Source organism: Agrobacterium sp. MA01 (genome assembly GCF_009650195.1).
Taxonomy (GTDB): Bacteria; Pseudomonadota; Alphaproteobacteria; order Rhizobiales; family Rhizobiaceae; genus Allorhizobium.
This window is the reverse complement of the sequence record NZ_CP045854.1, coordinates 1635638-1865211: the sequence shown is the minus strand read 5'-3', so window position 1 is coordinate 1865211 and position 229574 is coordinate 1635638. Positions and strand designations below refer to the sequence as shown.

Sequence of the window (229574 nt, the reverse complement as noted above, 5' to 3'; positions counted from 1 at the left end):
AGTTCCATGATCTCGCGGCTGGTCTTCGTGTCGAGATTGCCGGTCGGCTCGTCGGCCAGGAGCACGGATGGGCTGGTGACGATCGCCCGGGCAATGGCCACACGTTGCTGCTGGCCGCCGGATAGTTCCTGGGTCGTGTGGTTTTCGCGGCCGGCCAGACCGACCTGCGACAGCGCGGTCAAGGCGCGGGTTCGCCGTTCACGGGCATCCATGCCACGATAGACCAGAGGCAGTTCGACATTCTCGACGGCCGAGGTGCGGGCGAGCAGGTTGAAACCCTGGAAGACAAAGCCCAGCATGTGACGGCGCAGCAACGTGTATTGCGCTCGGTCGAAGCCCGTCGTGTCGATGCCCTGAAACAGGTACTGGCCGGAGGTCGGCACATCCAGGCAGCCGAGGATGTTCATGGCGGTCGATTTGCCCGAGCCGGACGGGCCCATGATCGCGACGAATTCATGCCGATCGATCGTCAGGTCGACCTTGTCCAGCGCGCGAATGGTTGCTTCACCGCGGCCATAGATGCGGGAAATCTGGCGAAACTCGATGAGCGGGGCCACTGCCATCCTGTGCCTCAACCGTTGCGAACCGTTTGATCGGTGATCACCCGGTCGCCTTCCTTCACGTCGCCCTTGACGATCACCGTATTCTGCCCGTCGGAGGAACCGATCTCGATGTTGACGGCGACCGGCTGACCGTCGCGCAAGAGCCAGATGGTGCGTTCGCTGCCCGTCGGCTCAGGCGCGCTGGCGGGTGCCATGCGTGGTGGGCGAAACAGGCTGAAGACGCCGCTGCCGCCTTCGGCGGTCTCGGTCTGCGTGGCGGGGGGCGAGTAACGCAAGGCGGCATTGGGAATGAGCAGGCCGTCTTCGACCGACTGGACGACGATGTCGGCGGTCGCCGTCATGCCCTGGCGCAGCAGAAGCTCGTCATTGGCGACGGACAGGATGCCCTTATAGGTCACGACATCGTTCACCGTTTCGGACGCATAGCGGATCGAGGTGATCTCGGCCGGGAAACGCTGATCGGGAAAGGCATCGACAGTGAAGGTGGCGGTCTGACCCACGGCGACCTGCCCGACATCGGCCTCGTCGATAGAGACCTGCAGCTCCATTTCCCGGAGATCGCCCGCGATGGTGAAGAGTGTCGGCGCCTCCAGCGAGGCTGCCACCGTGGCGCCGGGATCGACATTGCGCGAGAGAACTATGCCGTCGATCGGCGACGCGATGGTCGCCTTGGAGAGCGACAGATTCGCCTGTTCGAGAGCAGCTTGTGCCGAGATGACATCGGCGTCTGCGCTCTGGCGCGCGGCAGATGCGGCCTGGAAGGTGTATTCGGCGGTGTCGAGATCCTGCTGGGTGGAGACTCGGCTGGAGACCAGCGTGGTCAGCCGGTCGAGCTTGGCCTTGGCGGACTGCTCGTCGGCCTCAGCCTTGGAAACGGAGGCACGGGCAGAGGCAAGCGCAGCTTCCTTGGCCTTCAGATCGGCATTCAGCTTGTCGGTATCGAGGCGCGCCAAGACGTCGCCCTTTTTCACCTCGCTGTTGTAGTCGACCAGTACCTCCCGCACGGTGCCTGATTGTTCCGAGGAAACGTCGACCTGAACGGTGGGCTCGACCGACCCGGTGGCGGTGACGATTACCGTCAGATTGCCAGGTTTCAGCTCCGACGTCGTATAGCTCACCGTCGTGCCACCGGCCGACCAGAGATAGGCGCCGTAGCCGAGACCAGCGAGGGCGAGGATGACAAAAACGCGCAGACCCCAGCGCCGCTTTGGCCGCGCGGCATTGGCCAGGATCGCTTTCAGTTCCTCGGCTTCGGCCGAGTTCTCCGGTGTTACGTCTTCGCTCACGTCTGCTCCGTCACACTGCATTCTCACTTTGCCGGGACCATGGCCCAAGCTCGGGCCGTCGCCCTTGATCGGGGTCAAGTGGCGACGGGTTCCCTATTGATGCAGATAGACCTTCGCGGCGGAAAGGACAGTGAAACATTGGTAAGGTTGGTGGGAGGTGCGGCAACTGCTTTCAGATGAGTGCTGGAGGCTGAGCATATGGTCGGCCTGACCGGCTATTTCCGTGCATCATACATAGACCGGGCGGCGTCGATCTCGGCTCGATGCTCAATCGCCCAGGTGGCGAGAGGGGAAAATCGAGCGAACAGGCTCTGACCCAAAGGGCGCAGCAGATAATCCACCCGCGGCGGGGCCGTTGGAGTGACGATGCGTTCAATCAGCCCGTCTCGTTCCAGCTTTCGCAGCGTCTGCGTCAGCACCTTTTGCGATAGGTCGGGGATGTCGCGACGCAATTCCGAGAAACGGCGCGCCGAAAGATGCAGCGCCGCCATGACCAAGATGGACCACTTGTCGCTGACGCCGTCCAGCACATGGCGGACGGGACAGGTCGCCGGGTCAAGCGAAATGCCGGGGGTCTCTGACGATCCTTCCATAATCACGACGTCCTCACGGGTTCCTGATCAGATTTGGCACGGTTACCAAAAAGTGCCTCCTTTATCAATTGCAACATTATAAATAGGACGTTGGTATCGAATGGATACCTACTTGTTGTGACGCTCTGTCTTGCGCTTCCCAATCGGTTCGGTGCCGGCTTGATCTCGCTCGTGAAACCTCAAAAATAGGAATCTTCCATGTCCCTTCTCAGAACCGGCGCGCTTGCGCTCGCGCTCACCTTTTCATCCCTTGCTGGAACCGCAATGGCGCAAGAATCCAACAAGGATTTTGTCGTGAAGGCTGTCACGGAGCTATTTTCCAAGAAGGATCTGACCGCGATCGACCGCTATTGGGCCGACAGCTACATGCAGCGTAACCCGGGTCTTGCCTCGACCAGCGCGGTGCTGAAGGAGGCGCTGAAGGACATGCCGGCCAACATGACCTATGAAATCGGCATGGTGATCGCCGAAGGCGATCTGGTGGCCATCCATGGTCGCTATACCGGTTGGGGACCAACGCCGCTGATCGTCGTGGACATCTACCGCGTCGAGAATGGCAAAATCGCAGAACATTGGGATGTCGGCCAGGACGAGGTGCTGGAAACCGCCTCCGGCCTGCCTATGTTCGAACCGATGAAATGAGCCTGGTGGCGGGGGCTGCGGCCCTCGGCCCACTGCCTTTACGAGCCGGTGGTTGCCGGCTGCGTCAACGACAGGAGACAAACCATGACCGACCAGAACAAGGCCCCCGCCCGCCGCAGGTTTCTGAAATTTGCCGCCATGGTTCCGGCCAGCCTTGGCCTCTCGGTCTCCTGGGCCAAAGCACAGGAGGCCATGATCCCGACCTCTGACGACATGGAGGGCCCCTATTACATCAGCAACACCCCCGTAGTTCGCGATCTGAACCGCTTTGGCAAGCCGGGGGAGGTGATGCGGATCGCAGGCCAGGTGATGAACGCGGCGGCCCCCGATGTGCCGGTTGCTGGCGCAAGGCTCGAACTATGGCAGACGGACGGTCGAGGTCGCTATCACCCGCAAGAAAGCGGGGACTATAGCGATTTTCGCGATGACCAGATCGATCTGCGCGGTACCGTGATCGCTGATTCTCAGGGCCGATTTGATGTTCTTTCGGTCTTTCCGGCTGAATACTGGCCTCGACCGCCGCATATCCATTACTGGATCAAGGCCGAAGGTTTCCGCCCGCTGGTAACCCAGCACTATCTCGACACGGGGCCGGGCACACGGCCGCATCGCACCGCGCGCGTCCTGCGCGACCAGAGACCGGCACTCTATCCGGCACCGACATTTTACATCGAGCCAGTCTAGCCGCCGTGTCACAGACGACGGGATGCAAGGCTTGGTAGTATTCCGATGGCCTTGAGACGTGGGTAAGGTGGTCTAGCGGATAGTGGGCGTAATCGCGTCGCCATAGATTTTCGAGGAGTGGTGAGAGCGCAGGGATTCGAACCCTGGACCTACTGATTAAAAGTCAGTTGCTCTACCGGCTGAGCTACGCTCTCCCGTGCGGTTTTGCGCCGCCTCAAGAAGTGCGCGGAACATAGGCAGGTGACCCCGGCCGGTCAACCGCAAAAATGCAGTTTCGGCAGCAAAATTCAGTCCTGTTGTCGCAGTCTACGCAATGGTGATTGGCAAGCACCGGCTTGCGGGATTAGGAAGGGCCGGTTCGGGTTCCGGAGTTCACAGTGTCGATTGCCGATATTTCCTTTTTCAGCGCGCTTCTGGCCGGAGCCCTGTCGTTCCTTTCGCCCTGCGTGCTGCCGCTGGTGCCGCCGTATCTCTGTTATATGGCCGGTATTTCGGTGGATCAGTTCCGCGACGGAGCCCAGGCTGAAAATGCGGCTGCCCGCCGGACGGTGATGTTGACGGCGCTTGTCTTCACGCTCGGTTTTGCCACCGTCTTCGTCGCGCTCGGTGCCGGTGCCTCGACGATTGGCGGGCTTTTGCGTCAGCACATGGATCTCTTGTCGAAGATCGGCGGCGTTATCATCATCATCATGGGGCTGAACTTCCTCGGCGTCTTCCGCCTCGGGCTGCTTTCCTCGGAATATCGATTCGCAGGCGGGGGAAAGCCCGCAACGCTTTCGGGCGCCTATGTGATGGGTCTCGCTTTCGCCTTCGGTTGGACGCCCTGCATCGGCCCGGTCCTGGGCGCCATCCTCGGGGTTGCGGCCTCGAAGGAGACCGTCGGGGATGGTGCGCTGCTGCTGGCGATCTATTCTCTGGGGCTTGCCGTGCCCTTCTGGATCGCGGCCGGCTTCTCGGGCGCCTTCATGCGGTTTCTCACGCGCTTCCGCCGGCATCTCGGCGTGGTGGAAAAAGCCATGGGCGGGCTGCTGGTGCTGACCGGGCTTGCCTTCATCTTCGGTTATGTCTCCGACATGGCGATCTGGTTTCAGCAGACCTTTCCAATCCTGTCGCAAATCGGCTAAGTCCGGTCTGAACGCATCGTCGCGTTCGGGGGGAGTGAGCCATGGCGGATATCATCGCGCTGGTCTTGCCGTTTTTCGGCCTGATCCTGATCGGCTACGTGTCGGGGAAGCTCGGCGATCATTCCGCCCAGGCGCTCGGCTGGCTGAACTTCTTCGTCATCTACGTCACGCTGCCGGCGCTGTTCTTCAAGCTCGTTTCGCGCACGCCGATCGAACAGCTGACGCGGATCGACTTCATCGCGGCCTGCCTTGCGGCCACCTATTCGATCTTTGTCCTCGTCTTCGTGATCGGCCGCTATGTTCGCGGTAACAACATCGCCGAATCGACCGTCCAGGCGCTGGCGGGCGCCTATGGCAATATCGGTTACATGGGGCCGGGCCTGGCGCTGCTCGCCTTCGGCGAAAAGGCTGCCGTCCCGGTCGCACTCGTCTTCTGCTTCGAGAACGCGGCGCATTTCATTGCCGCCCCCGCCTTGATGGCCTTTGCCGGTGGCGACAAGCGTCCGCCGTTGCAACTGGCGCTCGATGTGGCGAGAAAGATCCTGACCCATCCCTTCATCATCGCGACCTTGGTGGGTTTCGTGGCCGCCGCCTTTGCCTTCGAGCCACCGCTCGCGCTGCAACGCCTGATCGACTACCTCGCTCAGGCGGCGGCCCCTTGCGCTCTGTTTGCCATGGGCGTGACGCTTGCGCTGCGGCCGCTCAAGCGCATTCCCGCCGAGATCGGCTACATCGTGCCGATCAAGCTCGTGCTGCATCCGATCCTGGTCTATGTCGTCCTGAGTTTTGTCGGAAACTTCGACCCGCTCTGGGTCTATACTGCAGTGCTGCTCGCCTCGCTGCCGACGGCCACAAATGTCTTCGTCATCGGCCAGCAATATGGCGTGTGGCAGGAGAGGGCGTCTGCGACGATCCTGATCACCACGGTCATTTCGGTATTCTCGGTGTCGGCGCTGCTGTTCGCCATCACCCAGGGTTACCTACCGGCGGACCTTTTCCCGTAGCAATGACGGCAGGTTCTTCAGTCCACGCCCGGGCGCCACGCCTTCCTGCATGACGAGATTGCGCAGTGGGCCGACGCTCGCCAGCACCTGGAGGCCGGCCGCCCGCAGCATCTGAACGGGTAGCAGGCCCGACAGCAGCGATCGGTTGAGAAGATCGACGCTTGCCGTTCGGCTTGCGATGTCAAGCCGGCGCTTGCGGTCGAAGCGGTCGCCCGCGTCCGCCGCAATCGGTGAAGAACTGGGGTCGAGCAGAATGTCTTCCAGGGCTGCGATGTCGCGCAGGCTGAGGTTCAAGCCCTGGGCACCGATCGGCGGGAAAGCGTGACCGGCTTCGCCGATGAAGGCGGAGCGGCCCTTGCCATACTGACGGGCCGTCATGCCCGAGAGGGGCCAGGCCTGGACGCCGTCCTCCACCTGAACCTTGCCCAACATGGACTGCATGCGCGCCTCGACTTCGGCCGAGAGTTGATCCGGTGACTGCGAGATCATCCTGTCGGCTTCCTGCGGCGGCAGGACCCAGACGAGGCTCGAGCGCAGGCCGGGCAGTGGGACCTGGGTGAACGGACCCGATTCGGTGTGGAACTCCGTCGAGACGTTCTGGTGCGGCAGGCTGTGGATGAAGTTCATCACCACGGCCGTTTGCGGGTAGGACCAGGTTTTCACGCCGACGCCTGCACTTTCGCGGGTCTTGGAGCGGCGGCCGTCCGCTCCGATCGCAAAGCCGGCGGTGATTGCGTCTTCACCCTGAATGCCGATGGTGACCGCTTCTGCGTCGATATGGATGGTCTCGGCCGCCAAGGCGCGGCGGGTAATCAGCGGCTCGGCCGCGACCGCCTTTGCCAGCGTTTGCAGCAGTGCGGAATTCGGAACGTTGTAGCCGAAGGCGTCGAGCCCGATTTCCGCGCTCCGGAATGCCACTGTCGGTGCGCGCAAGAGGCGCCGTGTGCCATCGACGATCTGCATGACGGTGAGGGCGGCGGCGGTCTCTTTCAACTCCTGCCAGAGACCAAGGCGTTCGATCATCGCCAGCGACTGGTCCATGAGGGCCGTAGTGCGCCGGTCCGAGCCGTTGGGTTCCGGTCCGACGAGTACGACGCGGCGACCGCCGCGGGCCATGGCAAGGGCGGCAATCTGTCCGGCGGGGCCGGCGCCGATCACGGCAATGTCGAATTCGTAGCTCATGGTGAAGGTCCCGATTGGCATCTTGTGACGTTATCTAGAGCCGCCGCACGGTAAAATCCATGGGCCGAAATGGCGCATGCTCCTGGCGGGTCACGGGCGAAATCCGGGCATAGACCGCCACTTGTGTTGCAATGCGCGCCATTTCGTCCGATACCGTTTCCTCCGAAGTGCCGCCGACTGGAGCAGGGATGAAGATCTTTAATTACAAGCGTGTGCCCTATGCCGAAATCCGTGCCTTTTCGGTTCATATGCTCACTGCTTCCGGATCCTTCCTGGCCTTTCTGGGTGTCGTTGCTGCAGCCGAGAACCGCTTCATCGACATGTTCTGGTGGCTGGGGCTTGCACTTGTCGTGGACGGCATCGACGGACCGATCGCCCGCAAGGTGCGCGTCAAGGAAGTCCTGCCGAACTGGTCCGGCGATACGCTCGACAATATAATCGACTATGTCACCTATGTGCTTTTGCCGGCCTTTGCGCTCTATCAGAGCGGCATGATCGGCGAACCCTGGTCCTTCGTTGCTGCCGGACTGATCGTGGTGTCGAGTGCCATCTATTACGCAGACATGGGCATGAAGACGGATGAATATTTCTTTTCCGGCTTCCCGGTCGTCTGGAATATGCTGATCTTCACGCTCTTCGTGATCGATGCGAGCGCCACCACGGCCCTGATCGCGGTGCTCGTTTCTGTTGTCCTGACCTTCCTTCCGATCTTCTTCCTGCACCCCGTGCGTGTGAAACGGCTACGCAATCTCAACATGGCGGTTTTCCTGCTGTGGTGCGCTTTCGGCGGTTATGCACTCCTCCTGCATTTCCAGTCGCCTCCCTGGGTCGTCTGGGGCATGATCCTGACCGGGATCTACCTGTATGTCATCGGCGGCGTGTTGCAGTTTTTCCCGGCCCTCGGACGTCGGGGCTGATCCGACAGGTGATGCCTGGGCAAAACCAAAAAAAACTTTTGCCTATATATTGTGCGCTGCCGCAAACAGGTTATGAATTGAGCGGTGGACCGGGCGCAAGACCCGGCCGACGCGCATGAGAGTGCAAGGGGGACCTGTGCCGCATCAACCGCCCGAGGGCGAAAAGCCGCTTTTGACCGTGCGGGGGCTGACGAAGCTGTTCGGCAGCTTCAAGGCCTGCGACGACATCGACCTCGACATCGGCCATGGTGAGATCCATGCGCTTCTCGGCGAGAATGGCGCCGGCAAGTCGACCCTGGTGAAGATGCTCTTCGGCATTCTCGCACCGTCTGCCGGCACCATTGGATGGGAAGGCCAGGAGAGGATCATCCCCAATCCCGCCGCCGCCCGCCGTCTCGGCATCGGCATGGTTTTTCAGCACTTTTCTTTGTTCGAGGCGCTGACCGTCGCGGAAAACATTGCGCTCTCGCTCGACGAGAAGATCTCCATCTCCGAACTTTCGAAGAAGGCCGCCGAACTTTCGGTCGCCTACGGACTGCCGCTTGATCCGGGCGCACATGTCGCCGATCTCTCGGTCGGCGAGCGCCAGCGCATCGAAATCGTCCGCGCACTGCTGCAGAACCCCAAACTCATTATCCTCGACGAGCCGACTTCGGTGCTGACGCCGCAAGAGGCAGACAAGCTGTTCGAGACGCTGTTCAAGCTGAAGGCCGAGGGGCGCTCTGTCCTCTATATCAGCCACCGTCTTGAGGAAGTGCAGCGCATTTGTGATCGTGCGACCGTGCTTCGTCACGGCAAGGTCACGGGCGCCTGCGATCCGCGCCAGGAGACCCCGGCCTCGCTCGCCCGCATGATGGTCGGTGCCGATGTCGCCGGTGTCGAGAAAGTCGAGCCGCCCGCAGACGGTGCCGTCCAGTTGCAGGTCACCGATCTCTCGGTAAACCCGCGCACGCCCTTTGCCATGCCGCTCAAGAATGTCTCGATGACGGTGAGGGCAGGCGAGATCCTGGCGATCGCCGGTGTTGCCGGCAATGGTCAGAGCGAACTGTTCGACGCACTCTCCGGCGAATACCCGGTCCAGAGCCCCGATGCGATCCGGTTGCGTGGCAAGTCGGTCGGCCGTTTGGGGATCAACGAGCGCCGCTTGCTCGGCGGCGGCTTCGTGCCCGAAGAGCGTCACGGCCATGCTGCCATTCCCGCCATGAGCCTGTCCGAGAACCTTTTCCTGTCGCGCAACGCGTCTGACCGGAGCGCCTATCTCTCGGGCGGCAAGATCGGCCTCATCCGCCATGGCCTCGTCCAGCAGGCCGCACGGCGGATCTCAGAAATGATGGACGTGCGCAAAAGCGGTGACGATCCGGCAGCCGGTTCGCTGTCCGGCGGCAACCTGCAGAAATTCATCGTCGGCCGCGAACTCGATCGCCAGCCTTCCGTGCTCGTCGTCAATCAGCCGACATGGGGCGTGGATGCAGGTGCTGCTAGCCGCATCCGCCAGGCGCTAGTCGATCTCGCGAAGTCGGGTTCGGCAGTCGTCGTCATCAGCCAGGACCTCGACGAGATCTTCGAAGTGGCGACTTCGATTGCCGCCATCTCGGAAGGCAGGCTGTCCGACGCTTATCCCGCCTCGACCATGACCCGCGAACGCATCGGTATCCTGATGGGCGGCGTCCACGGTGTCCAGACTGCCCCGGAGGCGGCCCATGCGCATTGAACTTGAACGCCGCTCCCGCCAGTCGAACCTCTTTGCCATCGTCTCGCCGCTTCTGGCATTGGCATTGACCGTCTTTTTCGGCGGCATCATGTTCGCGCTGCTCGGCAAGGACCCCGTTTCTGCATTGTTCAGCTTCTTCATCGAGCCGCTGCTCGAGGTCTGGTCGCTGCATGAGCTCGCGGTCAAAGCCGCACCGCTGATCCTGATCGGCGTCGGCCTGTCCGTCTGTTATCGCTCGAACAACTGGAATATCGGCGCCGAAGGCCAGTTCATCGCCGGTGCGATCGTCGGCTCCATCCTGCCGATCACCTTCTATGAGTGGACCTCGCCGCTGCTTCTGCCGCTGATGCTGGTGATGGGCGCGATCGGTGGTGCAGCCTATGCCGCCATCCCGGCACTGTTGAAGACCCGCTTCAACACCAATGAGATCCTGACCAGCCTGATGCTGGTCTATATCGCGCAGCTTCTCCTCGACTGGTTGACCCGCGGCATTTGGAAGGATCCGGCGGGCTACAACTTCCCACAGTCGCGGTCCTTTGTGTCCGAAGCCGTATTGCCGGAAATCCTGTCGTCCGGCCGCGCCCATCTCGGCATCATCTTTGCGCTGATTGCCGCCGTCGCCGTCTGGTTCATGATGCGCTACACGCTAAAGGGCTTTCAGGTCGTGGTGCTCGGCCAGTCCGAACGGGCAGGGCGCTTTGCCGGCTTCTCGTCCCGCAAGATGGTCTGGTTTTCGATGATGTTCTCCGGCGCGCTCGCAGGCCTCGCTGGCATCTCGGAAGTCTCCGGTTCGATCGGGCACCTGCAGCCGACCATTTCCCCGGGTTACGGTTTCACCGCGATTATCGTCGCCTTCCTCGGCCGCCTCAATCCGCTCGGCATCATCGCCTCCGGCTTCGTGCTGGCGCTCACCTATCTCGGCGGCGAGGGTGCGCAGCTGTCGATCGGTGTGTCCGACAAGGTGACCCGCGTATTCCAGGGGCTGCTGCTCTTCTTCGTACTCTCCTGCGACACCCTCATTCTCTATAAAGTGCGCCTCGTATTCGATCGCGCCCGCAACACTGCGTCGAAGGGTGCGTGACGATGTTTGAAGCCATCCTTCTGACCATCATCACGGCATCCACACCTCTGGTCATCGCCGCTATGGGTGAGCTGGTCGCGGAGCGCTCCGGTGTGCTGAACCTCGGCGTCGAAGGCATGATGATCATCGGCGCTGTCTGCGCCTTCATCGCGACGAACCTGACCGGCTCACCCTATGTCGGCGTTCTCGCAGGGATCGCGACCGGCGCGGCCTTCTCGCTGCTCTTTGGTTTCCTGACGCTCACCCTCGTCGCCAACCAGGTGGCGACCGGTCTGGCACTCACCATCCTCGGCCTTGGCGTCTCCGGCATGATCGGCGAAAGCGTGGTTGGTGTGCCCGGCGTGAAGATGCAGCCGATCGTCATTCCGCTTCTGTCGGACATTCCTGTAATCGGCCCCATCCTCTTCGCCCAGGACCTGTTTTTCTACCTTTCCATTCTGCTGGTTGCCGGCGTGAACTGGTATCTGTTCAAGAGCCGCTCGGGCCTCAAGCTGCGCGCGATCGGCGACAGCCACGGCTCGGCGCATACGCTCGGGCTACCCGTCATCCGGACGCGCTATCTGGCGGTGATGTTCGGCGGCGCTTGTGCCGGTCTTGCCGGTGCGCAGCTGTCGCTGGTGTATACGCCGCAATGGGTGGAGAACATGTCCGCCGGCCGCGGCTGGATCGCGCTCGCGCTCGTCGTCTTCGCCGCATGGCGGCCCTGGCGGGTTCTTGCCGGCGGCTACCTCTTCGGTGCCGTGACCATCGGGCAGCTGCATGCGCAAGCACTCGGCATCGGTCTGCCCTCGCAATTTCTGTCCGCGCTGCCCTATGCGGCGACCATTGTCGTGCTGATCATAATCTCCCATAATCGCCGCACGACGCTGATCAACACGCCGGCCTGCCTCGGCAAGCCGTTCGTGCCGGATAGATAATCAAAACAAAAGCTTTAACCTAACCAGACAGGGGTACATCATGAAAAACATCCTCCTCGCGCTTGCCGCATCGGCAGCCGCAATCGTCGGCGTCGCGGCACCCGCCGCCGCTCAGGACAAGACGAAGATCTGCTTCGTCCACGTCGGCTCGAAGACCGACGGTGGCTGGACCCAGGCGCACGATATCGGCCGCCAGGAGCTTCAGGCTCATTTCGGCGACAAGATCGAAACGCCTTACCTCGAAAACGTGCCGGAAGGTCCGGATGCCGAGCGCGCCATCGAGCGCATGGCCCGTTCCGGCTGCGCCCTGGTCTACACGACTTCCTTCGGCTTCATGGATGCCACGCTCAAGGTCGCCGAGAAGTTTCCGGACGTGAAGTTCGAACACGCCACCGGCTACAAGACTGCAGACAATGTCGCGACCTACAATTCACGCTTCTATGAAGGCCGCTTCATCAACGGTCAGATCGCCGGCAAGATGTCGAAGACCGGTGTCGCCGGTTACATCGCTTCCTTCCCGATCCCGGAAGTCGTCGCCGGCATCAACGCCTTCCTGCACGGCGCGCGCACCGTCAACCCGGAATTCAAGCTGAAGGTCATCTGGGTCAACACCTGGTTCGACCCCGGCAAGGAAGCCGATGCCGCAAAGGCGCTGTTTGACCAGGGCGTGGACATTCTGACCCAGCACACCGACACGACGGCTCCGATGCAGGTTGCCGAAGAACGTGGGATGAAGGCCTTCGGTCAGGCCTCCGACATGATCGCCGCCGGCCCGACTGCGCAGCTCAGCGCCATCGTCGACACCTGGGCGCCCTACTACATCAAGCGCACCCAGGCTGTTCTCGACGGCACATGGAGCTCGGCGCAGACTTTCGACGGTCTCGTCGACGGCATTCTGTCGATGGCGCCCTATACCAACATGCCCGATGACGTGAAGGCCATGGCCATGGACACTGAAGCCAAGATCAAGTCCGGCGAACTGAAGCCCTTCACCGGTCCGCTCAACAAGCAGGACGGCTCCGTCTGGTTGGCGGAAGGTGAGTCGGCTGACTACGGCACCATCCTCGGCATGAACTTCTACATTGAAGGTGTAGACGACAAGCTGCCGCAGTAATCTGCGACTTGCGGAAATGGAAAGAGCGCCTTTGGGCGCTCTTTCTTGTTTAGGATTCCTAAAATTGCAGGATTACTCAGATAGCGCCTTCACCCGCATTGGCCTTTCGTATAACTACCCCAGCAAATAAGTCGGGGTGTGAGTCAGGATGCGGAAGGAAGAGGTTCGGGAACTGAAGGTCGTTTCCAATCTTCGGACGAGCCATGCGAAGGTGGTCGAGCAACTCGGCCTTGCGATCGTCGGGGGTCGATTTGGCATCGGCGAACCCTTGCCTGGGGATGCTGAACTGGAGGCTCAGTTCGATGTGTCGCGGTCCGTGCTGCGCGAGGCGATGAAGACGCTGACCGCCAAAGGTCTGGTGGTTGCCAAATCGCGTGTCGGGACACGGGTGACTGACCGCTGTCACTGGAACCTTGTCGATGAAGACGTGCTGCGCTGGCATTTCCGGACGGGCGTCACACACGAGTTCATCGATCATCTCTATGACGTCCGCATGGTCCTGGAGCCGGCATCGGCTGCGTTCGCGGCGCTGCGCGCTTCGGCGGCGGACTGTGCGGAACTGCGTCATTACGCCATGCTCCTGGGTTCCAACGAACTCGACTGGCAGGGCCAGGTGGAGGCAGACTTACGCTTCCACGTTCTTTTGACCCTCGTCGGGGCCAACCCGTTTCTCGAAAGCATGGTCGGTTTCATAAAGGCCTCGCTCGACGGCGCCTTCACCATGGCCTTCGATCCTGAACTTGCCGGCCGCGGGGAGGCGATCAGCGAGCTTCATCTGGCCATCGTCGATGCGATCGAGCAAGGCGATGCCGAGACTGCGCGGGCCGCCACCGAACGGGCGATCGAGCAGGGGCGTGCGGCAGCGCTGAAGGCGGTCGAGAACTCCCAGAAGCGCAGCTAGTTCTCCGAACACTTGCGGGCGGCACCTGCTGGTATTAGTGAGGAGCGCCATTCTCAGCTTGGAGCCATCCATGAACCGTACCTGTCTCGCCGTCGTTCTCGCTGCTGGTGACAGCACCCGCATGAAGTCGTCGATGTCGAAGGTGCTGCATCCGGTGGGTGGGCGTCCGATGATCGCGCATGTCATGGCATCGATCGCCGCGTCTGGTGTGTCTGATGTGGCGCTGGTTCTCGGTCGCGATGCCGACAAGGTTGAAAAGGCAGCCTCGATCGAAGGGCTTGCGGTCGCAGGCGTGTTGCAGACCGAGCGCCTCGGTACGGGGCACGCCGTTCTGATGGCCAAGGAGGCGATCGCCCGCGGCTATGACGAGATCCTCGTTGCCTATGGCGATGTGCCGCTGATCACTGCTGCACCGCTGAAAGCTGCCCGCGAAGCGCTTGCCGGCGGTGCCGATGTCGCCGTCATCGGTTTTCATACGGCCAATCCGACAGGTTATGGCCGTTTGCTGGTCGAAAATGGCGAGTTGGTCGCCATCCGCGAGGAAAAGGATGCGACCGAGGCCGAGCGCGCCGTGACCTGGTGCAACAGTGGATTGATGGCGATCGACGGCAAGAAGGCTCTCGATCTCCTCTCCCGGATCGGCAACCAGAACGCCAAGGGTGAGTATTATCTGACCGACCTCGTCGAGATTGCCCGGTCCTTGGGTGGCAAGGCTGTCGCCGTGGACGCGCCGGAGAGTGAACTGACCGGCTGCAACAATCGCGCCGAGCTCGCCGTCATCGAGCGCCTCTGGCAGGAGCGCCGTCGCCACGAGCTGATGGTTTCGGGCGTGACGATGATCGCACCTGAGACGGTCTTCCTGAGCCACGACACGGTCATCGGACAAGATGCGCTGATCGAGCCGAACGTCGTCTTCGGTCCCGGGGTCACCGTCGAGGGCGGTGCCATCATCCATGCCTTCTCGCATCTCGAAGGCGCCCATGTGGCTGCTGGCGCGACCGTGGGCCCCTTTGCCCGCCTGCGTCCCGGCGCCAACCTTGCCCAAGGCTCGAAGGTTGGCAATTTCTGCGAAGTGAAGAAGGCCGAGATCGGCCGCGGCGCCAAGGTCAACCACCTGACCTATATCGGCGACGCCGTCGTTGGCGCCGAGACCAATATCGGCGCTGGCACCATCACCTGCAACTATGATGGCGTGAACAAGTTTGAGACGCATATCGGGGCCGGGGCCTTCATCGGTTCCAATTCGTCGCTGGTGGCCCCGGTGAAGATCGGCGATGGCGCGCTCATCGCGTCCGGCAGCGTAATCACCGAGGATGTACCCGCCGATGCACTCGCCTTTGGCCGTGCTCGCCAGGAGATGAAGCCGGGCCGCGCCGCAGTGATCCGCGAACGCAATCTGGCAATCAAGGCCGCCAAGAAGTCCGGCAAGTAAGAGCGCTAAAACAAACTTCACCGCTTGTTATGCTGCGTTGCATTACGAGACGAAATGCAATTTGACCTCACGCACAATTGCCTATTGCGGTGGAACCGCTAGGAAAAGCCGCGTGGTTGATACGAAACGGAGAATTTCATGTGCGGCATCGTTGGCATTGTCGGTAACAAGCCCGTAGCGGAGCGTCTGGTCGACGCCTTGAAGCGGCTCGAATATCGCGGCTATGATTCCGCCGGTGTGGCCACCATCAACGACGGCAAGCTCGACCGCCGCCGCGCTGAAGGCAAGCTCTTCAATCTTGAGACGAAGCTCGCAGGCGATCCGCTGCCCGGCAATATCGGCATTGCCCACACCCGCTGGGCAACCCATGGCGTGCCGAACGAAACGAACGCGCATCCGCATTTCGTCGAGGGCGTGGCGGTCGTTCACAACGGCATCATCGAGAATTTCTCCGAGATCAAGGAAGAACTCGCTGCCGAAGGTGCCGTCTTTGCCACCCAGACCGACACCGAAGTCGTCGCCCAGTTGCTCGCCAAGTATCGCCGCCAGGGTCTTGGCCGCCGCGAAGCCATGCACGAGATGCTGCGCCATGTGACCGGCGCCTATGCGCTTGCCGTCATCTTCCAAGACGATCCCTCGACCATCATGGCGGCCCGTTCCGGCCCGCCACTGGCGATCGGCTTTGGCGATGGCGAGATGTTCCTCGGCTCGGATGCCATTGCGCTCTCGCCCTTCACCAACCGCATCGCCTATCTCCACGACGGCGACTGGGCTGTCATCGGCAAGCAGGGCGCCCACATCTTCGACGTGGACGGCAATCCGATCGAACGCCCGGTGCAGATCTCCTCGGCGTCGGCCTACATGATCGACAAGGGCAATCATCGCCACTTCATGGAGAAGGAGATCTACGAGCAGCCGGAGGTGATCTCCCACGCCCTGTCGCATTATGTCGACTTCGGCAACCACACCGTCCGCGACGCCGCGAATGAGATCGACTTCGCCAATCTGCGTGGCCTCGCCATCTCCGCCTGCGGTACCGCCTATCTGGCTGGCCTCGTCGGCAAATACTGGTTTGAGCGTTATGCCCGCCTGCCGGTCGAGATCGATGTCGCCTCGGAATTCCGCTACCGCGAAATGCCGCTTTCGAAGGACCAGGCGGCCCTTTTCATTTCGCAGTCCGGTGAAACGGCCGATACGCTGGCGTCGCTGCGCTACTGCCGCGACAACGGGTTGAAGATCGGCGCCGTCGTCAACGTCAAGGAATCGACGATCGCCCGCGAATCGGATGCCGTCTTCCCGATCCTGGCTGGCCCGGAGATCGGAGTCGCGTCCACCAAGGCCTTCACCTGCCAGCTCGCCGTGCTCGCCTCGCTGGCGCTCGCCGCCGGTCGTGCCCGTGGCACGATTGATGAGACGGAAGAAAGGCAGCTGGTGAAGAGCCTGGCCGAAATGCCGCGCATCATGAGCCAGGTGCTGAACGCGGTTCAGCCGCAGATCGAGGCTCTCTCGCGCGATCTCTCCAAGTTCAAGGACGTGCTCTATCTCGGCCGTGGCACCAGCTATCCGCTGGCGCTCGAAGGCGCGCTGAAGCTCAAGGAAATCTCTTATATCCACGCCGAAGGTTATGCCGCCGGCGAGCTGAAGCATGGCCCGATCGCCCTGATCGACGAGAACATGCCTGTGATCGTCATTGCACCTTTCGACCGCTTCTTCGAGAAGACCGTGTCGAACATGCAGGAGGTGGCCGCCCGGGGCGGCAAGATCATCTTCATCACCGACGAGAAGGGCGCTGCCGCCTCGAAGCTTGAGACAATGGCAACCATCGTGCTGCCCGTCGTCGCCGAGATCATCTCCCCGATGGTCTATTCCATCCCGATCCAGCTGCTCGCCTATCACACGGCCGTCTTCATGGGCACCGACGTCGACCAGCCGCGCAACCTCGCCAAGTCCGTCACGGTCGAGTGATCCGCGATCGGGGCAGTCCGCTGCCCCAATTCTTGCTCTTGCGCCATAGGTGTCACTCCGGCATTGTCCGCAGCGTTACGGCACTGCACAATGACGGTGGGCATGAGCGAAGGTTCTGACAGGATTTCGATGGCGACCCGGCTCAGGAACAACTTCCTGACTGGTCTGATCATCTGCGCGCCGATGACGATCACCATCTATCTGACCTGGACCTTCATCCGCTGGGCAGACAGCTGGGTGAAGCCCTATTTGCCGGATCGATACAACCCGGAAGCCTATCTCACCTTTGCGATACCGGGGACCGGGCTTCTCATCGCCATCCTCTTCATCACGCTCGTCGGCTTTCTCGGCCGCAACCTGATCGGCCGCTCGATCGTCTCCTACAGCGAGAACATCCTGAACCGGATGCCGCTGGTGCGTACCGTCTACAAGAGCACCAAGCAGATCTTCGAGACCGTGCTGAAAGAGCAGGGCAATTCCTTCAAGAAGGTCGGCCTGATCGAGTTTCCGCGCGCCGGGACCTGGGCGCTGGTCTTCGTTTCGACGGATGCCAAGGGAGAGATTGCCGCGAAGCTCAACCAGGACGGCGAGGAAATGGTGGCGGTCTTCCTCGCGCCGACCCCTGTTCCCACAGCCGGCTTCCTGATGTTCGTGCCGCGCAGCAAACTGATGCTGCTCGATATGAGTCCGGAAGAGGGGGTTAAACTCTTGATCTCGGCCGGCCTGGTCACGCCGGACTACAAGCCGACCGTCGCGGACGCCATGGCGGCATTTCAGGACCTCGCGGCGGACGATCCGATCGAGCCGCCCAAGCGTGCCGGCCGTTCCTGAACACGTCTTTCCTCACCCCGCATGCAGGAAGCGGATCGCCTCGTCGCGGCGATGCAGATAAAGCAGCGTTCTGACGGCTTCTCCGCGCTCCGACGTGAGTTCGGGGTCCCGCTCCAGCAGATAGGCCGCATCCTTGCGGGCGATCTCCAGCAGGTCGCCATGATGTTCAAGGCTGGCTATCTTGAAGCCTGGCGTGCCCGACTGCCGTGTGCCGAGAAGCTCGCCTTCGCCCCGGAGCTTCAGATCCTCTTCGGCGATCAGGAAGCCATCTTCCGAATCGCGCAGGATCGACAGCCGCGCCTTACCCGTTTCGCCGAGTGGTCCCTTGTAGAGCAGGATGCAGCTTGAGGCCTCGTCACCACGGCCCACACGGCCGCGCAACTGGTGTAGCTGGGCAAGCCCGAATCGTTCGGCATGTTCGATCACCATGATCGTCGCATCGGGCACGTCGACGCCGACTTCGACAACCGTCGTTGCGACCAGCAGCCGCGTCTCGCCATTCTTGAAGGCGAGCATGGCGGCATCCTTCTCCGGTCCGGCCATGCGTCCATGCACCAGCCCGATCGGCGCCTTGATGAACTGCGCCAGCACTGCTTGCCGCTCTTCGGCCGACATCAGTTCGCTTTCTTCGGTCTCTTCCACCAGCGGGCAGATCCAATAGGCCTTCTTGCCCTCCGCAATGGCCGAGCGGAGCCGTTCGATGACGTCAGGCACGCGCTCGGTTGGGACCGTCACCGTCTGGATCGGCTTGCGGCCGGCCGGTTTCTCGGTGAGTTTGGAGACATCCATGTCGCCGAAGGCGGCGAGCACCAGCGTGCGCGGGATCGGCGTTGCCGTCATCACCAGCATATGTGGGGAGATGCCCTTGGAGGTCAGCCGCAGACGCTGATGCACACCGAAGCGATGCTGTTCGTCGACCACGGCGAGCGTCAGGTTCTTGTAGCTGACGGCATCCTGGAAGAGCGCGTGCGTGCCGATAACGATCTGCGCTTCGCCGGATGCGATGCGCTCCAGGATTGCTTCACGCTCCTTGCCCTTAGTGCGCCCGGTCAGGACCTCGATCTTCAGACCGGCCGGCGCGCCGAGCTTGGCAAGTGTTGCATGATGCTGCCGCGCCAGGATCTCCGTCGGCGCCATCAGCACGGCCTGTCCGCCGGCCTCAACGGCTGCTGCCATCGCAAACAACGCCACCAGCGTCTTGCCAGCACCGACGTCGCCCTGGACGAGCCGCAGCATGCGCTGGTCCGTCGCCATGTCCTTCAGGATGTCGTCGATCGCCGCCACCTGGCTGTTGGTCGGCGTGAAGGGGAGGGTGGCGCGGATCTTTCCGCTGATCTCACCCGTCGGCTTGACCGGCACGCCCGGCACCCGACGGAGCTTCTGCCGCACCAAGGCGAGCGACACCTGGCCGGCGAGGAATTCGTCATAGGCGAGCCTGCGTCTCGCCGGCGCCTGCGGGTCGATGTCCTTCTCGTCGCGCGGATTGTGAAGCGTCACCAGGCTTTCACGCACGCTGGCGAAGCCCTGTTTCGTGGCAAGCGGCGCATCCGCCCATTCCGGCAGATCCGGCATACGCTCGACAGCAGCTTCGACCGCCTTGCGCAGCACCTTGGGTCCAAGCCCCGCCGTCAGCGGATAGACCGGCTCGACCAGCGGAAGGTTTTCCGCCTCGCTCGCCTTCACCATCAGGTCGGGATGCACCATCGAGGGGCGACCGTTGAACCAGTCGACCTTGCCCGAAACCATGACGATTTCGTCGACGGGCAATGCCTTTTCGAGCCAGTTGCCCTTGACCCGGAAGAAGGTGAGCGCCAGTTCCCCCGTCTCGTCATGCAGCATCACGCGGTAGGGCAGGTTGCTCTTGCCCTTAGGCGGCGGCAGATGTCGGTCGACACGGCCGGTTATCGTTACCAGCGAGCCCTGTTGGGCGTAGGCGATGCCCGGCTGGTGGCGCCGGTCGATCAGCCGGTGTGGCGCGAGGAAGAGCAGGTCGACGACGCGTGCGTCCTCGGCATCCTCGCGCCCGAGCAGTGTGGCGAGAAGCTGGGCAAGTTTGGGGCCGACTCCGCTGAGCGAAGCCACGGAGGCAAAGAGGGGATCGAGAAGATGGGGACGCATGATGGGGGCAAAATGCCTCGCAAAATGCCTGTTTGGCAAGCTGACATTTGCCGGTCGCTGCTCTATAGAACGCCAAGAATTGGAAGGATGCCAAGATGACTGGACTGGTGAAAAGCAGTGCCGACCTCGATCCGCGCCGTCGGCGCATCCTGTTCCGCTGCTGGCATCGCGGTATCCGCGAGATGGACCTGATGCTTGGCCAGTTCTGCGAGGCCCATATCAGCGAGCTCTCTGATGAGGAGCTCGACGAGCTGGAGCGCATCATGGTCGAAGAGGACAACGATCTCGTCCGCTACATCACTGGTGCCGATCCCGTGCCGGCCCATCTCCAGACACCACTCTTCGAACGCATAGCCGCCCTGCGCCCGGATTTCTCACCGGTGACCGGCGAAGAAACCGCTGCAAAGTAACTGATATGTCCCTGATCGATGTGAAGCGGATTGTCGGCGCGCAATCCGCGCTGACGCTTTCCCATGTACCCGACGGCATGGATGCCTTCATCCTCGCCGAACTGGCGCGTGAGGGGAAACCTGTCGCCTATGTGGTATCTGACGGGCAGCGGCTGCAGAACCTCGAGCAGACACTGAGTTTCGGAGCACCGGACATTCCGGTGCTGAGCCTGCCGGCCTGGGATTGTCTGCCTTACGACCGTGTCTCGCCGTCCGCTGATGTTTCGGCCCGGCGATTGGCGGCACTGTCGGGCTTGATTGCACTCTATCTCAATCCGCATCCGGCAATCGTGCTGGTGACGGTCAATGCCATGCTGCAGAAGGTGGCACCGGCTGATGTCATCGACAGCCTCGGCTTTTCAGCGAAGCCCGGCAACCAGGTGCGCATGGACGACATTGCCGCACGTCTGGAGCGCAACGGTTTCGACCGCGTCGCAACGGTCCGCGAGGTCGGCGAATTCGCCGTGCGCGGTGGCATTCTCGATGTTTTCGTGCCTGGTGCGGAAGAGCCTGTTCGCCTCGATTTCTTCGGTGACACACTCGAAAGCATCCGCTCCTTCGATCCGGCAAGCCAGCGGACGATCGCGCAGGTCCGTTCGCTTGATCTCAACCCGATGAGCGAGGTGACGCTGACGCCGGAGAGCATCAGCCGTTTTCGCAAGAACTATCTCTCGCTCTTTGGAGCCGCGACCCGCGACGATGCACTCTATGCCGCCGTCTCGGAGGGGCGCCGGTATGCCGGCATGGAACATTGGCTCCCGATGTTCTACGACAAGCTGGAAACCACCTTCGATTATCTGCGCGGCTTCCGTATGGTCACCGACCATACGGTGCGTGAGGCAGCGGAAGAACGCACCAAGCTGATCCGCGACTATTACGAGGCGCGCCTCAACTCGGCGACCCCCGGCAAGGGCCATCTCGCCCAGGGAACGCCCTACAAGCCGGTTCCGCCGGAGCGGCTCTATCTCGGCGCTGGCGAATTCGGCAAGGCGCTCGACGCCTTCGATCCGATCCGCATCACGCCCTTTGCCGAAGCCAGTGGCGAGAGCCGCAAGGTGATCGAGGTCGAGGCACGACCAACACCGCGCTGGGCGAAGTCTGCCAATGAGGCGAGCAGCGAAGAAGGCAATCGTGCCAACGTCTTCGGCCAGGCCGTCACCTATATCGCTGACAAGCGCGCCGCCGGCTCCAAGGTAGTGGTGTCCGGTTGGTCGGAGGGCTCGCTCGATCGCCTTCTGCAGGTGCTGAACGAGCACGGCCTGGAGCGGCTGGTGCCGGTCTCAGCACTTAAAGATGTCGACAAGCTGAAGAAGGGGGAGGCAGGCACCGCCGTTCTCAGCCTCGAAGGTGGCTTCGAGACGAACAATCTCGTCATTATCGGCGAACAGGACATTCTCGGCGACCGCATGGTCCGCCGCTCCAAGCGCCGCAAGAGGGCCGCTGATTTCATCTCGGAAGTGGCTGGTATCGATGAAGGCTCGATCGTTGTGCATGCCGAACACGGCATCGGCCGCTTCGTCGGCCTGCGCACCATCGAGGCCGCGGGTGCCCCGCATGCCTGCCTCGAACTGCGTTACGCCGACGACGCCAAGCTCTTCCTGCCGGTCGAAAACATCGATCTGCTCTCCCGTTACGGCGGCGAGGCGACCGAGGTGCAGCTCGACAAGTTGGGCGGCGGCGCCTGGCAGATGCGCAAGGCCAAGCTCAAGAAGCGCCTGCTCGACATGGCGGGTGCCTTGATCCGCATCGCCGCCGAACGCATGACCCGCACGGCACCCGTGCTCACCACCCAGGAAGGCCTCTACGACGAATTCGCCGCCCGTTTCCCCTATGACGAGACGGAAGACCAGGAAACCGCTATCGAATCCGTCCGCTCGGACCTCGGCGCCGGCCGCCCCATGGACCGCCTCGTCTGCGGCGACGTTGGTTTCGGCAAGACGGAAGTGGCGCTTCGCGCTGCCTTCATCGCCGCGATGAACGGCATCCAGGTGGCCGTCGTCGTGCCGACCACGCTCTTGGCACGCCAGCATTTCAAGACCTTCTCCGAACGCTTCCGGGGGCTGCCGATCCGCGTCCAGCAGGCCTCGCGCCTCGTCGGCACGAAGGAGCTGAACCTCGTCAAGAAGGAAGTGGCAGACGGCAAAACCGACATCGTTGTCGGTACCCATGCGCTGCTCGGCACCGGGGTCAATTTCGCCAATCTGGGGCTGCTTATCATCGACGAGGAGCAGCATTTCGGCGTCAAGCACAAGGAGCGCCTGAAGGAGCTCAAGTCGGACGTGCACGTCCTGACGCTTTCGGCCACGCCCATCCCGCGGACGCTGCAGCTTGCCATGACCGGCGTGCGCGAACTCTCGCTGATCACCACGCCGCCGGTCGACCGCATGGCGGTCCGCACCTTCATCTCGCCCTTCGATCCGCTTGTGATCCGCGAGACCCTGATGCGCGAGCATTATCGCGGCGGACAAAGCTTTTATGTCTGCCCGCGTCTCGCCGATCTCGCGGATGTGAAAAGCTTCCTCGACGAGAACGTGCCGGAGCTGAAGGTGGCGATCGCCCATGGCCAGATGGCCGCCGGTGAGCTCGAAGACATCATGAACGCCTTCTACGAGGGCCGCTACGATGTGCTTCTTTCGACGACCATTGTCGAATCCGGCCTCGACGTTCCCACGGCCAACACGCTGATCGTCCACCGTGCCGACATGTTCGGTCTCGCCCAGCTCTACCAGATCCGTGGCCGCGTCGGTCGCTCCAAGGTCCGCGCCTTTGCGCTGCTGACGCTGCCGGTCAACAAGGTGCTGACGGCGGGTGCCGAACGGCGTCTGAAGGTCCTGCAGTCGCTCGATACGCTGGGCGCAGGCTTCCAGCTCGCCAGCCACGATCTGGATATCCGCGGCGCCGGCAATCTGCTCGGCGAGGAGCAGTCCGGCCACATCAAGGAAGTCGGCTTTGAACTCTACCAGCAGATGCTGGAAGAGGCGGTTGCCGAGGTGAAGGGTGTCGATGAAGTGGTCGATACCGGCTGGTCGCCGCAGATCCAGGTCGGCACCTCGGTCATGATCCCGGAAAACTACGTGCCGGACCTGCATCTGCGCATGGCACTCTATCGCCGCCTCGGCGAATTGGACGACCTCAGAGAGATCGATGGATTCGGCGCCGAATTGATCGACCGCTTCGGTCCGATGCCGATCGAGGTTCAGCACCTGCTCAAGGTCGTCTACATCAAGGCGCTGTGCCGCACGGCCAATGTCGAAAAGCTGGAAGCAGGCCCCAAGGGTGTCGTCGTTCAGTTCCGCGGCAAACAGTTCCCCAATCCGGCAGCGCTGGTCGGCTATATCGCCAAGCAGGGCAGCATGGCGAAAATCAGGGCGGACCACTCGGTGTTCCTCACCCGCGACCTCCCGACGCCGGAAAAGCGGTTGGCAGGGGCTGCAGTGGTGATGACGCAGCTGGCGGAGTTGGCGAAGGCTGGCTGAGCAAATGGAAGGGGGCCGTTAAGGCCCCGCCTCATTCAAGTGTCGGATTGGTCCGGCTTGATCGCCAGCGCCGCATCCGTCTTGCCGGCTACCGGTGGCGGGAGCGGCGTGTCGCGCTTGCGCTCGCGGATCAGCGTCAGGAGCCCTGACCCGACGATCAGCACGATGCCGATGCCCATCGGCCAGTCGACCTTGTCGCCGAAGACGAGGTAGCCCAGCAGGATGGCCCAGAGCATCTGGCTGTACTGGATCGGTCCGACGATCGGGGCGGGGGCATAAAACGACGCCAGCATCATGAAGATGTTGCCGACGGCGGCGAGCAGGCCAAAGGCGGCAAGCAGCATCAGGTCATAACGGTTGGGTGCCTGGAAATCCGGCAGAGAGAAGGCAGCACAGATGATCACGCTGCCGAGCAGGCCCGCGCCGTAGAGCGAGATGTTCTTCTCCTGCGGGCCCATGGCGCGGAAGATGATGATCGTGACGGCGCCGGCAAAGCCCGAAATCAGCGCTGCCAGATGTCCGATTTCCAACTCGCGAAAGCCCGGTCTCAAGACCACCAGTACGCCGAGAAAGCCGATCAACACGGCGGCCCAGCGCTTCATGCCCACCTCTTCCTTGAGGAAGATCACCGACATGATCGTCGCAAAGCTCGGCAGCAGGAAGATCAGGCAGAAAGCTTCCGCCATCGACAGCTGGGTAAAGGCAATGATGCTGCCGACCGTGCCCACGGCAGAACAGACGAAACGCAGGCCCCAGAGCGGCCAGTTCGTGCTGCGCACCAGATCCGTATAGCGGTCGCCGCGCTTCATCAGGAAGGGGATTGCCAGGAAGCCGAACAGGCTACCGATGAAACCTGCCTCGAAGGCGGGTACGCGCCCTTCCACCAGCTTCACGGCGGCATCGCTGAAGGAATAGGCGGCAAAGCAGATGAAGGCGAAGAAGACGCCTTTGAGGGTCGTGTCGGATGACAAGGTCATGATCCCGGGGAGGAGGTTACCTCTCCGGGATACGGCTGTTCGTTACAACCGTCAATTCAGATTGCGGAGAGCTTCGGCCTTCGCCTTGGCGATTTCGCGCAAGGCATTGGCGAGTTCCGCCGGCGGCTGGGCGCCGCTGACCGCGTATTGCTGGTCGAAGATGAAGAAGGGAACGCCGTTCACGCCCATTTGCTTGGCGGCTTCCACCTCGGACAGCACGTGGTTGACGTCAGCATCGCCTGACAGCAGCGATTCGATCACCGGACGCGACAGCCCGGCCTCGGTCGCGATGTCGAGCAGTACGGCGGTGTCGCCGATATTACGGCCCTGCTCGAAATTTGCCTTGAACAGGAGATCGACCACGCGGGTCTGCGTCTCCCGGCTTTCCTGGCCGGCCCAATGGATCAACCGGTGCGCATCCAGCGTGTTCGGGCCGACTTTGATGGCTTCGAAATCAAAGGCAATGCCGACCTCGGCGCCGAGCGACTTCAGATGCGCATGCGCCTGGTCCATCTTGTCCTTGCCGCCCAGCTTCTTCGCCAGTTCCACCTGCTGGTCGACACCTTCAGGCGGATAGTCGGGATTGAGCTGATAGGGGCGCCAGTTGATGTCGACGCTGACTTCGTCTTGCACTTCGGCGATCGCGAGTTCGAGCCGCGCCTTGCCGAGATAACACCAGGGGCAGACCACGTCGGATACGAGGTCGATGGTGATGCGGTCCATGAGGGTGTCCTTTCCTGGCAGAGGTATGCCTGTCACTTAAAGCAAAGCGGGCCGGAGACAAGCTCCGGCCCTGAAACACAGCGTCAATCGCTTGGGGTTACTGGACGCGTGCGTCGAACCAGGTCGAGCGCTGGTAGCCATAGAGCGGGGCTGCGTCCGGCCGTCCGATGTGCTTCCAGCGGGCGACCCATTGCTCGCCGATGTGATAAAGCGGCACGAGATAGTTTCCTGCAACCAGGAGTCGGTCATAGGCGCGTACGGCCGCCTGGAAATCGGCTGGATCGCGAGCCTGCAGGAGCGCCTCGATCATGCGGTCGATGTCGGGATCGGCAACGCCAGCGTAATTGAAGCTACCCTGGGCGTCCTTCGCTTCGGATGCCCAGCGATTGACCTGCTCGGCGCCGGGCGAGAGCGACGACGTGTAGGCCTTGATGATCATGTCGTAGTCGAAGCTGTTGGAGCGCGCCTGATACTGCGCGTCGTCAACGGTGCGGATGGCCATGTCGATGCCGATCAGCTTCAGCGTCCGTTGAAACGCGATGGCCATCTTCTCCTGGCCTTCGTTCTGGGTCATCACCTCAAAGGCGAGCGGCTTGCCGGCGGCATCGATCATCTTGCCGCCCTGGATCTTGTAACCCGCCTCCTGGAAGAGCTTCACCGCCTTGCCGAGCGCCTTGCGATCGCCTCCGGACCCGTCTGTGGCCGACTGCGTAAAGGTGCCGGCGAGAATTTCCGGCGACAGCTTCTCCCTGGCCGGCCCGAGCAGTGCCAGCTCTCTCTCGTCGGCGGCATTGCCATAGGCGCCGAGCGCTGAATTCTGCCAGTAGCTCTGGGTGCGGGTGAAGGCGTTGCCGAACAGGGTCTTGTTCATCGCTTCGAAGTCGAAGGCGGTGCTGATGGCCTCGCGTACCTTGACGTCCGAAAAGATCGGGCGGCGGGTGTTGAAGACAAAGCCGAGCATGCCGGAGGGAAGGCCAGGCTTGAAGGCTTCCTTCACGACATCGCCATTCTCTGCGGCCGGGAAATTGTAGGCCCGCTGCCAATGGTTGGAATCGCCATCCGGATAGATGTCGATCTCACCCTTCTTGAAGGCCTCGAACAGCGTTGCCTCCTGGAGGAAATAGGTGACGCTGATCTCGTCGTAATTGTCGAAGCCGACCTTCGAAGGAAGGTCCTTGCCCCAATAGTCGGGATCACGCGCCCAGGTGACCTTCTCGCCGGGTTTCAGCTCCTTGATCCTGTAGGGACCCGAACCGACGGGGATGGCAAGTCCGCCCTGATCGAAGGTCTGAGGATCGATCGCGTGTTTCGGCAGGATCGGGGTTGAATTGGCGAAGATCAGCGGTGTCTCGCGATTGGCCTTTTCGTTGAAGGTGAACTTGATGCCGTGGTCGCCGACCTTCTCCATGCTGGCGACGGCATTGAGCCGGCCGTTGAAGGGCGGTCGTCCCTTGTCGCGCAACAGTTCGAAGGTGAAGATCACATCTTCGGGAGTGACCGGCTTGCCGTCATGCCAGCGCGCTTTGGGGTTGAGATTGAACTGCACATAGGTGCGGTCGGCATCCCATTCGACGGTTTCTGCAAGCAGGCCGTAGAGCGTGAAGGGTTCATCGGCAGACCGGGACATCAGCGGCTCGTAGAGCAGATTGCCGAATTCCGGATCCCAGACGCCGCGCGCCGTCGTGCGCATGCCCTTGAGGACAAAGGGGTTCAGCGCATCGTAGGTGCCGACCACGCCGTAATTGACCTTGCCACCCTTCTTCACATCAGGATTTACATAAGGAAAATGCATGTAGTCGGCGGCAAGCGCAGGCTCGCCATGCATGGCGATCCCGTGCATGGGTTGTGCCTGAGCGGCAGCGGCAAAGGGTAGAATAAGCAGAGTGAACAAGAGACGGCGCAAGGCGGCGATCCTCCCCGAATTAGAATCTCGAATGTGCTGGGACGCTAGCACACTCACCATAAAACCAACACAAGCGGGTGAGAATGAGGAGATGTGAGTCGATCCGGCGTCAAAGAAACGCTGGATATTGTGGCCGTCGCGATGTAACAGGTGAGCCAGATCGCAGGGTCATGTATTTGCCTCATTTGAACCACAGGTGAGGGCAGACAAGACCGGTGAATGACGCGGCACACAAGTCCGCGCGACAGGGGTTTTCAGGAGACGGAATACGTATGATGTTCAAACTTAGCAACGCAACGCGGACGGCTGTGTCTGCAATCGCTCTGTCCTTCGCGGCAAGCGCCATGCCGGTCGTCGCACAGGCACAGGAAGCCGCCGCTCCCTCCGAGCCGCGGTGGTTCAAAACCTGCGCCAAGCAGGAAGAATCCGACGTCTGCGTGGTCCAGAACCAGCTCGTCGCCGCAAATGGCCAGCTGATCACCGCCGTCGGCCTGATCACGGTCGAAGGCAAGGTCAACCGCAAGCTGCTGCAGGTCACGGTTCCCTCCGCCCGTCTCATCCCGCCGGGCGTGATGATGCAGATCGATGGCGCCAAGGGCACCAAGCTCGACTATGCCGTCTGCCTGCCCGACCGCTGCACCGCCGAAATCCCGCTGACCGACGCGATCATCGACAGCCTGAAGAAGGGTGGCGAGGTCGTGTTCACCTCGATCAACTTCCGTCGCGCGCCGAACCCGATCAAGATCCCGCTGAGCGGCTTCACCGGCGCGTTTGACGGCGAAGCGATGTCGCAGTCGCAGGCCGAAGAGCGCCAGCGTCTGCTGCAGGAAGCGATGCAGAAGAAGCAGGAAGAGCGCAACAAGGCGATCACCGACGCCCAGAACGCTGCCAAGCAGGGCAACTGATCCGCTTCACGGCACTGAAATGAAAAAAGCCCGCGTCATCAGACGCGGGCTTTTTCGTATCAGGCATAGGGCTTGCGTTTAGTGCGCAAAGTTCATCTTCGGCTTGTAGCGACCCGTCTGCTGGGGTTCGAAGATCTGCTGGATCTGCGGATTGCGCAGAGGCTCCGGGCTCTGGTCGCGCTCAAGATTCTGCTCGGACACGTAAGCCACATATTCCGTCTCGGAGTTCTCCGCGAGCAGATGATAGAAGGGCTGGTCCTTGTGCGGCCTGACTTCGGCCGGGATGGCGTTCCACCATTCCTCGGAATTGGCAAACTCCGGATCAACATCGAAGATCACGCCGCGGAACGGAAAGAACTTGTGCCGTACGACGTCCCCGATACCAAATTTAGCGCTTCGTTGTTTCATGGTTTGACTTCCTTTCCCTGTTATATCTGGGAAGAAAGCCCGGCAAAATCAAGGGATGGTGTGTGACAGCGTGGCCGGATGCCACAGCTAGGCCGTTTTTCGCCCAGGTGCGGTTGCAAGGATAAGTCCGCCGGTCACCAGGACGATGCCTATCGCGTGATAGTGTTCGAAGCGTTCGCCGAGGAAGACGACGGCCATCAGGATGGACATCGGCGGCATGAGGTAAAGGGTCATTCCGGCGATCCCCGGTCCGAAGACCTGCACGGCATGCTGGAAGCAGTAAAAGGCCGCCAGCGAGGCAAAGAGTATGATCCCGGCGAGCTTGGCGAACTCCATCCAGGTGTCGGGCAGGGGGCCGCCCGAGGCCATTTCGATCAGTCCCGGCGGGATCAGGACAATCGCGCCGGACAAAGCCAAAAGAGCGAACAGAGGCAGCGGTGGCATTGCGCGGACGGAGGGGCGCCGCAGCAAGAGGGAATAGGCGGCAAAGGCGACTGCAGCTACAAGGATGGCGAGATCACCGATGTTGAAGGTGAGTTCTAGAAGCGCTTCGGGGTGGCCCTTCAGCACGATCGCAACGACCCCGCCGAAGGCGATGATCATGCCGAGAAGCTCACGACCGGTGATCGCGCGCTTCTGAAACAGCCATTGGAACAGGATGATGAAGAGGGACGAGGTCGTATAGATCAGCGTCGCGTTCGAGGCGGTGGTGAGGGTCAGCGCCCAGTAGACCACGCCGCCGCAAATACCCATGCCGAGAATGCCAAGCGTCAGCCAGAGCGCGGTGTGTTGCCGGACAAAGGCCATGCAGGCCTGCCGCTGCTGCCAGATGAAGGGCGACATCAGGATCGCGGCTCCGACCCATCGCAACAGCGCCGTGGTGAAAGGCCCGACCTCACCGGTGATCCCGCGACCGAAGATCAGGTTCGACGAGAAGAACAAGGGCGCCAGGAAGAACAGCAGCCAGTCGTAAAGGCGCGGATCGGTGGTCTGGTGGGGAGCGGGCATGGAGGATCGCTGTCGCGGAGGGAAGGGCTATCCAAGTGCTAGCGCGTCACTGTCCTTCGTGAAAGCGGCATTTCCTCGAAACCGTACCCATGTGAACGAAAAACGCCGGCGGATCTCTCCGCCGGCGCCTCGTCATTGTCATTCTCGGACAATCAAGCCGAGTAGTACATGTCGAATTCGACCGGATGCGGGGTCATTTCGAAGCGCATGACTTCCTGCATCTTCAGTTCGATGAACGAATCGATCTGGTCGTCGTCGAAGACGCCGCCGGCGGTCAGGTACTTGCGATCCTTGTCCAGGCTTTCGAGCGCTTCGCGCAGCGAACCGCAGACCGTCGGGATCTTCTTCAGTTCCTTCGGCGGCAGGTCGTACAGATCCTTGTCCATGGCCTTGCCCGGATGGATCTTGTTCTTGATGCCGTCGAGACCGGCCATCAGCATGGCAGCGAAAGCGAGGTAAGGGTTCGCGGTCGGATCCGGGAAGCGGACTTCGACGCGCTTTGCCTTCGGGTTGGAGCCGAACGGAATGCGGCACGAGGCCGAACGGTTGCGGGCCGAATAGGCGAGCAGAACCGGTGCTTCGTAGCCCGGGACCAGACGCTTGTAGGAGTTGGTCGACGGGTTGGAGAAGGCGTTGATCGACTTGGCGTGCTTGATGATGCCGCCGATGAAGAATAGGCAGCTTTCCGAAAGACCGGCATATTCGTCGCCGGCGAAGGTCGGCTTGCCGTCCTTCCAGATCGACATGTGCACGTGCATGCCAGAGCCGTTGTCACCGAAGATCGGCTTCGGCATGAAAGTCGCGGTCTTGCCATAGGCATTGGCGACCTGGTGGACGACGTACTTGTAGATCTGCATCTTGTCGGCGTTGCGCACCAGCGCGTCGAACTTGATGCCGAGCTCGTGCTGAGCCGCTGCCACTTCGTGGTGGTGCTTTTCGACGACGACGCCCATCTCGCCGAGAACCGTCAGCATTTCGGAACGCATGTCCTGCAGGCTGTCGATCGGCGGAACCGGGAAGTAGCCGCCCTTGACGCGCGGACGGTGACCGAGGTTGCCGGTTTCGTAGTCGGTGTCGTCGTTCGACGGCAGTTCCGTCGAATCGAGCTTGAAGCCGGTGTTGTAGGGGTCGGCCTTGTACTTCACGTCGTCGAAGACGAAGAATTCGGCTTCCGGACCAACGAAAATGGTGTCACCGATGCCCGATGCCTTGAGATAGGCTTCGGCCTTCTTGGCGGTGCCGCGCGGGTCGCGGTTATAGGCTTCGCCCGAGACAGGATCGAGGATGTCGCAAAGAATGACCATCGTCGACTGGGCGAAGAAGGGGTCCATGTGGACGGTGGCCGGATCCGGCATCAGCACCATGTCGGACTCGTTGATGGCCTTCCAGCCGGCAATCGAGGAACCGTCGAACATGACGCCATCGGCGAACATGTCTTCGTCGACGCAGGCGATGTCCATCGTCACGTGCTGCAGCTTGCCCTTCGGATCGGTGAAGCGCAGGTCGACGAACTTGATGTCGTTGTCCTTGATCTGTTTCAGAATATCGTTTGCGGTCGTCATATTCTTATATTCCTCGCGTGAGCTGACGATTGAAACCCGACCTCCCTTGGTGTCGGGTCCGATTATATGGCGTCGATACCGGTTTCGCCGGTTCGAATGCGGACGACTTCTTCGACGTTCGAAACGAAGATTTTGCCGTCGCCGATGCGGCCCGTCTGAGCTGCATTGCGGATGGCGTCGATGACGGCCTCCACGTTTTCGTCGGCCAGTACAACTTCGACCTTCACCTTGGGCAGGAAGTCCACGACATATTCGGCGCCGCGATAGAGCTCGGTATGGCCCTTCTGGCGACCGAAGCCCTTGGCTTCCGTCACGGTGATACCCTGCAAGCCGACTTCCTGAAGGGCTTCCTTCACTTCGTCGAGCTTGAAAGGCTTGATGATCGCTTCGATCTTTTTCATGAGAAAATTTCTCTCCGCTTCCTCAGTAAAGCAGGATGAGCCCCGCCCGCCGGGCTGGATGCAGGGAATGTGCCAGTTTTTCGCGAAAATCGCGCGAAAACCGTCGCCTCCTCCGTCCGACAGGGCAAATCTCCAGCAAAATGACCGGAAAAGCCAGCCCGTTTCCTGCAAAATATCGATTTTAGCCAATCTTTTTTCCAGGGCTGCTATACCACTAACATGCTGGCCTCCTTGCGCATTTTCTGATCTTAAAGCCTGCAAACTAGGCATTTGCACAGAAAGACATCAATTGTCTTTGCCTAAAATCGTGCAGCGTTGCGCAAGGCGTGGATTCTGCTCTAACCTTGATCCATGACCCGCCCAAGCAAGCACGCCCGCCCCGAGATCCTTCTGACACCGGATGCCATGGCCCGTGTGGATGCGGCCGCTGCTTCGTCTGGGATCGACAGCTTTGGGTTGATGCTGCGTGCGGGGGAGGCGGTCGCGGCGGCAGCCCTTCGTCACTTTCCCGGAGCCTTGAGGTTCGTGATCTTCTGCGGGCCGGGAAACAATGGCGGAGACGGATATGTCGCGGCTTCTGCCCTGGCGCGCTCGGGCGCCGATGTCCACGTCTACAGTCTGGTGGAGACGGCGGCGCTCAAGGGAGATGCCGCTCGCGCGCATGCCGCCTGCCCAATTCCGGTGATGGCCATCGAGCGGTTCCACCCTGATGCAGGCGAGGTGATCATCGATGCACTGTTCGGCGCGGGCCTGACGCGGGATCTTCCGGCCGCCGTGCAGGCGCTGATCCGTGCGGTCCGCGAGGCGAGACTGCCGGTGCTTGCCGTTGATCTTCCGTCCGGCATCGACGGTGCAACGGGGGAAATCAGGGGAGAATCCTTCGAAGCTAGCCACACTGTGACCTTCATGACGAGGAAGCCTGGGCATGTGCTCCTGCCAGGGCGTCTCCAATGCGGGACCCTTGAAGTTTTCGACATCGGCATTCCCCGGCGGATCGTCGATGCGGACGCCCGACCGCTCTGGATCAACGGCCCTGCGATCTGGGCCGGGCATGCCCGACACAGTTCGGCGCACGACCACAAGTACCGCCGTGGCCATGTGACTGTGTTTTCCGGTCCGCAGACGGCGACCGGGGCAGGGCGCCTTTCCGCGGAGGCTGCGTTGCGGGCTGGTGCCGGACTGGTGACGCTTGCGTCGCCATCGGAGGCGCTTGCGACCAATGCCGCCCACCTGACGGCCGTGATGCTGAGTTCGGTCGACGGTGTCGATGACTTGTCCGAATGGCTGTCCGACACGCGCCGCACCACATTCGTGCTTGGCCCGGGTTTCGGTGATCGGCAGCGCGCCTGCGCCTTTGCGGAGATGATCGGCCGGGCCGGACGCAGGCTCGTTCTGGATGCCGACGGTATCACTGCCTTTGCGGGTGCCGCTGAGCGATTGGACGCGATTTTCAGTACCAATGAGCCGAGACTGGTCGTCACGCCGCATGAGGGCGAGTTTTCACGCCTCTTTCCGGAGATTGCGGCGGACCGCAGCTTGGGCAAGTTGGAAAAGGCGCTGGCCGCTGCCAAGTGCCTGGGTGGCATCGTCGTCTACAAGGGAGCGGATACCGTGATTGCGGCGCCGGACGGGCGCGCAGCCATTGAGGAAAAGGCGCCTGCGACCCTCGCTACTGCCGGATCGGGTGATGTCCTTGCCGGCATCATTGGCGCAAGGCTAGCCAATGGGATGCCGGCGTTCGAGGCGGCCTGTGCGGCTGTCTACCAGCACGGCCAGGCGGCGCTCCGTGCCGGTCGCACGCTGACGGCCGAAGACCTGATCACCCAGATCCAGGCGAACTAGGGTCGCTTTAACCCTGCTTGGGCGCTCACAGCTCCGCCGGTTGCATGAGGCGGCTGCGCCGCAACATGCCTTCGCCCTCGAGCAAGGGGTAGGCGATCGAGACGAAGAGAGAATTGATCTCCTTCAGATCGCGCATGGTGTCGATATGCAGCGAGCTCGATTCGAAACTTGCGGCATTGCCCTGGCGCAGGCGCTGAAGATGGCTCTCCTCACTGGTCTTCACCAGGTTACGGATCGCTTCCTTGCGGGCGACGAGCTGGCGGGCATGCTCGAGATCGCGGGTCACGAGCAGGTTGAAGGCGAGATGGGCATTCTTCACCACCTCGTTGTGCATGGCGCAGAGCTCCGCCCAGCCCTCGGCCGAGAAGGCGACGTTGCGCTCCTTCTTCTTGCGGGCGCGTGTCAGCATGTTCTGCGAGATGATGTCTGCCGCCTGCTCGATCTTGATCGTCGCGCCCAGGAGGTTCTGGCATTGCGCTGCCGACGTCTGGTCGAGTGCGGTTGCGGAAATGCGGGCGAGGTAGAACTTGATGTCGCGATGGATCGTGTCGATCTGGTCGTCGAGCGTTTCAATCCGCTCCATCTTCTTTGGATCCCAGTGCTCGAAGAGATCGAAGATGCCGTCCAGCATCACCTCTGTCTTGTCGCAGACAGCCAGAACCTCGCGGGTAGCATTGGAGATCGCCTGCTGCGGATTGCCGAGATCCATCACGTTCAGGGCAGAAAGGCGATCGTCATTGGCCGGCCGCTCCTCGCTGCGGGCGAGCATGCGCTCCAGAAGGCCTGCAACGAGCCCGGCAAAGGGCAGACCGAGCACGAGCACGGCGCCGTTCATCGCCAGATGCACCATGACGACGGCATCTCCGGGAAGGGCGGCAAAGACCGTCGGGCTGATCGCAAACACAAACTGGGCCGCGAGCGCGATCAAAGTCATCATCCCGCGGATCACAACATTGCCGAGCGGCACGATCCTGGCGTTCGGCGCGGCATTCTTGGTGAGCAGTGCAGCGATAATGGCGGCGCCGAAATTGATGCCGAGCACCAACGGAATGATCAGCGCATCCGGCAAGAGATGCTGGTCGGCGAGCGAAGCGACCAGGAGGACGGCGGCGACACTGGAATGGAAGGCCCAGGCGAGCAGGGCTGCGAGCGCAAAGGCGCTGATCCAGTCGCTGGCGAGATAGTTGAAGAGCACGGGCAGGATCCGGCTCTCGCGCAGCGGTTCCGACGCCTCGCCAATCAGTCTGAGCGACAGGAGCAGCAGGCCGAGACCGAACAGGATGCGGCCAATCTGCCGCCAGCCGCGCGCCTCGGATGTCCGGAAGGCGACGGTGCCCGCGAGAAGCAGAACGGGAACAAGCAGCGAGAGATCGTAGCGCAGAATGCGCACGACAAAGGCAGAGCCGAAGTCGGCACCAAGCAGGGTCGCTACACCGATGGCCGGCAGCACATAACCGGCTGCGGAAAAGGACGAAACGATCAATGCGACGGCAGTTGCACTTTGCAGCGCTACCGCGAACAGAAAGCCTGCGAAGGCAGCCGAAAAGCGGTTGCCGACGGCATGCCGGAGCTTGTCCTTCAAAACGCCGCCATAGGCGCGCTCGATCCCGGTGCGTACCATGCGGGTCGCCCAGAGAAGCAGCGCAACGGCGCCGGCGAGATGAATGAAGACGGCAATGCCCGACATGAAAGTGCCCCGAAAATTCGCAATGGTGGACGCGCACGTCCAAAACGGAAACCATGCCGGCCGAGGCCGCGGTCTTGTCCGCGACTCTGCGACCGAGCCTAGTCCAAATTCGCCATTGTCACAAATTGATGACTGTCAGTCGGCTGGAGCGCTCAACCAACCTTCTTTTGCAGATCCATCGCGCCGCGCGGCGCATTCACCTTGCCGCCGGAGATGAAGAAGGCAAAAACGTCGCGAGGTTTTTTGGCCGCCGCACTGTCTTTGGCAATCAGCGGGAGATCGTCGGGCACACCGCCGCCAGCGTAGGTTTTCAGCCGTTCTGACCAGGCATCGAGTTCCGCCGTCGGGTAGCAGGTCGGCGTATCGTCCGTGCCCTTTTGCAGCCGTGCATAGACGAAATCGGCCGTCGGATCGGCGAACATCGGGTAGTCGTGATGATCGGCGCAGACAGCGGCCACGCCATGGCGCCTCAGCATCTCGATGAATTCTGGCACCTGGAAGGAAGCATGACGCGGCTCGACGACATGGGTGAGGGGACGACCTTCCAGGGTCTTCGGCAGAAGCGCCAGAAAGGCTTCGAAATCCTCGGGCTCAAACTTCTTCGTCGCCATGAACTGCCAGAGAATCGGTCCGAGATGATCCCCGAGTTCGGCAATTCCCTGGTTGACGAATTTTTCGATCGATGGACCGGCCTCGGCCAGCACCTTGCGGTTGGTGCAATAGCGGCTTGCTTTCAGCGAAAAGACAAACCCCTCCGGCACCTCCGATGCCCATTTGGCGAAGGTCGCCGGCTTCTGGCTGGAATAGTATGTGCCGTTGACCTCGATCGCGGTCAGCTGCCGGCTGGCATAGTCGAGCTGCCGCTTCTTGGGCAGATCGGACGGATAGAAACTGTCGTCCCAGGGATCGAAGGTCCAACCACCGATGCCGGTGCGGATCGTGCCGGATTTGGTCATGAAACCTCTCTTGCGAAATAAATTTAGGCAACTGGCTAAACAAAGAAATACCAGCTTAGTAGCCGAGACGCCCCAGCGTTCGAAAGCGCGGGCGGATCACTCCGCCGCCTGCACCTTCTTCACCGGCCGCCGCTGCAAAAGCTCCTTCAGAAACTGCCCGGTATAGGAGGCCTCGACCTTCACCACCTCTTCCGGTGTGCCCTGGGCGACGATCTGGCCGCCGCCATCGCCACCTTCCGGACCGAAATCGAGAATATAATCGGCGGTCTTGATGACCTCGAGATTGTGCTCGATCACGACGACGGAATTGCCCTGGTTCACCAGTTCCTGCAGCATTTCCAGAAGCTTGGCGACATCGTGGAAATGAAGGCCAGTCGTCGGCTCGTCCAGGATATAGAGCGTGCGGCCCGTCGAGCGCTTCGACAGTTCCTTGGCGAGCTTGACGCGCTGCGCCTCGCCACCCGACAGCGTGTTCGCCTGCTGGCCGACCTTGATATAGCCGAGGCCAACATCAAACAGCGCCTGCAGCTTGTCGCGCACCGCCGGCACCGCCTGGAAGAATTCGACACCTTCCTCGACCGTCATGTCGAGAACGTCGGCAATCGACTTGCCCTTGAAGGTGACGTCGAGGGTCTCGCGGTTGTAGCGCTTGCCGTGGCAGACGTCGCAGGTGACATAGACGTCGGGCAGGAAGTGCATCTCGATCTTGATCACGCCGTCGCCCTGGCACGCTTCGCAGCGGCCGCCCTTGACGTTGAACGAGAAGCGGCCGGCCTGGTAGCCGCGCGCCTTGGCTTCCGGCAGACCGGTGAACCAGTCGCGGATTGGCGTAAAGGCACCGGTATAGGTCGCCGGATTGGAGCGTGGGGTGCGCCCGATCGGTGACTGGTCGATGTCGATCACCTTGTCGATGAATTCGAACCCGTCGATCCGCTCGTGCTCTGCAGGATTTTCGCGCGCACCCATGACACGGCGGGCCGCCGCCTTGTAGAGCGTCTCGATCAGGAAGGTCGACTTGCCGCCACCCGAAACGCCGGTGACTGCCGTGAACACGCCGAGCGGGATCGAGGCGGTGACGTTCTTCAGATTGTTGCCTTTGGCGCCGACGACCTTGATCTGCTGGCCCTTTTTCGGCTTGCGCCGTTGGGCTGGGACACTCACACCCATCTCGCCGGTCAGGTACTTGCCCGTCAGTGATTTCGGATTGGCCATCACGTCCTGCGGCGAGCCCTGCGCGATCACCTGGCCGCCATGGATGCCGGCCGCCGGGCCGATATCGACGACGTAATCGGCGGTCAGGATCGCATCCTCGTCATGCTCGACGACGATCACGGTGTTGCCGATGTCGCGCAGGTGTTTCAGCGTGTCGAGGAGCCGCGCGTTGTCGCGCTGGTGCAGGCCGATCGACGGCTCGTCCAGCACATAGAGCACACCCGTCAAGCCGGAGCCGATCTGCGATGCCAGACGAATGCGCTGGCTTTCGCCGCCAGACAGTGTGCCGGAATTTCGCGACATGGAGAGATAGTCGAGGCCGACATCGTTGAGGAAGCGCAGTCGCTCGCGGATTTCCTTGAGCACGCGCACGGCGATCTCGTTCTGCTTATCGGTCAGCTTCGCCGGCAGCTCCTCGAACCAGGAGCCGGCATTGCGGATCGCCATGTTCGTCACCTGGCCGATATGCAAGCCATTGATCTTGACAGCGAGCGCCTCCGGCTTCAGGCGGAAGCCATTGCAGGCTGGGCAGGGGGCGGCCGACATGAAGCGCTCGATTTCCTCGCGGGCCCAGGCACTGTCGGTCTCCTTCCAGCGCCGTTCGAGGTTCGGTACGATGCCCTCGAAGGTCTTGGTGGTGGTGTAGGAACGAGCACCATCGGCATAGTGGAAGTCGATCTTCTCCTCGGTGCCGTGCAGAATGGCCTTCTGCGCCGCCTCCGAGAGGTCTGACCACTTTGATGTCAGCTTGAAGCCGAAGGCCTTGCCCAGCGCTTCCAGCGTCTGGTTGTAATAAGGGGAGCTCGACTTGGCCCAGGGCGCAATCGCCCCGTCATTCAGCTTGCGATGCACTTCAGGCACGATCAGCGCTTCATCGATCTTCTGCTGCGAACCAAGGCCATCGCAGGTCGGGCAGGCGCCGAAGGGATTGTTGAAGGAGAAGAGGCGCGGCTCGATTTCCGGAATGGTGAAGCCGGAGACGGGGCAGGCGAATTTCTCCGAGAACAATACGCGTTCATGCGTTTCGTTCAGCGACTTGTTGGCCGAACCGCCGGCAGATGTTTCCTCTGGCGGCAGCGGCTTGTCAGCAAATTCCGCGACCGCCAGGCCGTCGGCCAGCCGAAGGCAAGTTTCCAGACTGTCAGCCAGGCGGCTCGCGATGTCAGGCCGCACAACCACGCGGTCTACGACCACATCGATATCGTGCTTGTATTTCTTGTCGAGCGTCGGGGCCTCGGCGATTTCGTAGAACTGTCCGTCGATCTTGACGCGCTGGAAGCCCTTCTTCATCAGCTCGGCGAGTTCCTTCTTGTACTCGCCCTTGCGGCCGCGGATCATCGGCGCGAGGATGTAGAGACGGGTGCCTTCCTCGTAAGCGAGTATCCGGTCGACCATCTGGCTGACCGTCTGGCTCTCGATCGGAAGGCCAGTTGCGGGCGAATAAGGCACGCCGACACGCGCAAACAGCAGGCGCATGTAGTCGTAGATCTCGGTGACCGTGCCGACCGTCGAGCGCGGGTTGCGCGAGGTCGTCTTCTGCTCGATCGAGATCGCCGGCGACAGACCCTCGATCTGGTCGACGTCGGGCTTTTGCATCATCTCGAGGAACTGGCGGGCATAGGCCGAGAGGCTCTCGACGTAGCGGCGCTGCCCCTCGGCATAGATCGTGTCGAAGGCGAGCGACGACTTCCCGGAGCCGGACAGCCCGGTCATCACGATCAGGCTGTTGCGCGGCAGATCGAGGTCGATGCCCTTCAGATTGTGCTCGCGCGCACCACGGATGGAAATGGTCTTGAGTTCGCTCATGTCAGGCTCTGATCGGCAAAGGGAAGGGGACGGTCCTTGGGAGAACTGTCCTTATGTAGGCAACGGCGCCGTTGAGTCGAGGCACAAGGCGCAACGGCTGTGGAATTTCGATTCTGTTGACAGGATCATAGAGAAATACTAGAACAAATAAAGAACATTTTCGCTGTGGATTTAGCCGCCTGTTCTCCCACTCGCGGGAACGGATGGGATAAGGTGGCATTTGATTGGATTTTGAACGCCGCGGCGGCGCGGCAGTAAGGTGAGTGTCATGGCTGGTAGCGTCAACAAGGTCATTCTGATCGGCAATCTCGGTGCCGATCCCGAAATTCGCCGGACCCAGGACGGCCGGCCGATCGCCAACCTGCGCATCGCGACCTCGGAAACCTGGCGCGACAAGAACAGCGGCGAACGCAAGGAAAAGACCGAATGGCATTCGGTCGTGATCTTCAATGAAGGCCTCTGCAAGGTTGCCGAACAGTATCTGAAGAAGGGCTCGACCGTTTACATCGAGGGCCAGCTGCAGACCCGCAAGTGGCAGGACCAGAGCGGCGCGGACCGTTACTCGACGGAAGTCGTGCTGCAGGGCTTCAGCGGCAACCTGACCATGCTTGGCGGTCGCGGTGATGGCGGCGGCGCCTCGCGTGGCGGCAATGACTTTGGGGGTGCCGATTACGGCGGCGGCGGCGGTGGCTACGACGGCGGCTACGGTTCGCCTGCACCTTCGCGTGGCGGCGCCTCCGGTGGCGCAAGCCGAGGTGGCAGCGCCCCTTCCGGCGGCTTCTCCCGCGATCTCGACGACGACATCCCGTTCTGAGAACAGGCCGGATCAGATGAAAAATGGGGGCCTCGGCCCCCATAATCATTTGCGGTCAATGCTGGTCTGCAAGTCGCCCGCCCGAAGGGAATTCGGCAATTGGCGAATTGCCTTCCGGGCCTGTCAGCCAGCGAAGGCGGACTTCACGCCATCGACGACAAACTGGACCGAAAGCGCGGCCAGCAGCACGCCCAGCAGACGCGTGAGCAGCGCGCGGCCAGTCACTCCGAGGAACTTGTTCAGCCTTTCTGCGAGGTAGAGCGATACCAAGACGAGGCCGAGGACCACGGCGATGACGGCAATCAGCTGCAGCTTTCCGATCCATCCGTCCATCGTACCCGAGATCAGCACGGTGGCCGATATGGCGCCGGGGCCGGCGATCAGCGGGATGGCGAGCGGGAAGACGGCGAGGTTGTGGATGTGATCCTTGGTGATCGCATCGCCTGTCGTCTTTTCCTTCCGCTCGTTGCGCTTCTCGAAGATCATCTCGAAGGCAATGGCAAACAGCATCAAGCCGCCGGCGATGCGGAAGGCGCCCATGGAAATGCCGAGCGCGCCGAGAATGGTGGCGCCGAACAGCGCAAAGACGGTCAGGATGGCGAAACCCATCACGGAGCCGCGAATGGCAACCTGCTGGCGCTGCTCGCGCGTCATGCCTTGGGTGAGGCCGAGGAAGAGCGGGGCCAGCCCCGGCGGATCGACGGTGACCAGCAGGGTCGTCAGTGCGCTGATCATCGTTTCTGTCATCGCCATGGTGTATCTTTCTCCTGTCCAGGCACGCATAAAGCCGAAGCCTTGGTGGCCTTGCAAGGCTGGCCCCCAAGATATTGACGAAAATGCCTTTCCCAGGCCGTAAAAGCCTGTTTATAACCGGCCTCGAAATTGGCGCGCGCGCGCGTGTTCCGCTATAGATTTCCCAGTGATTCCGAACAGAGATCGTGACCTGATTTGACTGAGCAAAGCACTCCCGGCGGCGGCAAGTTCCCGCAAGGCATCGAGCCTATTTCCATCATGGAGGAAATGCAGCGGTCCTATCTCGATTACGCGATGAGCGTGATCGTGAGCCGCGCACTTCCCGATGTGCGTGACGGGCTCAAGCCCGTGCACCGCCGTATCCTTTACGGCATGAACGAGCTCGGCCTCGACTGGAACAAGAAATACGTCAAGAGCGCCCGCGTCACCGGTGACGTCATGGGTAAGTATCACCCGCATGGCGACTCCGCGATCTATGACGCGCTCGCCCGTATGGCGCAGCCATGGTCGCTGCGCATGCCGCTCATCGACGGCCAGGGCAATTTCGGCTCCGTTGACGGCGACCCGCCGGCAGCACAGCGTTACACGGAATGCCGCCTGCAGAAGGTCTCGCATGCGCTGCTCGACGACCTCGACAAGGAAACGGTCGACTTCCGCGACAACTATGACGGCACCATGTCGGAGCCGGTCGTCGTTCCTGCCAAGTTCCCGAACCTGCTGGTCAATGGTGCGGGCGGTATCGCGGTTGGCATGGCCACCAATATTCCGCCGCACAACCTGGTGGAGGTTCTCGACGGCTGCACGGCGCTGATCGACAATCCGGGGATCGAGCTGCCGGAACTGATGCAGATCATTCCGGGTCCCGACTTCCCGACCGGCTCCATGATCCTCGGCCGTTCGGGTATCCGGTCTGCCTATGAGACGGGTCGCGGTTCCGTGGTCCAGCGCGGCGTTGCCCGCGTTGAGCCCATGCGCGGCGACCGCGAGCAGATCATCATCACCGAGATCCCCTACCAGGTGAACAAGTCGACGATGATCGAGAAGATGGCCGAACTCGTGCGCGAAAAGCGCATCGAGGGCATCTCCGACCTGCGCGACGAATCCGACCGCGATGGCTACCGCGTCGTCATCGAGTTGAAGCGCGACGCCAATGCCGATGTCATCCTGAACCAGCTCTACCGTTACACGCCGCTGCAGACCTCCTTCGGCTGCAACATGGTGGCGCTGAACGGCGGCAAGCCGGAACAGCTGACCCTGCTCGACATGCTGCGCGCCTTCGTCAACTTCCGCGAGGAAGTCGTCAGCCGCCGCACCAAGTATCTGCTGCGCAAGGCACGTGACCGGGCCCATGTCTTGGTCGGTCTCGCGATTGCCGTTGCCAATATCGACGAAGTCATTGCGCTCATCCGCAAGGCGCCGGATCCGGCAACCGCCCGCGAACAGCTGATGACGCGCCGCTGGCCGGCCCATGATGTCGAATCGTTGATCCGCCTGATCGACGATCCGCGCCACCGGATCAACGAGGACCTCACCTACAACCTGTCGGAAGAGCAGGCACGCGCCATTCTCGAACTGCGTCTCGCTCGCCTGACGGCACTCGGACGCGACGAAATCGATGAAGAGCTGAACAAGATCGGCGCGGAGATTTCGGACTATCTCGACATCCTCTCGTCGCGCGTTCGCATCCAGCAGATCATCAAGGATGAATTCACCGCGATCCGCGACGAATTCGGCACGCCGCGCCGCACCCAGATCGTCGATGGCGGTCCCGATATGGACGACGAGGATCTGATCGCCCGGGAAGAGATGGTGGTCACCGTTTCGCATGCCGGCTACATCAAGCGCGTACCGCTGACGACCTACAGAGCCCAGCGCCGCGGCGGCAAGGGTCGCTCCGGCATGGCCATGAAGGACGAGGATTTCGCAACGCGTCTCTTCGTGGCGAATACCCATACGCCGGTTCTGTTCTTCTCGTCGCGCGGCATCGTCTACAAGGAAAAGGTCTGGCGCCTGCCGATCGGCACCCCGACGTCGCGTGGCAAGGCGATGATCAACATGTTCCCGCTGGAGCCCGGCGAGCGCATCACCTCGATCATGCCGCTGCCTGAGGACGAGGCAAGCTGGGGCAATCTCGACGTCATGTTCTCGACGACTCGTGGCACGGTTCGCCGCAACAAGCTGTCCGACTTCATCCAGGTCAACCGCAACGGCAAGATTGCGATGAAGCTCGAGGAAGAGGGCGACCAGATCCTCGGCGTCGAGACCTGCACCGAACATGACGACGTCCTGCTGACGACGGCACTCGGTCAGGCGATCCGTTTCCCGGTCGATGAAGTGCGCGTCTTTGCCGGCCGCAATTCGATCGGTGTGCGTGGTCTGACTTTGGCCGATGGCGACCGCCTGATCTCCATGACCATCCTCGCCCATGTCGATGCCGAACCCTGGCAGCGCGCGGCCTATCTCAAGCGTTCGGCAGCCGAGCGCCGGGCCATGGGCGTCGACGAAGACGATATCGCCTTGGTTGGCGAAGAAGTCGGCGCCGAAGGCGAATTGTCGGAAGAGCGCTATCAGGAGCTCAAGGCCCGCGAGCAGTTCGTGCTCACGGTCTCCGAGAAGGGCTATGGCAAGCGCTCTTCGTCCTACGATTTCCGTACCTCCGGACGCGGCGGCAAGGGCATCCGTGCTACCGACACGTCTAAGACGGCGGAAATCGGCGAGCTGGTTGCGGCCTTCCCGGTCGAGGAAACAGACCAGTTGATGCTCGTCTCGGATGGCGGCCAGCTGATCCGCGTACCGGTCAACGGTATCCGCATCGCCAGCCGTGCGACCAAGGGCGTGACGATCTTCTCGACCGCGAAGGATGAGAAGGTTGTTTCGGTCGAGCGCATCACTGAACCGGAAGCGGATGACGAAGTCATTGAGGCTTCGGAAGGCGTCGATGGCGAGGGCACTGCTGCTCCGGTCGAAGACGCAGGCGGCGAGGCCCCTACGGAATGACATCTGGCCGGCCCGCAAGGGCCGGTTTCTCCATTCATCAATCGACAAACGAAAAGCCCGCCGGATTGTGATCCGAGCGGGCTTTTTGCTGGAGGTCTGCATCAAGTTTGACGCGGTCTTGTTTTTGGGCCGGTGTGTGGATCCACCGACTGTGACCGCTTGGGATCGGTCTCAGAAGGCCTTGCGGCGCTCCATCATGGCCCGGAAATCGTCGTTTTCGCGCTTCAAGGCCGTGAGCGCCGAGGCGACCGAGGCGACGAACATGCCGCTGATCAGAGCAGCCAGAACAGACAGGGTGATAAACATGTCATTCCTTTCTTTCTCAGCGTGTCGTTGCGTTTCTAGCGGTGAAAACTCATATCCGATTAGTGGCCGAAGCTATGGTAACGGGCCGTCATCGGGGGGCCGTAGAATGCAGCGTCACTGCTATCCTTGATGTAAAAGGTTGCAGAGGTGGCAACCATGGCAGTCATCATCATCATCCATACGAGGTTGATCAGGGTAACTTTGTCATGCATTGCTTTAGTCCTTTGAATGCCGGCATTCGCTGCCGTAAAATGCTTGCGTGCGGAAATAGTTCCCGCACAGTGTAGGAAGACGTTTAGCGGGATGCGCCTGAAGTCCTCTTGAACGTGTCGTTCATCTCCCGTTCATCTTCGCAGTCCAATGGCGACAGCTCCATCCAGTCCCGCGCGACCATCAGCCCAAGCTCGATGAGCAGAGACGCGGCGATGGCGGAAGCGATCAGAAGAGCGAGCATTGGAACGTCCTTGAACTGTCTCGGTTTAGTTGACGATTCGAACTTAGTTCTCTCGTCCTGAAGCACGCTTGAATGGCGCGTTCATCTGCGGTTCAGCGGTCTGACCCGGAGCGCCATTTGGGAAATACGTGACAAAGACGCGCGCTCAGAGTGCTTGCGATCAGCCGCCTTCCGTGACAAAAGGCGAGCGAAACCAACCGACGGGTTCTCATGGCGAGTGCATTTTATCCTGGCTCTTTCGATCCGATGACCAACGGCCACCTGGACGTAATTGTTCAGGCGCTGAACATCAGCGATCGCCTGGTGGTCGCAATCGGAACGCATCCGGGAAAGACGCCGCTGTTTACCTACGAAGAGCGTGCCGATCTGATCCGTGCGTCGCTTGTTGCAGTTCTGCCGGACAGGGCAGGGGACCTTGAGGTCGTGTCCTTCGCCGACCTCGCCGTCGATGCCGCCCGCAGGCATGGTGCCCGGATCATGGTGCGCGGTCTGCGCGACGGAACCGATTTTGACTACGAGATGCAGCTTGCCGGCATGAATGCCACCCTGGCGCCGGATCTGCAGACCGTCTTTCTGCCGGCGGCAAACGCCTCGCGGCCCATAACCGCCACATTGGTTCGCCAGATCGCCGCCATGGGTGGCGATGTCGGCTCCTTCGTGCCGGCCCCGGTGCTGGCTGCCCTCAATTCCAGATACGGCCGCTGAGCCGCAATTTTCAGAACGGGAGTGATCATGAAGCTCGTCCAACTCGCAACCGCATTCCTTCTGGCTGTAGCCGGTTTCGGCTCCGCCCAGGCCCAGTCCAACGAAGACTTCCTGACCATCCAGCTGAAGGACGGTCCGGTCGTGATCCAGCTGATGCCGGACGTGGCACCGAAGCACGTTGCGCAGATCAAGGATCTCGCCGCCAAGGGCGAATATGACAATGTCGCCTTCCACCGCGTGATCGAAGGCTTCATGGCCCAGACCGGCGACGTGCAGTTCGGCGACATGGAAAACGGCTTCGAGCCGGGTCGTGCCGGTACCGGCGGCTCCAGCCTGCCCGACATCGAGGCTGAATTCTCGAGTGTGCCCTTCGAGCGCGGCACCGTCGGCATGGCGCGCAGCCAGGACCCGAACTCTGCCAATTCGCAGTTCTTCATCATGTTCGCCGAAGGCGGCTTCCTGAACGGCCAGTACACGGTCGTCGGCAAGGTCGTGTCCGGCATGGAATATGTCGACAAGATCAAGCGCGGCGAAGGCGGCAACGGCGAAGTCACCGACCCAGACCGCATGGTCAAGGTCACCGTCGGTCGCAACTGATATCAAAAGGGCGCTACGCCCCAATCCAAGGAGAAACACCATGGCCGAGATCAAGGATCCGGAAAACACCATCCTGATGGAAACCACCAAGGGCAAGGTCGTCATCGCGCTCTTCCCGGATCTGGCCCCCGGCCATGTCGCCCGCATCAAGGAACTGTCGCGCGAAGGCGCCTATGACGGCGTTGTCTTCCACCGCGTCATCCCCGACTTCATGGCCCAGACCGGCGACGTGAAGTTCGGCAAGAAGGGCGGATCCGACTTCAACCCCGGCCGTGCCGGCATGGGCGGCTCCGACAAGCCGGACCTGAAGGCTGAATTCTCGGCCACTCCGCATGTCCGCGGCACCTGCTCCATGGCGCGCTCGCAGAGCCCGAACTCGGCCAACTCGCAGTTCTTCGTCTGCTTCACCGACGCACCGTGGCTGAACAAGCAGTACTCCGTCTGGGGCCAGGTCATCGAAGGCATGGACATCATCGACCAGATCAAGAAGGGCGAGCCTGTCAGCGATCCCGATTCGATCGTCTCGATGAAGGTTGCCGCCGACGCCTGATCGGCTTAAAGCCACACGAAGCCCGCCTCGGTGCCTGGCACCCGGGCGGGTTTTCGCGTTTAGATCTTCCACCCACATTCTGACAGACAGCGATGCGTGTAGACCTCTTCGACTTCGATCTTCCGGACGACAATATTGCGCTCAGGCCCGCAAGCCCGCGCGACCATTCCCGCTTCCTGGTGGTACGGCCGAATGCCACGCAGGTGCTCGAAGACCACCATGTTTACGACCTGCCGTCGTTCCTGAGACCTGGCGATGCGCTTGTGTTCAACGACACAAAGGTTATCCCGGCCCAACTCGAAGGCATCCGCCATCGTGACGGCGCGGAAGAGATCGCGGTCTCCTGTACGCTGCATATGCGGGTTGGTGCATCCAGATGGAAGGCCTTTGCCAAGCCCGGCAAGCGCATCAAGCAGGGTGACCGTATCGATTTCGGTCTGGGGCAGGGCGAGGGCGCCGCCTGCCTCACGGGTTCCCTCGTCGCGACCGTCGCCGAAAAGGGCGAGGCGGGCGAAATCGACCTCGCCTTCGATCTCTCGGGCCCCGACCTCGATCAGGCGATCGCTACCGTCGGCCACATTCCGCTTCCGCCCTATATCGCAGCCAAGCGGCCGGAAGATGAAATGGATCGCGCCGACTACCAGACCATTTATGCCCGCGAGGAGGGTGCGGTTGCTGCCCCGACCGCCGGCCTGCATTTCACACCCGACCTCTTCGCCAAACTCGATGCCGCCGGCGTCGAGCGCCATTTCGTCACGCTGCATGTCGGCGCCGGCACTTTTCTGCCGGTCAAGGCGGATGATACCGCCGAGCACAAGATGCACGAGGAGATCGGCTATATCTCGCCGTCGACGGCCGCCGCGCTGAATGCCGTGCGTGCCCGTGGCAACCGCATCATCGCCGTCGGCACCACCTCGCTGCGGCTGCTTGAAAGTGCTGCGCTTGACGATGGCACCATCCCCGCCTGGTCGGGTGCGACCGGCATCTTCATCACGCCCGGCTATCGCTTCAAGGCAATCGATATGCTGATGACCAATTTCCACCTGCCCAAATCCACGCTCTTCATGCTGGTATCCGCCTTTGCCGGCCTCGACACGATGCGGGACGCTTATGCCCACGCCATCGAGACCGGCTACCGCTTCTATTCCTACGGGGATTCCAGCCTGCTCTTCCGGAAAGACGACTGACCGATGTCCGAGAATTTCACGTTCAATCTGAAGGCCACCAGCGGCAAAGCCCGTCTCGGCGAGATCACCATGCCACGCGGCACGGTCCGCACACCGGCCTTCATGCCCGTCGGCACCGTCGGCACGGTCAAGGCCATGTATCTCGACCAGGTGAAGGAAGGCGGCGCCGATATCATTCTCGGCAATACCTACCACCTGATGCTGCGCCCCGGCCCCGAACGCGTCGCGCGCCTTGGTGGCCTGCATGAGCTGATCCGCTGGCCCGGCCCGATCCTGACCGACTCAGGCGGCTTCCAGGTCATGTCGCTGTCAGGCCTGCGCAAGCTCGATGAGCAGGGCGTGACCTTCAAGAGCCATGTCGACGGTAGCTTGCACCATATGTCGCCGGAACGCTCGATCGAGATCCAGGGCCTGCTCGACAGTGACATCCAGATGCAGCTCGACGAATGCGTGGCGCTGCCCAACGAACCGCGCGAGATCGAGCGCGCCATGGAACTGTCGCTACGCTGGGCCGAACGTTGCCGCGTCGCCTTTGGCAATCAGCCCGGCAAGGCCATGTTCGGCATCGTTCAGGGTGGCGACCAGCCGGCGCTTCGCATCCGCTCGGCAGAGGGCCTGAAGCAACTCGACCTCAAGGGTTACTCGATCGGCGGTCTCGCCGTCGGCGAACCCCAGGCCGTCATGCTCGACATGCTGCGCATCACGCTGCCAGTGCTGCCCACCGAAAAGCCGCGCTACCTTATGGGCGTTGGCACGCCGGACGATATGCTGAAATCGGTCGCTGAAGGCATCGACATGTTTGACTGCGTCATGCCGACCCGCTCTGGTCGCCATGGCCTCGCCTTCACTCGTCGCGGCAAGGTCAACATCCGCAATGCCCGACATGCCGAAGACATGCGCCCGCTGGACGAGCAGTCGTCCTGCCCGGCGACCCGCGACTACTCGCGCGCCTATCTGCATCACCTCGTGCGTTCCAATGAAGCGCTCGGCGGCATGCTCTTGTCCTGGAACAACCTCAGCTACTATCAGGAACTGATGCAAGGCATCCGCCAGGCGATCGCGGAAGACCGGTTCGAGGATTTCAAGGCCGAAACGATCGAGATGTGGGCACGCGGCGACATCGACCCGGTCTGATAAAGGTCAGGGCAGGGCGGTCATGCCGCCCACCCATCTTTCAGATCAGATGCCCTGACTGTTCGTTTCGCGCTTGATGCGGACACCGTTGATGGCGAACTGCCCATCGCGCTGGCGCTTCAGCTCGTAATAGACGGCCCAGTCCTTGCCGTCAGGCGCCGAGATCAGCACTTCCTGATAGGCGACTGTACCGTCGGGTGAGACCTGGTTGCGGCCGAAGGCGTAGTTGCCCGGTCTGTAGACGGGGCCATAGCTTTTCTTCACCATATCGAAGAAGCGCTCGGCATTGGGGAACACCGACTTGATCTCCGGCGAGGCAAAGGAATAGGCGGTCGTCGCATCGTCATTGAGGAAGGCTGCGATCTGCTGCTCGATCACGTCCTTGGCGAGACCCGCGGCCTCGGTCTTAGCATCCTGCTGGGCAATGGCCGGGGCAGCGAGCAGGCCGGCCATGAGAAATAGGGCAACTCCAATCCGCATGCGCATCATCATCCCCTTGTTTCAGGAAGTCCGAAATAAAAGGATAGGCCGATTCGTGACAATGGGAAGTCCGTTCAAGCGGATGTGAGCGGGGCATGCTCACATCCGCCGCTCAGCGGTACCAAAGTGTGGGCAGCCAGAGTGTCAGATCGGAAAACACCGTAATCAGCATCAAGACGGCGAAGAGAGGGATGAGAAAGGGTGCGGTCGCTTTCACCGTTTTCTCGATCGACAGGTTGGACACCCTGGCCAACACGAACAGAACCATGCCGATTGGCGGCGTGATCAGGCCAATCATCAGGTTGAGCACCATCACCACACCGAACTGAACCGGGTCGATCCCGACATGCAGGACGGCCGGCATCAGGATCGGCACAAGGATCGAAATCGCTGCGATCGTCTCCATGAAGCAGCCGACGATCAGAATGATCACATTGATGATCAAAAGCAGCATGATCGGGTCATCGGTGATCGTCAAAAGCAGTGCCGTGAACTGCGCCGTGACCTGGGTTACCGTCAACACCCAGCCGAACAGCGAGGCAGCCGCGACGATGACCAGGACAGACGCCGTCGTTTCGATCGTCTGGATCGAAATCTGGTAGAAGCGTTTCACCGACAGTGTCCGATAGACGACAAAGCCGAGGATCAGCGCCCAGGCACAGGCCGCAATCGCAGCCTCCGTCGGCGTGAAGGCCCCTGTGGCGATCCCGCCGATGATGATTGCCGGTGTGAGCAGCGCGGGTACGGCGTTAATGAAACTCGTTGCCAGCACGCGCAAACGAAAGGCCTGATCTGCGCCGATCTTGTGCCGCCACGAATACCAGGTGATGTAAAGCATCAGGGAGCCGGCCATCAGCAGGCCCGGAATAAAGCCTGCGGCGAACAGCTGTCCGATCGAGACATTCGCCATCACCCCGAAGATCACCATCGGCAGGGACGGGGGGATGATCGGTCCAATCGTCGACGATGCGGCAGTCACACCGACGGCGAGGTGATCATTGTATCCGCGGTCCCGCATGGCCTTCACTTCGATCGTACCAAGCCCGCCCGCATCCGCGACGGCCGCCCCGGACATGCCGGCAAAGATCACCGATGCAATCACGTTGACATGGCCAAGTCCGCCCTTCAGCCAGCCGACGGCCGCCGTGGCAAAGTCGAAGATCCGGTTGGTGATCCCGGCGGAGTTCATCAAATTTCCCGCCAGGATGAAGAAGGGCACGGCAATCAGCGGAAAGCTGTCAACGCCCCCCACCATCCGGTGCAGTACGACGAAGTCCGGAAGATTGCCGATGAAATGCGTATAGGCCAAGGAGGCTCCGCCGAGTGCGACAAAGACCGGGACGCTGATCAGGAGCAGGACGAAGAAGACGACAAGAAGAAGGACCATAGCCAGACCTCAATCGAACATCTGCGAGGGATCCGACACAGGATCCCAGCGACGCTTGGCATTGGAGATGAAGGCCTGAACAGCCCTCCAGAGGATCAGCAGGCAGCCGACGAGCACGCCGCCATAGACCACGCTCATCGACACATCGATCACGGTCATCCGCTGGATCATCATGCGCTGGGTCAGGTTCCAGGCGAACCAGACGAGCAGAATCACGAAGCCGAGCGTGATGACATCCGCGATGCAACGCATGATCCTTGCCTGCGGACGGGGAAGCATGTCGACGATCACCTCGACGGCGATATTGGTTCGTCGCCTGAAGACGATGGCGGCGCCAAAGAAGGTCACCCAGATCAGCAGATAGCGCCCGATTTCTTCCGTCCAGGCAACGGAATCATTCAGGACGTAGCGGCTGAAGAATTGCAGAAAGGTGACGCCGCCGAGCAGCCAGAACAGGCAGAAAGCGAGGACATCATCAACGCGGAAAACGATGGGTGGATCGGCCTCGTCTTCCAGATGCAGCATGGTGGCTGCGCTCACAGGCTCGTCAATCGGCTCGTGTGTCATGCGCCTTGCTCCGCGCTGGCTGGCCACTGAAGCGGCTGCGGCGCCGGGCGCCACAGCCAGAGATCTTGAACGCGCGAAGTGTCAGAGCGCCTGCAAGGCGTCGTATTGCTCCTTAGACCAGCCGGCGCCGGACTCCGGATCGTTGTGCAGAGGCACAGCCGCATCGATGAATGGTTGGCGATCCACCTCGACAACCGTCTTTCCGAGGCCTCGGAACTCGTCGGCAAGGCGGCCTTCTGCGGCACGGATCTCATCCGTCGCGCGGGAGGCGGCCTCTTTCAGGACCTCATCCATGACAACCTTCTGCTCATCGGACAACTGCCCCATGACATGGCCACCGACGATGGTCAGGAGCGATTCCGTGATATGGCCGCTGAGCATGATATGGCTCTGTACCTCGTAGAACTTCTTGGCCATGATCGTCGGCAAAGGGTTCTCCTGGCCATCGACCGTGCCCTGCTGCAGGGCGAGATAGACTTCGGCAAAGGCGATCGGGGTGGCATTCGCACCGACAGACTTGGTGAACATCAGGAAGAGCGGAGCGGGCGGGACGCGAAGCTTCATGCCCTTCATGTCATCGGGCTTGGTCACTTCCCGGTTTGCTGTCAGATGCCGCTGGCCGTAATAGGTCAGCGCATGCACCTTGTGGCCGGTCGCAGAGTCGTAGCCGCCCGCAATGCCCTTGAAGAGGTCGCTGTCGCGATAGGCTTGCCAGTGGTCGAAATCCCTGAGAATGAAGGGGGCATTGGAGATCGCGATCGGCTTGTGGATGGCGCCGGCGAAGGCAACGCCGGTGTAGATGATGTCGACGGTCCCGAGGCCAAGTCCCTCGTTGATCTGGTTCTCATTGCCGAGTTGCGAGGCCGGAAAGACAGAGATCGAGATCTCGCCATTGGTCCGCTTCTTGATCTCCTCGGCCGCCCACATCGCTTGCGTGTGATAGGGCTCGCCGGTCTCGTATACATGCGCCCATTTGAACTCCATGGCCGCCTGTGCCGGTGCTGCGAAAATGCCTGCCAATGACAGTGTGGCGAGCGCCAGGGTGGCGCCTCTGCGGGTCAGTTTCATGATCAGTCCTCCCAATGCCGGGGATCCCGGCCGTTCCTCCGAATGATCGTCCAGCCGCGCAAGACAGTATGCCCGCCTTCCGCCGACGTGCCGCATGCCTCCACATGCGCCGTCGCTCTGTCCGAGGCTGAAACGCGACCTCCATCACGCCAACCTGTCATACAGGTAGTTTTTGATAAGTCGATGGTCAACAGACAACTTTGAGCGAGCTCAAATTTGCGCGGCCGGGCGCTCTAAACAGCCATGACGTGCATATTGCCCTTGTATTCTTGGCGCCTTTGTCGTTGGCTCCTGACAAAAGTATCCTCTTGGGGATTACCGCGTGCCCCGAGACATGAGATCAGGAGGAAGACGCGTGCTCGACGAATTGCTCGACCAGATGACCCTTGAGGAGCAGGTTGCGCTGCTGGCGGGGGCAGATTTCTGGACCACGGTTGCGGTTGAACGCCTCGGCATTCCCAAGATCAAGGTGACCGACGGGCCGAACGGCGCACGCGGTGGTGGATCGCTGGTCGGCGGCGTCAAATCGGCCTGCTTCCCCGCAGCCATCGGCATCGGCGCCAGCTGGAACCCCGCGCTGGTGCGCGATATGGGCGTGGCACTGGCTGAAGAGGCGAAGACAAAGAGCGCGCGGGTCCTTCTCGCGCCGACCGTCAACATCCACCGCTCTGGCCTCAACGGCCGCAACTTCGAATGCTATTCGGAGGACCCGATGCTGACCTCGGCGCTGGCGGTCGCCTATATCGAGGGGGTGCAGTCGCAGGGCATCGCTGCCACGATCAAGCATTTCGTCGCCAATGAAAGCGAGGTCGAGCGGCAGACCATGTCGTCGGATCTCGACGAGCGCACCCTGCGCGAGATCTACCTTCCGCCCTTCGAGGCGGCCGTGAAAAAGGCTGGCGTCTGGGCGATCATGTCCTCCTACAACCGGTTGAACGGTGTCTGGACCAGCGAAAATCACTGGCTGCTGACCGAACTGCTGCGCGCGGAATGGGGCTATGACGGAATCGTCATGTCCGACTGGTTCGGCTCGCATACGACAGAAGCCTCTGTGATTGGTGGGCTCGATCTCGAAATGCCCGGTCCGACGCGCGATCGTGGCGAGAAGCTGGTCGCAGCCGTCCGCGAGGGCAGGGTGCCGGCCGAAACCGTCAAGGCTGCCGCACGCCGCATGCTCTTGCTGCTCGAGCGAGTCGGAGCATTCGAAGACCCGAAGATGGAAGAAGAGAAGGCCGTCGATCGCCCCGAACACCGCGCGCTCATCCGCAAACTTGGCGCCGAGGGCATGGTTCTCTTGAAGAATGACGGCATTCTGCCACTCGACAAATCCGCCCTCGACCGTATCGCGGTGCTCGGCCCCAACGCCGCCGAACCGCGCGTCATGGGCGGCGGCAGCGCCCAGATCAACGCGCATTACAAGATGAGCCCGCTCGAGGGCATTCGCACAGCGTTGTCGGGTACCAATCGGGTCATGCATTTGAAGGCTTGCCGCAACAATCGCCTGACGCAGATGATCGGGGGCGAGGTATTCGTCGACTTCTTCCATGGCCGTGACTGGTCCGGCCCGGTCGTGCAGCGCTCCACGGCCGAGGAAACCCAGTTCTTCTGGCTCGACATGCCGGATGCTTCCCTCGACCCCCGGAATTTCTCGGCGCGCATCACCACGCGCTTCCGCCCCGAGGAGACAGGCAACCATATCTTCGGCCTGACCAATGCGGGCTTCGCCAAGCTCTATGTCGACGGCGAACTTGTCGTGGATGGCGAGACCGGCTGGGCGAAAGGCGACAATTTCTTCGGCCTCGGGAATACCGAAGTGAGGGTCGAAAAGCCGCTCGAAGCCGGACGCACCTATGAGATCCGCGTCGATTACCGCGCCATGCCCGAGGGTTATGAGGGTATCGAGATCCGTGCCGTGCGCTTCGGCGTGGAACTCCCGACCTCCGATGCAGCGATCGCCGAAGCCGTCGAGCAGGCCAAGGCCTGTGACGTCGCCATCCTCGTCGTCGGCCGGGAAGGGGAGTGGGATACCGAAGGCCTCGACCTGCCCAACATGCGCCTGCCCGGACGGCAGGAGGAGCTGATCGAGAAGGTCGCAGCCATCAATCCGCGCACCGTTGTCGTCCTCCAGACCGGCGGCCCAGTAGAAATGCCCTGGCTCGACAAGGTGTCGGCGGTCATCGAGGCCTGGTATCCGGGCCAGGAAGCGGGCAATGCGATTGCCGACGTGCTCTTTGGCGATGCCGAACCTGGCGGGCGCCTGCCGCAGACCTTCCCGCAGCGTCTTTCCGACAATTCCGCCATGACAGGTGATCCCCGAACGTATCCGGGCGAAAACGGCCATGTCGTCTACGTGGAAGGCCTCGCGGTCGGCTATCGCCACCATGATGCGGATGGCGCAAAGCCGCTCTTCCCATTCGGTTACGGCCTGTCCTATACCCGGTTCGAATGGTCCGTCCCGCGCGCCTCCAGCCTCGACATGGGGCCTGCGGGCGTTGCCATCGAAGTGGATGTGACGAACATCGGCGACCGCGCAGGGGCCGAACTGGTCCAGCTTTACGTCAAGCCGAAGGCGTCGCGCCTGCCGCGTCCGGTGAAGGAACTCAAGGCCTTCGCCAAGCTGCATATCGCCGCCGGCGAGACCGCAACAGCAAATCTCTCGATCGCCGTCCGCGACCTTGCCTACTTCGACCCCAATGCCCGCGCCTGGATCGCCGAAGCCGGCGAACACGAGCTCGTGATTGCCGCCAATGCCGAGGATATCCGCGCCACGCTGCCGCTGACATTGGCCAGCGAGTGGCGGGAAGGGGTGTCGGCCCCGCCTCTGCCTGCGGTCGTCGACTGATGCGATACGCGATGCGGCGGAGATATCGAGCCCTCCGCCGTATCTTGCCGTGCCGTGAAATTCGATTAGAAGGCTATCATGTCTTCGAAACCTCAGCGGATCCGTTGAGCATGCGCCTCTTTCTCGGATCCGACTTTCACGTCGATTACCGTCAGAACCTTGACTGGCTGCGAGCGCTGTCCCGCGCCGATTTCACCGATGACGTGCTCATCGTCGCCGGCGATCTCTCCGACGAACTCGATCTGGTGAAAGCCAGTTTCGACGAACTGGTGCCGCGCTACGCCAAGGTGCTCTTTCTGCCGGGCAATCACGATCTGTGGACGGCAAGAAGCGGGAAGGGGCCGTCCTTCGAGAAATTCGAAACTCTGAATGCCCTCTGTCTCGGCTACGGTATCAAGACCCGACCGGTCGCCATCGGCAAGACCCTGATCGTGCCGCTGCTCGCCTGGTATGATTATTCCTTTGGCGAGCCAGGCCCGACCATTCGCCGCGGCTGGATGGACTTCTACAAGTGCAACTGGGAAGGCTTGCAGCCGCCCGAGGTCGCGGCCCGTTTCGACGCGATGAATGTGATGCCGGACACATCGGGCTTTGATGCGGTCTACAGTGTCTCGCACTTCGTGCCGCGCATCGACCTGATGCCGGCGCGCTATCCCGAGAAGCACAAGGCGCTGTTTCCCGTGCTCGGCACAGACCGCCTGGAGCGCCGCATTCGTACGCTTGGATCCTCGAAGCATTTCTACGGCCACAGCCATCTGAACCGCAACAAGGAGATCGACGGCGTCACCTACATCAACAATGCCTTCGGCTATCCCAAAGAAACCGAGATCTCGGCCAAGACCATCCTGCAGGTCGCTGATCTCTAAGCATGGGGAAGCGCCAGACCGAGCGCCTCGACCATACAAACAATGTGGCGGAGGAGTTGGAATGTCCGCTGTGCTGCAAAGTTAAAATGTCCGCAGCAGTCGCCACACAGCACCACGATCAGCCCCGATCTGAGCGGCAGACCCGCTTGCAAGATCAGATCGGGGCGGGTGGGGAACTCCGCTTCGGCTTTAGCTTTGAGGCGATTGTCGGTACTTCACTCCGCAGCGTCCTGACGCGACAGCGCCTTCATCCGTCTCGCAATCACCGCCGGATCATTCGTGAAATCCGTCCGCCGGCCAGGCTTGCCCAGGCGCTTGACGTAGCCATTCTTGTCGCTGTTGCTCTTCACCTTCGGCTTGTCATCCTCTTCCTGGCGCTCCCTGATATAGGCCAATACGTCACCCAGCCGCTTGTTCTCGGTGATCGCCGCATGCGTCACGCGCTGCTCCTTGTCGAACACCGTGTAGGGCAGGGAATGGCCTTTCCAGCGAATGTCCAGGCGACCGTCGGCATAGGCATAGGTCTCGACATATTTGCCAACCAGACCACGCGTCAATTCGCTCTCTTCCAGCATGATCCGCTTACGCTCGAACGAGAACGTCAGTTGCGATCCGACATAGCGCTGCTCGCGCTTGCACAGGATCTCCGTCAACCGATCCGGCGCCAGATTCAGCGGCCGGTGCAGGTCGTCCGAACGGGCAGGGGTAACCGCAAAACGCGCATTGTAGTCCTCCATGAAAACAGGCAGAAACGCATTGCCCGCCTCCATTGTCGCGATCCCTGCGAGCCGCAGCTCCTTGACCAGACGATCCTGCAGCGTCCGGTTCATCCGCTCAACACGGCCTTTGGCCTGGCTCGAGTTTGCACAAAGAATCTCGATATCTAACTCGCAAAGCGCACGTCCGAACTGCGTCATGCCCTGGCCACCTTTGGCATCCTTCTTCGCCACCCGAAACACCGAATGCTTGTCCGAATAAAAGGCAATCGGTGCGCCGTGACGCTTGAGATAGAGCTCCAGCGCATCGAAGTAGGTGAAGGCACTTTCGGAACGCACAAAGCGCAACTGCATCAACTTGCCGGTCGCATCGTCGACAAACACCAGCAGCGAACACGATGGTCCACGATCCTCGAACCAGCGGTGCTCTGACCCGTCGATCTGCACCAGCTCGCCATAGGCTTCGCGCCGCAGTCGCGGTTGATGAAACGTCCGGCGCTGCTTGCGCGACAACCACAGCCCAGCATCGGACATCCAACCGCGCACCGTCTCGCGCGACACACGCAAGCCATCGCGTTCAGTCAGCTTCTCGGCTGCCAACGTCGGACCGAAATCTGCATAACGTTCGCGGACCAGCGTTATCGCATAATCGCGAACCCCGTCACTGATCCGATTGTTTGAGGGCCGGCCGATCGCCTTGTGCCGGATCGACGCCGCGCCGCCGGTCCGGATACGCTCCAGCAGCCGGCGTACCTGACGCTCGCTCAGGTCAAGCACATGCGCCGCTGAAACCGTGGTCATCCGCCCGGCAACTACCCTCGACAGAATCTCGATCCGCTGCAGATCACGCTCGCTCATCGCTATCAATCCCATCTGCAATCTCCCAGGCATCGTTCAGGACCGGGGAGTGTGACATTCCAACTTTGCAGAAACAGGACATTCTAACTTTGCGGCTACAAACAAAGATCGCATAAGATAGATTATGGAACTGAAGTCCATGTCGTAGCAGGGCCTAGACTGGCCACAATGCATTGAATATCACCGCCTCGCAGCAAACTGAGTTTCTGAGGAAACTCAGATATCCAATTCAAATTCCATGACAAACTGGTCATACCCTGGCTCCACATGCGGCGGCGTCTCGCCCATCACGGTTTCATAGTCGAGCGGCGTATGCATATGCGTGAGCACCGCATGTTTCGGCGCCAGACGCTCGATCCAGCCGAGTGCCTGTTCGAGCGATAGATGGCTCGGATGCGGCCGGTACTGGAGCGCGTCGATGTAAAGCAGTTCAAGGCCTGAGAGCTTGGCGACCGTCTCTTCGGGAAAGTCAGAGACATCGCAACAATACGCCACGTCACCGATGCGAAACCCGAGCGATATGATGTCACCATGCTGCTGAACCAGCGGCAGAAGCATTATGGAACCACCGGCGCCATCAATGACGATTGGCTGGTCCATATCTTCGACAATGACCGGCGCCACGATCGGCGGATAGCTGCTGCCCGGTGGTGTCTTCAGGCAATAGCCGAAACCTTCCTCGATACGGGCCATGGTGAAAGGCTCCGCATAGATCGGGATTCGGTTTCTCTGCGTGATGAAATAGCCTCTGACATCGTCGATGCCATGCAGATGATCCGCATGGGCATGGCTGTAGACGACGGCATCGAGATGTTCGACCTTGGCGCGGATCATCTGCTCGCGAAAATCCGGGCCGGTATCAACGACGACAGTCGTCTTGCCGCCATCGGGTCCTATCTGTTCGATCAGGAAGGACGCGCGGGTCCGCCGGTTGCGCGGATTTTCAGGGTCGCAATTGCCCCAGTCGCCGTTGATCCTGGGGACACCGGGAGACGAAGAACAACCGAGCAGCGTGAACCGGCGCGTGACCTGCATCAGGGTTCCCTCAGCCCAGCCTGGGCATCTTCGAGAAGCAGCGGAAGGCGTTCTCTGTCGTCACGTCTGCCATCTCCGCGTAGCTCAGGCCTTTCACCTCGGCCAGAACCTCGGCCGTGTTGACCACATAGGACGGTTCGTTGCGTTTTCCACGCCAGCGCTTCGGCGCCAGATACGGCGCGTCCGTCTCGACCAACAGCCGGTCCATCGGCACAGTTTTTGCGATCTCACGCAGCTCTTCCGACTTGGGGAAGGTCACGATGCCGGAGAAGGAAACATAGCCGCCGAGCGCCACACCGGTATCGGCAAGCGCCTGGCCGGACGAGAAGCAGTGCAGAATGAAGGGGAAGGCGCCCTTCCCTGTTTCCTCGGTCAGGATGGCAGCCATATCTTCATCAGCGCTGCGGCTGTGAATGACGAGCGGCAGGCCCGTGCGCCGCGCCGCCTCGATATGGCGGATCAGGCCCGTCTTCTGGTCCTCGGGCTTCTGCGTGTCGTAGAAATAGTCGAGACCAGCCTCGCCGATCGCCACGATCTTCTCGTGGCTTTCCGCAAGTTCCACCAGTTCATCTGCCGTCACATCCAGCTCGTCGCCGGCATTGTTCGGATGCGTACCGACCGAGCAGAAGACGCTGGGGTAACGCTCGGTGAGCGCCAGCAACGTCGGAAGCTTGCGAACCCGCGTCGAGATCGTCACCATCTGTTTCACGCCGGCCTGATGCGCGCGCGTGACAAGCTCGTCACGCTCAGCGTCGAAATCGGCGAAATCCAGATGGCAATGGGTATCGATCAACATCGTCTCACGCCTTGCCCGCGTCCGGGGCAACGTAGCGCGGATAGACCGGCGAGGGTGCCGGCAGTTCCGTGCCCGGCTGCAGACGTCCTGCAGCGCCGAGCTTGGCGAAGACGCGGTCTTCCTCAGCCACGGCGACCAGATCGAGGATCTTCGCCGAAGTTTCCGGCATGATTGGCTGGAAGAGGACCGCGATCTGGCGCACAACGTCCGCCGTCACATAAAGCACCGTGCCCATCCGCGCCTCGTCGGTCTTCTTCAGAACCCACGGTGCCTGGGCCGCGAAATAGCGGTCGGCCTCGTTGACGATGTTGATGATGGCAGCGACCGCCTTGTGGATCTGCTGCTTGCCCATTTCCTCGCGGCAGATATCGATCGCCTCGTCGGCAATCTTCAGGATCGCCTCGTCTTCCGGTGTCAGCGGGCCGGGTGTTGGCACCCTGCCCTCGCAGTTCTTGTTGATCATCGACAGCGAGCGTGAAGCGAGATTGCCGATGCCATTGGCGAGATCGGCATTGATGCGTGTCCCAATGCCTTCTTCCGAATAGCTGCCATCCTGGCCGAAAGAAACTTCGCGCAGGAAGAAATAGCGGACCTGGTCGAGGCCGAAATGGTTCACGAGGTTCACCGGATCGACGACATTGCCGAGCGACTTCGACATCTTCTCGCCCTTGTTGAGCAGGAAGCCATGGGCATAGACTCGGCGGGGCAAAGGCAGACCCGCCGACATCAGGAAGGCCGGCCAATAGACGGCGTGGAAGCGGATGATGTCCTTGCCGATGATATGCACGTCGGCCGGCCAGTATTTGGCGCGCGGGCCGTTTTCGTCTTCGACATAACCGGTGGCTGTGATGTAATTGGTGAGCGCATCGACCCAGACATACATGACATGCTTGTCATCACCGGGCACCTTAATGCCCCAGTCGAAGGTGGTGCGCGAGATCGACAGGTCCTTCAGACCCGACTTGACGAAGGAAATCACCTCGTTGCGGCGCTCGTTCGGACCGATGAAATCAGGCTGGTCCTCGTAGAGCTTGAGAAGCTTGTCTTCATAGGACGAGAGCTTGAAGAAGTAGCTTTCCTCTTCCACCCATTCGACCGGCGTGCCCTGGGGACCGTAGCGCACGCCATCGGGCCGCACTTCGGTTTCCTCTTCCTGGTAATAGGCCTCGTCGCGCACCGAATACCAGCCGGCATAGCCACCCTTGTAGATGTCGCCGTTCTTCTCCATCCGGCGCCAGACTTCCTGCACCGTCTCGTGATGGCGCTTTTCGGTCGTGCGGATGAAGTCATCATTCGAGGAATTGAGCAACTTGCCCATTTCGCGGAATTCGTTGGAATTGCGCTCGGCAAGCTCTTCCGGCGAAATGCCCTCGGCGCGTGCCGTCTGCTGCATCTTCTGCCCGTGTTCATCCGTGCCCGTCAGGAAGAACACATCCCGGCCGTCGAGCCGCTGAAACCGCGCCATGGCGTCGGTCGCGATCAGCTCATAGGCATGGCCGATATGCGGCTTGCCGTTCGGATAGGAGATGGCAGTCGTGATGTAGAAGGGATCGCTCATGGCTTCTTGTTGTCTTTTCGTCGGTTGCGATTGTCGTGTGCTGTTGTCTCGGCGCCTGACCATGGCGGCGCGCAGCGGCCTGCCATGAACAGCGAAAACAAATGGGGTCGAACGCTCTTAAAACATTCCTCAGGCTTTAGGAACATCCGTTTTGCTGCAGCGCCATGAAGACGGGTAATCGCGCCCGTCAGCGCACGATCGCCGCGAGCACGTCGAGCATGGTCTGCTTGCGATCGAGATTGTAGGCCGCGGCAATGCCGAGCTGCTGATTGATGACAGACGAAAGCCGCGCATAGTGCTCGGCGCCTGAGAGATCGCCCGTCAGCGCGAGGCTTCTCGCGGTTTCGGCCAGGTGGTCGCCCAGATGTTCAACGAAGAAGCCGAAGGCGACCTCGCTGTCCTTGCCCGAGAGCGCATCGGCGATCTTGAACATCATCTTGCGCTGCGCGGGGCCGGATGCAGCCAGCATCTGCTCAAAGGCGTCGAGAATGTCGGCGCCACCGTAATTGACGAGCTTCAACGCGCGGGCGACGCTGCCCTTGGCGAGCGTCAGCACGGCTTCGCGCTTTTCGGCCGGGATCGTGAGACCCAGTTGTCCGAGCGCCTGATCCATCGCCTGAGGTGGCAGTTCGTGCAGCCGGAGCGGCAGGCAACGCGAGCGAATGGTCGGCAAAAGCTTGCCTGGGGCATGGGAGAGCACCAGGAACATTGCCCGCTTCGGCGGCTCTTCGAGGATCTTCAGAATCGCATTCGCCGCGTTGCGGTTGAGGTCGTCGGCCGGGTCGATGATCACGATGCGCCAGTTTCCGGTGCCCGAGGTCTGGGCGAAGAAATGTCCGGCCTTGCGGACCTCGTCGACGGTGATCGCGGTTTTGACCCGTCCGGTCTTTTCATCGACCGGCCGCGAAAGGTGCAGAAGGTTGTGACTTGCCCCGGAAGCGAGCTGGCGGGTGACCGGATGCTCGGGATCCGGATCAGAAATCACCTCCGGTGCGCTTGCCGGATCAGGATGGCGCAGGATGTGGTTGGCGAAACGGAAGGCAAGCGTTGCCTTGCCGATGCCTTCCGGCCCCTCGATCAGCACGGCGTGGTGGCCCTTGCCCGAACGGTAGCTGCGCGCCAAGAACGCCTCTGCGGCTTCGTGACCGAAGAGATGCCGATTGCTGACGGGTGCAATCGCCCCGTCAAGAAGCCCCGCCCTCTCCTCGCTCATGAGCGTGCCGCCTGTCCGCTGTCGCCGGGTGTCGCCGCCTTGCGCGTTATGACCTGCAATACCTCCGACAGTATACCGCTGGCGATCCTGGCCTGGTCGTGCGACGCATCGATCACGCGGCAGCGTTCCGGTTCACGGCTGGCAATATCGAGGAAGCCCTGCCTGCGCTTCTCGTGGATCTCGAGCTTTTCCTTTTCGAAGCGATCGGGGGCAGCAGTTGCCGCCTCCTCCCCTGCCCGTTTGCGGGCGCGCTGGAGGCCGACATCGGCTGACAAGTCCAGCACCAGCGTTACATCGGGCATGGTGGTGCCGATCGAAACGCGCTCAAGGGCCGCCATAAGCGGCGGCTCGATATTGCCGGTGACACCCTGATAGACGCGGGAGGAATCGACAAAGCGGTCGCAGAGCACGATATCGCCGCGGGCGAGCGCCGGCCGGATCACGCAATCCAGATGATCGGCACGGGCGGCGGCAAACAAGAGCGCTTCCATGCGCACTCCGAAGGCCTCGGCGGCGCCGGACAGGAGCACATGGCGGAGGGCTTCAGCACCCGGCGATCCGCCCGGCTCGCGTGTGGTGACGACCGTGTGGCCCTTCGCGCGCAAGTTCTCGGCCAGCAGGCGGATCTGGGTCGATTTCCCGGCCCCCTCGCCTCCCTCGAAACTCACGAACAATCCGCGCGCCGTCGTCAATGCCTTGCTACTTCCCGCCTGAAGCGTTTCAGAACCAGCCCCTCGGGCTTTCCTACGGCTCTAAACCAAGATGGCAGCCTGCGAAACCGCTGATGACCTGGAGGCTCCAAATTTTCCGTCAGATCCAGAAAAACAGGAGCTCTATCAAGGCATCCCAGGCCCGCTGACTGAGCGTTCCGACTTCGACGGCTTCGGCACTCTTCAAGGGCACGCTGACCAGCGGTCGATCGCCTGAGAAGACATTGAGCGTAGCGATCGCGGCGTCGGCTGCAACCGGCGGATTGAGCGGCCAGCGATAGACGATGCGTGCCTGCAGACGTTCCGGATTGTTGACGGGGACATAAACTTCCACTGGCTGCGCGGCGACCAGCGGGACCTTGGACTGCGCCCCGCCATAGATGCTCGCCTCACCGATGATCTCGCCGGTCTGGAACAGGGTGCGCATCTCGAAGCTGTCAAAACCCCAGTTCAGCAAACGTCTTGCCTCTTCCGTCCGCTCCTTGTCGGTTGCAACGCCGCTCAGCCCCAGAAACAGCCGTCGCCCGTCGCGCTCGATCGAGGCGACGATGGCAAAGCCGCTGCCTTCGGCAAAGCCGGTCCCAAGCCCATCGGCGCCGAACGACAGAAGCGGATTGCGGTTGCGCTGGAGGATCTTGTTCCACTCGAATTCCGGCAGGCCGAAGGTCTGGTAGAGATCGGGATAGGTTGCGACCAGATGGCGCGAGAGCTTCACCAGGTCATAAAGGGTCGACCGGTTGTCTGGATGCGGCAAACCGGTGGCATTGCCGAAACGGCTTTCGACAAGTCCGAGTTCGGCCGCCCGCGCATTCATCCGCTCGACGAACTTCGCCTCCGAGCCAGCCATGCCCTCAGCGATGATCAGGCAGCCGTCATTGGCGGTCTGCACCGCGATGCCCCTGATCAGATCGGCGACCGGAACCTGGCTTTTCACGGCAGCGAACATCGTTGAGGTGCGGGACGGTGCGCCGCCTGTCCGCCAGGCGTATTCCGAGACTGGATAGATCGTATCCGGCCTGATTTCGCCCTTCTTGAGCGCATCGAAGACCACTTCCAGCGTCATCAGCTTGGCAAGCGATGCCGGCGCAAAACTCTGTCGCTCGTTCTTGGCGAGCAGAACCGTGCCGGTCGACGCCTCGACCAGATAGGCCTGGGCCGCCTTGGTTTCAATCAACTGCGGTGTCGGAACTGCTTGCGCCCGTGCGGTGCTCGTGATGGACCCGTTTGGTGACAGCAATGCCAGCAGCAGGAAGGCGGAGAGGATAAGACGCATGTTCACACTTCGGCTGGCCGGCTCAACAGTGATGCGCCTTTTCCAGCACGGTCGCTGCGGGTTCAGCGCCCGCTGGAGAGCGTGATCCCGCCCTTTGCGACCGAAGCGAGAATCGAACGCTCGGTGAGACCGTCATTGCGCACGAGAATAGCCTCGAAGGCAAGCGCGCCGGCTTCCGGACGTTCGGGTGCATAGGCTGCCGCGTAGCCGGATCCGTCGTAACCGTCGATATGGTGAGGACGCGCCATCGGCATCGGCCCAAAGTCCGGAAGGGCCGCGAAGCTTTCGCCTGAGACCACGGCACCCGGGGCGGCCGTGCCCGCCTGCATCAGCAGCTGCGCATCGAGCGTCTGAGGCGCCGTATTGCCGCTCGGTGTCGGCCCTGCGAGCGCCGTCTGGTAGGTCGTGGCCACTGGCGGCTGATAATCGGGCGTATTGGTCTCATTCGACGCCACCATCACGCCGGAGGCGATCTGGCCGCCCGGATCGATGACCGGTCCGCGCTCGCCCTTGCGGATGTAGGAGGCCATCAGATAGGGCATATCGTGGCCGTCCATGCGTGCCGGCCCGATATACTGCACCCGCACCTCGCCTGTACCGCTGTGCTTCATGTCGAGCATGTCAGCCGTCTTGCGCGACAGATCGATGATCCGCCCCTTGTGAAACGGTCCACGATCATTGATTCGCACGATGACAGAGCTGCCGGTGTTGAGATTGGTGACACGGGCATAACTCGGCAGAGGCAGTGTCGGATGGGCGGCCGACAGATGTTCCTTGTCGTAGAGCTCGCCATTGGCGGTCAGCCGGCCGTGGAAGGCATCGCCATACCAGGACGCGACACCCACCTTGTCGTAGCGCGGATTTTCCTTCGGCACGAAGGTCTTTCCCTTCACCACATAGGGCTTGCCGACCATATAGCGGCCACCGCCCTTCGGGATCGGACCGCTCGCCACAACCCTCGGGCTCGCCTTCACGCCATAAACGGACTCGGCGAAATATTCCTTCGAGCGCTTCGGTTTTTCAGCCGTGTCCTTGGTGGTCGAGCAGGACGCGGTAAAGGCACAGAGCAGGGTTAGCGCCAGCCACTTCCGGGAATTGGCCAAGAGGCCGCGCGTCGTCAGATGCATGTGTCCCACTTCAGATCGCGGACGCTGATCATCTGCGCCCTGTCCAAGAGGCCCCCATGCCTCCGCTCACTTGCGCGCAATGAAGGCTGTGCAAAAATGGCCAAAATGGGAAAAGTCACAATTTCAGCGATCATTCCGTTCCGGATTCGATGAGCATGGTTAACGCATCGTTGCCGCTCGGCACTGTCGAAAACAGGTTTTGAGCACCAGCCAAGGCGCCCGCGTATGCCTTACAATTTGCTAGAGCACACCCTTGCCAAATCCTGCAGGTTTGCGCATAACGCAGCCGTCCGGATGGGTGTCCGAGTGGTTTAAGGAACCGGTCTTGAAAACCGGCGTGCGGGAGACCGTACCGTGGGTTCGAATCCCACCCCATCCGCCATTATTATAACCAAGACACTGAATCCATTTTTTTCTTGTGGGTCGAAAATTCTGGCCCGCCACGCACAACTGACGTCAAACCGACGCGGAGACCTGTGGATCACGGGGCAGACTCAGCATTTCCAAATGCGATGACATTCGATCACACCGCACTGGTATAGGCATAGAACCTTTGCGCAAGACGTGCTCAGTCCTTCAGAAGGGACTTCCATGTCTGAATGCAGCTCTCCCTCGCTCCCCTCTTCCACGGATCTTCTCGAATCGAGTTCACCTTGCGAGGAAGTGCGGACGGAGGTGCGGGCACCTTCGGCTGCGCCACTAGCTGGAACGCCCGAAGCAACATCTTCCACAAAAGCTGCCCGCACGTTTAAACCCGGCTTCGAGGGCGGAGTTGAAGACGAGCGCTTCCTGTCGGCTCAGGACGTTGCGTTGCGATTGCGGTAAGTGTCGCCACCATTTGGCGCCAAACCAAGGAAAACACGGCATTCGCGAAGCCGCTGAAGGTCCTCAACGGATCAACGGGCGACGAATTGCCAGAGGCGGTGGAACGAGGGAACTGCCGAGTTGGTAGGTTGAGGCGATTCTGAGCCAGCTTGGTTCCTGGCAAGGCGGAGGCACGCCCGACAAATCAAGCGCGGCGCACTGGACCGGTGGCAGTATCCCTTGGGCATCTCCCAAGGACATGAAGCGCTTTCACATCTCAGAGGCTGAAGATCAGATCACGGAAGCAGCTTTGGCTGGATCGTCGTCGAATTTGGTCGCCGAGAATTCTGTGCTCTTGGTCACGCGAAGTGGCATCGAATCCGCGCCGGGCGCGAGGCGGCACTGAAGGGAAAACGCGGGCGGGGAGCGAAGGGATGACAACGCTCTGTAAGCTGCGGCTGGCGCGCCTTTCGCCTCTGCCCCTGGACGCTGGAATGCAGGTAGAAGTCTTCATCAAGACGGATAACCGAACGCCCCTGCAGTTCTTCCTGAAGCCTGTTCAGGATCAACCCACGCGGGCCTTCCGAGAAACGTCACGAAGCAGCACTTGGAGCGGCGGTGGCCAGGCCATGGGTTTGGTTTGGGCCTGGCGAATACCAGGACATGTTGACGCTTGCCTCGTGAACAGATCCGCCATCAGTGACTGATCATCCAGGGGCGTGCGGAAGGAAAGGTCTTTGCGCCATCGGCGCGAAAGATTGTTTTGGATTTTTTCGGTGCACCACTGCAGCAGACACATCCAGCGCCGTGACCAAGCGACTTCGATGTCTTCGGCTCATGGGCAGATCGCTCGTTGGTGCCGATCGCACTGCGGGTCGCATTGTCCATCAATGCGAAGAAGGGGGTCGAGAAGAAGGCCCTGGGCGAGGCCGCGCCGCAATGTGGGCAGTCGCAAGGATCACCGGACATCGCCATTGGGCGGTTCTGAGTAAATCCGCCACAGTCCGTGCAGTTGTAGTCGTAGTTCGGCATGCTCTGTCTCTCCATCAAGGGGCTGCAGAAAGGTGCGGAGGGCGCGGATGGTCTATCGACGCCCTCCGCACCACCTCACAGGTCGTGGGCCAATGGCACGTCGATCTTGCCGTCGAGGAACTTCTTCGGCCCATCGGCACCGGGCTTCATGTCGAATTCGAAGATGTCGAGCGGGAGCCAGAGCGTCGCGCAGGCATTTGGGATGTCGACGACGCCCGAGATGTGACCCTGGACCGGGGCTGTGCCGAGGATCGCATAGGCTTGCGCCCGGGTGTAACCGAACTTGGTCATGTATTCGATCGCGTTCAGGCACGCCTGGCGATAGGCGATGTGGACGTCGAGGTAGTGCTGCTTGCCGCCCTCATCGACGGAGATGCCCTCGAAGATCAGGTAGTCGTCGTATTTCGGCGTGATCGGTGACGGCCGGAAGATCGGGTTCTTGATCCCATATTTCGCCATGCCGTCCTTGATCAGCGAAACCTTGATATGCAGCCAGCCTGCCATTTCGATGGCACCGCAGAAGGTGATCTCGCCGTCGCCCTGGCTGAAATGCAGGTCGCCCATCGAAAGACCCGCACCGTCGATATAGACGGGGAAATAGATCTTCGAACCGCGCGACAGGTCCTTGATGTCGCAATTACCGCCATGCTCGCGCGGCGGCACGGTGCGCGCACCTTCGGCTGCGGCCTTGTCGCGCCCCTCCCCCTTGAGGCTGCCCATATGGGCGGTCGAACCACCATCCGGCAGGGCGGCGAGCGGGGGAACGCGGGCCGGATCCGTGTCGAACAGCGCCTTTTCCCGGCTGTTCCACATCTCAAGCATCTTGTGATCCGGCAGGCAGCCGATCAGGCCTGGATGGATGAGCCCGGCATATTTGACGCCTGGCACGTGGCGCGAGGAAGTGAACATGCCGTGGAAATCCCAGATAGACTTTTGCGCCTCGGGGAAGTGCTCGGTCAGGAAGCCACCACCGTTCTTCTTGGAAAAGAAGCCGTTGAAACCCCAGAGAGAGTTATCGAAAGCACCGATGTCGAGAATGTCGACCACCAGCAGGTCGCCGGGTTGAGCACCCTTGACGCCGATCGGTCCGGACAGGAAATGCACCTGGCTCAAGTCTACGTCGCGCACGTCAGCGGCGTCGTCGTCATTCTTGATCTGGCCGCCGGTCCAGTCATAGGTCTCGACCCGGAAGTCGTCGCCCGGCTCGACCCAGCAGGCCATCGGAATATCAGGGTGCCAGCGGTTGTGGATCTTCTCGTTGGTATAGGGCGACTCGTTGAGATCAACCTTGATCAGTGTATCGGGCATGGCTTGGCTCCTTCCTTGGGTGTGAAGCGACTTGGTTTGGTGGGTCAGACGGAGAGGAAGCTGGAGACGCGCGCCTCGTCGATACCGGCGCGCGGCGCCTCATGGACGATCTCGCCCTTTTCGATCACCAGCACCCGGTCGGCCATGTCGAGCGCAAAGCTCAACACCTGTTCAGAGACGACGATGGAAAGACCGATCTCGTCGCGGATCCGGCAGAGCGTTCGCGCCATCTCCTTGATGATCGACGGCTGAATGCCTTCGGTCGGCTCGTCGAGCAGCAGCACCTTCGGCTTCGACGCAAGCGCGCGGGCGATCGCCAGCTGTTGCTGCTGGCCGCCGGAGAGATTGCCGCCGCGCCGCCCCTTCATCTCGAGCAGGACGGGGAAAAGCTCGTAGATCTGCCCCGGCACGGACTTTTCGCCGGTAACAGTGAGCCCCGTCTCGATGTTTTCCTGGACGGTGAGTGTGGAGAAGATCATCCGCCCCTGCGGCACATAGGCGAGCCCTTTGGCCACACGTTCGTAGCTTTCGAGCCGCTCGACCGGGGTCTCGCCGATCCGGATCGATCCGGCGGCGGAGGGAACGACCCCCATCAGCGACTTCATCAGCGTCGTCTTGCCCATACCGTTGCGACCCATGATCGCAACGATCTCGGCGGGTTTGACGTCAAAGGACAGACCGTGAATGACCTCGCTCTGGCCGTAGCTGACCTTCAGTTTTTCGACAGACAGCATGACGATCTCCTAGTGACCGAGATAGACTTCGACGACCCGGGGGTCGTTCTTGACGCGCTCCATGCTGCCTTCCGACAGGACCTTGCCCTGGTGCAGCACGGTGACGCGGTGGGCGATGTCCTCGACGAACTTCATGTCGTGCTCGATGACGATGACCGACTGGTTCTTCGTGATCGTGTTGAGGAGCTCTGCCGTCTTGATGCGTTCGGCCACACTCATGCCGGCAACCGGCTCGTCTAGCATCAGAAGCCGTGGCTTCTGGATCAGCAGCATGCCGATCTCCAGCCACTGCTTTTGGCCATGGCTGAGGATCGCCGCGTCGGTATTCAGGTGATCCTTGAGGAAGATCAGTTCGGCCACTTCCTCGACCCGCTCGATCACCTCGCGGTCGCGTCGGAATGTGAGCGCGCCGAAGACGGAGCGTCCTCGGGGAAAGGAGAGTTCAAGGTTTTCGAAGACGGTGAGATCTTCGTAGATCGATGGATTCTGAAATTTTCGCCCGACGCCGGCATGCACGATCTCGTGCTCGCGCATTCGGGTGAGCTCGCGCCCATCGAAACGGATCGAACCGGACGTCGCCTTTGTGCGTCCGCAGATGAGGTCGAGGACCGTGGTCTTACCGGCCCCGTTCGGGCCGATGATCACCCGGATCTCGTTCTCATCGACATAGAGCGAGAGATCGTTCACCGCCTTGAAGCCGTCGAATGACACGGTGAGCGCATCAATGCTGAGGATGAAGTCTCGGGCGGGCTGGGCAGCAACTTGCATGATCGCCTCCATCATTCGGCTGCTTGCGGCTGCGTCAGCGGCGCGCGTTTCAGGAAGCCAGGCATCCGACGTGCGAAGAAGGGCTCGACATGGTCCTTGACGAGGCCCGCCAGGCCGTAGGGGAAGGCCATGACGACAGCGATGAACAGACCGCCCATGGCGAACAGCCACAGCTCGGGGAAGCTCTCGGAAAAGGTCGTCTTGGCGGCATTGACGAGAAGCGCGCCATAGATCGCCCCGAACAGCGACAGGCGTCCGCCAACGGCCGCAAAGATCACCATCTCGATGGATGGCACGATGCCGACGAAGGACGGCGACATGAAGCCGACCTGCAGCGTGAACATCGCACCACCGATGGCTGACATCGCGGCGGCCAGGCAAAAGATGAAGATCTTGAAATTGGCAACGTCATAGCCGGAGAAGCGAACCCGGTCCTCCCGGTCCCGCATGGCGATTAGCAGCCGTCCGAACTTCGAGATGCGGACCGCCTGCGCCAGGAGGAGGACCCCGATGAGCAAGATGGCGTTGACGAAGTAGAGGATCAGCTTTGCCTCGTCGGTACGAATATCCCAGCCGAGCAAAGTCCTGAGATCGGTGATCCCGTTGACACCGCCGGTATAGCCCTGCTGGCCGATGATCAGGATGGTGAGGATCGCGGCAACGGCCTGGGTGATGATGGCGAAATAGACCCCACCGACCCGTCGCTTGAACATGGCCGCCCCGATGATGAAGGCGAAAACCGATGGCACCAGGATGATGGCCACAAGCGTGAAGGAGAAGGAATAGAAGGGCGCCCACCACGACGGCAGCGCAGTGATCTGGTTCCAATCCATGAAGTCGGGAATACCCGGCGTCGATTGGATCTTCGTCGCTTCAGGCGTGGAGGCCTCAAGCTTCAGGAACATGGCCATGCAGTAGCCGCCGAGGCCGAAGAAGATCCCCTGACCGAGGCTGAGGATGCCGCCATTGCCCCACAGAAGCACGAGGCCGACGGCAACGAAGGCATAGGTCAGATACTTGCCGATCAGATTGAGCCGGAAGATGTCGAAGCCAAGGGGCAGAACAACGAGGAGCAGCGCGGCAAGGATAGCAAAGTAGAGCCATTCCTTGCGGGTAAAGAGAAAGCCGACAGCAGGCATGGGAGGTCTCCTTAGCGGCGGATGTTGAGGGAGAAGAGGCCTTGCGGGCGCAGCATCAGGATGCCCACGACGGTCAGCAGCGTCAGGACCTTGGCCATGGAGCCGCTAAGGAAGAATTCCATCGTTGACTGGGCCTGGGAGATGGTGAAGGCCGAGGCGATGGTGCCGATCAAGCTGCCTGCACCGCCAAAGACGACAACGAGGAAGGTATCGACGATGTACAGCTGTCCGGCGGTCGGACCGGTCGAGCCGATCATGGTAAAGGCAGAACCGGCAATGCCGGCGATGCCGCAACCGAGACCGAAGGTCATGCGATCGACTTTCTTGGTATTGATACCGACGGCACCGGCCATGACGCGGTTCTGCACCACGGCGCGCACCCGCTTGCCCCAGGAGGAGCGATACATAAGGAAATAGACGGCGCCCGCGATGATCAGGGTAAGGGCCATGACGAAGAGACCGTTGAGCGGCACCTCGATCGTGTCACTGACGGCAACGGAGCCCATCATCCAGTCGGGCAGGGTCACGCCGACCTCTCGGGCACCAAAGACCGAGCGATAGAGTTGCTGCAGGACGAGCGATAGGCCCCAGGTGGCGAGCAGCGTGTCCAGAGGGCGGCGGTAGAGATGGCGGATCAGCGCCCATTCCACGAACACGCCAAGCGAAAAAGAGGCGGCGAAAGCGAGCGCCATGGCAACGAAGAAGTAGAAGGGGAAAAGCGCGGGCAGATAGGCAGTCACCAAAGTGGAGACGAGATAGGTGACATAGGCGCCAAGGATCATGAACTCCCCATGCGCCATGTTTATTACCCCCATCTGTCCGAAGATGATGGCAAGACCGAGCGCCATCAGCACGAAGACGGAAAACAGGATCAACCCTGCAAAACCCTGCATGGCCAGGATCGAGAAGAATTCACTATAGGTATACTCGCCGATCATTGCGTCACCTCGCATGCCCTCGAAAACGTTCGGGAAAAAGGGGGCCGGCCTGTGCCGGCCCTCCAGGCGGGGAACAATGCTTATTGATAGCCTTCCGGGAACGGGTCCGGCTCCATCAGGTCCGTCGTCTCGTAGACGACGTCGTACTGGCCGTCGGCACGGGCGTGCCCGATGCGGGTCTTGGACCAAAGGTGGTGGTTCTCGTGGACCTTCACATAGCCTTCCGGTGCCGTCGTCAGTTCGATGCCAGGCGAAGCGGCGCGCACCTTGTCGATGTCGAAGGAACCAGCCTTCTCCACCGCCGCCTTCCACAGCCAAGGGCCGAGATAGGCGGCCTGGGTGACGTCGCCGATGACGATGTCGTCGCCCCACATCTTCTTGAACTCGGCGACAAAGGACGTGTTGTTGTCGTTCGGCAGGCTCTGGAAGTATTTCATGGCGGCATAGGCGCCCACCATGTTCTCGCCGCCAATGCCGAGGATCTCGTCCTCGGTGACCGAGATCGTGAGAAGCAGCGGCTTCTCCTTGGTCATATCAATGCCGGCAGCCTTCAGCTGCTTGTAGAACGCAACGTTCGAGCCACCGACGACGATGGCATAGATGACATCGGGCTTCTTCAGCTTGATCTTGTTGATCACCGAATTGAACTGGGTATGCCCGAGCGGGTAGTATTCCTCGCCGACAACTTCGAGGCCGAGTTTCTCGATGTGCTTGCGGGCGATCTTGTTGGACGTGCGCGGCCAGATATAGTCAGAGCCGAGCAGATAGAAGCTCTTTGCGCCCTTCTCCTTTACCACCCAGTCAATGCCAGCGAGAATCTGCTGGGTTGCTTCCTGACCGGTGTAAATGACGTTGGGCGACTGCTCGAGCCCTTCGTAGAATGTCGGATAGTAAAGCATGCCGTTATACTGCTCGAAGACGGGCAGAACAGCCTTGCGCGAAGCCGAGGTCCAGCAACCGAAGACGGCCGCGACCTTGTCCTCAACGAGCAGCTTCTTCGCCTTTTCGGCGAAGGTCGGCCAGTCGGAGGCACCGTCTTCCTGGATCACCTCGATCTTGCGACCAAGAATGCCGCCACTGGCATTGATCTGTTCGATGGCGAGCTTTTCAGCTTGAACCGAGCCGGTCTCGGAAATCGCCATGGTGCCGGTAACAGAATGCAGGATGCCCACTTTCACGGTGTCGTCGGTCACAGCCAGGCCAGTGGCATTGACGACTGCAGTGGATGTGTCCTGCGCGAAGATCGGCGTGCTCAGCGCCGTCAACAGCGGGATAGATGCCACGCCTGCAAGCAGGGCTCGGCGACTGATGCTCAGCGGTGGGATTTTGGGGTCGTCAGACATGGCGTGCCTCTTCATCGTTGTGGAGGGTTGCAGCAGGGCCAGCAGCGAGGGAACCGGCCAACTGGAGGTAACCTCGTCGCAATTGGTGCAACGCAACAATGGAGCGTTTGACGTATACCCACCCGGGTCTTTGTCCCTTAAGGTCGTATCCAGTTGAGGCAATCCGACCGAGAAACAAAGAGAAACCAAGGGCCTGCGTCACCCGTCCATTTGACCCGCATCCGTCTTTTGTAGGGATATGAAAACGCTCGTTCTTTGACTGGTACGAGAATTGCTTCGCGAGAGGGCGTACAGCGTGATCGGCCGTCGCCGGTCGCAGGGGGATGAATTGAACCAGGCCGAGCGGATTCCCAGAATTCGGCGGACCTACAACAAGTGGGTCGCCAACCAGACCTTGGAGGATTATGCCCTCCGCTTCACCGCACACGAGGTGCGTCGCTTCTCGCCGGGGCGGATCGCCAATACGGCACTAGGCGCCATTTCATTCCTGGCGCTGGAGGCGATCGGGGGGGCTATAACCCTGAGCTACGGCTTCACCAATGCAACGCTTGCGATTCTGGTCGCATGCTCGGTCATGCTGGTGATCGGCATCCCGATCGCCTACAGCGCCGCCCGTTACGGGGTGGATATCGATCTGCTCACCCGCGGTGCCGGTTTCGGCTATCTCGGCTCCACGGTCACCTCGCTGATCTATGCCTGCTTCACCTTCCTCTTCTTCGCCATTGAGGCCGCCATCATCGCCAAAGCGCTGGAGTTGATTACAGGACTGTCGCTCTCGATCGGCTATATCGTCAGTGCAGTCGCGATCATTCCGCTGGTCACCCACGGCGTGACGTTCATCAGCCGGTTTCAAGCCTGGTCGCAGCCCTTCTGGGTGGTGCTACAGCTTGCTCCCTTTGTCTTCATAGCATCTCAGGGGCTGCAGCCGGTGCGGGACTGGACCGGTTACACCGGGCTCCTCGGCCCGATGGACCACAGCTTCGATGTTGCGCTTTTTGGTCTCTGCTCGGCCGTGGTCTTCTCGCTGGCCGCACAGATCGGTGAGCAGGTGGACTATCTCCGCTTCCTGCCACGTAAAACCGAAAAGAACCGAATCCAGTGGTGGGTCGCTCTTCTCAGTGCAGGTCCCGGCTGGATCGTGATCGGCGGGCTGAAGATTCTGGCAGGCTCCTTCCTCGCCTTTTACGCCTTCCGCAATGGGGTTGCATTCGAGGATGCATCCGACCCGACGCAGATGTATCTGACCGTGTTCAGCCAAATGCTGGGCTCACCCGAATTTGCGCTCGGCGTCACCGGCATCTTTGTTGTGATCTGCCAGGTCAAGATCAATGTCACGAATACCTATGCAGGCTCCATCGCCTGGTCGAACTTCTTCTCGCGCCTGACCCACAGCCATCCGGGCCGTGTGGTCTGGCTCGTGTTCAACGTGATGATCGGCCTGTTGCTGATGGAATTCGGCATCTACAAGGCGCTGGAGACCGTGCTCGGCCTCTATTCTATTGTTGCGATCGCCTGGACCGCCTCGATCGCCGCCGACCTGATGATCGCAAAGCCTCTCGGCCTGTCGCCACCGATCATCGAATTCAAGCGGGCCCATCTCTACGATATCAATCCGGTTGGCTTCGGCTCGATGACGATCGCCGTGCTCGCGGCCTTCGCCGCCTATGGCGGGCTGATGGGTGAGCTCGCCACCAAGATTTATGTCTACGTCGCACTCGCTTTGCCGTTCCTGCTCGTACCCTTGATTGCGAAGGCGACGGGCGGGCGCTACTACATCGCCAGAACGAGCTGCGTTGAGGCCGACGCCCAGGGGCATACCGGATGTTCGATCTGCGAACTGAAGTTCGACCGGGAGGACATGGCGCATTGCCCAGCCTATTCGGGACCGATCTGCTCACTTTGCTGCTCACTGGACGCACGATGCCACGACATTTGCAAATCCGATGCGCGGTTCAGCCAGCAGGCGAAGTCACTTGCCCAGTCGTGGCTGCCGGCCGGAGTGGCCGAGGCGGTGAACGGCAGCGTGATGCGCTATCTGGCGCTTTTCTCAGTCGTGAACGCCTTTATGGGCAGCGTCTTCTGGCTCATCCACTTCCAGAGCACGATCGAATATCCGGATGCTGCGGAACTGATCGGCTTCGAGCTCTGGAAGCTCTACATCATTCTCTTCATCCTGGCCGGCATCGTCACCTGGCTTTTCGTTCTGGCACAGGAGAGCCGTGACTTCGCAGAGGAAGAGGCCAGTCGCCACACCAGGCTGCTCATGGACGAAATCCGGGCGCATGAAGAAACCGACCGGCTGCTGCAGAAGGCGAAGGAGGCGGCGGAATCGGCCAATCTTGCCAAGAGCAAATACGTTGTTGGCCTCAGCCACGAACTACGAACTACGCACGCCGCTGACCGCGATCCTGGGTTATGCCCAGGTGCTTGAGCGTCAGCAGGGCATGCCGAACATCGTCCACAATGCCGCCCGGACCATCAAGCGCAGCGGAGAGCATCTCGCCGACATGATCGAGGGGTTGCTTGATATCTCCAAGATCGAGGCCGGCAAATTTGAGATCTACCGCCACAAAATCGCGCTCGGTCCTTTCCTCGACCAGATTGTCGATATGTTCAGCCTGCAAGCCCAGGCCAAGGGTATTGGCTTCGAGTTCCGCGCCACCTCCCCCATCCCGGATTATGTGTTCGCCGACGAGAAGCGCCTGCGACAGGTGCTGATCAACATGCTCTCAAACGCCATCAAGTTCACCCATCGCGGGCAGGTCTGCTTCACGCTATCCTATCGCGGCCAAGTGGCCACCTTTGAAATCGAGGATACCGGCGTCGGCATCAAGCAGCAGGATCTGGAGCGGATCTTCCTGCCGTTCGAACGCGCGGAGCAACCACACGGCCAGGCCCAGCCCCCAGGAACGGGGCTTGGGCTCACGATCACGAGACTGTTGGTCGAGATCATGGGCGGAGACCTGAAGCTCGCAAGCCGCCCGGGTAAGGGCACACAGTTCACCATCCGGCTGATGCTCTCCGAGGCGCAAAGGCCTGAGGACATGGTGGCGCCGGCTCTGGCCGTCGCCGGCTATGAGGGACGCCGCCGGATGATCCTCATAGCCGATGACGATACAACCCAGCGGGCGCTGATGGAGGAGGTTCTGACCCCGCTCGGTTTCTCGGTGGTAACGGTGAATGATGGTCCGGCCTGCCTCTCCACGCTCGCTCTCCATCGCCCGGATATTGTCATTCTCGATCTTGCGATGCCCAGCATGTCCGGGTGGGACGTGGCCAAGCGCATCCGCCAACGTTACGGCCGGGATCTTCCCATCCTGATCCTGTCGGCCGATGCCGGAAACGAACGCACCAAGCCCGAATATGCCCCGCTCTTTGATTCCTACCTGATCAAGCCCTTCAATTTCGAAGGACTGTTCGAACGTCTGGCGACCCTGATTCCGCTGACATGGATTCTCGATGACGGCGTTCACGTCGAGGCTTCCCAAAGACCTTCTTTCACGCTGGAGGAACTGCCCGAGCCGCGCAAGCTACAGCAGCTCAAAACGCTGGGCGAGACAGGCTTCGTCCGTTCGATAGAAGCGATGCTCAACGATCTGGAAATCTCCACCCCTGGAACAGAGCGCTTCTGCAGGCATATGCGCCAACTGGCCACGAACTATCGCCTCCGCGAGTTCCTGGCGATTATTGAGGATACCAAGAGCCATGCCTGACGCATTCGATGGCAACCGTGTTCTGATTGTAGACGATTCCAGCGAGGCGCTCGCCATGCTCTCGGACGCTCTCAGCCTTGAGGGCCTTGAGGTGCACACCTCAAACAGCGGAAGATCAGCCATTTCCATGGCCAATTTCAAAGTGCCTGACATCGTCTTGATGGACGCAATGATGCCTGGACTGGACGGTTTCGAGACCTGCAGGATTCTGAAGGCGGCCCGCGGCTTCGAAGACCTGCCGGTAATCTTCATGACCGGGTATAACGAGAATGAGCATGTCGTGAAGGCGCTTGCATCAGGCGGCGTCGACTTTGTCGTCAAGCCGATCCGGCTCGATCAGCTCTTTGCCCGCATGCGTGTCCATCTGAGCAATTCTAAGCGCGCGCGGTCGGCCCGTCATGCTCTAGATTCTACGGGTCGCTGGATTGTCGCTTGCGACACGAACGGGCTGATCGCCTGGTCGACACCCCAGGCATCGGATCTCTTGGCCAAGGTCGGTATACGGGCAGACACCAACAGCTATCTGCCGCTCGAGATCCTCTCCTGGCTGGCGGACGGCGCTTGCAATGATGTTGGCGGCAATCCGAACGTCTTTCATTACGCGCGGCTTGGCCACGACATTGAGTTTCGGCGCCTCTCGGACAGCGGGGACGACGAGATTTTGCTGCGGCTTGTCGACCGTCGTCGCGGCGCCGACGAGGAACAGCTTGCAAGGGCCTTCGGCGTGACACTGCGTGAGGCGGAGGTTCTCCTATGGGTGGCCCACGGAAAGTCAAACAAGGAAATTGCAGATATCCTGGACATGTCACCGCGCACCGTAAACAAGCACATGGAGCAGATCTTCAACAAACTCGCTGTCGAGAAGCGGACCTCCGCCGCCACTCTGGCCGTGCGAGTGCTGTGGCGGGAATGATGAAAGAGCGACCACGAATGCCATCAAACTGGCCCGCTGCCGGTTTCAAGGATCTCGGGACAAAGCGTTCCTGCTGAACCCGGAGAGCATGAATGCAAAGATGAATACTCCCCCGTGAGTCCAAGCTTGAAGCCGTGACGTTGCCGCGAGAACCTGGAGTCAGTGTTGCGCAGACCTCATGATCCTGATGTTCAAAAGGTGACCCGCGTTTCAGTCAACCACTGCCATCTGGCTCGACAAGTTGTCCGGCGTGTGGATAGTGTGAGGCCAGGCGGCTGGGAGGCGAGCCGAACGCAGATCAGTGAAAGCCGCAGTATCGATCGCTCGTGCCATCGCATGAGCGATGCATAGGAATGTCCGAAGGTTGCAAAGACAGCTATGACGGAACTCACCACATCGTTCAGCTATAGCCCGGTCCTCGTCGCCCTTTCAGTGGTGGTGGCAATCCAGGCGGGATACGTCGGCATCAGTCTCGCGCTTCTCATACCAGCCGCCTTTGCCAACCGACGCCGCCTCCTGATCGCAGGCTCGGCGATGACGCTCTCAGTCGGCATCTGGAGCATGCATTTCATCGGCATGCTGGCGATCACCACCGCCGTCGCGATCGACTATGCCGTCGTACCCACGCTTCTCTCATTCCTCATTTGCTGTCTTGTCACGGGCGTCGCGATCTACCTTGCGAGCCTGCGATCGCAACGCCTGCTGGTGATCGCCGCAGTGCTCATGGGCATTGGCATCACCACAATGCACTATGTCGGCATGACGGCCGTGCATTCGGTATTTCATCTCACGCACGATCCCGCCTACGCTCTGGCCAGTATCGCGATTGCCATCGCTGCGTCCGGCCTTGCGCTCTGGCTCGCCTTTTCCGCCGACAGGCGACCGCCACTGTTTCTCTGTGCCGTGGTGCTCGGCTGCGCAGTATCGGGTATGCACTATATGGCGATGGCAGGAACGACACTGCATCTGGCCGCTGCAGAGGTGGCAAACACGACATCCTTGATGTCCGGCGACATACTGGCAGCCATTGTGAGCGTGGTCGCCTGTAGCATCTCGGCCGTGTTCATGCTGGCGCTGGTCCCAACAGAGCCGAAAGATACGCGCGGCGAGAACGCCTGGAACGCGGCACATGCTGTGCCAGACGCGCGCCCACCGGAAGGCCCCCAATCGGACATTACCCCAACGATCTCGCTAAATCCGGCCGAGCAGCACCTCATGCAGACCGCGACCGAACCCGGCCCGATGGTGGCCGCAGTCGCTGCGTCGCCTGCCCCAATTCTGTCCGCAGACGATCTCCTGCTGCCGATCGAAAGGAACGGCAAGCGTTTTCACATTGCAGCAGATGACATCGTTTCGGTTCATTCCAACGCGCATTACACCTATATCTTCAACGGTCGTGACGACCTTTTCTGCCCACTGTCGATCTCCGACATCGCAGCACGCCTGCCCGAGACGATTTTTTCCCGGGTCCATCGCAGCTATATCGTGAACCTCTTCTTCGTTGTCCGCATCAAGAAGACCGGTGACTCGGGCGCGGTCGAACTGGATACGCCGATCAGGCGTACGGTGCCTGTCAGTCGGTCGAGGCTGACAGGCTTTCGGTCTGAGCTCGCCGCCTTCAAAGCATCGAGAAGCGGCATCACCCCCGACTGTCGTTAGGTCAATTCCCCTGCCGCATTTCGTGCGCAACTCGCTGCATTTCGTGCAAATGGAGGCGTTTTGGTGTGCTTGCCATTGTTTGGCGGCAACATTCATCGCCTGCTGTGCTGACTCGACAAAGGCCAAGGAGGTTCGGCCTTTAACGATGCGAGACGAAGCTTTGGGAGGAGCGACGGATGATACCTGGCACGTTCGATTACCATCGGCCAACGACAGTCGAAAGCGCTGTCGCATTGTTGTTGCAACTCGGCGAGGATGCCCGGCCGCTGGCCGGCGGTCACAGCCTGATACCGCTGATGAAGACACGGCTGGCAGCGCCTGAGCATCTCGTTGATCTCACCGCTATCGAGGGGTTGCGTCGCCTGGAAGTGGTCGGCACTGATGTGATCATCGGGGCGATGACAACACAGCATTCCGTCATCACCAGTACCTTGCTCGCAGACCTCGTTCCAATCCTTCGCGAGACAGCCCTCGTCATCGCCGACCCACAGATCCGCTACAAGGGCACCATCGGCGGCAATTGCGCCAACGGTGATCCCGGCAATGACATGCCGGCTCTGATGCAGTGTCTTGGAGCCAGCTACCAGCTGACCGGCACCGGTGGCAGCCGCCAGGTTCCGGCGCGGGATTTCTATCTCGGTGCCTATGAGACCGCTCTGGAACCTGGCGAAATCCTGACCGAGATCCGCATTCCGGTGCCGCCTGCCGGTCATGGCTACGGCTATGAAAAGCTCGAACGCAAGGTTGGAGACTATGCGACGGCGGCGGCGGCAGTGGTGATCACCATGGCGGGAGGCACCTGCACCAGTGCCTCCATCGGCCTGACGAATGTGTCCGAAACGCCGCTCTGGGCGTCCGAGGCCGCTGGCATTCTGGTTGGCAGCACGCTCGATGCGGCAACCGTCAATGCGGCAGTCGCTGCGGCCGAGGCCATCACCAATCCGGCCTCCGATATGCGTGGGCCTGCCGAATACCGCACCAAGATGGCCGGTATCATGCTGCGCCGGGCACTCGAGCGGGCACAGACCCGCGCCAAGGGTTGAGGGGGAAACAATGACAAAATCGCATATCAAAGTCACGATCAATGGCAAGGCTGTCGAGGCTCTCGTCGAGCCGCGCACGCTGCTGATCCACTTCCTGCGCGAGCAGCAGAACCTGACGGGCGCCCATATCGGCTGCGACACCGGCCATTGTGGGGCCTGCACGGTCGATATGGACGACATGTCGGTGAAGAGCTGCATGACCTTCGCCGTCCAGGCCGATGGCGCCAGCATCACCACGATTGAAGGCGTCGCCAATCCGGACGGAACGCTCAGCGCTCTGCAGGAGGGCTTCCGCATGATGCACGGCCTGCAATGCGGATACTGCACGCCGGGCATGATCTTGCGCGCCCATCGTCTTCTTCAGGAAAACGCCAATCCGACCGAGGAGGAAATTCGCTACGGCATCGCCGGCAATCTCTGTCGTTGCACCGGCTATGTGAACATCGTCAAGGCCATCCAGTATGCGGCGGCCAAGATCAATGGAACACCGTTTCAGGAGGCCGCGGAATGAACGAGCAAGTCAAAATTGACACCGATCGCGCCGAGCGGACCGAAAAGCTGCAGGGCATGGGGTGCAAGCGTAAGCGCGTCGAGGACATCCGCTTTACGCAAGGCAAGGGCTCCTATGTCGACGACCTGAAACTGCCGGGCATGTTGTTCGGCGATTTCGTCCGGTCGCCCCACGCGCATGCGCGCATCGTCAGCATCGACACGTCGCGCGCCAAGGCGCTGCCGGGGGTGATTGCGGTGCTGACAGCTGCCGATCTGAAGCCGCTTGGCCTGCACTACATGCCGACGCTTGCCGGCGACGTCCAGGCGGTTCTGGCTGAAGAGAAAGTGCTGTTCCAGAACCAGGAAGTCGCCTTCGTCATCGCCGAGGATCGCTACATCGCCTCTGATGCGACCGAACTTGTTGATGTCGTCTATGAGGCGCTGCCCTGCATCGTCGACCCGTTCAAGGCCATGCTCCCGGATGCGCCGATCCTGCGCGAAGACATCAAGGACAAGATGGTTGGCGCCCACGGACCGCGCAAACATCCCAACCACATCTTTGAATGGCAGATCGGCGACAGACAAGCGACAGACGATGTTTTTGCCAAGGCGGATGTGACGATCAAGGAAATGCTGGTCGACCACCGCACGCATCCATCGCCGCTCGAAACCTGCCAGTCGGTCGCCTCGTTCGACAAGGTAAAGGGCGAACTGACGCTCTGGGGTACCTTCCAGGCACCGCATGTCATCCGCACGGTCGTCTCGCTGATCTCCGGCCTGCCGGAACACAAGATCCACGTGATCGCGCCGGATATCGGCGGTGGCTTCGGCAACAAGGTCGGCGCTTATGCCGGCTATGTCTGCTCTGTCGTCGGCTCGATCGTGCTGGGCGTGCCGGTCAAATGGGTGGAAGACCGGATGGAGAACCTCTCCACCACATCCTTTGCCCGCGACTATCACATGACCACGGAACTGGCCGCCACCAAGGACGGCAAGATCCTCGGCATGCGGGTGCATGTGCTGGCCGATCACGGCGCTTTCGATGCCTGTGCCGACCCGTCCAAATGGCCGGCCGGTTTCATGAACATCTGCACCGGCTCCTATGACATTCCGGTCGCACATCTGGCCGTCGATGGTGTCTATACCAACAAGGCGTCCGGCGGTGTCGCCTATCGCTGTTCGTTCCGGGTAACGGAGGCGGTGTTTGCCATCGAGCGCGCCATCGAAGTCTTGGCCCAGAAGCTCGGCATGGATGCCGCGGAGTTGCGGATCAAGAATTTCATCAAGGCCGAGCAGTTTCCCTATCACTCGGCGCTCGGCTGGGAATATGACAGCGGCGACTATCACACCGCCATGAAGAAGGCGATGGACGCCATCGACTATAAGGCCCTGCGTGCCGAGCAGGCGGAAAAACGCGAGGCATTCAAACGCGGCGAAACGCGCGAGTTGATGGGCATCGGCATTTCGTTTTTCACCGAAATTGTCGGCGCGGGACCGGCAAAGAACTGCGACATTCTCGGCATCGCGATGTTCGATTCCGCTGAGATCCGCATCCATCCGACCGGCTCCGTGATTGCCCGGATGGGCACCAAGAGCCAGGGGCAAGGGCACGAGACGACCTATGCCCAGATCATCGCCACCGAACTTGGCATTCCCGCCGACGACATCATGATCGAGGAGGGCAATACCGATACCGCACCTTATGGTCTCGGCACCTACGGCTCCCGCTCAACCCCGGTTGCCGGCGCTGCAACCGCAGTTGCTGCCCGCAAGATCAAGGCCAAGGCGCAGATGATCGCCGCCCATATGCTCGAAGTGCATGAGGGCGATCTGGAGTGGGATATCGACCGATTCCGCGTCAAGGGCCTGCCAGAGAAGTTCAAGACGATGAAGGAGATCGCCTGGTCGGCCTATAATGCCCCGCCGCCGAACCTCGAGCCCGGTCTGGAGGCGGTCAACTATTATGAGCCGCCGAACATGACCTACCCCTTCGGCGCCTATTTCTGCGTCATGGATATCGACGTCGATACGGGTGTGGCCAAGACGCGGCGCTTCTATGCGCTGGACGATTGCGGCACGCGCATCAATCCCATGATCATCGAGGGACAGGTGCATGGCGGGCTGACGGAAGCCTTCGCCTGTGCCATGGGCCAGGAGATCCGCTACGACGAGATGGGCAATGTCATGGGGGCGTCCTTCATGGACTTCTTCCTGCCGACCGCCGTCGAGACGCCGCATTGGGAGACGGACTTTACCGTCACGCCCTCGCCGCATCATCCGATCGGTGCCAAGGGCGTCGGTGAAAGCCCGCATGTCGGCGGCGTGCCGTGCTTCTCCAATGCGGTCAACGACGCCTATGCCTTCCTCGATGCCGGCCATATCCAGATGCCGCATGATGCCTGGCGGCTGTGGAAGGTCGGCGAACGTCTCGGGTTGCACGGGTAAGTACGGATCAGTCAATGGCAGTGACACTTCCTCAGGAGAAGATTGCCGCGCAGATGGCCGCGGTCGGGTATGTGCCCGATCGCGACCTGTCGACCGCGCTATGGCTGATGGACAGCCTGTCACGGCCGCTGCTTCTGGAAGGCGAGGCAGGTGTCGGCAAGACGGAGGTCGCACGCGCCCTGGCGCTGGCGCATGAAACAAAACTGATCCGGTTGCAATGCTATGAAGGGCTGGACCAGAGTTCGGCCCTCTATGAATGGAATTACCAGCGGCAGTTGCTGGCGATCAAGGCGCGCGAAGGCCTCAATGCCGACGAGGTCGAAGAGGCGATCTTCTCCGAAAAATACCTGCTTGAGCGGCCTCTGCTGGCCGCCATCCGGCAGGCCAAGGCACCCGTTCTGCTGATCGACGAGGTTGATCGGGCAGACGAGGAGTTCGAGGCCTTTCTTCTGGAGCTTCTATCGGATTTCCAGGTGTCGATACCGGAACTCGGGACGATTACGGCGACGACCATTCCGCGGGTTATCCTGACCAGCAACGGAACCCGCGAGTTGTCCGACGCGCTCAGGCGCCGGTGCCTCTACCATTACGTCGATTTTCCTGATGTCGACCGCGAGGCGCGGATCATCCTGTCGCGACTGCCGGGCGTTGATGCGGCACTGGCGCTTCAGATCGCTTCGATGGTGGGCCTCATCCGCAAGGAGGACCTGCGCAAGACACCGGGTGTCGCCGAAACGCTCGATTGGGCCGCAACGCTTGCCGGCCTCGACATCCGGCATCTGCATGACGAGCCGGAAGCGGTTCATGAAACCTTGATGTGTCTGATCAAGACGGCCGAGGACAAGGCCCGCATGTCGCGCCATGTTACCGAGCGACTGCTCGGAAAGGTGGCCTGAGATGGGCGCACTAGGGAAGGCCGAGCCAGATCTGGGCGACTTGATGCGGACGAAGCTCTCCGGCTTCGTGGCGACGCTGCGCGACAATGGTTTCATTGTCGGTCTTGCAGAATATCGTGATGCGCTCACTGTGATGAGCGGCGACAGTGCCAGCCGGCCTTCGCGGCTGCGCCCGGCGCTCAGATCACTGTTTTGCAGCCGACATTCCGACTGGACGATGTTCGATGAGATTTTTGATGCCTTCTGGCTGAAACGGGGCATGAAATCTGCCACGAGGATGTCGGGCGCACCGCAAAAGGCCCCTGACGGGGTGCAGGCGGCCGCGTCCGGAGCGCGCGGTCAGGGGGCCCAAGAACACGCGGATCATGTCCAGCGTGGTCAGGGTGAAGAGGCTTTCGAGACCGGCGAAACCCGGCGTGAGGGCGCGTCCCGCGCCGAGTTCATCGGCAAGACCGACTTCCGGCACCTGACGCATCCGGACGATCTCGCCGAGGCGCATCGCCTGGCTGAACGCCTCGCCGTTTCGATGCGTGCGCGCATCACGCGGCGCATGCGGGCACGGCGCCAAGGCCAGCGGCTTGATCTCAGGCGCACGATCCACAAGAGCATCGCGAATGGCGGCACGCCGATACAGTTGGTGTTTCGGAAGCGGCGGGAAAAACCGCTGCGGCTGGTCGTGCTTCTCGACGGCTCCGGCTCGATGAGCCTCTACTCGGCGGTGTTCCTGCGCTTCATGCATGGCGTGCTCGACGCATTTCGCGAGGCCGAGGCATTCCTTTTTCACACGCGCCTCGTTCATATCGCGCCGGCGCTGCGGGAGCGCGATCCGCAGCGTGCCGTCGAGCGGATGGCGCTGATGGGCCAGGGAAGCGGCGGCGGAACCCGCATCGGCGACAGTCTTGCAACCTTCAACAGATGGCATGCGAAACGCTGTATCCATTCGCGCACCTGCGTGATGATCGTGTCTGATGGTTACGACACGGGGCCGGCTGAGCGGCTGGGCGACGAGATGCGGGCGCTCCGGCGGCGGTGCCGGCGGATCGCATGGCTGAACCCGATGATCGGCTGGCAGGACTATGCCCCGGAGGCGGCCGGTATGAAGGCGGCGCTTCCTTACGTCGATCTCTTTGCGCCGGCTCACAACCTGGAGAGCCTCAAGGCGCTCGAACCCTATCTGGCGAGGATCTGAGCATGCAGGACACCTCCGATATTCTCGATCTGGTCAGTCAGACCAAGGCGCGTGGAGAGCCCTTTGCCATTGCAACGGTCGTCCGCACCGTCTCGGTTACGGCTGCCAAGGCGGGTGCCAAGGCTGTGGTCTTGGCAGACGGTAGCATCTCTGCCGGCTGGATCGGCGGCGGTTGCGCCCGTGGTGCCGTGCTGAAGGCTGCGGGTGAGGCCATCCGCGACGGTCAGCCTCGCCTGATCAGCATCCAGCCGAAAGACCTGCTTGAGGTGCAACAGGTCAAACCCGGCGACATGAAGGACGGCGTGTTCTACGCCCGCAACATGTGCCCGAGCCAGGGCACGATGGATGTGTTCGTCGAACCCGTCCTGCCGCGCCCGCACCTTGCTATTCTTGGCGCCTCTCCGGTGGCTGTGGCCCTTGCCGATATCGCCCGGCGCATGGGGTTCTTCGTCACGATCTGCGCGCCGCAGGCCGATCATGCCGCGTTTGGCATCACGGACCGGATGGTCGATGGTTTCGACCTCCCAACCGACGGCTCACAGCAAGGATATATTGTCATTGCGACCCAGGGACGCGGTGATAGCGCAGCGCTGAAGGCGGTTCTTGGCATCCAAAGCCGCTATACCGGCTTCGTCGGTTCGCGCAAGAAATTTGCGGCGCTGAGACGCGACCTGGAAGGCGACGGGATCGATGCCAGAGCGTTGGACGACATTCACTCGCCGGCAGGCCTCGACCTCGGCTCCATTACACCAGACGAAATTGCCTTCTCGATCGTCGCGGAAATGATCGAGATCAGGCGACGCGGCCAAAGAAACGCATAATGGGAGAACAATCATGGACATGAACGGATCACAACGCATAGAAGCGTCGCGCGAAGCCGTCTATGCGGCTCTGAACGACGTGGACATCTTGCGCCAGTGCATACCCGGCTGCGAATCCATCGAGAAGACGTCCGAAACCGAGATGGTCGCCAAGGTGACGCTGCGCATCGGCCCGGTCAAGGCGAGCTTTGCCGGCACTGTCACCCTGTCCGATCTGGATCCGCCGAATGGCTATACGATCTCTGGAGAGGGGTCAGGCGGCATGGCCGGTTTTGCCAAGGGGGGCGCCAATGTCACGCTCGAACCGGATGGCGATGCAACAATTCTGCACTATGTCGTGAAAGCCGAAATTGGCGGCAAGCTGGCACAGATGGGCAGCCGGCTCATCGACAGCACGGCGAAGAAACTGGCGGGCGACTTCTTTGAGAAATTCGGCGCGGTTGTCGGCGAACCGGCTGTAGTAGAGCCGCTTGCTGTCGAAGAACCTTCTGAAGAGAAGGCCAGCAAGGGGTGGATGAGCCGCATCCTCGGTACCAGCACCACAGCCTTCCTCATTCTCGCCCTCACGCCGGGCCTATGCTGCATCGCCGGCGATCATTCGGCTATGGGGGAAGACATGATGATGTCCTCGATCTGTTCAGAGCAGCCAGGGTTGCTCTGAACACCTGCCGGCCTTTCGTTGCGTGTAAGCGGTGCGCAGGAAAACTTGAGGCATTTCTCCCAAGAATCTGGTTTTCGTCCATATTGCTTTTGAGGCGTTCACATCCACCAAGCTGTTCCGATTCACGATGCCTTGCGGCTCTGGTCCCAGATCACAAGCGTTTCAGGAATACAGTGCAGGTGTGCGTGAACGGCACGCAAATGAGATTTCCAGTCCCGACTTTGCCTGCGGGAACCAGATTAGAGACCTGTGATCGTTCCATCCGATACTGGCTTGTCGTCCGGTTTCAACCGCCTGGCCTTGGCGTCGCCCAACATCAAAAAATCACTTCATTTCGCATCGCATGCATCCGGCCTAGCCCGCCATTTGGCCCGCTACAACCACTGAAATTCGGCGCGAAGACATGCGACGAAATGGAGTGTGGAAGATGGCAAAAGCTACCTTTTGTGTTGTACGTTCAATACGATACGAGCCAAAAGTAGATCGATCGAGACTCAACGGTAGGCAGACACCCGGTCCGCCACGAAACACAAATGTCCATACCGAATACTTGCGTGATCGCTCGCGCCGGAGCACGGTGCCCTCCCCCGAACCTGAAGTACGCCCTACGGCGGTTGCCCTCCGGAGCTGCCCGCAAGGATTTCGCGTGCCGCGCCCGGGTGGAGCTCTGTTTTTTCCGCAAGATCGATCAGATTGTAATCATTGATTTAGCCGATCACCAACGCCCGTGTCCTATTCTGGATCAAGGCAGGTTGGCAGGATTGGTTTCATGCGTGTGACGGTGGCCCTGATGATCGCGGCGGTGTTCAGCATCCTGGCGATCAAATATTCCGAGCAATCCCTCGGTGGCGGACGGTTGACTGCATCTGCGACCGATGTTTCCGCAGGTTGATCTTCTCAGACGACCCGGGTTGTGGCTTTTCGACCACAGCCTGCTGTCTTTCGATGTATTTCCAGCTTGAAAGCGGCCTCAGAGGAACCGGTTTTGCCGCAATCTCGTTGAGGATCGCCAGGCAGGAGCAAAGACCATGAGATACATTTTCATCCTGCTGATCGCCTCGGTGCTCAGCATACTCGCCTTAAAATACGCGAACAATTCGCTCGGCGGCGGCGAACTGATGGCATCGCCGATGGATGTGTCGCAGGAAACCTGATTGCACAACCGTTCATCCGGCGGCTCAGAATGCGCCGCCCCGTCAGCCTAGAAGGCCATCCAGCCATTCACGCGACAGGCGTGTTTCCAACTCCGTCGCCAGATCGTCCAAGGCCGCGTCGACACTCGCCCGATAGTTCGTTCCGCCGCCATGAACCCCGAAACTCTCGAGAAGCTTGCGTCTATAGGCGTCGCTCGAGAACAGCCCGTGCAGGTAGGTTCCGATAACGCGCCGATCGGCGGAGCCCGCACCGTCAGCCCGGCCGTCGATGCGGATCGGGGCTCGCAGCGTATCCGGTCCTTGGGTCACCCCGAGATGGATCTCGTAACCCGCGAGAGCGACGTCGTGTTCGAGAGAGTGGGCCTCGCTGTTGCGGACCGTTTTTTCCGGCGCCATCACGGTTTCGACGTCGAGCAGGCCAAGTCCGTCAACTGTGCGTGGCGCGCCTTCCAGACCAAGGGGGTCGGAAATCTGGCGACCCAGGATCTGATAGCCGCCACAAATGCCGATTACGCGTCCGCCGCGCCTGACATGCATTGCAAGATCCCGGTCCCAGCCGTGGCTCCGTAGTTCCTCCAGATCCGCAATCGTGGCCTTGGAGCCAGGCAGGACCACCAGGCCAGCATCGACAGGCAAGGGTTCGCCTGCGCGGACATAAACGAGATCGACCTCCGGTTCGGCTGCGAGCGGATCGAGATCGTCGAAATTGGCAATGCGCGACAGGACGGGCACGGCGACCTTCAAGGCGCCGCCGGTGCCCTTGACCAGGCGTTCCAGGACGACGGAATCCTCTGCCGGCAGGCGCGCGGCGGCCTTCAGCCAGGGGATGACGCCGAAGCAGGGCCAGCCGGTAAAGGTGCCTATCGCCGAAAGACCGTCGTCGAACAGCGTGACGTCACCACGGAACTTGTTGATGATGTAGCCGATGATCTGGGCGCGATCCTCGTCCGGCAGTATCGTATGCGTGCCCACGAGGGAGGCGATCACCCCTCCCCGATCGATGTCTCCGACAAGCACTACAGGCACGCCGGCGCGGGTGGCAAAGCCCATATTGGCAATATCGCCCGCCCTTAGGTTGATTTCGGCGGGCGAGCCGGCGCCTTCGACGATGACGAGGTCCTTACCCGCACAGACAGTTTCAAAACTTTCAAGGACGGCGCCCAAAAGCTGCGGTTTCAGCCGTTGGTAGTCACGACCCTTGGCCTGGCCGAAGACCTTGCCCTGGACGATGATCTGGCTGCCAGTTTCGCTCTGGGGCTTGAGCAGAACAGGATTCATGTGAACGGATGACGGCGTGCGGGCGGCGAGCGCCTGGAGCCATTGCGCACGGCCGATCTCCCCGCCGTCATCGGAGACGGCTGCGTTGTTGGACATGTTTTGCGGCTTGAAGGGCGCCACCTTGAGCCCCCTGTTCGCAGCCAGACGGCACAGTCCGGCCACAAGTATCGTCTTTCCGACATCCGATCCTGTCCCCTGCAACATGATCGCTCGTGTCATCGTATCCTGTCCCGTTTCCGCCGCGGCATTGTCTGCCTATTTTTCATGATCTTGCAGCGATCTCGCCCGCAAAGTTGATGCAAATGCGACACTGCGGCAGCCTGTCGCGGCCGATAGCTCAGCAGTTGATCATTTGCGACATTCAATGACGGTTTGCGCGCTGGTGCGGAGACTTCGCAGTGATTATCTGCTGCTCGAAACCAGCGCCCTCAAGAGCGCGGCAATCTAGGAAACACCCATGCTCTACATCCTGCAGAACCGCAATAGCCTGGCTATCGCCTGGAACGGCCGCGCGCCGCAGCACAAGACCATCGCACGCTGGGAAGTGCGCAATCCGATCTCGTTTCGCAAGGGTTGATTCTCAGCTGGCGGCCCATAGCTGACTGCGCCTCTTGCGAAGTCACTCTGACTACCGGTCGAGCCTGAAAAACAAAACGCCCCGGGACGCAATAATCGATCCGGGGCGCAACCGACAGTAACGCGTCGGCCCTCTCATCTACCGCTGTAGATGTTACCGGATCGTTAGCCCGCCGCCGCGGGCGACATTTTTTCAATTTTTTTTGTACCTGCACGCGCGCGCCTTCGCGCCTGTCATATTGACGCAGTTGGGACAGGTTAGGTCTCACGTTGGATTGCAGCCAAACCACGCTTCTGTTCCGCCCGATACAACTGCTCGTCCGTTGGGCGCATTGACCTCGCGCCGATGCCGAAATGCGGCAAAATCAGTCGCAACAATAGCTTGGCGCCGCTGCCGCCGTTGATGACAGGGGTCGCGAGAGGTTGATTTTCGGAACCAAAGACGTAGGCTTAGTGTCGTGACACGAGGTCGACGGGCAACAACGCCCCTTAAGACAAGGCCTGGTCCACTGGATGACGCACCGGCCAGACGCGTCCGGGCGCTCATGCGCATGAAGACAAAATTGGCAGCGCGGTCCGCAGTAGCCGCCCCTGCCCTTCCCGATGAACGCTGCAAGATAAGACTGGGAGGTCTTAACTCCATGAAGAAGCTGATTGCTTCCACCATTCTCGCCGCGGGTCTCTACGCAGTTGCCGGCTCTGCCCAGGCTGCCGAATGCGGTGATGTTTCGATTGCCGAAATGAACTGGGCGTCGGCCGGTGTCGCCGCCTATGTCGACAAGATCATCCTGGAAAGCGGCTATGGCTGCTCGGTGACGGTCGTCACCGGCGACACGATGCCGACGTTCGCCTCCATGAATGAAAAAGGCCAGCCGGACATGGCTCCGGAATTCTGGGTCAATGCCGTGCGTACCGCGCTTGACGAAGCCATTGCCGAAGGTCGTCTGATCCAGGCCGCCCCGTTGCTGTCGGATGGCGGCGTGGAAGGCTGGTGGATTCCGAAGTTCATCGCCGACGCCAATCCGGACATCAAGACTGTCGAAGATGCGCTTGCCCGTCCGGAGCTTTTCCCGGCGCCGGAAGATGCAACCAAGGCTGCAGTGACCAACTGCCCCTCGGGCTGGAACTGCCAGGTCTCGACCGCCAATCTCTATCGTGCACTCGGCGCCAAGGAGAAGGGTTTCGAGCTGGTTGATACCGGCTCGGCTGCCGGCCTTGACGGCTCGATCGCCAACGCTTTCGAAAACAAGAAGGGCTGGCTCGGTTATTACTGGGCTCCGACCGCAATTCTCGGCAAGTACGAGATGGTGAAGCTCTCCTTCGGCGTTGAACATGATAAGGCCTCCTGGGATGCGTGCACCGCCGTTCCAGACTGCGCTGATCCGAAGGTAAATGCCTATCCGGTTTCCGACGTCTACACCGTCGTCACCAAGGGCTTTGCCGAAAAGGCAGGCGTTGCCATGGATTACGTGAAGACCCGCAAATGGGACAACGCGACCGTCGGCAAGGTTCTCGCCTGGATGGAAGAAAACCAGGGCACCAACGAAGACGGCGCCAAGCACTTCCTCGAAACCTATCCGGACATGTGGACGACCTGGGTCGCCCCTGAGGTCGCCGAAAAGGTCAAGGCGTCTCTCTAAGCAAGATCGACGACTAACTGCGGCGGGCCCTGGTGCCCGCCGCGCTTTCTGCGAAGCGGCATGCCGCATCACGCCATTCAACGACTCCCGACGTCGCAGACGGCATGAATTCCCTTCCGGAACTCAATTAGCCTCTCACTCGGGAATATGGCATCGCCGTCAGGGGCCCATCGCAGCGTTTCACACGTCATAAAGTGCGAGGGTCGACAAGGGGAACGAGATGGCTTCGACTTTATGTAACTACCTGCCCGAAGTGCTGTGCAGGTTTCCAGAAATCGACGATACCGTCATGCGCGTCGCGCGGAAGAGTATCGATGACAGTTTCAAGGGCTTCGTGCGTGCCTATGGCAATGTCATCGACGCGGTGACCCATCCACTACAGCTCTTCCTGAACTGGCTTGAAGCGCTGTTCGTCAGCACGCCCTGGTTCATCTTTCTGGCGGTCATGGTCCTGATTGTGTATTACGCCAGCCGCAACATGCGCATCGTAGGTTTGACGATCATCGGCATGCTGTTCATCGGCTTCGTCGGTCTCTGGGAAGATACGATGATCACATTGGCCATCGTCACCGTGTCCACTCTGCTCGCCATTATCATCGGCATCCCGCTGGGGATCCTTATGGCGCGGTCAGACAGAGCCCAATCCATCATCAATCCGATCCTTGACGTCATGCAGACGATGCCGAGTTTCGTCTACCTCATTCCGGTCGTCATGGTCTTCGGCATCGGCAAGGTTCCGGGCGTCATCGCCGTTGTCATCTATGCCGTTCCGCCGATGATCCGCCTGACCAATCTCGGCATCCGACTGGTCGATCGCGAAGTGCTGGAAGCGGCAGATGCTTTCGGGTCCTCACCGCGGCAGAAACTGATGAACGTGCAGATCCCGCTCGCGCTGCCGACCGTCATGGCCGGCATCAACCAGACCATCATGATGTCGCTCGCCATGGTCGTCGTCGCCTCGATGATCGGTGTCGGCGGGCTCGGCAAGAACGTGCTGCAGGCGATCTCCAACCAGTTCCTGACGATCGGGTTCCTCAACGGTTTTGCGCTCGTTGCCATCGCCATCATCTTCGACCGCGCCAGCCAGGCTTACGGCAAGCGCCTTCAGCGCCACACGGAGGTGGTCCATGGCTAGTCACGACATCGAAATCCGCAATCTCTACAAGATCTTCGGCCCCAATGGCGGTGCCTTCATCGACCAGGTGAAGGCCGGCATGTCGAAGTCGGAGCTTAATGAGACCCACGGACATGTGCTTGGCCTCAAGGATATCAACATCGAGATGCCCGGCGGCGGCATCACCGTCGTCATGGGCCTGTCGGGCTCCGGCAAGTCGACACTGATCCGCCACATCAACCGGCTGATCGAGCCGACGTCGGGCGAAGTTCTCTATGACGGCGTCGACGTCTGTCAGATGACCCCGCTGGAGCTTAGAGAGTTTCGCCGCCACAAGACGGCGATGGTGTTCCAGAAATTCGCACTGCTGCCACACCGCACCGTGCTCGAAAACACCGTCTATGGTCTCGACATCCAGGGCATTCCACGCTCAAAGAGCGAGGAGATCGGTCGCCGCTGGATCGACCGCGTCGGGCTCTCGGGCTTCGAGGGGCATTATCCGAACCAACTCTCGGGTGGCATGCAGCAGCGTGTGGGGCTTGCCCGGGCGCTCTCCAACGATGCTGACATTCTGCTGATGGACGAAGCCTATTCGGCTCTCGATCCGCTCATCCGCGTCGATATGCAGACGGTTCTGCTCGATCTGCAGCAGGAATTGAAAAAGACTGTCGTCTTCATCACCCACGATCTCGACGAGGCGCTGCGTCTCGGTGACAAGATCGCGATCCTGAGGGATGGCGAGGTCATTCAGCAGGGTTCCGGCCAGGACATCGTGTTGCAGCCGGCCGACGACTACATCTCGGCCTTCGTCAAGGAAGTGAACCGCGGCCGTGTCATCCGTCTCGACACGATCATGGGGCCTCTGACCGGGACTGCCGAAGGTCTCGCGATGCCGGGCGCAACGGTCTTGGAGGCTGCAGCCCGCACCATGACGGATGCCCGGCAATCGAGCGCAGTGGTCACCAACGACGGCGGCACGCCAATCGGACGCGTCGATCTCCAGCAGATCATTGCCGCCATGGTCACGCCGAAGAGTCACGAAGACAACCAGATCGCCGCCGAATAGCGACGATACCAATCGATGTCTTCTACAATACGGCCCCGTCTCTCGCGGGGCCGCTCTCTTTTTCGAGATTGAAACCATATAAAGACTTCTTTATATGATTGGCATGTCAATCAAAGGATCCGCCATGGCAACCCCTTCCAATCCGCTCTCCGAACTTCTGGCCGAAAAGGGCGTGTTGCTCGCCGACGGCGCGACCGGCACCAACCTCTTCGCTCAGGGCCTCGAGGCCGGTGAGGCGCCGGAACTCTGGAACGAGGCCCAGCCGGAAAAGATCGTCAAGCTGCATCAGGATTTCGTCGATGCCGGCGCCGACATCATCCTGACCAATTCCTTCGGCGGCACGCGCCATCGCCTGAAGCTGCACCATGCCCAGGACCGCGTTCATGAACTGAACAAGAAGGCCGCAGAGATCGCTCGTTCGGTTGCCGACAAGGCACCGCGCAAGGTGATCGTCGCCGGCTCTGTCGGCCCGACCGGCGAGTTGCTGATCCCACTCGGTGCGATGTCTTACGAGGAAGCTGTTGCTGCCTTTGTCGAGCAGATGGAAGGCCTGAAAGCGGGCGGTGCCGATGTTGCCTGGATCGAGACCATGTCCTCGGCGGACGAAATCCGCGCGGCTGCCGAGGCCGCCGTCAAGGTCGGCATGCCCTATACCTTTACCGGATCGTTCGACACGGCCGGCAAGACGATGATGGGTCTTCACCCGAAGGACATTCATGGTGTTGCGCCCGACATCGGGACCGGTCCGCTGGCTGTCGGTGCCAATTGTGGCGTCGGCGCCTCCGACATCCTGCAGAGCCTGCTCGACATGACCGGGGCCAATCCGGAGGCGACTGTGATCGTCAAAGGCAATTGCGGCATCCCGGAATTCAGGGGAACCGAGATCTTCTATTCGGGCACGCCGCCGCTGATGGCGGATTATGCACGCCTCGCCCGCGATGCCGGTGCGAAGATTATCGGTGGCTGCTGCGGGACGTCCTGCGATCATCTCGCCGCCATGCGCAAGGCGCTCGACGACTATACGCCCGGGCCCCGCCCGACGCTCGACGTCATCGTCGATCGCATCGGGCCGCTGCGCAACAAGACCGCAGACGAGAGCGGCGCGCAGGAAAGCAGCCGTCGCCCCCGCCGTCGCGGCAACTGAGACAGCCAAACGAATGCAAATGGAAAAGGGCGCCACAGGGCGCCCTTTCTGTTTCCACGGTAAGCTGAGGGGATCGGCCGACGGAGCCGCAGATGACGAAGAGTTGGCTGATGGCGTCGAGGCAGCAAAACAGACATTCGAGATCGCCATCCCGCGCGTCACCTAAACGTGAGATGTAACTTCGAGCGCCCTTCGACACAGTCCGGCTATTGGACGGGTCCTCAAGGCTTCGGCTTTGCATCAAGGAGACATCACTTTGCGAAAATCAGGCCTTTTGACTTGGCTCGCAGTCAGCATGACTGCAGGCTTCGTTTCCGCCCAAGATATGAGCAGACTGCCGGATGGTGAGATAACCCGCTTTGGCAGCTATTCCGCATGGCTGGTTGGTCCGACAGATATCTATCGCCATGCGGCTCTGGGGGACGCCATTGAGGCGGAAGGCTTCGTCATCGAGCGAGACGGATCGCCTCTCTCCTATCGGCTACCGGCGGATCAGGTCTATGAAGATCGGCGTGTTCGGCTGACCGATGTGGATGGCGATGGCAGTCCGGAAGCCTTGATCATTCGGGCCGATCTGACACAGGGCGCGTCCCTTGCCCTATACACAATCAAGGGAGACGAGATCGAGTTGATGGCGGAAAGTGAGCCTATCGGCCAGAGGAGCCGCTGGCTCAATCCCGTCGGCATTGCCGACTTCAGCGGCTCAGGCGAGCCGCTCATCGCCGCAGTTGTCACGCCCCATCTGAGCGGATCGCTGCGCTTCTATCGCATCGAGGGCAAAGGGCTGGTCAATCTGGGCGGCATTGACGGTGTGACAAACCACATCAATGGTAGTCGGGATCTGGACCTCTCGAATGTTGCAGACCTGGACGGCGACGGCAGCATGGAGATCGTTCTGCCCTCGCTGGACAGGACGCGGTTGGTCGCAGTTTCCTTTCGCCAAGGACGCGCCAAAATCGAGACGGAATGGCAGGTGCCCTCGCCCATCCAACGAATGATCACGGCCGGCGATGGCACAGTCAAACTTGAATTGGCGAACGGCCAAAGATCGACTGTTAACCTGCAAAAATGAAAACGCCCGGCGCAATGGCCGGGCATCCAGTCGGAACTGCGTTTTCAATCAGCCAACGAAGGCGCGTTCGATGACGAATTCCGCCGGCTTGTTGTTGGCACCTTCGGTGAGGCCCGACTTTTCCAGGAGTTCCTTGGTGTCCTTGAGCATGGCAGTCGAGCCGCAGATCATGCCGCGATCGATTGCGGGATCAAGTGCCGGCACGCCGAGGTCGGAGAACATCTTGCCGTTTTCGATCAGGTCGGTGATGCGACCCTTGAAGGGGTAGTCTTCGCGGGTGACCGTTGCGTAGTGCTTCAGCTTGTCGCCGACCACCTCTGCTAGGAATTCGTGGTTCTTGATTTCCTCGATGAGGTCGAAGCCGTATTTCAGTTCGGCGACGTCGCGGCAGGTATGGGTGAGGATCACTTCCTCGAACTTCTCGTAGGTCTCAGGATCGCGGATCAGGCTCGCAAAGGGTGCGATGCCGGTGCCGGTCGAAAACATGTAGAGGCGCTTGCCGGGTGTCAGAGCATCGAGCACCAGCGTGCCGGTCGGCTTCTTGCGCATCAGCACCTTGTCACCCGGCTGGATGCGCTGCAGGTGCTGGGTGAGCGGACCGTTCGGCACCTTGATCGAGAAGAATTCGAGTTCCTCGTCCCAGGAAGGGCTTGCGATCGAATAGGCGCGGTAGATCGGCTTGCCCTCGACCATCAGGCCGATCATCGCAAACTCGCCGGAGCGGAAGCGGAAGCCGGCCGGCCGGGTCATGCGGAAGCGGAAAAGATGGTCGGTGTAATGGGTAACGCTCAGAACCGTTTCGGCATAGACGCCCTCGGGCACGATCAGTTCGGCATTGTCGGTCTTCACAGGAGCATTCATAGGCTGTCGGTCCTATCGTTCAGTCGATTGGGATCAAGCCTATAATCCAGACCGTCCCATTCCACAATTCAGCCGGCATGCAGATTTCGCAGCCGAGATATCCAGGAAAGCGAAGGCGGCATCCTTGACCGAGGTCAATTCGCCGCCCTCACATTGAGATTTATTGATGTCTCAGGCGCCGGTGGAGCCGAGGCGACGCCAGCTGAAGCCGCCAACTTCCTCGGAATCCCGAGCCGTCGGCTGGTAACGCTGGGCAACGCCCGTGAGACAGTTTTCGGCCAGACGGCGCTGGGCGACCGGATTGGTGACTGCGAAACTGTCGAAGCCGGTGCGCAGCATCAGCGGCACCTGGTCGATCAGCACATCACCGACGGCGCGCAACTCGCCGGTATAACCCAGACGTTCGCGGAGCAGCGTTGCATGGCTGAAGCCTCGACCGTCGTTGAAGGCCGGGAAGGCGACGGCGATCAGCGCGATGCGGTCTAGATACGGCTCGAGCTTCGTCACGTCGTCCGCCGGTGCGATCAGCACGCCGATGCCGACGTCGTTGGTTTCGCCAGCGGCTTCGACGAAGGCTTCCAGCGATAGAATGGCCTTCTCCCCCTCGCCTGCCTTGCGCTCTTCCGTTTCGGTCACCCAGCTATCGCCAACAACGAAACCGGTTTCTTTCCAGATCTTGGTCATCTCTCGTTCCGTCTCACGCGGCTTCAACTGGGGCTGCGCCATAGAGCGCGTCCTTGAACGGCTTCGGACCAACACGACGATAGGCTTCGAGGAAGGTTTCCTTCGGATCGAGGCGCAGGCCGAGATAGGTATCGACGATCGTCTCGACGGCGTCCGTTACCTTCTCCGGCTCGAAGCCGCGGCCGATGATTTCGCCGATCGAGGAGTTCTCGTCGCCGGAGCCGCCAAGCGTGATCTGGTACAGTTCGGCTCCCTTTTTCTCGACACCCAGAAGGCCAATATGGCCGACATGGTGGTGGCCGCAGGCATTGATGCAGCCTGAGATCTTGATCTTCAGTTCACCGATTTCCTGCTGTCGCTCCAGCGAGCCGAAGCGGGTCGAGATTTCCTGCGCGACCGGAATGGAACGTGCATTGGCCAGCGCGCAATAGTCCAAGCCGGGACAGGCGATCATGTCAGTGATCAGGTTGGAGTTGGCCGTGGCGAGGCCTGCCTTTTCGAGTGCCTGGTAGAGCGGATAGAGATCACCTCTGGCGACATGCGGCAGGATCAGGTTCTGCTCGTGGCTGACGCGGATCTCATCCAAGGCGTAACGCTCGGCGAGGTCGGCGACCAGATCCATCTGCGAGTCTGAGGCATCACCCGGCGTTCCGCCAATCGGCTTCAACGAGATCGTGACCATGCCATAATCGGGATGACGATGCGGCTGGACGTTCTGCTTGACCCAGGCGGCAAAGGCCGGATCGGCCTTCTGGGCGCGGGCGAGCGCTTCCCAGCCATCCGGACGATCTGTCAGCGCCGGCGGGGCGAAATAGGTTTCGATGGCGCGGATATCGCCTTCCGGCAGCTTCAATTCGCCGTCACGGATCTGGTCGAATTCGGCTTCGACCTGACGCGTCAGTTCCTCGACGCCCGTCTCATGGACCAGGATCTTGATGCGCGCCTTGTACTTGTTGTCGCGGCGGCCATGCAGGTTATACACGCGCACGATCGCGGTGATGTAGGTCAGAAGATCGGCCTCCGGCAGGAAGTCGCGGATCTTCTTGGCGATCAGCGGCGTGCGGCCCTGGCCACCGCCAACATAGACGGCAAAGCCGAGTTCGCCCGCTTCGTTCTTCTTCAGATGCAGGCCGATGTCATGCACCTGGATCGCGGCACGGTCCTTTTCGGCACCCGTCACGGCGATCTTGAACTTGCGTGGCAGGAAGGAGAATTCCGGATGCAGCGAGGACCACTGGCGCAGGATCTCGGCATAGGGGCGCGGGTCGGCGACTTCGTCGGCGGCAGCACCAGCGAAATGGTCGGCGGTCACATTGCGAATGCAATTGCCGGACGTCTGGATGGCGTGCATCTCGACGCTTGCGAGATCCTCCAGAATGGCCGGCGTGTCCGAGAGCTTCGGCCAGTTGTACTGGATGTTCTGGCGGGTGGTGAAGTGACCATAGCCGCGGTCGTACTTGCGGGCGATATGCGCCAGCATGCGCATCTGCCTGGAATTCAGCGTGCCATAGGGAATGGCGACGCGCAGCATATAGGCATGCAGCTGGAGATAGACGCCGTTCATCAGGCGCAGCGGCTTGAATGCGTCTTCGGCAAGCTCACCCGACAGGCGGCGAGCCACCTGGTCGCGGAACTGTTCTACGCGGGCCGACACAAAAGCGTAGTCGAATTCGTCATAACGATACATGTCTTACCTCAGGCCTCAAGCCGCGATGAATGCCGGGTCGGCATAACCGTGACCCTCGGCATAAGCAATGGTCGGGCCTTCCGCCCGGATACGTTCCCGCAGGCGCAAGGGGCGCAGCTTGCCGTCTTTCTCCTCGATCTCGATGACGTTCACATCGACAACGAGATTGCTGGCAAAGGCCTGCTTGCCGGCGGTTTCCAGCGCTTCGACAGCCTCGGCATGGCGGGCAATGAAGGCTTCCTGCAGACGCTCGGTCCACTGGCCATTTGCGTCGAGCCAGACGGCGATGCCGTCGGTCAGGCGGTTTGCGGTCAGAACCTTGTCTACCATGTCAATTCCTCTGCGTTTCCAGTTCAGCCGTCACGCGCGCGCCCAAAGGTTCGGAGCGGCTGAAATCGGCGCCGGCGACGGCGTCGCCGATGATGACCATGACCGGACCCGTGAGCTCGGTGCGAGCCTCCAGGCCTGGCAATTCCTTCAATGTGCCATGCAGCAGGCGGCTGTCGCGGCGTCCAGCATTTTCGACGACGGCGACCGTCGTGTCCTCAGCGAGCCCGCCTGCCATCAGCCGTTCGGCGACCGAGGCCGCCACTGTGCGACCCATATAGACGGCAACGGTCGCGCCGGACAGCGCGAGACGCGCCCAATCCGGCAGCACATTGCCCTGAAGATCATGGCCGGTCGTGAAAACCAGCGACGAGGACACGCCACGCAGCGTCAGCGGCAGTTCGAAATCAGCGGCGGCAGCGAGTGCCGAGGTAACGCCCGGCACGATCTCATAGGCAATGCCCGCGTCACGAAGGGCAGCCATCTCCTCACCGGCACGACCGAAGACCAGTGGATCGCCGGACTTCAGGCGGACGACGCGCTTTCCGGCATGGCCGAGTTCGACGAGGAGCGCGTTGATTTCGCTTTGCGACTTCGAATGGCAGCCCTTGCGCTTGCCGACCGGGATGCGCTCGGCATCGCGGCGACCCATGTCGACCACTTCGCGCGGCACCAGCGCATCGTAGACGATCACGTCGCATTCCATCATCAGGCGATGGGCGCGGAGCGTCAGCAGATCTTCGGCACCCGGGCCTGCACCGACGAGAAACACGCGGCCCTCGACGCGGTCGGCAGCGACACCCTTCAGAATACGTGTCGCCTCACGGCGGGCGAGGCTGATCTCGTCGGATTCGACGTGGTCGGCGACCTTGCCCTTGAAGAAATCGCGCCAGAACAGCCGGCGCGGCGCACCGCGCGGCACGAGGCGATCGACGGCGCGCCGATAGGAATTGGCGAGGCGACCGAGCTTGCCAAGCGAACGCGGCAGGAGACGGTCGATGTCGGCACGGATCATTTGCGCGAGAACCGGACCTACGCCTTCGGTGCCGATGGCGACCGCAATTGGTGCGCGGTTGACGAGGGCGGGCGTATAGAAATCGCAGTAGTCGGGCTGGTCGACGGCATTGGCGGGAATGCGGGCAGCGCGGGCGGCGGCCACGATCTCGCGGTCGAGAGCGCCCTCACCCGTTGCAGCAAAAACCAGGCGCGCACCGTCAACCTGCGAGGGCTCGAAGGGCAAAGCCACCTGTTCGATGCCGTGCTGGGCGAGGTAGGCAGCGTAGTCATCTTCCGGGGCATCGGCATAGGCAATGATGCGGGCTTCGGTGTTTTTCAGCAGGCGTGCCTTCGCATAGGCCTCGTCGCCGTTTCCGAAAACGGCGGTAACCTCATTCTCGACCTTGAAGAAGGCCGGAAAGACCGAAAGCTGTTTGTCCTGCTGCACCATGAATCATCCGTTCAACGTCGAACGCATCATCGCGTTTTGGCCTTAAGAATTGAAGAAACAGGAATCCCTTCGTCCCCACTCTGCGGTATTTCTGTCCTAGTCCCCCAGCCCTTGCGAGCAAAATGCACCGGCTTGCACACACTCCATCGCGATCCCGTCGACCTCTAGCAAATGGCGGGAAAAACCGAACTCAGCGCATCATTTCCCTTTCGGCTGGCGCTCGGCAAGCGCTAGGATCGCATTGCACAACATTGCGGAGCGTATCACCTTGACCACACCGGAGCTCACCCGTCGCCTTCTCGACGTGATCGAACATCACATCCTGCCGCTGACGGCCAAAGGTGTCGCAGCCGGCAACAAGGTTTTCGGCGCCGCGATCCTCAGGAAGTCGGACCTGTCTCTCGTTCTCGCCGAGACCAACAATGAACTCGAGAACCCGCTCTGGCACGGCGAGGTTCATACGCTGAAGCGCTTTTACGAACAGGGCGAGCGTCCTGATACCAAGGACCTGATCTTTCTCTCGACCCATGAACCCTGCACGATGTGCATGTCGGCGATCACCTGGGCCGGCTTCGACAATTTCTACTATTTCTTCAGCCACGAAGACAGCCGTGACGCCTTTGCCATCCCGCATGACCTGAAAATCCTGAAGGAGGTTTTCTGCCTCGAACCCGGTGGCTATCGGCGGCAGAACGCCTTCTGGCTAAGCCATGCGATGATCGAAATGGTGGCCTCCGCCAGCGATGCCGATCGCCCTGCCCTTTTTGAACAGGTGAGCCGCATCAAGGCGGAATATGACCTGTTGTCGGAAACCTACCAGTCGTCCAAGGGCGACAATGACATTCCGCTCAACTGAGCGAGCCACACGGGATTACAATGGAAGCCTCCACCGACATCAACCGCCTGCTTGAGATCATGGCGGCGCTGCGCCAGCCCGAGACGGGCTGCCCCTGGGACATCGTCCAGACCTTCGAGACGATCAAGCCCTATACGATCGAGGAGGCCTATGAGGTGGCGGATGCCATCGAGCGCAAGGATCCGGATGATCTCTGCGAGGAGCTGGGCGATCTCTTGCTGCAGGTGGTCTTTCATGCGCGGATCGCGGAGGAACAGGGTCTGTTCTCCTTCGGCGACGTGGTCGAGGCGATCAGCCGAAAGATGATCCGTCGTCATCCGCATGTCTTCGCCCGCTCGGATGCCGATACGCCGGAAGCCGTGAAGGCGCAGTGGGACACGATCAAGCAACAGGAGAAGGCGGAACGGCTCGCACGCCGCGCTGCCCGTGGATCGGCTGCCGATCCCGACACCGGCTATCTCGGCTCGGTGCAGCGCTCCTTTCCTGCGCTGACAGAGGCATTGAAACTGCAGGAGCGGGCAGCCAAGGTCGGCTTCGACTGGTCGGAGGCTGCCCCCATCCTCGACAAGATCGAGGAGGAGATCGGCGAATTGCGCGAGGCGCTGGCCGGGAACGAGCCGGACAAGGTCAAGGACGAACTCGGCGACCTGATTTTCGCATTGGTCAATATCGGCCGGCATGTGGGGGCGGAGCCGGAACAGGCCCTGCGTAGGACGAATACGAAGTTTCGCAATCGTTTCAGCTATATAGAAACATCTCTTCATGCATCAGGCGAGACGCTGGAAGCAGCTCCGCTCGAACGGATGGAAGAGCTCTGGCAGGCGGCAAAAGGCATCCAGCGGCAAATTGGTTGAACCAGCATGAAGCTCACGGGACTTGATGTTGCCATTGCAGGTGCTGGCGTCGGGGGATTGGCGCTCGGCACCATGCTCGCCCGGTTCGGCGCCTCCGTGACACTTTACGACCAGATGGATGCGCCCCGTCCAGTTGGCTCCGGTTTCGTGCTGCAGCCGACGGGGGCTCAGATTCTTGCGGCCATGGGGCTTCTCGATATAGTCGCCGCACGCGGGCGACGCATCGACCGGATGGTCGGACGCTTGAAAGACGGCGGCAAGCCGGTGCTCGACGTGCGCTACCGGTCGGGCGAGTTCGGGATCGCTGTCCAGCGGGTGGCGCTGTTCGACACCTTGTTCGAGGCGGCGCGCGCGGCCGGCGTGACTTTCGAGGCATCGGCGCGGGTCCGCGGCGTTGAGCCGGGGCCACGTGCCCGCCTTGTCTTTCAGGACGGTGCGCGTTCATTGCCGGCAGATCTTGTGATCGATGCCATGGGTGCCAATTCCCCGATCGGCAGTCGCCCGGATAGCGAACTCAGTTATGGCGCACTCTGGGCCACGGTGCCCTTCCCCGATGGCGGGCCATTCCAAGAGAACCTGCTCGAACAGCGCTACGACCGTGCCTCGCTGATGGCAGGTGTACTGCCGGTCGGGACCGCCCGCGAAGGGGCGCCCGCCATGGCGACCTTCTTCTGGAGCCTGCGAACGGCTGACCATCCCGAATGGGTCAAGGCTGGACGCGACGCTTGGCTGGAGGCGGTGGCCAAGCTCTGGCCCGCTGCGCTTCCGCTCGCGGCCGTCGCGGAGCCGGTTCATGCCCGCTATCGCCACCAGACGCGCCCGCCGGTGATCGGGCGGCATGTCGTGAGGATCGGTGATGCCTGGCATGCGACAAGCCCACAGCTCGGCCAGGGCGCGAACATGGCGCTGCTCGACGCTGCATCGCTCACCTCCGCACTGGTTGATGCAGAGGACGTCGAAGCGGCGATCGCACGGCATCTGCGGCAAAGGCAGATGCATGTGCGCAGCTACCAGTTCCTCAGTCGGGTGCTGACGCCCTTCTACCAATCGGACAGCCGCCTCCTGCCTGCCTTGCGGGATCATCTGATCGCGCCAGTGACGACTTTGCCGGGCGTGCGATCCATCATCTCGACGCTTGTGACGGGCGATCTTCTCGACCCCGTCGGTCGGCTGCGGCTCTCCGAGACATTCGGGCGCGACGCAGAGGCCCGGTCGCACTCGTAATCGTCCATTCGCAACAGTCATTGCCCTTGGCTTGGCAGCGAGGATGCAGGACCGAGACTTGGGTTGCGGTCAAGGTGGCGAAGAGCCGTTCGAATACGGCGCCATGCCAGGGGCAGCCGGGCGTCGCGAGCGGGTTTTCCTGGATTGCTAGCTGCACGACCGGTTGGCGCCAGCCACGGACCTCACCTGAGAACCGGCCGCTCCCGGCAAAGGTCCAGGCATGGGCCGAGATAGCACGGACAAGCACGCGAGCCGAGACGGCGGCCGGCAAGTGCGGCAACAGGCGGCGGGCCGGTTTCGGGATGCGATGGGCCAGCAGATAGTGGCCGGTACGGTGTCCCGCTTCCGCCAGGACGCGGGTGGCGTCCTGATCCGACAAGGTGTCGCAGAGTACGGCGAAGAGGCGCTGCGGCTCGCGTTCATCCAGCATCGTGCCGGGTGGATCGGCGTAACGATGGCCGATGCCCGCGCGATCAAAGATCTGGCGGGCCGTTTCTTCGCCAAACAGCGCCGATAGCGCCTGTCCCGTCTGGATCAGGCTGTTCGGCCCGATCCGGGCTGGCGGCCTGGCTTCTGGGACATCATCTGCGACATCGTCGTCGTACAGTCGCGCCAAGCTGCTGTCAGACGTGGGCATCGTGGCTCTCCGGCCCTCCGCCGCAGACAAGAACGGGTGTCCGCGCCTCTTCCGCCGCCCCAGCCTTGCGTGCGCGCAGCTGGCTGGCTCTGTCGGAGGCCGCCTGCCAATCGTCGATCTGGGCCGGTGCGATCTTGCGGGTCATGTCGAAGCCGAAATCGACCTTATCCTTGGATTGCGGCCCCCAGTAATTGTGCTTGCCGAGATCGTAGAATTTTCGTTCGAAGCCGGCTTTCATGAAGGCCTTGAGACAGCCGAGAAGATAGCGCCGCCGAAAGCCCTTGCCGCGCCACGGATAATGAAAAAGCGCCTTGATCATGTAGAAGCGTCGGTAGTTGTTCATGACGCGGTCGAGCAGTTCTGCGCGGTCCATGGCATCCGGCTTCATGATCGGTGTTACGAAATTGTATTTCGAGAAGTCGAAGATCTCGACCTTGTCGCCGAGTTCCTGGAAAAGCGGCGAGAAGGGCCAGGGCGTATACATCGCCCAGTTGGCGAGATCCGGGTTCCAGTCGCGCGCCATGCGATAGGTCTCTTCCAGCGTCTCCGCCGTCTCGTTTTCCAGGCCAACGATGAACTGCGCCTCGGTGAAAATATCGGCTTCGCGGAGAAGACGGATCGCCTTCTTGTTCTCGGCGACCTTGGTTTCCTTGTTGAAGCGGTCGAGCTTCAGCTGGGCGGCGGCTTCCGTGCCGAGCGAGACATGCACGAGGCCGGCCTTGCGATAGAGGGCCAAATATTCCTCGTCGCGGATGATATCGGTAACGCGGGTGTTGATGCCCCATTTCACCTTGTCCGGCAGGCCGCGGGCAATTAGCTCTTCGCAGAAGGCGATGAACTTCTTGCGATTGATGGTGGGCTCCTCGTCGGCGAGGATGAAGAAGCCGACCTGATGGTCGTTGACCAGCTTTTCGATCTCGTCGACCACCTTCTTCGGATCGCGGATGCGGTAGTCGCGCCAGAACTTCCACTGCGAGCAGAACGAGCAGGTGAAGGGGCAACCGCGCGCCATGTTGGGGATCGCGACGCGCACGCCGAGCGGCACATAGATGTATTTCTCCCATTCGAGCAGCGTCCAGTCCGGCTCGACGGCATCGAAGTTCTTGACGGTGGGAGCCGCTGGCGTCGCGATGATCTTGCCGTCGTCGGTGACATAGGCGAGACCCTTGATGCCCGCCCTCGCCTCCTTCCAGTTGCCGGCGGCAAAGGCGCGGGCAAGTTCGACGATGATCTCCTCGCCCTCGCCACGGACGATGACGTCGATATAGGGCGCCTCGGTCAAGACCTGCTGGTACATGAAGGTGGCATGGATGCCGCCGAGAACCCGGAGCGCCTTGGGGCAGACCTCTTTTGCGATCTCGAGGCAGCGCTCAGCCATGTAGATCGACGGGGTGATCGCGGTGCAGCCGATCAAATCCGGCTGAAGGCGGCGCAATTCGTCACGCAGCCGGTCTTCGGTCATGTCGTTGGTCATGGCATCGAGGAAGTGGATGTCAGTGAAGCCCGCGGACTTCAGCGCCCCGCCGAGATAGGCGACCCAGGCGGGTGGCCAGTTGCCGGCAATCTCGGCGCCGCCGGAATGATAGTTCGGATGAATGAAGACGACGCGCATGACCACCTCCCAAATGTGTAAACAAAAGTTGACACATCTTGTCGGACGATCAGTTGACCTGGATCAATGGGTTGAGAGGGGGCTCAGCGCTCCCAATCTTCTTTTTCGGTTGGCTTCTGGGCCCCGAGCTTGCGTTCGAGTTCCTGGGCCTGGCGGTCGGTCAGGCGTACGTCGAGGCTGACGGAGCCGTCTTCATGGTCCTCCCGGTCGCTGACGACGGCGTTTTCATAAAGCCAAGAGATCACCGCGTGCTTGTCGGCGGGAATGGTGATCGTCGCCTCGGTCAGGACGCCGGAGAGGCGCTGCGAGATCACGTCGAGAAGCGTGTCGACGCCCTCCCCGCTGACGGCGGAGACGGGCAGTACATTTTCGCGGCCGGCCGCCTTTTGAAGGATTCCGTCGTGGTTCTCGGGATCGAGGCGGTCGATCTTGTTCCAGACTTCAAGGATGCGCTCGGCGCGTTCCTTCTCGTCGATGCCGAGATCGTCGAGAATGCGCAGGACATCGGCAGACTGGGCACCGTTGTCCGGGTCCGACATGTCGCGGACATGCAGGACCAGATCGGCTTCCAGCACTTCTTCCAGCGTCGCGCGGAAGGCGGCGACGAGGTGGGTCGGCAGGTCGGAGATGAAGCCGACGGTGTCGGACATGATCACGGTTCGGCCATGCGGCAGCTTCATCCGGCGCAGCGTCGGGTCAAGCGTCGCGAACAGCATGTCTTCGGCGAGCACGCCCGCACCGGTGATGCGGTTGAACAGCGTCGACTTGCCGGCATTGGTGTAACCGACAAGTGCCACGATCGGATGCGGCACCTTGCGGCGCTTGGCGCGGTGCAGCTGGCGGGTCCGGACCACCTGTTCGAGCTCGCGCTCAAGCTTGATGATCTTGTCCTGCAGCTGGCGGCGGTCGGCTTCGATCTGGGTTTCACCCGGACCACCCATGAAGCCAGCACCACCGCGCTGGCGTTCAAGGTGGGTCCAGGAACGGACCAGACGGCCCTTCTGGTAATTCAGATGGGCGAGCTCGACCTGCAGCGTGCCTTCCTTGGTGGAGGCGCGGCGGCCGAAGATCTCAAGGATCAGGCCCGTACGGTCGATGACCTTGGCGCCCCATTCCTTTTCGAGATTGCGTTGCTGAACCGGGGTGAGCGGATGATCGACGATGACGAGACCCGCGTCGAACTCGTCGAGCAGTGCCTTCACTTCGGCGATCTTGCCAGATCCCATCAGCGTTGCCGGGCGCGGCTGGTTGACCTGAACAATCAGACCCTGAACGATGGTGAGGTCGATGGCACGGGCAAGGCCGATCGCCTCTTCGAGACGTGCTTCGTTGGACCGGCTCGGGGCCGGCGGGGCCCCTTCAGGCAGTGCTTGCGCCTTCGCCTGCTTCAGGACGGGCACGAGCACGAGCGCCCGCATGTCATCCCGGCGCTTTTCGTCCTCCGGGATGATCGATTCGTTCTTTGTATCTCGGCTTGTGATGATCTCAGTCCTGTCCGGAAGAGGCTTCGTCGTTCTCGAACATCGTCATCGGCTGGCCGGGCATGATGGTCGAGATGGCGTGCTTGTAGACCAGCTGGGAATGGCCGTCGCGTCGCAGGAGAACACAGAAATTGTCAAAGGATGTCACAACACCGGTCAGCTTCACGCCGTTGATCAAGAAGATCGTCAGCGAAATCTTCTGCTTTCGTACGGTGTTGAGGAAGAGATCCTGCAGGTTCTGAGAACGTTCCGCCATGGCGCCGCTTCTTTCTTTCTTGCCGGTCCTTTGTCGACCGGTGTGATTATTGTTTGTTAACTGATCAGCGTCGGGAAAATGCCCCTCGTCCCTTCGCCGAAAAAACGTGGTATCAAATCACCGTCTTCTCCGCAACGTCGAAAAAGGTCGAACGGATGCGCTCGGCCATGGCGCCGGGATGGCCGTTTCCGATCGGCTGGCCGTCGATTTCGACGATCGGAAAACAGATGCTGGTGGCGGCGGTGATGAAGACCTCGCGCGCATTGAGCATTTCCTCGCGGGAAAACTCTCGCTCCTGCACGTTGATCCCCAACCTGTCCGTTACGTCCATCAGGCCTGTGCGCGTGATGCCGCGCAGGATGCCGTGTTCGGCGGGACGGGTGACGAGCACCCCATCCTTATCGACGATCCAGACATTGGTCGCCGCCCCTTCCGTCACCATGCCGCGCGAATCGACATAGATCGCTTCCTGCGCACCCTTCTCCTTGGCCGCCTGACGGGCCATGGCATTGGGCAAAAGGCCGACTGTCTTGATGTCGACGCGGTCCCAACGGTTGTCCGGCAGAGTGATCGCCTTCAGACCCGTCTCATTCTTCTTCGCGATCACAGAGGGATCGGTGATCTTGGCTGTGATCACCAGGCTCGGCGGCGTGTCGGCTGAGGGATAGACGTGGTCGCGCCGGGCCACACCGCGCGTCACCTGGAGATAGAAGAGACCATTCTTCACACGATTGCGGCGTGCCACTTCACGGATGACCTGGGTCAGGGCCGCGCGGCTCATCGGGGACTTCATCTGGAGTTCGGACAACGAACGATCAAGGCGATCAAGATGTCGGGTGAGATCGACGATCACACCATGGCGGATTTCGCAGACCTCGTAGACCCCATCGGCGAATTGGTAGCCGCGATCCTCGATATGCACCGCCGCGTCGGCATGAGGCAGGTAACGGCCATTGACATAGGCGATGCGTGGCATGGGGTTGGGACCTTCAGAAATACTGGATCGAAACGCGGAAGAGTTGCTCGACGTGGCGTACGGCGTCGGCAGCGGCGAACATGACGACGCGATCCTTGGCCTTGATCTTGGTTTCACCATTCGGGCGGATCACCGTCTTGTCGCGCAGGATTGCGCCCACGCGCAGACCGGGCGGAAGCTCGAGTTCACGGAAGGGCTTGCCGACGAGCGGCGAGGTCTCAAGCGCCTCAGCCTCGATGACCTCGGCTTTGCCCTTCTGGACCGCATAGACGGCGCGGATACGGCCCTTGCGCACGTGCTGGAGTACGCGCGAAATCGTCACGGCACGCGGATTGATGTGAGCATCAATGCCAATCGACGTCGCCAGATCATGGAAGGACGGGCTGTTGATCAGCGCCATACCCGACTTGCAGCCCAGGCGCTTGGCCATCGCGGCACTCAGGATGTTTGTCTGATCATTGTTGGTCAGTGTCACCATCAGGTCGGCGTCCTGGATGTCAGCCTGCTGGAGGATGTTCTGATCGAGCGCCGAGCCATGCAGCACGATGCCGTCCTGCAGTTGATCCGATACGGACAGCGCGCGCTCGCGGTCGTTCTCGATGATCTTCAGACGCGTCTTCGGCTGCATCTGCTCGATAGACTTGGCGACGTAGTAACCGATGTTACCGCCGCCGGCGATGACGATACGGGCGGCTTCCTGTTCTTCATGGCCAAAGAGGCCAAGCGTTCGACGGGCGTGATCCCGCTGGCAGATGACATAGGCGAGGTCACCCACCTGCAGGTGGTCCTGCGAGCGAACGACATGCAGCCGACCATTGCGCCAGATTGCACAGACGGTGGCCATGAGATCAGGGAAGAGCTCGCTCAACTGATTGAGCGGCGTATCCACCACCGGGCAATCTTCCATGCACTCGATGGCGAGCATCGCGATATGGTCGTCGGCGAAACGGACGATATCGGTGGCGCCGGGGAAGGAAATCCGGCGCAGCACCATCTTGCCGACTTCGATTTCCGGCGAGATCGTGACGTCGATCGGCAGGTTGTCGCGACTGAAAAGGTCCGAATATTCGGGACGCAGATAGTTTTGTGAGCGAATACGGGCAATCTTGGTCGGCACGTTGAAGAGCGAATGCGCGACCTGGCAGGCTGTCATGTTGATCTCGTCATAAAGCGTGACGGCGATCAGCATTTCCGCCTGGTCTGCGCCGGCGCGCGCCAGCACGTCCGGATGGGCGCCGTGACCGACATAGCCGCTGACATCGAGGGTCTCGGTGATGTGCGAGACAAGCGACGCCGAGGTGTCGATCACCGAGACGTCGTTGCCTTCCTGGGAGAGGCGTTCGGCGATGCCGTAACCGACCTGGCCCGCGCCGCAGATGATGACTTTCATGGCAAGCTTCCTGCCCCAGGTTCGCGTCTACCGGATTCGTTTCGCCCGCTTATACGCCAAGCGATTTCAGTTTGCGATGGAGGGCCGAGCGTTCCATGCCGACGAATTCCGCGGTCCGCGAAATATTGCCACCGAAGCGGTTGATCTGGGCAATCAGATAGTCGCGTTCGAACATCTCGCGCGCTTCGCGCAGCGGCAGCGTCATGATGTGCGTGTCGTTGCGAGCAGAGACCTTGGGCAACATGTCGGACAGATCCTGCGGCAGCATTTCGGCGCTGATCGGCGAATCAGGGCTGTCGCCCTGAGCCAGGATCATCAATCGTTCGATGTTGTTGCGCAGTTGACGGATGTTGCCCGGCCAGTCGTTCGCCTGCAGAACCGCCATCGCATCGTCGCCGATCTTGCGCTGGCGGATGCCGGCCTGTTCGGAAACCTGACGCATGAACATGTCGACGAGGAAGGGAATGTCCTCGCGGCGCTCGGCGAGTGCCGGCACCTTGACCGGGACCACGGCCAGGCGATGAAACAGGTCCTCGCGGAAGCGCCCCTCCGCGATCAGGCTCTCCAGGTTGTATGCGCTCGACGAGATGATGCGGACGTCGACCTTGACGCGCTTGGATCCGCCGACACGCTCAAACTGCTGTTCGACGAGCACGCGCAGGATCTTGTTCTGCGTTTCGCGCGGCATTTCGCCGATTTCATCGAGATAGAGGATACCGCGATGGGCCTCTTCGAGCGCACCGATTCGGCGCGGCTGGCCAGGCGTGCCTTCAGTGCCGAATAATGCCATTTCCATCCGATCGGGCGTGATCGCCGCCGCGTTCAGGGATACGAAGGGGCCGCCCGAGCGGGTCGACCGCTTGTGGATCATCCGGGCCACCAGTTCCTTGCCCGAACCGGAGGGGCCGAAGATCATGATGCGGCTGTTGGTCGGCGCAATCTTTTCTATCGTCTGGCGCAATTGCGAGACGGCGACCGAGGTGCCGATGAGTTCAATCGCGTCACCCGTGCGGCGCTTCAATTCGGAGACCTCGCGTTTCAGCTTGGAATTCTCCAGCGCGCGCTCGGCAATCAGGATCAGCCGATCCGCCTTGAAGGGCTTCTCGATGAAGTCGAAGGCGCCCCGCTTGATCGCCGATACTGCTGTCTCGACATTGCCATGTCCCGAGATCATCACCACAGGCAAGTCGGGATGGCGCAGCTTGATCTCGTCGAGCAGCGACAGGCCGTCGAGGCGGCTGCCCTGCATCCAGATGTCGAGGAAGACCAGCCGCGGCACACGATCCGAAATGGCGGCCAGAGCGCTGTCGGCGTCGTGCGCCGTCCTGGTCTCATGCCCTTCGTCGCTCAGGATGCCGGAGACGATCTCGCGAATGTCTTCTTCGTCGTCGACTACGAGAATATCAGAGGCCATGGACCTTTTCCTTATCGCTTTCAGTCTCGATGGCGGTAGCGTCTGCTCGCGGCAGGATGATGCGGATCATCGCGCCCCTGCCCCGGTCGAAATCGGCCGGTGCGTCATGCAGCTCGAGCTGCCCGCCATGCTCTTCAATGATCTTCTTCACGATCGCGAGTCCAAGGCCGGTGCCCTTCTCGCGCATCGTCATGTAGGGCTCGAGAATCCGATGGCGGTTCTCGCTCGGCAGCCCGCGGCCATTGTCGATGACATCGACAATGAACCGGTCCTGGTCACCGTCGAAGGCCGACCGAACCAGGATCTTGCCGCCCTCGCCAAGTTCGTCCTTCGGCACGGCTTCGATCGCTTCGACGGCGTTCTTGACAATGTTTCCGACCGCCTGCGCCAGCATGCGTGCATCGAAGTTTCCTTCGAGCGGCTCGGTGCCAAAGTCCCGCTGGAACTCGATTTCAGCACTGCCGATTTCGCGCAGAAAGACGGCGTCCGTCAGGATCTCGCGGAGGTCGGAGCGTTGCTTGGTCGGCTTCGGCATGCGGGCAAAGGCCGAGAACTCGTCGACCATCCGGCCGATGTCCTCGACCTGACGGACGATGGTATCGGTGCACTGGTTGAAGACGGCCTTGTCATCCTCGGCAATCTGCTTGCCAAAGCGACGCTTGAGGCGTTCGGCCGACAGCTGGATCGGCGTCAGCGGGTTCTTGATTTCGTGTGCGATGCGCCGTGCGACGTCGGCCCAGGCCGTCGAACGCTGGGCCACGACCAGATCGGTTATCTCGTCGAGGGTGATGACATAGGAATCGACCGAGCCGCGTGTCTCCTCGCGGGTGACCTGCACGTTGAGCGTCCGCTCCTTGCCACCTCGGATCATGTTGATCTGCTCGCGATAGCCACCGCGATGACGGACGGCGGCCTCTGCGAGCACACGATCCACTTCCGGAGCCACCAGAGCAAGTTTCTGCCCGATCAGCTGCTCGGAGGGCAGCGCCAGGAAATACTCGGCCGATGGATTGACGATTGTGATGATGCCGTCGTCTTCGACGCCGATGACGGCAGCCGTGACACCGGACAATACGGCCTCGATGAAGCGGCGACGGTCATCGACCTCATCCTTGGCCTCGAGGATCTCGTCACGCTGCGAACGGATTTGCGAGACCATCTTGTTGAAGGTCCGCGAAAGGCTGCCGACATCGCCATCGGCGGCGCGAACCGGCACGATGACGCTGAGGTTGCCCGAGGCGATGCTGTCCGCCGCGCCGATCAACAGCCGGATCGGTCTGACGATCCGGTCGGCAACCGCAATCGCCGTCCAGATGGCCGCGAGCAAAACGATCAACGCGAAGCCGAGATAGAGAATGGCGAAGGCGATCTGCAGCGTTGTTCGGCCATCTTCCATTGACTGGTATTCGGCGGTGTTCTCCTCCATCAGGCGCATGGCTTGCATGACCTTCGGATCGACGGCGCGTATGGTGTAGAGAAATGTGCCGGAAATGCTCTCCAGCTTGATGATGGCGCCGACGAGGTTGGTCACGCCGGGTGGGATCAGCGTCGGCTGGCCGGAAGCGGCGCTGCCAAGGGCATCGCGCGGAATCGCTGGAAGCGGCTTGTCCGTATCGATATCGGCCTGTGTGATCGCCGATCCGTCCTCGCGCACCAGAAAGGCGCCCAGCATGCCGCGGCCCCGGGCCTGGCGCGTCATCAGATCCACAAAGCCCTGGCGGTCGAGATAGAAGAGGGCGCGATTGCGTTCCAGGTCGTTGGCCATCGAGATCGTCTGGCCCTGCAGATAGCTTGCGCTTTCCAGCATGTAGGCCTGGGCGACGTTCATCGACGAGGAGACGATCGACTGCGTTCTGATCGAGAACCAACGGTCGAGGCCGACATTGAGCGTAATCGACGCGAAAATCGCCACCAGGATCGCCGGCGTGATCGCGATGATGGAAAACAAGGCGACGATTCGCACATGCAGGCGCGCGGCGGCACGCCCTCGGTTGCGCGCCTTGAAGAGACGCATCACCTCGCGGCCGATCAGGAACATCAAGCCGACGATGAACAACGAATTGATGACCGCAGACGCAATGAGGACCTCCGAGGTCGGCTCGATTGCCGTAAGGCCCAGCAAGATCGGCAGCGTCAGTGATGCACACAGGAGCGCGCCGCCAGCCAAAAGAAGGCCCGGCAGTGCGAAGGATGCGCGCCGATCCTGCGCCAATGCGCTGTCGACGTCTGCTGCGGAGGCAGTCCTCACGCGTGCCATCGTTTTCCCCCGGATCCGCGAAACCGGATCTCGTTGATGCGGCGACCTCTCGATCGCGGCAAATCTCTATGCTTCAAAGCTCCGACGAACCTACCTCGCGCCAAGAGCGCGTCAGGCCTCGAAGCAACGTGGCTTTTGAGCAACGCATTGTGGCGAAATTGCAACGGCGGCTTGAGCCTTGTCAAGCCGAGCGGGAACTGCGGTAAACCGACACGCCGAGCTCGCGGATCTTCTTGCGCAGCGTGTTGCGGTTCAGGCCGAGCAGATCGGCCGCCTTGATCTGGTTGCCTCGGGTGGCAGTCAGGGCGGCAAGGATCAGCGGATACTCCATCTCGGTCAGGACCCGGTCGTAGAGACCCGACGGCGGAAGCGCTTCACCGAAGGACGCGAAATAGGTCCGCATGTTTTCTTCGACGGCCTGGGAGATCGTCATCGTGCCCGAGGGCATGCCGACCTTGGAGATCGGGCTGTCGGCGACATCGGCGCGCAGTTCCTGCTCGACGATTTCACGGGCAATCACGTCCTGTGGGTAGAGCGCCATCAGGCGGCGTACCACGTTCTCCAGCTCGCGCACGTTGCCGGGCCAGGCATAGGCCTTCATCACCTCGAGCGCCTCGTGGTCGAAACGCTTGGCATCGAGGCCTTCTTTTTCGCCCTGCTGAATGAAGTGTCGGACCAGATCGGGGATATCTTCGGCGCGGTCGCGAAGCGGCGGCAGGCGCAGCGGCACGACATTCAATCGGTAATAGAGGTCTTCGCGGAAGAGGCCCTGATTGATCGACTGTTTCAGATCCTTGTTGGTCGCCGCGACGATACGGACATCAGTGCGTATCGGGGTGCGCCCGCCAACGGTCGTGTATTCGCCCTGCTGCAGCACGCGAAGCAGACGGGTCTGGGCGTCCATCGGCATATCGCCGATTTCATCGAGGAAGAGCGTGCCGCCTTCGGCCTGTTCGAACCGGCCGGTGGAACGGTTTTGCGCGCCGGTGAAGGCACCTTTCTCGTGGCCGAAGAGTTCCGATTCGATCAGGTCCCGCGGGATGGCCGCCATGTTGATGGCAACGAAAGGACCATTCCGACGCTTGCCGTAGTCGTGCAGCGCCTTGGCGACCAGTTCCTTGCCGGTACCGGATTCGCCGGTGATCATCAGCGTCAGGTCCGTCTGCATCAGGCGCGCCAGCACGCGGTAGATTTCCTGCATGGCGGCAGAGCGGCCGACGAGCGGCATGCCATCCTGCATGTCGTCGTCGAGACGGGCTGGACGCTTTTTCGGCTCCGACAGCGCGCGGCCGATGATGGCGATCAGTTCGGTGAGGTCGAAGGGTTTCGGCAGGTAGTCATAGGCGCCCTTCTCGGACGCCTTGATGGCGGTCATGAAGGTGTTCTGGGCGCTCATGACCAGCACCGGCAGATCCGGCCGCGCCTTCTTGATGCGCGGCAACAGATCGAAGGCGTTTTCGTCGGGCATGATGACATCGGTGACGACGAGGTCGCCCTCGCCCGCCGAAATCCAGCGCCAGAGGGTCGCCGCGTTGGAGGTGATCCTGACGTCGTAACCCGCGCGGCTCAGCGCCTGGTTCAGGACCGTGCGGATCGCAGCATCGTCATCTGCAACAAGGATCGTCGCTGTCATCAGTTCGTTCCCGTGGATTTTGGCAGAGGCGCATCTTCGAGCGCCGTCTCTTTCGACATGGGCATCAAGACCCGGAAGGTGGTGCGGCTCGCCTGGCTGTCACACTCGACGATGCCGCCATGGGCGCCGATGATCTTGGCGACGAGCGCCAGACCGAGCCCCGAGCCGTTCGTCTTCGTCGTGATGAAGGGATCGAAGAGATGGGGCAGAAGGTCTGATGGTACGCCGGGCCCGTTGTCATGGACGCAGAATTCCAGCGGCAGGGAGATCTTTTCGCGCGAGCCAGCGACCGAGAGGCGAATGCCGGGTCGATAGGCCGTGGTGAGCTGGATTTCGCCGTCGGAGCGCTCGCCGATGGCCTCGGATGCGTTCTTCACCAGGTTCAGAAAGACCTGCACCAGCTGGTCCCGGTTGGCATAGACCGGCGGCAACGAAGGGTCGTAATTCTCGGTGATCCTGATGTTGCGGGCAAAGCCTGCTTTCGCCACAGCCTTCACCTGATCGAGGACAGAGTGGATGTTGATCGACTGACGATCGACCGGCCGCTCGTCGGAGAATACCTCCATGCGATCGACAAGCGAGACAATACGATCCGTCTCGTCGCAGATCAGGCGGGTCAGCGCCCGATCTTCGTCTGTGACGGCTGTCTCGAGCAGCTGCGCAGCACCACGGATGCCGGAGAGCGGGTTCTTGATCTCATGCGCCAGCATGGAGGCAAGGCCGGTGACCGAGCGGGCCGCTGCGCGATGGGTCAGCTGGCGGTCGATCTTGTCGGCCATCGACCGTTCCTGGAAAACGACCACGACATTGCCGGGCTGGCTGAGGACCGGTGCCACATAGAGGTCAACGAGCTTTTCCTGGCCGAGACGCGGCGAACTCAAATCGACGCGGTATTCGTTGACCGGCGCGCGGCGTTCGCGCACCTGTTCGATCAGCGATAGCAGCGGACTGCCGAAAGGGATGAATGTCGAAATACGGTAGCGGGCGAGATGCGTGGCGCTCGCGCCAAAAAAGGCCTCGGCCTCCCAATTGGCAAAGGCGATATGCCCATTGGCATCCACCATCACCACCGGGTTCTGGATGGCGTTGAGCACGGCCATGGCGAGGCCACCGCTCTTGTCATTCGCCGTCATGCGGCCTCCTGTCTGGCGCGCGCGCCATCGTTCTCCGAGAGTGCCCGCTGCAAGGCCCCGACAACGAAGCCCTGATCTTTCGATGTCATGATGGATGCCTTCGCCTCCGGTGCGAGATCCGGCGCGTGGCGATCGAGATACCAGCCGAGGTGCTTGCGGGCGTGGCGCACGCCGACTTCGGCACCATAGTGATCCAGCATCGCCCGATAGTGGTCCACGACGACATCGGATATCTCAGATGCAGCGGGGGCGGCATGACCTGCGAGAACGCCGGCATGCCATGGGCGGCCCTGGCAGCCGCGACCGATCATGACGGCGTCGGCGCCGGAGCGGCGCAGAATCTCGTTGGCATCCTCGACAGTCTCGACGTCGCCATTGGCGATCAGCGGAATCCGGATGGCGTCGCGAACGGCGGCGATCGCGTCCCAATTCGCCTTACCCTCGTAAAACTGCATTCGAGTGCGGCCATGCACGGTAATCAGCTGCACACCGGCAGCTTCGGCGCGGGCAGCAATGTCGGGCGCATTGATCGAGGTGTCGTCCCAACCGAGGCGCATCTTGACTGTCACCGGGATCTTTACCGCCTTGACTGTTGCCTCGATCAGAGAGAGGGCGTGATCAGGTTCGCGCATTAGGGCGGAACCGGCATAACCACCGATCACCTTTTTGGCCGGGCAGCCCATGTTGATATCAATGATATCGGCGCCATTGGCCTCAGCAATCACCGCCGCTTCGGCCAGCCATTTTGCTTCGCGCCCGGCCAGCTGCACCATATGCGGGGTGAGACCTGCCCCCTTCAGCCGTGACCAGCTTTCGGCTGCGTTGAAGACCAGTTCGCGGCTCGCCACCATTTCGGTGACCACGAGGCCTGCGCCAAAGCGGAAGGCGAGCTGGCGGAACGGCAGATCCGTGACGCCCGACATCGGCGCAAGCACAACACGGTTCCGAACAGGAACCGGGCCAATGCTGAAGGGCGTGTCCAACGCGACGGAAATCAAATGATTATCTTTCAGGCAAAGGGCGAATTTGCACTATTTTTAGCCAGCGTTATCCGGCTTGCCAAGAGGCAAAGCTCACCGTTCGACAAAAATTCGTGCAAATGCTGGAAAAGCCGATAGCGAGCCGATAGAGCACGGTTGCGAAGGAAATGTGTCATGGACCAGGCGGGACGATGGAGCAAGAGCTGAGCGATACAATCGGTGTTGTCGTGGTTGCCGCCGGCCGTGGCGAACGCGCCGGAGCCTCCGTCGAAGGGCCGAAGCAATACAGGCGCATTGGCGGCAAGCCCGTCATCTGGCATACGCTGAAACGCTTTCTCGACTGGCCCAAAAGTGGCCCCATCGTCCTCGTCATTCACCCGGAAGATCATGGACTGCTGGAAACTGCGATTGTCGACCTGTCTCCCCGGGATTCCTTGATCGTGGTCGAGGGCGGCGCCACCCGCCAGGCCTCGGTGCTCAACGGGTTGCAGGCGTTGCACGAGCGGGGCATTAGACACGTGATGATCCAGGACGGTGTGCGCCCCTTTGTCGACGAGGCTCTTCTCGACCGGATCGCCGCCGAACTCGATGCGGGAAAACCGGCCGTGTTGCCCGCCATCCCCTTGTCGGACACAATCAAGCGCGGCGACGCCGCAGGCCTCATCACCGGCACGGTGCCGCGCAAGGATCTTTACGCGGCGCAGACACCGCAGAGCTTTCACTACGCAACCATTCTCGCCGCCCACGAGCGCGCCGCGACCGAGCAAGCCGCGGACTTCACGGACGACGCCTCGATCGCGGAATGGGCTGGCATCCCCGTCCAGTTGGTTGAGGGATCAATCGACAATGTCAAACTGACCGTAAAGAGAGATATCGCCATGGCCGACGAAAAACTGAAGGCTAGCGCCCTCCCCGACGTTCGCACTGGAAACGGCTATGACGTGCACCAGCTCGAGCCCGGCGATGGCGTCACGCTCTGCGGCATCTTCATTCCGCATGATCAGAAGCTGAAAGGCCATTCCGATGCCGATGTCGCGCTGCATGCCCTGACAGACGCATTGCTCGCCACCTGCGGCGCCGGCGATATCGGCGATCATTTTCCGCCGTCGGACATGCAGTGGAAGGGCGCGCCGTCGCGTATCTTTCTCGAACACGCAGCGCGGGTCGTGCGCGGTGCCGGCGGCACGATCATGAATGCGGATATTTCGCTAATTGCCGAAGAACCTAAGATTGGGCCGCATCGTCAAGCCATGCGCGAGAAGCTCGCCGAGATCCTCGACATCTCGCTCGATCGCTGCTCGGTGAAAGCGACGACCAACGAGAAGATCGGCTTCGTCGGTCGTGGTGAAGGCATCGCCGCCATCGCCACGGCAACCGTCGTCTTTCGAGGAACGGACTGATGGGGCTCTATCCGGGAGATATCGAGCAGCAGGCCGCAGCGATCATCGCGGCCTATCGGGATCTCGGCTGGATGATTGCGACGGCCGAATCCTGCACCGGTGGCCTGATCGTCGGTGCGCTGACAGAGATTGCCGGTTCGTCGGCGGTCGTTGATCGCGGTTTCGTCACCTATACGAACCAGGCGAAAATGGATTTGATCGGCGTTTCGAGCGCAACGCTTGAAGCTTTCGGAGCCGTCTCGAAGGAGACCGCATTGCAGATGGCCCAAGGCGCACTGATCCGTTCGACCGCGCATGTGGCGGTCGCTGTGACAGGCATTGCTGGACCGGGTGGCGGATCGGCGGAGAAACCGGTAGGGCTTGTGCATCTGGCGCTGAGAAGCCGCAGCGGGGAAGTCGAGCACAGGGAAATGCGCTATAGTGATATCGGCCGCGATCAAGTGCGGCTCGCCACTGTCAGAACAGCACTCGACATGCTGGCGCGCGCGGCTCAGCTGCCAGCGTAAATCTTGTCGGCACGCTCCTCGAAGGCTTCCGAAAACATGCGGAAGGCACGGTCGAACATTGAGCCCATCAGAGCCCCGAGGATGCGGTTCTTGAATTCGTAGTCGATGTAGAAATGGACCGAGCAGGTGCCCTCGCCTGCGTCTTCGAAACGCCAGCGATTGTCGAGATACCGGAACGGACCTTCGATGTATTTGACATCGATAGCGCGCTCGGCAGCCGTCAGCAGAACCTGCGTCGTGAAGGTCTCGCGGATCGCCTTGTAGCCCACGGTCATGTCGGCGAGCAGCAATTCCTTCCCGTCGCGTTCGCGGCGCGAGCGAATGGTTAGCGCTTCGCAGAGCGGCAAAAATTCCGGATAGCGCTCGACGTCGGCGACGAGGGCATACATACGTTCGGGCGAGTGCTTGACGAGGCGGCGGGTTTCAAACTGTGGCATGCCAGCGACTTAATGAGGAAGCCCCGCAAGATCAAGCAGGTGCGCCATTTCGCCATGGGATTTCAGGGGCACGACCGGCACGTTCGGTCCGTGACGCTCGATTTCCTGGATGATCCGCGGGGCATAACGACGCTCGAAATTCCAGATATAGGAGAGGAAATCGCGATCGGGTAAGGGTTCGGGACAGCCTTCCGCCATATCCGGCCGTACACTACCCCTGAAACGATAGACCCTCTTTGCAACGCCCAGCAGACATTTCCATCGGGGAAGTCGCAACCAAAGGATGAGATCTGTGCGCGGCAGCCTGATATCGAATGATGACGAACCACTGCCGTCGATGACCCAGCCGTCGCCGTTGACAAAGGCGCCCAGTCGCTCACGCTGCTCCTCCCTGCTACGCTCCTGCCAACCGGGCAGCCAGCGCACATCCCTGTCCAGGGATACATAGCTCAGGCCCAGAGCGCTCGCGAGCTTCTGCGACAGAGTGCTTTTTCCGCTGCCAGACGATCCAATCACGCAGATGCGGCGGGCTTGGCGCAGGGCTTGTGCAGCAGCACTAAACGGCTCCAGTTCACGCATTCGGAGCAGTCCGTCAAGCTGCCGCAACAGGCCTGATCTGGTCGATCCCGGTCGCTGTTTTGCTGGCCAGGGCGAGGTCGTAGGTGCGCTGAAGATTGAGCCAGAACTCCGGCGTGGTCGAAAAGTAGCGGCCTAGCCGCAGAGCAATCTCGGCCGTTATCGCACCATGGCCATTTTGCAGGCCCTCGAGCGCAGCCCTTTCGATACCGGTGTCAGTGGCAACCTGGTCAAATGTCAGGCCGAAGTCAGCGATGAAGTCGTCAAACAACACGCAACCGGGATGGATTGGTTCTTCAGTCACATGCAGCATTGCGCACCTCAGTGATAGTCGCACACTTCGACATCAAACGCGTCCCCGTTGGCCCATCGGAAGCAGATCCGCCACTGATCATTGATGCGGATCGAATGCTGTCCCTCGCGATTTCCCTTGAGCGCTTCAAGCCGATTGCTCGGTGGCACGCGCAAATCCGAAAGGACATGAGCTGCGTGGATCGCCATCAGCTTTCGCCGGGCACGCTCGGTTACGTCTGGCGGAAATCCTCGGACGTTCGATGTTCTGAAAAGCTGCTCCGTCAGTTTGTCTTTGAAATCTCGTATCATGATTTCACCCAAACCGACAGAGGCAGCCTAGGCCCGAACCAATTGCAGCTTCTCCCGCGCCGCCTTCAGCCGGGCAAAGTCATCGCCGGCATGGTGCGAGGAGCGGGTCAGCGGGCTCGAGGACACCATCAGGAAGCCCTTGGTGTAGGCAATGTCCTCGTAGGACTTGAACTCTTCTGGCGTGACGAAACGTTCGACCTTGTGGTGCTTGCGGGTCGGCTGGAGGTACTGGCCAATGGTCAGGAAGTCGACGTCGGCAGAACGCAGGTCGTCCATCAACTGCAGCACTTCGTTGCGCTCTTCGCCCAGGCCGACCATGATTCCGGACTTGGTGAACATGGTCGGGTCGAGTTCCTTCACCCGCTGAAGCAGGCGAACGGAATGGAAATAGCGGGCGCCGGGACGGACCGTCAGATAGTTGCCCGGCACGGTTTCCATGTTGTGGTTGAAGACGTCGGGCTTGGCCGCGACGACTCGCTCAAGGGCACCAGGCTTCTTGAGGAAGTCAGGGGTAAGGATCTCGATCGTCGTCTCGGGCGATGCTTCGCGGATCGCCCAGATCACCTTCTCGAAATGTTCGGCGCCGCCATCAGCCAAGTCGTCACGGTCGACGGAGGTGATGACAACGTGCTGCAGACCCATCTGGCGGACGGCTTTGGCCACATTGGCGGGCTCGTCGAGATCGAGCGGGTTGGGCTTGCCGGTCGCGACATTGCAGAAGGCGCAGGCGCGGGTACAGATCTCGCCCATGATCATGAAGGTCGCGTGCTTTTTGTCCCAGCACTCGCCGATATTCGGGCAGCCGGCCTCTTCGCAGACCGTTACCAGCTTGTGGGAGCGGACGAGCTCGCGGGTCTCGTGATAGCCCTTGGATGTCGGCGCCTTGACGCGGATCCATTCCGGCTTGCGCAATACCTCGGTGTCGGGCTTGTGGGCCTTTTCCGGATGGCGCACACGCTTTTCGTCTGCAGGCGCCAGGGGTGCCGCGTTCGAAAGATTGGTCCTGTCGAGAATGGTGACCATGGTCAAAACCCTATCCCGCCGCTGGTGCGGCTAATCGAGATTACCGCCGGACAAGCCGGGCAATGAAGAGAAGGAGGCTGGCGCCAACGAAACTGGTGATAAGGTATCCGAGCCAGTCACCCTCGACAAAGATGCCGAGGCGACGGAAGATCGCCGCTGCGATTGCCGCGCCGACAATGCCAATCACGATGTTCATGAAGACGCCAAAGCGCATGTCCATCAGCTTGCCGGCAAGCCAGCCTGCGAGGCCGCCGAAGAAGATCGTCGCGATAATGCCGACTTCAAACCCTGCCACGTCGAACTCCCTTTGGATCGTCAATTTGGAACCTGCCGCCCATATAGGCGGCGAGGTCCCGTTTCACAACCTGACTTCAGGCGTTCAGCACCCGGCCGTAGGCGTCGAGCACGCTTTCCTTCATCATTTCCGACAGTGTCGGATGCGGGAAGATCGTGTGCATCAGCTCTTCCTCTGTCGTCTCGAGGTTCATCGCGACAACGAAGCCCTGGATAAGTTCGGTCACTTCCGTGCCGACCATGTGCGCACCGATCAGTTCGCCGGTCTTCTTGTCGAAGATCGTCTTGATCATGCCCTGGTCTTCGCCGAGCGCGATCGCCTTGCCGTTGGCGGCAAAGGAATACCGACCAACGCGGATTTCGCGGCCCTGCTCCTTGGCTTTGGCTTCCGTCAGACCAACCGAGGCGACCTGCGGGTTGCAATAGGTGCAGCCTGGGATCTTGGCCTTGTCCATCGGGTGAACGTTCGGCAGGCCCGCGATCTTCTCGATGCAGATGACGCCTTCATGCTCGGCCTTGTGGGCGAGCATCGGCGGGCCGGCAACGTCGCCGATCGCATAGAGGCCCGGCACGTTGGTCTTGCCGTAGCCGTCGATGACGATGCAGCCGCGATCGGTCTTTACGCCGAGCGTTTCGAGGCCGAGGTTCTCGATATTGCCCTGAACGCCGACGGCGGAGATCAGGCGGTCAGCGGTGATGGTCTGGATCTTGCCGTCCTTGGTCTCGACATGGGCAGTGATCGAGTTTGCACCCTTCTCGACCTTGGAGACCTTGGCTTCGGTAATGATCTTCAGGCCGCGCTTTTCCAGCTGCTTGCGGGCGAAGGTGGAGATCTCCACATCCTCGACCGGCATGATGTTGGCCATCAGCTCGACAACGGTGACGTCGACACCCATCGAGCGATAGAAGGAGGCGAATTCGATGCCGATCGCGCCCGAGCCCATGACCACGATCGATTTCGGCATGAAGTCCGGCTTCATCGCTTCGAAATAGGTCCAGATCAGCTTGCCATCGGGCTCGATGCCCGGAAGTGCGCGCGGACGCGCGCCGGTGGCAACGATGATGTGCTTGGCGGTATAGGTGCCCTCGCCCAGCACACCCTTCGGAACCGGGTTCTGCGGCTCGACCACGGGCTTGGTCATCTTGCCGACGACGACTTCGCCGGGCTTGGTCAACTTGGCTTCGCCCCAGATCACGTCGATCTTGTTCTTCTTCATCAGGAAGCCGATGCCACCATTGAGGCGGGCAGAGACGCCGCGGGAGCGGGCGACGACTTCCTTCACGTCGGCTGTCATGGTGCCGTTCAGCGTCAGGCCGTAGGATTTCGCATGGTTGGCGTGATCGAGGATCTCGGCTGAGCGCAGCAGCGCCTTTGTCGGGATGCAGCCCCAGTTCAGGCAGATGCCGCCCAGATGCTCGCGCTCAACGATCGCGGTTTTCAGTCCGAGCTGGGCGGCACGGATGGCGGTGACGTAGCCGCCGGGGCCGGAGCCAATGATGATGACGTCGTAAGCGTTCGACATAGGTGCTTCCACTCCTCGGTTTCCTGCGAGCCTCCATTCTCACGGAGGCCCGTTTCGGGACTGGAAGCGAAACCCTCAGGCTGCGGGTGTCTCGGCTTCCGGTTCGTGACGAACCAGCATCCCGTAGATTTCATCCTTGAGCTGCATCCGCTTCTTGCGCATTTCCACGATGTGGAAGTCGTCTGCAGGCTCGATATCGGTTTCGGCGCGGTGGATGGCCCGGTTCACCTCATGATAGGTTTCGAACAATCTTGCAAAATGCCCATCCGTTTCTTTCAGATGACGCATCAGCGTGACGTGTTCCGGGAATTCCACTGCCAGTTCGTGCGGTGTGTTCGACATGATCCCATCTCCTCTTGTCGGGGTTGATGGGTACAGGTTAGACGCAGCGCACAAGACCTCCTTGATTTTGATCAACGCGCCCTGCCAGAGGATGCAGGATGCGGTCTTTCTTCAAAGTCCAAGCATCATGCGGACGACAGGCTCAAGACCGCGACCGATCGCACGGGTGTTTTCCGCATCGAGATGGATGCCGTCGAGCGGCGTGGTCTCTGCGACCGATCCTGCGTCGAAGAAGGCGCATCCCGATTCGTCTGCTGCATCGCGGTACATGCTGGCGAGCATGGCGCCTTCGTCCACCGAGTGGTTGAACATGGCGCCGAACACCGAATTGGCCGTCTCGCGGATCGCCGGCGGCGCGACGATCAGGATTTCGGGCTCGTCGAACTCGAAACCCCAGTCGTGCTTCTGAACGAGCTTGACCAGCCGCTTGACGCCACTGGTCGCGCCGATGGCCGTGCCCTGAATGCCCCGCTTGAGGTCATTCGTCCCCAGCATGATGATCACAAGATCGATCGGCTTGTGTGTTGCGAGAAGCGTCGGAAGCAGCTTGGTTCCGTTGCGCTCGCAATCGCCCAGATGGTCGTCATAGGCGGTGGTACGACCGTTCAAGCCCTCGGCGATCACCCGGACCCCGTGGCCGAGCGCCTTTTGCAAGACACTCGTCCAGCGGTCCTCATAGCCATGCCGACCCAGATTCACCGGGTCATATCCCCATGTCAGGCTATCGCCATAGGCGAGAACGGTCTTCATCTTAACCGCCCCCGGTTCAGACCAGCATACCCATCGGATTTTCGATGTAGCGCTTGAAGGCACCGAGCAATTCGGCTCCGAGCGCGCCATCGACGCAACGGTGGTCGGTGGAGAGCGTCACGGTCATGACATTGGCGATCTTCATCTCGCCGTTCTTGACCACGACCCGCTCTTCGCCGGCGCCGACCGCAAGGATCGTTGCATGCGGCGGATTGACCACGGCCGAAAAGCTCTTCACGCCCATCATGCCCATGTTGGACACGGCAGTGGTGCCGCCCTGGTATTCCTCGGGCTTCAGCTTGCGGTCCTTGGCGCGCTTGCCGAGGTCCTTCATCTCGTTGGAGATGGTGGACAGGCTCTTTTCCTCCGCCTTGCGGATGATCGGAGTGATCAGGCCGCCGGGGATCGAGACCGCCACGCCAACGTCGGCATGCTTGTGCTTGACCATGTTGGTGTCGGTCCAGGAAACGTTGGCATCCGGCACGTCGCGCAGCGCGAGAGCCAGTGCCTTGATCACCATGTCGTTGACCGAGAGCTTGTAGGCAGGCTTGCCGTCTTTCTCGGGGGCTGCTGCATTGAGCTGGGCACGAAGTGCCAGCAGCGCATCCAGTTCGCAATCCACGGATACGTAGAAATGCGGAATTGTCTGTTTGGACTCCTGCAGGCGCTTGGCGATCGTCTTGCGCATGCCGTCATGCGGCACGAGCTCGTAGGAGCCTTCGGCGAAGTTCTTGAGAACAGCTTCTTCCGAGGCGCCCTTGGCCATAACCGGGGTAGCTGCAGCAGTTGACGCTGCTGCTGGCGCCGGGGCAGCCTTTGCACCACCGGTGCTGACGGCCTTTTCGACGTCGCTCTTGACGACGCGGCCCTTCGGACCGGAGCCAGAGACTGCCTTCAAGTCGAGACCGGCTTCCTTGGCGAGGCGACGGGCGAGCGGCGAGGCAAAGACCCGTTCCCCGCTCGACGCTGCCGGAGCAGCCGACGCGGCAGCAAGAGCCGGCGCTACAGCTGCAGCTGTGGCGGGCGCAGGTGCTGCTTCCGCCTTAGCCGCTGGTGCAGCCTCAGCCTTCGGCGCGGAAGATCCGCCACCAGCAGCGGCGGCTGCGACGTCCTCGCCTTCCTCGGCGAGGATCGCGATCAGCGCGTTGACCTTCACGGCCTCTGTGCCGGCGGGAACAACGATCTTTGCGACGATGCCTTCATCGACGGCTTCCACTTCCATGGTCGCCTTGTCGGTCTCGATCTCGGCGATCACGTCGCCGGACTTGACCTTGTCGCCTTCCTTGACCAGCCACTTGGCCAGATTGCCCTCTTCCATCGTCGGAGACAGGGCCGGCATGGTGATATTGATCGGCATGACCTTGCCCCCTTACTTGTAGCAGACGGTTTTGACGGCCTGAACGACTTCGGCAACGCTCGGCAGTGCCAGCTTTTCAAGATTGGCCGCATAAGGCATCGGAACATCCTTGCCGGCGATCGTGAGGATCGGCGCATCGAGATAGTCGAAGGCCTGCTGCATGACGCGGGTCGCAATTTCGGTGCCGACGGAGGACTGCGGATAGCCTTCCTCGACGGTGACCAGGCGGCCGGTCTTCTTGACGGATTCGATGACAGTCGGCAGGTCCATCGGACGGATGGTCCGAAGGTCGATCAGTTCGACGTCGATGCCTTCCTTCGCCAGCTCCTCGACGGCCTTGACCGAATAGGTCATGCCGATACCGAAGGAAACGATGGTCGCGTCCTTGCCGGTCTTGTGGATGCGTGCTTTGCCGATCGGCAGGACGAAGTCATCCATCTTCGGCACTTCGAAGGAGTGACCGTAGAGGATTTCGTTTTCCAGGAAGATGACCGGGTTCGGATCGCGGATGGCCGCCTTCAGCAGCCCCTTGGCGTCAGCCGCCGTGTACGGCATCACGACCTTCAGGCCCGGGATCTGGCTGTACCAGGCAGCGTAGTCCTGGCTGTGCTGGGCGCCAACGCGGGCAGCCGCACCGTTCGGACCACGGAAGACGATCGGGGCACCCATCTGGCCGCCGGACATGTAGAGCGTCTTGGCAGCCGAGTTGATGATGTGGTCGATCGCCTGCATGGCGAAGTTGAAGGTCATGAATTCGACGATCGGCTTCAGGCCGGCCATTGCCGCACCAACGCCGAGACCGGCAAAGCCATGCTCGGTGATCGGGGTGTCGACGACGCGCTGGGCGCCGAATTCCTGCAGAAGCCCCTGCGTGATCTTGTAGGCGCCCTGATATTCAGCGACTTCTTCACCCATGATGAAGACGTCAGGATTGGCGCGCATTTCCTCGGCCATGGCTTCGCGCAGCGCTTCACGCACCGTCATCGTCACCATTTCGGTGCCAGCCGGAACGTCCGGATCGGCAGCGACTTCAACCTTCGGAGCAGCCGGAACGGCGGCAGCAGCAGGCGCTTCGGCTGCCGGTGCGGATACCGGCTCGGCGGCAGCAGGCGCTGCCTTCGGAGCGGGGGCAGCATCAGCGCTTTCACCATCCTGAAGCAGAACGGCGATCGGCGTATTGACCTTGACGTTCTCGGTTCCGGCCGCGATCAGCAACTTGCCGAGCACACCTTCATCGACGGCTTCCACTTCCATGGTCGCCTTGTCGGTCTCGATCTCGGCGATCACGTCGCCAGACTTTACGGTGTCGCCTTCCTGCTTGATCCACTTGGAAAGCGTGCCTTCTTCCATTGTCGGAGAAAGGGCGGGCATCAAAATTTCGATCGGCATGGGTTCCCTCCCCGATTACAGAAGAATGTCGGTGTAGAGCTCGGAAACATCCGGCTCCGGATCGGCCTGGGCGAAATCGGCACTGTCCGCAACAATGTCACGCACATCCTTGTCGATCGCCTTGAGCTGGTCTTCTGAGGCCCAGCCATTCTCGAGGAGACGAGCCTTGACCTGCTCGATCGGATCCTGCTCCGACCGCATCTTCTGCACTTCTTCCTTGGAGCGATACTTCGCCGGGTCGGACATCGAATGGCCGCGATAGCGATAGGTCAGCATTTCAAGAATGATCGGCCCCTTGCCGGAACGGCAATGTTCAAGCGCCTCATCGGCGGCAGCCTTCACCGCGCGCACATCCATACCGTCAACCTGGACGCCGGGGATGCCGAAGCCGGAGCCGCGCAGCGAATAGTTCGACTGTGCCGTGGCGCGCGCCGTCGAGGTGCCCATGGCGTAACGGTTGTTCTCAACGATGTAGATAATCGGCAGCTGCCAAAGGGCAGCCATGTTGAAGCTCTCGTAGACCTGGCCCTGGTTTGCAGCGCCGTCGCCGAAATAGGCAACAGCAACATTGTCATTGCCGCGATACTTGTTGGCAAATGCAAGACCGGTTCCGAGCGAAACCTGCGCGCCGACGATGCCGTGGCCACCATAGAAATGCTTCTCTTTCGAGAACATGTGCATGGAGCCGCCCTTACCCTTCGACAGGCCGCTGCGGCGACCCGTGAGCTCGGCCATAACGCCGCGGGCACTCAAGCCGGCTGCGAGCATGTGTCCATGGTCGCGATAGGCGGTGATGACCTGATCACCTTCCTTCTGCGCCATCTGCATGCCGACAACGACAGCTTCCTGGCCGATATAGAGGTGACAGAAGCCCCCGATGAAGCCCATGCCGTAAAGCTGGCCGGCCTTCTCTTCGAAACGGCGGATCAGAAGCATTTCACGATAGGCGTGAAGCTCTTCATCCGCGCCGAATTCGGGTGCGTTTTTTCCGGTGAATTCCTTGCCGGCCGACTTGGCCGAAGACTTCCGACCGTTCGCAGCTGCTGGCTTGCGAGGCGCCATGCATCCCTCCCATGGGTTTATTATGGTCCAGAGTTGGGGACAGAATAGGGAAGAAAGAGGACGGCGGCAATGCCATAAATGCATGGCTCACATTCGCCGCAAGCAACTGTAATGACTAAAAAATTTACGATTAACTCAATTCAGGTTAATCAGAAATAGGTGTTGAAGATGACGATTTCGTCCGGACGCGACATGTTGAGCTGATAACGCGCCTTTTCGTCGATGATATCCTCATCGAGAGAGCCATCACTCAAGAGACTGACATCCTTTTCAAGCACGGTTCGCTGGGCCACGAGCGCCTCAAGCTCCGATGCACGCTCCTGCCGGATGCGCTCGAATTCTTGCCCCGCCCTGAGGCCGTAATCACCATGGATGGAATGGTAGCCGAAATAGGACAGGAAAGCGACGGTGATAGCGGGAAGAATGAGACGGCCGTATTTCTTCTTCTTGTGATGCCTGGTCCACATGCCGACAAATGCCCTGAAACGCGAAACTTGTCGCAAGAGTAACCGTCAGATCTTAACCGACCGTTGACCCTAATCGCAGCGCAAAAGAAAAAGCCCGCGCCGGGGAACCGGCACGGGCTTCGAAGGAATTCGACCGAGATCAGCCGCGCAGGATCGACGAGCCTGCGTAGACGGCCTGCGGTCCGAGTTCTTCCTCGATGCGGATCAGCTGGTTGTACTTGGCAGTGCGGTCGGAGCGGGCCAGCGAGCCGGTCTTGATCTGACCGCAGTTGGTGGCAACCGCGAGATCGGCAATCGTCGAATCCTCGGTTTCGCCCGAGCGGTGCGACATCACGGCCGTGTAGGCGGCGCGGTGTGCGGTCGAGACTGCGTCGAGGGTTTCCGACAGCGATCCGATCTGGTTGACCTTGACCAGGATGGAGTTGGCCACGCCCATCTTGATGCCGTCGCGCAGGCGGGCCGAATTGGTGACGAAGAGATCGTCGCCGACGAGCTGGATCTTCTTGCCGACCTTGTCGGTGAGTGCCTTCCAGCCGTCCCAGTCGTCTTCGGCCATACCGTCTTCGATCGAGAAGATCGGGTACTTGGCAGCAAGCTCGGCGAGGTATTCGGCCATGGCTTCCGGCTCAAGCGTGCGGCCTTCACCTTCCAGCACATACTTGCCGTCCTTGAAGAATTCGGTCGAGGCGCAGTCTAGCGCGATGTGCATGTCTTCGCCCGGACGATAGCCGGCCTTTTCGATCGACTTCATGATAAAGTCGAGGGCGGCAGGCGCGGAGGCGAGACCCGGCGCAAAACCGCCTTCATCACCGACATTCGTGTTGTGGCCGTCGGCAGCGAGCTGCTTCTTCAGCGTGTGGAAGACTTCCGAACCCATGCGAACGGCGTCGCGGATGCTGTCGGCACCGACAGGAACGATCATGAATTCCTGGAAGTCGATCGGGTTGTCAGCATGCGCGCCGCCATTGATGATGTTCATCATCGGAACCGGCAGGACATGGGCGTTCGGGCCGCCGACGTAACGGTAGAGCGGCAGGCCAGAGGACTGGGCTGCAGCCTTGGCGACGGCGAGCGAGACGCCGAGGATGGCATTGGCGCCGAGGCGCGCCTTGTTCGGCGTGCCATCGAGCTGGATCATCAGGTTGTCGATCTGGATCTGGTTCTCGGCATCGTGACCGCCGATCGCATCATAGATCTCGCCGTTCACGGCTTCGACCGCCTTTTCGACGCCCTTGCCGAGATAGCGCGAACCACCGTCACGCAGCTCGACGGCTTCATGCGCGCCGGTCGATGCGCCCGAGGGAACCGCAGCGCGGCCCATGCTGCCATCTTCGAGATAGACGTCGACCTCGACGGTCGGGTTGCCACGGCTGTCGAGGATCTCGCGGCCGATGATGTCGGTGATGGCGGTCATGTTCGCTCCCTGTAGACGGAAATTGGACAAGGCTCGGTAGGCCGATCGCAAGCCAGAAGCCAGCGGACCCGCCCGTTGAGTCATCCTCTCTTATCCGATGATCGGGAAAATACAATGACGGATCAGAGCCGAAACGAACGAAATCTAATCGATTTAAACGGCGATGACTTGCGGCGCTTCCGGTTCAACCGATTGAAGCGCCGCGAGAGACGGATCAGGATGCCTTGGCGATGTCGTCGAAGGCGATAAGTTTTTCGAGCAGACGGCGCATGTCGGTAATCTTGACCATGTTCGGGCCATCCGACGGCGCGTTGTCCGGGTCCTGATGAGTCTCGATGAAGAGGCCACCGACACCGACGGCAACAGCTGCACGAGCCAGCGTTTCGACGAATTCCCGCTGGCCACCAGAGGACCCACCCTGCCCGCCCGGCTGCTGGACCGAATGGGTGGCGTCGAACACGACAGGTGCGCCCATGGCCGCCATGATCGGCAGTGAGCGCATGTCGGAGACCAGCGTGTTGTAGCCGAAGGAGGCACCACGCTCGCAGAGCAGGACGTTCGGATTGCCGGAACCGGTGATCTTGTTCAGGACATTTTTCATGTCCCAGGGTGCCAGGAACTGGCCCTTCTTGACGTTGATCGCGCGACCGGTCTTCGCCGCAGCCACCAGCAGGTCTGTCTGGCGGCAGAGGAAGGCCGGGATCTGCAGGATATCAACGGTCGGGGCAACGGCGGTGCATTGCTCTTCCGTGTGGATGTCGGTGAGAACCGGAACGCCAAATTCCTTCTTGATGTCGGCGAAGACTTCCATTGCCGTTTCCAGGCCAATGCCGCGCTCAGCAGACAGCGAGGTGCGGTTCGCCTTGTCGAAGGATGACTTGTAAACGAGACCGAGCCCGAGTTCGCGGCAGAGCTCGACGAGCTGGCCGGCGATCATGAAGGCATGGTCGCGGCTTTCCATCTGGCAGGGACCAGCGATCAAGGCAAAACGGCCCTTCTGGGAGAAGACGGCCTTGGCCGGGCCTTCGCCAACGATGACTTCCGAATTGGGGGACACGCTCATTTCAACTCCTCGAAGGCAAAGGTAACACCCTGCCCCTCTTCCGGCGCGACGACGAGGCGTGCGCCCGTTTTTTGATAGGTGACGCCCTTAGCAGCGAGGCAGGCTTCTGTCACGCCGAGATCATCAACCGCGAAAACCACGGCTGCCCCGACGAGCCCCCGTTCCGACACCGCCACGTCCTGTCCGAAGTGAAGCCGGAAACCCTCCGGCGTCAGGACATCGACGGACGTATGGGCGGCCTGGATTGAGAGGCCGAAGGAATGGGCCGTGACATCGCGCTGGTCGAGGACCATTTCCAGCAGATATTGGAAGTCGCTCGGGTTCTCTTCGACCAGCACCACGCTTCGAATCCCTGCTGCGCCATTGGCATGTACGAGCAGCCCCCCCCGATCGGTCGGGAGAGGATTGATGCGCTGACAGGCGAAGGCGAAGAAATCAGGCGCGCGCAGGTCTGCGGCAAAGGCGAGGCGGAACGAACCCTCCGCGGTCCGCCCATCCGGAAAACGAAACTGGCGTGCGAAATCAAGCACAGGGCCGGCGCTCATGCCGTCTTGGCGATACTGCGAATCGTCAGCCAACGCGTCCTGCGTCTTCACGACAATGGCGGAGAGGCCCTCGCCTCGCCGAAAGCGAAAGGCCTGATCGCGAGCGACAAAGACATTGCCCATGCGCGCTGCTTCCAGACAGTCCTCTCGGCTGCCGACCGCCAGCGGTTCCAGATAGGTGTCGTCAGCGAAGAACACACAGGCATTCTCTGTGCCGAATGGGTGGCGGGCATCCGCCGCAACGGTAAAGCCGAGACGCCCGAGCCTATCTCGGGCGGTTTCGAGCTCGAAGACCGGCAGGACGAGATGATCGATGGTGCGGGCTGAGGAAATGGGACTGGACATGTTTGCTCTCGATTAATTCTTCAGTTTTGAGAATTGTGCGCCTTGCTTGAAAGGGTCTCGATCGCCTGGCGCAGCGCATTAATCTCCTGGCGCGCCTCGCGCAGCTCTTTCACCACCTCCTCGTCGATCTTGTGGTGCAAGGCCAATACCTCGATCTCTGCCTTGAGATTGATCTCGTAGTCTTTCGCCGCCATGAAGCGATCGCGCTCGGTCTGTCGGTTCTGGCTCATCATGATAATCGGCGCCTGAATGGCAGCGAGCATCGACAGGAGCAGGTTCAGGAAGATGAACGGATAGGGATCGAGCGCACCTGTTGCCAGAATCACCGTGTTGAGGATCACCCAGGCGACCAAAAACAGCATGAAGCCGATGATAAAACCCCAGGAGCCGCCAACCCGTGCGATGCCATCAGCCACCCGCTGTCCGAGCGTGGCATGGGCCAGAAAGTCCTCGCCGGCATTGGTCGACACCGTGCGTCGCTCGCGCGCTCGCTTCAGCACCTTCTGCTCTGCTGACGAAAGATCGGATGACGACTTTCCCAGAACGAGCTTCTCGATATCCTTCAGCATTTACAGCATCCTTGAGGGCGGTTTGCCTGATGTGTGGGGGCGGATCTGCACTCTCCCCTGCAGCACGCCAAAATCCGACAGTTTCAAGACCTTTGTCCGCGGCTATCGCATTTTATCACCGGCTCTTCACAAAAATTTATCCCCTTGCGGAACACAACTGGAACATATAGTGTCTGTTCTGTATTTGTTTCACTTGGGGGCACCGCATATGCTGACGCGCAAGCAACAGGAACTGCTTCTCTTCATCCATGAACGGATGAAGGAATCGGGTGTCCCGCCGTCCTTCGACGAGATGAAGGATGCGCTGGACCTCGCATCCAAATCCGGGATCCATCGCCTGATCACGGCGCTCGAGGAACGCGGCTTCATCCGACGCTTGCCGAACCGGGCTCGTGCACTGGAGGTCATCAAGCTTCCGGAAGCCTATGCGCCAAGCATCCAGCCGCGCCGCGGCTTTGCGCCGAGCGTGATCGAGGGCAGTCTCGGCAAGACGCCGCCGGCGCCAGCACTGACAAAGCCGCCCGTCGAAGACAACGGCTCGTCCGTCTCGGTTCCGGTCATGGGCCGAATCGCAGCCGGTGTGCCAATTTCAGCCATTCAGAACAACACTCACGACATCACGGTACCGGCTGAGATGATCGGCGCGGGCGATCACTACGCGCTTGAGGTCAAGGGCGATTCGATGATTGAGGCCGGTATTCTTGACGGCGATACGGTTATCATCCGCAATGCCTCGAACGCCAATCCCGGTGACATCATCGTGGCGCTCGTCGACGACGAGGAGGCGACACTCAAACGCTTCCGCCGCCGCGGCGCATCGATTGCGCTGGAGGCCGCCAATCCGGCCTACGAAACCCGCATCTTCCCGCCGGATCGCGTCAAGATCCAGGGCAAGCTGGTGGGCCTCATTCGCCGCTATCACTGATCAGCATTGGGCTCCGGCTCCGGTCTCGGTCGGACGGTGCCAGTTGGACCTACAAATTCATGCGTGGTCTCGGAAGAGGCTGTGCGCCAGTCGTAGAGTCGGTGCGCAGTCCAGGGTCTTGAGGGTCCGTCGAGCGCTGACCTGACCGTCATGGCTTGTGAGTTGGTGGCTAGGCCCGCGACCTCGAGGGAGCCGGTTGCGCGCTGGCTCGCCTCGGAAATCAGGAGCGCGCCAGAGCGGCAGGTTTTGACGCGCGTGCGCGCCGACAGAACCACGATATCAGCTTCGTCGCAGGCTGCGCCGATGAGGTCCGGGCGTTCCAGCGTCAGCAGCGTGTTGCCGTTCTCCAGTCTGATGGCACAGGCCTGCTTTACGCAGGTGAACTGTTCTCTCCCGGCGGCTTTGAGTAGGCTATCAAATACAGCCTCTGCGAGTTTGCGCTGCTCCTCCGACAGTGTTTGGCCATTACGCCATTCTGGCGCTGGCGGCAGGGGGGCGGTCTCGAGCATCACCGGGCGCCTTGGTTCATCGATGCCGAGCACGGGTCGCCATTGATCGAAGATGAAGGCAGGCGGGCGGGCTCGGTTGATGGCAATGATGGACGTGTCGTCATTTGCGACCCGAATCGCGACCAACCGAGCGTCCTCGCTGATCATCAGTTCGCCACCCGGGGGTCGTGGAGCAAGGAAGGCAGCAGCGAGCGTTGCGACGATGAGAGCCGTGCCGACATGCCTGATCGGGGTTCTGAGTAGCATCAGCAAGAGCATGCCGGCGATTGCGCCGGGCATGAACCATGCCGGCAGACGCGGGAAGACGTAACCGCCGCCCCAGCCGGAGACAGTGTGAGCGACAATGAGCACCATTTCCAGGCCCTGGCCCATGATCCAGAAGAACGGCGCGTCGAGGCCAAATGGCATGAGCAGCATGGCAATGAAGCCGGACGGCATCACGACCAGCGAGATCAGCGGCATGGCGGCGAGGTTTGCCTCCAGTCCATGGGTCGACAGCCGGTGGAAATGGCTGATGGCAAAGACTGCGGTCGAGACCCCGCCGATGAAGGAGGTCGCCAGCGTCCCACCGACGAAAATGGCAAACCCGGCCACAATCCGCATGGCAAGCGATCGGGCCCTAGGCAGGATCGCGCGCGGTCGCGTCCGCCACCCGGCGTAACCGGCAATCAGGGCTGCAGTCGCCGCGAAAGACATCTGGAAACTCGGCCCCATGACGGTCGAGGGCTGGACCGCGAGGATCGCGGTTGCCGCAAGCGCGAGATTGTGGAGGCTGACAGCCGGGCGGTCGAAGAGGACGGCCCCGAGCATGACCGCCGTCATCAGATAGGCCCGCAGCGCCGAGACCTGGTAGCCGGAAATGAGCACATAGCCGGTCGTCGCCAGAAGCGCGCCGGCGGCCGCGATCTTCTTTACCGGATAACGGTGGGCAAAGGTCGGCATTAGGCTCAGAAGCCCTCGCAATCCGACAAAGAAGATGCCGGCGGCAAGCGCCATGTTGAGGCCCGAGATCGCGGTGATATGGGCGAGGCCCGAGACGCGCAGCGCCTCCGTCGCCTCTTCCGACATCGATCGGCGTTCGCCGGTAATGATCGCAGCGGCGAAGGCGCCGGGATCTCCGGGCAGTATGCTGCGAATGCGGTTTGAGATGCGATCCCGGAGCGAGAACAGGGACGCGTCGAAGCGCGCCCACAGACCCTTTTCCTCCCATGAAGCGGAGGTTTTGGCCTGGGGCGGACCGAGGAAGAAGCCGACAGCGCCGATGCCGGCGAAGTAGCTTTGGAAGCTAAAGTCGTTCAATCCCGGCAAAGCCGGACCTGACGGTGGCGACAGACGGGCGCGGCCGCTCAATTGCTCGCCGATGGCAGCTGGCACATGCTTGCTTCGGGCAAGGAGGGACACGCGTCCCGGCGACCGGCGAATGCTCGGCTCTGCGGTCTGGATTACGCGTAACACGTAACGCCATTCACCGCCCGCCCCCTGCTCCCGTCGCTCGACGACCCCGGTGACCGTGGTGACGAGCGGCTGATCGAGGATCACGGTGGACGCTCGCCGTGTCTCCCATTCGGCCATCAGCATGCCGAGAAGGATCAGGCACAAACTCCACAGGACCACATGCGCCACGGTGTCGCGCATCGCCCGCAAAAGTGCAAAAGCCAGGCAAACTAGGAGCAGTCCGAGGACGATAGCCGGCGGTGGTTGCCCGACGGAAAACCAGATTGCAGCACCCGCGCCGAGCCAGACAGGCACGAAGAGGAAAAAATGCCCGTGCCGACTTTCGTCTGAGACGTACTGTCGAACCTGCCTGAGAATGCGATGCAAAACAGCGCGAGCGGCGACAGCACGGCCGATCGTCGTCAAACCTGGCATTGCGCGTTTTTCGAGTGGTCGAGGCAAGTCTCGCCGTCCCGGTATATCACCGGACCGGAGGTGCCCTTCCCCCTGTATTTCCGCTACTTCCCCCATCAGCCACACCCGGCCGGATCTACCCCATCTGCAGACAGAATAAGCGAAAACCGTCAGCAATCAATGCGTGCAACGAATCGGGTTTTCGCCGCCTATCCGGGCTTCAAACGATTAGAACCGTTCGGTTCGATTGTTGCTGTTTTCGCGACGCACAATTTGCCCTTTGGATAGCTTGGCATTAACTTCGGTATCATATAGCTACATCACACGCTTAACCGATGGCGGCTTTTTCAAGACGCCTTCCCGCCAATTCCGGAGGATCAGCATGACGGACAAAAGCGCTTCTTTGAAACTCGGTGACAAGACGGTCGACCTGAGCGTCAAGGCCGGCACGATCGGCCCAGATGTCATCGACATCGGCGCCCTTTACAAGCACACGGGTACGTTCACCTACGATCCGGGCTTTACGTCCACGGCATCCTGCGAATCCAAGATCACCTATATCGACGGCGACGAAGGCACGCTGCTGCATCGCGGCTACCCGATCGAACAGCTTGCTGAAAAGGGCGACTTCCTCGAGGTCTGCTACCTGCTGCTCTACGGCGAACTGCCGACGGCTGCGCAGAAGAAGGACTTCGACTATCGCGTGACGCACCACACCATGGTGCACGAGCAGATGAGCAAGTTCTTCTCCGGCTATCGCCGTGACGCCCATCCGATGGCGGTCATGGTCGGTACGGTCGGCGCGCTCTCCGCCTTCTATCACGACTCGACCGACATCACCGATCCGCATCAGCGCATGGTCGCCTCGCTGCGCATGATCGCCAAGATGCCGACGATCGCGGCCATGGCCTACAAGTATCACGTCGGCCAGCCCTTCGTTTACCCGAAGAACGATCTCGATTACGCGTCGAACTTCCTTCGCATGTGCTTTGCCGTGCCCTGTGAAGAGTATCAGGTGAACCCGGTTCTGGCGCGCGCCATGGACCGCATCTTCATCCTGCATGCCGATCACGAGCAGAACGCCTCGACATCGACCGTGCGTCTCGCCGGCTCTTCAGGCGCCAATCCGTTCGCCTGCATCGCAGCCGGTATCGCGTGCCTTTGGGGCCCTGCCCATGGCGGCGCCAACGAGGCTGCCCTCAACATGCTGCAGGAAATCGGCTCGGTCGACCGCATTCCGGAATACATCGCCAAGGCCAAGGACAAGAACGATCCGTTCCGTCTGATGGGCTTCGGCCACCGGGTCTACAAGAACTACGACCCGCGCGCCAAGATCATGCAGAAGACCATGTACGAGGTCCTCGAAGCGACCGGCCATGCCGACGATCCGCTGATGAAGGTGGCACTCGAGCTCGAGAAGATCGCGCTCAACGACCCCTACTTCATCGACAAGAAGCTCTACCCGAACGTCGACTTCTATTCGGGCATCACGCTGCGTGCGCTCGGCTTCCCGACGACCATGTTCACCGTTCTCTTCGCGCTTGCCCGCACCGTCGGCTGGATCGCGCAGTGGAACGAGATGATCGAGGATCCGCAGCAGCGCATCGGCCGTCCGCGTCAGCTGTATACCGGTGAGCCGAAGCGCGATTACAAGGCGCTCTCGGAGCGCTGAGACATTCGTCTATCTTGAAGTATCGAGAAGGCCGGCTTTGTCCGGCCTTCTTTCGTTTTGACGAGGGCCGATTGCGTCCCGGATCGCAGGCAACAATCAAACTCCCCGTGATGGTCGCGCATTTCGCCGTCGGATGCCTTCAATTCCCCGGAGCTTTGTTCTAAGGAAGTCAACCTGCTTCGTCCCGGACGAAGATTTACAATGAGGTTTATGCGTCCCGATGCTCGTCTTCTTGAGAAAAGCTTCCCAAACCCTGTTTGCCAAGATCTTGCTTCTCCTGCTCGTCCTCTCCTTCGGCGTCTGGGGTGTGTCGGCCTCGCTGTTCAGCAATACGTCCGACACCGTCGTCGCCGTTGGTGACCAGTCAGTGTCGTCTGCCGACTTCGCCTTCGCCTATCAGCGGCAGGTGACGGACATGAGCAACCGGTTCGGGATGCAGCTCACGACCGAACAGGCGCGCGCCTTCGGTATCGAATCCCAGGTGTTCTCGCAGCTTGCCGCAGGTGCTGCGCTGGACCAGTTGGCCGCAGACATGAACCTCGGCCTCTCTCAGGACCGCCTGGCGCAGCTGATTGCCGATGATCCGGCCTTCAAGAACTCTGGCGGAAACTTCGATCGTGCGCTCTTCTCCTCGCGGCTGCGCAATGCAGGTCTTCGCGAAGACGACTATATCGAGGAGCGCTCTAAGGTCGCCATCCGCAGCCAGATCGTCGACGCGACCGCTGACGGCTTCGTTGCGCCGAAGGTGTTGATCGACGCGATCAAGGCCTATCGCTACGAAAACCGCGACATCAATTATATCCTGCTGACCAACGCCAACATCGAGCTCATCAAGGCACCCGATGATGCGACCCTGGCAGCCTGGTTCGAGACGACGAAGTCCGGTTACCGCGCACCGGAATATCGCAGCTTCAACTATGTGAAGCTGGAACCCTCCGACATTGCCGACACGGCCTCCATCACCGACGAACAGATCCGCGAAGACTACGAGCGCCGCAAAGCTTCCTACGAGATCGCCGGGACACGCACGATCGAGCAGTTGAGTTTCGAAAACCGCGAAATGGCGGAAGCAGCGCTTGAAGAACTGCAGAAGGGCACGAGCTTCGACCAGCTTGTCACGGATCAGGGCAAGACTGCCGGCGACGTGCTGCTCGGCGACTTCACCCGCGATCGCCTGCCTGATCCGACCCTTGCCGAGGCAGCCTTTGCCGTGACGGCCGAGGGCGGCACGACTGGTGTCGTCGACGGTGCGTTCGGCCCGGTCATCCTGCGCGTCACCAACATCAAGGAAGGCCGCACACAGAGCCTCGACGAGGTCAGGGAAGAGATCCGCGAAGCGCTGGCCGAACAGGCCGCGATCGCCGACCTCACGGCTGTCCACGACCAGTTCGAGGATCTGCGGGCCGGCGGCTCGACGCTCAAGGAAGCGGCCGACCAATTGCAGCTTCAGACGGTGACTGTCACCGATATCGACCGCCGCGGGCTCGACAGTCGCGAGACGGAAGTTGCCGGTATCCCTGAACGGGACAAACTGCTCGCAGACGTTTTCAGTACCGAAATCGGTGTCGAAGCCTTGCCTGTCACCATGGGCAGCAACGGCTTCATCTGGTTCGATGTCACCGACATCAAGGCAGAGCGCGAGCGTGAACTGGCCGAAGTGCGCGAGAAGGCCATCGCCGACTGGACCGCAGAACAGCAGCGAATCGCACTCGGTGCGAAGGCGGAGAGCCTGCGCCAGCGGATCGCAGACGGCGGCAATCTGGAAGAGGTCGCGGCCGAACTGGCGCTTGCAGTTGAAAGCAAGGCCGGCATCACCCGCCGCACCGAAGACGCAGTTCTTGGCGCAACGGCGATCACTGCCGCCTTCTCTGGCCCGCAGGGCACGGTCGCGACTGCCTCTGGTGCCGATCCCTCCACACAGATCCTGCTGACGGTCACGGCCGTTCGCGACCAGCCTACGGGCGGCGTGCCGCTCAATGAGGACGAGCAGATCGCTCAGGTCGCGAACTCCGCAGGCGACGACATCCTCGACCAGATGGTGGGTCAGCTGCAGTCGGAATATGGCGTGACGATCAATCAGGCGCTGGCCCAGCAGGCCATCGTCCGATAACCGTCGGCCAAAGGGGGAGTTGCACATGTCCGGGTTGAAGCCCTTCATCGCCAAGATCGCAACGCGCCAGCCGCTTTCGCGGCAGGAGGCGAGCGACGCGTTCGAAATCCTGATGTCGGGCGAAGCCAGCATGGCGCAGGTTGGCGGCTTCCTGATGGGGCTCCGGGTCCGCGGCGAAACCGTCGACGAAATTGCCGGTGCCGTGTCGATCATGCGCCAGAAGATGGTGCCGGTGGATGCACCCGAAGATGCCATCGACATCGTCGGCACGGGCGGTGACGGGACGAATACATACAATATCTCGACGCTTGCCGCCCTAATCGTTGCAGGCGCGGGTGTCCCGGTTGCGAAGCATGGCAATCGGGCGCTGAGCTCGAAGTCAGGCACGGCCGATGCGCTGTCGCAGCTTGGCGTCAAGCTCGATATCGAACCGGACATGATCTCGCGCTGCATCCGCGAGGCAGGGATCGGCTTCATGTTTGCGCAGCTGCATCATCCGGCCATGCGGCATGTGGGCCCCGCCCGCGTCGAACTCGGGGCGCGGACCATCTTCAATATCGTCGGGCCGCTTTCGAGCCCTGCCCGCGTCAAGAAGCAACTCTTCGGCGTCTACTCGCCGGAATGGCTCGTTCCCGGGGCGGAAGCCCTACGCGATCTCGGCCTCACCAGTGCCTGGGTCGTGCATGGCAGTGGGCTCGACGAAATCACCACCACCGGCTCGAGCCAGGTGGCCGAGCTGAAGGACGGCGAAATCCGGACCTTCGAGCTGACACCGGCTGATTTTGGCGTGGAAACCGTTTCTCTCGATGCGATCAGGGGTGGCGATGGAACTGTCAACGCAGCTGCACTGCGCGACGTGCTGGGTGGCGCCAAGACTGCCTATCGCGACGTGGCACTCTGCAATGCCGCAGCCTCGCTGATCGTTGCTGGCAAGGCCAAGGACGTGACCGAGGGCATGCATCTCGCCAGCCAGTCGCTGGACACCGGCAGTGCAGCACGGGCACTCGAAACGCTGATCGCCATTTCCAATTCTGCCGCTCAAGAGTAAACTTCAGACCATGACCGATATCCTGAAGCGCATCGAAACCTACAAGCGGGAAGAAATCGCGGCCGCCAAGGCTGCCGTCTCGCTGTCGGAACTCATGGACCGGATCGCGAGCCAAGACGCGCCGCGCGGCTTTTACCGTTCGCTTCTCAGCGCTCGGGACGAAGGCCGGTTCGGCCTCATCGCCGAGATCAAGAAGGCGAGCCCCTCAAAGGGTCTCATCCGCCCCGATTTCGATCCGCCTGCATTGGCGGCAGCCTACGAAGCCGGTGGAGCCGCATGCCTGTCCGTGCTCACGGATATGCCGAGCTTTCAAGGGGCGCCCGAATACCTGACGGCCGCTCGCAAGGCCTGCTCGCTGCCGGCGCTGCGCAAGGATTTCATGTTCGACGCCTATCAGGTCTACGAGGCCCGTGCCTGGGGCGGCGACTGCATCCTACTGATCATGGCCTCGCTGTCTGATACAAAGGCGGCGGAACTGGAAAGCGTCGCCTTCGACCTCGGTATGGATGTACTGATCGAAGTGCACGATGCCGAGGAAATGGAACGTGCGCTGAAACTCAAGTCGCCTCTCGTCGGCATCAACAACCGCAATCTGCGGACCTTCGACGTCAGCCTCACGGTCAGCGAAGACCTTGCTGCCATGGTGCCGCCCGATCGGCTCCTGGTCGGCGAGAGCGGCATCTTCACCTATGAAGACTGCCAGCGGCTGCAGAAGTCGGGTATCACGACTTTCCTCGTCGGGGAGAGCCTGATGCGCAAGGACGATGTTGCCGAGGCAACACACATGCTTTTGACCGGCAAGACCGGCGCGCTGGCTGCGGAATGACGGCCGACGCCGGTGGTCTCACCCATATCGGCACCTCCGGCGAGGCGCATATGGTGGATGTCTCGGCCAAGGATGACACGGTTCGCATTGCGGTCGCCGAAGGCTTCGTGAAGATGAAACCGGAGACGCTTTCAACGATACGCGAGGGCAATGCCAAGAAGGGCGATGTGATCGGCACCGCCCGCATTGCTGGCATCATGGCGGCCAAACAGACGAGCAATCTCATTCCGCTTTGTCATCCGCTGATGCTATCCAAGGTGACTGTCGATATCGAGGAGGACTCGAATCTGCCGGGCCTGCGCGTCGCGGCGACCGTCAAGCTGACCGGCAAGACCGGAGTCGAGATGGAGGCGTTAACCGCCGTTTCCGTGACATGCCTGACGATCTACGACATGGCCAAGGCCGTGGACAAGACGATGGAAATCGGTGGGATCCGCGTGATGGAAAAGAGCGGCGGCAAATCGGGCGATTTTCGCCACCCGGAGCGGAGCTGATGTCGCTGCTGCCGGTCGAGGAAGCCCTTGCAAGGCTGCTTGCTGCAGCCCATCCGGTCACTGATGTCGAAGAGGTTTCGCTTCACGAGGCCAACGGGCGCATCCTGGCCACTGATCTAGTCGCTCGCCTTACCCAGCCCCCCTTCGATGCCTCGGCCATGGACGGCTATGCGCTGCGCGCTGCAGACGCCACCCAAGTCGGGTCCATCCTCACGGTCATCGGCGAATCGGCAGCCGGGCATGGATACTCTGGAACCGTCGCTTCAGGCGAAGCCGTGCGCATCTTTACCGGGGCCCCCGTCCCTGCTGCTGCCGACAGTATTCTCCTTCAGGAGGATGCCGAAAGGCTTGAGGGCGGTCGCATCCGAAGCAATTTCGCCGTGACCAAAGGGCGACATATCAGACCACGTGGACAGGATTTTGCCGAGGGTGACGTCGCGCTGTCTGCGGGCCTAAGCCTCGATTTCAGCCATCTGACGCTCGCGGCTGCGATGAACCATGCGACGCTTCCCGTCTTTCGTCGCCCGTGCGTCGCAATCCTTGCCACGGGTGACGAACTGGTGTCTCCGGGGACGTCCCCCGGCCCAAGCCAGATCATCGGCTCCAACACGTTTGGCATTGCTGCACTTGCCCGCGACAATGGCGCCGAGGTCATCGATCTCGGCATCGTCGCCGACAACCGGGGCCTGTTGCTTGAGGCGATCGAGCGAGCGCGCGCCAGCGGTGTCGATGTCCTCGTCACCCTGGGAGGGGCCTCAGTCGGCGATCATGACCTTGTGCAATCGACGCTCGTCTCCGCTGGCATGGAACTCAACTTCTGGCGGATCGCCATGCGGCCAGGCAAGCCGCTGATGGTCGGCCGGTTGGGCGCGATGCAGGTCCTGGGACTTCCCGGCAATCCGGTCTCCAGCCTCGTCTGTGGGCTTTTGTTTCTGGAGCCTCTGCTGTGCCATCTCGGACATCGGCAGTCCCCCCGGCGGATGGCCTCGGCGACGCTGCGCAATGCCCTGCCGGCCAATGACAAGCGGCAGGACTATGTGCGGGCGAAGCTAACAGACCGAGACGGCGAACTGCCTTTGGTCGAGAGCTTCGGCAAGCAGGACAGCTCGATGATGCGGATCTTCTCGCAGTCGGACTGCCTGATCGTAAGGCCACCGCATGCGGCGGCGGCTGAAGCGGGTGAGACTGTCCCGGTTATGCTGCTCCGACCCTGAGCGCACCACACACCCCTCTAGAACGCGATTGAAAGCAGAAGACCCGGCACGAGGCCGGGTCTTTGCATTTGTTTATCGTCGGCCGCCTCAGACCAGTCGGCTCTGCTCCAGCGCCGCACCGATGAAGCTCGCAAACAGCGGATGCGGGTCAAGCGGGCGCGACTTCAGCTCCGGATGGTACTGAACGCCGATGAACCAGGGATGGTCAGGATATTCGACGGTTTCCGGCAGCAGGCCGTCCGGCGACATGCCGGAGAAGACCAGACCGCAGGCTTCCAGCCGGTCCTTGTAGTCGACATTGACTTCGTAGCGGTGGCGATGACGCTCGGAGATATCCTGGGAGCCATAGATCTCGGAGATCTTGGTGCCCTTCTTCAGCGAGGCCTTGTAGGCGCCGAGACGCATAGTCCCACCGAGATCACCGACAGCCGAACGTTTTTCGAGCTCGTTGCCCTTCATCCATTCGGTCATCAGGCCGACGACCGGCTCTTCGGTCTTGCCGAATTCGGTCGAGGACGCGTTCTCGATTCCGGCAAGATGACGGGCCGCTTCAACGACGGCCATCTGCATGCCGAAGCAGATACCGAAATAAGGCACCTTGCGCTCGCGGGCGAATTGGGCCGCGAGGATTTTGCCTTCCGAACCGCGCTCGCCGAAGCCGCCGGGCACGAGGATACCGTTGACCTTTTCAAGCCACGGCGACGGATCTTCCTTTTCGAAGATTTCCGACTCGATCCATTCGAGCTTCACCTTCACCCGGTTGGCGATGCCACCGTGATAAAGCGCTTCAATCAGCGACTTATACGCGTCCTTGAGGCCGGTATATTTTCCGACGATCGCGATCGTGACCTCGCCTTCCGGCGTGCGGATGCGGTTGCAGACCTCTTCCCAGGCATCCAGACGCGGCTTCGGCGCCGGTTCGATACCAAAGGCTGCCAAAACCTCGTTGTCGAGGCCTTCCTTGTGGTAGGCCATCGGGACATCATAGATGTTGGCGACGTCAAGCGCCTGGATCACGGCGCTTTCACGCACGTTGCAGAACAGCGACAGCTTGCGGCGCTCGGCCTGCGGGATCTCACGGTCGGCACGGACCAGCAGAATGTCCGGATGGATACCGAGCGCCTGCAGTTCCTTGACGGAGTGCTGGGTCGGCTTGGTCTTCAGTTCGCCGGCCGCCGGAATGTAGGGCATCAGGGTCAGGTGGACATAGACGGCCGTGCCGCGTGGCAGATCGTTGCCGAGCTGACGGATCGCTTCCATGAAGGGCATGGCTTCGATATCGCCGACGGTGCCGCCAATCTCGCAGATGACGAAATCATAGTCGTCATTGCCTTCAATGACGAAGTCCTTGATCTCGTTGGTGACGTGCGGAATGACCTGAACGGTTGCGCCGAGATAGTCGCCGCGACGTTCCTTGTCGATGATGTTCTTGTAAATGCGACCGGTGGTGATGTTGTCGGTCTTGGTGGCCGACCGCCCCGTGAAGCGCTCATAGTGACCGAGATCGAGGTCGGTCTCGGCACCGTCGTCGGTGACGAAGACTTCGCCGTGTTGAGTCGGGCTCATGGTGCCCGGGTCAACGTTCAAGTAGGGGTCCAGCTTGCGCAAACGTACGCGGTAACCGCGTGCCTGCAACAATGCTCCGAGTGCCGCGGCCGCAATTCCTTTGCCAAGAGAGGAAACCACGCCGCCAGTGATGAATACATATCGCGCCATGGGCTTCACCGGATACCGTTTCAGATTCGATTCCGCCAGCCCTAATCGGGTTTGTCCCACATTTTTCGTGGAAATGGCGGAATATGGACAAAAGAAAACCGGCGGACCCTGGAGCCCGCCGGAGTGATGGAAGTCGTTCCGATCAGTTGTTCGGAACGGCGTTGGGGTCTGCTGCAGGAGCTGCAGGTGCCGCAGGCGTCGGCTGAGCCGGTGCCGTGCCCGGAAGCTGGTCGAGCACACTGCCGCCGCCCTGGGTCGTACCGTTGCCCGCCGGGATGCGGTCGAGGATATCGGTAGGACGCGACTCATGGCGGGCCAGAATACCGAGCGCCAGCGAGATCACGAAGAACAGGGTCGCGAGGATCGCCGTGGTGCGCGTCAGCGCATTGGCCGTGCCGCGTGCCGACATGAAGCCCGAGCCGCCGCCGATGCCGAGGCCACCGCCTTCGGAGCGCTGGATAAGGACGACGCCGATCAGGGCGACGACGACCATGAGATAGATAACGAGCAATACGGTCTGCATGGAATGTCCATCCTGCCCGATAAGGGCAAAATCAATGAGGTTGGCGGCTCTTTACATGAGAGGAACGGCCATTGAAAGCCCCTCTTCCGCATTTCGGGGCTTTGCCCCTCAGGCGGTGAGTTCCTCATAGACCTGGTATATGGCGAGAAAATCGGCTGCCTTCAAGCTCGCACCACCGATCAGGGCACCATCGACATTGTCGACCGCCATCAGTTCCTTGGCATTCGAAGGCTTGACCGAGCCGCCATAGAGAAGGCGCATCTTATTGCCCACGTCGCCGAAGCGCTTGACCAGTTCGGCACGCAGGAAAGCATGCGCTTCCGCCACGTCCGCAACGGTCGGCGTCAGGCCGGTCCCGATCGCCCATACCGGCTCATAGGCGATAACGGTGCGTTCTGCCGTAGCGCCATCCGGAACGGAGCCGGCAAGCTGACGCTTTAGGATGTCGAGTGTCTGACCGGACTTGCGCTCGTCTGCCGTCTCGCCAATGCAGATCACGGCTGTCAGGTCCGCCGCATAGGCGGCTTCCGCCTTGGCGCGCACGAGATGATCGGTTTCGGCGTGGTCGGTGCGACGCTCGGAGTGGCCGACGATGACATGCGTGCCAAAGCAGTCAGCGATCATCTCGGCCGAGAGATCGCCCGTATGGGCCCCCGACGCATTCTGATGGCAATCCTGGGCGCCGATCTGAAGCGGGCTGTCGGTGCACAGCGCGGTCGCGACATAAAGCAGCGTTGCCGGCGGGCAGATCAGGCATTCTACCTTCTCGGACAGCGGTCCCTGGACACCTTCAGCAATCGCCTTGATCTGATCGAGCGAGGCTCGCGTGCCATTCATTTTCCAATTGCCCGCAACAAGCGGGCGAACATCCGGTGTCATATCGTCTCAACCCCTATTTCGCTTGTGCGAAGTAGCAAATCTGAGCCCGAAAGGAAAGATTGCGCTATCCGATTGGCCCGTTTATCGGGCGACATGGTGAAAATGTGAAACTCAGGCGCCTCTATAACTGGCAGACCAACCCGTTAGCGGATGAGCCAATTGAGGAGGGCACGCCAATCCGACATACGCACCGGCGTCCCGTGCGATCCGGTCTCGAACAGAGTGAAGCGTACCGGCTGACCGGCGGCGCGGAGCTTCCTATAGATGGAAACCTGACCTTCGGCCGCGTAGACACTGTCGCGGCTGCCATGGGTGAACCAAATCGGCAGCCTGGCCTTGGCTGCGGCACTCTTTGGCAGTGCCGGATCCGGCGCACCGCCGAGGATCGCCATGCCTGAGAGCTTCGCCACGGTTGCCGGGTCCCGCGACAGGCCCGAGCAGATGAAGCTGCCCATGGATGCACAAGCCAGAACCACCGGCTTGCCACCGGATTGAGCCGAGGCGTAGGCAACAAGGGACGCGATCTCGCTGACGCCCTTGTCGTCGAAGCTTCTCACCGAAGGCGCGTAATAGGTGCCGCCGTTTTCGGCGGCGAGGTTCTTCAGGCGATTGAAATTGCCACCGAAGCTGATGTCGTTCAGCCCAAGGCGTCTGTCCCCGCCCCTGCCGTGAATGAAGATCACGGTGAAGGCCTGGCCCTGATCACGACCGACCCGTCCGACCTCCATCGGCCCGGTCGGGAGCTGCAGTGTCTGGTTCTCCTGGACCCGTCGAACCTTCAGCGACACATAGCGATCCTTCACGCGACGCTCAGGGATGCTGTCGCGACCGTTGATGTCGCGCATCTCATCATAATCGATGCGGGTGAAATCGCCGCCGTCTCCAGTTTCCAGCACCGTCTGGCTTGAAAACAGCTCATCCTTGAATGGTGCGATGGTCTCGGCTCTGGCACTCGACAGGAACAGAAACGGAAAGAGAACGCAGGAAATCGCCGCAGTGCGGAAATGAGCTGTGGACATCTGCATGGAAGATGGGTTTCCTCTCGGCTCACGCTTGCCTTCGCGAAATGCGCCACGCAAAGCTGGCCCGAATTCAACATGCGCCGGCTCTCTGGCCCTTCGCGCCTGCCCTGCCTATCTGGCACAATCCGACCGATTCGCAGATGCGACTGGCCTGATGCGGCGGCTTTATGAAGGTGCCGCGAAGCCGGCATCGAACAGCAACAGAGTATCGAACGACGCCATGGACGACAACGATCTCTTTTCCGGCATGCCGCTCGCCCAGAAGGTCGAGGCGGAAACCGTAACGACGCCGACACCGACCCCTACGCCTGCCGCGCGACCGGCGGCCCCTGCTTCGACGGCGGGACCTGAGGAATATGGCGCGTCTTCCATTCGCGTTCTCGAAGGCCTCGAGCCGGTGCGCATGCGTCCGGGGATGTATATCGGCGGCACGGACGAAAAGGCGCTGCATCACCTGTTTGCCGAAGTCATCGACAACTCGATGGACGAAGCGGTTGCAGGACACGCCAACTTCATCGACGTGCATCTGGATACCCAGGGCTTTCTGACGGTCACGGATAACGGTCGCGGTATCCCGGTCGAACTGCATCCGCAGGTGCCGGGCAAGTCGACGCTTGAAGTGATCATGACCAAGCTGCATGCCGGCGGCAAATTCGACGGCAAGGCCTATGAGACATCAGGTGGTCTGCACGGCGTCGGTGTCTCCGTTGTCAACGCGTTGTCCGACCTGCTCGAGGTTGAAGTCGCCCGCAATCGCAAGCTCTATCGCCAGACCTTTTCGCGCGGTGTGCCGCAGGGCGGGCTTGAAGAACTGGGCGAAGTGCACAACCGACGCGGCACGCGGGTACGCTTTCACCCCGATCCGCAGATCTTCGGCGATCATGCAAAGTTCGATCCGGGCCGGATCTTTCGCATGGCCCGGTCGAAGGCCTATCTGTTCGGCGGCGTCGAGATCCGCTGGTCCTGCGATCCGGGCATGGTGCCCGAGGGTGGCGACATCCCGGAGAAGGCCGTCTTCCACTTCCCCGGTGGCCTGAAGGACTATCTTGCCGCGACGCTCGGCAAGGACTTCACAGTCACCCGCGAGATCTTCGCCGGCAAGACCGAGAAGACCGGCGGCCATGGCGCGATGGAATGGGCTGTTACTTGGTATGGCGGTGACCCGGCTCTGCATTCCTATTGCAACACGATCCCGACGCCTGAAGGCGGCACCCATGAAGCCGGTCTGCGCATTGCGCTGACCAAGGGCTTAAAGAACTATGCTGAACTGACGCAAAACAAGCGCGCAAAAGAAATCACCACCGACGACGTGATGATTTCTGCTGTCGGCATGCTGTCGGTTTTCATCCGTGAGCCTGAGTTCGTCGGCCAGACCAAGGACAAGCTCGCGACCGTCGAGGCCCAGCGTCTTGTCGAAAACGTGCTGCGCGACCCCTTCGACCATTATCTCGCCGACAATCCCAACGAAGCGGCCAAGCTGCTCGACTGGGTGATCGAGCGAGCGGAAGAGCGATTGCGCCGCCGCAAGGAAAAGGAAGTCAATCGCAAGACGGCCGTGCGCAAACTGCGTCTGCCGGGCAAGCTTGCCGACTGCTCACAAAACACGGCCGAAGGCGCCGAACTCTTCATCGTCGAGGGTGACTCGGCTGGTGGCTCGGCCAAGCAGGCGCGCAACCGCTCCAATCAGGCGATCCTGCCGCTGCGCGGCAAGATCCTGAACGTCGGGTCGGCGAGCCGCGAAAAGCTGATGGCCAACCAACAGATCGCCGACCTGATCCAGGCGCTCGGCTGCGGCACACGGACGAAGTATCGTGACGAAGACCTGCGTTACGAACGCATCATCGTGATGACCGATGCTGACGTCGACGGCGCACATATCGCATCGCTGCTGATCACCTTCTTCTATCAGGAAATGCCCGAACTCATCCGCGGCAACCATCTCTATCTCGCGGTGCCCCCGCTTTACGTCATTCGCCAGGGCGCCAAGACGGTCTATGCCCGCGACGACGCCCACCGGGCCGAGTTGATGGAGACCGTATTCAAGGGCAAGAAGGTCGAGATCGGACGCTTCAAAGGTCTCGGTGAAATGATGCCGGCGCAGCTCAAGGAAACGACCATGGATCCGAGCAAGCGGACGCTGCTCAGGGTCGGCATCGATGACGTAGATTTCGAGGGCACGCGGGACGCGGTAGACGCCTTGATGGGAACGAAGCCTGAGGCCCGCTTCCGCTTCATCCAGGAGCGTGCCGCCTTCGCCGAGAACCTCGACATCTGAGGCATAGTGACGATCACTTCCGGGGCCGCCGCTTGTTTCCAGCGCGAGAATGCGCCATATGCAGGGCAGCATTAACGGGATAGTCCAGAACGTGAGTCAGGCTGAAATTCAGACCCCGTCGAAAGGGCCGCGTTGGCTCGGTCAGGCAACGGCAAATCGCATCGCCCTGATTACACCGATCTCCGTCGCACGCTGGCTGCTGGTACTGATCGGCATTGCCGCGATCTACTTTTTCCACGGTTTCGTCGTGCCTGTGATGGCCGCGCTCGTCATCGCCTTTGCAAGCTGGCCGCTTTACCGCCGGCTGCTTGAACGCATCGGCGGCAACACGACGATCGGCGCAACGATCGCGCTCATCGCCATCTTGGCCTTCCTCATCATCCCGATCGGCATCGCGATTTCTTATGCGGTTGACGAGATACGCCAGTGGATCAGCTGGGCGGTACAGGCAAACGAGACCGGCGCCCCGCCTCCGGCCTGGATTGCGGCCCTGCCACGCATCGGTAACTGGCTCGTTGCGCAATGGAACGAGCATATCGGGCAGCCAGGTGCGATTGGCGAACTCATCCAACTGGTGAGTGGTGCCAATATCGGCAACATCTATCGGGCTGTGATCGCCGCAGGAGATGGTCTTTTCCATCTGGTGTTGACGCTTCTGTTCATGCTGATCGCCCTCTTCTTCGTCTATCGCGATGGGGCCAACTTCTCGCGCCAGCTCGACCTGCTCGGCGAGCGCATTCTGCCCAACCGCTGGGAACGGATTTCACGCGTGGTTCCCGCGACGATCAGTTCCACTGTCACAGGCATGACGCTGATCGCAATCGCCGAAGGCATCATTCTCGGCATCGCGTATTGGCTCGCCGGCGTGCCCTCCCCGGTCACCCTCGGCGTGATCACCGGCGTCATGGCACTCATTCCGGGTGGCGCACCGCTCTCGTTCACACTGGTTTCGATCTATCTCGTCGCCAGCGGCTCCATGTTCGAAGGCGTTGCCCTTTTCGTCTGGGGCTCGGTCGAGCTCTTCATCGTCGACAAGACCGTCCGTCCGCGCCTCGTCGGAGGTCCCATCAAGCTGCCGTTCCTGCCGACCTTCTTCGGCCTGGTGGGCGGCGTGAAAACCATGGGCTTCCTCGGCCTGTTCATCGGCCCGGTGCTGATGGCGCTCCTTGTCTCCATCTGGCGCGAGTGGATCCGCGAGGTCGAACGCTCCGACGACGTCCTTCCCGTGGACGAGCAAGGGGAACTCGATCTCTTCACCGATTCGGGCCGTGAAGCCACGCGGGTTTCGATCGCCTAGCGGGATCTGCCGGTGCACGAGTTTTCGGCCCGTACTGGCCTGAAGCCCTTCGTCGACGAAGCAACGGTATCCTGCCTTGCTTCGGCTCCAATCATTCTGTTTCGTCTGACCGCCAACGACCCTGACGGGAGCCCCCTGCGATGAAGACTGCACTGATCATGATGACGATCCTTGGCTGCGACGACAGCGTCAGCCATTGCGAGTTCGTCGAGACGCCGGTCGAGCGATTCGTCTCCATCGAGCTGTGCAACGCTGCATCTGAACAGGTCCTGGGGCGCTATACCAATATCGGCTATCCGACGGCCGTTGCCGTCTGCCAGACGCCTCCACCAGAGATAATGGAGGCACTGGCTGCGCAGTCACCGCAGACGGACAGCAGTGCTGCTATTGTGGTGCCGACAGCAGAACAGGAGCGTACACTAAAGGATCGTGCGATCGACGCGGTCCGCGAAGTCCTGCCCGGCAAGGCTGCGATCAAGATGATCTTCGAGAAGCCGATCCACGTTGTCTCGGAAAGCTATTCATGGGTCGCCAAGAAAATCGTGCCGTGACGGGTCAGGCGGCGGCGAGCGCGAAGCCGGAGGCATAATCCCGCGCCAGGCGACGTTCTTCCGCGATGGCGAGCCGCTCGATCATGTCGACGAGCACACTTGCGGGTTCAGTGAGATTGCTGTCCCCGCGATAACGCTGCACAAGGCGATGGGCGATGTGATCGAGGTCGAAGCCGCTCGCCGACTGGATAAGCCCACGCCACAGCATGACGGCATCAACGAAAAGCGGGCTGACATCGCGGCCGAGACCTGCGGATTCCAAGAGTGCGCGTACGGCGTGGAAGCGTCCGGTTGCGAGGATAGAGCGCACGCGGCGCTCGTCGAGCCCGGAAATCGCAACGATGGCGCAAGAGAAGAAGTCGGTCCGGCCAGCGCATAGCGCATGCATCAGGAAGGCGGGAGTCAGCCGGCCTGCGACCCTGAGCTGCTCCGTCAGGCGCGCGAGTTCGTCGCCATGAACGTCGGCAAGCAGGGCGATGGTGGCGCTGTCGCCAGCTTCGCGTGCGATTCGCTCGATGCGACGACTGCCGATGGCGCCGATCACCAAACCTGAGCCGGCGAGCGCTTCAGTGACGAACTGGACGAGGAGTTGCCGCACACCACTCGTCAGATCGTCACGATCCAGAAGAAGGGCGCGGATTCGTTCGCTGTGGCCGTGACGCTCGGCAATGCGGCGCAGGGTAAAGGCCGTGATGCAGGCGCCGGGATTTTCCAGGAGGACCTCAAGCTCGGCCGCATCGCCGATCTCAGCAAGTGCTGCGGCCACGCCAACGCTGACCTTCTTGCGAGCAGCAATCAGGGCACGGGTTTCGACGGTGCCACGGCCGGCAATGTCGACCAGATCGGCATCTGACAGAACCGGCGAGCACAGAATGACGACCGAAGCGATTTCCGGCTGATCCTCGGCCAGCGATACCATCAAGGCCCGTGGAGCCCGCTCTTCCGGGGCAAGAATATCGGCGAGCGCGAGCCGCACCTGTGGTGCCGGGTCGTCGAGCAGATAGGTCATCGCCATCTGAGCTGCCTGGCGCTCGTCCGGGGCCATGTCGGACTTCAAATAGGCGCGAGCAAGCGCGTTTGCTGCACGCGCCCGATCCTGCGTCTTTGCCGTTTCGACCCATCTGAGAAAAGCTGCAACGATCAAAGTCGAACCCACTCGCCACCTGTACAAACCCGAAGCATTCGGTGTTTTGACAGTAGGATCAAAGTGTTTAAGAAACGTTCACCACGTTCATTAACCACAACACTCGACCCGGTTCAGCACCGTGCGGACCGGGTCGAGATGCCATGTCAGGTCCTCTGGCTCGGCCGTTTGAGTTCGAAGACAGGCCCCATGCCGGCATAGTCCATATAACCCAGGCGCATGATCGGGTCGGCAACAGCCAGATCGAATCGTCCGTTCCGGATCACCGCGTCGGCAATATGGATGCCGACGACCTGGCCGAAGACGGCATGGCTGTCGGTGTCATTCCCGTCCATGTCGGGCAAGGTCAGAACCTTGGTCACCCGGCATTCGAGCGCCGCTACGGCTTCCCCGACAAAGGGAGCGTCGACGATTCTCCCGGGTGCGGGGGTCAGACCCGCCAGCTCGAATTCATCCGTCTCATAGGCAACGGCGGCCGACGATTCGTTCATCCGGTCCATCAACGTCCGGCTCACGAAGCTTGCCGTGAAGACGCCGGTTTCCTCGACGTTCCTTAAGCTGTCCTTGCGGCCGCCGGACGAGAACATGACCATTTTCGGTCTGTCGCCGACGGCGTTGAAGAAGGAATAGGGGGAAAGATTGCGGGTACCATCCCTGCCCTTCGTGCCGATCCAGCCGATGGGCCTCGGCGCCACGATCGCCTTGAAGGGATCATGTGCCATGCCATGGGCATTCGTCTCGGTGTCATAGAACATCAGTCTTCGCCACCCTGCCAGGAAACAAGATCTTCCACCGCCGGACGCGGACGCTCGACGATCGGAAACTCGGTCGAGCCGATGTGAATGAATCCGGCTACCTTCTCACCGGCCTTTACGCCGAGAAGCGGATGGGCGCGCTCGTCGAAGGCGAACCATTCACTGAGCCAGTTCGATACATAGCCATGGGCATTGGCCGCCATCAGCAGATTGAGGCAAAGGGCACCGGCGGACATGACCTGCTCCCATTCCGGGATCTTCGCATGCGGGGCTGCCGTCGAGATCACAGCAACGACCACCGGCGCCCGGGTGAAACGCGCGCGTTCGACCTGGATCATCTCCTCGGAAAGACCAGGGTTCTTTTCCACTGCCATCTTAAGCAGTTCTTCGCCGATGCGGACGCGTTCTTCGCCACGGTAGACGATGAAGCGCCAGGGAGCGATCTTGCCGTGATCGGGAACGCGGACCGCCAGCGTCAGAATCGACTCGATTTCCGCCTTGTCCGGACCCGGCTCGCACATCTGAAAGGCGGGCACAGAGCGGCGAACTGCGAGATAATCGAGCAGCTTGATGTCTTTTTTCATTTTCTTGATACCTTCATAGGCCTTTACGGTAGCGGCAGGTCTTGAAATTGCCATGCGGTTCGGTTTGAAGTTGCCGGCATTGGGAAGGAAGTCAACACACAGTGCATCGCATGTCACGCCAATCTGGTCTTGTCCGACTGCTGCTCTGGCTACTCGTTGCCTCGGCGGCAGCGTCGCCGTCTTTTGCTCAGGAAGCCTTTGAGACCTTCAAACAGCTGAACGGCTCGACCAAGATGCCTAAGCTGAAGGCGTTTTCGGCTCCGGGTGCAGCCGCGATCGCCAATGTGACGCAAGGGCGCAGCGTCAAGCTCGATGCCAAGCTGACCGACCAGGGCGAACCGATGCAGCATGGGCTGTCCTGGCGCGTGTTCAGCCCCATTCCCGGGGCCGACGGCAAGCTGCCCTTGCTTGCCAGTGCCGAAGGTGGTTCGGCCGCGTTTCAGCTGGCGCCCGGTGACTATTTCGTCAACGTATCCTTCGGGCGTGCAGGTGCTACCAAGAAGCTCATCGTGCCGGTCGAAGGTGAGGTTGCCAATCAGGTTCTCGTGCTTGATGCTGGCGGCATGTCGCTGAGTGCCATCTCTGGCGCCGACACCCATATTCCCGACAAGCAGTTGAGTTTCGACATCTATGCCTCCGAGGTCCGCGAGGACGGAGAGCGCGGCTTAGTGCTTGCAGATGTAAAGCCTAACACCATCGTGCGTCTGAACGCCGGAACCTATCATGTCGTGTCGGAATACGGCTCGATCAACGCCGTGGTGCGCGCCGACATCACGGTCGAAGCCGGCGAACTGACGGAAGCGACCATCCAGCACCGCGCTTCCCAGGTGGGCTTCAAGCTGGTCTCGGAAGAAGGCGGTGAAGCGATTGCCGATACCGCCTGGTCCGTCCTGACGTCAGGCGGTGACATCGTGGCGGAAAGCGTCAGCGCCTTCCCGGTGATGGTGCTGGCTGAGGGCCAGTACACGGCGGTTGCCCGCAACAAGGACAAGCTCTTCCAGCGGGATTTCGAGGTGAAGGCCGGGGTCAACCTGGATGTCGAGCTGATGCTCGACCAGCCCTGACGCCTCAAGCGACGCGGCGAAACTTGCTTCGTTCGACGGGCGCCATGCTGAAAACCGCGCCGAAAAGCCTTGCCAAGAGATCCTTGCGGTCCGCATGCGTGCTCAGCTCTTCCCACGGAATCATCACCCCGACACGTGCTCGGATCGTCGAACCGGACAGACGGCGGAACTCGCGGATCAGCAGCGACACGCGCAACGTCAGTGAGATCTTGCTGGCGAGATGAAAGAGACGCCCGTTCTGGCCTTCGAAGAAAACCGGCACGACGTTGGCTTTCGCAGCCTGGATGAGCTTGGCCGGAAACATCTTCCAGGGAAGGTCCTCGGCGCGCCCGAAACCTTTCTTGGCGGTCGCGACGCCGCCTGCCGGGAAAATCACGACCGTCACGCCTTCCCTTAACAGACGCAGCGCTTCGTGCCGGGTCTGCATGTTGATGGCAAGTGCTTCCTTGGTTTCCTCGAACGAGACGGGCAACGAGTAAGGCGCCATTTCCGGCACCTTCAGAAGTTCGTTATTGATCAGCACACGGAACGGACGGCCGAGCTGTTCAGCCAGCGCGAGGACAGCGATGCCATCTCCGATGCCGAAGGGATGGTTGGCAACGATGACAACAGGCCCTTCGGGAATGTTCGCCGGCGGCCAGTTGCCTTCGATCTTCAGGTCGACATTGATCAGGTCGAGCATCTTGCCGAAGACGCTATCGGTCTTGCCGACGATATCGTTGCGCCAGATTTCATAGAGCCGGGTAAAGCGGTCGCGACCGGAAAGCCCTTCGATCGAGCGGATGAACCAGCGCTTGAGCTTAGGGTCGCGCTCGTTGGCATAAGAGAGTTCTTTGAACTTCACGGGAAGGCTCCGGTGATACGGAAGGTCATCGGACCGTCATATGCCGTTTCGATGACAGCCGTCTGACAGTGCGGCAACACACTGTCAGACGGTCGATCCTAGTCAGACCTTGCGGTTCGCCAGCTTGCGCTTGACGTCCGGCGGGGTCGCTTCGCCTGCCAGCACAGCTACAGCCTCAGTCAGCGGCATAGACACCTGGTCCTGCGAACCGAGGCGGCGAATGTTGACGGTCTTTTCTTCCGCCTCGCGCTTGCCGCATACGATGATCACCGGCACCTTGGTGACGGAGTGCTCGCGGACCTTGTAGTTGATCTTCTCGTTGCGGAAGTCGGTCTCGACCTGTAGGCCCGCGTCGCGGAGCTGCTCGGCCACTTCACGACCGTAGTCGTCGGCATCCGAGGTGATTGTCGCAACGACGACCTGCAACGGTGCGAACCACAGCGGCATGTGGCCGGCAAAGTTCTCGATCAGGATGCCGAGGAAACGCTCCATCGAGCCGCAGATGGCGCGGTGGATCATGACCGGCTGAACCTTTTCCGAGTTCTGGTCGATGTAGAAGGCACCGAAGCGTTCCGGCAGGTTGAAGTCCACCTGAGTCGTGCCGCACTGCCATTCACGACCGATGGCATCGCGCAAAGTGTATTCGAACTTCGGACCGTAGAAGGCGCCCTCGCCCGGCAGGATGCCGGTCTTGATGCGGCCGCCGGACTGTTCTTCGATCTGCTTCAGGACGTCCATCATCACGCTTTCGGCGCGATCCCAGAGGTCGTCCGAACCGACGCGCTTTTCCGGACGGGTCGAGAGCTTCACGACGATCTCGTTGAACCCGAAGTCCTCATAGACCGACAGGATAAGATCGTTGATGCGCAGGCATTCGGCCGCCATCTGCTCTTCCGTGCAGAAGACGTGAGCATCGTCCTGGGTAAAGCCGCGGACGCGCATAAGGCCATGCAGCGCGCCGGAGGCTTCGTAGCGATGAACCGTGCCGAACTCGGCGAGGCGGACGGGAAGCTCGCGATAGGATTTGAGGCCATGCTTGAAGATCTGCACGTGACCCGGGCAGTTCATCGGCTTCAGGGCGAAGACCTTCTGGTCGGCTTCCTCGTCATCCGGATGCATGAAAGCATGCGCCGACTTCACGGCGAACATGTTCTCCTGGTACCAGCCCCAGTGACCCGAGGTCTCCCAGAGCGACTTGTCGAGGATCTGCGGCGCGTTGACTTCCTGGTAGGTGCCATCGAGTCGACGGCGCATGTAGGAGGTCAGCGTCTGGAACATGCGCCAGCCCTTGCCGTGCCAGAAGACCACGCCGGGGCCTTCTTCCTGGAAATGGAAGAGATCCATTTCACGGCCAAGCTTGCGGTGGTCGCGCTTTTCGGCTTCGGCCAGGATATGCAGATAGTTGTCCAACTGCTCCTGTTCGGCAAAGGCCGTTCCGTAGATGCGGCTCAGCATGGCGTTGTTGCTGTCACCGCGCCAATAGGCTCCGGCGACCTTCATCAGCTTGAAGGCCATACCGATCTGCCCGGTGGACGCCATATGCGGCCCACGGCAGAGATCGAACCAGTCGCCCTGATAGTAGATCTTCAGATCCTGGTCTTCCGGGATCGCATCGACCAGCTCGACCTTGTAGTTTTCGCCCTTGGAGGCAAAGACTTCCTTGGCCTTGTTGCGCGGCCAGATTTCCTTGGTGAATGGCTTGTTGCGCTGGATGATCTCCTTCATCCGCTTTTCGATCTTCGGCAGATCCTCGGGCGTAAAGGGTTCAGCCTTGGCGAAGTCGTAGTAGAAGCCGTTCTCGATCACCGGCCCGATGGTCACCTGCGTACCGGGCCAGAGCTCCTGCACGGCCTCGGCCATCACATGGGCAGCGTCATGGCGAATGAGTTCCAGTGCCCGCGGATCCGTGCGGGTGACGATCTCGATCTTGCCATCAACGATCGGGTCCGAGAGGTCGCGCAGGGTGCCGTCGAGCGCAATGGCGACGGCCTTCTTTGCCAGCGACTTGGAAATGGACTCAGCGACCTCAGCGCCGGTCGTGCCGGCTGCGTATTCGCGGGTAGAGCCATCGGGGAAAGTGAGAGATACGGAAGCGGACATAAACGTCTCCTGATCCAGTCCCGCCAACGAATGCGGGTGGTGAAAATTGCGGGGTTAAAACCTCGCCACGAACCGGCGCTTGATAGGCTGAAAGTGCTGATGAGTAAAGGATCTTGCTAGGCCGATCCCATCGACCAGAAGCCGCGGGCTTCGTCGGACAAGGTCTTCATGACCCGGTCGAAGGCAGCAGGGTCGACATGTCGCCTGATCGTTGAAGTTACTTCTTCGATCGCGGTTTCGGTCGACAGATTGTGTTCGTGGCGGAAGGCGCGGACTTCCTTCATCAACGCATCCCTTTGAGCAAAGGGCATCCTTGGAGATTCGACATCCCAATCGCTGACGAAGATGGCGCGCAAGACGGGCGGCAGCACATTTGCGAAGGATATGGCCTCGGCAAAGGTCAGCCGCCGCCGGAAGACCTGCAGCACAGCCTGCAACATCGTATAGGCCTGATGCGACGATGTGAGCATCGAGGTCGCGACCAGATCCTTCATGAAGGCATCGAAGTCGGCGGAGGCCTGGCGATATTCGAGCGGCATGGGCATGCGTTGTCTCCCGAGCGATTCGGAATATCAATCCTAGGGCGAAGTCCGGCCGCCTTCGAATTGTGATCACGGAGCCGGTTTACGGCCGAAGGTCCAAAGTCGCCAGGGCGCGTACCAGGTGTAACGCTGAGCCAAAGTCTCGGGCACGGGATCCGGTCCCCAGGTTCCGCCGGGACCGCAGCGGACGACGCGAAACAAGGTCAGCCATCCGCCCTGCCAGAGACCGTGGCGCGCGACAGCCTCGTAGCCATATTCGGAACAGGTTGGCATGTGGCGGCATGAGCTGCCGACAATGCTGGACAAGGTCAGCTGGTAAAAGCGGATCAAGCCCATGCCGAGCAGCCGGCCCGGGGTCTTGCGGAACGGCCCCTGCCAATTGCGGCTCTTCAGTCCACCGCCCGCCGGCTGGTGACCGAAATCGGGGCTGTTGCACATGTTAGCTGGCCTCGGCGGCCGCAGCCGGGGATTCGAGACGGTCCAGACAGTCGACGACTGCGTCAAAAGTGAGCATCGTGGAGGCGTGGCGTGCCTTGTAGTCCTTTACGGGCTTCAGGAAGCGCATGTCCTCGAAGCGACCCGAGGGTCCCTCTCCGTCTTCCTTCAACATGGCCAGCATGTCCAGTCGTGCCTGCCGCAGTTCGGCCGATGTCGCCCCGACCACATGGCGGGCCATGATTCCCGACGAGGCCTGACCCAATGCGCAGGCCTTCACCTCATGGGTGAAATCGGTCACCACGCCGTCGCGAACCATAAGATAGACGCGAACCTTGGAGCCACAGAGCTTGGAATGCTTTTCCGAAACGGCATCCGCTTCGGCGAGCACGCCAATGCGGCCGATGTTTCCGGCAAATTCGAGGATCTTGGTGTTGTAGATGTCGTCCATGGTCAATCCGGTTCAGCGCCTCTCCCGTATATAGGAAGGAGTTCTGGCAATGCAGCCTTCATCATGTCGCAGCGGCCGTCTTTTCGTCGTTCTCGCAGGACACTATATCGGACTGACAGAGGCAGGACAAACGCAGGCTGGCCACGGACGAAACGATCTTCTCGGCTGAAACACCGATAACGGACTTGCATTATGAGCCGCATTACGCCTTTACAATCCGGCAAAGCCAAACCAGCGGCTCGCCTCACGCGGGACCGGGAGACCAAGGCCATGGATGCCACCGTCAAGAAACTGTCCGTCGAAGCCCCGCGGCCGACGCGCGAAGAGGCCGAACAGGCCGTGCGCACGCTTTTGCTCTGGGCAGGTGACGACCCGGAACGCGAGGGCCTGCTCGATACGCCGGCACGCGTGGCAAAGGCCTATGAAGAGCTGTTTTCCGGCTACAGCGCTGATATCGAGGACGTACTCGGCCGGACCTTCGAGGAGGTCGGCGGCTATAACGACATGGTGCTCGTCCGGGATATCTCGTTCTTTTCGCATTGCGAACACCACATGCTGCCAGTGATGGGCAAGGCGCATGTCGCCTATCTCCCCAACGGCCGCGTACTCGGCCTTTCGAAGATTGCGCGCATCGTCGATGTGTTTGCCAAGCGCCTGCAGACTCAGGAAAACATGACCGCACAGATTGCCCAGGCGATTGACGAGACTCTGCTGCCACGCGGGGTTGCGGTATTCCTCGAGGCCGAGCATATGTGCATGGCCATGCGCGGGATCCAGAAGACGGGTTCCACGACGCTCACCACAACCTTCACCGGCGCCTTCAAGGACAATGCGGCCGAACAGGCACGCTTCATGTCCATGGTTCGGAGCCGCTAAGACTGCGAGTGCCCATGTCCGCTTTTGTGTTCGACGCCCCCTCGGCAGACAAGAACATCCTCGAGGAAGGCCTCGCCTTCACCCCCAAGTTCGATGACCATGGGCTTGTGACCGCCGTCGTCACGGATGCGCGGGACGGCGAGCTTTTGATGGTGGCGCATATGAACGCCGAAGCCATCGCGCTGACGCTCGAAACCGGGATCGGTCACTATTACAGCCGCTCACGCGCGAAGATCTGGAAAAAGGGCGAGAGCTCCGGCAACCTTCAGACGGTCAAGGAAATCAAGGTCGACTGCGACCAGGACGCGATCTGGCTGAAGGTCGAGGTCGCCGGTCATGATGCGACCTGCCATACCGGACGCCGCTCCTGTTTTTACCGGACCGCTCAGCTCGTTGACGGCGAGCCGTGTCTCAAGATTGCCGACGACCACCGGCACTTCGATCCGGATCATGTCTACGGCCATTGACCTCTGGCGACTGCATAACGAAATCGTAAGCAGACGATGTCCTAATGGAGCCCTGAGTGTTCAGCTTATGGGGTAGCGGAGATGCTGAACTGGAGCATGATTTCGAACGGCGGTGCGACTGTTTCGCAACCGTCCAAGGACCCCGGCACGCCGCCGGCTGGTCCGATCGTTCCCGAGGTACGCGCAAAGGCTAAAGTGGCGCTTGCCCTTGGCGGCGGCGCGGCTCGCGGCTGGGCGCATATAGGCGTCTTGAGAGCGCTCGACGAGGAAGGCATCGAAGTCGGCATGATCGCGGGCACCTCGATCGGCGCCCTGGTCGGCGGCTGTTACCTCGCTGGCAAACTCGACGAACTGGAAGCCTTCGCCCGGTCGCTGACCATGCGCCGGATTGCCTCGCTGCTCGACCTGACCATCGGAGGCGGCGGGCTTCTCGGCGGCATGCGCCTGACCAAGCGAATGCAGGAGCATCTCGAGGGCCTGAATGTCGAGGATTTGCCGAAGCCCTTCGTTGCGGTCGCATCGGAGCTCAACAGCGGCCACGAAGTCTGGATCGACGGCGGCAGCCTGATCACGGCGCTTCGGGCATCTTACGCCCTGCCCGGCATTTTCGAACCCATTCATTGCAACAATCGAACGCTGATCGACGGCGCGCTTGTCAATCCGGTGCCTGTGTCCGTCTGCAGGGCCTATGAGCAGCCGCTGGTGATGGCGGTCAATCTGCATTACGACGTTTTCGGACGGTCCGCAGTCGTCAAGCACAAGGCTTCAACGCCGGACAAGGCGAGCGCAGAAACAGCCAGGGCACCAAACAAGGTCGGCCTGACCGGCGTGATGGTGCAGGCCTTCAACATCATTCAGGACCGCATTTCCCGGGCGCGCCTCGCCGGAGACCCGCCGGACCTCGCCCTGCATCCGCGTCTGAACGACATCGGTCTTTCCGAGTTTCATCGGGCCGGCGAGGCGATCGATCGCGGCTATGAGGAAGCGAAGGCCCGCGTGACGGAAATCCGCCGCATGCAGGAAGCAGTTCTCCGCTAGGCGCAGCGTCTGCCGCACCTTCTGACGGGCCTTCGCACAATCTGAGAATCAGCCGGCGATATATGCCTTGATGTGTTCGGCTTCCTGCTCGATCTCGCGGATTCGCGACTTCACCACGTCACCGATCGAAATGATGCCTGAAAGCTTGCCGTTATCCTCGACGGGCACGTGGCGGAAACGCCGGCTGGACATCATCTCCATCAATTCGTTGACGCCGGTCTCTTCGCGGCAACGATAGACATTTGCGGTCATGAAGGCCGAGACCGGCTGGTCGAAGGCATCTTTACCGCCTGTCCCGATCGCACGAACCACGTCACGTTCGGTGAAGATGCCGACGATGCGGCTTTCCATGCCGACGACGACGACGGCACCGATCTTGTGTTCTTCCAGCACCCGGGCCGCCTCGCCCAAGCTGATGCTCGGGCTGATGGTGATGACATCGCGGCCCTTCTGTTCGAGTATGCTTCTGGCTGATGCAGGCATGAGTTCCTCCTCGCATAGAACACTCGCGCGGCGGCCCAATCCTCCTTGGACCGCCAGGACGAAGGGTGCCCTTTATTCAAGGAGAATGCAATAAGTCCGGCATCACGCCCTTGTGTGACGGCCCGTGTAGGGATCGAAGGCTGCAAATCCGAAGAAGCCGAGCAGGAAGCCGCCGATATGTGCATCCCAAGCAATCGACGCGGAACCACCCCCGAGCATCGGAACGCCAAAGGCGATGGCAATATTGCCGAGAAACCAGACGATGATGAAGACGCGGACGGTACGGTCAGCCAGGGCCTGCCCCACCGACAGCAAGGGAGGCTGCCATCCGGACAATCGAGCCAGGCTGCGCTGCCGTTCGCCGAAAGCGAATCGGCAGGCGGCACCCATCAGAGCAGAAATCACCCCGGACGCGCCGACCATCAAGGATGGCTCTCCCCAGTTGACGAATGCATGCAATGCGGCGGCAGCCACTGATGACACCACCCAGAACAGGAGAAATCTGACCTCACCGATGCGGCGACAAACGGGTGTCCCGAATGCGGCAAGCCAAAGACTGTTGAAGGCGAGATGCTCGAAGCTGCCGTGCAGCAAAGAATAACTCACCGGCGTCCAAAGCCACGCCAGCGACTGTTCATCGAGCGGATAGAGATAGCGGATTGGCGAAAAACCGAATTCGACGGCGACCCACTGATTGAGTGCCGGCGACAGCAGGAATTGCTGGATCGCATAGATGCCGCAGATCAGGGCAAGCGCCACAAGGATGCCGGTCGGCAGGTTGAAGATGGGCGGGTTCTCTTCGGATCGCGCGCCGATCTCGGGCACAAGGCCGTCGTTATCCCGGCGCTCCTCGCCTCGAGATCCTGTCTCATCCTGCATCTGCAATTCCTTCTGTTGCGAAACCATCAGGTAATGCAGGCCGCGGATAAAAAAAAGGCCGCCCGGAAACCGAGTGGCCTTGCTGGCGCTAGGCGGATCGTCGCGCCGACTGGAGTTGGTGCCGAAGGAAGCCCTTCGCGTTTGGTAGAACCTTCATGCCATGAGCAAGCGAGGGCCACAACCGAAAGCCTTCCTTAACCTTAATCCTGCGGCGATATCGTTCCGTCTGGAAAAAGCGTACCCAAAAGCAAACACTATATTAACGGCTCGCGCCCTAATGTCGAGCCATAGAGAAACAGACAGAATCTCCGAGATGTACTCAACGCAGGCAAGCCATACGAACACGATCGCTTCGCCGGGACAGCAACGCGCCTTTCAGCGCGTCGCCGTCAGCCTGCAGGGTCGTCTCATGCTTGCCAGCTATGAGGAGTATGTCTGCAAGGTTATCGACATGTCGCCAGGCGACGTGCGCTTCGCGTGTGCCGGCATGCCGCGTCCGGGCGAACGTGTGATCGCATATATCGATCATCTCGGGCGCATCGAAGGCACCGTGATCAAGTTGACCGATGACGGTTTCGTCATCTCCATCAACGCCACCGTTCGAAAGCGTGAAAAGCTTGCGGCCCAGCTGACCTGGATCGCCAATAAACATGAGCTTGGACTGCCGGAAGACCGTCGTCACGATCGTTTGACGCCGCGCCAGACGAGAACAGAACTCACGCTCGAAGACGGCAAGACCTATCCGTGCCGCCTCATGGACCTGTCCCTTTCGGGTGCGGCCGTCGATATCGACATTCGTCCGCCGATCGGCTCGGCCGTTCGCCTCGGCAACATGCGCGGACGGGTGGTTCGCCATTTCATGGAAGGCGTCGCCGTCGAGTTCCTGACACTGCAGTCCAAGGAAGCACTCACGGAATTCCTCTGAGGGGCTAAGAATTCCTCCCCCGACAAGGCGCCTGCGGACCCCGCAAGGCGCCTTTTTCTATCGCGAGACGAAAATCGTCTCAGACCGGCACAGTTTTTTTTCAAAAAATTCAGGCTCGAAAATGGCCTTGAGACGGCGCTCAAGGTGGATGATCGAACCAAGTTTCGACATCCGGAACCGTCAGCAACGCCACACTCGTCGGCCCAGAATCCAGGATCGCAACCTCCGACCTGAAATGACACCCCCCAATTAGCTCACTGTATTTTCTAGCTTTTTTACCTTCGCAACGGCCCAAGCCACATCAAAAGGTAGAATACCGATCAAATTTTCATCAAACTTGTCATGAATTCTATTCAAATATAATTCGAATAACTCTCAATATAGATTCTCTTTTTCATAGATTTAAGCTTATATCTTACCACTAATATTCGCGGGCCATCAAAATATCTCTGTCATTGCTATCTCCATTACCGGGAGACAACCAATGACAACAAAGAAAAATCTGGGTATTGGAACTCTGGCCGCCGCCATCGCTGGCGCACTGGCCTTTCAAGTGTCGGCCATGCCGGCCAACATGCAGGTCGTCGGCAAAGCCAATCCGCCGATCGGGCATTACGAATTCTGTCAGACCTATCAGGGCGAATGCTCGGGCAGCCAGACGGATAGCGGACCGATGATGCTGACAGAGCAGCTCTGGAAAACCATCCTTGACGTCAATTACACCGTCAACAGCTCGGTCACGCCGCTAACCGATCTCGAGATCTATGGTGTCGAAGAACGCTGGACCTACCCCCGCAGCGTCGGCGACTGCGAAGACTTTGCACTCCTCAAGCGCAAGATGCTGGTTGATCGCGGCCTCGACCCCGCCGACCTTCTGATGACCGTGGTCCTGCAGCCGAATGGCGAAGGTCATGCCGTACTGACCGTCCGGACCGACCACGGCGACTTCATTCTCGACAACATGCGCAACAAGGTGCTGCTGTGGTCCGAGACCGAATACACCTATCTGAAGCGCCAGTCTTCGAGCCATCCAGCCCGCTGGGTCAAGCTCCAGGATGGTCGCGCGAGCTTCGTCGGCAGCGTATCGCAATAATCACGTTGCCGCCGCCTTCTGGCCCGGTCTGTCCCCGCCTACCCGTCCCCCGACCGGAGCCAATGAGCCGGTCCCGTCCAACCGGGACCGGCTCTCTTTTTACCCCCATCGCCGACACCCGACCTTAACCAGAATTTAACCACGTTCACCGAAGTCTGATCTCGCGGGCGCACTCCAAGAAGGCCGCACCGAGAGGATCAGGGCGAGATGCGAGGCGACGATAACGGTCTGCAGGCGGATGAAGAGCGTTCACCGCTCATTTCGACGCGCTTTCTGGTCATCGCGACAATCACCATCTTGGCCTTGGCGGCAGCCTCGATTGCCATCAGCTGGTTTGGCAGTGCTTACGGTGCGCGGCTCTCGCTCGCAGGCCACAGCGAAAGCACCGAGATCGTCAACATCACGATTGGCCGAGATCGGCTCGCCTTTCCCGCAAACGCCATCCGCTTCGAGCATCAGCGCCGCAGCGGCCTGGCCGAACGGATAGACCTGTATCTGCTCTGGCCCGAGATGACCGGCTATTCAGCCAAAGAACGACGCCGTTTCGACGACCTTGCGCTATCACAGTCTCTTGTCTTCCTGCAGATCTCGCAAAGCACGATGTCGAGAGACATGTCCGGACGCGTCGAGCCGATCTACAGGAGCCTCCTCGAGCCACAGACCAGCGAGGGGCCCGCCGGACTGCAGAGCCACGTCTTCAGGGCGGGAACGGGTTACGAGGGAGAAAGCTTGCTGACAGCCACGGCTCCCGACGGAACCGCCTATGCGATCCGCTGCCTCCTTCCTTCAGTCGCCGAGAAAGCCACCAGCAGCGATTGCCAGCGCGACATCCATGTTGGAGAGGATCTTACGGTTCTCTATCGATTCTCAAGCCGAATGCTCGACGATTGGCAATCAATAGACGCGGCGGTTCGGGCCTATGTTGCGGGGCGTTCGGGCCCCGCAACCGCAACCACGACGCTTAAAAATCAATCCAAAGCGTCAACCGACCGTTCATCATAAACCTCTTGGTAAGGCTAATTCCGTAGGGTCCACGGGAGATGGTCGCGATTGGGGGAAGAGCGTCCGGTCGTCAATGGTGAGATTCAAAGAGTATCGTGGTGCATAAAGTTTTCGGAAGCTCCAACTTCGCAGCCGCAGTGCGTCGGCTTTTCCTCGCGGCGTTTGCGGTCTTCGTGGCGACGGTCGCTGCCGTCAGCACTGCCCAGGCAAATCCAAAATATGCCGGCATCGTCATCGACGCCAAGACGGGCAAGGTTCTCTATAGCGAGAATGCCGACAGCCTGCGCTATCCGGCTTCGCTGACCAAGATGATGACTCTCTATATGGTCTTTGAGGCGCTGGAGGCGGGCCGTGTTTCGCTGAACAGCAAAGTTCCGTTCTCTGCCAATGCCGCCAAGGAGCCGCCGTCAAAGCTCGGCGTGGGCACCGGCCGCAGCGTCACCGTCGAGCAGGCGATTCTCTCGCTCGTTACGCGTTCGGCCAATGACGTTGCGACCGCCCTTGCAGAATATCTCGGTGGTTCCGAGCAGCGTTTCGCCCAGATGATGACCGCCAAGGCCCGGAGCCTCGGCATGACGAAGACAACCTACCGCAACGCCCATGGCCTGCCGAACACGGCTCAGATGACCACTGCTCGCGATCAGGCCCGGCTCAGCGTCGCGCTGCGCCAGCACTTTCCGCAGTATTACGGCTACTTCTCCACCCGCAGCTTCAAGTTCGGCAAGCAGACGATCGGAAACCACAACCGACTGCTGGGCCAGGTCCGCGGCGTCGACGGCATCAAAACCGGTTTCACCCGGGCCGCCGGCTACAATCTCGCGACTTCGGCTGAACTCGGTGGTCGCTCCATCGTCGCAGTTGTGCTGGGTGCAACATCCGGTGCACGGCGCAATGCGCAGATGACCAGCCTGGTTCAGCGTTATCTGCCGGCCGCCACAAGCACCCGTGGCGGCAGCAACCTGATCGCCAAGAACAACACCTCGGTTGCGCCTTCAGGGTCCGCTGCTCGGGCGGCCGGTGGCCTGCCGCAACTGCCGCAGACCGGCCCCATGCCTGACGTACGCTACACCGGTGTTGCCCAGGCCTATGCTGCGGCGCCGGCCGGCAATGCGGCAAGTGCTGCTCTGAACACCATGCCTGCCGCACCGTCGGCGTCGGCGCCCCCCGTCCCTGTACCGCAGCCTGCCCCGGCCTATCTGCCCAATGAGGGTGCGGCAGCTGCACCGGCAACCGCGGCGCAGTCGGTCGCAACGGCTGCCACCACGCCGCCCGACGTCGACGCCATGACTACCGCATCGACTGCTCCGTCCGGCGGTTGGGTCGTGCAGATCGGCACGTCGCCGGATCAGGAACTGGCCATGGATCTCCTGCGTGACGCGCAGGCGAAAGGCGGAAAGGTATTGCGTTCCGCCACCCCCTTCACAGTCGCTTACGGCGACGGCTCGAAGCAGATCTTCCGGGCACGCTTTGGTGGCTTTGACGAACAGAAGGATGCAGTCAACGCCTGCAAGGCGCTCAAGAAGAAGGGAATCGGTTGCTGGGCCGCCGCCCAGTAAGACGATCGCCCAAAACCCTCGATTTGTATTGTTTACGAGGATCATGAAATGGCATCGAAAGACTTCCACTACGGCTTGGTCGAGGATCAGGACAATGGCGGCCTCGCGTCCGCGAGCAGCGTCCTGCATCCTCTCCACGAGGCTGCTTATCGTCTGGCCGATCTCGGCTTGCGCGAAAAGCGCTCAAAGACCAAGGATCTGATCGGTTTGCTACTCAGCCACGGCGCGCGCGCCTGGCGCTATTCGCAGCCGGAGGCCAACATCCATCTGCATGTCTCGGCACAGTCCGGCCGGTTCCCCGTCATTCTGCGACTGCGTTGACGGGAAGGCACCTCAGATGCCGCTCTATCGCCTCGGGGACAAGGCTCCCGTCCTTCCCGCAGCTGACCGGTTCTGGCTGGCACCCGATGCCCAGGTGATCGGCGACGTTTGCCTGGGAGAAGATGTCGGCATCTGGTTCGGCGCGGTCCTGCGCGGCGACAATGATCCCATCGTCATCGGTGCAGGCACCAATATCCAGGATGGTGTCATGGTGCATACCGACCCCGGCAAGGGTGTCACGATTGGCGAAGGCTGCACCATTGGCCACCACGCCATCATTCACGGCTGCACCATCGGCAACAATTCGCTTGTCGGCATGGGAGCAACTGTCCTCAATGGAGCGCGCATCGGCGATAACTGCCTCGTTGGCGCGAACGCCCTGATTACCGAGGGCAAGAGCTTCCCGGACAATTCACTGATTGTCGGCTCCCCAGCACGGGCGATCAGAGAGCTCGACGCCGCTACTATTGCGGGACTTCGGCTGTCAGCCGAAAACTACGTGCGCAACTGGCGCCGCTTTGCACGGGATCTGCATCCGCTCTGACAGCGCCTACCTAGGCCGCGATCTCCGTGCACTCAGCACAAAACCCTCTGATTTCAATCGTCGTCTTTTCAGGCTTGAAGCTGCGCCCACGGGTGATCGTTTCCAGGCGGTGATCGATCTCGTGGTCGTGGAATTCCGTCACATGACCGCACTTGTTGCAGATCATGAAGGCGACGGTGCCATGGCCCGTGCAGCCCTCATGCGGATGGGCGCAGGCGACAAAGGCGTTCAGGCTTTCGAGGCGATGGACCATGCCGAACTCGACCAGCTTGTCGAGCGCGCGATAGACCTGCAGGGGCGCGCGAAAGCCGTGTTCGCGCAACTTGTCGAGCAAGGTATAGGCCGAAAGCGGCCCGTCGGACTGCATGAGCGCATCGAAGACGAGCGACTGATTGCGGGTGAGATCGGTCTTGGTCATGTCATGCCCTCGTGCTGAGGTCGCGAGCCTTGCTGCCAGGACGCGGCAGAAGGCTGACGAGGAAGAGAAGAAGTGCTGCAACGACGATCGACGGTCCCGACGGCGTGTCGTAGGTCAGTGAGCCGAAGAGCCCCATGACAACAGCAATGGCACCGATCAGCGAAGCGAGGACCGCCATGATTTCCGGTGTCGAGGCGAAACGCCGTGCGGCGGCGGCCGGAATGATCAGCAGGGATGTAATCAGCAGAATGCCGACGATCTTCATGGCAATCGCAATGACGAGCGCCATCAGCAACATGAAGATCAGTCGGGCACGTTCGGGCTGCATGCCCTCGGCCTCGGCCAATTCTGCATTAACGGTGCCGGCAAGCAGCGGCCGCCAAAGCCAGGCAATGACGCAGACGACAAACAGGCCGCCGATCCAGACGATGGCGACATCGGTCGGCGTGACCGCGAGAATGTCACCGAACAGGAAGGCGATGAGGTCGAAGCGCACCCAGGTCATGAAGGCCACCATCACGAGGCCGATGGCAAGCGTTGCATGACTTAGGATGCCGAGCAGGGCATCGGCCGACAGTCCCTGACGCTTCTGCAGGACGATCAGGATCAGCGACACCATCGAGGCAACGACGAAGACGCTGACCATCAAATTGAGCGAGAAAAACAGCGAGAGAGCCACGCCGAGCAGAGCGGAGTGAGCCATGGTGTCGCCGAAATAGGCCATGCGCCGCCAGATCACAAAGCAGCCGAGTGGACCCGTCGTCAGGGCGAGGCCGATGCCGGCGAGGATGGCGCGCACGAAGAAATCATCAAGCATGGCCGTGCTCCCGGTCCTTCACCGCCGCCACGGCAGGCGGCCCATCGTGATGATCATGGCCATCATGATGGTGATCATGCCCGTGATGATCGTGATCGTGGCCATGGTGGTCGTGATGGTCGTGATGGCCATCATCCGGGTGGCAGTGGTCGGTGACGCTGCCATCGGCATGGAGCACGCGCCCGTCCGGCAGATGGGTATGGTCATGGTCGTGGCTATAGACGGCGAGCGTCCGTGCTGCCTTGGCACCGAAGAGCTGCATATATTCCGGGCTCTGGCTGACGGCCGCCGGCGTCCCGCGGCAGCAGACATGGCCGTTGAGACAGATGACCGTATCGGTTTCAGCCATGACGACATGCAGGTCATGCGAGATCAGCAGGATGCCGCAACCCGTCGAGTTGCGGATGGAAGTAATCAGATCATAGAGCGCGATCTCGCCGGAGAAATCGACACCTTGGACGGGCTCGTCGAGAACAAGGATATCGGGCTTGCGGGCCATGGCACGCGCCAGCAGAGCACGCTGAAACTCGCCGCCAGAGAGGTGCTGCACCTCGGCACCCGCGAGGTGGGCGATGCCCACAGCCTCGAGAGCCTCTTCTACCTCCGTATTCGAAAGGGGGGAGGTCAGCGTCATCAGACGGCGAACCGTGAGCGGCATGGTCCAGTCAACGCTCAGGCGCTGCGGCACGTATCCGACGCGGAGACCCGCTTTGCGCTCCACCCTGCCCTCGTCTGCCTTGATCACGCCGATCGCCATCTTGGCGCTCGTCGACTTACCCGATCCATTCGGGCCGATCAGGGTCACGATCTCGCCGGGACGGACGGAAAAGTCGACCCCGCGGACCAGCCAGCGTCCGTTTCGGTAGACACCGGCGCCGGTGAGGGACACCAGCGGTGCGGCCTCCCGTGATTTCATCGCATTCATGGAGATCTCAAGATTTTGATATTGCCTCCCCCTATGCCACACGTTATAGCATAACGCAACTTGGGTAATATTATTACATAACCATCCTCAGGAGCTGTGCATGACCCGCTATCGCCTCGGACTGGCTGCCTCGACGGCGTTTCTCTTTCTGTCTCCGACGCTCGCCTCGGCAGCGCCGGATGTCGTCGTCTCGATCAAGCCTGTGCATTCGCTTGTTGCCTCGATCATGAAGGGTGTCGGTGAACCGTCGCTGATCGTCGAGGGTGCGGCTTCGCCGCATACCTATTCGCTGAAACCTTCCAATGCGCGTGCACTCGAAAACGCAGACTTGGTCTTCTGGGTTGGCCCCGGACTTGAGGCCTTCCTTGAAAAGCCGCTCGAGGCGCTGCCAAAGAATGCCAAGGTCGTCGAACTGGAAGATGCGCCCGGCATCACCAAGCTTCCGTTCCGTGAAGGCGGGGCATTCGAGGGCCATGACCATGACGCGAATGAGGAAGAAGGCCATGCCCACGGGCATGATGACCATGGCCATGAGGAAACCGCCGCCGAGGCCGGCCATGATCATGACCACGGTCACGGGCATGATCACGGACACGAACAGGAAGCCGCCGAGGCTGGTCACGAACATGAGCACGACGACCACGCGCATGGCGGCATGGACATGCATCTCTGGCTCGATCCGACAAACGCCAAAGCCATGGCCACGGAGATCACCAAGAGCCTTGTAGACGTCGACCCGTCGAACAAGGCGACCTACGAGGCCAATCTGACGGCCGTCAGTGCCGAGATCGACGCTCTCGACACGGAGATCGCCGCCCAGCTGAAGCCGGTACTCGAGAAGCCCTTCATCGTCTTCCACGACGCCTATCAGTATTTTGAGAAGCACTACGGTGTGCGCGTGGCCGGTTCGGTGACGGTGAGCCCGGAGACCATGCCGGGTGCAGAACGCCTGTCCACCATCCACGCCAAGATCGAGGAGCTCGGAGCGGCCTGCGTCTTCGCCGAGCCGCAGTTTGAACCCAAGCTGATCGGCGTCGTGACGGAGGGAACCGAAGCCAAGTCCGGCGTTCTCGATCCCGAAGGTGGTGCGCTGGAAGCGGGGCCTGCCCTGTACGGCCAGCTGATGCGCAATCTGGCGACGTCGATCAGCACTTGCTTGTCTCAGTAAACCCATCCCTCCCCCGGGCGACAAAGGCGGGACTTCGGTTCCGCCTTTTTCAGATTCACATCTGTTATGTTATTACATTAAATAGGAGCCTCATGAAAAAGCTACCTGTCACTGTTCTCTCCGGGTTTCTCGGCGCCGGAAAGACGACGCTGCTCAATCACGTACTCGCGAACCGCGACGGGTTGCGCGTTGCCGTCATCGTCAACGACATGAGCGAGGTCAACATCGACGCGGCACTCGTGCGCGGCGGTGATGCATCCCTGTCACGCACGCAGGAACAACTGGTCGAAATGAGCAATGGCTGCATCTGTTGCACGCTGCGTGATGACCTGTTGAACGAAGTTCGCGGCCTCGCCGAGCAGGGTCGCTTCGACTATCTGCTGATCGAGGCGACGGGCATTGCAGAGCCCTTGCCGATCGCCACCACCTTCGATTTCCGCGATGAGGAAGGCCGCAGTCTCTCGGATATCGCACAGCTCGACACAATGGTGACCGTCGTCGATGCCGCCAATCTGATCGGAGACTATTCCTCCAGCGACTTCCTTGCCGATCGTGGCGAGACGGCTGGTGAAAACGACAACCGGACGCTGGTCGATCTGCTTGTCGAGCAGATCGAATTCGCCGATGTCATCATCCTCAACAAGGTCGGCACAGCGACCCCGGATCAGCTCGACGCGGCACGCAAGATCATTGCAGGTCTCAATGCCGATGCGCGGGTGATCGAAACCGATTTCGCCGAGGTGGCGGCAAAGGACATCCTCGGAACCGGGCTGTTTGATCTCGCCAAGGCGGAGACGCATCCGCTGTGGTTCCAGGAACTGCATGGCTTTCGCGATCATGTTCCGGAAACCGAGGAGTACGGCATCCGCTCTTTTGTCTACCGGGCACGAGCGCCATTCGATCCGACACGCCTCCGGGCCTTTCTCGATCGTCCCTGGCCGGGCGTCATTCGCGCCAAGGGCTTCTTCTGGCTCGCTACCCGACCGCATCACGTCGGCGAAATGAGCCAGGCAGGACCGCTCGTCCGCACGACGAAAATGGGGCTCTGGTGGGCATCAGTGCCGAAGTCACGTTGGCCGGACGATCCTGGCTTCCTCGACGCGATGGCACCCTATCTGGACAAGGAATGGGGCGACCGGCGACAGGAACTCGTCTTCATCGGCGCCGATCCCATGGATCAGCGCAGGATCGAAGCCGAGCTCGATGCGTGCCTGGTGGCGGAAAAGAGCTTCACGCCTTCTGCCTGGGAAAGCCTTGCCGATCCCTTTGCGCGATGGGCTTGAGTCAGAGCCTGCCGCGCTTTTGAAGCACAGACAGAACCACGGCCGCGCCGGCTTGACCGGCCGGCCTTTCCGTCTGCAGCCTTTGCCAGACGTCGTCATAGCCCGCGAGCATCGAGGCGCGCTGCGGCGTGTCCGCCGACAGCCGTTCCGCCCAACGGACGAGGCTTGCAGGGCGCAAGACATCGTTGAAGTATTCCGGAATGACCGCGTAGTCGGCGATCAGGTTCGGCAACGCACCGGTCCAGATCTTGATACGGTGGCTGAGCATGCGAATGATCCAGTCGCCCTTGTAGGTCGAGACGACAGGCACATGCGCCAATGCCAGTTCCAGGATCACGGTGCCGGATGCGGCGATCGCGGCATCCGCCTCTTCGAAGGCGCGCCACTTCGCCTCGTCACCGAGCACGATCTCTGGTCTCAATGCCCAGCTCTTCGTGATTTCCCGCACGCGTGCTTCCTGGCGCGGCACGGTGGGGAGCACGAACCGCGTTTCGCCGTTGCGGGCGACGAATTCCTGCATGGCTTCACCAAATACCGGCAGAAGCTGCGTGATTTCGCCACCGCGCGAACCGGGCAAGAGAAGGATGGTCCGCTTGTCGCCCGCAGCTCTCACTTCCCTCGCCTTGCGTGCTTCCCGTATCCTCAGAATGTCGGCATTGCTTGCGAGCCGATGACCGACGAAATGGGTCTCCGGACCGCCGAGACGCTGCATCACCGCTGGCTCGAAGGGCAGAACGGCGAGAACCGCATCGACATAGGCGAGCATGGCCTTGGCGCGATATTCCTTCCACGCCCAGACACTGGGGCAGACATAGTTCACGACCGGCAGATCCGGCAGCTTCTGCCGAACCTTCCTGGCCACGCGATGGGTGAAATCGGGACTGTCGACGATCAGGAGCAAGTCCGGCTTGGCCGCAACAATCGCATCGGCTGTCCAGGAGATCAGCTTGATCAGCCGGGGCAGCTTCGACAGCACCGGGGTAATGCCCATGATCGAGAGTTCGGAGAAGTCGAAGAGCGACTTCAATCCTTGAGCCTCAAGCGCCTCACCGCCGACGCCGACGAGTTCGACCGGCCCTGAATGCAACGTCTTCAGATACGCAACCAGATCTGCACCCAGGAGATCGCCGGAGACCTCACCGGCGATGACGGCAATCTTCAAAGGTTTGTCCGACATATTGCCTACTCCTTGCGCGAACGATCCAGACCGACGACGAACAGACCGGCAGCATCTGCCGCCGCAATCATCGCCTCACGCTCGACGACCAGCGCGCGGCCGGCTTCAACGGCTATGCCGGCAAGCCCAGCCGCCTTGGCATTCTCGACGGTCGAGACGCCGATGGTCGGCAGATCGGCCCGCAGATCCTGCTGCGGCTTGCAGAGTTTGACCAGAACGCCCTTGCGGCGCCTGGAAATTCGCCCCTCTGCGCGCAGACCCTGGACACGTGAGAGCATTGCGTCGGTGCCCTCGACGCCCTCCAGCGCCACGATGCGGCCGCCGACGGCAACAGCACCCTGCCCTACATCCAGCCGGCCCAGGGCTTCGGCGGCCTCTGCCGCCTTTTCAATGTCACGCTCGTCATCGGTATCGGGGGATACGGCACCAAGCGGTCCGACCGTCGCCAGCAATCCCGGCAGGATCTCGTGGGCACCCAACACTTCGCAACCCTGTGCCTCGATCAGCGAGATGACCATGCGCAGCACCGCATCGTCTCCCCCGGCCAACAGCGTTTTCAGCGCCCTCGGCAATTTCAGCAGTGATTTCAGATTGACGCGGATTTCGCCGAAAGCCGGTCGGCGCTTGACCGCACCCGACATGACGACCCGGCGAATGTCGTGCTGGCGAAACAGCGCTGATAGGCCGGCCATGTCGCCGACGCCGATGACGGCGTTTTCAAAGCCCTGCCAGATATCGTCGGCCTCGTTCTTCAGCCTGAGAACGAAAGGATCTTCGCCGGCTGCCCGTGCTGCTTCGGCAAGAAAAAGCGGCAGCTTTCCACTACCGGCAATAATGGCCAGACGACCGGTCCTTGGCAGGCCGTCCGGTTGAGCGGCCGCCGTCATCACTCAGTTCTTGCCGCGATTGGGCGAGGACAGTGCCCGATCGCTTTCGGCAGCGATGAAGTCGAGGATTTCGATCACCGGAGCGCAATCCAGATACTCGTCGCGAATGGCGGCCGCATTGGTACGGGCCGATCCTTCGCTTTCGAAGATCTGTTTGAAGGCGCGACGAACCTGGTGGATCACCGAGCGCTCGATACCGGCGCGGGACATGCCGACCACATTCAGGCCGCCGAGAATGCCGGGATTGCCGTTCAGCATGCCATAGGGAATGACATCGTAGGCAACGGCGGACAGACCACCGATGAATGCCTGACGGCCGATACGAGTGAACTGGTGCACGGCGCAGCCACCGCTGAGAATGGCTTTGTCACCGACGTGAACATGGCCGGCCAGCATGACGTTGTTCGACAGGATGATGTCATTGCCGAGAATGCAGTCATGGGCGACATGCGAATTGGCCAAGAACAGGCAGTTGTCGCCGACGCGGGTGATACCGCCACCGCCGACCGTGCCGCAGTTCATTGTCACACCTTCACGCATGGTGCAGTTTTCACCGACGACCAGCGTGGAATCTTCGCCCGCCTCGTGCAGACTTTGCGAGACACCGCCGATCACGGCCATCGGGTGGATCTTGGTGCCGGCGCCGATTTCGGTCAGACCGGTGACAACAGCGTTCGAAACGAGCTCGACGCCGTCTTTCAGCGTCACGCGCGACCCCACCCGGCAAAACGGACCGATCCGGACATTCTCGCCGATCACCGCGCCGTCTTCGACCACGGCCATCGGATGGATGACGGCGCTTGCGGCAATCTGGCTCATTTCTGATCCTTGCGCATGATCATGGCACCAATGTCGGCCTCGGCGACCAGAGCTCCGTCGACCTTGGCGTCGCAATGGAACTTCCAGATATTGCCGCGCTGCTTCTGCTTGACGACATGGAATTCAACGCGGTCGCCAGGAACGACCGGCTTGCGGAACCGCGCGTTATCGATCGTCATGAAATAGACGAGATTTCCGCCCTCGCCCTGAAGCCGAGCACAGATGGCGCCGGCGGTCTGGGCCATGCCTTCGATCAGAAGGACGCCCGGCATGATCGGGCTTTCCGGGAAATGTCCGGTGAAATGCGGTTCATTCGCCGTGACATTCTTGATGCCAATGGCGGAATTGTCGCCGTCAATCTCGATGATCTTGTCCACCAGCAGGAAGGGATAGCGGTGGGGCAGAAGCTTCATGATCTCGAGGATATCAGCCGAACCCAATTCGCTCTTCGCGAGTTCAGTCATTGCTGGTTCCTTTTTCCTTGGCGCGGCTGTCGTAGCGGCTGAGCGTATCGGCCACCTCGCGCAGATAATCCTTCAACGGGCGGGCTGGAACGCCGCCGTATTTCTCACCGGGCGGCACCTCGGCCAGAACGCCGCTCATGGCGGCAATCTGAGCACCATCGCCGATCTTGATATGGCCGTTGATGCCGGCAGCACCGCCAATCATCACGCCATCGCCAATGACAGTGCTGCCGGCAATGCCCACCTGACTGACGATACCGCAATGGCGGCCGATGCGAACGTTGTGGCCGATCTGGACGAGGTTGTCGATCTTCGTTCCCTCACCGATCACGGTGTCGTCCATCGTGCCGCGATCGATCGTGGTGTTGGCGCCGATCTCGACATGGTCCTGGATGATCACGCGACCGATCTGGACGATCTTCAGCATGCCGCGAGGACCCGGTGCGTAGCCGAAACCGTCCTGTCCGATGCGGGCACCGTTATGAATGATGACATTGTTGCCGACGAGAGCGACCTGGATTGTCGCACCACCTGCAATCACGCAGTCGCGACCGATCCGAACACCCGGACCGATCACCGTACCCGGGCCGATCCGCGTACCACTGCCGATTTCGACATCAGCGCCGATCACGGCCATGGCCTCGACTTCGACACCATCTTCGAGCTTCGCTGTCGGATCGACATAGGCTGCCGGTGAGATCCGAGCCGGCTCCGTCGTCATCCTGATGGGCTTTAAGGCCGTCGGATGCAGGATTGCGCCTGCAAGAGCGAAAGCGGTCTGAGCGCTCTTGGCGAGAAGAACGGGAATATGGGGTGGAATAAGGGAGAGAAGCGGCTTTTCGCAGAAGATTGCAGCCGCCTGGCAGGTCACCAGTTCTTCCTTGTTGCGGCGGGAAAGGATGTAGCAGACATCCCCTTCCTTCGCTCTTGAGACCGGCGATACGGACCTTACGATCCGTCCGCCCTGGCTCTCGTCCTGCAATTCCGCCCCCGTCTGGGCTGCAAGCGCAGCCAGGGTCACCCCGGCATGGGGCGGAAAGAAATGATTATGGTCCATCAGCAAACGCTCCAGAACGTCAACCTGTCAGCAGTTCTGGACAGCCAGTCTTAGAACTGGTTCGCCATGCTGAAACGGAATTCCTGGGTATCGTCGAAGTCTTCCTTGGCGACCGGAACCGCGTAGTCGACACGAAGCGCACCGAACGGCGAGTTCCAGATCACGCCTGCACCAACCGACGCACGGAGCGACATGTCGGTACCGACGACGCCCGGCTGGTTGCGCAGATCGCTGCCGTAGAGCGTACCGGCATCTGCGAAGACCGCACCACGGAAACCGAGGTCCTGGGGCACGAGCGGAAGCGGGAACGTCGCTTCAGCCGAGGCGGTGAAGTAGGTCGTGCCGCCGATCGAGTCGCCATTGATGCGCGGGCCGATACCGCTGTTGTCGAAGCCCCGGATTTCCTTGCCGCCGATCTTGAACTGATCGAAGACGTTCAGGTTGTCACCGAGGGCAACGACATGGCCGGCCGAACCAGCGAGCGATCCGACGATGTCGAACTCGTCGGACAGCGTGTAGAAGGCGCGAGCGCGGACAAAAGCCTTGTAGTATTCGGAGTCACCACCGAGACCGGCATATTCATGCGTAAAGCTCGCATAGATGCCTTCGTGCGGGTTCTGACGGTCGTCAACGGTGTTGTAGACGATCGAGTGACCGAGGATCGACTGCTTCCACGTGCTGCCCGTGATCGCATCGATGTAGGGGGCTGCCACACGATTATCAGTGCCGGTAGCAAGGCCGTCCGGCCCAAATGCACCGTCATTGATATAGTCGAGTTCCTTGTAGGTGTAGCGCAGCGTCGTCGCCAGATCTTCGGTGATCGGCGCAGTGACGCGAACGGTACCGCCCTGCTCTTCGTAATCATAGTAGGAGTTCGCGCTGGTCGAGCTCTTGAACACGTCAAAGCCGGCAGCCAGACGATAACCGAGGAAGTAAGGCTCGGTGAAGGAGAAGTTGTAGGTCTGCGTCTCGTCGAAGCCACCACCGGCGGCAACGCGGATGAACTGACCACGGCCGAGGAAGTTCTTTTCTTCAACCGAGGCTTCGAGAACCAGGCCACCGTCACCGACGGAGTAGCCTGCACCGATACCGAACGAACCGGTCGGCTGATCCTGCACGTCAACAATCACGACAACGCGGTCCTGCGAGCTGCCAGCCTGGGTCGTGATGTTGACCGAAGAGAAGAAGCCAAGGGCTTCCAGGCGACGCTTGGCGCGCGAGATGGTCTCCTGGTTGAAGGCGTCGCCTTCGGAGATATCGAATTCGCGGCGGATGACGTAGTCACGAGTACGAGTGTTGCCACGCACTTCGATGCGCTCGACGTAAGCGCGCTCACCCTGGTCGACCAGATAGGTCACGCCGATGGTGTTTGTTTCGAAGTTGCGGTCACCGCGCGGAACGACGCGAGCGAAGGGGTAGCCGGCCGACGACACGCGGCGGGAGATGGCTTCCATCGACTTCTGGATCTCACGGGCGCTGTAGGTCTGACCCTCGCGGGTCTCGAGAAGACCCTCAAGCTCCGCACCATCGATGCCATCAACGGTCGATTCGACCGATACGGCGCCGAAGCGGTAGCGCTGACCTTCGTCAACAGTGATATTGATCGTGTATTCGTTACCGGTCTCGTTGAGGACGGCTTCAGACGAGATCACGCGGAAGTCGGCGTAACCGTGGTTGTAGTAGAACTGGCGCAGCGCTTCTTCGTCCGCGCGCAGCTTGTCCTCGTTGTAGACGTCCTTGCGGGTCAGGAAGGACAGGATGCCCGATTCCTTGGTCTGCAGGACGGCGGCCAGACGGCCGTCGGAATAGGCGTTGTTGCCAACGAAGTTGATCGAGCTGATCTTGGTGCGCTCACCTTCGTTGATGACGAAGGCGAGGTTTACGCGACCTTCAGCAACCGGAACGACCTGCGTCGTCACCTCGACATCGGAACGACCGATGGCGGAATAGGCTTCGCGGATACGCTGGATGTCGGCGCTGATCAGGCTGTCGCTGTAAGGACCCTGGCCCTGCGTCTGAACGATGCCCTGGAGCTTGTCGTCCTTGATCTTGCGGTTGCCGTTGAAGACCACCTGATTGATCAGCTGGTTTTCAGCAACCGTCACCACCAGCGTCCCGCCGGAAACGGAGATCTGGACATCGGAGAAGAAACCGGTCGCGTAGAGGCGCTTGACCGATTCATCGATGTCGGCATTGGAGAAAGTCCGACCCGGCTGGATCGAAAGGTTGGAGCGCACAGCCTCAGGCCCAACACGCTGAGCTCCGCGTACGTCGATACGCTGAACCACTGCGGCTTCGGCAGCAATTGCCGATGCAAGAACGGCAATACCTGCGCCCGAAGACACGACACCAGCAGACAGCGCGACCGCCGATACTGCGTTCAAAAACTTTGAACCAGCCTTCATGTGTATACTTTACCTTCTTCCATTGCCCCGTAGTCGGCACCCGACTCCGGCCCGTGTGTGGTTTTAACGGGTTTTACCCTACAAGCAAGTGCGTGCGTTAATTTCTGTTTACTTCATTTCAACGCGTGGCCCAATCGCCACTATCAATTTGAAACAGCGTAAACAAATCCTTTCGCGACCTGCGTGCTCCCGCCTAGCCAATCAACCGGCTGATATCATTCCAAGTGGCGAAGACCATCAAAGACAAGATCATCGCCATACCGATCCGGAACGCGATTTCCTGTGCACCCTGCCCCATCGGCTTCCCCCGCACTGCCTCAATCGCGTAGAGAACGAGATGGCCGCCGTCAAGGACTGGAACTGGGAACAAGTTCAAAAGCCCCAGCGAAACGGAAAGAACCGCGGCCAGATTTAACAGAGCGATAACGCCGAGCGTCGCCATCTGACCAGAGGCCTGAACGACGCGAACCGGGCCGCCGAGCTGATCGGCATTCATGCGGCCGGCAATCATGTTGCCGATATAGTCGAAGGTCCCGGTGACGATGTGCCCGGTCTGGCGCACGCCTTCCCAGACGGCCTCAAGCGGGGACAGCTCCACGATCCGGAAATTGCCGGCCTGCTGGTCGGTGATGATACCGATCTGGCCGACTTCCATTTCATTGCCGAATCGATCGCTGGTGACGGCACGCTTGGGGGTCAGGGCGAAATCGATCTCCTGGCCCTCGCGCCTCACCGTCACTTCCACCGGGATCTCCGGGCGCATGGTGATATAGCGGACGACATCGTCGAAAGTCTCGATCATGCGGCCGTCAAGCGCAAGCAGGACGTCGCCGCGCTGGATGCCAGCCTCTTCCGCAGCACTGCCGGCCTTGATGTCGGCGACGACAGGATCCGATACGGGCTTGCCCATGGTGGCGAACATGCCGGCGAAAATGACAATGGCCAGCAGGAAGTTTGCAAGAGGGCCCGCGGCGACGGTGACGGCGCGCTTCCAGAGCTTGGCGCCGTTTAGGGTCTGGGCACGCTCTTCCTCGGTCAACTCTTCTGCGAAGGAGCCGTCCGGACGGCTCGCAGCATCCGCATCCCCGTAGAACCGCACGTAACCGCCCAAGGGAACCGCGGAAAGTTTCCAGCGTGTCCCGTGCTTGTCGGTATAGCCTACGAGCTCAGGACCGAACCCGACGGAAAACGCCAGAATGCGTATTCCCGACCAGCGCCCGGCCAGATAGTGACCCATCTCATGAATGAAGACGAGCAGTGACAGAATGAGAATGTAAGGCAGGATGTATCCGCCGAGAAAGCCGAAGACTGCGCTGATGTGATCCATCTGTCCGTTTCCTGCACTCGCTTCAGCGAGAATTTATACCCGTCACCTGATGCCAGCCATCCGCGTCAGAGACCGAAGAGGAAGGCGCCCATCGAGACGACGGTGCCGACACCGCCGGCAGAACTGCCGATCGCCAAGAAGAACGCGGCAAAACAGGCAAATACAAGGCCATCGACTCGGTCCATGACCCCACCATGCCCCGGTATGAGGCGGCTCGAATCCTTCACGCCGAACCGGCGCTTGATGAATGATTCGAAGAGATCACCAATCTGGCTCGCGACCGACAAGGCGAAGGCGACGACCGCAACCCAAAGCCCGACATCCTGGAAATGTGCCATCGCGATCAGAACGCCGCCGATGACGCCGGCCACCGTGCCCCCGATTGCCCCAGACCACGTCTTGCCGGGGGAGATCTTCGGCGCAAGCTTCGGTCCGCCGATCGCCCGTCCGACAAAATAGGCAAGGATGTCGGTCGACCATACGACGATGAAGACGAAAAGCATCGCAACGAAACCGAGCGAATCTTCGCCGCGGATAGCCGACAGCGAGATGGTGCTCAGCCCCGCGTAAAACAGTCCGCCCGGCTGCCACCAGTTCACACGGCGCAGAAAGGCCGGGATTGCCGCCGTGACCACCAGGCCTGCAAAGAGCGGCACGGTAAATTCCGCCTGCCCAAACAACATGTTGAGGCTGATCACCGCCATCGAGAACCAACCGAAGGCATTCGCCCGGATATTGCTTTCCGCGAGCCGCGTGATCGTCGACCATTCGTAATAGATCAACAGGCCAATGCCGGCAGCCACCAGCTTGAAGGAAAGTCCGCCAAACCAGGTTGCCGCGAGAACCACCGCGATCATGACGATGGCGGAAACGATTCTGAGCTGAAGTTCTCGCGACATCGTAAGCGTCATGAGCCGACGGCCACGGCTTTGGCCGAGAGGCCGCCGAAGCGACGGTCGCGGGCAGCATATCGCTCGAGCACGGAATCAAACAGTGCCGGCGTGAAGTCCGGCCAGAAGTCCGGCACGAACATCAATTCGGCATAGGCCGCCTGCCACAGGAGGAAATTCGACAGACGTTCCTCTCCGCTGGTGCGGATCACCAGATCGGGATCGGGGATGCCCGCAGTATCCAGGCAGTCGTTGAGTTTGCCTGCGTCGATCTGCGACGGTTCAAGCCGGCCCGCCTGCACGTCGGCAGCCAGACGCGCGGCGGCGCGCGCAATTTCGTCACGTGACCCATAATTGAAGGCGATCACGAGCGTCATGCGGGTGTTATTGGTCGTGGTCTCTTCGGCTTCCACGAGCAGCGAACGGATATCGTCACGCAGGTTGACGCGATCGCCAATGATCCGGATACGGATGCCGGCCCGATGCAGATCGGCGAGATCGCGGCGAATGAATGCCTTGAGCAGACCGAACAGTTCGTTGATCTCAGCCTCTGGACGACGCCAGTTCTCCGAGGAGAATGCAAAAAGCGTCAGAAAACCAACACCTGCCTCGCCGGCAGCCTTCACGGTCTCGCGGACAGTCTCAACACCCTTGCGATGGCCAAACGTCCGGGGCAGGCCCCGGGCGTTTGCCCAGCGACCATTGCCATCCATGATGATCGCAACATGCTGCGGAACGATGCGATGTTGAACTGTCGACATTGGCGAGGATCCAGGCGGCGTTAAGAGTGCTCGAGCGAAACGACTCTGCCTTAAACCTGCATGATTTCCTTTTCCTTCTCCGCGAGCAAGCGGTCGACATCGACAATCGTCTCGTCGGTCATCTTCTGCACCCGCTCCGACTGGCTGCGGCTGTCATCCTGACCAATCGTGCCGTCTTTTTCGGCCTTCTTCAGGCCGTCCATACCGTCGCGACGGACGTGGCGGATAGCGACCTTGGCCTTTTCGGCGTAGTCGTGTGCCACCTTGACCAGCGACTTGCGGCGCTCTTCGTTGAGTTCAGGCAGCGGAATACGCAGGTTCTGGCCATCCACGATCGGATTGAGGCCGAGATTGGCTTCGCGGATCGCACGGTCCACAGCGCCGACCATGGACTTGTCCCAGATCGAAACACCGAGCATGCGCGGCTCCGGCACCGTCACGTTGGCGACCTGGTTCAGCGGCACGCGCGAACCATAGGCTTCGACTACGACCGGATCCAGTACGTTGGCGGAGGCCCGGCCGGTGCGCAGCGATGCGATGTCGTTCTTGAAAGCGTTGATCGCGCCGTCCATGCGGCGCTTGATGTCGTTGAGATCAACCCCTGCGGTCATCATGGTTCTCCCATTGCTCTGTCAGTCGGCGGCTTCAGATCGCCGCCATTCATGTGAAATCAGTTGTCGGTAACGATCGTCATACGGCCAGCGCCGGACAGAATTTCGCCGAAACCACCCTTCTCGTGGATCGAGAAGACGATGATCGGAATATGGTTTTCGCGTGCGAGTGCAACGGCGGCGACGTCCATGACGGCAAGGCCCTTCTGCAGGACCTCATCATGGGTCAGGCTGTCGAAGCGGGTTGCGGCGGGGTCCTTCTTAGGGTCGGCCGAGTAGATGCCGTCGACCTGGGTGCCCTTGAATATGGCCTGTGCGCCAATTTCGGCTGCACGCAGGGCAGCGGCAGAATCGGTGGTGAAGAACGGGTTGCCGGTACCACCGGCGAAGATCACCACCCTGCCCTGAGCCAGATGATGCAGAGCTGCGCGCTGCGAGAAGCTTTCGCAGATCTCGGGCATGGCGATGGCCGAGAGAACCACGGTGTCGATGTCGAGCTTGCGGAGCGACGTGGCGAGAGCAAGCGCATTGATCACCGTTGCCAGCATGCCCATGTGGTCGCCGGTGACGCGATCGCCACCCTTCGACGCGACGGCCACGCCACGGAAGATGTTGCCACCCCCGACAACGACGCCGACTTCCACGCCCATGCGGCGGGCTTCGGCGATGTCTCCGGCGATCCGGTCGGCCACTGCCACATCGATCCCGAATCCCTGGCTACCCATGAGGGCTTCGCCCGAAGCCTTGAGGAGGACGCGCTTGAACAATGGCTTGGCTGACATGAATGCTCCCGAGATCAATTCTGTGCCGGATACACGAAGGGCACCGCGTTGTCACGCGATGCCCGATGTTTTCCCTCGAAGAAGGGTAACTGAAATCAGCCCTTGGCGACGGCAGCGACTTCAGCGGCGAAGTCGCTCTCTTCCTTCTCGATGCCTTCACCGAGGAGAAGGCGGGCCATGCCGGTCACTTCGATCGGCGCGCCAGCATCCTTCTCGGCAGCCTTGATCGCGTCGCCAACGGTCAGTTCAGGATTGATGACGAAAGCCTGCGAGAGAAGGGCGACTTCCTCGAAGAACTTGCGCATGCGGCCTTCAACCATCTTTTCGATGATGGCGTCCGGCTTGCCCGAAGCGCGGGACTGCTCGATGAAGACGTTGCGCTCGCGCTCGGCAACAGCGGCATCAACTTCTTCCGAACGGATCGCGAGCGGGTTGGTCGCAGCGATGTGCATGGCGACCTGGCGGCCGATGGCAGCCAGCACGTCCTTGTTGCCGGTCGACTTGAGCGCGACGAGAACGCCGAGCTTGCCGAGGCCTTCAGAGGCGGCATTGTGGATATAGGTCGCGACAACACCGTCTTCGACGGAGAGCTTGACGGCGCGGCGCAGCGTCATGTTCTCGCCGATATGGGCGATTGCGTCCTTGATGGTGTCGGTGACGGTCTTGCCGCTGGCCGGATAGGTGGCAGCGCCGATCGCCTCGACGGAACCGTCGGTGCCGATGGCAACCGAAGCCACACCGCGGACGAGGTCCTGGAAGGCGTCGTTGCGGGCAACGAAGTCGGTTTCGGAGTTGACTTCAACAACGACGGCCGAGGTACCGGCGCCGTTGATGCCGATCAGGCCTTCAGCAGCCGTGCGGCCCGACTTCTTGTCGGCCTTGGCGATACCCTTGGCGCGCAGCCAGTCGATGGCGGCTTCGATGTCACCGTTGTTTTCGGTCAGAGCCTTCTTGCAATCCATCATGCCTGCGCCGGACTTTTCGCGCAGTTCTTTTACCAGTGCTGCAGTGATTTCAGCCATTGTGTGCCTCTTGTCTGTTCAGGCGGACGTTCCGTGGCTTTGGGCGAACGGAGGACCGCTATGTTGGGGACGAAATGTACCCGGATGTATGACAACGTGATGAAGCAGGTCACCACGGAAACAATCGGCCGTCTTCGACGCCCTCTCGCCTATGGCAAGCGGCATCCGGAAGAACGGAGGCCGCCCGCTGCTCGAAGAGCGCACAGGCGGCCATTCCCTTGACGGGAAAAGCGGCGGGAGCCCGCCGCTATACGCGATTATGCGTCGGCTTCGGTTTCGAGAGCCGGCTCGATCGGAGCTTCGGCAGAGGCGCCGATGTCACGACCGGAAGCGCCCTGCTGGCGAGCAATGCCGTCGATGGCAGCGCGCGAGATCAGTTCGCAGTAGAGAGCGATGGCGCGCGAAGCGTCGTCATTGCCCGGGATCGGATAGTCAATCAGGTCCGGATCGCAGTTCGAGTCGATGACAGCAACAACCGGGATGCCGAGGCGCTTGGCTTCGTCGATCGCGATCTTTTCCTTGTTGGTGTCGATGATGAACATCAGGTCCGGGGTGCCGCCCATGTCGCGGATACCGCCGAGAGCCTTTTCAAGCTTTTCGCGTTCGCGCTCAAGGTTCAGGCGCTCCTTCTTGGAGTAGCCAGAGGCTTCCGAGGCCAGGATCTCGTCGAGCTTGCGCAGACGGGCGATCGAGTTCGAGATGGTCTTCCAGTTGGTCATCATGCCGCCGAGCCAGCGGGAGTTGACATAGTACTGGGCCGAACGCTTGGCGGAATCAGCGATGATTTCCGAAGCCTGACGCTTGGTACCGACGAACAGAACGCGGCCGCCACGAGCGACGGTGTCGGACACGACCTGAAGGGCGCGCGACAGCATCGGAACGGTCTGAGCCAGGTCGATGATGTGGATGTTGTTACGATCGCCGAAGATGTACGGCTTCATCTTCGGGTTCCAGCGGTGCGTCTGGTGACCGAAGTGAATGCCAGCTTCCAGAAGCTGACGCATGCTAAAATCAGGCAATGCCATGCCTTTTTCTCCTTTTCCGGTTGAACCCCCGTGAAGCAAACAGCAGACCTTTCGGCCTGCCACCGGGCGGAAGCGGCAGGATTTCTCCCTGTCGATCCCAAGCCTCACGTGTGGAATAAGGCCGGCCATACAGGGGCGCCGGTCAAAAATCAAGGGTAAAACAAGCGATTTCCAGACGGGCAGGCAGCTTTACGGGCAACCAACGTCCGGCTTGCCGAGAACTTCGAGCTTGGTCAGCTTGCCGGCCAGGACGAAATCGCCGTAGTCCAGCGTCAGGTCGCGTGTGACGCCGTTATCATACAGCTTGAAAGACTGACTGTAGATCGGCTCCTGATCGCCCCTGGTCTTCTCATCGAAATAGGCGATCGACACGGGCCAGTAGTCCTGGGCGCCGAGCGACTCCAGGGCTTTGGCTTCCGGATCTGTGTCGCTCGACTTCGTCGGGCCACCGACGATGGTCGTGGTCAGGTAGGTCTGGTCGCCATCCTCGGAGCCGTCGAAGATCCGCGATTCGAAGACCTGTTCACCCTTTCGCGCCCGGGCGATCACTTCGAGCATGTGCTCGGCCGGAAACCGGCTATCGGCAAGCTCGAGCGCCCGCTTGTCGGGGCCGGTCAGCTCGATCTTGACCTTGCCACCGGCTTCGGCCGCGGCGCCGCTGACATCCTTGTCGAGCTGATCGTCCGTGAAGGACTTGTTCTCAAAGCGGAATGTGCCAGCCGCGACATCTTCGAAGGTGGAAGAACGCTGGTCGGTGACACGCACGCCCTCACCGACGTCGATGCGGGTGACGAAACGGAACTGGGTGTTGAAGCCCTTGCAGGCCGAGCCGCTGAATTCATAGACCATGCGGCCGCGTACCGATTCGATACCGGAGCGGTCGGACGCTTCCTTAAGCCCGATCTCGTAGACGGCGCGATGCGGCACAAGGCCGACGGTCGCCGCGGATGCAACCTGCCCGGTCGCACCAAAGGCAGCCAGGGAAAGCGTCGCACGGACCGCCATTCGCAAAGGAAACATCGACACCCTCCTGTTGAACTCGTCGTCGATGTTATAAGAACACATCCGACAAAAGCGAGACATGCTTTTCGTCACCACAACTTTCTCAACTTTTATCAACAGACCGGGAATCGACCATGTCCGACACAATCGACGGCCGCCTTGCAGCGCTGGGCATCAGCCTGCCGGAAGCCGCAGCCCCCGCCGCCAATTACGTGCCCTATGTGATCAGCGGAAACCTGCTGTTCCTCTCGGGACAGTTGCCGATTGAAGGCGGAAAAGTGGCGGTGATCGGTCTCGTCGGTGGCGATGTCGCGCTTGCCGAGGCTCAGAGAGCGGCCGAACTCTGCGCCATCAATATCCTCGCCCAGGCGAAAGCGGCGCTGTCCGGCGACCTTTCGCGGATCAGCCGTGTCGTGAAGCTGAATGGTTTCGTTGCATCCGCTCCGGGCTTTATCGAGCAGCACCTCGTCATCAACGGTGCCTCGAACTTGATCGCAAACGTGCTGGGTGACGCCGGCAAACATGCACGCGCGGCCGTGGGCGTTGCGCAGCTGCCGCTGAATGCCGCCGTCGAAATCGACGCCATCCTGGAGATTGCCCTGTGAGCCACATCGACTGGATCAAGGACGTCCCCGTCGCCCATCGCGGCTATCACGACATGAACAGAGAGATCTGGGAAAACACACTCTCGGCCTTCAGCCGGGCGATCGAGGCAGGCTTTGCCATCGAATGCGACATCCAGCTTTCGTCCGACAGCGTGCCGATGGTCTTCCACGACCACGATCTGCAGCGGCTCTGCAACATGAATGGTGAAGTGCGCGAGCGCACAGCGGGCGAATTGCGGATGCTGTCGATCGGCGGAACCGCAGACAAGATCCCGACGCTTCGCCAGATGCTCGATCTCGTGAAGGGCCGGGTGCCGCTGGTGATCGAACTCAAGGGCCTCGATGCCGAGCAGGATGACGGTTTCGTCGAGGCCGTGCTTGAGGTGCTCGAGGGTTACGAAGGCAAGGTCGCGCTGATGAGCTTCGACTATCACCTGCTGCGGGCATTGAAGGTCGCGGAATGCCCCTGGCCCGTCGGCCTGACTGCGGAAGGCGTGAAGCCGGAAAACTTTGCGGCGCATCGCGAAGCCATGGACCTCGGGCTTGATTTCACGTCGTATTGCGTCGCCCATCTGCCGAATGATTTCGTCGCAGACCTGCGTGAAAAGGGCGCGCCCGTGATTACCTGGACAGTCAGGGATGAAATCATGCGGGCACAGACCTATAAATATGCAGACCAGATGACATTCGAAGGCTTCGACCCGCGCCAGTCGCCGGCGATCGCCTGACGGGAGATCCATGGCAGACGAGGTGACAATCCGTGTAGTGCGCTCCTTCAAGGAGATCGCTTCCGCCGAATGGGGAGAGCTCACTGGAGCGTCCCGCTCCGCCCCAGGCTACAACCCCTTCACCTCGTTTGCCTTTCTCTCGTCCGTCGAGGAGTCGGGTTCCGCAACCGCCGAGACAGGCTGGATGGGCCACCATCTGCTGCTTGAACAGGAAGGGCGCCTCATCGGCGCCATTCCCTGTTATCTGAAGAGCCACAGTCAGGGCGAATATGTCTTCGACCATGGCTGGGCGGATGCCTTCCACAGGGCCGGCGGACGCTACTATCCCAAGCTCCAGGCTTCCATCCCTTTCACTCCGGCCACCGGGCCCCGGCTGCTCGTCCGACAGGGCGAGGACGTATCTCGCGTCCAGGCGCTACTCGCCCAAGGACTGCAGCAGGTCGCCCGCGAACTCGGGACATCCTCGGCGCATGTGACGTTCCTGCCGCAAGGCGAGCTCCCTGCCCTTACGGAAGCCGGCTTTCTGCAGCGTACGGACCAACAGTTCCATTTCATCAATCGCGGCTATGCCGATCACGAGGCATTTCTCGCCGAACTCTCCTCGTCGAAACGAAAGAACCTGCGCAAGGAAAGGCGGAACGCGCTCGAGAACGGCATCAGCATCGACTGGCTGACGGGCAGCGATTTGACCGAGGAGATCTGGGACCAGTTCTTCCGCTTCTACATCGACACCGGTAGCCGCAAATGGGGCCGGCCTTACCTGACACGCCAGTTCTACTCGCTGGTCGGCGAGCGCATGCCGGACGACGTCCTGCTCGTGATGGCAAAGCGTGACGGTCGCTATGTGGCGGGCGCCATCAACTTCATCGGTTCGGACGCACTTTATGGCCGCCACTGGGGCTGCGCCGAGGACCACCCCTTTCTGCATTTCGAAGTCTGCTACCATCAGGCAATCGACTTCGCGCTTCACAAGGGCCTTGCCCGTGTCGAAGCCGGCGCCCAGGGCGAACACAAGCTCGCGCGCGGCTATGAACCCGTCACCACACATTCCGCCCACTTCATTGCCCACCCCGGGCTGCGCAGGGCAGTCGCCGACTATCTCGAACACGAACGGCGCGAAGTGGCCCAGGTCGGGGAGTATCTCGGGGAACATACGCCCTTCCGCAAGGGCGAGCGCCAACCGCGCGAGGGCGAGGAATTCGACGGTTGAGAGCCGCAAGCTCAGGCTTGAAGCCCAGCATGCCTTGCCGTTAAGTGGCTGCAGAAATCGAGGAGACCACCATGACCGCCTATGATCCCAACAACATCTTCGCCAAGATCCTGGCCGGCGACATTCCGTCGGTGAAACTCTACGAGGATGAAAACACACTGGCGTTCATGGATGTTATGCCGCAGGCGCCGGGGCACTTGCTCGTCATTCCCAAAAAGGGTTCGCGCAACCTGCTCGACGCCGACCCGGAAGTGTTGTCGACGCTGATGCCGGTCGTGCAAAAGCTTGCCAACGCCGCGAAGGACGCCTTTGACGCCGACGGCGTCTATATTGCGCAGTTCAACGAACCGGCAGCCGGGCAGACCGTCTTCCACCTGCACTTCCACGTCATCCCGCGCCATGAGGGCGTGCCGCTCAAGCCGCATGCGGGCGGCATGGCCGATGTCGACGTGTTGAAAGCTCAGGCCGAGAAGATCAAGGCGGCGCTCTGAAGCGAGCGCCAGCCCGATCTCGCCGCGCCATCAGCCAATGAAGCCGCCGATCACCAACACGGCGGCAACACCGACGAGCGAGAGCACCATCAACGGAAAGGAGCCCGTCGCGCTCCAGCCGCAACTGTGGGCCGCCGTCTTGCGCAGGTCATCCGGCAAGACCTTGAAACGGGGTGGGTCCCCGTGCTTCAGCTTTCGGAAGCGTACTACCTTTGACATTTCGCTATCCTCTGGTTGATCGGACACCCGATTTGGGAAGCGAAATGTGGTAATTCCAGCGATCACACGCGTCTGTGAACGGAGATGATGTCAGAGCCAGAGCAGGCCCCCACCCAGGATCGCCAGGGGAACCACGACACCGACGATGACACGCTGGCCGGCCAACAGGAAAGCAGCAAATCCGAATCCGGCCGCCGCGAGCCTCAGCCAGAGCGGAGAGCTCTCGAGTGTACCCGTCGGGAAGACGACGAGTTTTGCCGTCACCGCCATCACCAGCGCCGTCGCGACCGCCCTCACCCAGTTCAGTGCTTCGGATCCCTCCTGTAGCCGGTTTCCGGCCAGCACGCCGAGCCAGCGCCACATGTCCGTAGCAAGCCAACCGGCGACGATGATGACGATATAAGGCCAGTAGTCCTGCATCAGACCACCTCCTCGGTCTGGCTTGTCGGCTCGGCGCTACCCGCGATCGCCTGTTTCTGTCCTGCACGGATCACGTAGCGGTCAAAGAGGTAGGCCAGCGTGCCGCCGCCAAGGCCGGCAATCAGGATGTCGAAACCGGGAATGACCAGCGCCAGGAGCGGGCCCGAGACGGCGCCGACAATGAAGCCCACCTTGACGACGGACTGCCGGCCCGTCGCCCAGATGGAAGCAATGAAGTAGACCGGGGTCAGGAAGAAGAGAAGACCGGCAACCACTGGCGGGAACTTCGCCACCAGCCCGTAACAGACGCCGACGAGGATTGTGTTCACCGTCACCAGCGTGATGCCGAATCCGGCGAAATAGGCGACCCGCCCTTCCCTCGGCACATTCTTGAAGCTGCCCATCGCAAAGACCCAGGCGGTTATTGCGATGAAATGCGACAGGAACAGCAAAAGCCAGGTCGGCGTGCGTTCGGTGCGCATTTCCGGCACGAGCGAGGCGACCATGGGCATCATGCGGATGGAAGAGAGCGAGACGGCCAGGAAGATCGCCAGCAGATTGGCGCCGCTGGTCATCGTGCCGATCAGAATCATCTTGGCCGGCAGCGCCCACACCGCCGCTGTCATGAACATCGCTTCCGCGCGACTGACGCCCGATTCAAGTGCGAAGGCAGAAAAGCCGACGAAGGAAATCATCAGGATGATCGCAGGCAGGCTGTAGAGCCCGCGCATGCCGGTGAAAAACCACCGTGTTTGGGAAATATCTGAAGAGGCCGAAGACATCTGAAAATCCGGATCGGCAAAAAGAAAGTGCCGGGCGGAACGCCCGGCACGGGTCTCTCAAGCTTGGGGTGCTTACTTCTTCTTCGGCACCTTCGGCACGGCGGAGCGTTTCGGCTGCTTCGGTGCCTCGTCGATAACGGCTACATCACCCTCATCGACAATCGCCGTGGCCTTTGCCGCCGGCTTGCGCTTCGCCTTAGCAGGCTTGGCCGATGCCACTTCGGCTTCCGGCTTCGGCTTGACGGCCGGCACCTCTGCAATCGACTCCAGATCGAGCACTTCCGCGCCGGTGTCGTCGGTCTTGGTCCCGACCTTGACGACGCCACCCTTCTTCAGCTTGCCGAAGAGGATCTCGTTGGCGAGCGGCTTCTTGATGTGCTCCTGGATCACGCGACCCAGCGGACGGGCACCCATCTTCTCGTCGTAACCGCTCTTCGCCAGCCAGGCGATCGCGGCCTCGGACAGATCGAAGGTCACGTTGCGCTCGGACAGCTGGGCTTCCAGCTGCATGACGAACTTCTGCACGACCTGGTGGATGACTTCCGTCGGCAGCGGTGCAAACGGGATCGTAGCATCGAGGCGGTTGCGGAATTCCGGCGTGAACAGGCGGTTGAGCGCCTCCTCGTCTTCGCCGGTGCGCTTGGACGAACCGAAGCCGATGGCCGACTTCGCCATTTCCGACGCGCCCGCATTGGTCGTCATGATCAGGATGACGTTGCGGAAGTCGATCTTCTTGCCGTTGTGATCGGTCAGCTGGCCATGGTCCATGACCTGCAGCAGGATGTTGTAGATATCCGGATGCGCCTTCTCGATTTCATCGAGCAGCACGACCGAATGCGGGTGCTGGTCGACGCCATCGGTCAGAAGACCGCCCTGGTCGAAGCCAACATAGCCGGGAGGCGCACCGAGCAGACGCGATACCGTGTGCCGCTCCATGTATTCCGACATGTCGAAACGCAGGAGCTCGACACCGAGCGACGACGCCAGCTGCTTGGCTACTTCCGTCTTGCCGACGCCCGTCGGACCGGAGAAGACATAAGAGCCGATCGGCTTGTTCGGTTCACGCAGGCCGGCACGGGCAAGCTTGATCGAGGTGGAGAGGGCTTCGATTGCCTTGTCCTGACCGTAGACGACGGAACGCAGTTCCTTTTCGAGATTGGCGAGCACCATCTCGTCGTCCTTCGACACCGTCTTCGGGGGAATGCGTGCCATCGTCGCGATGGTAGCCTCGATCTCCCTCTCGGTGATCAGCTTGCGGCGACGCGAGGCCGGCAGCAACATCTGGGCCGCACCCGTCTCGTCGATCACGTCGATCGCCTTGTCCGGCAGCTTGCGGTCGGAGATGTAGCGGGCCGAAAGCTCGACAGCCGACTTGATCGCTTCGTTGGTGTAACGGAGCTTGTGGTAGTCCTCGAAATAGGGCTTCAGGCCCTTCATGATCTCGATCGCATCATCGATCGAAGGCTCGTTGACGTCGATCTTCTGGAAGCGGCGGACGAGCGCCCGGTCCTTTTCGAAGAACTGGCGATATTCCTTGTACGTGGTCGAACCGATGCAACGGATCGCCCCTGAAGAGAGCGCCGGCTTCAAGAGGTTCGACGCATCCATGGCGCCGCCAGAGGTCGCGCCAGCGCCGATCACCGTATGGATCTCGTCGATGAACAGCACGGCACCAGGATAGTCTTCGAGCTCCTTGACCACCTGCTTCAGGCGCTCCTCGAAGTCACCGCGATAGCGGGTGCCGGCGAGCAGCGTGCCCATGTCGAGCGAGAAGATCGTTGCATCAGCGAGCGCTTCCGGCACCTTGCCTTCAACGATGCGCTTGGCGAGACCTTCGGCGATCGCGGTCTTGCCGACGCCGGGATCACCCACGTAAAGCGGGTTATTTTTGGAGCGACGGCACAGAACCTGGATGGTGCGGTTCACTTCGTCGTGGCGACCGATCAGGGGATCGATACGGCCAGTCTTGGCCTTCTCATTGAGATTGACGCAATAGGCCTTCAGAGCCTCCTGCTTGCCCTTGGCGGAGGCTTCATCCGGCTCACGGCCCTGCTTGGCCTCGGGCTCGCCTTCATCCGAGCCGCGCGGGCTGCGAACCTGCGACGCACCCGGACGCTTGCCGATGCCATGGGAGATGTAGTTGACCGCATCGTAGCGGGTCATTTCCTGTTCCTGCAGGAAGTAGGCGGCATTGCTCTCGCGCTCGGCGAAGATCGCAACGAGCACATTGGCGCCGGTCACTTCCTCGCGACCCGAGGACTGGACATGGATCACGGCCCGCTGGATGACGCGCTGGAAGCTCGAAGTCGGCTTCGAATCCTCGTCATAGCCGGTAATGAGATTGGCGAGATCGTTGTCGACGAAATCGGCGACAGTCTTTCGCAAGGCATCGAGGTTGACGTTGCAGGCCCCCATGACGGCGGCGGCATCAGCGTCGTCGATCAGAGCGAGCAGCAGGTGCTCCAGCGTCGCATATTCGTGGTGACGCTCGTTTGCGTAGGTCAGGGCCTGATGCAGCGCTTTTTCGAGGCTGGGTGAAAATGTTGGCACGTCTGATCCTCACTTCTTTTCCATGACGCATTGAAGCGGATGTTCATGTTGCCTGGCGAAATCCATCACCTGTGAGACTTTGGTTTCGGCGACTTCGTAGGTGAAGACACCACATTCCCCGACACCATGATTGTGGACGTGCAGCATGATGCGGGTGGCGGCTTCCCTGTCCTTCTGGAAAAAGCGCTCCAGGATGTGGATCACGAATTCCATCGGGGTGTAGTCGTCGTTCAGAAGCAGGACGCGATACAGGTTCGGCTTCTTCGTCTTCGGCTTGGTGCGGGTGATCACCGAGGTGCCGCGATTGGCATTGTCCCCGTCACCCTGGCTCTGCATGAAGACCGGCTTGGCAGTCATTTCAGTTCATTCTCCGTTGTCCGGCCGGTTTGCCGTTACACATCGGTGCGGACGAACACTCAGCACAGTAAGGTAGTTCATTATGCGGTGATTTTAAGCCCCCCAGGCTGCCATGACGACAATTTGTCACGAAGCCCGGAAATGCGAGGAAATGGAAGAATTAGGTTATACCAGCAGCCACAAATGACAAGACCGGCCGTGCGGGGCACGGCCGGTCTCGAATGTTACGCGCAAGCTTCGATCAGGCAGCAGAAGACATTGGCGCCATGGCCTTGCCGACAACACCCTCGTAGGGCTTGTAAGCGATCTTGGCGAGATCAGCATACATTTCGCCCATCTTGGTCGCTTCGGCAACGAAACTCTCATAGGAGGACTTCATGAAGGACGTCTGGAGCTCGAAAGCAGCTTCAACGCTCTTCACCGATGTCAGGGCTTCCATGTAGGACGCCATGTCCTGGAACGACTTCTTGGAGTAGTCGGTCGCTTCTGTGGCGATCGCCTGAAAACCCTTGGTGACTTCCGAATAGTTCTTCATCATGGCTTCCATGGCTTCCTTGCCCTTCTTGCTGGCGTCATCGATATTGATCATGCGGACACTCCTCCTTGTTGGGCATATCAGATAGCGCGAAGATAGCAGTCGCACAAAAAGGGTCAAGTGAATTTGTGCGGCGCACAACAATCGTCAATTGTAAGCCGGATAAGGAAATGGGGCCGCACCAACAGGCGCAGCCCCATCTTCATGACACTTCTTTTGGCGCGCTAGCGCTCTTCAGCGCCTTGCAGAGATCCCTGCGATCAAAGGTCGACGTCGAGGATCGCCATCGAGAAATTGTAGGAGAGATCGCCGTCTTCGTCGTCCTTGAAGACAACGCCGAGGAACTCGTCACCGACATACACTTCAGCGGAATCGTCCTTGCGCGGACGGGCCTTCACACTCATCGTCGGGTTGAAGGTGCGCTTGAAATAGGCGTCGAGCTTCTTCAGTTCTTCGGGCTTCACACTGCGTCTCCGTGGACTGTTTCTGGGGTGCGCGCTTGTCGCACGGGCATTCCGGACCTGTAAAGACGCGAAGTGAAGTTTGCCCCAGGGAACCCGGGCAAACCTTGCCGTTCACGTTCTCGTGCTGTCAGTCGTCCGAAGCGATCATCTGGTCCATTGAGCGCGCCGGCTCGGCACAACCCGCCTCCCCGACCACGCGTGCGGGAACGCCGGCGACTGTTGTGCATTTCGGCACGGGCTTTAGAACGACGGAACCTGCAGCGATGCGCGAGCAGCTGCCCACTTCAATGTTGCCGAGGACCTTGGCACCCGCTCCGATCATCACGCCATCACCGATCTTCGGATGTCGATCTGCACCTTCCTTGCCGGTACCACCCAGGGTAACACCATGAAGAATGGAAACATTGTCTCCGATGCGTGCGGTTTCGCCAACGACGAGACCGGTGGCATGATCGAGGAAGATGCCCTTGCCGATCCGTGCGGCCGGGTTGATGTCGGTCTGGAACATGTTGGACGAGCGGCTTTGCAGGTAAAGCGCAAAGTCCTTGCGGCCATTGTTCCACAGCCAATGGGCCAGACGGTGGGTCTGGATCGCATGGAATCCCTTGAAATAGAGCACCGGCTCGAGGAACCTCGTGCAGGCCGGATCGCGGTCGTAGACGGCCTGGATGTCGACGCGGAGAATACCGGTCCATTCCGGCCAGTCGGCCATCATCGCCTCGAAGGCCTGGCGCAACACGATCGCCGGCACGTCGGAGTGATCGAGCCGTTCGCAGATCCGGTAGATCACACAATCCTCCAGCGAGCGGTGGCTGAGCACCGTCGAGTGGAAGAAGGCCGCCAGCATAGGATCGCGATCGGCGGCCACGCGGGCTTCATGCCGCAGGCTATCCCAGATCGGATCCATGGACTTGACAGTCTCGGTCTTGAGGACGTCGTTGTGTGCGACCATTGCCGGTCTCCTCATTCGTCGTAGAGACGCATTATATAGTCCAAGACCTGATGAACTCAAATGGGGGCCGCATGAAACAGTCGATCAGCTTCGCCAATGGCTTTATCAAAGCTTTCGTTGAAGCCGGAACGGGGCTGTTGATCCTCGACAATCCGCAACGCAAGAATGCCGTTACGGCGGCCATGTGGCGGGCGATCCCCGAGGCCATTCATTGGCTGCATGTCGAGGCGGAGGCACGCGTGATCGTGATTTCCGGGGCCGGCACCGCAGACTTCAGCGCCGGAGCAGACATTTCGGAATTTACCGAATTACGCAAGGATACTCAGACCGCACGCGTGTATGAGGCCTCGAACAGCCGCGCGTTTGCAGCCATCCGGGAAGCGCCGGTTCCGATGATCGCGGCGATCAGGGGCGTCTGCTATGGCGGCGGCTTCGGCCTCGCGGCGGCGACCGACTTGAGGATTGCGGCATCCGATGCGGTGTTTGCGGTGCCCGCCGCCAGACTCGGCCTTGCCTATCCGGCCGATGCCGTCCAGGATTTTGTCCGTGGCCTTGGAAGCCAGATGGCACGGCGCGCGCTTTATACCGGCGCCGCGATGAAGGCCTCAGACCTGTTCGGCTGCGGCTTCTTGTCTGAAATCACCGAGCCCGACGAACTGGAGCAGCGCGTAAAAATGCTGGCCGACACCATTGCCGCGAATGCCCCCTTGTCGCTGCGCGCGTCGAAACTGGCCCTGCGCGCCGTCGAACAGGCCGATGATGACCTGCTGCGGGAAGCCGAGATCATCGGCGCCTCGACCTTCGAAAGCGCTGACTATCGCGAGGGCCGCTCAGCCTTTGCCGAACGCCGACGGCCTGTTTTCACCGGCCGCTGAGTTTCAGTTTCCGGCTAGTTCCGAATAGAAGTCGAGGGCCGCCTTCTTGAACACCCGGTCGCCAACCGCCAGCATATGGTCGCGATTGGGGATATCGAGCGCCACGGCTCGCGGCATCAGTTCGGCCAGCGCATGCGGCGATCCGGCAATGTCATCCTTGGTCCCCACGCCGATCAAGGTCGGGATCTCGACCCTGGCTATATCCTCCCGACGCACCAGGTCCCGGGAGGTGCGAATGCAGGCGGCAAGTGCCAGACGGTCTGACTTCGTCTGGTCCGCAAAGGCGCGGAACATGCGGCCACGCTCGTGGGTCACGTCTTCGAGCGAGGGCGCAAGCAGTGCGTCGGCGATCGGATCCCAGTCGCCCACACCGTCGCACATGCCGATACCGAGGCCGCCGAAGATCAGCGAGCGAACGCGGTCGGGATGTTCGATCGCCAGGAAAGCGGAAATCCGGGCGCCCATGGAATAGCCCATGACATGGGCATCGGCGATCCCGAGATGGGTGAGCAATGCTGCGGCATCAGCGGCCATCGCCGTCGGATGGTAAGCTTCCGGATCATGCGGCTTGGCGCTTGCGCCATGGCCGCGATTGTCGATGGCGATCACCCGGTAGCCGGCATCGCCCAACGTGCGCAACCAGCCGGGATAGACCCAGTTGACGCTTGCCGAGGAAGCAAAGCCATGAATCAGCAGCACCGGATCGCCGGCCGGATCTCCATCATCAAAATAGGCGAGGTCTAGCCCATCGTTGCGGAAGCTGGAAAACGGCGGCGCGTCGAGATTCATCGATCAGTCCTTGTGAGCATGGGCCGGCAACCATAGCCATGGTTACGGTGACATCAATTGCCGCAGGCAGATTTTCTGTGACTTTTGCGTCCGCACGGCTCTACACATTTGGCGATGACGGCGCTAATGTCCGCGCAAATTCGCACAGCATTCGGAGCAAGTCATGGCCGGCCACACCATTCCCCATTTCCAGAACGACGGCGGTCACCGAGTGATCGAAGTCGGCGTGAAAGAATTCATGTGCACCGGCGCCTCTGTGCCCTACGACCATCCGCATATCTTCATCGACATGGGACATGACAACGAAAAGGTCTGCTCCTACTGCTCGACGCTCTACCGCTACAATCCGAGCCTGAAGGCCGAACAGACCAACCCGCCGGGCTGCGTCTTCCACATCAAGGCGGCGTGACCGCGGCGTCACGATCGGCATAGATTTCATGTCCATCAAGCACGCCGCCATCGTCGGAGCCGGGGTGGCGGGGCTGACTGCTGCCCTGTCGCTTGCCGCAAAGGGCATCTCCTCCGATATAATCGAGCAGGCACCGCAACTCGGAGAAGTCGGCGCCGGTCTCCAGCTGTCGCCGAATGCGACCCGCGTCCTCGATGCACTTGGCGTGCTCGGCGATCTCGAACGTCACTGGCTGGAGCCGACGGCGATCAGCCTGGTTTCAGGCAAAGACCTGCGCCCCCTCGCATCGGTACCCGCCGGTCAATTCGCAAGGAAGCGCTGGGGTCATCCTTACGGCGTTCTGCACCGCTCGACACTCCAGCAAGGGCTTCTGCGGGCCGTGCTCAATCAACCGCTGTGCCGGATGCATCTCGGCCATCGGGTGCAGGGCGTAGGCATTGACGCTCTCGCCGCGATCACTCAGCGCAAACCCGATCTGGTCATTGGCGCCGATGGCGCCTGGTCGGTCGCCCGCGATGCGATCACCGGTGCGCCGAGCGTCAGCTTTTCCGGCAACATCGCCTGGCGCTTCACCATCAGCCGGGCTGCGGCGCCCGCCTTCCTGTCGCGGACGGGTGTGACTGCCTATCTCGGCGCCAAGGCGCATCTCGTCAGCTATCCATTGAACGAGATCGAGGGCTTCAATCTGGTTGCCATTGCAGCCGGCACGAGGAGCGACGAAAGCTGGGCCATCGATGCGGATGCGGCCCGACGCGCGATGCTGCTCGAACAGTTTTCAGGCTGGCATCGCGACATCAGAACAATTCTGGCCGGCGCGGAGCGCCCCACTTTCTGGCCGCTCTATCAGGCTTCGGAGGGCAACTGGCACAATGGGCGCGATACGGTCCTGATCGGGGATGCGGCGCATGCGATGATGCCCTTTTCCGCGCAGGGTGCGGCCATGGCGATCGAGGATGCCTTTGCCCTGGCAGCCCATGTCGCGCGGGCACCCCTGCCCTCGGCCCTTGCCGCCTTTACGAGCGAACGCAAGGCGCGCGCGGCCCGGGTCAAGGCACGCGGCGATTTCAACCGCTTCGCCTACCATGCGCGCGGCCCATTCCGCCTCGGACGAGACATCGTTTTGTCGCTGCGTTCACCCGAGACGCTCGCCGCCGACCTGGACTGGCTCTACGGCCACCGCATCGACGGCTGAGCGATTTTGGCGTCAGACAGACGCTGCCGCTGCAAATCCACGCTCGAGATCAGCGCAGATGTCCTCGACATTCTCGAGGCCGATCTGGAGCCTGATCACGGCGCCGTCGGTGGGACCCTTGCGGATCTTGCGGTCTTCGAGATTGACAAGAACCGCGAGGCTCTCGTAGCCGCCCCAGGACCAGCCCAGGCCAAAAAGCTGCAGGGCATCGAGGAAAGCGTGCGCCTTCGGCTTGATCCTGTCCTTGGAGGCTGCCGGAAGGACGAATGAGAAGACGCCGCTCGCGCCCTTGAAATCGCGCTTCCAGATGGCATGACCGGGAAAGCTTTCAAGCGCCGGATGCAGAACCTGCCCGACGTCGTCTCGGCCTTCCAGCCAGCGCGCGACCGAAAGAGCACTCTTGCAATGGTGCTCTAGACGCAGGCCCATTGTGCGCAGGCCCCGCAGGATCTGATAGCTGTCATCGGGAGCGCCGCAGATGCCGAGCGTGATGTTGGCTTCCTTCAGCACCGGCCAGTGCTTGGCATTGGCAGAAACGGTCCCCATCAGAATGTCGGAATGGCCCGACGGATATTTCGTGGCGGCGTGGATGGAGATGTCGGCGCCAAAATCCAGGGCGCGGAAATAGAGCGGCGTCGCCCAGGTGTTGTCGATCGTGACCACGCAACCATGCTTGTGCGCAGCGTCGGAAATCGCTCTGATATCCTGCATTTCCATGGTGTTGGAGCCCGGCGCTTCGGTATGCACCAGTCTGGTGTTCGGGCGGATGAGACGCTCGATGTCGGATCCGATCTCGGGATCGTAATACTCCACCTCGACCCCGAGGCGGGTCAGCATCGTGTCGCAGAAATGGCGGCAGGGCGAATAGACGGAATCGACGATGAGCGCATGGTCGCCGGCCGACAGAAAGGCGAGAAAGGGAACCGTGATCGCAGCAAGGCCCGACGGCACCAGGATCGTTCCGGCCGATCCCTCCAGCTCGTCAATCGCACGGCACAGAGCGTCCGTCGTCGGCGTTCCGCGCGTGCCATAGGTGTAGGGCTGCGTACGCGTTTCCATGGCTCGCGCATTGGGAAACAGGACTGTGGAGGCATGCACGACCGGTGGATTGACGAAGCCGTGGTAGTCGGCCGGATCATAGCCGATATGGCACAGTCTCGTGTCGGTGCCGGCAGACGCCAGCCAGTCTTTGGATTTGCTCATGGATTGACGATTCCTCAGGCTCGGATGCCGTGGTTTTCGCGCCTCATTGAAGAGCGGTCAAGTTGCACAATTCCGTGATCCGCGGCGCAAGTCTTGCAGTTCGAGCATATCAGAACAGTCAAAAAGGCGAGATTTTCATCACTTCAGGCTAAAAACCACACATTTTTGCCTATTTGGAGGGCGAATTTGGTAAATTCGCGCTTTTGTGGCCGTTCTGCGGCATAAAGACTTGACCCTGCATGAATTTACGAATGGAATATGAATGCTCGCACCGGGAGGCTGCGAGCCGACGCGCACCGCTGAATTCGGCTGGTGGCCGTCGCTGGCATACAACAAGAGAAAAAAGGTTGGGAAAAATGAACAACAAGTTCCTGTCAGCTGCGATCGGCGCTGCGGTCCTGGGTTTTGGCGCGTCCGCAGCTTCCGCCGCGACGCTTGATGACGTGAAGGCCAAGGGTTTCGTCCAGTGCGGCGTGAACACGGGTCTCGCCGGCTTCGCTTCGCCGGATGCTGCCGGTAACTGGACCGGTTTCGACGTCGATTACTGCAAGGCCGTTGCTGCCGCCGTCTTTGGTGACGCCACCAAGGTCAAGTACACGCCGACCACCGCCCAGAGCCGCTTCACGGCGCTGCAGTCTGGCGAAGTCGACATGCTCGCACGCAACACCACCTGGACCATCAGCCGCGACACCGCGCTCGGCTTCAACTTCCGTACCGTCAACTACTATGACGGTCAGGGCTTCATGGTCACCAAGGGCCTGAACGTCAAATCCGCTCTCGAGCTCTCGGGCGCCGCCGTCTGCGTTCAGTCCGGCACCACGACCGAACTCAACCTCGCCGACTACTTCAAGGCCAACAACCTCGAGTACAAGCCGGTCGTTTTCGAAAAGCTGGAAGAAGTCAACGCTGCCTATCAGGCTGGCCGTTGCGACGTTTACACGACCGACCAGTCGGGCCTGTATTCGCTGCGTCTGACGCTGACCAACCCGGACGATCACATGATCCTGCCGGAAATCATCTCGAAGGAGCCGCTTGGTCCGGCCGTTCGTCAGGGTGACGACCAGTGGTTCGACATCGTTTCGTGGACCCACTACGCCCTGGTACAGGCCGAAGAATTCGGCATCACCCAGGCCAATGTCGACGAAATCAAGTCGTCTTCGACCAACCCGGACATCAAGCGCTTCCTCGGCGCCGAAGCCGACACCAAGATCGGTACCGACCTCGGCCTCACCAATGACTGGGCCTACAACATCATCAAGGGCGTCGGTAACTACGGCGAAGTCTTCGAGCGCAACATCGGCGCCAACACCCCGCTCAAGATCGAGCGCGGCGTGAACGCCCTGTGGACCAACGGTGGCCTGCAGTACGCACCGCCGGTCCGCTAAGATCAGGCTGGACTTTGCGAGGCGGCGAAAGCCGCCTCGCGCTTATCCAGACTACGTGTTCAGACCGGCACACGCGCTGCGGTCAGCGGCGATATCAGAGAATGCCGGCTGTCTCGAAAAACAATAACATTTAGGGCTCACAGAAGCCTCGGGGATTTGGCACAGCATGACAGATCACGCCACCAGTTTGCCCGCCGAAGGGCGGAGCCTTGGCTCGCTGATCTACGATCCGAAAGTAAGATCGATCTTCTTTCAGATCGCTACGATCGCCGTCATGACGTTTATCGTCTGGACCATTGCAAACAACACCATCGCAAACCTCGCCCGCAGCAACACCGCCACGGGCTATGACTTTCTGAACGGCCGTGCCGGTTTCGACATCGGGCAGAGCCTGATCGCCTACACGTCGGATTCGACCTATGGCAGGGCAATTCTAGTCGGCCTGCTGAATACGCTGCTGGTCGCCGCAACCGGTATCGTGACAGCGACCGTGATCGGCTTTCTCATCGGTATCGGCCGGCTGTCGCGGAACTGGCTGATCGCCAAGCTCTGCACCGTCTATGTGGAGGCCTTCCGCAACCTGCCGCCGCTGCTCGTCATCTTCTTCTGGTATTCGGGCGTGCTTTCGACCCTGCCGCAGCCGCGCGATTCGCTGGAACTGCCGTTCTCGACCTTCCTCAACAATCGTGGTCTCGCCTTCCCGAAGCCGATCTGGGGTGATGGCGCGGGCATGATCCCGATAGCGATCGTCATCGGCATCATCGCGGCCATCGTCGTTTCTCGCTGGGCGAAGGCGCGGCAGATGCGCACCGGCCAGATCTTCCCGACCGGTTGGGTCAGCCTCGGCCTGATCATCGGCCTGCCCGTTCTCGCCTTCCTGGCGGCCGGCTCGCCATTGACGTTCGACTACCCGGTCGCAAGCCGTTTCAACATGTCCGGCGGCGCCGTCATCGCACCTGAGTTCGTTGCACTCTATCTCGCTCTGTCCTTCTACACCGCTGCCTTCATCGCGGAAATCATCCGTGCCGGCATCAAGGGTGTCTCGAAGGGACAGACCGAGGCTGCGTCCGCGCTCGGCCTGCAGCCGTCGACCACGACGCGTCTCGTGATCGTGCCGCAGGCGATGCGCATCATCATTCCGCCGCTCACCAGCCAGTATCTGAACCTGACGAAAAACTCGTCTCTCGGTGTCGCCGTAGGCTTCCCCGAACTGGTCTCTACCGGCGGGACCACTCTCAACCAGACCGGCCAGGCGATCGAGATCGTATCGATCTGGCTGGTGGTCTATCTCTCCATCAGCATTGTGACCTCGCTCTTCATGAACTGGTTCAATGCAAGAATGGCCCTGGTGGAGCGTTGATCATGGCGTCTGAAGTCACTTATATCCGCCAGGAAATGCTGGCTCCGCTGCCCCCGCCGACCTCGGAAGCGAGCGTCGTGGGCTGGGTTCGAAAGAATCTTCTGGCAACCCCGAAGGATGTCGTCCTGACCATCATCGGGCTTGCCGTGCTGGCTCTGATCCTGCCCGGGGCCATCAACTTCCTGTTCCTCGACGCTGCGTGGTTCGGTGCCGATCGCTCTGTCTGCGCAACGATCGCCCAAGGCGGCACTCAGCCTGACGGTTGGAAAGGCGCCTGCTGGGCCTTCGTCGAGAGCCGGTTCTCGCAGTTCATCTTCGGGCGCTACCCGCTCGAGGAACGCTGGCGCGTTATCCTCGTCGGCGTGATGTTCGTCGCACTCCTGGTGCCGATGCTGATCCCCAAGGCGCCGCGCAAGGGCCTCAACGCCCTTCTGCTGTTCATCGTCTTCCCCGTCGTCGCCTTCTTCCTGCTGCATGGCGGGTTCGGCCTCACGGAAGTCGAAACACCGCTCTGGGGCGGCCTGATGGTGACGCTGATCCTGTCCTTCGTTGGCATCGCCGTCTCGCTGCCGCTCGGCATCCTGCTGGCACTCGGCCGCCGTTCGGACATGCCTATCATCAAGATGATCTGTGTCGTCTTCATTGAAGTCGTTCGCGGCGTGCCGCTGATCACAGTGCTCTTCATGGCCAATGTGATGCTGCCGCTGTTCATGCCAACGGGCTGGACCATAGACAACTTCCTACGCGCGCTGGTCGGCGTGTCGCTGTTTGCCTCTGCTTATATGGCGGAAGTCGTGCGCGGCGGCCTGCAGGCGATCCCGAAGGGACAGTATGAGGGCGCAGACTCGCTCGGCCTCTCCTATTGGCAGAAGACCCGCCTGATCATCCTGCCGCAGGCGATCAAGCTGGTCATCCCGGGCATCGTCAACACCTTCATCGGTCTGTTCAAGGATACCTCGCTCGTGTCGATCATCGGCATGTTCGACCTCCTGGGCATCGTCCGTCTCAACTTCACCGATGCCACCTGGGCCACTCCTGTGACGCCGCTCACGGGTCTGATCTTCGCTGGCTTCGTATTCTGGATCTTCTGCTTCGGCATGTCGCGCTACTCCGCCTTCATGGAGCGGCACCTCGACACCGGCCACAAGCGATAAGGACAAGGGGAAAAACAATGGCTGAAGCCAACTCCGCTAAAAAGACCGTGTCGGGCACCGATGTGGCGGTCGAGCTGATCAACATGAACAAGTGGTACGGTGATTTCCACGTGCTGCGAGACATCAACCTCAAGGTGATGAAGGGCGAACGCATTGTCGTGGCCGGACCGTCCGGATCCGGAAAATCGACGATGATCCGCTGCATCAATCGGCTTGAGGAACACCAAACGGGCAATATCCTTGTCGACAATATCGAGCTGACGAACGACCTGAAGAAGATCGACGAAGTTCGCCGTGAAGTCGGCATGGTGTTCCAGCACTTCAACCTCTTCCCGCACCTGACCATCCTGGAAAACTGCACGCTGGCACCGATCTGGGTGCGCAAGATGCCGAAGAAGGATGCTGAGGAAGTCGCGATGCACTTCCTGAAGCGCGTCAAGATCCCGGAACAGGCCAACAAATATCCGGGCCAGCTGTCTGGCGGCCAGCAGCAGCGCGTGGCGATTGCCCGTGCGCTCTGCATGAAGCCGAAGATCATGCTGTTCGACGAGCCGACCTCGGCGCTCGACCCTGAGATGGTCAAGGAAGTGCTCGACACCATGGTCGGCCTTGCCGAAGAAGGCATGACGATGATCTGCGTCACCCATGAAATGGGCTTCGCCCGCCAGGTTGCCGACCGCGTGATCTTCATGGACCAGGGTCAGATCGTCGAGCAGAACTCGCCGGCCGAGTTCTTCGACAATCCGCAGCACGAGCGTACCAAGCTCTTCCTCAGCCAGATCCTGCACTGATCTGCCTGTCAGGCACAAAACAAGAGAGCCCGCCGCGACACTGCGGCGGGCTCTTCTGCATTGAGGGCAAGACTCAGCTGCCGTCAGGGGCACCAGTTCTGCTGACGCGCCATGCGCGGCTTGGCCAGACCTTCCGAGACGAGAATGGAGCCCAGCGAGCGACCGTCGCGGGTCGCCACGCGCAATACCCCGGCTGCGGCACCTGTGGCTTGCACCTTGAGCGTCTCGAGATCGAATCGGCCAGAACTCAAGAGATCCTTGAGCCGCACCTTGGCGGCGAAGCCCCGGTCGCGTTCCTGCTGGCAGGCGGCGCCATCGGTGCGCGGGGCGGCAATATCCGCCAGCACGATCTTCGTCTTGCGGTACCAGAAGGTGTCCCCGCTCATGACGCAATTGTCGAGGCCGGACGTGCCGCAGAAATAGAACTTTCCGGAGAAATTCTCACCCGTCAGAGCAGCCGTCTCGGTCGAAGCAATGGCAGGCCGTGACGCAGGCACCGCTGCCTTTGCCACACCGACTGAAGCTGGTGGTACGGGCCCCTTCGCGGCAGTCGATTGCGTCTTGGGCTGTGGCTGCTTTTCCCGGCTCGTATCCGGTTTCGGCGTCGGGCTCGCCGCGACGGATCGCTCCTTCGACAGCAAAGGTGACAGTTCCTTGAGGACGGTGGCCCTGTTGTCATAGAGCGCAATTCCACCGGCCACCACCGCCAGGATGACGAGCCAGGATGTCATGCCCTGACCTGCGGAAGAACGGCTCGACTTGCGGCGCTTTGCGGGCGCGCGGCGGGATGAAGCGGTGCGACTGGACATGGTTAACCTCTCGTGAGCGCATCATGACGCCCAAGAGTTTCCGAAAGGTTGGCATGGGTGAGAAAACGTTTCGCTGTTTCGATTCTGCACAGGTCTTTTGGACGCCGGAATAACGAAGCTCAGCGGCCCGGCTAGTCGTCATGCATTGTGGCAGAGGATGGCGATCCCTGCAGGGCTCGAACCTGCGACCTAGTGCTTAGAAGGCACTTGCTCTATCCAGCTGAGCTAAGGGACCGTCTGAGGACTGCAGAAAGCGGTTGAAGCCGGTTCAGTGCGTCCAGGGCTGCAGACGATTGTAGCGGAAGTTGTCAGTGTAGGACACGACCTGGCGCTTGGCTTCCTTCGGCAGGAGCACGCGATAGTCGATGCCTTCGCGCGTGGCATAGGCTTCGGCCTGCTCCAGCGTTTCGAAGGTCAGCTTGACCTGCTGGCGGGTGTCTCCGGAGGTCGTGTAACCCATCATCGGATCGATCTTGCGCGGCGCGGACTGGTCGAATTCCAGAACCCAGAGATGGGTCTTCGCCTTGCCAGACTGCATGGCGGTTTTCGCGGGGCGGTAGATCTTTGCAGACATGGGTCTCATCCATCTCCAAGACTTCAACGGCAAGGCAGCCTGCCGAACACTTCCCGACCGCCTTAGCCGGCGGTCTTTGATTGCTGGTCGGAGTGGAGAGATTCGAACTCCCGACCCTCTGGTCCCAAACCAGATGCGCTACCAGGCTGCGCTACACTCCGTTCCAGCAATGTTGCCGGAATACACGGTTCACCCTGCCCCCGCAACAGTAAAAAAGCGGTTTTACCGGCACTGATTTTTCAGGCGGCAGAGAGCGGAGACTTCGTCATTTCGGCAGATCGAGCGGCAAGACCAGGCGCGCGGATGTATCGAGCCCGAGTTCGGCCGCATGGCCGCCGCGAATCTCCAGGGCGTAGCGGACCGGCTCGCCTGAGGACACGATCGATTCGGACAGGGGCGTGGTGCGCTCTGCGATGCGAACGATGCGGCCGGTTTCGTCGATGAAGATCATGTCCAGCGAGGATGGCGTGCTGGCCATCCACATGGTGACCATGCGGGTATCACCGAAATCGAACAACATGCCGGTTCGATCGGGAAGCGGCGGCCGTTCCATCAGTCCCCTCGCCCGCTGTTCGGCCGTCAGGGCCCATTCGACGTCGATCGTGATGGTCTCGCCGGCACTTGTCTCGAAGCCAAGTTGACCGCGCTCGAATATCACCTCGCTCCAGGCAGAAGCAACAGGACCGAAAAACACGAAAAGCGCCGCAAGGGCGCTTCTCAGGAGAATTGACATGCCGGCCATAGGCTCAATGCGCCCGTGCTGCGGGGCCGGGATTGTCCGGATGGATTTCGGCGGCCATCAGCCCCTTGTCCCCCGGTCCGAAGCGCACGAGCACCGTCTGACCCGGACGAAGTTCCGTCAGACCGAACCGGCGCAGGGTTTCCATGTGGACGAAGATGTCTTCCGTGCCCTCGCCGCGCGTCAGGAACCCGAAACCCTTGGTGCGGTTGAACCACTTGACCAAAGCGCGCTCAAGCCCGCTGGTCGGCGTAACCTGGACATGGGTGCGGACCGGCGGCATCTGCGATGGATGGATCGCGGTCGACTGGTCCATCGACAGTATCCGGAAGGCCTGATAACCGCGGTCGCGCTTCTGGATGAGCGCCACGATGCGCGTGCCTTCCAGAATGGTCTGGTAGCCGTCGCGACGCAGGCAGGTCACGTGAAGCAGGACATCCTGCATGCCGTTGTCGGGAACGATAAAGCCGAACCCCTTGGCGACATCGAACCATTTGATGACGCCGGTGATCTCGATCAGGTCTACGGCCTCTCCGGACAGCTCTTCGAACTCGCCGAGCCCCTTCGATGATATCCTGTCCGCCATTTTCCCAAGCCCCTCGAAAACGCGTCACATTGCTCAGTTAACTGATTCTTGAGATTCAGATTAACATTTGGTCAACGGATCTGCGCAAGCCCTAGTTTTACATTTCACCAATTGCTTTTGCACCGCAGCCTTGCTCGAAGCTGACGGCTGTTCCATATCGTCCGGGTCAAAGGAGAACACCCATGCGCTACCTACACACCATGGTCCGAGTGAAGGATCTCGAGGCTTCCCTGCACTTTTATTGTGAGCTGTTCGGCCTCACTGAAATCCGCAGGTATGAAAACGAGAAGGGACGCTTCACGCTGGTCTTCCTGACCGCCGAGAAGGATCTCGAAAAGGCTAAGGCCGACATGTCGCCCTGCCTCGAGCTCACCTATAATTGGGATACCGAAGACTATACAGGCGGCCGCAATTTCGGCCACCTCGCCTACGAGGTCGACGATATCTATGCGATCTGCCAGAAGCTGATGGACAATGGCGTCACCATCAACCGTCCGCCCCGCGATGGCCACATGGCCTTTGTCCGCTCGCCGGATGGCATCTCGATCGAGATCCTGCAGAAGGGCGAAAACCTGGCGCCCGCCGAGCCCTGGGCATCGATGCCGAACACCGGCGCCTGGTAAGTCCACCGCTTCGCGCAAGTTTGCGCGCCTAGTCTCCGCATCAGACGAGGGCCGCCCCGGCGGCCCTCCCTGCTTCCCCGATGGGAGCGATGACGGAGACCTGCCATGACCAGCAATTCCCATACTCGCAGACCGACCCTCGGCATTCTTGCCGTCGCCAGCGGCCTGATGCTCGCCTCTTGCCAGACGAGCGCGGACGAAGTGCTCTCGCTCGGAGAAGCCTCGGCTGCGGAAGAGGCGTCCGGCAATTCCGGAGCCAAAAAGGCGTTTCGCGATCCCTATGTGAGTGCCGTTTCGGGACAGGTTGCCGACGCATCGGCCTCAATGCCGTCCCAGAACGAGACGGACCCTGCGCGCCTGAAGCGCAAGCCGGTGCCGATGGCCGCCGCCTATAGCGACATTGCCGAACCGCCGCCGGAAGTTCTCGCCCTGCAGCAACAGGCGACGCAAGGCGATTCTTCTCAGGCCGCCTCCCATGCCTCCGCCGATCTCGGCGACATCACCATGCAGCCGACCAATGCCTCGCCCAGGAGCAACAGCCTGTTCTCTGCCGGTCAGAGGCAGCAGGCGGCAGTCGTGCAGGCCATGGAGCCAGCTACCGCCCAGACTGCGCCCGGCGAACCTGTGCCGAGCGGCAGCCTCGTGCCGAACGAAATGCCGACGCTCGGTGTCAATGCTGTCAGCAAGAGCCTGTTCAGTCCGTCTGCCGAACAGCAGATGCTGATGCAACAGCGGGCACTGGAGGAACAGGCGCGCGCGGAAGCCGCAGTGCAGGCTCCGCTCGCCGAGCCTGCCGCAGTCGGCGGCGACGAACCGGTCCTGAAGAAACTCTCGGATCCCCGTCCGAAGCGAAAGATCCTTGCGCTGCGCGAGCCTGCCGGATCGGTGCCGGATCGGGTTCAGCTGACGCCGGACCAGTTGCAGGCCATGGGTGCAATCGAGGAAGCCGATCCGGCCGAGCCGCTCTCTGCCGAGGAACTGGTGGCGGATGCCGAGGCTGCAAAGAAGAAGAAGGGATGGTTGCCATCCTTTGCGGATCTCTTGAAAGGCGGCAAGAAATCACAACCGACGACCGCAGAGCCTTGATTCCTTCGGCAAGCGGCCTGGGCGCCAAGTCCTTCCAAAGACAGGGATTATCCGAGTTTTCAGGGGCCTGCGCGGCCCCTGTCATATTTTTTGCATGAAAGGCGAAAATGCCGCTTGCGGTCTTCAAACAGCCTGACTATAAGGGCGCCACGAAGCAGACGCGCCCTTCGTCTATCGGTTAGGACACCAGATTTTCATTCTGGGAAGAGGGGTTCGACTCCCCTAGGGCGTGCCACTTCGTTTCTCTTTTCCAGACATTATGAACTTCTTGATTGGTGTATCGCCGGACGCGGTTACGCCGTCATTCTGCGGGTTCACCCGCTCGGAATTTTTCCACTTCGGATCGTCAAATTTCCGCTTGCGGTCGTCAAGAGGCCTGACTATAAGGGCGCCACCGAAGCGCACGCGCCCTTCGTCTATCGGTTAGGACACCAGATTTTCATTCTGGGAAGAGGGGTTCGACTCCCCTAGGGCGTGCCACTTCGATACCCCCCTGCCATTGCAGAACCTGTGCACAAGCTAGGCTCAAGTGCTTGTTTGTCCTTACGTTACCGCCCCTCGCCAAGCCTGTGGATAAAATCGTCATACGGGCCGAAAGAGCACTTGCGCTCGCGGCCAGTTCCAGCCATAAGGGCGCCACCGAAGCGCACGCGCCCTTCGTCTATCGGTTAGGACACCAGATTTTCATTCTGGGAAGAGGGGTTCGACTCCCCTAGGGCGTGCCACTTCGATCTCTCCTACATGACGAGCCTATCATCCGTTCAGGGCGCCTTGGCGGCATCGATGACGCGGAACTGCACCCGCCTGTTGCCTTGCCAATGGTCAGCACTCAACGTGCCTGCGACATGCACCTGACTGCCACGGTTGTTCATCAGGAAATGGCCGAGATCGGTTTCGGCTGCGCGGAATGCGATTCCCTCCAATCGACTGCCGTCCATGCCTTCGAGCGTGATCTTGATATGGGTGGTGCCGACGGGACGGGCGTCCCTCAGGCGGTGCAACGGTACGGCAAAGATCGGCTGCGGATGACCGGAGCCATAAGGACCGGCGGCCTCCAGCTGGTCGACCAGTGCAAGTGTGGCACCGGAGGCGCCAATTGCGCCATCAATCTTCAGGGTCTGGTTTGCCGCGAGCGCCAGGACCTGCGAAGATGCCTGCTCCTCGAAGAAGCTGCGCAGCCGGCCGAGATTGGCACGATCGACCGTCAGGCCCGCCGCCATGGCATGACCACCGCCCTTGACCAGAAGCCCCTCGTCCACGGCTGCACGCACCATACGACCCATGTCGAAGCCATTGATGGAGCGTCCCGAGCCGGTGCCCTTGCCGAGCGGATCGAAGGCGATCGCAAAGGCGGGGCGTTTGAACTTCTCCTTCAGGCGGGCTGCCAGTAGCCCGACAATCCCCGGATGCCACTGCTCCTTGGCGGTCACGATGACCGAGGCTTTTTCACCGGTCCCATATTCGGCCATGGCTTCGGCTTCGGCCTCGGCGAGCATCACCGCTTCCATCGCCTGGCGCTCGCGATTCAGCTCGTCAAGCTTGGCTGCGATCTGGTCTGCTTCACTCGCATCGTCCAGCGTCAGCAGTCGGCTGCCCAAGGCCGCGTCGCCGATTCGGCCGCCGGCATTGATTCGGGGGCCGAGAAGAAATCCGAAATGATAGGGCGTCACAGGACCACCGATGCCCGCCACCCGCAGGAGGGCCGCGAGCCCGGCATTGTTCTGGTGGCGAGCCGCGATCAGCCCCTTCGTCACATAGGCGCGATTGAGGCCCTTGAGCGGCACAACATCGCAGACGGTCGCCAGCGCCACAAGGTCGAGCCATGCGAGCAAATCGAGCGAGCGCGCATGCGGATGGCCTGCCTCGCGCAGGACGCGGAGGGTCGCGACCAGCACCATAAAGACGACGCCGGCAGCACAGAGATGGCCCTGCCCTGAAAGGTCGTCCTCGCGATTCGGATTGACCAGGGCATGGCAGACCGGCATCTCGTGGCCCATCTGGTGGTGGTCGATGACGACGACGTCGACGCCGCGCCGCTCGGCAGCCCCCAGGGCTTCGATGCTGGTCGAACCGCAGTCGACGGTAATCAGGAGATTGGCGCCGCGCTCGATCAACTGGTCGATGGCGGCGGCATTGGGGCCATAGCCTTCAAAAATGCGGTCCGGGATGTAGATCTCGGCCTCGACACCGAAATGGTGCAGGAACCGCGCCATGAGGGCCGAAGAAGCAGCCCCGTCGACGTCATAGTCGCCGAAAATGGCGACGCGTTCCTTTCGGTCGATCGCGCCGAAGACGCGTGCAGCCGCCGCATCGCAATCGGTCAGCTTTGAGGGATCCGGCATCAGACTGCGGATGGTGGGGTCGAGGAACGCCGGCGCCTCGTCCACGCCCACGCCGCGGCCTGCCAGAACGCGCGCGACGAGTTCGGGGATACCGTGGAGCTGGCTGATGGCCAGCGCCTTGTTCTGTCCTGCCTGGTCCGTGCGCGACATCCAGCGCTGGCCACTTGCTGACTGTTCAACGCCGAGAAAGGCGCGGATGACGGGATCTACCGGTTCGGTCGACATTCTTGCTCTTTACGGGGCGCGGCCAAGGTGTGGCTGCGCGACAGGGCCTTAGGCGGCGGAACCGCCCCTCCCCGTTCTATACCGATCGCAAAAAATCACCAGAGGCAGGAGGCCGCATTCAATCCGGTCGCAGCCGCATCACGCCATCAGCCAGGCGACCAGCGCGAAGGGCACGGCCATGACTGCAGCAAAGGCCAAGAGCGGCCCCCAGCCGGACTTCGCCTGCGCGGCCCGCGAACCTTCGTGCTCAACCTGGCCCTGATATATGGCAGACTCATCGTTGCGGCTCGGCGGCGGCGGGGCAGTGCCCGCGTCGTCCCAAAGCGCACTCCCCTCGCCCAGTGCCATCGACGAACTCCTCCCCAAGATCCCGACAGTGGGCGCAGATTACGCCCGCATTAGACTTTTGGCGAGAGTGTAAGTTTTGGCAGGGCCGAAATCATCAGATTGATGGCGTTTCAGACTATGCCAAGCCGTTCGGAGGCGGACTGGCCCTCGAACGGCATCTCTTGAACTCAGGTCTTGGGGCGCTCGATGCGAATCACCTGTGGCTCGCCGATCAGGTAGCCCTCGCCCTTGATCGCGCCGACGGCCTTGCGGACGGCGCTTTCCATCGTCGCGTGGGTCACGAGGATGATCGTCTGGGGACGGTCCGGCGTTACCGGTTGCTTCGAATGCTGGACGATCGATTCGAGCGAAATGGCGTTCTCCGCCATCTTCGTTGCAATGCTGGCGAAGACGCCAGTGCGGTCCTGCACGGTCAGGCGGATGAAATATCCGCCTTCGTGGCTCTGCATCTCGGCCTGGCGATAGGGTTCAAGCAGATGGGCCGGGCGACCGAGAACGGGCACTTCCTGGGCACCCGGACGGCTCTTGGCGATGTCGGTGATGTCGCCGAGCACGGCGGATGCTGTCGCATTGCCACCGGCTCCGGGGCCGACCATCAGCAATTCGCCGAGAATGTCGGATTCGAGCGCTACTGCATTGGTGACGCCGTCGACCTGAGCAATGACCGAATCGAGCGGCACCATCGTCGGGTGGACGCGCTGCTCGATGCCGCTTTCGGTCTTCTGGGCAACACCGAGAAGCTTGATGCGATAGCCGAGATCGGCCGCCGCGTGGATATCCTCGATCGAGATATTGGTGATGCCTTCGAGGTAGATCTGGTCGGCCGAGATCTCGCAGCCGAAGGCAAGCGTCGTCAGGATCGACAGCTTGTGTGCCGTATCGTTGCCCTCGATGTCGAAGCTCGGATCGGCTTCGGCATAACCGAGGCGCTGGGCTTCCTTCAAGCAGTCGGCAAAGGACAGGCCCTCGCGTTCCATCCGGGTCAGGATGTAATTGCAGGTGCCGTTCATGATCCCGTAGATGCGGGAGAAATTGTTGCCGGTCAGCGATTCGCGCAGCGTCTTGATGACGGGAATGCCACCGGCGACGGCTGCCTCGTAGTTCAGGAGGCGACCTTTTTCCTCGGCGAGCTTGGCCAGCTCCACGCCGTGACGCGACAGGAGCGCCTTGTTGGCCGTCACGACATGCAGACCGCGTCCAAGCGCTGCACGGACCGAGTCTTCGGCTGCCCCTTCGGAGCCACCAACGAGCTCGACGAAGACCTCGATGTCGGCTTCCTTCGCCATCTCAACCGGATCGGCATACCAGGCAATGCCGTCCATCTGGATGCCGCGATCCTTCGACGCGTCACGGGCAGAGACGGCCGTCACGGCAATCGGGCGCCCGCAGGCAACGGCAAGCGCATCCGCGCGGGTCTGGAGGATACGGACAAGCGAGGCACCGACGGTGCCGAGACCCGCCACGCCGATTTTAAGGGCATTCGCCATGAGGCATTCCTGACGTCATCGAAAAGGAAGTGAGGCGGTCCTGACGGGACCGCCTTTGGATCAACGCGGGGCTCAACGGTGGGCGTTGAGCGAAATCACGTTGTGCATCGTCTCGTCGGCCGTCGACAGGAACTTCTTGATGTTGCGGGCGGCCTGACGGATGCGGTGCTCGTTCTCGACGAGGGCGAGGCGCACATATTCGTCGCCCATTTCACCGAAGCCGATGCCGGGGGCAACGGCCACATCGGCCTTTTCTACCAGCAGCTTGGAGAACTCCAGCGAACCGAGATGACGGAATTTTTCCGGGATCTTCGCCCAGGCGAACATGGTGGCAGCCGGTGGCGGCACTTCAAAGCCGGCCTTGCCGAAGCTTTCGACCATCACGTCGCGGCGGCGATGGTAGACGCTGCGGACTTCCGCGATGTCGGAGCCGTCGCCATTCAGGGCGTGGGTCGCGGCGACCTGGATCGGCGTAAACGCGCCGTAGTCGAGATAGGACTTGACCCGCGTCAGCGCCGAGATCAGACGTTCGTTGCCGACGGCAAAGCCCATGCGCCAGCCGGGCATGGAGAAGGTCTTCGACATCGAGGTGAATTCGACGGTGCAGTCCATGGCGCCGGGCACTTCAAGCACGGACGGCGGCGGATTGCCGTCGAAGTAGATTTCCGAATAGGCGAGGTCAGAGAGCACGATGATGTCGTGCTTCTTCGCGAATGCGATGACGTCCTTGTAGAAGTCGAGGCTCGCGACGCGGGCCGTCGGGTTGGACGGATAGTTGATGATCAGCGCCAGCGGCTTCGGGATCGAGTGCTTCACGGCGCGCTCGAGCGGCGGGAAGAAGGTCTCGTCCGGCTCGATCGAGATCGAACGGATCACGCCGCCGGTCATCAGGAAGCCGAAGGCATGGATAGGATAGGTCGGGTTGGGGCAGAGGATGACATCACCCGGCGCGGTGATCGCCTGCGCCATGTTGGCGAAGCCTTCCTTGGAACCCAGCGTCGCCACGACCTGCGTATCGGGATTGAGCTTCACATTGAAGCGACGGGCATAATAAGCGGCTTGCGCGCGGCGCAGGCCCGGGATGCCCTTGGACGAGGAGTAACGATGGGTGCGCGGGTCCTGGACCACTTCGCAAAGCTTGTCGACGATCGCCTGCGGGGTCGGAAGATCGGGATTGCCCATGCCGAGGTCGATGATGTCGGCGCCACCGGCTCGCGCGCTCGCCTTCAAACGGTTGACCTGTTCGAAAACATAGGGCGGCAGCCGCCGGACTTTGTGAAACTCTTCCATCTTCAACCCCTGAAACCGCGCGGATCATAACCGCGGCAGGCGCGCTCGTTTTCCCAGTGACCACGCGCTCCGCAACGAACCGCAGAACCGAATGCACGTGATGATATCCCAATCAGAGCGCTCGCAGGAAATTTTGTCGCAAATCCGGCGTGAAGCCTGAATCGCCGACGAAATTTTATGTCAAAAACGCTTCGGTTGCTTTGCGAAAAAAACGCCGCCAGCGCAAGCCTTAATTGGCGATCTGAGCCTGCGTTTCGGGCCCGTGCTGGGCTGCGAGATTGCGCAGTTCAGCCAGTCTTGCCTGGTATGCCGCTTCGGTGATCGTGCCGGCCTGGCGGGCAGCGCCTAGCGAGCTCAGCTGGGCCTGCAGCGCGGTCGCCTCTTCATTGCTCAACTGGACATTCGCGGCATTGAGCGAACCGGCAAAATTCGGATAGCCGTCGGCATAGGTCGGACGGGCTTGTGGCGCGTCCGGATTGTCCGGATCCTCGACATTGACTTCGAGCGCTGTCGGCACCGCCGCGACTTGCGTCGTCGCTGGCGCAGAAGACTGGCAGCCCGTGCCCGCCATGAGCGCGACGAAGGCCAGGACCAGCGCCTGCAGAGAATGACCCGAGAGACTGAACTTCTTGTGCACCATGGCCCCGACCGCCCGCATCTGCGCGGAAAACTGACATTCCTCAAGGGCGCAACCGTCGATCCTCATCGAAAGACTATGCGCCAACAGCTGGAACTTGTAGTCGTTTTCATGCAGGATAGGCAAACACAAAAGACACCAGAACAATCCTGGGGAGGATGGCATGGACAGGACGCGGGAAGAAGCCGAAGCAAGTGCCGCGTTCGATCCGAAGCTGATCGAGCCCTATATCATCAAAGATCCGCAGGCATTCGCGGTGAATGCCGCCAAGGCGCTTGAGAACCTTGGCAGAGCCGCATCCGTTTGGCTCAAACCCCGTGAAACTGGCGAAATCGTCGATCCCGTTTCCGAGCCGATGGCCGAGCTTGTGAAGATCATGGGCAAGGTGGCGGAATACTGGATGTCCGACCCGAAACGGACGCTCGAAGCGCAGACCCACCTGCTCAATGCGGTCTTCGTCGTCTGGAGCCGCTCGCTGGCGCGGTTCGCCACACCGGAGCAGCCGCTCGCCGATCCGCTGCCCAAGGACAAGCGCTTCTCCGACGAGGATTGGGAGCGCAATCCGTTCTTCGATTTCCTCCGCCAGACCTATGTCGTCTTGACCCAGTGGGCCGAAAAGATGGTCAATGACGCCGGCGGACTCGACGAGCATACGCGGCACAAGGCCAATTTCTACATGCGGCAGATCACGGCCGCACTCTCTCCCGCCAATTTCGTCGCGACCAATCCGCAGCTCTACAAGGAAACGGTGCAGAGCAGCGGCGCAAACCTCGTCAAGGGCATGCAGATGCTGGCCGAGGATATCGCAGCCGGTGGCGGGGATCTGCGCATCCGCCAGACCGACACCAGCAAGTTCGCCGTCGGTGAAAACATGGCGATCACGCCGGGCAAGGTCATCGCCCAGAGCGACGTCTGCGAGGTCATCCAGTATGACGCGACGACCGAGACGGTGCTGAAGCGCCCTCTCCTCATCTGCCCACCCTGGATCAACAAGTTCTACATTCTCGATCTCAACCCGCAGAAAAGCTTCATCAAGTGGTGCGTTGACCAGGGCCACACGGTCTTCGTGATCTCCTGGGTCAATCCGGACGAGCGCCATGCGACCAAGGACTGGGAAGCCTATATCCGCGAGGGCGTCGATTTTGCGCTCGACACGGTGGAGAAGGCGACGGGGGAAAAAGAAGTCAACGCCATCGGCTACTGCGTCGGTGGCACGCTGCTTGCGGCGGCTCTGGCTCTTCACGCCCAGGAGAAGAACAAGCGGATCGCCAGTGCCACGCTGTTCACCACCCAGGTCGACTTCACCTATGCCGGTGACCTCAAGGTCTTCGTCGACGAGGAGCAGCTGTCGGGCCTCGAAGAGAAAATGAAGTCCACGGGCTATCTCGACGGTTCGAAAATGGCAGCGGCCTTCAACATGCTGCGCTCCTCCGAGCTGATCTGGCCCTATTTCGTCAACAACTACCTGAAGGGCCAGGATCCGATGCCCTTCGATCTTCTCTACTGGAACTCCGATTCGACCCGAATGGCAGCGGCAAACCACTCCTTCTATTTGCGCAATTGCTACCTCAACAACACGCTGAGCCAGGGCAAGATGCAGCTCGCCGGCAAGACGCTGTCGCTGAAGGACGTGAAGATCCCGATCTACAATCTGGCCACCAAGGAAGACCATATCGCGCCTGCCAAGTCAGTCTTCGTGGGAAGCAGCCTTTTCGGTGGGCCGGTCGATTTCGTCGTCTCAGGCTCGGGCCATATCGCCGGTGTCGTCAATCCGCCGGACAAGCAGAAGTACCAGTACTGGACCAATGGCAAGGTTGTGGGAACCTACGAAGACTGGATGGTGAATGCCAAGGAGACATCCGGTTCCTGGTGGCCTCACTGGCAGATCTGGATCGAAAAGCTTGCCGACGAACGCGTTCCGGCCCGCAAGCCGGGTGGCGATGCCTTGAATGCGATTGCGGACGCGCCCGGACGTTATGTGCTTGCCCGCGTCTGAGTGCAGCGCCATCACAGGATGATCTTCTCCCCGCCCCTCATCCCTGCGCGGCTGGTGCGCCGCTACAAGCGTTTCCTGTTCGATGCCATCCTCGAAGACGGCAGCGCGGTCACCGGCTTTTGCCCAAACACCGGCTCGATGAGGGGTTTGACCGAACCGGGATCGCGGATCTGGCTTTCGCAGCACGCAGCCGCGACGCGCAAATATGCTCACGCCCTCGAACTTGTCGAGGCAGACGGGACTGTGGTCGGGGTCACACCGCCATGCCGAACCGGCTCGCGGAGGAAGCGATCCTGGCCGGGCTTGTGCCGGAACTTTCAGGCTTTTCCTCCCTGAAGCGCGAACAGCGCTACGGCCGCAATTCGCGGATCGACATCCTGCTGGAGGACACGACCAAGGGCAGCGTGCATGTCGAGGTGAAGAACGTGCATTTCATCCGAGAGGCAGGGCTCGCGGAGTTTCCCGACAGCGTGACGACCCGTGGCGCCAAGCACCTCGACGAAATGCGCGACCTTGTTCAGACTGGCCGGCGTGCGGCCATGCTTTTCATCATCCAGCGCGCCGATTGCGACCGCTTGAGAATCTGCTCGGATCTCGACCCTGGTTATGGCCGCGCCTTCGCCCGTGCGATCGCTCGCGGTGTGGAGGCCTATGCCGTGCGCTGCCACCTCGAACCGGGCAAAATCGTGCCTGACAGCCTCATCCGGATAGACGAAGACGGGTTTGGTCGTTTATGAACGGCCAAAGCTCCTAGATTAGAACTTGCGAAAGCCACCCCATGGTCACCTATATCGACGCGGCGACGGCACCGCTCAAGAACACCGGCGCGATCCGCCTCTACGGCGCAGACGACTTCGAAGGCATGCGCCGCGCCTGCCAGTTGACTGCACGCTGCCTCGACGCGCTCGTGCCGATGGTCAAGCCTGGCGTGACGACAGCCGCCATCGACAAGTTCGTCTTCGAGTTCGGCGCCGACCACGGCGCCCTGCCCGCGACGCTGAACTATCGTGGTTACAAGTATTCGGTCTGCACCTCGATCAACCACGTCGTCTGTCACGGCATGCCGGACGACAAGCCGCTGCGTGACGGCGATATCGTCAATATCGACGTGACTTACCTGCTCGATGGCTGGCACGGCGATTCGAGCCGCATGTATCCGGTCGGGCAGGTCAAGCGTGCCGCCGAGCGGTTGATGGAGGTCACCTATGAATGCCTGATGCGCGGCATCGCCGCCGTGCGCCCCGGTGCCCGTACCGGTGCCATCGGCGAGGCGATCCAGACTTATGCCGAGGCAGAACGCTGCTCGGTGGTGCGCGATTTCTGCGGCCATGGGGTCGGGCGTCTCTTCCACGACAGCCCGAACATCTTGCATTACGGCAAGGCGAACGAGGGCCCGGAACTGCGCGAGGGTATGATCTTCACCATCGAGCCGATGATCAATCTCGGCAAGCCGCATGTGAAGGTACTCTCGGACGGCTGGACCGCCGTCACCCGCGACCGGTCGCTGACGGCGCAATACGAGCATACGGTCGGCGTGACCGCCAATGGCTGCGAGATCTTCACCCTCTCGCCTGCCGGTCTCGACCGTCCGGGCCTCGGCTGACAGACGCGCGTCAATACGACCTGCCGCAACTTGAACTTGCGCACGGCGGCAGTCGTGTCACTATATCCTTGCGGCGGATCAGCCGCTCGACCATGAGGGTCAGGATTGGGTGGCATGACGAGCAAGTTTCCGTTCTCAGGTGAATCCCTGCGCCATGAAAGCGCAGCCGCACAACAGGTCAGCGACCTCTTCGGCTCCGGTCGACAGCTGCCCCATGATGAAGCCGACGAGCGCAGCTTCTTCGCAGAGCAGCCAGCAAGAGAAAACACCATTGCCAAGGCCGCATCGACACGCGCCGCAATGCCGCCAGAGGCCCATTATCTGGGGCACAGGGAAAGATTGCGCAGCCGCTTTCGCGAGGGAGGCGAGACGGCACTAGCAGATTACGAGATCCTCGAACTGCTGCTTTTCCGGCTGATCCCGCGCCGCGACACCAAGCCGATCGCGAAAGCACTGCTTGCCCGTTTCCAGACACTCGCCGGCGTGCTCGGTGCGCCTCCCGCGCTGCTGCAGGAGGTGAAGGGGGTTGGCGAGACAGTGGCGCTCGATCTGAAGCTGATCGCCAATGTTGCCCAGCGCATGCTGAAGAGCGAGCTTCGCGAAAAGCAGGTTCTGTCTTCCTGGTCGTCAGTCATCGACTATTGCCATGCCGCCATGGCCTATGAGACCACAGAGCAGTTCCGCATCCTTTTCCTCGACAAGCGCAACGTGTTGATTGCTGACGAGATCCAGGGCCGCGGAACGGTCGATCACACGCCGGTCTATCCGCGCGAGGTGGTCAAACGGGCGCTCGAACTGTCCGCGACTGCCATCATCCTGGTCCACAACCATCCGAGTGGCGACCCGACACCCTCGCGGGCGGATATCGACATGACACGAACCATTGTCGAGACCGCCAAGCCACTGGGTATCACCGTGCATGACCACATCATCATCGGCAAGGATGGCCATGCCAGCCTGAAGGGCCTGCGGCTGATCTGAACATGAGGGTTCCCCACATCTTGGGTGACCGAAAGCCTCATCTGTGGGTCGGCGATAACGAAACGGTGACGTTGCCCTGTCATACTGCTTCTTGATAATGTGCACTGCAGCATGGCGGCAGGCGAATCAGAGGCATCTCATGAACCAGTATGACTTCGTCGTGATTGGCAGCGGACCAGCCGGACGCAGAGCGGCGATCCAGGCGGCCAAGCTGGAAAAGAAAGTTCTCGTCATCGAGAAGGGCACGCGCGTTGGTGGCGTGTCGGTCCATACCGGAACCATTCCCTCGAAGACACTGCGCGAAACTGCTCTCAACCTCACAGGCTGGCGCGAACGAGGCTTCTACGGCCGCAGCTACCGTGTGAAGCAGGAGATCAACGCCGACGACCTGCGTCGCCGTCTGCTCATCACGCTCGACCACGAGGTCGAGGTGCTCGAACACCAGTTTTCGCGTAACCGCGTGCAGCAGATGCGCGGCACGGCGCGATTCATCGACGCACATACGATCGAGGTGACCAAGGAAGATGGCGAAGTGCTGCAGGTGCAGGCCGCCTCGGTCCTGCTCGCCGTCGGCACGCGCCCCTTCAAGCCCTCGCATATCCCCTTCGACGGTGTCAGCATTATCGACAGCGACGAGATCCTCGAGATCAAGGAACTGCCACGCTCGATGATCGTCATCGGCGCAGGTGTCATCGGCATCGAATACGCGACGATCTTCTCGGCGCTCGATACGGTCGTGACCGTCGTCGAACCGCGCGACACCATGCTCGATTTCATCGACAAGGAGATCGTCGAGGACTTCACCTACCAACTGCGCGACCGGAACATGAAGCTGATCTTCGGCCAGACGGTCGAGGGTGTAGAGAAGGTCGACGGCAAGTGCCGCGTGACGCTGAAGAACGGGCGTGTTCTGACCGCCGAAATGGTCCTTTTCGCTGCCGGTCGCGTCGGCGCAGTCGATTCGCTGAACCTGGAAGCCGCAGGGCTGGAAGCCGACAATCGCGGTCGGCTAAAGGTCAACCCCGAGACATTCCAGACCGCCGTCCCCACTATCTATGCGGCCGGTGACGTGGTCGGCTTCCCGTCGCTCGCCTCGACATCGATGGAGCAGGGCCGGATCGCGGCTCGCCATGCCGTCGGCGCGCCGTCTCATGAACCGCCACAGTTCTTCCCCTATGGCATCTATGCCGTGCCTGAGATCTCGACCTGCGGTCTGACGGAGGAAGAGGTCATTCAGCGCAGCATTCCCTATGAAACCGGGATCGCGCATTTCCGCGAGACGTCGCGCGGCCATATCATGGGTCTCGACAGCGGCATGCTGAAGATGATCTTCTCGCTGAAGACCCGTCGTCTTCTCGGCGTGCACATTGTCGGCGAAGGTGCCACCGAACTTGTGCATATCGGCCAGGCGGTCCTCAATCTCAAAGGTACCGTCGAATATTTCGTCGAGAACACCTTCAACTATCCGACGCTGGCCGAAGCCTACAAGATCGCCGGCCTCGATGCCTGGAACCGGATGGGCGAGTTGAAGGTGGAGAAGATCGAACGACGCGCGGCGGAATGACTGCCGGACGGGGCAACGGGTCAGATCTGGCACGAGACGTAGTGCTGATCGGCTGCTAAGCAGGCGACCTCCTCATAGTTGCCCCCGAGTCGGCCATGTCCTCCTCCCTTCGCCAGATTACTGACCGTCCGCAACTTGTCATTCTGTCCATCATGATCTTCGTGCAGGGCTGCGCTTATGGCTCGACCCTGCCCTATCTGGGTGTGACCGCCATCGGTGCGCTCGGCATGAGCGATCAGGCCTATTCCGCGCTGACGGTCGTCGCCTCGATCATGACCGTTGCGATCAGCGTTTCGCTCGGCATTCTTTCCGACGGCATGGGCGACAAGCGGAAAATGATCGCTGTTCTCGCGTTTGCGGGCACGATCGGCTACGGCGCCATATTCCTGTTCCCTTCTGTCCCCGTCTTCGTCGTTGCGACCGCGCTCGTCATTCCCTTCGCCCAGGCTGTGCACTCGCTGCTCTTCGCCTCTGCACGGATCGAGACCTCCGCCCTGTCTCAGCGTGACGCAGCCGCGGTCAACACGGTGGTGCGCTCCTTCATGTCTATGTCCTGGGTGGTGATGCCTGCCGTGCTTGGCCTGGCCTTGTCGCGATCGACCAACATGATCGGCGCCTGGGGTGCCGCCGCCGCCTGCACGCTTTTGATTGTGTTGGCATCACTTCTCGTTCTTTCGCCTCCGAAGGCCGCAACATCAGCCACCGGCACCAGCGGTGCCGCATTCTTCGAAGCCTTGCGCGAACTCGTGCGAGCCGAGATGCTGATCCGCATGATCGCAATGGCCGCAGTCACCGGAATCACGCGACTGGCGATGATGATCTGGCCCCTGATTCTCACGCTCGAACTCGGCGGCTCCACACGGGATGTCGGTTTTATCGCCGCCCTCGTCGCATTCATCGAGATCCCGTTCATGCTGGTCGCGGCCATGCTTCTCAAGCGCGTCAGCCTGCTCATGCTGATCATCGTGTCGGCGCTGCTCTACGGCTTGCATATGGTCGGTTTCGCCTTTGCGACGGCGCCCTGGCATTTCTATGCCCTCGCCGTGCCGGGCGCGGCTGCGGTTGCCGGGCTCCTCTCCCTGCCGATCACCTATTTCCAGGAGCTCTTTCCGACTCGCCCGGGTCTCGGTACCGCCTTCATGCCGATCAACTCCTTCCTCGGAAACGCGGTCGCCGCCAGCACCTTCGCGATCGGCGCACACTTCTTCGGCTACTCCGGCACCGCCTTGCTCGGGCTCGGGCTCGCCGTCGCAGGCGTCGCAGGACTCCTTGCCATCGATAAGGATCGCATCAGGCTCACCTGAGGGTCCTGTCAAAGTTCAGCGTTTCTCCGTCCTCAAGGATCCGGAGCCGTTCTGCACCTTGTGTCTGACGATCCGTCATGGAACGGATATCGGCGCGCGAGACCGTCGCATGATCAACGGCGTCCAGGTGGGTTACGCGGACGATTGCAGCACCGGCGAGACGCAGCGTCTCCCGCACCATGGCCGCGTCCATCACTATGGGCCCTTTGCCATGCCAGAGCGCTCCACAACCATGCACCACGACGACATCAGGCTTTTCATCGGCCAGTACGGCCACCACCTCAGGGCACAGGATCGTGTCACCCGCCCAGTAGAGGATCGGCTCACCTCGCGCCTCGATCAGAAAACCCGAGACCTCCCCCATGTCGTTAAGAACCTCCGGCGGGCAGTGTTGGCCATCCGTCGTGCGGATCTGGACCGAACCAAGCGCGAGCCCCTGCCCGATCGAACGGACGTCCTTGAAACCCATCGCCATGATCGCTGCCTGATCGCGACTATGGCAGAGGATCGGCATCGACTTCGGCAGCGCCCGTTGTGCCGCTTCGTCAAAATGGTCGGAATGGAGATGCGAAATCAGGACCGCATCGATGCCATCCAGCAGTTCTTCGACCGCCAGAGGCAGGTCTACGAGCGGTGATGTGGCGCGGCCGGAATAGCTGCGCCCTTCGACCCTGGCCGCAAGCCAGGGATCGATGAGCAGCCGGCTGCCAGCCACATCGACAGTGAGCGTCGCACTGCGAATTAGCCTGATCTGCATGCCCCGTCTCCATCGCTTAAAGACGAAAAAGCCGCCCAGAAGGACGGCTTTCTCTCAAGTTCAATAAGGCACGAAGATTACTCGGCGTCGCCTTCGGCGGCCTTCTTCTTCGGGGCTGCCTTCTTCTTCGGGGCAGCGTCGTCGCCTTCAGCAGCGTCTTCAGCCTTGGCAGCAGCCTTCTTCTTCGGAGCAGCCTTCTTGGCCGGCTTGTCGCCTTCTTCAGCGTCGTCAGCGAGGAGCTCGTCCTTGCTCACGGTCTTGTCGGTGACGGAGACTTCAGCCAGCAGCTTGTCGATGACCTTCTCTTCGAAGATCGGTGCGCGCAGGGAAGCGGCTGCACCCGGCGTGTTGCGGAAGAAGTCGAGGATCTGCTTTTCCTGGCCCGGGAACTGCTGAAGCTGAGCGAAGAGCGACCGCTGCATTTCTTCTTCGGTCACTTCGATGCCGGCCTTTTCGCCGATTTCGGAGAGAACGAGGCCGAGGCGAACGCGGCGCTCGGCAAGCGCGCGGTATTCTTCGCGGGCAGCTTCTTCCGTCGTGTCTTCATCAGCGAAGGTCTTGCCGGACTGGGCGAGATCGGTGTTGATCTGGCGCCAGATGTTCTCGAACTCGGCATCGACGAGCTTCGAGGGCGACTCGAACTTGTAGAGCTCGTCCAGCTGGTCGAGGATCTGACGCTTGACCTTCTGGCGGGTGACGTTGCCGTACTGGCTTTCGATCTGGCCGCGGACGATTTCCTTCAGCTTCTCGACCGATTCGACGCCGAGCTTGGTGGCCAGTTCGTCATTGATTTCGGTCTTGGCCGGGCTTGCGACTTCCTTGACGGTGATGTCGAAGGTAGCTTCCTTGCCAGCGAGGTTGGCTGCCGGGTATTCGGCCGGGAAGGTTACGGTGATGACCTTTTCGTCACCAGCCTTCAGGCCAACCAGCTGCTCTTCAAAGCCCGGGATGAAGCGGTTCGAGCCGATGACCAGCTCTGCGTCTTCGTCCTTGCCGCCGTCGAAGGCTTCGCCATCGACCTTGCCGAGGTAATCCATGGTGACGCGGTCGCCATCAGCGGCCTTGCCCTTCTTCGCTTCGAACGTGCGGGCGCTCTCGGCGATCTTTTCGATCTGCTCGTTGATCTCTTCTTCAGAGACTTCAACGACTTCGCGGGTCACCTTGATGCCATCGACCGACTTCAGTTCGATCGCCGGGATGATTTCGTAAGACAGCGTGAACTCCAGGTCAGCCTGGGCCGACAGGATCTTTTCCGCTTCCTTCTCGTCCTCGGTCATGACGATTTCCGGCTGGGTCGCCGACTTTTCGCCGCGCTCCGACAGGATCGCCGACGGCTTGTCACGGATGATCTCGTTGACGAGTTCGGCCATGATCGACTTGCCGTACATCTTCTTGACATGGGAGGTCGGCACCTTGCCCGGACGGAAGCCGTTGATGCGGACCTTGTCCTTCACATCGGCCAGGCGCTCATTCATGCGCTGTTCCATGTCCTTGGCCGGAATGATGACCTTGATTTCGCGCTTCAGCCCTTCAGCGAGCGTTTCGATAACCTGCATGTTCTTACCTTCATGTCGTGGCGGCCGTGCTCGGACAGCCGGTGTTTTCCCTGAGCACGACGCCGGAATTGATTTTCCCGGACGTGGCTGCGTCGCAATTCGTCAACAATCTGCCAAGCAAAACGGCGCCGGACTGACAGGAGCCACACCTCGGTGTTCTCTCGTCGATCCCGCGCGGCTTAGCTGGTGCGGGTAGAGAGACTTGAACTCCCACGCCTTGCGGCACCAGAACCTAAATCTGGCGTGTCTACCAATTTCACCATACCCGCGTCCAAAAGCGCATGTCGCATTCGCGCATGGCCCCTCCGGAGCGCGCGTCTCTATAACACCCGTTTTCCCGCACGCAAAGGAAAAATGACAGGATTGCAGGGCGCTCGCGACCCGCTTCACAGGCATTGCAGCAGGCGAGTGGCGCGGTTCAGTAAAGCGGCTCCTCGTAGAGTGGCTCGCCGTCGAGCATCAGGGCGCGAATCTGTGCCTGCCCCGTCTCCGAGATACGAACCGCGACCGAAACCCGGCCCTGGTTCCGACCATCTTCGATCGGCTTGCCCTCGCCTTCCGGCACGTAGTAGCGCTCGATCCCGTAGGAGACCGTCAGGTTGCCCGCGTTCTGCCACTCCCAGTCGTAGATCGTGACAGGCATCGAAAGCAGGATCACGCTGCCCTCTTCAGCCTGAAGCGGATCGAAGGATGCCTCCGAGACAATCCAGTATCCGTCCGTGCCCGGCTTCAGGCGGACATGCAACCGCTCAGCGTCGCCAGTTTCGGGTTTCTGACCCGTGACCGAGGTCGTTGAGATGGTCGAGATGTCATAGGTGAGGATGACATAGTCGCCGCGCAGCAGATCACGCGGGTCGACAGGCGCCGTCTTCAACAGCACTTCTGTTCCCGATCTCAGGATGCCCGCGCGTCCCTCTATCATATAGCCGAGGATCGCCGTCTGCAGGAGTGCGACGACGAGTGCAGCGGCGGCAAAGGGTTTGGCAGCGATCATGACTTCACCTCTGCGGCAGGACGGGAGAAGCGCTTCTCGAGGCGGATGACCACGAAGGCAAGTACCGCAACCACGAGACCGGAGAGGAGGAAGAAGGCGGACGTGCCGAGAATGCTGTCGATCGTCTCGTAGGAGAGGTAGAGAATTTCCGCTGCGAACGCCCCGTAGGCAAGCAAACGCACCGCGCCATTGTCACGACCATCCAGGGCGATGGCGGCAATCGAGAGCGCCAAAATGAGGATGCCGAGCACGGCGATAGACACCGCATCCACGGCACTTCCCTGCGCATAGGCGAAGCCGCTCATCGCTATGATCAGGGTATAGAAGCTCGCAGACGCGCCGAGCCTGCGATGCAGGTCCACCAGAGGCGAACGCGGCAGCGTCAGTGACAGGAAGAGAAGCGTCGCGACGACGGCCACGACGAGGGCGTAGAGCTCGCCCCGCTCCAGTATGACCATCCACCAGATCCAGGCGAGGAGAAGCATGTAGCCGAAATGCTTGGCTCGATTCGCGGCCGTCCAGCGCGACAGGCCAAAGATCAAGGCCGCCCCGAATGGCGGCCACCAGGCCCAAAGGCCATGGCTACGGACATCCCAACCGAAACTGTCGAAACCGCCGCCGAAAGTGACGAGTGCGAGCACACCGGTCACCACGGTCAGCGCGCCCGACCGGAAAAGGGCCGCCGAAACGGCGGTCACCGAAAACCACAGGAACATGGCTGAAAAGGTATCTCCCGAGAGGTGATACAGCTGGCCGATCAGCGCGATCGCCCCACCGAAGGCAGCAGACCCCAGAACAAGGGAGGCCGCCGCAATGCGGTCGGCGCCGCGGCTCCTGGCAAGCAGTGCCGCCAGATGAAAGATCCAGATCAGACCGATGATGCCGGCGACCTTGATCAGTCGGGGAATCAGTTCCCAGTTGGCCGCGATCAGCATCAACAGAGAGGCCGCGATCAGGACTGCTGCGAACATCGACAGGATCGACCCGATGCTGAAGCCCGAGCCGCGGCGATCCACGTCATCGAGCAGCCTTGCGGCCGTGCCGGCGTCGATAAGCCCCCG

At 61.0% G+C, this 229574-nt stretch carries 214 protein-coding genes, 8 tRNA genes and 2 pseudogenes (2 of these 224 running past the window's edge); 93 read left to right on the top strand and 131 right to left on the bottom strand.

Annotated features, from left to right (window positions below):
* The 3 genes from GH983_RS09105 to GH983_RS09095 all read right to left on the bottom strand — a co-directional run.
* On the bottom strand, positions 1-563 hold the 5' portion of the coding sequence (locus tag GH983_RS09105) for an ABC transporter ATP-binding protein (protein ID WP_054151320.1). Its footprint begins 154 nt before the window's first position; 563 of the gene's 717 nt are visible here — the first part of the coding sequence; the start codon lies at positions 561-563; its stop codon lies beyond the left edge, outside the window.
* Between the two features lie 8 nt (positions 564-571).
* Complete coding sequence (locus GH983_RS09100) at positions 572-1870, bottom strand: efflux RND transporter periplasmic adaptor subunit (protein WP_194842802.1); 1299 nt, start codon at positions 1868-1870, stop codon at positions 572-574.
* Positions 1871-2064: 194 nt separating this feature from the next.
* On the bottom strand, positions 2065-2442 hold the full coding sequence (locus tag GH983_RS09095; RefSeq protein ID WP_153763582.1) for a helix-turn-helix domain-containing protein: 378 nt from the start codon (positions 2440-2442) through the stop codon (positions 2065-2067).
* A 198-nt stretch (positions 2443-2640) separates the two neighbouring features.
* Here GH983_RS09095 and GH983_RS09090 point away from each other — a divergent pair, with 198 nt between their 5' ends.
* Together GH983_RS09090 and GH983_RS09085 are read left to right on the top strand one after the other, a co-directional pair.
* On the top strand, positions 2641-3084 hold the full coding sequence (locus GH983_RS09090; protein WP_069041328.1) for a nuclear transport factor 2 family protein: 444 nt from the start codon (positions 2641-2643) through the stop codon (positions 3082-3084).
* Between the two features lie 84 nt (positions 3085-3168).
* A complete protein-coding gene (locus tag GH983_RS09085) occupies positions 3169-3768 on the top strand; it encodes a twin-arginine translocation signal domain-containing protein (protein WP_153762220.1) in 600 nt (199 codons plus the stop codon).
* Between the two features lie 118 nt (positions 3769-3886).
* Here the strand turns inward: GH983_RS09085 and GH983_RS09080 are convergent.
* A tRNA-Lys gene (locus GH983_RS09080) sits at positions 3887-3962 on the bottom strand.
* Positions 3963-4145: 183 nt separating this feature from the next.
* Between GH983_RS09080 and GH983_RS09075 the strand changes: the two genes are divergently transcribed.
* Positions 4146-4892, top strand: a complete 747-nt coding sequence (locus GH983_RS09075) for a cytochrome c biogenesis CcdA family protein (RefSeq protein WP_054151323.1) — start codon at positions 4146-4148, stop codon at positions 4890-4892.
* Between the two features lie 41 nt (positions 4893-4933).
* The gene (locus tag GH983_RS09070; protein ID WP_153762219.1) at positions 4934-5896 is read left to right on the top strand and encodes an AEC family transporter; all 963 of its coding nucleotides are present in this window, start codon (positions 4934-4936) and stop codon (positions 5894-5896) included.
* Here GH983_RS09070 and GH983_RS09065 read toward each other — a convergent pair.
* Entirely contained in the window at positions 5873-7078 is a 1206-nt protein-coding gene (locus GH983_RS09065) for a UbiH/UbiF family hydroxylase (protein ID WP_153762218.1), read from the bottom strand. The genes GH983_RS09070 and GH983_RS09065 overlap by 24 nt on opposite strands.
* 188 nt (positions 7079-7266) lie before the next feature.
* Here GH983_RS09065 and pcsA point away from each other — a divergent pair, with 188 nt between their 5' ends.
* The 9 genes from pcsA (at position 7267) to GH983_RS09020 (ending at position 17947) form a co-directional block, all read left to right on the top strand.
* Complete coding sequence (gene pcsA, locus GH983_RS09060) at positions 7267-7995, top strand: phosphatidylcholine synthase (protein ID WP_153762217.1); 729 nt, start codon at positions 7267-7269, stop codon at positions 7993-7995.
* A 115-nt stretch (positions 7996-8110) separates the two neighbouring features.
* Positions 8111-9706, top strand: a complete 1596-nt coding sequence (locus GH983_RS09055; RefSeq protein ID WP_153762216.1) for an ABC transporter ATP-binding protein — start codon at positions 8111-8113, stop codon at positions 9704-9706.
* Positions 9696-10787, top strand: a complete 1092-nt coding sequence (locus tag GH983_RS09050; protein WP_153762215.1) for an ABC transporter permease — start codon at positions 9696-9698, stop codon at positions 10785-10787. The genes GH983_RS09055 and GH983_RS09050 overlap by 11 nt, the downstream gene beginning before the upstream one ends.
* Positions 10784-11704 (top strand): ABC transporter permease, encoded by a 921-nt coding sequence (locus GH983_RS09045; RefSeq protein ID WP_153762214.1) that lies wholly within the window; start codon positions 10784-10786, stop codon positions 11702-11704. Before GH983_RS09050 ends, GH983_RS09045 begins: the two co-directional genes overlap by 4 nt.
* 40 nt (positions 11705-11744) lie before the next feature.
* Positions 11745-12818, top strand: coding sequence for a BMP family ABC transporter substrate-binding protein (locus GH983_RS09040; RefSeq protein WP_153762213.1), 1074 nt, complete (start codon positions 11745-11747; stop codon positions 12816-12818).
* Between the two features lie 148 nt (positions 12819-12966).
* On the top strand, positions 12967-13719 hold the full coding sequence (locus GH983_RS09035; RefSeq protein WP_153762212.1) for a FadR/GntR family transcriptional regulator: 753 nt from the start codon (positions 12967-12969) through the stop codon (positions 13717-13719).
* Positions 13720-13789: 70 nt separating this feature from the next.
* Positions 13790-15151: a bifunctional UDP-N-acetylglucosamine diphosphorylase/glucosamine-1-phosphate N-acetyltransferase GlmU gene (gene glmU, locus GH983_RS09030; RefSeq protein ID WP_153762211.1), complete on the top strand. Its 1362-nt coding sequence runs from the start codon at positions 13790-13792 to the stop codon at positions 15149-15151.
* A 138-nt stretch (positions 15152-15289) separates the two neighbouring features.
* Positions 15290-17116, top strand: coding sequence for a glutamine--fructose-6-phosphate transaminase (isomerizing) (gene glmS / locus GH983_RS09025; RefSeq protein WP_153762210.1), 1827 nt, complete (start codon positions 15290-15292; stop codon positions 17114-17116).
* 102 nt (positions 17117-17218) lie between these two features.
* Positions 17219-17947 carry a DUF502 domain-containing protein gene (locus GH983_RS09020; RefSeq protein WP_246727534.1) on the top strand — a complete coding sequence of 243 codons (729 nt, stop codon included), beginning with the start codon at positions 17219-17221 and terminating at the stop codon, positions 17945-17947.
* 12 nt (positions 17948-17959) lie between these two features.
* Here the strand turns inward: GH983_RS09020 and recG are convergent, their stop codons facing one another.
* Complete coding sequence (gene recG, locus GH983_RS09015; RefSeq protein ID WP_069041349.1) at positions 17960-20065, bottom strand: ATP-dependent DNA helicase RecG; 2106 nt, start codon at positions 20063-20065, stop codon at positions 17960-17962.
* A gap of 95 nt (positions 20066-20160) precedes the next feature.
* Between recG and GH983_RS09010 the strand changes: the two genes are divergently transcribed.
* Positions 20161-20475, top strand: a complete 315-nt coding sequence (locus tag GH983_RS09010) for a succinate dehydrogenase assembly factor 2 (protein WP_054149205.1) — start codon at positions 20161-20163, stop codon at positions 20473-20475.
* Positions 20476-20480: 5 nt separating this feature from the next.
* Entirely contained in the window at positions 20481-23990 is a 3510-nt protein-coding gene (mfd, locus tag GH983_RS09005; RefSeq protein ID WP_153762208.1) for a transcription-repair coupling factor, read from the top strand.
* A 35-nt stretch (positions 23991-24025) separates the two neighbouring features.
* Here the strand turns inward: mfd and GH983_RS09000 are convergent, their stop codons facing one another.
* The 3 genes from GH983_RS09000 to GH983_RS08990 all read right to left on the bottom strand — a co-directional run bounded on the left by GH983_RS09000 (position 24026) and on the right by GH983_RS08990 (position 27593).
* Complete coding sequence (locus tag GH983_RS09000; protein WP_153762207.1) at positions 24026-24967, bottom strand: DMT family transporter; 942 nt, start codon at positions 24965-24967, stop codon at positions 24026-24028.
* Between the two features lie 51 nt (positions 24968-25018).
* Entirely contained in the window at positions 25019-25690 is a 672-nt protein-coding gene (locus GH983_RS08995; protein ID WP_153762206.1) for a DsbA family oxidoreductase, read from the bottom strand.
* 97 nt (positions 25691-25787) lie between these two features.
* Positions 25788-27593, bottom strand: coding sequence for an extracellular solute-binding protein (locus tag GH983_RS08990; protein WP_153762205.1), 1806 nt, complete (start codon positions 27591-27593; stop codon positions 25788-25790).
* Positions 27594-27865: 272 nt separating this feature from the next.
* Here GH983_RS08990 and GH983_RS08985 point away from each other — a divergent pair, with 272 nt between their 5' ends.
* Positions 27866-28498, top strand: a complete 633-nt coding sequence (locus GH983_RS08985) for an invasion associated locus B family protein (protein WP_054149211.1) — start codon at positions 27866-27868, stop codon at positions 28496-28498.
* Between the two features lie 78 nt (positions 28499-28576).
* Here GH983_RS08985 and hspQ read toward each other — a convergent pair whose 3' ends face one another.
* The 4 genes from hspQ to GH983_RS08965 form a co-directional block, all read right to left on the bottom strand.
* Positions 28577-28906 carry a heat shock protein HspQ gene (hspQ, locus tag GH983_RS08980; RefSeq protein ID WP_054149212.1) on the bottom strand — a complete coding sequence of 110 codons (330 nt, stop codon included), beginning with the start codon at positions 28904-28906 and terminating at the stop codon, positions 28577-28579.
* 87 nt (positions 28907-28993) lie between these two features.
* On the bottom strand, positions 28994-29914 hold the full coding sequence (locus tag GH983_RS08975) for a DMT family transporter (RefSeq protein ID WP_069041354.1): 921 nt from the start codon (positions 29912-29914) through the stop codon (positions 28994-28996).
* A gap of 152 nt (positions 29915-30066) precedes the next feature.
* Entirely contained in the window at positions 30067-31476 is a 1410-nt protein-coding gene (gene glnA, locus GH983_RS08970) for a type I glutamate--ammonia ligase (protein WP_069041355.1), read from the bottom strand.
* A gap of 62 nt (positions 31477-31538) precedes the next feature.
* Entirely contained in the window at positions 31539-31877 is a 339-nt protein-coding gene (locus GH983_RS08965; protein WP_006727717.1) for a P-II family nitrogen regulator, read from the bottom strand.
* A 351-nt stretch (positions 31878-32228) separates the two neighbouring features.
* Here GH983_RS08965 and GH983_RS08960 point away from each other — a divergent pair, with 351 nt between their 5' ends.
* Positions 32229-33719 carry an NAD(P)H-hydrate dehydratase gene (locus GH983_RS08960; RefSeq protein WP_153762204.1) on the top strand — a complete coding sequence of 497 codons (1491 nt, stop codon included), beginning with the start codon at positions 32229-32231 and terminating at the stop codon, positions 33717-33719.
* Between the two features lie 25 nt (positions 33720-33744).
* Here the strand turns inward: GH983_RS08960 and GH983_RS08955 are convergent, their stop codons facing one another.
* From GH983_RS08955 to uvrA, 3 genes are all read right to left on the bottom strand, one after another.
* Positions 33745-35406: a Na/Pi cotransporter family protein gene (locus tag GH983_RS08955; protein ID WP_153762203.1), complete on the bottom strand. Its 1662-nt coding sequence runs from the start codon at positions 35404-35406 to the stop codon at positions 33745-33747.
* Positions 35407-35558: 152 nt separating this feature from the next.
* Positions 35559-36362, bottom strand: coding sequence for a DUF72 domain-containing protein (locus GH983_RS08950; protein ID WP_153762202.1), 804 nt, complete (start codon positions 36360-36362; stop codon positions 35559-35561).
* A 96-nt stretch (positions 36363-36458) separates the two neighbouring features.
* The gene (gene uvrA / locus GH983_RS08945; RefSeq protein ID WP_153762201.1) at positions 36459-39380 is read right to left on the bottom strand and encodes an excinuclease ABC subunit UvrA; all 2922 of its coding nucleotides are present in this window, start codon (positions 39378-39380) and stop codon (positions 36459-36461) included.
* 268 nt (positions 39381-39648) lie between these two features.
* Between uvrA and GH983_RS08940 the strand changes: the two genes are divergently transcribed.
* A complete protein-coding gene (locus GH983_RS08940; protein ID WP_069041360.1) occupies positions 39649-40194 on the top strand; it encodes a single-stranded DNA-binding protein in 546 nt (181 codons plus the stop codon).
* 123 nt (positions 40195-40317) lie between these two features.
* Here the strand turns inward: GH983_RS08940 and GH983_RS08935 are convergent, their stop codons facing one another.
* A complete protein-coding gene (locus tag GH983_RS08935; protein ID WP_054148128.1) occupies positions 40318-40947 on the bottom strand; it encodes a MarC family protein in 630 nt (209 codons plus the stop codon).
* Between the two features lie 195 nt (positions 40948-41142).
* Between GH983_RS08935 and gyrA the strand changes: the two genes are divergently transcribed.
* On the top strand, positions 41143-43944 hold the full coding sequence (gene gyrA, locus GH983_RS08930) for a DNA gyrase subunit A (protein ID WP_153762200.1): 2802 nt from the start codon (positions 41143-41145) through the stop codon (positions 43942-43944).
* 171 nt (positions 43945-44115) lie between these two features.
* On the opposite strand, the gene GH983_RS24470 is transcribed toward gyrA, so the two are convergent.
* From GH983_RS24470 to GH983_RS08920, 3 genes are all read right to left on the bottom strand, one after another.
* Entirely contained in the window at positions 44116-44250 is a 135-nt protein-coding gene (locus tag GH983_RS24470) for a hypothetical protein (protein ID WP_256367283.1), read from the bottom strand.
* A 59-nt stretch (positions 44251-44309) separates the two neighbouring features.
* Complete coding sequence (locus GH983_RS08925; RefSeq protein ID WP_153762199.1) at positions 44310-44462, bottom strand: hypothetical protein; 153 nt, start codon at positions 44460-44462, stop codon at positions 44310-44312.
* An 83-nt stretch (positions 44463-44545) separates the two neighbouring features.
* Entirely contained in the window at positions 44546-44704 is a 159-nt protein-coding gene (locus GH983_RS08920) for a hypothetical protein (RefSeq protein ID WP_153762198.1), read from the bottom strand.
* A 210-nt stretch (positions 44705-44914) separates the two neighbouring features.
* Here GH983_RS08920 and coaD point away from each other — a divergent pair, with 210 nt between their 5' ends.
* The 5 genes from coaD to tgt all read left to right on the top strand — a co-directional run bounded on the left by coaD (position 44915) and on the right by tgt (position 48877).
* Entirely contained in the window at positions 44915-45409 is a 495-nt protein-coding gene (gene coaD, locus GH983_RS08915; protein WP_153762197.1) for a pantetheine-phosphate adenylyltransferase, read from the top strand.
* A gap of 27 nt (positions 45410-45436) precedes the next feature.
* A complete protein-coding gene (locus tag GH983_RS08910; protein ID WP_153762196.1) occupies positions 45437-46006 on the top strand; it encodes a peptidylprolyl isomerase in 570 nt (189 codons plus the stop codon).
* 40 nt (positions 46007-46046) lie between these two features.
* Positions 46047-46556 (top strand): peptidylprolyl isomerase, encoded by a 510-nt coding sequence (locus tag GH983_RS08905; RefSeq protein ID WP_069041377.1) that lies wholly within the window; start codon positions 46047-46049, stop codon positions 46554-46556.
* Between the two features lie 92 nt (positions 46557-46648).
* On the top strand, positions 46649-47743 hold the full coding sequence (gene queA / locus GH983_RS08900; RefSeq protein WP_153762195.1) for a tRNA preQ1(34) S-adenosylmethionine ribosyltransferase-isomerase QueA: 1095 nt from the start codon (positions 46649-46651) through the stop codon (positions 47741-47743).
* 3 nt (positions 47744-47746) lie between these two features.
* Complete coding sequence (gene tgt / locus GH983_RS08895) at positions 47747-48877, top strand: tRNA guanosine(34) transglycosylase Tgt (protein ID WP_069041379.1); 1131 nt, start codon at positions 47747-47749, stop codon at positions 48875-48877.
* Positions 48878-48922: 45 nt separating this feature from the next.
* Here tgt and GH983_RS08890 read toward each other — a convergent pair whose 3' ends face one another.
* From GH983_RS08890 to GH983_RS08875, 4 genes are all read right to left on the bottom strand, one after another.
* Complete coding sequence (locus GH983_RS08890) at positions 48923-49357, bottom strand: DUF4864 domain-containing protein (protein ID WP_069043809.1); 435 nt, start codon at positions 49355-49357, stop codon at positions 48923-48925.
* A gap of 112 nt (positions 49358-49469) precedes the next feature.
* Positions 49470-50744 (bottom strand): TRAP transporter large permease, encoded by a 1275-nt coding sequence (locus GH983_RS08885; RefSeq protein WP_083229547.1) that lies wholly within the window; start codon positions 50742-50744, stop codon positions 49470-49472.
* A 9-nt stretch (positions 50745-50753) separates the two neighbouring features.
* The gene (locus tag GH983_RS08880) at positions 50754-51311 is read right to left on the bottom strand and encodes a TRAP transporter small permease (RefSeq protein WP_069041381.1); all 558 of its coding nucleotides are present in this window, start codon (positions 51309-51311) and stop codon (positions 50754-50756) included.
* A gap of 81 nt (positions 51312-51392) precedes the next feature.
* A complete protein-coding gene (locus tag GH983_RS08875) occupies positions 51393-52373 on the bottom strand; it encodes a sialic acid TRAP transporter substrate-binding protein SiaP (RefSeq protein WP_371418478.1) in 981 nt (326 codons plus the stop codon).
* A 361-nt stretch (positions 52374-52734) separates the two neighbouring features.
* Here GH983_RS08875 and GH983_RS08870 point away from each other — a divergent pair, with 361 nt between their 5' ends.
* Together GH983_RS08870 and GH983_RS08865 are read left to right on the top strand one after the other, a co-directional pair.
* Positions 52735-55221: a glycoside hydrolase family 3 C-terminal domain-containing protein gene (locus GH983_RS08870; RefSeq protein WP_153762194.1), complete on the top strand. Its 2487-nt coding sequence runs from the start codon at positions 52735-52737 to the stop codon at positions 55219-55221.
* 110 nt (positions 55222-55331) lie between these two features.
* Positions 55332-56087, top strand: coding sequence for a metallophosphoesterase (locus tag GH983_RS08865; protein WP_153762193.1), 756 nt, complete (start codon positions 55332-55334; stop codon positions 56085-56087).
* 215 nt (positions 56088-56302) lie between these two features.
* On the opposite strand, the gene GH983_RS08860 is transcribed toward GH983_RS08865, so the two are convergent.
* The 8 genes from GH983_RS08860 to GH983_RS08825 all read right to left on the bottom strand — a co-directional run bounded on the left by GH983_RS08860 (position 56303) and on the right by GH983_RS08825 (position 65373).
* On the bottom strand, positions 56303-57676 hold the full coding sequence (locus GH983_RS08860; RefSeq protein ID WP_153762192.1) for an ISNCY family transposase: 1374 nt from the start codon (positions 57674-57676) through the stop codon (positions 56303-56305).
* Between the two features lie 201 nt (positions 57677-57877).
* A complete protein-coding gene (locus GH983_RS08855) occupies positions 57878-58696 on the bottom strand; it encodes an MBL fold metallo-hydrolase (RefSeq protein ID WP_153762191.1) in 819 nt (272 codons plus the stop codon).
* A 10-nt stretch (positions 58697-58706) separates the two neighbouring features.
* Positions 58707-59492: a TatD family hydrolase gene (locus GH983_RS08850; RefSeq protein ID WP_153762190.1), complete on the bottom strand. Its 786-nt coding sequence runs from the start codon at positions 59490-59492 to the stop codon at positions 58707-58709.
* A gap of 4 nt (positions 59493-59496) precedes the next feature.
* Positions 59497-61050: a methionine--tRNA ligase gene (gene metG, locus GH983_RS08845; RefSeq protein WP_153762189.1), complete on the bottom strand. Its 1554-nt coding sequence runs from the start codon at positions 61048-61050 to the stop codon at positions 59497-59499.
* Positions 61051-61237: 187 nt separating this feature from the next.
* The gene (locus GH983_RS08840) at positions 61238-62263 is read right to left on the bottom strand and encodes a DNA polymerase III subunit delta' (protein WP_054148113.1); all 1026 of its coding nucleotides are present in this window, start codon (positions 62261-62263) and stop codon (positions 61238-61240) included.
* The gene (gene tmk, locus GH983_RS08835; protein WP_153762188.1) at positions 62260-62955 is read right to left on the bottom strand and encodes a dTMP kinase; all 696 of its coding nucleotides are present in this window, start codon (positions 62953-62955) and stop codon (positions 62260-62262) included. Before tmk ends, GH983_RS08840 begins: the two co-directional genes overlap by 4 nt.
* Positions 62956-63073: 118 nt before the next feature.
* Entirely contained in the window at positions 63074-64246 is a 1173-nt protein-coding gene (locus GH983_RS08830) for a D-alanyl-D-alanine carboxypeptidase family protein (protein WP_153762187.1), read from the bottom strand.
* A 62-nt stretch (positions 64247-64308) separates the two neighbouring features.
* Positions 64309-65373, bottom strand: a complete 1065-nt coding sequence (locus GH983_RS08825) for a septal ring lytic transglycosylase RlpA family protein (protein WP_153762186.1) — start codon at positions 65371-65373, stop codon at positions 64309-64311.
* A gap of 292 nt (positions 65374-65665) precedes the next feature.
* Here GH983_RS08825 and GH983_RS08820 point away from each other — a divergent pair.
* A tRNA-Ser gene (locus GH983_RS08820) sits at positions 65666-65755 on the top strand.
* A gap of 1118 nt (positions 65756-66873) precedes the next feature.
* Here the strand turns inward: GH983_RS08820 and GH983_RS08815 are convergent.
* From GH983_RS08815 to urtA, 7 genes are all read right to left on the bottom strand, one after another.
* Positions 66874-67209 (bottom strand): zinc ribbon domain-containing protein, encoded by a 336-nt coding sequence (locus tag GH983_RS08815; RefSeq protein ID WP_082347559.1) that lies wholly within the window; start codon positions 67207-67209, stop codon positions 66874-66876.
* A 75-nt stretch (positions 67210-67284) separates the two neighbouring features.
* Positions 67285-68517 (bottom strand): formamidase, encoded by a 1233-nt coding sequence (fmdA, locus tag GH983_RS08810; RefSeq protein WP_153762185.1) that lies wholly within the window; start codon positions 68515-68517, stop codon positions 67285-67287.
* 44 nt (positions 68518-68561) lie between these two features.
* Positions 68562-69251, bottom strand: a complete 690-nt coding sequence (gene urtE, locus GH983_RS08805) for an urea ABC transporter ATP-binding subunit UrtE (RefSeq protein WP_054148108.1) — start codon at positions 69249-69251, stop codon at positions 68562-68564.
* A gap of 9 nt (positions 69252-69260) precedes the next feature.
* Entirely contained in the window at positions 69261-70019 is a 759-nt protein-coding gene (gene urtD / locus GH983_RS08800) for an urea ABC transporter ATP-binding protein UrtD (RefSeq protein WP_054148142.1), read from the bottom strand.
* 11 nt (positions 70020-70030) lie between these two features.
* Positions 70031-71158 carry an urea ABC transporter permease subunit UrtC gene (gene urtC / locus GH983_RS08795; RefSeq protein ID WP_153762184.1) on the bottom strand — a complete coding sequence of 376 codons (1128 nt, stop codon included), beginning with the start codon at positions 71156-71158 and terminating at the stop codon, positions 70031-70033.
* 11 nt (positions 71159-71169) lie between these two features.
* Entirely contained in the window at positions 71170-72096 is a 927-nt protein-coding gene (gene urtB, locus GH983_RS08790; RefSeq protein WP_054148106.1) for an urea ABC transporter permease subunit UrtB, read from the bottom strand.
* An 80-nt stretch (positions 72097-72176) separates the two neighbouring features.
* A complete protein-coding gene (gene urtA / locus GH983_RS08785; protein WP_069041394.1) occupies positions 72177-73439 on the bottom strand; it encodes an urea ABC transporter substrate-binding protein in 1263 nt (420 codons plus the stop codon).
* 328 nt (positions 73440-73767) lie between these two features.
* Between urtA and GH983_RS24545 the strand changes: the two are divergent.
* The 12 genes and pseudogenes from GH983_RS24545 to GH983_RS24460 all read left to right on the top strand — a co-directional run bounded on the left by GH983_RS24545 (position 73768) and on the right by GH983_RS24460 (position 88425).
* Positions 73768-77152 (top strand): annotated as a pseudogene (locus GH983_RS24545) (ATP-binding protein).
* The gene (locus GH983_RS08775; protein ID WP_153762183.1) at positions 77145-78065 is read left to right on the top strand and encodes a response regulator; all 921 of its coding nucleotides are present in this window, start codon (positions 77145-77147) and stop codon (positions 78063-78065) included. Before GH983_RS24545 ends, GH983_RS08775 begins: the two are co-directional and overlap by 8 nt.
* Positions 78066-78443: 378 nt before the next feature.
* Complete coding sequence (locus GH983_RS08770; protein ID WP_153762182.1) at positions 78444-79724, top strand: MHYT domain-containing protein; 1281 nt, start codon at positions 78444-78446, stop codon at positions 79722-79724.
* Between the two features lie 176 nt (positions 79725-79900).
* Positions 79901-80767, top strand: coding sequence for a xanthine dehydrogenase family protein subunit M (locus GH983_RS08765; RefSeq protein ID WP_153762181.1), 867 nt, complete (start codon positions 79901-79903; stop codon positions 80765-80767).
* 10 nt (positions 80768-80777) lie between these two features.
* On the top strand, positions 80778-81278 hold the full coding sequence (locus GH983_RS08760; RefSeq protein WP_069041398.1) for a (2Fe-2S)-binding protein: 501 nt from the start codon (positions 80778-80780) through the stop codon (positions 81276-81278).
* On the top strand, positions 81275-83704 hold the full coding sequence (locus GH983_RS08755) for an aerobic carbon-monoxide dehydrogenase large subunit (RefSeq protein WP_054148100.1): 2430 nt from the start codon (positions 81275-81277) through the stop codon (positions 83702-83704). Before GH983_RS08760 ends, GH983_RS08755 begins: the two co-directional genes overlap by 4 nt.
* Before the next feature lie 14 nt (positions 83705-83718).
* Positions 83719-84600: a MoxR family ATPase gene (locus tag GH983_RS08750; protein ID WP_153762180.1), complete on the top strand. Its 882-nt coding sequence runs from the start codon at positions 83719-83721 to the stop codon at positions 84598-84600.
* A gap of 1 nt (position 84601) precedes the next feature.
* A complete protein-coding gene (locus GH983_RS08745; RefSeq protein WP_153762179.1) occupies positions 84602-85789 on the top strand; it encodes a VWA domain-containing protein in 1188 nt (395 codons plus the stop codon).
* A gap of 2 nt (positions 85790-85791) precedes the next feature.
* Entirely contained in the window at positions 85792-86610 is an 819-nt protein-coding gene (locus GH983_RS08740) for an XdhC family protein (RefSeq protein WP_069041401.1), read from the top strand.
* 13 nt (positions 86611-86623) lie between these two features.
* Positions 86624-87271, top strand: a complete 648-nt coding sequence (locus GH983_RS08735) for a carbon monoxide dehydrogenase subunit G (RefSeq protein WP_054148096.1) — start codon at positions 86624-86626, stop codon at positions 87269-87271.
* 769 nt (positions 87272-88040) lie between these two features.
* Positions 88041-88163: a hypothetical protein gene (locus GH983_RS24465; RefSeq protein ID WP_256367282.1), complete on the top strand. Its 123-nt coding sequence runs from the start codon at positions 88041-88043 to the stop codon at positions 88161-88163.
* A gap of 136 nt (positions 88164-88299) precedes the next feature.
* Positions 88300-88425 carry a hypothetical protein gene (locus GH983_RS24460; RefSeq protein ID WP_256367281.1) on the top strand — a complete coding sequence of 42 codons (126 nt, stop codon included), beginning with the start codon at positions 88300-88302 and terminating at the stop codon, positions 88423-88425.
* Positions 88426-88467: 42 nt separating this feature from the next.
* Here the strand turns inward: GH983_RS24460 and GH983_RS08730 are convergent, their stop codons facing one another.
* Entirely contained in the window at positions 88468-89922 is a 1455-nt protein-coding gene (locus GH983_RS08730) for a cobyric acid synthase (RefSeq protein ID WP_069041403.1), read from the bottom strand.
* A gap of 998 nt (positions 89923-90920) precedes the next feature.
* Here GH983_RS08730 and GH983_RS08725 point away from each other — a divergent pair.
* The 5 genes from GH983_RS08725 to GH983_RS08705 all read left to right on the top strand — a co-directional run bounded on the left by GH983_RS08725 (position 90921) and on the right by GH983_RS08705 (position 96315).
* Positions 90921-91919 (top strand): ABC transporter substrate-binding protein, encoded by a 999-nt coding sequence (locus GH983_RS08725; protein WP_069041404.1) that lies wholly within the window; start codon positions 90921-90923, stop codon positions 91917-91919.
* A 220-nt stretch (positions 91920-92139) separates the two neighbouring features.
* On the top strand, positions 92140-93054 hold the full coding sequence (locus GH983_RS08720) for a proline/glycine betaine ABC transporter permease (protein WP_054148093.1): 915 nt from the start codon (positions 92140-92142) through the stop codon (positions 93052-93054).
* On the top strand, positions 93047-94099 hold the full coding sequence (locus GH983_RS08715; RefSeq protein WP_153762178.1) for a glycine betaine/L-proline ABC transporter ATP-binding protein: 1053 nt from the start codon (positions 93047-93049) through the stop codon (positions 94097-94099). Before GH983_RS08720 ends, GH983_RS08715 begins: the two co-directional genes overlap by 8 nt.
* A 124-nt stretch (positions 94100-94223) precedes the next feature.
* Positions 94224-95243, top strand: a complete 1020-nt coding sequence (bmt, locus tag GH983_RS08710; RefSeq protein ID WP_054148140.1) for a betaine--homocysteine S-methyltransferase — start codon at positions 94224-94226, stop codon at positions 95241-95243.
* A 295-nt stretch (positions 95244-95538) separates the two neighbouring features.
* Positions 95539-96315: a VCBS repeat-containing protein gene (locus tag GH983_RS08705; protein ID WP_153762177.1), complete on the top strand. Its 777-nt coding sequence runs from the start codon at positions 95539-95541 to the stop codon at positions 96313-96315.
* A 48-nt stretch (positions 96316-96363) separates the two neighbouring features.
* On the opposite strand, the gene GH983_RS08700 is transcribed toward GH983_RS08705, so the two are convergent.
* The 5 genes from GH983_RS08700 to cysG all read right to left on the bottom strand — a co-directional run bounded on the left by GH983_RS08700 (position 96364) and on the right by cysG (position 101321).
* On the bottom strand, positions 96364-97176 hold the full coding sequence (locus GH983_RS08700; protein ID WP_153762176.1) for a ferredoxin--NADP reductase: 813 nt from the start codon (positions 97174-97176) through the stop codon (positions 96364-96366).
* Positions 97177-97347: 171 nt separating this feature from the next.
* Entirely contained in the window at positions 97348-97860 is a 513-nt protein-coding gene (locus GH983_RS08695) for a DUF934 domain-containing protein (protein WP_153762175.1), read from the bottom strand.
* Between the two features lie 13 nt (positions 97861-97873).
* Positions 97874-99547, bottom strand: coding sequence for a nitrite/sulfite reductase (locus GH983_RS08690; RefSeq protein ID WP_153762174.1), 1674 nt, complete (start codon positions 99545-99547; stop codon positions 97874-97876).
* Between the two features lie 15 nt (positions 99548-99562).
* The gene (locus GH983_RS08685) at positions 99563-99877 is read right to left on the bottom strand and encodes a DUF2849 domain-containing protein (protein WP_054148088.1); all 315 of its coding nucleotides are present in this window, start codon (positions 99875-99877) and stop codon (positions 99563-99565) included.
* Position 99878: 1 nt separating this feature from the next.
* Positions 99879-101321, bottom strand: a complete 1443-nt coding sequence (gene cysG / locus GH983_RS08680) for a siroheme synthase CysG (RefSeq protein ID WP_153762173.1) — start codon at positions 101319-101321, stop codon at positions 99879-99881.
* 268 nt (positions 101322-101589) lie between these two features.
* On the opposite strand from cysG, the gene GH983_RS08675 reads away from it, so the two are divergent.
* The 3 genes from GH983_RS08675 to GH983_RS08665 are packed head-to-tail and all read left to right on the top strand — an operon-like array spanning position 101590 to position 104255.
* Positions 101590-102177 carry a deaminase gene (locus GH983_RS08675; RefSeq protein WP_153762172.1) on the top strand — a complete coding sequence of 196 codons (588 nt, stop codon included), beginning with the start codon at positions 101590-101592 and terminating at the stop codon, positions 102175-102177.
* 20 nt (positions 102178-102197) lie between these two features.
* Positions 102198-103031, top strand: a complete 834-nt coding sequence (gene mazG, locus GH983_RS08670) for a nucleoside triphosphate pyrophosphohydrolase (RefSeq protein WP_153762171.1) — start codon at positions 102198-102200, stop codon at positions 103029-103031.
* A 6-nt stretch (positions 103032-103037) separates the two neighbouring features.
* On the top strand, positions 103038-104255 hold the full coding sequence (locus GH983_RS08665) for an NAD(P)/FAD-dependent oxidoreductase (protein WP_153762170.1): 1218 nt from the start codon (positions 103038-103040) through the stop codon (positions 104253-104255).
* On the opposite strand, the gene bchJ is transcribed toward GH983_RS08665, so the two are convergent.
* The 11 genes from bchJ to dusB all read right to left on the bottom strand — a co-directional run bounded on the left by bchJ (position 104155) and on the right by dusB (position 118042).
* On the bottom strand, positions 104155-104892 hold the full coding sequence (bchJ, locus tag GH983_RS08660; protein WP_153762169.1) for a bacteriochlorophyll 4-vinyl reductase: 738 nt from the start codon (positions 104890-104892) through the stop codon (positions 104155-104157). The genes GH983_RS08665 and bchJ overlap by 101 nt on opposite strands.
* Positions 104879-106504 (bottom strand): magnesium-protoporphyrin IX monomethyl ester anaerobic oxidative cyclase, encoded by a 1626-nt coding sequence (gene bchE, locus GH983_RS08655; RefSeq protein ID WP_153762168.1) that lies wholly within the window; start codon positions 106502-106504, stop codon positions 104879-104881. The genes bchJ and bchE overlap by 14 nt, the downstream gene beginning before the upstream one ends.
* A gap of 83 nt (positions 106505-106587) precedes the next feature.
* Entirely contained in the window at positions 106588-107922 is a 1335-nt protein-coding gene (hflX, locus tag GH983_RS08650) for a GTPase HflX (RefSeq protein ID WP_069041413.1), read from the bottom strand.
* A 67-nt stretch (positions 107923-107989) separates the two neighbouring features.
* Positions 107990-108241 (bottom strand): RNA chaperone Hfq, encoded by a 252-nt coding sequence (gene hfq, locus GH983_RS08645; protein ID WP_006728386.1) that lies wholly within the window; start codon positions 108239-108241, stop codon positions 107990-107992.
* A 112-nt stretch (positions 108242-108353) separates the two neighbouring features.
* Positions 108354-109217, bottom strand: a complete 864-nt coding sequence (locus GH983_RS08640; RefSeq protein ID WP_054148081.1) for a D-amino-acid transaminase — start codon at positions 109215-109217, stop codon at positions 108354-108356.
* Between the two features lie 13 nt (positions 109218-109230).
* Positions 109231-110607 carry a Trk system potassium transporter TrkA gene (gene trkA, locus GH983_RS08635; protein ID WP_054148080.1) on the bottom strand — a complete coding sequence of 459 codons (1377 nt, stop codon included), beginning with the start codon at positions 110605-110607 and terminating at the stop codon, positions 109231-109233.
* Positions 110608-110656: 49 nt separating this feature from the next.
* On the bottom strand, positions 110657-112021 hold the full coding sequence (locus tag GH983_RS08630) for a sigma-54 dependent transcriptional regulator (protein ID WP_153762167.1): 1365 nt from the start codon (positions 112019-112021) through the stop codon (positions 110657-110659).
* A complete protein-coding gene (locus GH983_RS08625; protein ID WP_150127390.1) occupies positions 112011-114278 on the bottom strand; it encodes a PAS domain-containing sensor histidine kinase in 2268 nt (755 codons plus the stop codon). Before GH983_RS08625 ends, GH983_RS08630 begins: the two co-directional genes overlap by 11 nt.
* Before the next feature lie 181 nt (positions 114279-114459).
* Positions 114460-115911, bottom strand: coding sequence for a nitrogen regulation protein NR(I) (gene ntrC, locus GH983_RS08620; RefSeq protein ID WP_054148077.1), 1452 nt, complete (start codon positions 115909-115911; stop codon positions 114460-114462).
* Positions 115911-117044 carry a nitrogen regulation protein NR(II) gene (locus GH983_RS08615; protein ID WP_006728392.1) on the bottom strand — a complete coding sequence of 378 codons (1134 nt, stop codon included), beginning with the start codon at positions 117042-117044 and terminating at the stop codon, positions 115911-115913. The genes ntrC and GH983_RS08615 overlap by 1 nt, the downstream gene beginning before the upstream one ends.
* Complete coding sequence (gene dusB / locus GH983_RS08610; RefSeq protein ID WP_153762166.1) at positions 117041-118042, bottom strand: tRNA dihydrouridine synthase DusB; 1002 nt, start codon at positions 118040-118042, stop codon at positions 117041-117043. Before dusB ends, GH983_RS08615 begins: the two co-directional genes overlap by 4 nt.
* Before the next feature lie 173 nt (positions 118043-118215).
* On the opposite strand from dusB, the gene GH983_RS08605 reads away from it, so the two are divergent.
* A complete protein-coding gene (locus GH983_RS08605; RefSeq protein ID WP_153762165.1) occupies positions 118216-119424 on the top strand; it encodes a bifunctional 2-C-methyl-D-erythritol 4-phosphate cytidylyltransferase/2-C-methyl-D-erythritol 2,4-cyclodiphosphate synthase in 1209 nt (402 codons plus the stop codon).
* A complete protein-coding gene (locus GH983_RS08600; protein WP_153762164.1) occupies positions 119424-119930 on the top strand; it encodes a CinA family protein in 507 nt (168 codons plus the stop codon). The genes GH983_RS08605 and GH983_RS08600 overlap by 1 nt, the downstream gene beginning before the upstream one ends.
* Here the strand turns inward: GH983_RS08600 and GH983_RS08595 are convergent.
* The 17 genes from GH983_RS08595 to GH983_RS08515 form a co-directional block, all read right to left on the bottom strand.
* On the bottom strand, positions 119915-120367 hold the full coding sequence (locus GH983_RS08595) for a type II toxin-antitoxin system RatA family toxin (RefSeq protein ID WP_054148073.1): 453 nt from the start codon (positions 120365-120367) through the stop codon (positions 119915-119917). The genes GH983_RS08600 and GH983_RS08595 overlap by 16 nt on opposite strands.
* Positions 120368-120376: 9 nt before the next feature.
* Positions 120377-120946: an AAA family ATPase gene (locus GH983_RS08590; protein ID WP_153762163.1), complete on the bottom strand. Its 570-nt coding sequence runs from the start codon at positions 120944-120946 to the stop codon at positions 120377-120379.
* Positions 120947-120959: 13 nt separating this feature from the next.
* The gene (locus GH983_RS08585; RefSeq protein WP_153762162.1) at positions 120960-121256 is read right to left on the bottom strand and encodes a HigA family addiction module antitoxin; all 297 of its coding nucleotides are present in this window, start codon (positions 121254-121256) and stop codon (positions 120960-120962) included.
* Positions 121257-121264: 8 nt separating this feature from the next.
* Positions 121265-121546, bottom strand: a complete 282-nt coding sequence (locus tag GH983_RS08580; protein WP_153763581.1) for a type II toxin-antitoxin system RelE/ParE family toxin — start codon at positions 121544-121546, stop codon at positions 121265-121267.
* A 27-nt stretch (positions 121547-121573) separates the two neighbouring features.
* On the bottom strand, positions 121574-122569 hold the full coding sequence (gene lipA, locus GH983_RS08575) for a lipoyl synthase (RefSeq protein WP_054148071.1): 996 nt from the start codon (positions 122567-122569) through the stop codon (positions 121574-121576).
* A gap of 40 nt (positions 122570-122609) precedes the next feature.
* Complete coding sequence (locus tag GH983_RS08570; RefSeq protein WP_054148070.1) at positions 122610-122864, bottom strand: GlsB/YeaQ/YmgE family stress response membrane protein; 255 nt, start codon at positions 122862-122864, stop codon at positions 122610-122612.
* Positions 122865-122940: 76 nt separating this feature from the next.
* Positions 122941-124386 (bottom strand): dihydrolipoyl dehydrogenase, encoded by a 1446-nt coding sequence (gene lpdA, locus GH983_RS08565; protein ID WP_153762161.1) that lies wholly within the window; start codon positions 124384-124386, stop codon positions 122941-122943.
* A 75-nt stretch (positions 124387-124461) separates the two neighbouring features.
* Positions 124462-124728: a YdcH family protein gene (locus GH983_RS08560; protein WP_153762160.1), complete on the bottom strand. Its 267-nt coding sequence runs from the start codon at positions 124726-124728 to the stop codon at positions 124462-124464.
* A 111-nt stretch (positions 124729-124839) separates the two neighbouring features.
* Positions 124840-125478, bottom strand: a complete 639-nt coding sequence (locus tag GH983_RS08555) for an SGNH/GDSL hydrolase family protein (RefSeq protein ID WP_153762159.1) — start codon at positions 125476-125478, stop codon at positions 124840-124842.
* Positions 125479-125494: 16 nt separating this feature from the next.
* On the bottom strand, positions 125495-126835 hold the full coding sequence (locus tag GH983_RS08550) for a pyruvate dehydrogenase complex dihydrolipoamide acetyltransferase (RefSeq protein ID WP_153762158.1): 1341 nt from the start codon (positions 126833-126835) through the stop codon (positions 125495-125497).
* Positions 126836-126847: 12 nt separating this feature from the next.
* A complete protein-coding gene (locus GH983_RS08545) occupies positions 126848-128224 on the bottom strand; it encodes a pyruvate dehydrogenase complex E1 component subunit beta (protein ID WP_054148065.1) in 1377 nt (458 codons plus the stop codon).
* A gap of 15 nt (positions 128225-128239) precedes the next feature.
* Positions 128240-129286: a pyruvate dehydrogenase (acetyl-transferring) E1 component subunit alpha gene (gene pdhA, locus GH983_RS08540; protein ID WP_054148064.1), complete on the bottom strand. Its 1047-nt coding sequence runs from the start codon at positions 129284-129286 to the stop codon at positions 128240-128242.
* A gap of 149 nt (positions 129287-129435) precedes the next feature.
* Positions 129436-129753, bottom strand: a complete 318-nt coding sequence (locus tag GH983_RS08535; RefSeq protein ID WP_054148063.1) for a septum formation initiator family protein — start codon at positions 129751-129753, stop codon at positions 129436-129438.
* Positions 129754-129892: 139 nt separating this feature from the next.
* Positions 129893-131167, bottom strand: coding sequence for a phosphopyruvate hydratase (gene eno / locus GH983_RS08530; RefSeq protein WP_054148062.1), 1275 nt, complete (start codon positions 131165-131167; stop codon positions 129893-129895).
* 214 nt (positions 131168-131381) lie between these two features.
* Positions 131382-132230: a 3-deoxy-8-phosphooctulonate synthase gene (kdsA, locus tag GH983_RS08525; RefSeq protein WP_153762157.1), complete on the bottom strand. Its 849-nt coding sequence runs from the start codon at positions 132228-132230 to the stop codon at positions 131382-131384.
* Positions 132227-133120, bottom strand: coding sequence for a VOC family protein (locus tag GH983_RS08520; protein WP_153762156.1), 894 nt, complete (start codon positions 133118-133120; stop codon positions 132227-132229). The genes kdsA and GH983_RS08520 overlap by 4 nt, the downstream gene beginning before the upstream one ends.
* A 20-nt stretch (positions 133121-133140) precedes the next feature.
* Positions 133141-133689, bottom strand: a complete 549-nt coding sequence (locus tag GH983_RS08515) for a DUF1003 domain-containing protein (RefSeq protein WP_153762155.1) — start codon at positions 133687-133689, stop codon at positions 133141-133143.
* Between the two features lie 208 nt (positions 133690-133897).
* Between GH983_RS08515 and lexA the strand changes: the two genes are divergently transcribed.
* On the top strand, positions 133898-134614 hold the full coding sequence (gene lexA, locus GH983_RS08510; protein WP_153762154.1) for a transcriptional repressor LexA: 717 nt from the start codon (positions 133898-133900) through the stop codon (positions 134612-134614).
* Here the strand turns inward: lexA and GH983_RS08505 are convergent.
* Positions 134608-136992, bottom strand: coding sequence for a ComEC/Rec2 family competence protein (locus tag GH983_RS08505; protein ID WP_246727528.1), 2385 nt, complete (start codon positions 136990-136992; stop codon positions 134608-134610). The genes lexA and GH983_RS08505 overlap by 7 nt on opposite strands.
* A gap of 361 nt (positions 136993-137353) precedes the next feature.
* Here GH983_RS08505 and gltA point away from each other — a divergent pair, with 361 nt between their 5' ends.
* From gltA to glp, 6 genes are all read left to right on the top strand, one after another.
* Entirely contained in the window at positions 137354-138643 is a 1290-nt protein-coding gene (gltA, locus tag GH983_RS08500; protein ID WP_054148057.1) for a citrate synthase, read from the top strand.
* A 220-nt stretch (positions 138644-138863) separates the two neighbouring features.
* Complete coding sequence (locus GH983_RS08495; RefSeq protein WP_153762152.1) at positions 138864-140753, top strand: peptidylprolyl isomerase; 1890 nt, start codon at positions 138864-138866, stop codon at positions 140751-140753.
* A 25-nt stretch (positions 140754-140778) separates the two neighbouring features.
* Positions 140779-141801 (top strand): anthranilate phosphoribosyltransferase, encoded by a 1023-nt coding sequence (gene trpD / locus GH983_RS08490; RefSeq protein WP_153762151.1) that lies wholly within the window; start codon positions 140779-140781, stop codon positions 141799-141801.
* Between the two features lie 10 nt (positions 141802-141811).
* Positions 141812-142627 (top strand): indole-3-glycerol phosphate synthase TrpC, encoded by an 816-nt coding sequence (gene trpC / locus GH983_RS08485; protein WP_153762150.1) that lies wholly within the window; start codon positions 141812-141814, stop codon positions 142625-142627.
* The gene (gene moaC, locus GH983_RS08480) at positions 142624-143121 is read left to right on the top strand and encodes a cyclic pyranopterin monophosphate synthase MoaC (protein WP_153762149.1); all 498 of its coding nucleotides are present in this window, start codon (positions 142624-142626) and stop codon (positions 143119-143121) included. The genes trpC and moaC overlap by 4 nt, the downstream gene beginning before the upstream one ends.
* Positions 143121-144335, top strand: coding sequence for a gephyrin-like molybdotransferase Glp (glp, locus tag GH983_RS08475; RefSeq protein ID WP_153762148.1), 1215 nt, complete (start codon positions 143121-143123; stop codon positions 144333-144335). Before moaC ends, glp begins: the two co-directional genes overlap by 1 nt.
* A gap of 87 nt (positions 144336-144422) precedes the next feature.
* Here glp and GH983_RS08470 read toward each other — a convergent pair whose 3' ends face one another.
* From GH983_RS08470 to GH983_RS08455, 4 genes are all read right to left on the bottom strand, one after another.
* On the bottom strand, positions 144423-146060 hold the full coding sequence (locus GH983_RS08470; protein ID WP_305765076.1) for a CTP synthase: 1638 nt from the start codon (positions 146058-146060) through the stop codon (positions 144423-144425).
* A gap of 133 nt (positions 146061-146193) precedes the next feature.
* Positions 146194-146574, bottom strand: coding sequence for a preprotein translocase subunit SecG (secG, locus tag GH983_RS08465; protein WP_054148050.1), 381 nt, complete (start codon positions 146572-146574; stop codon positions 146194-146196).
* Between the two features lie 108 nt (positions 146575-146682).
* Positions 146683-147453, bottom strand: a complete 771-nt coding sequence (tpiA, locus tag GH983_RS08460) for a triose-phosphate isomerase (RefSeq protein WP_153762147.1) — start codon at positions 147451-147453, stop codon at positions 146683-146685.
* Between the two features lie 143 nt (positions 147454-147596).
* Positions 147597-148478: an alpha/beta fold hydrolase gene (locus GH983_RS08455; protein ID WP_153762146.1), complete on the bottom strand. Its 882-nt coding sequence runs from the start codon at positions 148476-148478 to the stop codon at positions 147597-147599.
* Between the two features lie 217 nt (positions 148479-148695).
* Here GH983_RS08455 and parE point away from each other — a divergent pair, with 217 nt between their 5' ends.
* From parE to GH983_RS08440, 3 genes are all read left to right on the top strand, one after another.
* On the top strand, positions 148696-150750 hold the full coding sequence (gene parE, locus GH983_RS08450; RefSeq protein ID WP_054148136.1) for a DNA topoisomerase IV subunit B: 2055 nt from the start codon (positions 148696-148698) through the stop codon (positions 150748-150750).
* A gap of 58 nt (positions 150751-150808) precedes the next feature.
* Complete coding sequence (locus tag GH983_RS08445) at positions 150809-152047, top strand: AI-2E family transporter (protein WP_153762145.1); 1239 nt, start codon at positions 150809-150811, stop codon at positions 152045-152047.
* Positions 152048-152187: 140 nt separating this feature from the next.
* Positions 152188-152598: a hypothetical protein gene (locus GH983_RS08440; protein WP_054148047.1), complete on the top strand. Its 411-nt coding sequence runs from the start codon at positions 152188-152190 to the stop codon at positions 152596-152598.
* A gap of 4 nt (positions 152599-152602) precedes the next feature.
* On the opposite strand, the gene GH983_RS08435 is transcribed toward GH983_RS08440, so the two are convergent.
* The 3 genes from GH983_RS08435 to GH983_RS08425 form a co-directional block, all read right to left on the bottom strand.
* Positions 152603-153742 (bottom strand): DUF2336 domain-containing protein, encoded by a 1140-nt coding sequence (locus tag GH983_RS08435; protein WP_153763579.1) that lies wholly within the window; start codon positions 153740-153742, stop codon positions 152603-152605.
* Between the two features lie 146 nt (positions 153743-153888).
* Entirely contained in the window at positions 153889-154497 is a 609-nt protein-coding gene (locus GH983_RS08430; RefSeq protein WP_069041433.1) for a flavin reductase family protein, read from the bottom strand.
* The gene (locus GH983_RS08425) at positions 154497-155081 is read right to left on the bottom strand and encodes a nitroreductase (RefSeq protein ID WP_069043816.1); all 585 of its coding nucleotides are present in this window, start codon (positions 155079-155081) and stop codon (positions 154497-154499) included. The genes GH983_RS08430 and GH983_RS08425 overlap by 1 nt, the downstream gene beginning before the upstream one ends.
* A 110-nt stretch (positions 155082-155191) precedes the next feature.
* Here GH983_RS08425 and GH983_RS08420 point away from each other — a divergent pair, with 110 nt between their 5' ends.
* On the top strand, positions 155192-156145 hold the full coding sequence (locus tag GH983_RS08420) for a hypothetical protein (protein ID WP_153762144.1): 954 nt from the start codon (positions 155192-155194) through the stop codon (positions 156143-156145).
* 4 nt (positions 156146-156149) lie between these two features.
* Here GH983_RS08420 and GH983_RS08415 read toward each other — a convergent pair whose 3' ends face one another.
* The 5 genes from GH983_RS08415 to GH983_RS08395 all read right to left on the bottom strand — a co-directional run bounded on the left by GH983_RS08415 (position 156150) and on the right by GH983_RS08395 (position 160517).
* Positions 156150-156989 (bottom strand): lysophospholipid acyltransferase family protein, encoded by an 840-nt coding sequence (locus tag GH983_RS08415; RefSeq protein WP_153762143.1) that lies wholly within the window; start codon positions 156987-156989, stop codon positions 156150-156152.
* A 102-nt stretch (positions 156990-157091) separates the two neighbouring features.
* Positions 157092-159089, bottom strand: a complete 1998-nt coding sequence (gene thrS, locus GH983_RS08410; protein WP_153762142.1) for a threonine--tRNA ligase — start codon at positions 159087-159089, stop codon at positions 157092-157094.
* A gap of 116 nt (positions 159090-159205) precedes the next feature.
* Positions 159206-159634, bottom strand: a complete 429-nt coding sequence (locus tag GH983_RS08405; protein WP_153762141.1) for a DUF2267 domain-containing protein — start codon at positions 159632-159634, stop codon at positions 159206-159208.
* Between the two features lie 66 nt (positions 159635-159700).
* Positions 159701-160069, bottom strand: a complete 369-nt coding sequence (gene yidD / locus GH983_RS08400) for a membrane protein insertion efficiency factor YidD (protein WP_153762140.1) — start codon at positions 160067-160069, stop codon at positions 159701-159703.
* Between the two features lies 1 nt (position 160070).
* Positions 160071-160517 carry an iron-sulfur cluster assembly scaffold protein gene (locus tag GH983_RS08395; RefSeq protein ID WP_054148040.1) on the bottom strand — a complete coding sequence of 149 codons (447 nt, stop codon included), beginning with the start codon at positions 160515-160517 and terminating at the stop codon, positions 160071-160073.
* 270 nt (positions 160518-160787) lie between these two features.
* On the opposite strand from GH983_RS08395, the gene folE reads away from it, so the two are divergent.
* From folE to GH983_RS08380, 3 genes are all read left to right on the top strand, one after another.
* Complete coding sequence (gene folE, locus GH983_RS08390) at positions 160788-161393, top strand: GTP cyclohydrolase I FolE (RefSeq protein ID WP_153762139.1); 606 nt, start codon at positions 160788-160790, stop codon at positions 161391-161393.
* A gap of 14 nt (positions 161394-161407) precedes the next feature.
* Positions 161408-161860 (top strand): phosphoribosyl-AMP cyclohydrolase, encoded by a 453-nt coding sequence (gene hisI, locus GH983_RS08385; RefSeq protein WP_153762138.1) that lies wholly within the window; start codon positions 161408-161410, stop codon positions 161858-161860.
* Positions 161861-161941: 81 nt separating this feature from the next.
* A complete protein-coding gene (locus GH983_RS08380) occupies positions 161942-162898 on the top strand; it encodes a patatin-like phospholipase family protein (RefSeq protein ID WP_153762137.1) in 957 nt (318 codons plus the stop codon).
* Between the two features lie 48 nt (positions 162899-162946).
* Here GH983_RS08380 and GH983_RS08375 read toward each other — a convergent pair whose 3' ends face one another.
* Together GH983_RS08375 and GH983_RS08370 are read right to left on the bottom strand one after the other, a co-directional pair.
* Complete coding sequence (locus GH983_RS08375; protein WP_054148036.1) at positions 162947-163381, bottom strand: CBS domain-containing protein; 435 nt, start codon at positions 163379-163381, stop codon at positions 162947-162949.
* A gap of 102 nt (positions 163382-163483) precedes the next feature.
* Positions 163484-164260 (bottom strand): rhomboid family intramembrane serine protease, encoded by a 777-nt coding sequence (locus GH983_RS08370; RefSeq protein WP_082347555.1) that lies wholly within the window; start codon positions 164258-164260, stop codon positions 163484-163486.
* 313 nt (positions 164261-164573) lie between these two features.
* Between GH983_RS08370 and GH983_RS08365 the strand changes: the two genes are divergently transcribed.
* The 6 genes from GH983_RS08365 to GH983_RS08340 all read left to right on the top strand — a co-directional run bounded on the left by GH983_RS08365 (position 164574) and on the right by GH983_RS08340 (position 169701).
* Positions 164574-165185 (top strand): PilZ domain-containing protein, encoded by a 612-nt coding sequence (locus tag GH983_RS08365; RefSeq protein WP_054148035.1) that lies wholly within the window; start codon positions 164574-164576, stop codon positions 165183-165185.
* 484 nt (positions 165186-165669) lie between these two features.
* The gene (locus tag GH983_RS08360; protein ID WP_054148034.1) at positions 165670-166278 is read left to right on the top strand and encodes a transglutaminase-like cysteine peptidase; all 609 of its coding nucleotides are present in this window, start codon (positions 165670-165672) and stop codon (positions 166276-166278) included.
* A gap of 207 nt (positions 166279-166485) precedes the next feature.
* Positions 166486-167280: a hypothetical protein gene (locus GH983_RS08355; protein WP_153762136.1), complete on the top strand. Its 795-nt coding sequence runs from the start codon at positions 166486-166488 to the stop codon at positions 167278-167280.
* 98 nt (positions 167281-167378) lie between these two features.
* Complete coding sequence (locus GH983_RS08350) at positions 167379-168836, top strand: D-alanyl-D-alanine carboxypeptidase (RefSeq protein ID WP_054148132.1); 1458 nt, start codon at positions 167379-167381, stop codon at positions 168834-168836.
* Positions 168837-168884: 48 nt separating this feature from the next.
* A complete protein-coding gene (locus GH983_RS08345) occupies positions 168885-169157 on the top strand; it encodes a hypothetical protein (RefSeq protein WP_054148032.1) in 273 nt (90 codons plus the stop codon).
* A gap of 16 nt (positions 169158-169173) precedes the next feature.
* On the top strand, positions 169174-169701 hold the full coding sequence (locus GH983_RS08340) for a gamma carbonic anhydrase family protein (RefSeq protein ID WP_153762135.1): 528 nt from the start codon (positions 169174-169176) through the stop codon (positions 169699-169701).
* A 10-nt stretch (positions 169702-169711) separates the two neighbouring features.
* Here the strand turns inward: GH983_RS08340 and GH983_RS08335 are convergent, their stop codons facing one another.
* From GH983_RS08335 to znuC, 3 genes are read right to left on the bottom strand one after another with little or no spacing between them, the layout of a single operon-like run.
* On the bottom strand, positions 169712-170119 hold the full coding sequence (locus GH983_RS08335) for a Fur family transcriptional regulator (RefSeq protein ID WP_054148030.1): 408 nt from the start codon (positions 170117-170119) through the stop codon (positions 169712-169714).
* 1 nt (position 170120) lies between these two features.
* Positions 170121-170936 carry a zinc ABC transporter permease subunit ZnuB gene (gene znuB / locus GH983_RS08330; protein WP_054148029.1) on the bottom strand — a complete coding sequence of 272 codons (816 nt, stop codon included), beginning with the start codon at positions 170934-170936 and terminating at the stop codon, positions 170121-170123.
* Positions 170929-171861 (bottom strand): zinc ABC transporter ATP-binding protein ZnuC, encoded by a 933-nt coding sequence (gene znuC, locus GH983_RS08325; protein ID WP_054148028.1) that lies wholly within the window; start codon positions 171859-171861, stop codon positions 170929-170931. Before znuC ends, znuB begins: the two co-directional genes overlap by 8 nt.
* Before the next feature lie 121 nt (positions 171862-171982).
* Here znuC and GH983_RS08320 point away from each other — a divergent pair, with 121 nt between their 5' ends.
* The gene (locus tag GH983_RS08320) at positions 171983-173029 is read left to right on the top strand and encodes a zinc ABC transporter substrate-binding protein (RefSeq protein WP_054148131.1); all 1047 of its coding nucleotides are present in this window, start codon (positions 171983-171985) and stop codon (positions 173027-173029) included.
* Positions 173030-173121: 92 nt separating this feature from the next.
* A complete protein-coding gene (locus GH983_RS08315) occupies positions 173122-174312 on the top strand; it encodes a GTP-binding protein (protein ID WP_153762133.1) in 1191 nt (396 codons plus the stop codon).
* A gap of 1 nt (position 174313) precedes the next feature.
* Here the strand turns inward: GH983_RS08315 and lpxB are convergent, their stop codons facing one another.
* The 14 genes from lpxB to GH983_RS08245 form a co-directional block, all read right to left on the bottom strand.
* A complete protein-coding gene (gene lpxB / locus GH983_RS08310; protein ID WP_153762132.1) occupies positions 174314-175489 on the bottom strand; it encodes a lipid-A-disaccharide synthase in 1176 nt (391 codons plus the stop codon).
* Between the two features lie 5 nt (positions 175490-175494).
* Positions 175495-176376 (bottom strand): LpxI family protein, encoded by an 882-nt coding sequence (locus tag GH983_RS08305; protein WP_153762131.1) that lies wholly within the window; start codon positions 176374-176376, stop codon positions 175495-175497.
* 3 nt (positions 176377-176379) lie between these two features.
* Positions 176380-177195, bottom strand: a complete 816-nt coding sequence (gene lpxA, locus GH983_RS08300) for an acyl-ACP--UDP-N-acetylglucosamine O-acyltransferase (RefSeq protein ID WP_153762130.1) — start codon at positions 177193-177195, stop codon at positions 176380-176382.
* A complete protein-coding gene (gene fabZ, locus GH983_RS08295; protein WP_006728455.1) occupies positions 177192-177659 on the bottom strand; it encodes a 3-hydroxyacyl-ACP dehydratase FabZ in 468 nt (155 codons plus the stop codon). The genes lpxA and fabZ overlap by 4 nt, the downstream gene beginning before the upstream one ends.
* The gene (gene lpxD, locus GH983_RS08290; protein ID WP_153762129.1) at positions 177652-178716 is read right to left on the bottom strand and encodes a UDP-3-O-(3-hydroxymyristoyl)glucosamine N-acyltransferase; all 1065 of its coding nucleotides are present in this window, start codon (positions 178714-178716) and stop codon (positions 177652-177654) included. The genes fabZ and lpxD overlap by 8 nt, the downstream gene beginning before the upstream one ends.
* Before the next feature lie 50 nt (positions 178717-178766).
* Entirely contained in the window at positions 178767-181121 is a 2355-nt protein-coding gene (gene bamA, locus GH983_RS08285; RefSeq protein WP_069041447.1) for an outer membrane protein assembly factor BamA, read from the bottom strand.
* Between the two features lie 193 nt (positions 181122-181314).
* Positions 181315-182448 (bottom strand): RIP metalloprotease RseP, encoded by a 1134-nt coding sequence (gene rseP / locus GH983_RS08280; RefSeq protein ID WP_153762128.1) that lies wholly within the window; start codon positions 182446-182448, stop codon positions 181315-181317.
* Between the two features lie 65 nt (positions 182449-182513).
* Positions 182514-183347 (bottom strand): phosphatidate cytidylyltransferase, encoded by an 834-nt coding sequence (locus GH983_RS08275; RefSeq protein WP_069041449.1) that lies wholly within the window; start codon positions 183345-183347, stop codon positions 182514-182516.
* An 8-nt stretch (positions 183348-183355) separates the two neighbouring features.
* Positions 183356-184099 (bottom strand): isoprenyl transferase, encoded by a 744-nt coding sequence (locus GH983_RS08270; protein ID WP_054148020.1) that lies wholly within the window; start codon positions 184097-184099, stop codon positions 183356-183358.
* Between the two features lie 50 nt (positions 184100-184149).
* The gene (frr, locus tag GH983_RS08265) at positions 184150-184710 is read right to left on the bottom strand and encodes a ribosome recycling factor (RefSeq protein ID WP_069043818.1); all 561 of its coding nucleotides are present in this window, start codon (positions 184708-184710) and stop codon (positions 184150-184152) included.
* A gap of 59 nt (positions 184711-184769) precedes the next feature.
* On the bottom strand, positions 184770-185492 hold the full coding sequence (gene pyrH / locus GH983_RS08260) for a UMP kinase (RefSeq protein WP_054148019.1): 723 nt from the start codon (positions 185490-185492) through the stop codon (positions 184770-184772).
* 95 nt (positions 185493-185587) lie between these two features.
* Positions 185588-186514, bottom strand: coding sequence for a translation elongation factor Ts (gene tsf / locus GH983_RS08255; protein ID WP_054148018.1), 927 nt, complete (start codon positions 186512-186514; stop codon positions 185588-185590).
* A gap of 257 nt (positions 186515-186771) precedes the next feature.
* Entirely contained in the window at positions 186772-187539 is a 768-nt protein-coding gene (rpsB, locus tag GH983_RS08250) for a 30S ribosomal protein S2 (protein WP_054151307.1), read from the bottom strand.
* A 189-nt stretch (positions 187540-187728) separates the two neighbouring features.
* The gene (locus tag GH983_RS08245) at positions 187729-188559 is read right to left on the bottom strand and encodes a cell envelope integrity EipB family protein (protein WP_054151306.1); all 831 of its coding nucleotides are present in this window, start codon (positions 188557-188559) and stop codon (positions 187729-187731) included.
* Between the two features lie 116 nt (positions 188560-188675).
* On the opposite strand from GH983_RS08245, the gene GH983_RS08240 reads away from it, so the two are divergent.
* From GH983_RS08240 to GH983_RS08225, 4 genes are all read left to right on the top strand, one after another.
* On the top strand, positions 188676-189146 hold the full coding sequence (locus tag GH983_RS08240) for a RidA family protein (RefSeq protein ID WP_153762127.1): 471 nt from the start codon (positions 188676-188678) through the stop codon (positions 189144-189146).
* Entirely contained in the window at positions 189143-189874 is a 732-nt protein-coding gene (locus GH983_RS08235; protein ID WP_153762126.1) for a glycerophosphodiester phosphodiesterase, read from the top strand. The genes GH983_RS08240 and GH983_RS08235 overlap by 4 nt, the downstream gene beginning before the upstream one ends.
* Before the next feature lie 10 nt (positions 189875-189884).
* Positions 189885-191084 carry a GNAT family N-acetyltransferase gene (locus GH983_RS08230; RefSeq protein WP_153762125.1) on the top strand — a complete coding sequence of 400 codons (1200 nt, stop codon included), beginning with the start codon at positions 189885-189887 and terminating at the stop codon, positions 191082-191084.
* A gap of 71 nt (positions 191085-191155) precedes the next feature.
* Positions 191156-191575, top strand: coding sequence for an HIT family protein (locus GH983_RS08225; RefSeq protein ID WP_054151302.1), 420 nt, complete (start codon positions 191156-191158; stop codon positions 191573-191575).
* A 30-nt stretch (positions 191576-191605) separates the two neighbouring features.
* Here the strand turns inward: GH983_RS08225 and GH983_RS08220 are convergent, their stop codons facing one another.
* From GH983_RS08220 to cysE, 8 genes are all read right to left on the bottom strand, one after another.
* The gene (locus GH983_RS08220) at positions 191606-191794 is read right to left on the bottom strand and encodes a hypothetical protein (protein WP_153762124.1); all 189 of its coding nucleotides are present in this window, start codon (positions 191792-191794) and stop codon (positions 191606-191608) included.
* 90 nt (positions 191795-191884) lie between these two features.
* Positions 191885-192214 carry an AzlD domain-containing protein gene (locus tag GH983_RS08215; protein WP_153762123.1) on the bottom strand — a complete coding sequence of 110 codons (330 nt, stop codon included), beginning with the start codon at positions 192212-192214 and terminating at the stop codon, positions 191885-191887.
* Positions 192214-192996, bottom strand: a complete 783-nt coding sequence (locus GH983_RS08210; protein WP_054151299.1) for an AzlC family ABC transporter permease — start codon at positions 192994-192996, stop codon at positions 192214-192216. The genes GH983_RS08215 and GH983_RS08210 overlap by 1 nt, the downstream gene beginning before the upstream one ends.
* A 72-nt stretch (positions 192997-193068) precedes the next feature.
* Positions 193069-195546 carry an ATP-dependent Clp protease ATP-binding subunit ClpA gene (clpA, locus tag GH983_RS08205; protein WP_153762122.1) on the bottom strand — a complete coding sequence of 826 codons (2478 nt, stop codon included), beginning with the start codon at positions 195544-195546 and terminating at the stop codon, positions 193069-193071.
* 9 nt (positions 195547-195555) lie between these two features.
* Entirely contained in the window at positions 195556-195903 is a 348-nt protein-coding gene (gene clpS, locus GH983_RS08200; protein ID WP_054151297.1) for an ATP-dependent Clp protease adapter ClpS, read from the bottom strand.
* Between the two features lie 241 nt (positions 195904-196144).
* A complete protein-coding gene (locus GH983_RS08195) occupies positions 196145-196492 on the bottom strand; it encodes a phasin family protein (RefSeq protein ID WP_153762121.1) in 348 nt (115 codons plus the stop codon).
* 206 nt (positions 196493-196698) lie between these two features.
* Complete coding sequence (locus tag GH983_RS08190; protein ID WP_006728476.1) at positions 196699-196902, bottom strand: DUF3126 family protein; 204 nt, start codon at positions 196900-196902, stop codon at positions 196699-196701.
* 127 nt (positions 196903-197029) lie between these two features.
* Complete coding sequence (gene cysE, locus GH983_RS08185; protein WP_069041459.1) at positions 197030-197854, bottom strand: serine O-acetyltransferase; 825 nt, start codon at positions 197852-197854, stop codon at positions 197030-197032.
* Positions 197855-197925: 71 nt separating this feature from the next.
* On the opposite strand from cysE, the gene GH983_RS08180 reads away from it, so the two are divergent.
* Positions 197926-198729 carry an enoyl-CoA hydratase-related protein gene (locus GH983_RS08180; RefSeq protein WP_153762120.1) on the top strand — a complete coding sequence of 268 codons (804 nt, stop codon included), beginning with the start codon at positions 197926-197928 and terminating at the stop codon, positions 198727-198729.
* A 3-nt stretch (positions 198730-198732) separates the two neighbouring features.
* Here the strand turns inward: GH983_RS08180 and GH983_RS08175 are convergent, their stop codons facing one another.
* The gene (locus GH983_RS08175; RefSeq protein WP_069041461.1) at positions 198733-199518 is read right to left on the bottom strand and encodes an alpha/beta fold hydrolase; all 786 of its coding nucleotides are present in this window, start codon (positions 199516-199518) and stop codon (positions 198733-198735) included.
* A gap of 163 nt (positions 199519-199681) precedes the next feature.
* Between GH983_RS08175 and GH983_RS08170 the strand changes: the two genes are divergently transcribed.
* Both GH983_RS08170 and GH983_RS08165 read left to right on the top strand, forming a co-directional pair.
* On the top strand, positions 199682-199927 hold the full coding sequence (locus tag GH983_RS08170; protein WP_076396256.1) for a zinc-finger domain-containing protein: 246 nt from the start codon (positions 199682-199684) through the stop codon (positions 199925-199927).
* 28 nt (positions 199928-199955) lie between these two features.
* Positions 199956-201119 carry an FAD-dependent monooxygenase gene (locus GH983_RS08165; protein WP_153762119.1) on the top strand — a complete coding sequence of 388 codons (1164 nt, stop codon included), beginning with the start codon at positions 199956-199958 and terminating at the stop codon, positions 201117-201119.
* 12 nt (positions 201120-201131) lie between these two features.
* Here the strand turns inward: GH983_RS08165 and GH983_RS08160 are convergent, their stop codons facing one another.
* The gene (locus GH983_RS08160) at positions 201132-202322 is read right to left on the bottom strand and encodes a cystathionine beta-lyase (RefSeq protein WP_153762118.1); all 1191 of its coding nucleotides are present in this window, start codon (positions 202320-202322) and stop codon (positions 201132-201134) included.
* Between the two features lie 356 nt (positions 202323-202678).
* Here GH983_RS08160 and GH983_RS08155 point away from each other — a divergent pair, with 356 nt between their 5' ends.
* The 4 genes from GH983_RS08155 to GH983_RS08140 all read left to right on the top strand — a co-directional run bounded on the left by GH983_RS08155 (position 202679) and on the right by GH983_RS08140 (position 207012).
* Complete coding sequence (locus GH983_RS08155) at positions 202679-203707, top strand: amino acid ABC transporter substrate-binding protein (RefSeq protein ID WP_054151289.1); 1029 nt, start codon at positions 202679-202681, stop codon at positions 203705-203707.
* Positions 203708-203873: 166 nt separating this feature from the next.
* Positions 203874-205067 (top strand): amino acid ABC transporter permease, encoded by a 1194-nt coding sequence (locus GH983_RS08150; RefSeq protein WP_153762117.1) that lies wholly within the window; start codon positions 203874-203876, stop codon positions 205065-205067.
* A gap of 2 nt (positions 205068-205069) precedes the next feature.
* On the top strand, positions 205070-206221 hold the full coding sequence (locus GH983_RS08145; protein WP_054151287.1) for an amino acid ABC transporter permease: 1152 nt from the start codon (positions 205070-205072) through the stop codon (positions 206219-206221).
* A 17-nt stretch (positions 206222-206238) separates the two neighbouring features.
* Positions 206239-207012: an amino acid ABC transporter ATP-binding protein gene (locus GH983_RS08140; RefSeq protein WP_054151286.1), complete on the top strand. Its 774-nt coding sequence runs from the start codon at positions 206239-206241 to the stop codon at positions 207010-207012.
* An 83-nt stretch (positions 207013-207095) separates the two neighbouring features.
* Here the strand turns inward: GH983_RS08140 and GH983_RS08135 are convergent, their stop codons facing one another.
* From GH983_RS08135 to GH983_RS08110, 6 genes are all read right to left on the bottom strand, one after another.
* The gene (locus tag GH983_RS08135; RefSeq protein ID WP_069041464.1) at positions 207096-207821 is read right to left on the bottom strand and encodes a nuclease; all 726 of its coding nucleotides are present in this window, start codon (positions 207819-207821) and stop codon (positions 207096-207098) included.
* A 158-nt stretch (positions 207822-207979) separates the two neighbouring features.
* A tRNA-Arg gene (locus GH983_RS08130) sits at positions 207980-208056 on the bottom strand.
* Positions 208057-208089: 33 nt separating this feature from the next.
* Positions 208090-208395, bottom strand: coding sequence for an ETC complex I subunit (locus GH983_RS08125; RefSeq protein ID WP_069041465.1), 306 nt, complete (start codon positions 208393-208395; stop codon positions 208090-208092).
* An 84-nt stretch (positions 208396-208479) separates the two neighbouring features.
* A tRNA-Pro gene (locus GH983_RS08120) sits at positions 208480-208556 on the bottom strand.
* Positions 208557-208660: 104 nt separating this feature from the next.
* On the bottom strand, positions 208661-209137 hold the full coding sequence (locus GH983_RS08115; RefSeq protein ID WP_054151283.1) for a DUF192 domain-containing protein: 477 nt from the start codon (positions 209135-209137) through the stop codon (positions 208661-208663).
* A 4-nt stretch (positions 209138-209141) separates the two neighbouring features.
* On the bottom strand, positions 209142-209720 hold the full coding sequence (locus tag GH983_RS08110; RefSeq protein ID WP_054151282.1) for a cold-shock protein: 579 nt from the start codon (positions 209718-209720) through the stop codon (positions 209142-209144).
* Positions 209721-209902: 182 nt separating this feature from the next.
* On the opposite strand from GH983_RS08110, the gene gloA reads away from it, so the two are divergent.
* The 5 genes from gloA to GH983_RS08085 all read left to right on the top strand — a co-directional run bounded on the left by gloA (position 209903) and on the right by GH983_RS08085 (position 212154).
* Entirely contained in the window at positions 209903-210343 is a 441-nt protein-coding gene (gene gloA / locus GH983_RS08105) for a lactoylglutathione lyase (RefSeq protein WP_069041466.1), read from the top strand.
* Between the two features lie 105 nt (positions 210344-210448).
* Entirely contained in the window at positions 210449-211429 is a 981-nt protein-coding gene (locus GH983_RS08100) for a hypothetical protein (RefSeq protein ID WP_069041467.1), read from the top strand.
* A 160-nt stretch (positions 211430-211589) separates the two neighbouring features.
* Positions 211590-211664, top strand: a tRNA-Glu gene (locus GH983_RS08095).
* 170 nt (positions 211665-211834) lie between these two features.
* Positions 211835-211909 (top strand) — tRNA-Glu (locus GH983_RS08090).
* A gap of 170 nt (positions 211910-212079) precedes the next feature.
* A tRNA-Glu gene (locus GH983_RS08085) sits at positions 212080-212154 on the top strand.
* A 36-nt stretch (positions 212155-212190) separates the two neighbouring features.
* On the opposite strand, the gene recJ is transcribed toward GH983_RS08085, so the two are convergent.
* From recJ to GH983_RS08060, 5 genes are all read right to left on the bottom strand, one after another.
* Positions 212191-213996 (bottom strand): single-stranded-DNA-specific exonuclease RecJ, encoded by a 1806-nt coding sequence (gene recJ, locus GH983_RS08080; protein ID WP_153762116.1) that lies wholly within the window; start codon positions 213994-213996, stop codon positions 212191-212193.
* A gap of 138 nt (positions 213997-214134) precedes the next feature.
* Entirely contained in the window at positions 214135-214344 is a 210-nt protein-coding gene (locus GH983_RS08075; RefSeq protein ID WP_153762115.1) for a hypothetical protein, read from the bottom strand.
* Between the two features lie 167 nt (positions 214345-214511).
* Entirely contained in the window at positions 214512-215831 is a 1320-nt protein-coding gene (locus tag GH983_RS08070; RefSeq protein ID WP_054150220.1) for a homoserine dehydrogenase, read from the bottom strand.
* A 72-nt stretch (positions 215832-215903) separates the two neighbouring features.
* Entirely contained in the window at positions 215904-217121 is a 1218-nt protein-coding gene (locus tag GH983_RS08065) for an LL-diaminopimelate aminotransferase (protein ID WP_054150219.1), read from the bottom strand.
* 229 nt (positions 217122-217350) lie between these two features.
* Positions 217351-217884 carry an SHOCT domain-containing protein gene (locus tag GH983_RS08060; RefSeq protein ID WP_246727526.1) on the bottom strand — a complete coding sequence of 178 codons (534 nt, stop codon included), beginning with the start codon at positions 217882-217884 and terminating at the stop codon, positions 217351-217353.
* A 37-nt stretch (positions 217885-217921) separates the two neighbouring features.
* On the opposite strand from GH983_RS08060, the gene GH983_RS08055 reads away from it, so the two are divergent.
* The 6 genes and pseudogenes from GH983_RS08055 (at position 217922) to GH983_RS08030 (ending at position 225206) form a co-directional block, all read left to right on the top strand.
* Positions 217922-219754 (top strand): alpha/beta hydrolase, encoded by a 1833-nt coding sequence (locus GH983_RS08055; RefSeq protein WP_054150218.1) that lies wholly within the window; start codon positions 217922-217924, stop codon positions 219752-219754.
* An 18-nt stretch (positions 219755-219772) separates the two neighbouring features.
* Positions 219773-220491, top strand: a pseudogene (gene sfsA / locus GH983_RS08050) (DNA/RNA nuclease SfsA).
* Positions 220492-220532: 41 nt separating this feature from the next.
* Positions 220533-221357, top strand: coding sequence for a type I methionyl aminopeptidase (gene map, locus GH983_RS08045; RefSeq protein ID WP_054150216.1), 825 nt, complete (start codon positions 220533-220535; stop codon positions 221355-221357).
* A 114-nt stretch (positions 221358-221471) separates the two neighbouring features.
* Positions 221472-222338 carry a DNA repair protein RadC gene (gene radC, locus GH983_RS08040; RefSeq protein ID WP_153762114.1) on the top strand — a complete coding sequence of 289 codons (867 nt, stop codon included), beginning with the start codon at positions 221472-221474 and terminating at the stop codon, positions 222336-222338.
* A gap of 139 nt (positions 222339-222477) precedes the next feature.
* Entirely contained in the window at positions 222478-223902 is a 1425-nt protein-coding gene (gene sthA / locus GH983_RS08035) for a Si-specific NAD(P)(+) transhydrogenase (protein WP_054150215.1), read from the top strand.
* Between the two features lie 95 nt (positions 223903-223997).
* Positions 223998-225206 (top strand): MFS transporter, encoded by a 1209-nt coding sequence (locus tag GH983_RS08030; protein ID WP_153762113.1) that lies wholly within the window; start codon positions 223998-224000, stop codon positions 225204-225206.
* On the opposite strand, the gene GH983_RS08025 is transcribed toward GH983_RS08030, so the two are convergent.
* From GH983_RS08025 to GH983_RS08005, 5 genes are all read right to left on the bottom strand, one after another.
* Entirely contained in the window at positions 225199-225963 is a 765-nt protein-coding gene (locus GH983_RS08025; RefSeq protein WP_153762112.1) for an MBL fold metallo-hydrolase, read from the bottom strand. The two genes, GH983_RS08030 and GH983_RS08025, sit on opposite strands and share 8 nt — an antisense overlap.
* 77 nt (positions 225964-226040) lie before the next feature.
* On the bottom strand, positions 226041-227519 hold the full coding sequence (gene tig / locus GH983_RS08020) for a trigger factor (protein ID WP_153762111.1): 1479 nt from the start codon (positions 227517-227519) through the stop codon (positions 226041-226043).
* Between the two features lie 184 nt (positions 227520-227703).
* Positions 227704-227788 (bottom strand) — tRNA-Leu (locus GH983_RS08015).
* A 149-nt stretch (positions 227789-227937) separates the two neighbouring features.
* Positions 227938-228513: a GDYXXLXY domain-containing protein gene (locus tag GH983_RS08010; protein ID WP_069041476.1), complete on the bottom strand. Its 576-nt coding sequence runs from the start codon at positions 228511-228513 to the stop codon at positions 227938-227940.
* A protein-coding gene (locus GH983_RS08005; protein WP_153762110.1) for a DUF2157 domain-containing protein crosses the window boundary here: on the bottom strand, positions 228510-229574 show its 3' portion. 45 nt of this gene lie beyond the right edge of the window; only the last 1065 of its 1110 coding nucleotides appear in the window; its start codon lies off the right edge, out of view — the gene reads right to left on this strand; the stop codon is at positions 228510-228512. Before GH983_RS08005 ends, GH983_RS08010 begins: the two co-directional genes overlap by 4 nt.

Bases quoted from the DNA above. Each gene is read 5' to 3' on its own strand.
- GH983_RS09100 (WP_194842802.1), bottom strand. From the start codon at position 1,870: ATGCAGTGTGACGGAGCAGACGTGAGCGAAGACGTAACACCGGAGAAC.
- GH983_RS09095 (WP_153763582.1), bottom strand. From the start codon at position 2,442: ATGGAAGGATCGTCAGAGACCCCCGGCATTTCGCTTGACCCGGCGACC.
- GH983_RS09090 (WP_069041328.1), top strand. From the start codon at position 2,641: ATGTCCCTTCTCAGAACCGGCGCGCTTGCGCTCGCGCTCACCTTTTCA.
- GH983_RS09085 (WP_153762220.1), top strand. From the start codon at position 3,169: ATGACCGACCAGAACAAGGCCCCCGCCCGCCGCAGGTTTCTGAAATTT.
- GH983_RS09070 (WP_153762219.1), top strand. From the start codon at position 4,934: ATGGCGGATATCATCGCGCTGGTCTTGCCGTTTTTCGGCCTGATCCTG.
- GH983_RS09065 (WP_153762218.1), bottom strand. From the start codon at position 7,078: ATGAGCTACGAATTCGACATTGCCGTGATCGGCGCCGGCCCCGCCGGA.
- pcsA (WP_153762217.1), top strand. From the start codon at position 7,267: ATGAAGATCTTTAATTACAAGCGTGTGCCCTATGCCGAAATCCGTGCC.
- GH983_RS09055 (WP_153762216.1), top strand. From the start codon at position 8,111: ATGAGAGTGCAAGGGGGACCTGTGCCGCATCAACCGCCCGAGGGCGAA.
- GH983_RS09050 (WP_153762215.1), top strand. From the start codon at position 9,696: ATGCGCATTGAACTTGAACGCCGCTCCCGCCAGTCGAACCTCTTTGCC.
- GH983_RS09040 (WP_153762213.1), top strand. From the start codon at position 11,745: ATGAAAAACATCCTCCTCGCGCTTGCCGCATCGGCAGCCGCAATCGTC.
- GH983_RS09035 (WP_153762212.1), top strand. From the start codon at position 12,967: ATGCGGAAGGAAGAGGTTCGGGAACTGAAGGTCGTTTCCAATCTTCGG.
- glmU (WP_153762211.1), top strand. From the start codon at position 13,790: ATGAACCGTACCTGTCTCGCCGTCGTTCTCGCTGCTGGTGACAGCACC.
- glmS (WP_153762210.1), top strand. From the start codon at position 15,290: ATGTGCGGCATCGTTGGCATTGTCGGTAACAAGCCCGTAGCGGAGCGT.
- GH983_RS09020 (WP_246727534.1), top strand. From the start codon at position 17,219: ATGAGCGAAGGTTCTGACAGGATTTCGATGGCGACCCGGCTCAGGAAC.
- recG (WP_069041349.1), bottom strand. From the start codon at position 20,065: ATGCGTCCCCATCTTCTCGATCCCCTCTTTGCCTCCGTGGCTTCGCTC.
- GH983_RS09010 (WP_054149205.1), top strand. From the start codon at position 20,161: ATGACTGGACTGGTGAAAAGCAGTGCCGACCTCGATCCGCGCCGTCGG.
- mfd (WP_153762208.1), top strand. From the start codon at position 20,481: ATGTCCCTGATCGATGTGAAGCGGATTGTCGGCGCGCAATCCGCGCTG.
- GH983_RS09000 (WP_153762207.1), bottom strand. From the start codon at position 24,967: ATGACCTTGTCATCCGACACGACCCTCAAAGGCGTCTTCTTCGCCTTC.
- GH983_RS08995 (WP_153762206.1), bottom strand. From the start codon at position 25,690: ATGGACCGCATCACCATCGACCTCGTATCCGACGTGGTCTGCCCCTGG.
- GH983_RS08985 (WP_054149211.1), top strand. From the start codon at position 27,866: ATGATGTTCAAACTTAGCAACGCAACGCGGACGGCTGTGTCTGCAATC.
- hspQ (WP_054149212.1), bottom strand. From the start codon at position 28,906: ATGAAACAACGAAGCGCTAAATTTGGTATCGGGGACGTCGTACGGCAC.
- GH983_RS08975 (WP_069041354.1), bottom strand. From the start codon at position 29,914: ATGCCCGCTCCCCACCAGACCACCGATCCGCGCCTTTACGACTGGCTG.
- glnA (WP_069041355.1), bottom strand. From the start codon at position 31,476: ATGACGACCGCAAACGATATTCTGAAACAGATCAAGGACAACGACATC.
- GH983_RS08965 (WP_006727717.1), bottom strand. From the start codon at position 31,877: ATGAAAAAGATCGAAGCGATCATCAAGCCTTTCAAGCTCGACGAAGTG.
- GH983_RS08960 (WP_153762204.1), top strand. From the start codon at position 32,229: ATGACCCGCCCAAGCAAGCACGCCCGCCCCGAGATCCTTCTGACACCG.
- GH983_RS08955 (WP_153762203.1), bottom strand. From the start codon at position 35,406: ATGTCGGGCATTGCCGTCTTCATTCATCTCGCCGGCGCCGTTGCGCTG.
- GH983_RS08950 (WP_153762202.1), bottom strand. From the start codon at position 36,362: ATGACCAAATCCGGCACGATCCGCACCGGCATCGGTGGTTGGACCTTC.
- uvrA (WP_153762201.1), bottom strand. From the start codon at position 39,380: ATGAGCGAACTCAAGACCATTTCCATCCGTGGTGCGCGCGAGCACAAT.
- GH983_RS08940 (WP_069041360.1), top strand. From the start codon at position 39,649: ATGGCTGGTAGCGTCAACAAGGTCATTCTGATCGGCAATCTCGGTGCC.
- GH983_RS08935 (WP_054148128.1), bottom strand. From the start codon at position 40,947: ATGGCGATGACAGAAACGATGATCAGCGCACTGACGACCCTGCTGGTC.
- GH983_RS24470 (WP_256367283.1), bottom strand. From the start codon at position 44,250: ATGTTTATCACCCTGTCTGTTCTGGCTGCTCTGATCAGCGGCATGTTC.
- GH983_RS08925 (WP_153762199.1), bottom strand. From the start codon at position 44,462: ATGCATGACAAAGTTACCCTGATCAACCTCGTATGGATGATGATGATG.
- GH983_RS08920 (WP_153762198.1), bottom strand. From the start codon at position 44,704: ATGCTCGCTCTTCTGATCGCTTCCGCCATCGCCGCGTCTCTGCTCATC.
- coaD (WP_153762197.1), top strand. From the start codon at position 44,915: ATGGCGAGTGCATTTTATCCTGGCTCTTTCGATCCGATGACCAACGGC.
- GH983_RS08910 (WP_153762196.1), top strand. From the start codon at position 45,437: ATGAAGCTCGTCCAACTCGCAACCGCATTCCTTCTGGCTGTAGCCGGT.
- GH983_RS08905 (WP_069041377.1), top strand. From the start codon at position 46,047: ATGGCCGAGATCAAGGATCCGGAAAACACCATCCTGATGGAAACCACC.
- queA (WP_153762195.1), top strand. From the start codon at position 46,649: ATGCGTGTAGACCTCTTCGACTTCGATCTTCCGGACGACAATATTGCG.
- tgt (WP_069041379.1), top strand. From the start codon at position 47,747: ATGTCCGAGAATTTCACGTTCAATCTGAAGGCCACCAGCGGCAAAGCC.
- GH983_RS08890 (WP_069043809.1), bottom strand. From the start codon at position 49,357: ATGCGGATTGGAGTTGCCCTATTTCTCATGGCCGGCCTGCTCGCTGCC.
- GH983_RS08885 (WP_083229547.1), bottom strand. From the start codon at position 50,744: ATGGTCCTTCTTCTTGTCGTCTTCTTCGTCCTGCTCCTGATCAGCGTC.
- GH983_RS08880 (WP_069041381.1), bottom strand. From the start codon at position 51,311: ATGACACACGAGCCGATTGACGAGCCTGTGAGCGCAGCCACCATGCTG.
- GH983_RS08865 (WP_153762193.1), top strand. From the start codon at position 55,332: ATGCGCCTCTTTCTCGGATCCGACTTTCACGTCGATTACCGTCAGAAC.
- GH983_RS08860 (WP_153762192.1), bottom strand. From the start codon at position 57,676: ATGGGATTGATAGCGATGAGCGAGCGTGATCTGCAGCGGATCGAGATT.
- GH983_RS08855 (WP_153762191.1), bottom strand. From the start codon at position 58,696: ATGCAGGTCACGCGCCGGTTCACGCTGCTCGGTTGTTCTTCGTCTCCC.
- GH983_RS08850 (WP_153762190.1), bottom strand. From the start codon at position 59,492: ATGTTGATCGATACCCATTGCCATCTGGATTTCGCCGATTTCGACGCT.
- metG (WP_153762189.1), bottom strand. From the start codon at position 61,050: ATGAGCGATCCCTTCTACATCACGACTGCCATCTCCTATCCGAACGGC.
- GH983_RS08840 (WP_054148113.1), bottom strand. From the start codon at position 62,263: ATGAGCGAGGAGAGGGCGGGGCTTCTTGACGGGGCGATTGCACCCGTC.
- GH983_RS08830 (WP_153762187.1), bottom strand. From the start codon at position 64,246: ATGCGTCTTATCCTCTCCGCCTTCCTGCTGCTGGCATTGCTGTCACCA.
- GH983_RS08825 (WP_153762186.1), bottom strand. From the start codon at position 65,373: ATGCATCTGACGACGCGCGGCCTCTTGGCCAATTCCCGGAAGTGGCTG.
- GH983_RS08815 (WP_082347559.1), bottom strand. From the start codon at position 67,209: ATGCCGAACTACGACTACAACTGCACGGACTGTGGCGGATTTACTCAG.
- fmdA (WP_153762185.1), bottom strand. From the start codon at position 68,517: ATGCCCGATACACTGATCAAGGTTGATCTCAACGAGTCGCCCTATACC.
- urtE (WP_054148108.1), bottom strand. From the start codon at position 69,251: ATGCTGTCTGTCGAAAAACTGAAGGTCAGCTACGGCCAGAGCGAGGTC.
- urtD (WP_054148142.1), bottom strand. From the start codon at position 70,019: ATGCAAGTTGCTGCCCAGCCCGCCCGAGACTTCATCCTCAGCATTGAT.
- urtC (WP_153762184.1), bottom strand. From the start codon at position 71,158: ATGCCTGCTGTCGGCTTTCTCTTTACCCGCAAGGAATGGCTCTACTTT.
- urtB (WP_054148106.1), bottom strand. From the start codon at position 72,096: ATGATCGGCGAGTATACCTATAGTGAATTCTTCTCGATCCTGGCCATG.
- urtA (WP_069041394.1), bottom strand. From the start codon at position 73,439: ATGTCTGACGACCCCAAAATCCCACCGCTGAGCATCAGTCGCCGAGCC.
- GH983_RS08775 (WP_153762183.1), top strand. From the start codon at position 77,145: ATGCCTGACGCATTCGATGGCAACCGTGTTCTGATTGTAGACGATTCC.
- GH983_RS08770 (WP_153762182.1), top strand. From the start codon at position 78,444: ATGACGGAACTCACCACATCGTTCAGCTATAGCCCGGTCCTCGTCGCC.
- GH983_RS08765 (WP_153762181.1), top strand. From the start codon at position 79,901: ATGATACCTGGCACGTTCGATTACCATCGGCCAACGACAGTCGAAAGC.
- GH983_RS08760 (WP_069041398.1), top strand. From the start codon at position 80,778: ATGACAAAATCGCATATCAAAGTCACGATCAATGGCAAGGCTGTCGAG.
- GH983_RS08755 (WP_054148100.1), top strand. From the start codon at position 81,275: ATGAACGAGCAAGTCAAAATTGACACCGATCGCGCCGAGCGGACCGAA.
- GH983_RS08750 (WP_153762180.1), top strand. From the start codon at position 83,719: ATGGCAGTGACACTTCCTCAGGAGAAGATTGCCGCGCAGATGGCCGCG.
- GH983_RS08745 (WP_153762179.1), top strand. From the start codon at position 84,602: ATGGGCGCACTAGGGAAGGCCGAGCCAGATCTGGGCGACTTGATGCGG.
- GH983_RS08740 (WP_069041401.1), top strand. From the start codon at position 85,792: ATGCAGGACACCTCCGATATTCTCGATCTGGTCAGTCAGACCAAGGCG.
- GH983_RS08735 (WP_054148096.1), top strand. From the start codon at position 86,624: ATGGACATGAACGGATCACAACGCATAGAAGCGTCGCGCGAAGCCGTC.
- GH983_RS24465 (WP_256367282.1), top strand. From the start codon at position 88,041: ATGCGTGTGACGGTGGCCCTGATGATCGCGGCGGTGTTCAGCATCCTG.
- GH983_RS24460 (WP_256367281.1), top strand. From the start codon at position 88,300: ATGAGATACATTTTCATCCTGCTGATCGCCTCGGTGCTCAGCATACTC.
- GH983_RS08730 (WP_069041403.1), bottom strand. From the start codon at position 89,922: ATGACACGAGCGATCATGTTGCAGGGGACAGGATCGGATGTCGGAAAG.
- GH983_RS08725 (WP_069041404.1), top strand. From the start codon at position 90,921: ATGAAGAAGCTGATTGCTTCCACCATTCTCGCCGCGGGTCTCTACGCA.
- GH983_RS08720 (WP_054148093.1), top strand. From the start codon at position 92,140: ATGGCTTCGACTTTATGTAACTACCTGCCCGAAGTGCTGTGCAGGTTT.
- GH983_RS08715 (WP_153762178.1), top strand. From the start codon at position 93,047: ATGGCTAGTCACGACATCGAAATCCGCAATCTCTACAAGATCTTCGGC.
- bmt (WP_054148140.1), top strand. From the start codon at position 94,224: ATGGCAACCCCTTCCAATCCGCTCTCCGAACTTCTGGCCGAAAAGGGC.
- GH983_RS08705 (WP_153762177.1), top strand. From the start codon at position 95,539: ATGACTGCAGGCTTCGTTTCCGCCCAAGATATGAGCAGACTGCCGGAT.
- GH983_RS08700 (WP_153762176.1), bottom strand. From the start codon at position 97,176: ATGAATGCTCCTGTGAAGACCGACAATGCCGAACTGATCGTGCCCGAG.
- GH983_RS08695 (WP_153762175.1), bottom strand. From the start codon at position 97,860: ATGACCAAGATCTGGAAAGAAACCGGTTTCGTTGTTGGCGATAGCTGG.
- GH983_RS08690 (WP_153762174.1), bottom strand. From the start codon at position 99,547: ATGTATCGTTATGACGAATTCGACTACGCTTTTGTGTCGGCCCGCGTA.
- GH983_RS08685 (WP_054148088.1), bottom strand. From the start codon at position 99,877: ATGGTAGACAAGGTTCTGACCGCAAACCGCCTGACCGACGGCATCGCC.
- cysG (WP_153762173.1), bottom strand. From the start codon at position 101,321: ATGGTGCAGCAGGACAAACAGCTTTCGGTCTTTCCGGCCTTCTTCAAG.
- mazG (WP_153762171.1), top strand. From the start codon at position 102,198: ATGGAAGCCTCCACCGACATCAACCGCCTGCTTGAGATCATGGCGGCG.
- GH983_RS08665 (WP_153762170.1), top strand. From the start codon at position 103,038: ATGAAGCTCACGGGACTTGATGTTGCCATTGCAGGTGCTGGCGTCGGG.
- bchJ (WP_153762169.1), bottom strand. From the start codon at position 104,892: ATGCCCACGTCTGACAGCAGCTTGGCGCGACTGTACGACGACGATGTC.
- bchE (WP_153762168.1), bottom strand. From the start codon at position 106,504: ATGCGCGTCGTCTTCATTCATCCGAACTATCATTCCGGCGGCGCCGAG.
- hflX (WP_069041413.1), bottom strand. From the start codon at position 107,922: ATGCGGGCGCTCGTGCTCGTGCCCGTCCTGAAGCAGGCGAAGGCGCAA.
- hfq (WP_006728386.1), bottom strand. From the start codon at position 108,241: ATGGCGGAACGTTCTCAGAACCTGCAGGATCTCTTCCTCAACACCGTA.
- GH983_RS08640 (WP_054148081.1), bottom strand. From the start codon at position 109,217: ATGCCACGCATCGCCTATGTCAATGGCCGTTACCTGCCTCATGCCGAC.
- trkA (WP_054148080.1), bottom strand. From the start codon at position 110,607: ATGAAAGTCATCATCTGCGGCGCGGGCCAGGTCGGTTACGGCATCGCC.
- GH983_RS08630 (WP_153762167.1), bottom strand. From the start codon at position 112,021: ATGGCCTCTGATATTCTCGTAGTCGACGACGAAGAAGACATTCGCGAG.
- GH983_RS08625 (WP_150127390.1), bottom strand. From the start codon at position 114,278: ATGGCACGCGTGAGGACTGCCTCCGCAGCAGACGTCGACAGCGCATTG.
- ntrC (WP_054148077.1), bottom strand. From the start codon at position 115,911: ATGACAGCGACGATCCTTGTTGCAGATGACGATGCTGCGATCCGCACG.
- GH983_RS08615 (WP_006728392.1), bottom strand. From the start codon at position 117,044: ATGACGGCGAATGACAAGAGCGGTGGCCTCGCCATGGCCGTGCTCAAC.
- GH983_RS08605 (WP_153762165.1), top strand. From the start codon at position 118,216: ATGGAGCAAGAGCTGAGCGATACAATCGGTGTTGTCGTGGTTGCCGCC.
- GH983_RS08600 (WP_153762164.1), top strand. From the start codon at position 119,424: ATGGGGCTCTATCCGGGAGATATCGAGCAGCAGGCCGCAGCGATCATC.
- GH983_RS08595 (WP_054148073.1), bottom strand. From the start codon at position 120,367: ATGCCACAGTTTGAAACCCGCCGCCTCGTCAAGCACTCGCCCGAACGT.
- GH983_RS08590 (WP_153762163.1), bottom strand. From the start codon at position 120,946: ATGCGTGAACTGGAGCCGTTTAGTGCTGCTGCACAAGCCCTGCGCCAA.
- GH983_RS08585 (WP_153762162.1), bottom strand. From the start codon at position 121,256: ATGCTGCATGTGACTGAAGAACCAATCCATCCCGGTTGCGTGTTGTTT.
- GH983_RS08580 (WP_153763581.1), bottom strand. From the start codon at position 121,546: ATGATACGAGATTTCAAAGACAAACTGACGGAGCAGCTTTTCAGAACA.
- lipA (WP_054148071.1), bottom strand. From the start codon at position 122,569: ATGGTCACCATTCTCGACAGGACCAATCTTTCGAACGCGGCACCCCTG.
- lpdA (WP_153762161.1), bottom strand. From the start codon at position 124,386: ATGTCGAACGCTTACGACGTCATCATCATTGGCTCCGGCCCCGGCGGC.
- GH983_RS08560 (WP_153762160.1), bottom strand. From the start codon at position 124,728: ATGTCGAACACACCGCACGAACTGGCAGTGGAATTCCCGGAACACGTC.
- GH983_RS08555 (WP_153762159.1), bottom strand. From the start codon at position 125,478: ATGAAGACCGTTCTCGCCTATGGCGATAGCCTGACATGGGGATATGAC.
- GH983_RS08550 (WP_153762158.1), bottom strand. From the start codon at position 126,835: ATGCCGATCAATATCACCATGCCGGCCCTGTCTCCGACGATGGAAGAG.
- GH983_RS08545 (WP_054148065.1), bottom strand. From the start codon at position 128,224: ATGCCGATCGAAATTTTGATGCCCGCCCTTTCTCCGACAATGGAAGAA.
- pdhA (WP_054148064.1), bottom strand. From the start codon at position 129,286: ATGGCGCCTCGCAAGCCAGCAGCTGCGAACGGTCGGAAGTCTTCGGCC.
- GH983_RS08535 (WP_054148063.1), bottom strand. From the start codon at position 129,753: ATGTGGACCAGGCATCACAAGAAGAAGAAATACGGCCGTCTCATTCTT.
- eno (WP_054148062.1), bottom strand. From the start codon at position 131,167: ATGACCGCCATCACCGACATCATCGGCCGCGAGATCCTCGACAGCCGT.
- kdsA (WP_153762157.1), bottom strand. From the start codon at position 132,230: ATGAGCGTGTCCCCCAATTCGGAAGTCATCGTTGGCGAAGGCCCGGCC.
- GH983_RS08520 (WP_153762156.1), bottom strand. From the start codon at position 133,120: ATGTCCAGTCCCATTTCCTCAGCCCGCACCATCGATCATCTCGTCCTG.
- GH983_RS08515 (WP_153762155.1), bottom strand. From the start codon at position 133,689: ATGCTGAAGGATATCGAGAAGCTCGTTCTGGGAAAGTCGTCATCCGAT.
- lexA (WP_153762154.1), top strand. From the start codon at position 133,898: ATGCTGACGCGCAAGCAACAGGAACTGCTTCTCTTCATCCATGAACGG.
- GH983_RS08505 (WP_246727528.1), bottom strand. From the start codon at position 136,992: ATGCCAGGTTTGACGACGATCGGCCGTGCTGTCGCCGCTCGCGCTGTT.
- gltA (WP_054148057.1), top strand. From the start codon at position 137,354: ATGACGGACAAAAGCGCTTCTTTGAAACTCGGTGACAAGACGGTCGAC.
- GH983_RS08495 (WP_153762152.1), top strand. From the start codon at position 138,864: ATGCTCGTCTTCTTGAGAAAAGCTTCCCAAACCCTGTTTGCCAAGATC.
- trpD (WP_153762151.1), top strand. From the start codon at position 140,779: ATGTCCGGGTTGAAGCCCTTCATCGCCAAGATCGCAACGCGCCAGCCG.
- trpC (WP_153762150.1), top strand. From the start codon at position 141,812: ATGACCGATATCCTGAAGCGCATCGAAACCTACAAGCGGGAAGAAATC.
- moaC (WP_153762149.1), top strand. From the start codon at position 142,624: ATGACGGCCGACGCCGGTGGTCTCACCCATATCGGCACCTCCGGCGAG.
- glp (WP_153762148.1), top strand. From the start codon at position 143,121: ATGTCGCTGCTGCCGGTCGAGGAAGCCCTTGCAAGGCTGCTTGCTGCA.
- secG (WP_054148050.1), bottom strand. From the start codon at position 146,574: ATGCAGACCGTATTGCTCGTTATCTATCTCATGGTCGTCGTCGCCCTG.
- tpiA (WP_153762147.1), bottom strand. From the start codon at position 147,453: ATGACACCGGATGTTCGCCCGCTTGTTGCGGGCAATTGGAAAATGAAT.
- GH983_RS08455 (WP_153762146.1), bottom strand. From the start codon at position 148,478: ATGCAGATGTCCACAGCTCATTTCCGCACTGCGGCGATTTCCTGCGTT.
- parE (WP_054148136.1), top strand. From the start codon at position 148,696: ATGGACGACAACGATCTCTTTTCCGGCATGCCGCTCGCCCAGAAGGTC.
- GH983_RS08445 (WP_153762145.1), top strand. From the start codon at position 150,809: ATGCAGGGCAGCATTAACGGGATAGTCCAGAACGTGAGTCAGGCTGAA.
- GH983_RS08440 (WP_054148047.1), top strand. From the start codon at position 152,188: ATGAAGACTGCACTGATCATGATGACGATCCTTGGCTGCGACGACAGC.
- GH983_RS08430 (WP_069041433.1), bottom strand. From the start codon at position 154,497: ATGTTCTATGACACCGAGACGAATGCCCATGGCATGGCACATGATCCC.
- GH983_RS08425 (WP_069043816.1), bottom strand. From the start codon at position 155,081: ATGAAAAAAGACATCAAGCTGCTCGATTATCTCGCAGTTCGCCGCTCT.
- GH983_RS08420 (WP_153762144.1), top strand. From the start codon at position 155,192: ATGTCACGCCAATCTGGTCTTGTCCGACTGCTGCTCTGGCTACTCGTT.
- thrS (WP_153762142.1), bottom strand. From the start codon at position 159,089: ATGTCCGCTTCCGTATCTCTCACTTTCCCCGATGGCTCTACCCGCGAA.
- GH983_RS08405 (WP_153762141.1), bottom strand. From the start codon at position 159,634: ATGCCCATGCCGCTCGAATATCGCCAGGCCTCCGCCGACTTCGATGCC.
- yidD (WP_153762140.1), bottom strand. From the start codon at position 160,069: ATGTGCAACAGCCCCGATTTCGGTCACCAGCCGGCGGGCGGTGGACTG.
- GH983_RS08395 (WP_054148040.1), bottom strand. From the start codon at position 160,517: ATGGACGACATCTACAACACCAAGATCCTCGAATTTGCCGGAAACATC.
- folE (WP_153762139.1), top strand. From the start codon at position 160,788: ATGGATGCCACCGTCAAGAAACTGTCCGTCGAAGCCCCGCGGCCGACG.
- hisI (WP_153762138.1), top strand. From the start codon at position 161,408: ATGTCCGCTTTTGTGTTCGACGCCCCCTCGGCAGACAAGAACATCCTC.
- GH983_RS08380 (WP_153762137.1), top strand. From the start codon at position 161,942: ATGCTGAACTGGAGCATGATTTCGAACGGCGGTGCGACTGTTTCGCAA.
- GH983_RS08375 (WP_054148036.1), bottom strand. From the start codon at position 163,381: ATGCCTGCATCAGCCAGAAGCATACTCGAACAGAAGGGCCGCGATGTC.
- GH983_RS08370 (WP_082347555.1), bottom strand. From the start codon at position 164,260: ATGCAGGATGAGACAGGATCTCGAGGCGAGGAGCGCCGGGATAACGAC.
- GH983_RS08365 (WP_054148035.1), top strand. From the start codon at position 164,574: ATGTACTCAACGCAGGCAAGCCATACGAACACGATCGCTTCGCCGGGA.
- GH983_RS08360 (WP_054148034.1), top strand. From the start codon at position 165,670: ATGACAACAAAGAAAAATCTGGGTATTGGAACTCTGGCCGCCGCCATC.
- GH983_RS08355 (WP_153762136.1), top strand. From the start codon at position 166,486: ATGCGAGGCGACGATAACGGTCTGCAGGCGGATGAAGAGCGTTCACCG.
- GH983_RS08345 (WP_054148032.1), top strand. From the start codon at position 168,885: ATGGCATCGAAAGACTTCCACTACGGCTTGGTCGAGGATCAGGACAAT.
- GH983_RS08340 (WP_153762135.1), top strand. From the start codon at position 169,174: ATGCCGCTCTATCGCCTCGGGGACAAGGCTCCCGTCCTTCCCGCAGCT.
- GH983_RS08335 (WP_054148030.1), bottom strand. From the start codon at position 170,119: ATGACCAAGACCGATCTCACCCGCAATCAGTCGCTCGTCTTCGATGCG.
- znuB (WP_054148029.1), bottom strand. From the start codon at position 170,936: ATGCTTGATGATTTCTTCGTGCGCGCCATCCTCGCCGGCATCGGCCTC.
- znuC (WP_054148028.1), bottom strand. From the start codon at position 171,861: ATGAATGCGATGAAATCACGGGAGGCCGCACCGCTGGTGTCCCTCACC.
- GH983_RS08315 (WP_153762133.1), top strand. From the start codon at position 173,122: ATGAAAAAGCTACCTGTCACTGTTCTCTCCGGGTTTCTCGGCGCCGGA.
- lpxB (WP_153762132.1), bottom strand. From the start codon at position 175,489: ATGTCGGACAAACCTTTGAAGATTGCCGTCATCGCCGGTGAGGTCTCC.
- GH983_RS08305 (WP_153762131.1), bottom strand. From the start codon at position 176,376: ATGACGGCGGCCGCTCAACCGGACGGCCTGCCAAGGACCGGTCGTCTG.
- lpxA (WP_153762130.1), bottom strand. From the start codon at position 177,195: ATGAGCCAGATTGCCGCAAGCGCCGTCATCCATCCGATGGCCGTGGTC.
- fabZ (WP_006728455.1), bottom strand. From the start codon at position 177,659: ATGACTGAACTCGCGAAGAGCGAATTGGGTTCGGCTGATATCCTCGAG.
- lpxD (WP_153762129.1), bottom strand. From the start codon at position 178,716: ATGGACCATAATCATTTCTTTCCGCCCCATGCCGGGGTGACCCTGGCT.
- bamA (WP_069041447.1), bottom strand. From the start codon at position 181,121: ATGAAGGCTGGTTCAAAGTTTTTGAACGCAGTATCGGCGGTCGCGCTG.
- rseP (WP_153762128.1), bottom strand. From the start codon at position 182,448: ATGGATCACATCAGCGCAGTCTTCGGCTTTCTCGGCGGATACATCCTG.
- GH983_RS08275 (WP_069041449.1), bottom strand. From the start codon at position 183,347: ATGTCGCGAGAACTTCAGCTCAGAATCGTTTCCGCCATCGTCATGATC.
- GH983_RS08270 (WP_054148020.1), bottom strand. From the start codon at position 184,099: ATGTCGACAGTTCAACATCGCATCGTTCCGCAGCATGTTGCGATCATC.
- frr (WP_069043818.1), bottom strand. From the start codon at position 184,710: ATGACCGCAGGGGTTGATCTCAACGACATCAAGCGCCGCATGGACGGC.
- pyrH (WP_054148019.1), bottom strand. From the start codon at position 185,492: ATGTCAGCCAAGCCATTGTTCAAGCGCGTCCTCCTCAAGGCTTCGGGC.
- tsf (WP_054148018.1), bottom strand. From the start codon at position 186,514: ATGGCTGAAATCACTGCAGCACTGGTAAAAGAACTGCGCGAAAAGTCC.
- rpsB (WP_054151307.1), bottom strand. From the start codon at position 187,539: ATGGCATTGCCTGATTTTAGCATGCGTCAGCTTCTGGAAGCTGGCATT.
- GH983_RS08245 (WP_054151306.1), bottom strand. From the start codon at position 188,559: ATGTTTCCTTTGCGAATGGCGGTCCGTGCGACGCTTTCCCTGGCTGCC.
- GH983_RS08240 (WP_153762127.1), top strand. From the start codon at position 188,676: ATGTCCGACACAATCGACGGCCGCCTTGCAGCGCTGGGCATCAGCCTG.
- GH983_RS08230 (WP_153762125.1), top strand. From the start codon at position 189,885: ATGGCAGACGAGGTGACAATCCGTGTAGTGCGCTCCTTCAAGGAGATC.
- GH983_RS08225 (WP_054151302.1), top strand. From the start codon at position 191,156: ATGACCGCCTATGATCCCAACAACATCTTCGCCAAGATCCTGGCCGGC.
- GH983_RS08220 (WP_153762124.1), bottom strand. From the start codon at position 191,794: ATGTCAAAGGTAGTACGCTTCCGAAAGCTGAAGCACGGGGACCCACCC.
- GH983_RS08215 (WP_153762123.1), bottom strand. From the start codon at position 192,214: ATGCAGGACTACTGGCCTTATATCGTCATCATCGTCGCCGGTTGGCTT.
- GH983_RS08210 (WP_054151299.1), bottom strand. From the start codon at position 192,996: ATGTCTTCGGCCTCTTCAGATATTTCCCAAACACGGTGGTTTTTCACC.
- clpS (WP_054151297.1), bottom strand. From the start codon at position 195,903: ATGACTGCCAAGCCGGTCTTCATGCAGAGCCAGGGTGACGGGGACAAT.
- GH983_RS08195 (WP_153762121.1), bottom strand. From the start codon at position 196,492: ATGATCAATATCGATGACGCCAGCAAGAAGGGCAAGGAAGCCATGGAA.
- cysE (WP_069041459.1), bottom strand. From the start codon at position 197,854: ATGGTCGCACACAACGACGTCCTCAAGACCGAGACTGTCAAGTCCATG.
- GH983_RS08180 (WP_153762120.1), top strand. From the start codon at position 197,926: ATGAAACAGTCGATCAGCTTCGCCAATGGCTTTATCAAAGCTTTCGTT.
- GH983_RS08175 (WP_069041461.1), bottom strand. From the start codon at position 199,518: ATGAATCTCGACGCGCCGCCGTTTTCCAGCTTCCGCAACGATGGGCTA.
- GH983_RS08170 (WP_076396256.1), top strand. From the start codon at position 199,682: ATGGCCGGCCACACCATTCCCCATTTCCAGAACGACGGCGGTCACCGA.
- GH983_RS08165 (WP_153762119.1), top strand. From the start codon at position 199,956: ATGTCCATCAAGCACGCCGCCATCGTCGGAGCCGGGGTGGCGGGGCTG.
- GH983_RS08160 (WP_153762118.1), bottom strand. From the start codon at position 202,322: ATGAGCAAATCCAAAGACTGGCTGGCGTCTGCCGGCACCGACACGAGA.
- GH983_RS08155 (WP_054151289.1), top strand. From the start codon at position 202,679: ATGAACAACAAGTTCCTGTCAGCTGCGATCGGCGCTGCGGTCCTGGGT.
- GH983_RS08150 (WP_153762117.1), top strand. From the start codon at position 203,874: ATGACAGATCACGCCACCAGTTTGCCCGCCGAAGGGCGGAGCCTTGGC.
- GH983_RS08145 (WP_054151287.1), top strand. From the start codon at position 205,070: ATGGCGTCTGAAGTCACTTATATCCGCCAGGAAATGCTGGCTCCGCTG.
- GH983_RS08140 (WP_054151286.1), top strand. From the start codon at position 206,239: ATGGCTGAAGCCAACTCCGCTAAAAAGACCGTGTCGGGCACCGATGTG.
- GH983_RS08135 (WP_069041464.1), bottom strand. From the start codon at position 207,821: ATGTCCAGTCGCACCGCTTCATCCCGCCGCGCGCCCGCAAAGCGCCGC.
- GH983_RS08125 (WP_069041465.1), bottom strand. From the start codon at position 208,395: ATGTCTGCAAAGATCTACCGCCCCGCGAAAACCGCCATGCAGTCTGGC.
- GH983_RS08115 (WP_054151283.1), bottom strand. From the start codon at position 209,137: ATGGCCGGCATGTCAATTCTCCTGAGAAGCGCCCTTGCGGCGCTTTTC.
- GH983_RS08110 (WP_054151282.1), bottom strand. From the start codon at position 209,720: ATGGCGGACAGGATATCATCGAAGGGGCTCGGCGAGTTCGAAGAGCTG.
- gloA (WP_069041466.1), top strand. From the start codon at position 209,903: ATGCGCTACCTACACACCATGGTCCGAGTGAAGGATCTCGAGGCTTCC.
- GH983_RS08100 (WP_069041467.1), top strand. From the start codon at position 210,449: ATGACCAGCAATTCCCATACTCGCAGACCGACCCTCGGCATTCTTGCC.
- recJ (WP_153762116.1), bottom strand. From the start codon at position 213,996: ATGTCGACCGAACCGGTAGATCCCGTCATCCGCGCCTTTCTCGGCGTT.
- GH983_RS08075 (WP_153762115.1), bottom strand. From the start codon at position 214,344: ATGGCACTGGGCGAGGGGAGTGCGCTTTGGGACGACGCGGGCACTGCC.
- GH983_RS08070 (WP_054150220.1), bottom strand. From the start codon at position 215,831: ATGGCGAATGCCCTTAAAATCGGCGTGGCGGGTCTCGGCACCGTCGGT.
- GH983_RS08065 (WP_054150219.1), bottom strand. From the start codon at position 217,121: ATGGAAGAGTTTCACAAAGTCCGGCGGCTGCCGCCCTATGTTTTCGAA.
- GH983_RS08055 (WP_054150218.1), top strand. From the start codon at position 217,922: ATGGACAGGACGCGGGAAGAAGCCGAAGCAAGTGCCGCGTTCGATCCG.
- map (WP_054150216.1), top strand. From the start codon at position 220,533: ATGGTCACCTATATCGACGCGGCGACGGCACCGCTCAAGAACACCGGC.
- radC (WP_153762114.1), top strand. From the start codon at position 221,472: ATGACGAGCAAGTTTCCGTTCTCAGGTGAATCCCTGCGCCATGAAAGC.
- sthA (WP_054150215.1), top strand. From the start codon at position 222,478: ATGAACCAGTATGACTTCGTCGTGATTGGCAGCGGACCAGCCGGACGC.
- GH983_RS08030 (WP_153762113.1), top strand. From the start codon at position 223,998: ATGTCCTCCTCCCTTCGCCAGATTACTGACCGTCCGCAACTTGTCATT.
- GH983_RS08025 (WP_153762112.1), bottom strand. From the start codon at position 225,963: ATGCAGATCAGGCTAATTCGCAGTGCGACGCTCACTGTCGATGTGGCT.
- tig (WP_153762111.1), bottom strand. From the start codon at position 227,519: ATGCAGGTTATCGAAACGCTCGCTGAAGGGCTGAAGCGCGAAATCAAG.
- GH983_RS08010 (WP_069041476.1), bottom strand. From the start codon at position 228,513: ATGATCGCTGCCAAACCCTTTGCCGCCGCTGCACTCGTCGTCGCACTC.